Origin of the sequence: Bacillus fungorum (assembly GCF_002746455.1) — a bacterium.
GTDB classification, from domain to species: Bacteria; Bacillota; Bacilli; order Bacillales; family Bacillaceae_G; genus Bacillus_A; species Bacillus_A fungorum.
Genome location: NZ_NWUW01000006.1, coordinates 1 through 230,686, shown reverse-complemented (window position 1 = coordinate 230,686; position 230,686 = coordinate 1). Strand labels below are relative to the sequence as shown.

The 230,686-nt window shown below is 36.6% G+C and carries 235 protein-coding genes, 1 tRNA gene, 11 pseudogenes and 8 other annotated features (1 of these 255 cut by a window edge); of the genes and pseudogenes, 60 read left to right on the top strand and 187 right to left on the bottom strand.

All coding sequences use genetic code 11. The features are described 5' to 3' along the window. On the top strand, nucleotides 1-86 hold the end of the coding sequence (locus CO726_RS11505) for an MOSC domain-containing protein (protein ID WP_099684324.1). 562 nt of this gene lie to the left of the window's left edge; only the last 86 of its 648 coding nucleotides appear in the window; the start codon falls outside the window, past its left edge; it ends in the stop codon at nucleotides 84-86. A 63-nt stretch (nucleotides 87-149) separates the two neighbouring features. Here the strand turns inward: CO726_RS11505 and pheA are convergent, their stop codons facing one another. The 32 genes from pheA to hemA all read right to left on the bottom strand — a co-directional run bounded on the left by pheA (nucleotide 150) and on the right by hemA (nucleotide 33,700). Next, entirely contained in the window at nucleotides 150-1,001 is an 852-nt protein-coding gene (gene pheA / locus CO726_RS11500; RefSeq protein ID WP_099684323.1) for a prephenate dehydratase, read from the bottom strand. 96 nt (nucleotides 1,002-1,097) lie between these two features. Beyond that, nucleotides 1,098-3,008 (bottom strand): ABC transporter permease, encoded by a 1,911-nt coding sequence (locus CO726_RS11495; RefSeq protein ID WP_099684322.1) that lies wholly within the window; start codon nucleotides 3,006-3,008, stop codon nucleotides 1,098-1,100. A 49-nt stretch (nucleotides 3,009-3,057) separates the two neighbouring features. Next, nucleotides 3,058-4,980: an ABC transporter permease gene (locus CO726_RS11490; RefSeq protein WP_099684321.1), complete on the bottom strand. Its 1,923-nt coding sequence runs from the start codon at nucleotides 4,978-4,980 to the stop codon at nucleotides 3,058-3,060. Beyond that, a complete protein-coding gene (locus tag CO726_RS11485) occupies nucleotides 4,955-5,731 on the bottom strand; it encodes an ABC transporter ATP-binding protein (protein WP_000114529.1) in 777 nt (258 codons plus the stop codon). The genes CO726_RS11490 and CO726_RS11485 overlap by 26 nt, the downstream gene beginning before the upstream one ends. Before the next feature lie 93 nt (nucleotides 5,732-5,824). After that, nucleotides 5,825-6,907 (bottom strand): HAMP domain-containing histidine kinase, encoded by a 1,083-nt coding sequence (locus tag CO726_RS11480; protein ID WP_136699564.1) that lies wholly within the window; start codon nucleotides 6,905-6,907, stop codon nucleotides 5,825-5,827. After that, nucleotides 6,897-7,604, bottom strand: coding sequence for a response regulator transcription factor (locus CO726_RS11475; RefSeq protein WP_099684319.1), 708 nt, complete (start codon nucleotides 7,602-7,604; stop codon nucleotides 6,897-6,899). Before CO726_RS11475 ends, CO726_RS11480 begins: the two co-directional genes overlap by 11 nt. Nucleotides 7,605-7,741: 137 nt before the next feature. Continuing rightward, a complete protein-coding gene (obgE, locus tag CO726_RS11470) occupies nucleotides 7,742-9,028 on the bottom strand; it encodes a GTPase ObgE (protein ID WP_099684318.1) in 1,287 nt (428 codons plus the stop codon). Then, nucleotides 9,028-9,576, bottom strand: coding sequence for a sporulation initiation phosphotransferase B (locus CO726_RS11465; protein WP_099684317.1), 549 nt, complete (start codon nucleotides 9,574-9,576; stop codon nucleotides 9,028-9,030). Before CO726_RS11465 ends, obgE begins: the two co-directional genes overlap by 1 nt. Nucleotides 9,577-9,639: 63 nt before the next feature. Continuing rightward, the gene (gene rpmA / locus CO726_RS11460; RefSeq protein WP_000944957.1) at nucleotides 9,640-9,930 is read right to left on the bottom strand and encodes a 50S ribosomal protein L27; all 291 of its coding nucleotides are present in this window, start codon (nucleotides 9,928-9,930) and stop codon (nucleotides 9,640-9,642) included. Between the two features lie 3 nt (nucleotides 9,931-9,933). Continuing rightward, nucleotides 9,934-10,278, bottom strand: a complete 345-nt coding sequence (locus CO726_RS11455; protein WP_002001054.1) for a ribosomal-processing cysteine protease Prp — start codon at nucleotides 10,276-10,278, stop codon at nucleotides 9,934-9,936. Between the two features lie 11 nt (nucleotides 10,279-10,289). Further along, entirely contained in the window at nucleotides 10,290-10,598 is a 309-nt protein-coding gene (gene rplU / locus CO726_RS11450) for a 50S ribosomal protein L21 (protein ID WP_000270907.1), read from the bottom strand. Between the two features lie 14 nt (nucleotides 10,599-10,612). Beyond that, nucleotides 10,613-10,690 (bottom strand) — a sequence feature (ribosomal protein L21 leader region). A 77-nt stretch (nucleotides 10,691-10,767) separates the two neighbouring features. Beyond that, nucleotides 10,768-12,156 carry an Rne/Rng family ribonuclease gene (locus CO726_RS11445; RefSeq protein ID WP_099684316.1) on the bottom strand — a complete coding sequence of 463 codons (1,389 nt, stop codon included), beginning with the start codon at nucleotides 12,154-12,156 and terminating at the stop codon, nucleotides 10,768-10,770. A gap of 67 nt (nucleotides 12,157-12,223) precedes the next feature. After that, entirely contained in the window at nucleotides 12,224-13,084 is an 861-nt protein-coding gene (spoIVFB, locus tag CO726_RS11440; RefSeq protein ID WP_061401598.1) for a stage IV sporulation intramembrane metalloprotease SpoIVFB, read from the bottom strand. Further along, nucleotides 13,077-13,823, bottom strand: a complete 747-nt coding sequence (gene spoIVFA / locus CO726_RS11435) for a stage IV sporulation protein SpoIVFA (protein WP_099684315.1) — start codon at nucleotides 13,821-13,823, stop codon at nucleotides 13,077-13,079. Before spoIVFA ends, spoIVFB begins: the two co-directional genes overlap by 8 nt. Nucleotides 13,824-13,956: 133 nt before the next feature. Continuing rightward, nucleotides 13,957-14,754 (bottom strand): septum site-determining protein MinD, encoded by a 798-nt coding sequence (gene minD, locus CO726_RS11430; RefSeq protein ID WP_098761645.1) that lies wholly within the window; start codon nucleotides 14,752-14,754, stop codon nucleotides 13,957-13,959. Nucleotides 14,755-14,756: 2 nt separating this feature from the next. Next, nucleotides 14,757-15,443 (bottom strand): septum site-determining protein MinC, encoded by a 687-nt coding sequence (gene minC, locus CO726_RS11425; RefSeq protein ID WP_099684314.1) that lies wholly within the window; start codon nucleotides 15,441-15,443, stop codon nucleotides 14,757-14,759. Between the two features lie 35 nt (nucleotides 15,444-15,478). Then, nucleotides 15,479-16,024 carry a rod shape-determining protein MreD gene (gene mreD / locus CO726_RS11420; RefSeq protein ID WP_060632404.1) on the bottom strand — a complete coding sequence of 182 codons (546 nt, stop codon included), beginning with the start codon at nucleotides 16,022-16,024 and terminating at the stop codon, nucleotides 15,479-15,481. A 14-nt stretch (nucleotides 16,025-16,038) separates the two neighbouring features. Then, the gene (mreC, locus tag CO726_RS11415; protein WP_099684313.1) at nucleotides 16,039-16,890 is read right to left on the bottom strand and encodes a rod shape-determining protein MreC; all 852 of its coding nucleotides are present in this window, start codon (nucleotides 16,888-16,890) and stop codon (nucleotides 16,039-16,041) included. A gap of 41 nt (nucleotides 16,891-16,931) precedes the next feature. Then, nucleotides 16,932-17,951: a cell shape-determining protein MreB gene (gene mreB, locus CO726_RS11410; protein ID WP_000466737.1), complete on the bottom strand. Its 1,020-nt coding sequence runs from the start codon at nucleotides 17,949-17,951 to the stop codon at nucleotides 16,932-16,934. Between the two features lie 156 nt (nucleotides 17,952-18,107). After that, nucleotides 18,108-18,785, bottom strand: coding sequence for a DNA repair protein RadC (radC, locus tag CO726_RS11405; protein WP_099684312.1), 678 nt, complete (start codon nucleotides 18,783-18,785; stop codon nucleotides 18,108-18,110). 46 nt (nucleotides 18,786-18,831) lie between these two features. Then, nucleotides 18,832-19,407 (bottom strand): Maf family protein, encoded by a 576-nt coding sequence (locus tag CO726_RS11400; RefSeq protein WP_098761649.1) that lies wholly within the window; start codon nucleotides 19,405-19,407, stop codon nucleotides 18,832-18,834. A 221-nt stretch (nucleotides 19,408-19,628) separates the two neighbouring features. Then, on the bottom strand, nucleotides 19,629-20,591 hold the full coding sequence (locus tag CO726_RS11390; RefSeq protein WP_099684311.1) for a stage II sporulation protein B: 963 nt from the start codon (nucleotides 20,589-20,591) through the stop codon (nucleotides 19,629-19,631). Nucleotides 20,592-20,756: 165 nt separating this feature from the next. After that, nucleotides 20,757-22,058, bottom strand: a complete 1,302-nt coding sequence (locus CO726_RS11385) for a bifunctional folylpolyglutamate synthase/dihydrofolate synthase (protein WP_099684310.1) — start codon at nucleotides 22,056-22,058, stop codon at nucleotides 20,757-20,759. Nucleotides 22,059-22,150: 92 nt separating this feature from the next. After that, nucleotides 22,151-24,796 carry a valine--tRNA ligase gene (locus tag CO726_RS11380; RefSeq protein WP_099684309.1) on the bottom strand — a complete coding sequence of 882 codons (2,646 nt, stop codon included), beginning with the start codon at nucleotides 24,794-24,796 and terminating at the stop codon, nucleotides 22,151-22,153. A 38-nt stretch (nucleotides 24,797-24,834) separates the two neighbouring features. Then, nucleotides 24,835-25,066, bottom strand: a binding site (T-box leader). 274 nt (nucleotides 25,067-25,340) lie between these two features. Further along, on the bottom strand, nucleotides 25,341-26,366 hold the full coding sequence (gene ysxE / locus CO726_RS11370; RefSeq protein ID WP_099684307.1) for a spore coat protein YsxE: 1,026 nt from the start codon (nucleotides 26,364-26,366) through the stop codon (nucleotides 25,341-25,343). Between the two features lie 62 nt (nucleotides 26,367-26,428). After that, nucleotides 26,429-27,406, bottom strand: coding sequence for a stage VI sporulation protein D (gene spoVID, locus CO726_RS11365; RefSeq protein ID WP_099684306.1), 978 nt, complete (start codon nucleotides 27,404-27,406; stop codon nucleotides 26,429-26,431). Nucleotides 27,407-27,515: 109 nt separating this feature from the next. Then, nucleotides 27,516-28,805: a glutamate-1-semialdehyde 2,1-aminomutase gene (gene hemL, locus CO726_RS11360; RefSeq protein ID WP_099684305.1), complete on the bottom strand. Its 1,290-nt coding sequence runs from the start codon at nucleotides 28,803-28,805 to the stop codon at nucleotides 27,516-27,518. Next, nucleotides 28,805-29,794 (bottom strand): porphobilinogen synthase, encoded by a 990-nt coding sequence (gene hemB / locus CO726_RS11355; protein WP_099684304.1) that lies wholly within the window; start codon nucleotides 29,792-29,794, stop codon nucleotides 28,805-28,807. Before hemB ends, hemL begins: the two co-directional genes overlap by 1 nt. 20 nt (nucleotides 29,795-29,814) lie before the next feature. After that, nucleotides 29,815-30,567 carry a uroporphyrinogen-III synthase gene (hemD, locus tag CO726_RS11350; protein ID WP_098761658.1) on the bottom strand — a complete coding sequence of 251 codons (753 nt, stop codon included), beginning with the start codon at nucleotides 30,565-30,567 and terminating at the stop codon, nucleotides 29,815-29,817. A gap of 2 nt (nucleotides 30,568-30,569) precedes the next feature. Next, nucleotides 30,570-31,499 (bottom strand): hydroxymethylbilane synthase, encoded by a 930-nt coding sequence (gene hemC / locus CO726_RS11345; RefSeq protein WP_098761659.1) that lies wholly within the window; start codon nucleotides 31,497-31,499, stop codon nucleotides 30,570-30,572. A gap of 15 nt (nucleotides 31,500-31,514) precedes the next feature. Next, on the bottom strand, nucleotides 31,515-32,348 hold the full coding sequence (locus tag CO726_RS11340; RefSeq protein WP_099684303.1) for a cytochrome C assembly family protein: 834 nt from the start codon (nucleotides 32,346-32,348) through the stop codon (nucleotides 31,515-31,517). Between the two features lie 17 nt (nucleotides 32,349-32,365). Further along, nucleotides 32,366-33,700 (bottom strand): glutamyl-tRNA reductase, encoded by a 1,335-nt coding sequence (hemA, locus tag CO726_RS11335; RefSeq protein ID WP_099684302.1) that lies wholly within the window; start codon nucleotides 33,698-33,700, stop codon nucleotides 32,366-32,368. 416 nt (nucleotides 33,701-34,116) lie between these two features. On the opposite strand from hemA, the gene CO726_RS11330 reads away from it, so the two are divergent. Continuing rightward, complete coding sequence (locus CO726_RS11330) at nucleotides 34,117-34,569, top strand: MarR family winged helix-turn-helix transcriptional regulator (RefSeq protein WP_098761661.1); 453 nt, start codon at nucleotides 34,117-34,119, stop codon at nucleotides 34,567-34,569. 2 nt (nucleotides 34,570-34,571) lie between these two features. Continuing rightward, nucleotides 34,572-34,988, top strand: coding sequence for an organic hydroperoxide resistance protein (locus CO726_RS11325; protein WP_099684301.1), 417 nt, complete (start codon nucleotides 34,572-34,574; stop codon nucleotides 34,986-34,988). A 32-nt stretch (nucleotides 34,989-35,020) separates the two neighbouring features. Here CO726_RS11325 and ysxC read toward each other — a convergent pair whose 3' ends face one another. The 7 genes from ysxC to CO726_RS11290 all read right to left on the bottom strand — a co-directional run bounded on the left by ysxC (nucleotide 35,021) and on the right by CO726_RS11290 (nucleotide 44,460). Next, nucleotides 35,021-35,617 carry a ribosome biogenesis GTP-binding protein YsxC gene (ysxC, locus tag CO726_RS11320; protein ID WP_048531469.1) on the bottom strand — a complete coding sequence of 199 codons (597 nt, stop codon included), beginning with the start codon at nucleotides 35,615-35,617 and terminating at the stop codon, nucleotides 35,021-35,023. Further along, complete coding sequence (lon, locus tag CO726_RS11315) at nucleotides 35,614-37,944, bottom strand: endopeptidase La (RefSeq protein WP_099684300.1); 2,331 nt, start codon at nucleotides 37,942-37,944, stop codon at nucleotides 35,614-35,616. The genes ysxC and lon overlap by 4 nt, the downstream gene beginning before the upstream one ends. Nucleotides 37,945-38,127: 183 nt before the next feature. Continuing rightward, a complete protein-coding gene (gene lonB / locus CO726_RS11310) occupies nucleotides 38,128-39,798 on the bottom strand; it encodes an ATP-dependent protease LonB (protein WP_136699562.1) in 1,671 nt (556 codons plus the stop codon). 106 nt (nucleotides 39,799-39,904) lie between these two features. Continuing rightward, entirely contained in the window at nucleotides 39,905-41,164 is a 1,260-nt protein-coding gene (clpX, locus tag CO726_RS11305) for an ATP-dependent protease ATP-binding subunit ClpX (RefSeq protein WP_000472281.1), read from the bottom strand. A gap of 264 nt (nucleotides 41,165-41,428) precedes the next feature. Next, nucleotides 41,429-42,706: a trigger factor gene (gene tig / locus CO726_RS11300; RefSeq protein ID WP_099684298.1), complete on the bottom strand. Its 1,278-nt coding sequence runs from the start codon at nucleotides 42,704-42,706 to the stop codon at nucleotides 41,429-41,431. 309 nt (nucleotides 42,707-43,015) lie between these two features. Then, nucleotides 43,016-44,014, bottom strand: a complete 999-nt coding sequence (locus CO726_RS11295) for a hypothetical protein (RefSeq protein ID WP_099684297.1) — start codon at nucleotides 44,012-44,014, stop codon at nucleotides 43,016-43,018. A 197-nt stretch (nucleotides 44,015-44,211) separates the two neighbouring features. Then, nucleotides 44,212-44,460 (bottom strand): hypothetical protein, encoded by a 249-nt coding sequence (locus CO726_RS11290; RefSeq protein WP_099684296.1) that lies wholly within the window; start codon nucleotides 44,458-44,460, stop codon nucleotides 44,212-44,214. A 308-nt stretch (nucleotides 44,461-44,768) separates the two neighbouring features. On the opposite strand from CO726_RS11290, the gene CO726_RS11285 reads away from it, so the two are divergent. Beyond that, entirely contained in the window at nucleotides 44,769-45,383 is a 615-nt protein-coding gene (locus CO726_RS11285) for a PH domain-containing protein (protein WP_099684295.1), read from the top strand. 94 nt (nucleotides 45,384-45,477) lie between these two features. On the opposite strand, the gene CO726_RS11280 is transcribed toward CO726_RS11285, so the two are convergent. The 11 genes and pseudogenes from CO726_RS11280 to CO726_RS11230 form a co-directional block, all read right to left on the bottom strand. Beyond that, nucleotides 45,478-45,678 (bottom strand): hypothetical protein, encoded by a 201-nt coding sequence (locus CO726_RS11280; RefSeq protein WP_000124461.1) that lies wholly within the window; start codon nucleotides 45,676-45,678, stop codon nucleotides 45,478-45,480. A gap of 772 nt (nucleotides 45,679-46,450) precedes the next feature. Further along, nucleotides 46,451-46,524 (bottom strand) — tRNA-Gly (locus CO726_RS11275). A gap of 109 nt (nucleotides 46,525-46,633) precedes the next feature. Then, complete coding sequence (locus tag CO726_RS11270; RefSeq protein ID WP_099684294.1) at nucleotides 46,634-47,137, bottom strand: metallophosphoesterase; 504 nt, start codon at nucleotides 47,135-47,137, stop codon at nucleotides 46,634-46,636. A gap of 13 nt (nucleotides 47,138-47,150) precedes the next feature. After that, nucleotides 47,151-47,759 carry an XTP/dITP diphosphatase gene (locus tag CO726_RS11265; protein ID WP_136699560.1) on the bottom strand — a complete coding sequence of 203 codons (609 nt, stop codon included), beginning with the start codon at nucleotides 47,757-47,759 and terminating at the stop codon, nucleotides 47,151-47,153. An 11-nt stretch (nucleotides 47,760-47,770) separates the two neighbouring features. Further along, complete coding sequence (gene rph / locus CO726_RS11260; protein ID WP_001261765.1) at nucleotides 47,771-48,508, bottom strand: ribonuclease PH; 738 nt, start codon at nucleotides 48,506-48,508, stop codon at nucleotides 47,771-47,773. A 128-nt stretch (nucleotides 48,509-48,636) separates the two neighbouring features. Beyond that, the gene (gerM, locus tag CO726_RS11255; RefSeq protein WP_099684292.1) at nucleotides 48,637-49,686 is read right to left on the bottom strand and encodes a spore germination protein GerM; all 1,050 of its coding nucleotides are present in this window, start codon (nucleotides 49,684-49,686) and stop codon (nucleotides 48,637-48,639) included. A 130-nt stretch (nucleotides 49,687-49,816) separates the two neighbouring features. Beyond that, complete coding sequence (racE, locus tag CO726_RS11250; protein ID WP_060632430.1) at nucleotides 49,817-50,626, bottom strand: glutamate racemase; 810 nt, start codon at nucleotides 50,624-50,626, stop codon at nucleotides 49,817-49,819. A 121-nt stretch (nucleotides 50,627-50,747) separates the two neighbouring features. After that, nucleotides 50,748-50,993, bottom strand: a pseudogene (locus CO726_RS11245) (type 1 glutamine amidotransferase domain-containing protein); the annotation flags it as partial. Between the two features lie 107 nt (nucleotides 50,994-51,100). Next, nucleotides 51,101-51,325 carry a spore germination transcription factor GerE gene (gene gerE, locus CO726_RS11240; protein ID WP_000659484.1) on the bottom strand — a complete coding sequence of 75 codons (225 nt, stop codon included), beginning with the start codon at nucleotides 51,323-51,325 and terminating at the stop codon, nucleotides 51,101-51,103. 165 nt (nucleotides 51,326-51,490) lie between these two features. Then, a complete protein-coding gene (locus tag CO726_RS11235; RefSeq protein ID WP_099684291.1) occupies nucleotides 51,491-52,786 on the bottom strand; it encodes a purine/pyrimidine permease in 1,296 nt (431 codons plus the stop codon). Between the two features lie 97 nt (nucleotides 52,787-52,883). Beyond that, the gene (locus CO726_RS11230; RefSeq protein ID WP_099684290.1) at nucleotides 52,884-53,771 is read right to left on the bottom strand and encodes an amidohydrolase family protein; all 888 of its coding nucleotides are present in this window, start codon (nucleotides 53,769-53,771) and stop codon (nucleotides 52,884-52,886) included. A 187-nt stretch (nucleotides 53,772-53,958) separates the two neighbouring features. On the opposite strand from CO726_RS11230, the gene CO726_RS11225 reads away from it, so the two are divergent. Continuing rightward, nucleotides 53,959-54,144 (top strand): PspC domain-containing protein, encoded by a 186-nt coding sequence (locus CO726_RS11225; RefSeq protein WP_000044433.1) that lies wholly within the window; start codon nucleotides 53,959-53,961, stop codon nucleotides 54,142-54,144. Nucleotides 54,145-54,209: 65 nt separating this feature from the next. Here CO726_RS11225 and CO726_RS11220 read toward each other — a convergent pair whose 3' ends face one another. Next, nucleotides 54,210-54,782: a helix-turn-helix domain-containing protein gene (locus tag CO726_RS11220; protein ID WP_099684289.1), complete on the bottom strand. Its 573-nt coding sequence runs from the start codon at nucleotides 54,780-54,782 to the stop codon at nucleotides 54,210-54,212. Nucleotides 54,783-54,882: 100 nt separating this feature from the next. Here CO726_RS11220 and CO726_RS11215 point away from each other — a divergent pair, with 100 nt between their 5' ends. Together CO726_RS11215 and CO726_RS11210 are read left to right on the top strand one after the other, a co-directional pair. Continuing rightward, a complete protein-coding gene (locus CO726_RS11215; RefSeq protein ID WP_099684288.1) occupies nucleotides 54,883-55,848 on the top strand; it encodes a DMT family transporter in 966 nt (321 codons plus the stop codon). Between the two features lie 144 nt (nucleotides 55,849-55,992). Continuing rightward, nucleotides 55,993-56,658, top strand: a complete 666-nt coding sequence (locus CO726_RS11210) for an MIP/aquaporin family protein (RefSeq protein WP_074607624.1) — start codon at nucleotides 55,993-55,995, stop codon at nucleotides 56,656-56,658. A 59-nt stretch (nucleotides 56,659-56,717) separates the two neighbouring features. Here CO726_RS11210 and CO726_RS11205 read toward each other — a convergent pair whose 3' ends face one another. The 3 genes from CO726_RS11205 to CO726_RS11195 all read right to left on the bottom strand — a co-directional run bounded on the left by CO726_RS11205 (nucleotide 56,718) and on the right by CO726_RS11195 (nucleotide 59,379). Further along, nucleotides 56,718-57,149 (bottom strand): Rrf2 family transcriptional regulator, encoded by a 432-nt coding sequence (locus CO726_RS11205; RefSeq protein WP_000512998.1) that lies wholly within the window; start codon nucleotides 57,147-57,149, stop codon nucleotides 56,718-56,720. 119 nt (nucleotides 57,150-57,268) lie between these two features. Beyond that, entirely contained in the window at nucleotides 57,269-58,492 is a 1,224-nt protein-coding gene (locus CO726_RS11200) for an ABC transporter permease (protein WP_099684287.1), read from the bottom strand. Nucleotides 58,493-58,494: 2 nt separating this feature from the next. Further along, nucleotides 58,495-59,379: an ABC transporter ATP-binding protein gene (locus CO726_RS11195; protein WP_136699558.1), complete on the bottom strand. Its 885-nt coding sequence runs from the start codon at nucleotides 59,377-59,379 to the stop codon at nucleotides 58,495-58,497. Between the two features lie 344 nt (nucleotides 59,380-59,723). On the opposite strand from CO726_RS11195, the gene CO726_RS11190 reads away from it, so the two are divergent. Then, nucleotides 59,724-60,551, top strand: coding sequence for a 5'-nucleotidase, lipoprotein e(P4) family (locus tag CO726_RS11190; RefSeq protein ID WP_099684285.1), 828 nt, complete (start codon nucleotides 59,724-59,726; stop codon nucleotides 60,549-60,551). Between the two features lie 24 nt (nucleotides 60,552-60,575). Here CO726_RS11190 and motB read toward each other — a convergent pair whose 3' ends face one another. Further along, nucleotides 60,576-61,364, bottom strand: coding sequence for a flagellar motor protein MotB (motB, locus tag CO726_RS11185; RefSeq protein WP_098761678.1), 789 nt, complete (start codon nucleotides 61,362-61,364; stop codon nucleotides 60,576-60,578). Continuing rightward, nucleotides 61,354-62,148 carry a flagellar motor stator protein MotA gene (gene motA / locus CO726_RS11180; protein WP_098761679.1) on the bottom strand — a complete coding sequence of 265 codons (795 nt, stop codon included), beginning with the start codon at nucleotides 62,146-62,148 and terminating at the stop codon, nucleotides 61,354-61,356. Before motA ends, motB begins: the two co-directional genes overlap by 11 nt. 264 nt (nucleotides 62,149-62,412) lie before the next feature. On the opposite strand from motA, the gene CO726_RS11175 reads away from it, so the two are divergent. Continuing rightward, complete coding sequence (locus CO726_RS11175) at nucleotides 62,413-63,192, top strand: M15 family metallopeptidase (protein WP_099684284.1); 780 nt, start codon at nucleotides 62,413-62,415, stop codon at nucleotides 63,190-63,192. A gap of 36 nt (nucleotides 63,193-63,228) precedes the next feature. On the opposite strand, the gene CO726_RS11170 is transcribed toward CO726_RS11175, so the two are convergent. From CO726_RS11170 to sdhC, 4 genes are all read right to left on the bottom strand, one after another. Further along, a complete protein-coding gene (locus CO726_RS11170; protein ID WP_099684283.1) occupies nucleotides 63,229-63,675 on the bottom strand; it encodes an acyl-CoA thioesterase in 447 nt (148 codons plus the stop codon). Nucleotides 63,676-63,767: 92 nt separating this feature from the next. Continuing rightward, nucleotides 63,768-64,529, bottom strand: a complete 762-nt coding sequence (gene sdhB / locus CO726_RS11165; RefSeq protein WP_001291827.1) for a succinate dehydrogenase iron-sulfur subunit — start codon at nucleotides 64,527-64,529, stop codon at nucleotides 63,768-63,770. Continuing rightward, nucleotides 64,522-66,315, bottom strand: a complete 1,794-nt coding sequence (gene sdhA / locus CO726_RS11160; protein ID WP_000676740.1) for a succinate dehydrogenase flavoprotein subunit — start codon at nucleotides 66,313-66,315, stop codon at nucleotides 64,522-64,524. The genes sdhB and sdhA overlap by 8 nt, the downstream gene beginning before the upstream one ends. Nucleotides 66,316-66,328: 13 nt before the next feature. Then, complete coding sequence (gene sdhC / locus CO726_RS11155) at nucleotides 66,329-66,955, bottom strand: succinate dehydrogenase cytochrome B558 (RefSeq protein WP_000678354.1); 627 nt, start codon at nucleotides 66,953-66,955, stop codon at nucleotides 66,329-66,331. A gap of 300 nt (nucleotides 66,956-67,255) precedes the next feature. Between sdhC and CO726_RS11150 the strand changes: the two genes are divergently transcribed. Next, on the top strand, nucleotides 67,256-67,705 hold the full coding sequence (locus CO726_RS11150) for a YslB family protein (protein WP_000042224.1): 450 nt from the start codon (nucleotides 67,256-67,258) through the stop codon (nucleotides 67,703-67,705). Nucleotides 67,706-67,819: 114 nt separating this feature from the next. Here CO726_RS11150 and uvrC read toward each other — a convergent pair whose 3' ends face one another. From uvrC to CO726_RS11110, 8 genes are all read right to left on the bottom strand, one after another. Then, nucleotides 67,820-69,604, bottom strand: a complete 1,785-nt coding sequence (gene uvrC, locus CO726_RS11145; protein ID WP_099684282.1) for an excinuclease ABC subunit C — start codon at nucleotides 69,602-69,604, stop codon at nucleotides 67,820-67,822. Nucleotides 69,605-69,751: 147 nt separating this feature from the next. Then, nucleotides 69,752-70,066 carry a thioredoxin gene (trxA, locus tag CO726_RS11140; RefSeq protein ID WP_001018943.1) on the bottom strand — a complete coding sequence of 105 codons (315 nt, stop codon included), beginning with the start codon at nucleotides 70,064-70,066 and terminating at the stop codon, nucleotides 69,752-69,754. A 211-nt stretch (nucleotides 70,067-70,277) separates the two neighbouring features. Continuing rightward, a complete protein-coding gene (gene etfA, locus CO726_RS11135) occupies nucleotides 70,278-71,255 on the bottom strand; it encodes an electron transfer flavoprotein subunit alpha (RefSeq protein WP_099684281.1) in 978 nt (325 codons plus the stop codon). 36 nt (nucleotides 71,256-71,291) lie between these two features. Beyond that, nucleotides 71,292-72,065, bottom strand: coding sequence for an electron transfer flavoprotein subunit beta (gene etfB, locus CO726_RS11130; protein ID WP_001029030.1), 774 nt, complete (start codon nucleotides 72,063-72,065; stop codon nucleotides 71,292-71,294). Nucleotides 72,066-72,143: 78 nt separating this feature from the next. Then, complete coding sequence (locus CO726_RS11125; protein WP_000911295.1) at nucleotides 72,144-72,920, bottom strand: enoyl-CoA hydratase; 777 nt, start codon at nucleotides 72,918-72,920, stop codon at nucleotides 72,144-72,146. 11 nt (nucleotides 72,921-72,931) lie between these two features. Continuing rightward, on the bottom strand, nucleotides 72,932-73,519 hold the full coding sequence (locus tag CO726_RS11120; RefSeq protein WP_000742222.1) for a fatty acid metabolism transcriptional regulator FadR: 588 nt from the start codon (nucleotides 73,517-73,519) through the stop codon (nucleotides 72,932-72,934). 106 nt (nucleotides 73,520-73,625) lie between these two features. Beyond that, entirely contained in the window at nucleotides 73,626-75,311 is a 1,686-nt protein-coding gene (locus CO726_RS11115; RefSeq protein WP_136699556.1) for a long-chain-fatty-acid--CoA ligase, read from the bottom strand. Between the two features lie 341 nt (nucleotides 75,312-75,652). Continuing rightward, entirely contained in the window at nucleotides 75,653-76,636 is a 984-nt protein-coding gene (locus tag CO726_RS11110) for a BclA C-terminal domain-containing protein (RefSeq protein WP_099684279.1), read from the bottom strand. A 185-nt stretch (nucleotides 76,637-76,821) separates the two neighbouring features. On the opposite strand from CO726_RS11110, the pseudogene CO726_RS11105 reads away from it, so the two are divergent. Continuing rightward, nucleotides 76,822-77,169 (top strand): annotated as a pseudogene (locus tag CO726_RS11105) (FecCD family ABC transporter permease); the annotation flags it as partial. Between the two features lie 66 nt (nucleotides 77,170-77,235). Here the strand turns inward: CO726_RS11105 and CO726_RS11100 are convergent. Next, a pseudogene (locus CO726_RS11100) lies at nucleotides 77,236-77,592 on the bottom strand (septation ring formation regulator EzrA); the annotation flags it as partial. 129 nt (nucleotides 77,593-77,721) lie between these two features. On the opposite strand from CO726_RS11100, the gene CO726_RS11095 reads away from it, so the two are divergent. Together CO726_RS11095 and CO726_RS11090 are read left to right on the top strand one after the other, a co-directional pair. Further along, nucleotides 77,722-78,225 (top strand): DinB family protein, encoded by a 504-nt coding sequence (locus CO726_RS11095; protein ID WP_099684278.1) that lies wholly within the window; start codon nucleotides 77,722-77,724, stop codon nucleotides 78,223-78,225. 139 nt (nucleotides 78,226-78,364) lie between these two features. Further along, nucleotides 78,365-78,697, top strand: coding sequence for a YfjL-like protein (locus tag CO726_RS11090; RefSeq protein ID WP_099684277.1), 333 nt, complete (start codon nucleotides 78,365-78,367; stop codon nucleotides 78,695-78,697). 213 nt (nucleotides 78,698-78,910) lie between these two features. On the opposite strand, the gene CO726_RS11085 is transcribed toward CO726_RS11090, so the two are convergent. The 7 genes from CO726_RS11085 to CO726_RS11055 form a co-directional block, all read right to left on the bottom strand. Next, nucleotides 78,911-79,606: an ABC transporter permease gene (locus CO726_RS11085; RefSeq protein ID WP_099684276.1), complete on the bottom strand. Its 696-nt coding sequence runs from the start codon at nucleotides 79,604-79,606 to the stop codon at nucleotides 78,911-78,913. Nucleotides 79,607-79,630: 24 nt separating this feature from the next. Then, nucleotides 79,631-80,503 carry a DUF4097 family beta strand repeat-containing protein gene (locus CO726_RS11080; RefSeq protein WP_136699554.1) on the bottom strand — a complete coding sequence of 291 codons (873 nt, stop codon included), beginning with the start codon at nucleotides 80,501-80,503 and terminating at the stop codon, nucleotides 79,631-79,633. A 34-nt stretch (nucleotides 80,504-80,537) separates the two neighbouring features. Beyond that, the gene (locus CO726_RS11075) at nucleotides 80,538-81,242 is read right to left on the bottom strand and encodes an ABC transporter permease (protein WP_099684275.1); all 705 of its coding nucleotides are present in this window, start codon (nucleotides 81,240-81,242) and stop codon (nucleotides 80,538-80,540) included. Between the two features lie 33 nt (nucleotides 81,243-81,275). Further along, nucleotides 81,276-81,437: a hypothetical protein gene (locus tag CO726_RS31750; RefSeq protein ID WP_169513033.1), complete on the bottom strand. Its 162-nt coding sequence runs from the start codon at nucleotides 81,435-81,437 to the stop codon at nucleotides 81,276-81,278. Then, nucleotides 81,430-82,353 carry an ABC transporter ATP-binding protein gene (locus CO726_RS11065; protein ID WP_099684273.1) on the bottom strand — a complete coding sequence of 308 codons (924 nt, stop codon included), beginning with the start codon at nucleotides 82,351-82,353 and terminating at the stop codon, nucleotides 81,430-81,432. The genes CO726_RS31750 and CO726_RS11065 overlap by 8 nt, the downstream gene beginning before the upstream one ends. Before the next feature lie 125 nt (nucleotides 82,354-82,478). Then, a complete protein-coding gene (locus CO726_RS11060) occupies nucleotides 82,479-83,414 on the bottom strand; it encodes a HAMP domain-containing histidine kinase (protein WP_099684272.1) in 936 nt (311 codons plus the stop codon). 1 nt (nucleotide 83,415) lies between these two features. Next, entirely contained in the window at nucleotides 83,416-84,111 is a 696-nt protein-coding gene (locus CO726_RS11055) for a response regulator transcription factor (RefSeq protein ID WP_099684271.1), read from the bottom strand. A gap of 169 nt (nucleotides 84,112-84,280) precedes the next feature. Between CO726_RS11055 and CO726_RS31745 the strand changes: the two genes are divergently transcribed. Both CO726_RS31745 and CO726_RS11045 read left to right on the top strand, forming a co-directional pair. Then, nucleotides 84,281-84,454, top strand: coding sequence for a hypothetical protein (locus tag CO726_RS31745; protein WP_001293578.1), 174 nt, complete (start codon nucleotides 84,281-84,283; stop codon nucleotides 84,452-84,454). Further along, a complete protein-coding gene (locus CO726_RS11045) occupies nucleotides 84,455-84,649 on the top strand; it encodes a YwbE family protein (RefSeq protein ID WP_001014310.1) in 195 nt (64 codons plus the stop codon). 39 nt (nucleotides 84,650-84,688) lie between these two features. On the opposite strand, the gene CO726_RS11040 is transcribed toward CO726_RS11045, so the two are convergent. After that, nucleotides 84,689-85,888: a class I SAM-dependent rRNA methyltransferase gene (locus CO726_RS11040; RefSeq protein ID WP_099684270.1), complete on the bottom strand. Its 1,200-nt coding sequence runs from the start codon at nucleotides 85,886-85,888 to the stop codon at nucleotides 84,689-84,691. A 296-nt stretch (nucleotides 85,889-86,184) separates the two neighbouring features. Between CO726_RS11040 and isdG the strand changes: the two genes are divergently transcribed. Beyond that, nucleotides 86,185-86,508, top strand: coding sequence for a heme oxygenase (gene isdG, locus CO726_RS11035; protein WP_099684269.1), 324 nt, complete (start codon nucleotides 86,185-86,187; stop codon nucleotides 86,506-86,508). Between the two features lie 68 nt (nucleotides 86,509-86,576). Here the strand turns inward: isdG and srtB are convergent, their stop codons facing one another. The 12 genes from srtB to zapA all read right to left on the bottom strand — a co-directional run bounded on the left by srtB (nucleotide 86,577) and on the right by zapA (nucleotide 101,707). After that, entirely contained in the window at nucleotides 86,577-87,341 is a 765-nt protein-coding gene (gene srtB / locus CO726_RS11030) for a class B sortase (protein ID WP_099684268.1), read from the bottom strand. Nucleotides 87,342-87,372: 31 nt separating this feature from the next. Further along, nucleotides 87,373-88,143 carry an ABC transporter ATP-binding protein gene (locus CO726_RS11025; RefSeq protein ID WP_097818328.1) on the bottom strand — a complete coding sequence of 257 codons (771 nt, stop codon included), beginning with the start codon at nucleotides 88,141-88,143 and terminating at the stop codon, nucleotides 87,373-87,375. Further along, nucleotides 88,133-89,116 (bottom strand): FecCD family ABC transporter permease, encoded by a 984-nt coding sequence (locus CO726_RS11020; protein WP_099684267.1) that lies wholly within the window; start codon nucleotides 89,114-89,116, stop codon nucleotides 88,133-88,135. The genes CO726_RS11025 and CO726_RS11020 overlap by 11 nt, the downstream gene beginning before the upstream one ends. A 27-nt stretch (nucleotides 89,117-89,143) precedes the next feature. Further along, entirely contained in the window at nucleotides 89,144-90,025 is an 882-nt protein-coding gene (gene isdE, locus CO726_RS11015) for a heme ABC transporter substrate-binding protein IsdE (RefSeq protein WP_136699551.1), read from the bottom strand. A gap of 69 nt (nucleotides 90,026-90,094) precedes the next feature. Continuing rightward, nucleotides 90,095-92,842 (bottom strand): NEAT domain-containing protein, encoded by a 2,748-nt coding sequence (locus tag CO726_RS11010; RefSeq protein WP_136699570.1) that lies wholly within the window; start codon nucleotides 92,840-92,842, stop codon nucleotides 90,095-90,097. A 49-nt stretch (nucleotides 92,843-92,891) separates the two neighbouring features. Next, the gene (gene isdC / locus CO726_RS11005) at nucleotides 92,892-93,602 is read right to left on the bottom strand and encodes a heme uptake protein IsdC (RefSeq protein WP_099684264.1); all 711 of its coding nucleotides are present in this window, start codon (nucleotides 93,600-93,602) and stop codon (nucleotides 92,892-92,894) included. Between the two features lie 451 nt (nucleotides 93,603-94,053). Beyond that, nucleotides 94,054-95,379 carry a branched-chain amino acid transport system II carrier protein BrnQ6 gene (gene brnQ6, locus CO726_RS11000; protein WP_099684263.1) on the bottom strand — a complete coding sequence of 442 codons (1,326 nt, stop codon included), beginning with the start codon at nucleotides 95,377-95,379 and terminating at the stop codon, nucleotides 94,054-94,056. 117 nt (nucleotides 95,380-95,496) lie between these two features. Then, nucleotides 95,497-95,748: a binding site (T-box leader), on the bottom strand. 108 nt (nucleotides 95,749-95,856) lie between these two features. Then, complete coding sequence (locus tag CO726_RS10995; protein ID WP_099684262.1) at nucleotides 95,857-96,546, bottom strand: 23S rRNA pseudouridine(2604) synthase RluF; 690 nt, start codon at nucleotides 96,544-96,546, stop codon at nucleotides 95,857-95,859. Between the two features lie 196 nt (nucleotides 96,547-96,742). Next, nucleotides 96,743-99,103: an endonuclease MutS2 gene (locus CO726_RS10985; RefSeq protein WP_099684261.1), complete on the bottom strand. Its 2,361-nt coding sequence runs from the start codon at nucleotides 99,101-99,103 to the stop codon at nucleotides 96,743-96,745. A 19-nt stretch (nucleotides 99,104-99,122) separates the two neighbouring features. Then, nucleotides 99,123-100,841: a DNA polymerase/3'-5' exonuclease PolX gene (gene polX / locus CO726_RS10980; RefSeq protein WP_000867537.1), complete on the bottom strand. Its 1,719-nt coding sequence runs from the start codon at nucleotides 100,839-100,841 to the stop codon at nucleotides 99,123-99,125. A gap of 55 nt (nucleotides 100,842-100,896) precedes the next feature. Beyond that, on the bottom strand, nucleotides 100,897-101,436 hold the full coding sequence (locus tag CO726_RS10975) for a CvpA family protein (protein WP_098760104.1): 540 nt from the start codon (nucleotides 101,434-101,436) through the stop codon (nucleotides 100,897-100,899). A gap of 1 nt (nucleotide 101,437) precedes the next feature. Next, a complete protein-coding gene (gene zapA / locus CO726_RS10970) occupies nucleotides 101,438-101,707 on the bottom strand; it encodes a cell division protein ZapA (RefSeq protein WP_000082701.1) in 270 nt (89 codons plus the stop codon). 124 nt (nucleotides 101,708-101,831) lie between these two features. Between zapA and rnhC the strand changes: the two genes are divergently transcribed. The 3 genes from rnhC (at nucleotide 101,832) to CO726_RS10955 (ending at nucleotide 103,402) form a co-directional block, all read left to right on the top strand. Continuing rightward, nucleotides 101,832-102,767 carry a ribonuclease HIII gene (gene rnhC, locus CO726_RS10965; protein WP_099684260.1) on the top strand — a complete coding sequence of 312 codons (936 nt, stop codon included), beginning with the start codon at nucleotides 101,832-101,834 and terminating at the stop codon, nucleotides 102,765-102,767. Between the two features lie 117 nt (nucleotides 102,768-102,884). Then, nucleotides 102,885-103,154: a hypothetical protein gene (locus CO726_RS10960; RefSeq protein ID WP_099684259.1), complete on the top strand. Its 270-nt coding sequence runs from the start codon at nucleotides 102,885-102,887 to the stop codon at nucleotides 103,152-103,154. Next, complete coding sequence (locus CO726_RS10955; protein ID WP_099684258.1) at nucleotides 103,151-103,402, top strand: hypothetical protein; 252 nt, start codon at nucleotides 103,151-103,153, stop codon at nucleotides 103,400-103,402. Before CO726_RS10960 ends, CO726_RS10955 begins: the two co-directional genes overlap by 4 nt. A gap of 42 nt (nucleotides 103,403-103,444) precedes the next feature. On the opposite strand, the gene CO726_RS10950 is transcribed toward CO726_RS10955, so the two are convergent. The 5 genes from CO726_RS10950 to CO726_RS10930 all read right to left on the bottom strand — a co-directional run bounded on the left by CO726_RS10950 (nucleotide 103,445) and on the right by CO726_RS10930 (nucleotide 110,112). Then, a complete protein-coding gene (locus tag CO726_RS10950; RefSeq protein WP_000039594.1) occupies nucleotides 103,445-103,579 on the bottom strand; it encodes a YuzL family protein in 135 nt (44 codons plus the stop codon). 92 nt (nucleotides 103,580-103,671) lie between these two features. Continuing rightward, on the bottom strand, nucleotides 103,672-105,063 hold the full coding sequence (gene asnS, locus CO726_RS10945) for an asparagine--tRNA ligase (protein ID WP_099684257.1): 1,392 nt from the start codon (nucleotides 105,061-105,063) through the stop codon (nucleotides 103,672-103,674). 52 nt (nucleotides 105,064-105,115) lie between these two features. Further along, nucleotides 105,116-105,367, bottom strand: a binding site (T-box leader). 153 nt (nucleotides 105,368-105,520) lie between these two features. Further along, entirely contained in the window at nucleotides 105,521-107,941 is a 2,421-nt protein-coding gene (gene pheT / locus CO726_RS10940) for a phenylalanine--tRNA ligase subunit beta (protein WP_099684256.1), read from the bottom strand. A gap of 18 nt (nucleotides 107,942-107,959) precedes the next feature. After that, entirely contained in the window at nucleotides 107,960-108,994 is a 1,035-nt protein-coding gene (gene pheS, locus CO726_RS10935; RefSeq protein WP_000388219.1) for a phenylalanine--tRNA ligase subunit alpha, read from the bottom strand. Nucleotides 108,995-109,037: 43 nt separating this feature from the next. After that, nucleotides 109,038-109,266 (bottom strand) — a binding site (T-box leader). 48 nt (nucleotides 109,267-109,314) lie between these two features. Next, the gene (locus CO726_RS10930) at nucleotides 109,315-110,112 is read right to left on the bottom strand and encodes a TrmH family RNA methyltransferase (RefSeq protein WP_136699549.1); all 798 of its coding nucleotides are present in this window, start codon (nucleotides 110,110-110,112) and stop codon (nucleotides 109,315-109,317) included. A gap of 82 nt (nucleotides 110,113-110,194) precedes the next feature. Between CO726_RS10930 and sspI the strand changes: the two genes are divergently transcribed. The 7 genes and pseudogenes from sspI (at nucleotide 110,195) to CO726_RS10895 (ending at nucleotide 114,305) form a co-directional block, all read left to right on the top strand. Beyond that, nucleotides 110,195-110,404, top strand: a complete 210-nt coding sequence (gene sspI / locus CO726_RS10925) for a small acid-soluble spore protein SspI (RefSeq protein ID WP_000009513.1) — start codon at nucleotides 110,195-110,197, stop codon at nucleotides 110,402-110,404. A 309-nt stretch (nucleotides 110,405-110,713) separates the two neighbouring features. After that, entirely contained in the window at nucleotides 110,714-111,271 is a 558-nt protein-coding gene (locus CO726_RS10920; RefSeq protein WP_098760114.1) for an HD domain-containing protein, read from the top strand. Between the two features lie 139 nt (nucleotides 111,272-111,410). Beyond that, nucleotides 111,411-112,124 carry a CPBP family intramembrane glutamic endopeptidase gene (locus CO726_RS10915; RefSeq protein WP_099684254.1) on the top strand — a complete coding sequence of 238 codons (714 nt, stop codon included), beginning with the start codon at nucleotides 111,411-111,413 and terminating at the stop codon, nucleotides 112,122-112,124. A gap of 266 nt (nucleotides 112,125-112,390) precedes the next feature. Then, the gene (locus CO726_RS10910; protein WP_099684253.1) at nucleotides 112,391-113,062 is read left to right on the top strand and encodes a CPBP family intramembrane glutamic endopeptidase; all 672 of its coding nucleotides are present in this window, start codon (nucleotides 112,391-112,393) and stop codon (nucleotides 113,060-113,062) included. 141 nt (nucleotides 113,063-113,203) lie between these two features. Next, a pseudogene (locus CO726_RS32965) lies at nucleotides 113,204-113,446 on the top strand (CPBP family intramembrane glutamic endopeptidase); the annotation flags it as partial. Between the two features lie 92 nt (nucleotides 113,447-113,538). Next, on the top strand, nucleotides 113,539-113,910 hold the full coding sequence (locus tag CO726_RS10900; RefSeq protein WP_099684252.1) for a DNA-binding protein: 372 nt from the start codon (nucleotides 113,539-113,541) through the stop codon (nucleotides 113,908-113,910). Between the two features lie 38 nt (nucleotides 113,911-113,948). Beyond that, a complete protein-coding gene (locus CO726_RS10895; RefSeq protein WP_099684251.1) occupies nucleotides 113,949-114,305 on the top strand; it encodes an ammonia permease in 357 nt (118 codons plus the stop codon). Nucleotides 114,306-114,326: 21 nt separating this feature from the next. On the opposite strand, the gene CO726_RS10890 is transcribed toward CO726_RS10895, so the two are convergent. Together CO726_RS10890 and CO726_RS10885 are read right to left on the bottom strand one after the other, a co-directional pair. Then, a complete protein-coding gene (locus CO726_RS10890) occupies nucleotides 114,327-116,126 on the bottom strand; it encodes a DHA2 family efflux MFS transporter permease subunit (protein WP_099684250.1) in 1,800 nt (599 codons plus the stop codon). A gap of 12 nt (nucleotides 116,127-116,138) precedes the next feature. Next, nucleotides 116,139-116,792 carry an HlyD family secretion protein gene (locus tag CO726_RS10885; protein WP_001071404.1) on the bottom strand — a complete coding sequence of 218 codons (654 nt, stop codon included), beginning with the start codon at nucleotides 116,790-116,792 and terminating at the stop codon, nucleotides 116,139-116,141. 297 nt (nucleotides 116,793-117,089) lie between these two features. On the opposite strand from CO726_RS10885, the gene CO726_RS10880 reads away from it, so the two are divergent. Beyond that, nucleotides 117,090-117,707: a TetR/AcrR family transcriptional regulator gene (locus CO726_RS10880; RefSeq protein ID WP_099684249.1), complete on the top strand. Its 618-nt coding sequence runs from the start codon at nucleotides 117,090-117,092 to the stop codon at nucleotides 117,705-117,707. Nucleotides 117,708-117,751: 44 nt separating this feature from the next. Here the strand turns inward: CO726_RS10880 and CO726_RS10875 are convergent, their stop codons facing one another. The 7 genes from CO726_RS10875 to ytxC all read right to left on the bottom strand — a co-directional run bounded on the left by CO726_RS10875 (nucleotide 117,752) and on the right by ytxC (nucleotide 124,503). Continuing rightward, on the bottom strand, nucleotides 117,752-118,837 hold the full coding sequence (locus CO726_RS10875) for a M42 family metallopeptidase (protein ID WP_000163566.1): 1,086 nt from the start codon (nucleotides 118,835-118,837) through the stop codon (nucleotides 117,752-117,754). Nucleotides 118,838-118,906: 69 nt separating this feature from the next. Next, a complete protein-coding gene (locus CO726_RS10870; protein ID WP_000365050.1) occupies nucleotides 118,907-119,398 on the bottom strand; it encodes a dUTP diphosphatase in 492 nt (163 codons plus the stop codon). A gap of 465 nt (nucleotides 119,399-119,863) precedes the next feature. Further along, nucleotides 119,864-120,220: a 50S ribosomal protein L20 gene (gene rplT, locus CO726_RS10865; RefSeq protein WP_001138362.1), complete on the bottom strand. Its 357-nt coding sequence runs from the start codon at nucleotides 120,218-120,220 to the stop codon at nucleotides 119,864-119,866. Nucleotides 120,221-120,257: 37 nt separating this feature from the next. Continuing rightward, on the bottom strand, nucleotides 120,258-120,458 hold the full coding sequence (rpmI, locus tag CO726_RS10860; protein WP_001125945.1) for a 50S ribosomal protein L35: 201 nt from the start codon (nucleotides 120,456-120,458) through the stop codon (nucleotides 120,258-120,260). Between the two features lie 21 nt (nucleotides 120,459-120,479). Next, the gene (gene infC / locus CO726_RS10855; RefSeq protein WP_000973215.1) at nucleotides 120,480-120,983 is read right to left on the bottom strand and encodes a translation initiation factor IF-3; all 504 of its coding nucleotides are present in this window, start codon (nucleotides 120,981-120,983) and stop codon (nucleotides 120,480-120,482) included. A 62-nt stretch (nucleotides 120,984-121,045) separates the two neighbouring features. Then, nucleotides 121,046-121,166, bottom strand: a sequence feature (ribosomal protein L20 leader region). Nucleotides 121,167-121,376: 210 nt separating this feature from the next. Next, a complete protein-coding gene (thrS, locus tag CO726_RS10850; protein ID WP_000786076.1) occupies nucleotides 121,377-123,314 on the bottom strand; it encodes a threonine--tRNA ligase in 1,938 nt (645 codons plus the stop codon). A 47-nt stretch (nucleotides 123,315-123,361) separates the two neighbouring features. Further along, nucleotides 123,362-123,590: a binding site (T-box leader), on the bottom strand. Nucleotides 123,591-123,621: 31 nt separating this feature from the next. Further along, nucleotides 123,622-124,503, bottom strand: a complete 882-nt coding sequence (ytxC, locus tag CO726_RS10845) for a putative sporulation protein YtxC (protein ID WP_098760124.1) — start codon at nucleotides 124,501-124,503, stop codon at nucleotides 123,622-123,624. Nucleotides 124,504-124,739: 236 nt separating this feature from the next. Between ytxC and CO726_RS10840 the strand changes: the two are divergent. Next, nucleotides 124,740-124,936, top strand: a pseudogene (locus CO726_RS10840) (DUF4177 domain-containing protein). Nucleotides 124,937-124,966: 30 nt separating this feature from the next. On the opposite strand, the gene dnaI reads toward CO726_RS10840, so the two are convergent. From dnaI to CO726_RS10740, 17 genes are all read right to left on the bottom strand, one after another. Then, entirely contained in the window at nucleotides 124,967-125,905 is a 939-nt protein-coding gene (dnaI, locus tag CO726_RS10835; RefSeq protein ID WP_098760125.1) for a primosomal protein DnaI, read from the bottom strand. Nucleotides 125,906-125,938: 33 nt separating this feature from the next. Next, nucleotides 125,939-127,345 carry a replication initiation and membrane attachment family protein gene (locus CO726_RS10830; protein ID WP_099684248.1) on the bottom strand — a complete coding sequence of 469 codons (1,407 nt, stop codon included), beginning with the start codon at nucleotides 127,343-127,345 and terminating at the stop codon, nucleotides 125,939-125,941. A gap of 148 nt (nucleotides 127,346-127,493) precedes the next feature. After that, on the bottom strand, nucleotides 127,494-127,955 hold the full coding sequence (nrdR, locus tag CO726_RS10825) for a transcriptional regulator NrdR (RefSeq protein WP_001203687.1): 462 nt from the start codon (nucleotides 127,953-127,955) through the stop codon (nucleotides 127,494-127,496). 285 nt (nucleotides 127,956-128,240) lie between these two features. Beyond that, nucleotides 128,241-128,624 carry an adenosylmethionine decarboxylase gene (gene speD, locus CO726_RS10820; protein ID WP_002003660.1) on the bottom strand — a complete coding sequence of 128 codons (384 nt, stop codon included), beginning with the start codon at nucleotides 128,622-128,624 and terminating at the stop codon, nucleotides 128,241-128,243. Nucleotides 128,625-129,010: 386 nt separating this feature from the next. Further along, on the bottom strand, nucleotides 129,011-130,039 hold the full coding sequence (locus CO726_RS10810) for a glyceraldehyde-3-phosphate dehydrogenase (RefSeq protein WP_099684247.1): 1,029 nt from the start codon (nucleotides 130,037-130,039) through the stop codon (nucleotides 129,011-129,013). A 109-nt stretch (nucleotides 130,040-130,148) separates the two neighbouring features. Beyond that, a complete protein-coding gene (coaE, locus tag CO726_RS10805; protein ID WP_099684246.1) occupies nucleotides 130,149-130,751 on the bottom strand; it encodes a dephospho-CoA kinase in 603 nt (200 codons plus the stop codon). A gap of 53 nt (nucleotides 130,752-130,804) precedes the next feature. Further along, nucleotides 130,805-131,437: a sporulation membrane protein YtaF gene (ytaF, locus tag CO726_RS10800; protein ID WP_099684245.1), complete on the bottom strand. Its 633-nt coding sequence runs from the start codon at nucleotides 131,435-131,437 to the stop codon at nucleotides 130,805-130,807. Between the two features lie 72 nt (nucleotides 131,438-131,509). Continuing rightward, the gene (gene mutM / locus CO726_RS10795; RefSeq protein WP_099684244.1) at nucleotides 131,510-132,340 is read right to left on the bottom strand and encodes a DNA-formamidopyrimidine glycosylase; all 831 of its coding nucleotides are present in this window, start codon (nucleotides 132,338-132,340) and stop codon (nucleotides 131,510-131,512) included. 12 nt (nucleotides 132,341-132,352) lie between these two features. Next, nucleotides 132,353-134,986, bottom strand: coding sequence for a DNA polymerase I (gene polA, locus CO726_RS10790; protein WP_136699547.1), 2,634 nt, complete (start codon nucleotides 134,984-134,986; stop codon nucleotides 132,353-132,355). Between the two features lie 283 nt (nucleotides 134,987-135,269). Beyond that, nucleotides 135,270-137,033, bottom strand: a complete 1,764-nt coding sequence (gene phoR, locus CO726_RS10785; protein ID WP_099684242.1) for a sensory box histidine kinase PhoR — start codon at nucleotides 137,031-137,033, stop codon at nucleotides 135,270-135,272. After that, a complete protein-coding gene (gene phoP / locus CO726_RS10780; RefSeq protein WP_099684241.1) occupies nucleotides 137,026-137,745 on the bottom strand; it encodes a two-component system response regulator PhoP in 720 nt (239 codons plus the stop codon). The genes phoR and phoP overlap by 8 nt, the downstream gene beginning before the upstream one ends. Nucleotides 137,746-137,893: 148 nt before the next feature. Then, nucleotides 137,894-138,130, bottom strand: a complete 237-nt coding sequence (locus tag CO726_RS10775; RefSeq protein WP_099684240.1) for a hypothetical protein — start codon at nucleotides 138,128-138,130, stop codon at nucleotides 137,894-137,896. A gap of 289 nt (nucleotides 138,131-138,419) precedes the next feature. Continuing rightward, nucleotides 138,420-138,893, bottom strand: coding sequence for a MaoC family dehydratase (locus CO726_RS10765; protein WP_098447188.1), 474 nt, complete (start codon nucleotides 138,891-138,893; stop codon nucleotides 138,420-138,422). A gap of 216 nt (nucleotides 138,894-139,109) precedes the next feature. Then, nucleotides 139,110-140,048 (bottom strand): malate dehydrogenase, encoded by a 939-nt coding sequence (mdh, locus tag CO726_RS10760; protein ID WP_000153232.1) that lies wholly within the window; start codon nucleotides 140,046-140,048, stop codon nucleotides 139,110-139,112. 19 nt (nucleotides 140,049-140,067) lie between these two features. After that, nucleotides 140,068-141,360, bottom strand: coding sequence for an NADP-dependent isocitrate dehydrogenase (icd, locus tag CO726_RS10755; protein WP_136699545.1), 1,293 nt, complete (start codon nucleotides 141,358-141,360; stop codon nucleotides 140,068-140,070). 160 nt (nucleotides 141,361-141,520) lie between these two features. Further along, on the bottom strand, nucleotides 141,521-142,669 hold the full coding sequence (gene citZ / locus CO726_RS10750; protein WP_136699543.1) for a citrate synthase: 1,149 nt from the start codon (nucleotides 142,667-142,669) through the stop codon (nucleotides 141,521-141,523). 387 nt (nucleotides 142,670-143,056) lie between these two features. Continuing rightward, nucleotides 143,057-143,518, bottom strand: a complete 462-nt coding sequence (locus CO726_RS10740) for a DUF441 domain-containing protein (RefSeq protein WP_000625507.1) — start codon at nucleotides 143,516-143,518, stop codon at nucleotides 143,057-143,059. A 421-nt stretch (nucleotides 143,519-143,939) separates the two neighbouring features. Here CO726_RS10740 and ytvI point away from each other — a divergent pair, with 421 nt between their 5' ends. Continuing rightward, entirely contained in the window at nucleotides 143,940-145,058 is a 1,119-nt protein-coding gene (ytvI, locus tag CO726_RS10735) for a sporulation integral membrane protein YtvI (RefSeq protein ID WP_098760137.1), read from the top strand. A 640-nt stretch (nucleotides 145,059-145,698) separates the two neighbouring features. Here ytvI and CO726_RS10730 read toward each other — a convergent pair. The 8 genes from CO726_RS10730 to dnaE form a co-directional block, all read right to left on the bottom strand. Next, on the bottom strand, nucleotides 145,699-146,088 hold the full coding sequence (locus CO726_RS10730) for an FxsA family protein (RefSeq protein WP_099684238.1): 390 nt from the start codon (nucleotides 146,086-146,088) through the stop codon (nucleotides 145,699-145,701). Between the two features lie 198 nt (nucleotides 146,089-146,286). Next, nucleotides 146,287-148,044 carry a pyruvate kinase gene (pyk, locus tag CO726_RS10725; RefSeq protein WP_060632499.1) on the bottom strand — a complete coding sequence of 586 codons (1,758 nt, stop codon included), beginning with the start codon at nucleotides 148,042-148,044 and terminating at the stop codon, nucleotides 146,287-146,289. 53 nt (nucleotides 148,045-148,097) lie between these two features. Next, on the bottom strand, nucleotides 148,098-149,057 hold the full coding sequence (gene pfkA / locus CO726_RS10720) for a 6-phosphofructokinase (protein ID WP_099684237.1): 960 nt from the start codon (nucleotides 149,055-149,057) through the stop codon (nucleotides 148,098-148,100). Nucleotides 149,058-149,185: 128 nt separating this feature from the next. Further along, nucleotides 149,186-150,160 (bottom strand): acetyl-CoA carboxylase carboxyl transferase subunit alpha, encoded by a 975-nt coding sequence (gene accA / locus CO726_RS10715; protein WP_099684236.1) that lies wholly within the window; start codon nucleotides 150,158-150,160, stop codon nucleotides 149,186-149,188. Continuing rightward, nucleotides 150,148-151,017, bottom strand: coding sequence for an acetyl-CoA carboxylase, carboxyltransferase subunit beta (gene accD / locus CO726_RS10710; RefSeq protein WP_060632501.1), 870 nt, complete (start codon nucleotides 151,015-151,017; stop codon nucleotides 150,148-150,150). Before accD ends, accA begins: the two co-directional genes overlap by 13 nt. Before the next feature lie 185 nt (nucleotides 151,018-151,202). Further along, the gene (locus CO726_RS10705; RefSeq protein WP_099684235.1) at nucleotides 151,203-151,847 is read right to left on the bottom strand and encodes a FadR/GntR family transcriptional regulator; all 645 of its coding nucleotides are present in this window, start codon (nucleotides 151,845-151,847) and stop codon (nucleotides 151,203-151,205) included. Between the two features lie 14 nt (nucleotides 151,848-151,861). Beyond that, nucleotides 151,862-153,070, bottom strand: coding sequence for an NADP-dependent malic enzyme (gene ystJ / locus CO726_RS10700; RefSeq protein ID WP_011199012.1), 1,209 nt, complete (start codon nucleotides 153,068-153,070; stop codon nucleotides 151,862-151,864). Nucleotides 153,071-153,203: 133 nt separating this feature from the next. Beyond that, nucleotides 153,204-156,527 (bottom strand): DNA polymerase III subunit alpha, encoded by a 3,324-nt coding sequence (gene dnaE, locus CO726_RS10695; RefSeq protein ID WP_099684234.1) that lies wholly within the window; start codon nucleotides 156,525-156,527, stop codon nucleotides 153,204-153,206. A 42-nt stretch (nucleotides 156,528-156,569) separates the two neighbouring features. Between dnaE and CO726_RS10690 the strand changes: the two genes are divergently transcribed. Further along, complete coding sequence (locus tag CO726_RS10690; RefSeq protein ID WP_136699541.1) at nucleotides 156,570-156,983, top strand: YtrH family sporulation protein; 414 nt, start codon at nucleotides 156,570-156,572, stop codon at nucleotides 156,981-156,983. Next, entirely contained in the window at nucleotides 156,980-157,483 is a 504-nt protein-coding gene (gene ytrI, locus CO726_RS10685) for a sporulation membrane protein YtrI (RefSeq protein ID WP_099684360.1), read from the top strand. Before CO726_RS10690 ends, ytrI begins: the two co-directional genes overlap by 4 nt. Before the next feature lie 49 nt (nucleotides 157,484-157,532). Here the strand turns inward: ytrI and CO726_RS10680 are convergent, their stop codons facing one another. Continuing rightward, a complete protein-coding gene (locus tag CO726_RS10680) occupies nucleotides 157,533-158,465 on the bottom strand; it encodes a DHH family phosphoesterase (RefSeq protein ID WP_099684233.1) in 933 nt (310 codons plus the stop codon). 239 nt (nucleotides 158,466-158,704) lie between these two features. Here CO726_RS10680 and CO726_RS10670 point away from each other — a divergent pair, with 239 nt between their 5' ends. Further along, on the top strand, nucleotides 158,705-159,010 hold the full coding sequence (locus tag CO726_RS10670; RefSeq protein WP_001144763.1) for a YtpI family protein: 306 nt from the start codon (nucleotides 158,705-158,707) through the stop codon (nucleotides 159,008-159,010). A gap of 7 nt (nucleotides 159,011-159,017) precedes the next feature. Here CO726_RS10670 and CO726_RS10665 read toward each other — a convergent pair whose 3' ends face one another. From CO726_RS10665 to CO726_RS10655, 4 genes and pseudogenes are all read right to left on the bottom strand, one after another. After that, the gene (locus tag CO726_RS10665) at nucleotides 159,018-159,281 is read right to left on the bottom strand and encodes a DUF3949 domain-containing protein (protein WP_136699539.1); all 264 of its coding nucleotides are present in this window, start codon (nucleotides 159,279-159,281) and stop codon (nucleotides 159,018-159,020) included. Nucleotides 159,282-159,370: 89 nt separating this feature from the next. Then, nucleotides 159,371-159,472: pseudogene (locus CO726_RS32960) on the bottom strand (phosphotransferase enzyme family protein); the annotation flags it as partial. After that, nucleotides 159,462-159,764, bottom strand: a complete 303-nt coding sequence (locus CO726_RS10660) for a hypothetical protein (protein WP_099684230.1) — start codon at nucleotides 159,762-159,764, stop codon at nucleotides 159,462-159,464. The pseudogene CO726_RS32960 and the gene CO726_RS10660, both read right to left, overlap by 11 nt. A 194-nt stretch (nucleotides 159,765-159,958) precedes the next feature. Next, complete coding sequence (locus CO726_RS10655; protein WP_099684229.1) at nucleotides 159,959-161,272, bottom strand: CBS domain-containing protein; 1,314 nt, start codon at nucleotides 161,270-161,272, stop codon at nucleotides 159,959-159,961. Nucleotides 161,273-161,516: 244 nt separating this feature from the next. Here CO726_RS10655 and CO726_RS31740 point away from each other — a divergent pair, with 244 nt between their 5' ends. Beyond that, complete coding sequence (locus CO726_RS31740; protein WP_098760147.1) at nucleotides 161,517-161,678, top strand: hypothetical protein; 162 nt, start codon at nucleotides 161,517-161,519, stop codon at nucleotides 161,676-161,678. A gap of 40 nt (nucleotides 161,679-161,718) precedes the next feature. Here CO726_RS31740 and CO726_RS10645 read toward each other — a convergent pair whose 3' ends face one another. Continuing rightward, nucleotides 161,719-162,402, bottom strand: coding sequence for a metal-dependent hydrolase (locus CO726_RS10645; protein WP_099684228.1), 684 nt, complete (start codon nucleotides 162,400-162,402; stop codon nucleotides 161,719-161,721). 147 nt (nucleotides 162,403-162,549) lie between these two features. Here CO726_RS10645 and pepQ point away from each other — a divergent pair, with 147 nt between their 5' ends. Further along, nucleotides 162,550-163,647: a Xaa-Pro dipeptidase gene (pepQ, locus tag CO726_RS10640; RefSeq protein WP_099684227.1), complete on the top strand. Its 1,098-nt coding sequence runs from the start codon at nucleotides 162,550-162,552 to the stop codon at nucleotides 163,645-163,647. A gap of 181 nt (nucleotides 163,648-163,828) precedes the next feature. Here the strand turns inward: pepQ and CO726_RS10635 are convergent, their stop codons facing one another. Beyond that, entirely contained in the window at nucleotides 163,829-164,203 is a 375-nt protein-coding gene (locus CO726_RS10635; protein ID WP_136699537.1) for a hypothetical protein, read from the bottom strand. A 93-nt stretch (nucleotides 164,204-164,296) separates the two neighbouring features. Here CO726_RS10635 and CO726_RS10630 point away from each other — a divergent pair, with 93 nt between their 5' ends. Then, nucleotides 164,297-165,124 (top strand): DUF2785 domain-containing protein, encoded by an 828-nt coding sequence (locus tag CO726_RS10630; protein WP_099684225.1) that lies wholly within the window; start codon nucleotides 164,297-164,299, stop codon nucleotides 165,122-165,124. Between the two features lie 14 nt (nucleotides 165,125-165,138). Here the strand turns inward: CO726_RS10630 and CO726_RS10625 are convergent, their stop codons facing one another. From CO726_RS10625 to CO726_RS10595, 7 genes are all read right to left on the bottom strand, one after another. After that, nucleotides 165,139-165,345, bottom strand: a complete 207-nt coding sequence (locus tag CO726_RS10625; protein ID WP_001248905.1) for a hypothetical protein — start codon at nucleotides 165,343-165,345, stop codon at nucleotides 165,139-165,141. 63 nt (nucleotides 165,346-165,408) lie between these two features. After that, nucleotides 165,409-166,422 carry an anti-sigma factor gene (locus tag CO726_RS10620; protein WP_099684224.1) on the bottom strand — a complete coding sequence of 338 codons (1,014 nt, stop codon included), beginning with the start codon at nucleotides 166,420-166,422 and terminating at the stop codon, nucleotides 165,409-165,411. Beyond that, nucleotides 166,403-166,912: an RNA polymerase sigma factor gene (locus tag CO726_RS10615; RefSeq protein WP_098760153.1), complete on the bottom strand. Its 510-nt coding sequence runs from the start codon at nucleotides 166,910-166,912 to the stop codon at nucleotides 166,403-166,405. Before CO726_RS10615 ends, CO726_RS10620 begins: the two co-directional genes overlap by 20 nt. A gap of 123 nt (nucleotides 166,913-167,035) precedes the next feature. Continuing rightward, on the bottom strand, nucleotides 167,036-167,380 hold the full coding sequence (locus CO726_RS10610) for a DUF6176 family protein (RefSeq protein WP_099684223.1): 345 nt from the start codon (nucleotides 167,378-167,380) through the stop codon (nucleotides 167,036-167,038). A 2-nt stretch (nucleotides 167,381-167,382) separates the two neighbouring features. Beyond that, a complete protein-coding gene (locus CO726_RS10605; RefSeq protein WP_099684222.1) occupies nucleotides 167,383-168,171 on the bottom strand; it encodes a GNAT family N-acetyltransferase in 789 nt (262 codons plus the stop codon). Then, nucleotides 168,168-168,500, bottom strand: a complete 333-nt coding sequence (locus CO726_RS10600) for a cupin domain-containing protein (protein WP_000450941.1) — start codon at nucleotides 168,498-168,500, stop codon at nucleotides 168,168-168,170. The genes CO726_RS10605 and CO726_RS10600 overlap by 4 nt, the downstream gene beginning before the upstream one ends. A 44-nt stretch (nucleotides 168,501-168,544) precedes the next feature. Next, nucleotides 168,545-168,967: a hypothetical protein gene (locus CO726_RS10595; protein WP_099684221.1), complete on the bottom strand. Its 423-nt coding sequence runs from the start codon at nucleotides 168,965-168,967 to the stop codon at nucleotides 168,545-168,547. Nucleotides 168,968-169,137: 170 nt separating this feature from the next. Here CO726_RS10595 and CO726_RS10590 point away from each other — a divergent pair, with 170 nt between their 5' ends. Next, nucleotides 169,138-169,353: a helix-turn-helix transcriptional regulator gene (locus CO726_RS10590; RefSeq protein ID WP_000594567.1), complete on the top strand. Its 216-nt coding sequence runs from the start codon at nucleotides 169,138-169,140 to the stop codon at nucleotides 169,351-169,353. Continuing rightward, a pseudogene (locus tag CO726_RS10585) lies at nucleotides 169,350-169,773 on the top strand (hypothetical protein). Before CO726_RS10590 ends, CO726_RS10585 begins: the two are co-directional and overlap by 4 nt. Before the next feature lie 53 nt (nucleotides 169,774-169,826). Here the strand turns inward: CO726_RS10585 and ald are convergent. Both ald and CO726_RS10575 read right to left on the bottom strand, forming a co-directional pair. Beyond that, nucleotides 169,827-170,960: an alanine dehydrogenase gene (ald, locus tag CO726_RS10580; protein WP_016718657.1), complete on the bottom strand. Its 1,134-nt coding sequence runs from the start codon at nucleotides 170,958-170,960 to the stop codon at nucleotides 169,827-169,829. A gap of 213 nt (nucleotides 170,961-171,173) precedes the next feature. Next, nucleotides 171,174-171,965 carry an SDR family oxidoreductase gene (locus tag CO726_RS10575; protein ID WP_099684358.1) on the bottom strand — a complete coding sequence of 264 codons (792 nt, stop codon included), beginning with the start codon at nucleotides 171,963-171,965 and terminating at the stop codon, nucleotides 171,174-171,176. A gap of 147 nt (nucleotides 171,966-172,112) precedes the next feature. Here CO726_RS10575 and CO726_RS10570 point away from each other — a divergent pair, with 147 nt between their 5' ends. Further along, the gene (locus tag CO726_RS10570) at nucleotides 172,113-172,571 is read left to right on the top strand and encodes a universal stress protein (RefSeq protein ID WP_001066680.1); all 459 of its coding nucleotides are present in this window, start codon (nucleotides 172,113-172,115) and stop codon (nucleotides 172,569-172,571) included. Nucleotides 172,572-172,627: 56 nt separating this feature from the next. Here the strand turns inward: CO726_RS10570 and CO726_RS10565 are convergent, their stop codons facing one another. Together CO726_RS10565 and CO726_RS10560 are read right to left on the bottom strand one after the other, a co-directional pair. After that, the gene (locus tag CO726_RS10565; RefSeq protein WP_099684219.1) at nucleotides 172,628-173,299 is read right to left on the bottom strand and encodes a hypothetical protein; all 672 of its coding nucleotides are present in this window, start codon (nucleotides 173,297-173,299) and stop codon (nucleotides 172,628-172,630) included. Nucleotides 173,300-173,375: 76 nt separating this feature from the next. Beyond that, nucleotides 173,376-174,071 carry a hypothetical protein gene (locus tag CO726_RS10560; protein WP_099684218.1) on the bottom strand — a complete coding sequence of 232 codons (696 nt, stop codon included), beginning with the start codon at nucleotides 174,069-174,071 and terminating at the stop codon, nucleotides 173,376-173,378. A 95-nt stretch (nucleotides 174,072-174,166) separates the two neighbouring features. On the opposite strand from CO726_RS10560, the gene CO726_RS10555 reads away from it, so the two are divergent. Together CO726_RS10555 and CO726_RS10550 are read left to right on the top strand one after the other, a co-directional pair. Further along, nucleotides 174,167-174,346 carry a hypothetical protein gene (locus CO726_RS10555; RefSeq protein WP_000342760.1) on the top strand — a complete coding sequence of 60 codons (180 nt, stop codon included), beginning with the start codon at nucleotides 174,167-174,169 and terminating at the stop codon, nucleotides 174,344-174,346. Nucleotides 174,347-174,443: 97 nt separating this feature from the next. After that, nucleotides 174,444-175,010 (top strand): DinB family protein, encoded by a 567-nt coding sequence (locus tag CO726_RS10550; RefSeq protein ID WP_099684217.1) that lies wholly within the window; start codon nucleotides 174,444-174,446, stop codon nucleotides 175,008-175,010. A 54-nt stretch (nucleotides 175,011-175,064) separates the two neighbouring features. Here CO726_RS10550 and argH read toward each other — a convergent pair whose 3' ends face one another. After that, nucleotides 175,065-176,456: an argininosuccinate lyase gene (gene argH / locus CO726_RS10545; RefSeq protein ID WP_099684216.1), complete on the bottom strand. Its 1,392-nt coding sequence runs from the start codon at nucleotides 176,454-176,456 to the stop codon at nucleotides 175,065-175,067. Beyond that, complete coding sequence (locus tag CO726_RS10540) at nucleotides 176,453-177,658, bottom strand: argininosuccinate synthase (RefSeq protein ID WP_099684215.1); 1,206 nt, start codon at nucleotides 177,656-177,658, stop codon at nucleotides 176,453-176,455. The genes argH and CO726_RS10540 overlap by 4 nt, the downstream gene beginning before the upstream one ends. A gap of 166 nt (nucleotides 177,659-177,824) precedes the next feature. Here CO726_RS10540 and CO726_RS10535 point away from each other — a divergent pair, with 166 nt between their 5' ends. After that, nucleotides 177,825-178,142: a hypothetical protein gene (locus CO726_RS10535; RefSeq protein ID WP_000417213.1), complete on the top strand. Its 318-nt coding sequence runs from the start codon at nucleotides 177,825-177,827 to the stop codon at nucleotides 178,140-178,142. Between the two features lie 28 nt (nucleotides 178,143-178,170). Here CO726_RS10535 and CO726_RS10530 read toward each other — a convergent pair whose 3' ends face one another. Next, on the bottom strand, nucleotides 178,171-178,365 hold the full coding sequence (locus tag CO726_RS10530; RefSeq protein WP_136699535.1) for a hypothetical protein: 195 nt from the start codon (nucleotides 178,363-178,365) through the stop codon (nucleotides 178,171-178,173). A gap of 854 nt (nucleotides 178,366-179,219) precedes the next feature. On the opposite strand from CO726_RS10530, the gene CO726_RS10520 reads away from it, so the two are divergent. Then, nucleotides 179,220-179,873, top strand: a complete 654-nt coding sequence (locus CO726_RS10520; RefSeq protein ID WP_099684213.1) for a YitT family protein — start codon at nucleotides 179,220-179,222, stop codon at nucleotides 179,871-179,873. Between the two features lie 31 nt (nucleotides 179,874-179,904). On the opposite strand, the gene CO726_RS10515 is transcribed toward CO726_RS10520, so the two are convergent. Continuing rightward, nucleotides 179,905-180,738, bottom strand: coding sequence for an EcsC family protein (locus CO726_RS10515; RefSeq protein ID WP_099684212.1), 834 nt, complete (start codon nucleotides 180,736-180,738; stop codon nucleotides 179,905-179,907). 167 nt (nucleotides 180,739-180,905) lie between these two features. Between CO726_RS10515 and CO726_RS10510 the strand changes: the two genes are divergently transcribed. Next, on the top strand, nucleotides 180,906-181,340 hold the full coding sequence (locus CO726_RS10510; protein WP_099684211.1) for an NUDIX hydrolase: 435 nt from the start codon (nucleotides 180,906-180,908) through the stop codon (nucleotides 181,338-181,340). A 28-nt stretch (nucleotides 181,341-181,368) separates the two neighbouring features. Here the strand turns inward: CO726_RS10510 and ackA are convergent, their stop codons facing one another. The 5 genes from ackA to CO726_RS10485 all read right to left on the bottom strand — a co-directional run bounded on the left by ackA (nucleotide 181,369) and on the right by CO726_RS10485 (nucleotide 185,726). Further along, nucleotides 181,369-182,562 (bottom strand): acetate kinase, encoded by a 1,194-nt coding sequence (ackA, locus tag CO726_RS10505; protein WP_098638781.1) that lies wholly within the window; start codon nucleotides 182,560-182,562, stop codon nucleotides 181,369-181,371. A 299-nt stretch (nucleotides 182,563-182,861) separates the two neighbouring features. Then, on the bottom strand, nucleotides 182,862-183,848 hold the full coding sequence (locus CO726_RS10500) for a class I SAM-dependent methyltransferase (protein WP_071756978.1): 987 nt from the start codon (nucleotides 183,846-183,848) through the stop codon (nucleotides 182,862-182,864). 196 nt (nucleotides 183,849-184,044) lie between these two features. After that, on the bottom strand, nucleotides 184,045-184,545 hold the full coding sequence (gene tpx / locus CO726_RS10495) for a thiol peroxidase (RefSeq protein WP_000024528.1): 501 nt from the start codon (nucleotides 184,543-184,545) through the stop codon (nucleotides 184,045-184,047). A gap of 134 nt (nucleotides 184,546-184,679) precedes the next feature. After that, entirely contained in the window at nucleotides 184,680-185,075 is a 396-nt protein-coding gene (gene ytfJ / locus CO726_RS10490) for a GerW family sporulation protein (protein WP_000350005.1), read from the bottom strand. A 12-nt stretch (nucleotides 185,076-185,087) separates the two neighbouring features. Continuing rightward, nucleotides 185,088-185,726, bottom strand: coding sequence for a DUF2953 domain-containing protein (locus CO726_RS10485; RefSeq protein ID WP_099684210.1), 639 nt, complete (start codon nucleotides 185,724-185,726; stop codon nucleotides 185,088-185,090). A gap of 205 nt (nucleotides 185,727-185,931) precedes the next feature. On the opposite strand from CO726_RS10485, the gene CO726_RS10480 reads away from it, so the two are divergent. After that, entirely contained in the window at nucleotides 185,932-186,735 is an 804-nt protein-coding gene (locus CO726_RS10480; RefSeq protein WP_099684209.1) for an NAD kinase, read from the top strand. 210 nt (nucleotides 186,736-186,945) lie between these two features. Here the strand turns inward: CO726_RS10480 and CO726_RS10475 are convergent, their stop codons facing one another. The 8 genes and pseudogenes from CO726_RS10475 to CO726_RS10435 all read right to left on the bottom strand — a co-directional run. Beyond that, complete coding sequence (locus tag CO726_RS10475) at nucleotides 186,946-188,514, bottom strand: amidohydrolase (protein WP_099684208.1); 1,569 nt, start codon at nucleotides 188,512-188,514, stop codon at nucleotides 186,946-186,948. Nucleotides 188,515-188,601: 87 nt separating this feature from the next. Continuing rightward, on the bottom strand, nucleotides 188,602-189,033 hold the full coding sequence (locus CO726_RS10470) for a VOC family protein (protein ID WP_099684207.1): 432 nt from the start codon (nucleotides 189,031-189,033) through the stop codon (nucleotides 188,602-188,604). Nucleotides 189,034-189,124: 91 nt separating this feature from the next. Further along, complete coding sequence (gene mbcS, locus CO726_RS10465) at nucleotides 189,125-190,711, bottom strand: acyl-CoA synthetase MbcS (RefSeq protein WP_099684206.1); 1,587 nt, start codon at nucleotides 190,709-190,711, stop codon at nucleotides 189,125-189,127. 254 nt (nucleotides 190,712-190,965) lie between these two features. After that, complete coding sequence (locus CO726_RS10455) at nucleotides 190,966-191,160, bottom strand: alpha/beta-type small acid-soluble spore protein (RefSeq protein ID WP_099684204.1); 195 nt, start codon at nucleotides 191,158-191,160, stop codon at nucleotides 190,966-190,968. Between the two features lie 79 nt (nucleotides 191,161-191,239). After that, nucleotides 191,240-192,454: a tRNA uracil 4-sulfurtransferase ThiI gene (gene thiI / locus CO726_RS10450; protein ID WP_048531737.1), complete on the bottom strand. Its 1,215-nt coding sequence runs from the start codon at nucleotides 192,452-192,454 to the stop codon at nucleotides 191,240-191,242. Between the two features lie 6 nt (nucleotides 192,455-192,460). Then, nucleotides 192,461-193,603, bottom strand: a complete 1,143-nt coding sequence (locus CO726_RS10445) for a cysteine desulfurase family protein (RefSeq protein WP_099684203.1) — start codon at nucleotides 193,601-193,603, stop codon at nucleotides 192,461-192,463. 228 nt (nucleotides 193,604-193,831) lie between these two features. After that, on the bottom strand, nucleotides 193,832-195,544 hold the full coding sequence (gene ezrA / locus CO726_RS10440; protein WP_098760176.1) for a septation ring formation regulator EzrA: 1,713 nt from the start codon (nucleotides 195,542-195,544) through the stop codon (nucleotides 193,832-193,834). Between the two features lie 364 nt (nucleotides 195,545-195,908). Further along, nucleotides 195,909-196,748 (bottom strand): annotated as a pseudogene (locus tag CO726_RS10435) (LysR family transcriptional regulator); the annotation flags it as partial. 124 nt (nucleotides 196,749-196,872) lie between these two features. Here CO726_RS10435 and CO726_RS10430 point away from each other — a divergent pair. After that, entirely contained in the window at nucleotides 196,873-197,817 is a 945-nt protein-coding gene (locus CO726_RS10430) for a DMT family transporter (protein WP_099684202.1), read from the top strand. An 11-nt stretch (nucleotides 197,818-197,828) separates the two neighbouring features. Here CO726_RS10430 and refZ read toward each other — a convergent pair whose 3' ends face one another. Then, nucleotides 197,829-198,467, bottom strand: a complete 639-nt coding sequence (gene refZ, locus CO726_RS10425) for a forespore capture DNA-binding protein RefZ (protein WP_098760178.1) — start codon at nucleotides 198,465-198,467, stop codon at nucleotides 197,829-197,831. A gap of 147 nt (nucleotides 198,468-198,614) precedes the next feature. Here refZ and CO726_RS10420 point away from each other — a divergent pair, with 147 nt between their 5' ends. Then, nucleotides 198,615-199,094 carry a GAF domain-containing protein gene (locus tag CO726_RS10420; RefSeq protein WP_099684201.1) on the top strand — a complete coding sequence of 160 codons (480 nt, stop codon included), beginning with the start codon at nucleotides 198,615-198,617 and terminating at the stop codon, nucleotides 199,092-199,094. A 61-nt stretch (nucleotides 199,095-199,155) separates the two neighbouring features. Here the strand turns inward: CO726_RS10420 and CO726_RS32400 are convergent. Beyond that, nucleotides 199,156-200,198, bottom strand: a pseudogene (locus CO726_RS32400) (aminotransferase class I/II-fold pyridoxal phosphate-dependent enzyme). 397 nt (nucleotides 200,199-200,595) lie between these two features. Here CO726_RS32400 and rpsD point away from each other — a divergent pair. Next, nucleotides 200,596-201,198, top strand: a complete 603-nt coding sequence (gene rpsD, locus CO726_RS10405; RefSeq protein ID WP_001970982.1) for a 30S ribosomal protein S4 — start codon at nucleotides 200,596-200,598, stop codon at nucleotides 201,196-201,198. A 52-nt stretch (nucleotides 201,199-201,250) separates the two neighbouring features. Here the strand turns inward: rpsD and CO726_RS10400 are convergent, their stop codons facing one another. After that, on the bottom strand, nucleotides 201,251-201,379 hold the full coding sequence (locus tag CO726_RS10400) for a hypothetical protein (protein WP_000050940.1): 129 nt from the start codon (nucleotides 201,377-201,379) through the stop codon (nucleotides 201,251-201,253). A gap of 105 nt (nucleotides 201,380-201,484) precedes the next feature. Here CO726_RS10400 and CO726_RS10395 point away from each other — a divergent pair, with 105 nt between their 5' ends. Then, nucleotides 201,485-201,832 carry a YjdJ family protein gene (locus CO726_RS10395; protein ID WP_136699531.1) on the top strand — a complete coding sequence of 116 codons (348 nt, stop codon included), beginning with the start codon at nucleotides 201,485-201,487 and terminating at the stop codon, nucleotides 201,830-201,832. 77 nt (nucleotides 201,833-201,909) lie between these two features. Here the strand turns inward: CO726_RS10395 and tyrS are convergent, their stop codons facing one another. The 6 genes from tyrS to acsA all read right to left on the bottom strand — a co-directional run bounded on the left by tyrS (nucleotide 201,910) and on the right by acsA (nucleotide 207,180). Continuing rightward, complete coding sequence (tyrS, locus tag CO726_RS10390) at nucleotides 201,910-203,166, bottom strand: tyrosine--tRNA ligase (protein ID WP_001994474.1); 1,257 nt, start codon at nucleotides 203,164-203,166, stop codon at nucleotides 201,910-201,912. Nucleotides 203,167-203,236: 70 nt separating this feature from the next. Then, nucleotides 203,237-203,465, bottom strand: a binding site (T-box leader). Between the two features lie 77 nt (nucleotides 203,466-203,542). Further along, the gene (locus tag CO726_RS10385; RefSeq protein ID WP_099684199.1) at nucleotides 203,543-203,788 is read right to left on the bottom strand and encodes a hypothetical protein; all 246 of its coding nucleotides are present in this window, start codon (nucleotides 203,786-203,788) and stop codon (nucleotides 203,543-203,545) included. Beyond that, nucleotides 203,769-204,314 (bottom strand): RNA polymerase sigma factor, encoded by a 546-nt coding sequence (locus CO726_RS10380; RefSeq protein WP_099684198.1) that lies wholly within the window; start codon nucleotides 204,312-204,314, stop codon nucleotides 203,769-203,771. Before CO726_RS10380 ends, CO726_RS10385 begins: the two co-directional genes overlap by 20 nt. Next, nucleotides 204,295-204,750 carry a hypothetical protein gene (locus CO726_RS10375; protein ID WP_099684197.1) on the bottom strand — a complete coding sequence of 152 codons (456 nt, stop codon included), beginning with the start codon at nucleotides 204,748-204,750 and terminating at the stop codon, nucleotides 204,295-204,297. Before CO726_RS10375 ends, CO726_RS10380 begins: the two co-directional genes overlap by 20 nt. Nucleotides 204,751-204,816: 66 nt before the next feature. Continuing rightward, a complete protein-coding gene (locus CO726_RS10370) occupies nucleotides 204,817-205,377 on the bottom strand; it encodes a maltose acetyltransferase domain-containing protein (protein ID WP_099684196.1) in 561 nt (186 codons plus the stop codon). Nucleotides 205,378-205,461: 84 nt separating this feature from the next. Then, complete coding sequence (acsA, locus tag CO726_RS10365; protein ID WP_099684195.1) at nucleotides 205,462-207,180, bottom strand: acetate--CoA ligase; 1,719 nt, start codon at nucleotides 207,178-207,180, stop codon at nucleotides 205,462-205,464. Nucleotides 207,181-207,356: 176 nt separating this feature from the next. Between acsA and acuA the strand changes: the two genes are divergently transcribed. From acuA to CO726_RS10345, 4 genes are all read left to right on the top strand, one after another. Further along, entirely contained in the window at nucleotides 207,357-207,989 is a 633-nt protein-coding gene (acuA, locus tag CO726_RS10360; protein ID WP_000581396.1) for an acetoin utilization protein acetyltransferase AcuA, read from the top strand. Between the two features lie 18 nt (nucleotides 207,990-208,007). Next, a complete protein-coding gene (locus CO726_RS10355; protein ID WP_002190901.1) occupies nucleotides 208,008-208,652 on the top strand; it encodes an acetoin utilization AcuB family protein in 645 nt (214 codons plus the stop codon). Next, nucleotides 208,649-209,815, top strand: coding sequence for an acetoin utilization protein AcuC (acuC, locus tag CO726_RS10350; protein WP_099684194.1), 1,167 nt, complete (start codon nucleotides 208,649-208,651; stop codon nucleotides 209,813-209,815). Before CO726_RS10355 ends, acuC begins: the two co-directional genes overlap by 4 nt. Nucleotides 209,816-209,936: 121 nt before the next feature. After that, nucleotides 209,937-210,812 carry an alpha/beta fold hydrolase gene (locus CO726_RS10345; RefSeq protein ID WP_136699529.1) on the top strand — a complete coding sequence of 292 codons (876 nt, stop codon included), beginning with the start codon at nucleotides 209,937-209,939 and terminating at the stop codon, nucleotides 210,810-210,812. A 24-nt stretch (nucleotides 210,813-210,836) separates the two neighbouring features. On the opposite strand, the gene CO726_RS10340 is transcribed toward CO726_RS10345, so the two are convergent. Continuing rightward, the gene (locus CO726_RS10340; protein WP_099684192.1) at nucleotides 210,837-211,136 is read right to left on the bottom strand and encodes a hypothetical protein; all 300 of its coding nucleotides are present in this window, start codon (nucleotides 211,134-211,136) and stop codon (nucleotides 210,837-210,839) included. Between the two features lie 287 nt (nucleotides 211,137-211,423). On the opposite strand from CO726_RS10340, the gene CO726_RS10330 reads away from it, so the two are divergent. Both CO726_RS10330 and mscL read left to right on the top strand, forming a co-directional pair. Next, nucleotides 211,424-212,350 (top strand): Gfo/Idh/MocA family protein, encoded by a 927-nt coding sequence (locus CO726_RS10330; RefSeq protein WP_099684191.1) that lies wholly within the window; start codon nucleotides 211,424-211,426, stop codon nucleotides 212,348-212,350. 128 nt (nucleotides 212,351-212,478) lie between these two features. Continuing rightward, complete coding sequence (gene mscL, locus CO726_RS10325) at nucleotides 212,479-212,877, top strand: large conductance mechanosensitive channel protein MscL (protein WP_070180569.1); 399 nt, start codon at nucleotides 212,479-212,481, stop codon at nucleotides 212,875-212,877. Between the two features lie 49 nt (nucleotides 212,878-212,926). Here mscL and CO726_RS10320 read toward each other — a convergent pair whose 3' ends face one another. After that, nucleotides 212,927-213,199: a DUF3917 domain-containing protein gene (locus CO726_RS10320; protein ID WP_098760192.1), complete on the bottom strand. Its 273-nt coding sequence runs from the start codon at nucleotides 213,197-213,199 to the stop codon at nucleotides 212,927-212,929. Nucleotides 213,200-213,348: 149 nt separating this feature from the next. Between CO726_RS10320 and dhp61 the strand changes: the two genes are divergently transcribed. From dhp61 to CO726_RS10305, 3 genes are all read left to right on the top strand, one after another. Then, the gene (gene dhp61 / locus CO726_RS10315) at nucleotides 213,349-213,645 is read left to right on the top strand and encodes a protein Dhp61 (protein ID WP_099684190.1); all 297 of its coding nucleotides are present in this window, start codon (nucleotides 213,349-213,351) and stop codon (nucleotides 213,643-213,645) included. A gap of 80 nt (nucleotides 213,646-213,725) precedes the next feature. Beyond that, nucleotides 213,726-213,962: a DUF3949 domain-containing protein gene (locus tag CO726_RS10310; RefSeq protein ID WP_099684189.1), complete on the top strand. Its 237-nt coding sequence runs from the start codon at nucleotides 213,726-213,728 to the stop codon at nucleotides 213,960-213,962. A gap of 1 nt (nucleotide 213,963) precedes the next feature. Beyond that, nucleotides 213,964-214,320 (top strand): DUF4288 domain-containing protein, encoded by a 357-nt coding sequence (locus tag CO726_RS10305; RefSeq protein ID WP_136699527.1) that lies wholly within the window; start codon nucleotides 213,964-213,966, stop codon nucleotides 214,318-214,320. Nucleotides 214,321-214,360: 40 nt separating this feature from the next. Here the strand turns inward: CO726_RS10305 and ccpA are convergent, their stop codons facing one another. The 5 genes and pseudogenes from ccpA to CO726_RS10275 all read right to left on the bottom strand — a co-directional run bounded on the left by ccpA (nucleotide 214,361) and on the right by CO726_RS10275 (nucleotide 218,004). Further along, on the bottom strand, nucleotides 214,361-215,359 hold the full coding sequence (gene ccpA, locus CO726_RS10300; protein WP_099684187.1) for a catabolite control protein A: 999 nt from the start codon (nucleotides 215,357-215,359) through the stop codon (nucleotides 214,361-214,363). Between the two features lie 344 nt (nucleotides 215,360-215,703). Next, a pseudogene (locus CO726_RS33145) lies at nucleotides 215,704-215,919 on the bottom strand (bifunctional 3-deoxy-7-phosphoheptulonate synthase/chorismate mutase); the annotation flags it as partial. A gap of 112 nt (nucleotides 215,920-216,031) precedes the next feature. Further along, nucleotides 216,032-217,048 carry a CamS family sex pheromone protein gene (locus CO726_RS10285; protein ID WP_099684186.1) on the bottom strand — a complete coding sequence of 339 codons (1,017 nt, stop codon included), beginning with the start codon at nucleotides 217,046-217,048 and terminating at the stop codon, nucleotides 216,032-216,034. A gap of 117 nt (nucleotides 217,049-217,165) precedes the next feature. Beyond that, nucleotides 217,166-217,492: a bacillithiol system redox-active protein YtxJ gene (ytxJ, locus tag CO726_RS10280; protein WP_001057466.1), complete on the bottom strand. Its 327-nt coding sequence runs from the start codon at nucleotides 217,490-217,492 to the stop codon at nucleotides 217,166-217,168. Beyond that, nucleotides 217,492-218,004, bottom strand: coding sequence for a DUF948 domain-containing protein (locus tag CO726_RS10275; protein ID WP_001197725.1), 513 nt, complete (start codon nucleotides 218,002-218,004; stop codon nucleotides 217,492-217,494). Before CO726_RS10275 ends, ytxJ begins: the two co-directional genes overlap by 1 nt. A gap of 187 nt (nucleotides 218,005-218,191) precedes the next feature. On the opposite strand from CO726_RS10275, the gene CO726_RS10270 reads away from it, so the two are divergent. Then, complete coding sequence (locus CO726_RS10270) at nucleotides 218,192-219,307, top strand: aminopeptidase (protein ID WP_029440151.1); 1,116 nt, start codon at nucleotides 218,192-218,194, stop codon at nucleotides 219,305-219,307. A 33-nt stretch (nucleotides 219,308-219,340) separates the two neighbouring features. Here CO726_RS10270 and CO726_RS10265 read toward each other — a convergent pair whose 3' ends face one another. From CO726_RS10265 to CO726_RS10255, 3 genes are all read right to left on the bottom strand, one after another. After that, nucleotides 219,341-219,745 carry a PH domain-containing protein gene (locus tag CO726_RS10265; protein WP_099684185.1) on the bottom strand — a complete coding sequence of 135 codons (405 nt, stop codon included), beginning with the start codon at nucleotides 219,743-219,745 and terminating at the stop codon, nucleotides 219,341-219,343. A 74-nt stretch (nucleotides 219,746-219,819) separates the two neighbouring features. Continuing rightward, nucleotides 219,820-220,311, bottom strand: coding sequence for a GNAT family N-acetyltransferase (locus CO726_RS10260; protein WP_099684184.1), 492 nt, complete (start codon nucleotides 220,309-220,311; stop codon nucleotides 219,820-219,822). After that, entirely contained in the window at nucleotides 220,308-220,856 is a 549-nt protein-coding gene (locus tag CO726_RS10255; RefSeq protein ID WP_099684183.1) for a GNAT family N-acetyltransferase, read from the bottom strand. Before CO726_RS10255 ends, CO726_RS10260 begins: the two co-directional genes overlap by 4 nt. A gap of 132 nt (nucleotides 220,857-220,988) precedes the next feature. Here CO726_RS10255 and CO726_RS10250 point away from each other — a divergent pair, with 132 nt between their 5' ends. Continuing rightward, nucleotides 220,989-221,333, top strand: coding sequence for a PadR family transcriptional regulator (locus CO726_RS10250; RefSeq protein WP_099684182.1), 345 nt, complete (start codon nucleotides 220,989-220,991; stop codon nucleotides 221,331-221,333). Further along, nucleotides 221,330-221,992, top strand: a complete 663-nt coding sequence (locus tag CO726_RS10245; RefSeq protein ID WP_099684181.1) for an HAAS signaling domain-containing protein — start codon at nucleotides 221,330-221,332, stop codon at nucleotides 221,990-221,992. The genes CO726_RS10250 and CO726_RS10245 overlap by 4 nt, the downstream gene beginning before the upstream one ends. A 53-nt stretch (nucleotides 221,993-222,045) precedes the next feature. On the opposite strand, the gene murC is transcribed toward CO726_RS10245, so the two are convergent. The 5 genes and pseudogenes from murC to CO726_RS10220 all read right to left on the bottom strand — a co-directional run. Continuing rightward, complete coding sequence (gene murC, locus CO726_RS10240) at nucleotides 222,046-223,356, bottom strand: UDP-N-acetylmuramate--L-alanine ligase (RefSeq protein WP_048531835.1); 1,311 nt, start codon at nucleotides 223,354-223,356, stop codon at nucleotides 222,046-222,048. A gap of 252 nt (nucleotides 223,357-223,608) precedes the next feature. Beyond that, complete coding sequence (locus CO726_RS10235; protein WP_048531838.1) at nucleotides 223,609-224,727, bottom strand: nicotinate phosphoribosyltransferase; 1,119 nt, start codon at nucleotides 224,725-224,727, stop codon at nucleotides 223,609-223,611. 61 nt (nucleotides 224,728-224,788) lie between these two features. Then, entirely contained in the window at nucleotides 224,789-229,156 is a 4,368-nt protein-coding gene (locus CO726_RS10230; RefSeq protein ID WP_099684180.1) for a DNA translocase FtsK, read from the bottom strand. Nucleotides 229,157-229,311: 155 nt separating this feature from the next. Next, on the bottom strand, nucleotides 229,312-230,268 hold the full coding sequence (locus CO726_RS10225; RefSeq protein ID WP_136699525.1) for an N-acetylmuramoyl-L-alanine amidase: 957 nt from the start codon (nucleotides 230,266-230,268) through the stop codon (nucleotides 229,312-229,314). A 40-nt stretch (nucleotides 230,269-230,308) separates the two neighbouring features. Then, a pseudogene (locus tag CO726_RS10220) lies at nucleotides 230,309-230,479 on the bottom strand (thiamine transporter); the annotation flags it as partial. Nucleotides 230,480-230,686: the final 207 nt, after the last annotated feature.

Genomic DNA, 230,686 nt, shown 5'->3' with positions numbered 1-230,686 from the left:
ATGGCATTGAGAAGGTTCTTGCTGTTCCAGAACTAGCTGAGGTTTGGCGTGATCAGTTAGAAGATCGTCTTGCGAAGTTAAAATAAAGAATCCCACCATTTATAGGTGGGATTTTATTTATCTATCACACGGTATAACCTAACTCCCCCTTACAACCAATAAGAAGAATAACTCCCAAGCACAGTAACAGAAAAACCGAGTGCTTCAAGTTCCATCGTTACGCCTGGCAATAATACATCATCGTATGCTTTATCGACATCGATTAAGAAAAAGTAATTTCCAAGACCTGTTTTCATCGGACGCGATTCGATTTTTGATAAGTTTAATTTTCTCCATGCGAAAGCTGATAACACTTGATATAGCGCCCCTGCATAATCAGCAGGTAACGTTATCATAAGCGTCGTTTTCTCTCCTCGGTTTTCTCCGTTATTCGGGAGTATTGCTTTCTTTTTCTTATGGAGCACGAGGAAGCGTGTATGATTATTTTTGTGCGTATGAATGCTACGTCTTACGATCGTTAATCCGTATTTTTCTGCGGCTGCTTCATTTGCAATGGCAGCGATCTTTTCTTCAGGATGTTCTTTCACGTATTGCGCAGCGGCACTTGTTGATGTCATATCTCGCACAGTTACTCCTTTTAATTCTTCATTTAAAAACTTATGGCACTGTGCAATAGCGTGCGGATGAGAATGCACCGCATATACTTCATCCCACACTTCTGTATACTGCGGATGTACAAGTAAATGCTGCTGAATTGGTACTGTAATTTCTCCTACAATGGAAAGCGGCTGCTCATGTACAAGGTAATCAACCGTTATATTCACTGAACCTTCTATTGCATTCTCTAACGGGACAACTGCGAAGTCTACATTTTCATTTGCAGCTGCATCCATACAATCTGGAATCGTTCGATACGGTACATGCTCTGCTTCCGGAAAAAAACGACTCACCGCCATATTTGTAAATGTTGCTTCTGGTCCTAAATATCCTACTCGAATCATCGTCTTTTCCCCTCTTTTTCGTTTTCTTACTGTTATACCATACTTTTTTATATTCTTCTATGTAAATTTCGAATATTAAAAAAAGAATAGCATTCGCTAGTCTAAATGTTTCTTATATTCTCTTTGAGCGAAGAAGAAATAAATGATACATGCTGCGATATAAAACAGAATGAACAAACCTACTTTTCGTAATGAACCATCCATAAAGAGCATATTATGAAACGTATATAACGCAACTGCACTATGCATACTTCCTACTATAATTGGCGCAAAAAATAGCATACATAATTGCCAGCGAGAAATCTTCCATACTTCTTCCTTTGTCATTCCCAGTTTAGAGAGTGCCCCGTACTGCTTTCTATCCGATGAAATATTATGAAACCATTTAAAATATACGATACTACATGATGTAAGGAAAAATAATATACTAATGAATGAGCCTACAAATAGAGTAATATCACCGAACGATTTCATATTCACATATAACTCCATATTACTTCGAAATGCATTATTATCTTGTTTCATATGTTTCCGTAAATCTTCATTTAATTCTTTCGTATTTTCGATATTTGGTAATGTATAGCCTCTATATATCATTTTTTCAGAATCAGGAACCTGATTTGCTATACTGTCAAAGTCTTTATCATTCATAACGAAGAACAGACCGTTAATGTACGAAGGATGATAGTTAAATTGAATCCCTTCTTTCTGACCGTTAAATACGAATTGATATGGTTGATTCATTACTTGCAATTGAATCTCTTTTTGATTATATACATTCGAATTATTGTATTTATTATAATAAACAAGTGTAACTGTTCCTTTTTTAGGATGATACGTTTTCTGTTTTTGTTTTCTCGCCTCTTGATTGTATTCACTTTCTTTAATGAGCGGCGCTACTTCTGTTTCTCCTTTATTGGACTGAAAAGATGCATACACTCCAACAAAACTCATAGATTGAAAATCATCATATCCATATTGGTGCAATAATTGTTCAACCGTACCTTCCGCAAAGACTTCATGAGAAGAAGTACCTTTTTCTATGTAAGAAAATGAGTGCACTCCTCCGCCCCTCCACATATCTTGCATACCAGAAAAATATAAGAACACTGTACCTGTTGCTGTAACTACAAACGTCGTTGCCATTGACATTAGAAAGAAAAAACGACCATTTTCCTTCATTCGATGTGATAATTGATTCACTATAAATAAATACGGATATGTATACATAATCTTTTTATTTCGTTTTATCATTTCTAATATTTGAGCAGTGCCGTGTGTAAATGAAAAATACGTTCCAAAAAAGACAAGTATAGACACAGGAAAAAAGTATAACGCTATCTTTAGCATCGTCGCTTGTAACGCTAACGCATATCCTATCCCTAAACAAATAAAGCCGAATATACAAAGCCATATTGATGTTTTCTTCTCTTTTTTATCTGTTCGAAATTCTTTCAATAACCGAATGATTTTTATATTCCATATACGTAAAGCACTTATAAATGATAAGAGAACAAATGCGACCATATACGCAATAAACGTTCCCCCAATTGCTCTCAAGTCAAATATGACAGGGAGTTCTTTCGGAAGTTGAAGCAACATACTAAACACCATGAAGAAGAGCTTTAAAAAGATCATGCCAAGCCCAATGCCAAAAATATTAGCAAATACCCCGATCAACATTTGCTCGGTCATAATCACTCCTATTACGTTAGATTTCGTCGCTCCCATTAACATATATAATCCTAATTCTTTCTTACGTGCCTCTATGAAAATAGAAGTAGAGTACAAAATGAATATGACGAAAAAAGAAATGATTATAACATTACATATAATCAGTCCCCAGCGTACGTTTTGATACCACATCGTCTCCTGCATATACGGATGTACAATGACAGACATGTATGCAAAAGATGCAAATATTGCAAAACAACTACTTAAGAAAAACACTTTATAATTACGCCAATTTCCCTTTATATTTTGTAGCGCTAGTTGCCGAATGTTCATCTATCGTCCTCCTGTAACTTACTACATAGGCAAAAAGCTAGAGGTTTCTCTAGCTTTGCACATGTTTTAAATATCCTCTTTGCGCGATCATAAAGTAAATGGCAGAAGCTACAATGTATGCTCCAATTACAAGCGCACCTGATTTCCATAAATCGATATAAAGCATTTTCCCTAACGTATGAAGAGCAAATCCACTATGAATGGCACCAATTACAATTGGGATAAAGAAGATAACGCCCATTTGTCGAATTGCAATTTTGCGAATTTCTTTATCTGTCATACCAATTCTCTTTAACGATTTAAATTGAATACGATCTTGTTCTTTATCGTTAAACCATTTAAAGTATGTCATACTACAAGCGAAGAAGAAGAACAGTACCGCTACGAAGAAACCGATGAACATTGTAATTGCCCCTGATTCCCTTATATTTTTATAAGCGAACACCGAGTTATTTAATTCCGCTTGCTTATCTGGTGCAATTTCCTTTTTCAAATCTAACACAAGATCTTCGGTACTTTTCCAGTCTTCTATATAATAACCATAATATTTCGTCTTTTCTTCATCTGGTACGAGCTTTGCGTAGTTCTCAAAATCTTGATCATTCACAATGAGATATTCACTATCATTAAAAACAGAAAATGAAGTTGGCTCATTTAATTGAACAGACTGCGTTTGTCCGTTAATTTTAAATTCATACGGTTTCGTACGATCTATCTTCATCAGATCTTTCACCATATCCATTATGACCATCGTTGCACTACCTGGTGCATTATGAACTTCTCTAACTTGCTCTCTCTTTTGTTTACGTACTTCAGCGTTATATTCTTTTTCTGAAATAATCGCCATTGGCACTTCATGTTCACCGTTAAACATCGTGATTTTTTGAGTTCCAGGAAGTTTTACGTAGGTTACTTCTCGCGCTTCTTCAAATCCGTGTTTTTTTATTAATTCTTTTGTTTTCCCTTCTTTGATGACATTATGCGTATTAATGCCTTTTTCCTCATACGAAATAGCATGCGGGGTACTAGTTACTGTCTTATAACTCATATCCTCAAAGAATACGTACAGTGTACCAACTGCGGAAGATACAACTGCCGTAATAATAGAAATTACAAATAGAAAACGAGCATTATCTTTCATTTTATAAATAAGATTGCTAAGTACGAACATATTTGGATATGTATAAAAAGATTTTTTTCGTTTTTGTAACACCTTTAATACGACTGTACTACCTTGTGTAAACAGCAAATATGTTCCGCCTATCGTCAGCCCTACAATCGGTAAAAACAGAATGATAAAATTCATAAATGTCACTTGGAAGCTAAGTACATATGCAACAATAATACATCCTATCCCTGCTACACATAACGATGTAAACGCAAAAGGTTCTACTTTCTGTTTTCTTGCTTCTCTTAATAAATCAATAATTTGCAAGCGTCCTACTGTCCAAACACTAAACAATGATAGGATTAAAAATAGAATAAAGTATACACCAGCTGTAATAAGAACTGCTTTACTATTCCAAACGAGTGGAAGTGTCTTATCTATTTTTAATAATACGCTTAACGCTTGGAAAAATAATTTTGAACAAAGCATTCCAACCCCAATACCAACTACAATTGCAATACTACCTAACATAATTTGTTCTAATATAATCATTCGTCCAAGTTGAGATTTCGTTCCGCCTATTAATGTTAATAAACCGAACTCTTTTTTCCTTGCTCGTAAAAATGTTGAATTTGCATATAAAATAAAAAGCGCTGAGAAGATGACGACAATATAATTCATCGATTCTAACCCTTTTGAAATCATCTCCCTCATACTAATATTACCACTTACAACATCTGGATGATAAATGAAGGAAGCATACATGAAAAATACGACAATCGATAAACAACTACTTATAAGAAACGCTTTATAATTACGCCAATTTCCTTTTACGTTATTAAGCGCGAGCTGGCGAAAGTTCATGATATTCTCCTCCTAGCATCGCAAGTACATCCAGAATTTCTTGGAAAAAGGCTTGTTTCGTTCTTCCTTTATGTATTTCCGAGAAAATTTCTCCATCGCGTATGAAAAGGATACGTTCACAATAACTAGCCGCTACTGGATCGTGCGTAACCATTGCAATCGTTACTTTCTTTTGCTCATGTAAATCTTGCAGAGCGCCCATTAGCGATTTCGCTGACTTTGAGTCTAAGTTTCCAGTTGGCTCATCTGCTAAAATTAACGTAGGTTCATGAATGATTGCTCTCGCAGCTGCTGCACGTTGTTGCTGTCCACCTGATACTTCGTATACTTTTTTATTTAATATTTCTTCGATGTTTAAAAACTTCGCAATTTCCAGCACTTTCGCATCGATTTCATTTACAGATTTCTTCGCCATTACAAGCGGTAAAATAATATTTTCTTTAATCGATAGCGTATCAAGTAAGTTAAAATCTTGGAAAATGAAACCTAAATGTGTACGGCGAAACTCCGCTAATTTTGCAGCACGCATTTGATTAATTTCTTCTCCATTTACAAGCACATGACCTGAAGTTTGCTTATCAATTGTTGCTAATAAATTTAAAAGCGTTGTTTTTCCGCTCCCTGAAGGCCCCATAATCCCTACAAATTCGCCTTCTTCTATTTTAAAATTTATATCGTTTAAAGCAGTCGTCGCTACTGAACCTTTCGATTGGTACACCTTCGTTAACCCTTTTACTTCAAGAACACTCATTTCTAATCCCCCTATGTGTTTTCTTCTTACATTTACTATAAGAAAAATAAGAAAAAGAAACGAGTGATTTCCCTTACAAAACGTTTTGTTATCTTACAGTTTTGTCATTTTTCTCATTAATGTATGATATTCTTCATCTTTTGCAAATTGGAACGTGAATGTCGTTCCTTCTCCTTCAGCCGATTGCACATAAATACCGTGATGTAAATGATCGCAAATTTCCTTCGTAATATATAAACCCATTCCAGTCGCTTCTCTCGTTTTACGGCCGTTTATTCCCGTAAAGAATGGATCAAATATGCGCTTTACATCTTGCTCTGGAATACCGATCCCATTGTCCTTAATATGTAGTAACACCTTTTGATCTTTCTCTTCAATTTGAAATTGAATTTCCTTTTTCTCTGCTTCTGAAATTTTCGTATACTTAATTGCATTTACAACAATTTGCCCTATAGCAATACTTAGCCATTTTCTATCAGATGCAATCATACAAACATCTTCATCGAACATCACTTTCGGAAATACAGACGATTGAATGAAGGATTTTCGATTTTCATTAATAATCCCTCGAATGATATCTATCACATTTACTATTTCTACTTTATAATCTTTTGCAAATTGCTCTAACCTTGCCATATGTAACGCTAAATCTAAACCATTAAGTATGCGGTTATTTTCTTCGCGGATACTTTCAACTGTTGCTCTTGCTTCACGATACTCTTTACCAAACTTCTGTAATAGCAACTCAATAACAGATACTGGTGTTTTCATTTGATGAATCCATTGATTCATAAATATTATTTGCTGTTGTTCTTTCGCATGTTGTTTATGAACTTCATTCATATATTGCTGTCTTAATAGCGTAAACGATTCGACGACCATCTCTTGCTCTGCCGTATAAGAAGTATCAATAAGTAATGAATCATGCAATGTATTTCCGCCAATAACATACTTTTCGATTCTCTTTAAAAATACACTTCTTTTTCGGTAATCGTAAATGAGGTATACAGTAAACACAACTGTCCCTAATAAAAGTCCATATAACCACGTATTCCAATCAATGGATCGCTTTTCTAAAAGACTTTGCAACTGCAAAACGAGCCCAAATAAACAAAGGCTAACAATATAAGAAAGAATTAAAGAAAAACGGTCCATGAGATAATTTTTAACCTTCATGCCCTTCGCCCCACTCTGTAAGAAGCGCATAACCATATCCACGTTTCGTTACAATTGCATTTTTAATGCCTAGCTCCTCTAGTTTCTTCCTTACACGTTTTACATTTACAGTTAATGTATTATCATCAACAAAAGCTACTTCATCCCATAAGGCTTCTAACAATTCTTCACGCGTTACATATTGATTTGCTTGTTTCATTAAACACTCTAATAAGTAAAATTCATTTTTTGTCAGTTCCGTTTGTTGCCCTTGCCACTCAACAACGTGTTGTGAAGGGAATAACAACAATCCATTTACACCTAAACAATCACTTTCTGCTGCAGAAGCATACTCACCATACCCACGTCGAAGTGCACTTTTCACCTTAGCCATTACAATATCTAAATGGAATGGCTTCGTAATGTAATCATCTCCGCCATTCTCGATCGCCATTACTTGGTCCATTTCCCCTGTTCTTGCAGAAACAAAAATAATGGGTGCATTCGATACACTGCGGATTTGGCGACACCAATAGAAACCATCAAAATATGGTAAATTAATATCAAGTAATACGAGATGTGGATTTACTTTTACGAACTCATCTTTTATATACCGTAAATCACTTGCTCTAAATGATTGATAGCCATACCTTTCTAAATGCTCTTCTAATATTCCCGCTATTTTCTCATCGTCTTCTACAATTAATATTTTATACATGTTCGTTTTCTCCCCATAAAAAATTCTTCTAAAACCACTCCTTTTCTATTATAAATTGAAAATTAAATTAGTGGGGATTTTTCCCTGTACGAATCAGACTTTTACGATAAAAAAAAGACTGCCATATTTCGGCAGTCTTAGTCGATAAATTCAAATTCATATTCAAGAATTTTTACAATATCTCCGTCTTTTGCACCACGTGCACGAAGCGCTTCATCAATACCCATTCCGCGCATTTGACGAGCGAAACGACGTATAGATTCATCACGTGAGAAGTCTGTCATCTTGAATGTTTTCTCGATATCGTAACCAGAGATAACAAACGTGCCATCACTTTCACGTGTAATTTCAAATTTAACACCTTCAGTATCAAATTTGTACATTACACTTGTGTCAGACTCATCCGCAACTTCATGTATCGGGAATTCAGGTGTTGTTTCTATTAAGTTCGCTACTTCAAACAGTAAGTCACGAACACCTTGTTTCGTTACAGCTGAGATTGGGAAGATTTTTACTTCGTCTCCCACTTTCTCTTTAAAGCCTTGTAAGTTCTCTTCTGCATCTGGCATATCCATTTTGTTTGCAACAACAACTTGTGGACGCTCAGTTAAGCGAAGATTGTATTCTTTTAATTCGTTATTAATCGTTACGTAATCTTCATATGGATCACGGCCTTCTAAACCAGACATATCAATAACATGCACGATTACACGCGTACGCTCAATATGACGTAAGAATTGGTGCCCAAGTCCAACGCCAGCATGTGCGCCTTCAATTAGCCCAGGAAGGTCAGCCATAACGAAGCTGCGGTTATCACCAGTTTCAACAACACCAAGATTTGGAACGATTGTTGTAAAGTGATACTCTGCAATTTTCGGACGCGCTGATGATACAACAGATAATAATGTAGATTTACCTACACTTGGGAATCCAACAAGTCCAACGTCTGCTAGTACTTTAAGTTCTAGAATGACATCACGCTCTTGACCTGGTTCCCCGTTCTCAGCGATTTCTGGCGCTGGGTTCGTAGCTGTTGCGAAACGTGAGTTACCACGGCCACCGCGGCCACCTTTTGCAATTACAGCAGTTTGTCCATGCGTTACTAAATCGGCAAGAATTTGCCCAGTTTTTTCATCTTTTACTACTGTTCCTGGTGGAACCTTTACAAGTAAATCTTCAGATTTACGTCCGTGCTGACCTTTACTCATTCCATGCTGACCACGATCAGCTTTGAAATGACGTTGGTAGCGGAAGTCCATTAATGTACGTAAGCCTTCCTCAACAACGAAAACAACATCTGCACCTTTACCACCGTCGCCACCTGCTGGGCCACCTTTAGGTACATACTTCTCACGACGATACGCAACCATTCCGTTACCACCGTCGCCGCCTTTTACATATATCTTGACCTGATCTACAAACATTATTTCACCACACTTTTTTCAATTGGTTGTAATATAACTGAGACTTCTTCGTCTCGTACTGTATAAGAAATGGAATACCATTTATTGTTTTGGTTCGCAAGCCAATTCTGTAGTTCTTCTACACTCGTTAGCTTACCACGAAAATCAAAAAAGAAACGAGCATTCTCCGTGTCACATTCAATTGTGATACAAACATAATTTTCAACATATACGTCTAAACTATGCTGAAGCATTGAGAAAAACTGATTCGTCCATGTACATACAGTCTCATCTAGGTGAGATAAGTTATGTAATTTCCCTAATACTTCGTACTCCAATAAGCACGGCTGCTGTTTCCAATTATATGTTAAAATCCACTCTGAAAATAAAGGCATCGATAGCCCCATCAGATTGGATTCTTGTCTCGCTTCTTGGACAAAACGATCGATGAGACTATGAATTTCTTCCACTTTTCCAAGGGAAAGGTTTCCTTTCACCATCTGCATACGATTGAGCCAATCATGTCTTGAATGGCGCAATGCATCTATAATTGTCCATTTTTCATTCATTTAGATACCCCTTAATATAGAAAAACTCTAACCTGCACTCAGGTTAGAGTTTTCCGTGAGTTCTTATGCTTCTTGAGCAACAGGATATACGCTCACTTGTTTGCGGTCACGGCCAAGACGCTCAAAGCGTACTACGCCGTCAACTTTCGCGTATAAAGTGTCATCGCCACCACGACCAACGTTAACACCTGGATAAATTTTTGTACCGCGTTGACGGTAAAGAATTGAACCACCTGAAACCGTTTGACCATCTGCGCGTTTAGCACCAAGACGTTTTGACTGAGAGTCACGACCGTTCTTTGTACTACCTACACCTTTCTTAGATGCGAAAAACTGAAGATCTAATCTTAACATACGTTACACCTCCTGCACTTTTTCTATTAAACGGATATACTTTCCGTAATCAAGTTCGATCGTCTTAAGCGAAACAACCAATCCCTCTAAAAGCGTTTGTGCTTTTTCTGCTGTATGAACGTCTAAATCATTAGGCAATTCATACGTTAAGAATCCTCCATCACTTCCGAGTTCAATAGTTGCCTGCACATTACAAAGTTCTTCCACTGCATTTATAGAACCAAACACAACCGCTGTAGTTCCAGCACAGACAAGATCTTGTCCATGTGGCGCATAATCGGCATGTCCAGTCATTTTAAATGATTGGATACTTCCTAATTTCGTGCGACTTATCGTAATTTTAATCATGTTAACCTAGATTAAGCGTTGATAGCTTCAACAACTAGCTTAGTGTAAGGTTGACGATGACCTTGTTTCTTACGATTGTTCTTTTTCGCTTTGTATTTGAAAACGATGATTTTCTTAGCGCGACCTTGTTTTTCAACTTTCGCAGTAACTGTTGCACCTTCTACAACTGGGCTACCAACTTTAACGTTTTCGCCACCAACGAAAAGAACTTTGTCAAAAGTAACAGTTTCACCAGCTTCAACATCTAATTTTTCAATGTAGATTGCTTGACCAGCTTCAACTTTAATTTGTTTTCCACCTGTTTCGATAATTGCGTACATACTTGCACCTCCTCTTAATTACTAAGACTCGCCAAAAACGAGGTAGACATAAATGCCTTTAGGGAACCTGTCTTGTGCGGTTGTAGCATATAGCCGTTTAGGTGCTATAAACTATAACATAAAGATGTTACCATAATTCATTGACTATTGTCAATGAAAGTTCTACTAACTATTTTCTCCGTTCTACAATTTCTTTTTTACTTCCAAAACGGATAATTGCATACTTTTCGATCATATCATCTTTGAAATAAATTTCAAATGGAATATTTTTTTGTAATTCTTTTTGCAAAAATTGTTTTTGCAGTTCTTTAGGTGCAGCAATTAATACTGCCTCATCTTCTATATTGCCATATGTGATTAGTTCTCTCTCTAGCTCATACGCAATTGTTTCATACGACATTACACACCCCGTCGCTTTGCACGGTACACACTCTTCTAGTAATACGTCGCGTAAAGAATGTTTTTTACGTTTACGTGTCATCTCTAAAATCCCTAACTCTGTGAATCCGAGCACTCTTGTATATGTGCGATCATTTTGCATAGCAGCGATGAGACATTCTCTTACCTTTTCTTTATCTTCTCTTCTTTTCATATTAATAAAATCAATTAATATCATACCACCGATATCACGCAGTCTTAATTGGCGTGCAATCTCTTCAGCTGCCACTTCATTTGTACGAAGAACTGTATCTTGTAAATTCTGTTTTCCAGTAAACTTGCCCGTATTCACATCAATTACAGTCATCGTCTCCATTTGTTCCACAATTAAATAAGCACCATTTGGGAGCCACACAATTTTTTGAAGTGCTTTCTCGATTTCGCGTTCTATTCCAAAATGATTAAACATCGAAGACTTTTCATTATAAAAAGACACTTTTTCTTTTCCGACTTTTTCTTCTAGTTCTTTTACTATACTTCTTGTATCTACAACTACTTTTTCAATCGTTTCAATCGGATTTTCTTGAAATACACGATCTAAAAAGGTAGCTGGTCGATGAAGTAGTAACGGTGCCTTTCCTTGGCTCTCTTTTCTTTTCAACTCTTCATATAACTGCTGTAACCTTTGCATTTCAGCTTGTATTTCTTCAATTTCTCCTTTTTCAGAAGCAGAGCGGAAAATGTAACCACCTGTCCCTTCTACCTCAATTTGGAGTAATTGTTGCCTTCTTTTATTGTTTTTTATTTTCCGAGAAACCGCGCGCATTTCATCATATGGCATATAAACGACATATTTCCCGGTAAATTCTATGTTCGCTGTCAATTTCGGCCCTTTCGTATCAATTGCCTCTTTCACAACTTGTACGAGTACCGCTTGCCCTTCATGTATACGATAAGAAGATGGTACGTCATCGTATGAAAGATACGCATGTTTTTCTAAACCGATGTTTACAAAAGCTGCGTTCATTCCAGCTATTGTCCTTACGATACGTCCAACATAAATATGTCCAACAATCTCTTGTTCTTCATTTCGTTTCCATAAAAACTCAACAATTTTCTTCTTCTCTTCAATTGCAACGCGTTTTTCCGATCCAGCGTAGTTCATATATAACGTTTTCAAAATTATTTCCTCACTTTATAATCTTCTTTGCTTTTACAATAATAAAAGGTTAGTGCTAACGTCAACACTAACCGATTAATTCTTCAACAGATGATGTTGTTCGTTTTTCAGTAAAATACGCATAGAGCAATTCATTTTCATCCAATGTATAATGTTCTTTATATTTTCCATGGACGATAATAGAGTGCTTATACCCTCTACGAAATTTTGTGAAGATTGTATATAAACGATCTTCCGTTTTCACCTCAATAGGTGCAATCTTTTCAATTCCCCTTTTGTTCCCATAATAACGTTCTAATAAAAAACGCATAAAGGCATACCGTCTTTGTTTCCATTCTTGATATAACGATACTGCTAAAAATATGAGTAGTACCCACATCATAATATTGTTACTATTCCAAAGTAACTGCCACACTAGTATTACACTAAAAAAAACACATGATAATTTCATCATCTTTTCATGTGCTTGTAAATAAGGAAAACGATATGATAATACGTTAAACAATACTTTTCCACCATCAAGCGGCCAAATAGGTAGTAAATTAAATGCTAAAATAATTATATTATTCCACATAAAGAAATAATATAATTCCGCATGAAGCCAACCAGCTTCAAACAACATATAGCCTACCGCCATCATCCAAATATGTTGAATAGGTCCTGCAATTACGACAACAAGCTCCTCTTTCAATGACTTATTCCCATGTTCCTCAAGCTCAGCTACACCACCAAACGGTAAAAGTTGAATCTTTTTAATACGCCAATTATAGTGTGCCGCTGCAAAAGCGTGCCCAAGTTCATGGATGAGAACGATACAAAATAACAATAATAACTCTTTAAAACGTGCCGTAAAAATACCAATGACAATAATAACCCAAAACAACGGATGCACTGAAATCTTCGTTAAAACATCTCTATATTTAATCAAATGAAATCACCTGAATCGGGTCAATAAATTTTTCATCCTTTTTTATTGCGAAATAAAACTTACCATTTTTATCATTTGTATCATTACTCACCGTTCCAATTTTTTGTTTCTTTGAAACGTAATCATATAATTTCACTGACATATCATTTAAATTTGCATACCATGACTCCGTGCCATCTGCATGCTGAATTTGAACTGTATTACCAAGTTCCTCTTTCTTTCCTGCAAAAACAACTAGCCCTTCATTCACTGACTCAACAGTTGCATTTGTAGCTGTTTGAACAAATACACCTTGGCCATTTTTTTGAAACCCTTGCATCACCTTTCCAGAAGCAGGAATTGCATAATCTTTTTGCTGAATAGTTTCTTCTTTTTTCTCATTAGGCGAATAGAATACGAGAGGTTTTCCAAACTGCTTTTCGTACCATTTCGCTACAGTAGCAAACTGAAATTCTTCTTTCATCACTTTTTCTGTAACAGCTTTAGCACCGTCGAAAGAAGGGGGGGCATTCTTATATAAAATAGCGACAGAAAGAACTAATATTGCTGATAATAAAACTTTAAAGAAAAATACTTCTTTTCGAAACAAAGGATGAATTTCCTTTTCTCCATCTTCAATAAATACTGTTTCACTCTCAAAATTCCCTCCAGCAAAATACTGCTCTTCCTCCACCCTTTCTTGCTCTGCCTTCCTCTTCGCAATCCGTTTTTTAATTTCTTCTACACGTCTATTCTTCATACTGTCTCCTTTCTTTCGTTAAGCTAATTTAAATAGAAACAGCTGTATACAGTTTGTACATATGTATGAGCTAGAAAAGGAAGATATGCGTGTGAAGAAAAAAGAAAGCACTCCGCAAATATGCGAAGTGCTTTTAACGGATCCCAAAGAAGTTTTTCATCTTTGTAAATACCGATACCTTTTCTTGTTCAAATGCTTGTAATGGGACATTCTCACCCAACAGGCGTCTTGCAATATTACGATAAGCTAACGCTGCTTTTCCGCTCGGTTGCAACGCTACAGGTTCACCTGTATTTGTAGCACGAATAACATCATCATCATCTTCTACAACACCAAGAAGCTCGATTGACAATGTACGTACGATTTCATCAACATCTAACATATCCTGTTCATGAAGCATATGACTACGCACACGGTTAATAACAAGTTTCGGTGGTTCAATATCCTCTTTTTCTAAAAGCCCGATAATACGATCTGCATCGCGCATTGAGGATACTTCTGGCGTCGTAACAACGATTGCTTTATCCGCACCAGCTACCGCGTTTTTAAATCCCTGCTCAATCCCCGCAGGACAATCAATTAATATGTAATCATAATCTTGACGTAATACTTGTATTAATTCATCCATTTGTTCAGGTGTTACCGCTGATTTATCACTCGTTTGTGCTGCAGGTAATAAATAAAGATCATCAAAACGTTTATCTTTAATAAGAGCCTGAGGTAAACGACAACGCCCTTCAACGACATCAACAAGATCAAATACAATACGATTTTCCAGCCCCATTACTACGTCTAAGTTTCGAAGACCGATATCTGTGTCAATTAAGCACACTTTCTTTCCAGATAACGCTAGGGCTGTACCAATGTTCGCAGACGTTGTAGTTTTACCTACACCGCCTTTTCCAGATGTAATTACTATTGCCTCTCCCACAGCTATACAATTCCCCTTTCTAACTTTGTTAAATTAGGTCTAAGATGAGTGAGAAGTTGCAGTCGATCGACAACAATGTGATTGTTCTCATTAATATACGCACATTCTGCCGCCTCCGCTCCGTCTTCTTTCTCTTCCGGAGCCCGCATTGCCACATCATTAATTCGAAGTTGCATCGGGTTCATAACAGATGCAGCGATTACAGCATCCGAATCCCCATAATACCCAGCATGCGCAATTCCTCTTAATGATCCTACGACAAAAATATTCCCCCCAGCGATAACCGTTCCGCCTGGATTAACATCTCCAATTAACAATAAATTTCCTTTTACATGTAAAACTTGTCCAGAGCGAACAATTTTGGAAATAGGGACAATTTCTGTTTCTTCTTTCCATGCTATTGCTTCCGCTTTAGTTATAACATCACTTTCAATTGAATCCACAACGAGATTCTTTTTATTACGAATTAACGTACGAATCTCTTCTTGTTGGACTTCTGTTAAATAACGATTTCCCACTTTCACATGCACTTCAATTAAAGAGCGCCCATCACCATCATAGTAATGTGTAGAAAGCTTTTCGTCCAATTCTTTCAGTAATTCAGAGAATGAACAACAATCATCTAAATGAAGCGTTATTCCGTCTTTTGTCCCTTTTATTATTACATTTTGTTGCTTTTTTTCTTCCACCAAAGTTCACCCCACCGATTCAATTCGACATAAAATTAGAAAATCCTTTTTTCTTTTTCTTCCATCGCTTTTGAAAGACGCACTAAATATCGTCTCAGTGGGAAACAAACTATCAATAAGAAAATTGCATTTAGCAATAAAGTAGACAGGAGACGATCTGTGAAAAAGACATACGCCGACATATGAGTACGTCCTAACAAAGTTAAAAATCCATACACATAATACTCTAATGCTACAATGCTAGCTAGTACGATAGAAGCAACAATAAATAAATTCAATTGTAGTACTTTCATCACACTATAAACTAAATAAGCTAAAATCGGATATGCAAAAATATATATACCGACAAGTTCTGTGTATACGGTATCAAATAAGAACCCAAATAATAGTCCGTAATAAATCCCTTGGACCGGACTATAGTACACAGTAACAAAACATAACACAATGATAAAGAAATGAGGTGCTGCTATACTGTCTTTCCAAAAAACCTCTGTTGGAACAATAGTAGCAAACATATTTTCAAATAGAAAAACAAAAAGGAGCAAAAGAGGAAGAGCTGCTCTTTTTAAAATCTTCATCATCTCTTCTCCCCCTCCTATTCTAATGGCGCTGAAGGCGTTTCACGTTTAGCAACCATAATATGCTCTACGTCATTCAAATCAGCGGCTGGCTTTACATAAGCTGTTTTTGTTAAACCATATGGATCCGGCTGAACATCCACGATTGTTCCAATTACAAGTCCTCTCGGGAAAATATCACCAAGTCCAGATGTTACAACTAGTTGATCGGGCTTTACCTTTGCATCCGAGCCAATCTTTGTGAAAAGAAGTAAGTGTTTTTCTTTGTCGTAACCTTCAATCAATCCAAAGATTTTCTCATCACCTTGTACGATAGCAGAAACACGATTTGTTCGGCTCATAGAGCTTAACAACTCTACTGATGATGTAAACTGAGATACACTTTTCACTCGTCCAACTAAACCTTGTGAAGTTACTACAGCCATATCTTTTTTAATTCCTTGCTGTGCCCCTTTATCAATTCCAATTAAATCGTACCATTTATCTGGATTACGAGAAACCACAGTTGCTGGAATTTCAGTATAATCGCTATTTAGCTCTTTTTTACCAGTTAACTCTTGTAACTTCTTTTTATCATCTTCTAATTGCTTTACGTCACCTGATAACTTTGCATAGTTATCTAATTTTGCTTTTAATTCTTTATTCTCTTCATACGTGCGCTTTACATCCTCTACATTTTCGAAGAATCCAGCTACGTATTTCGCTGGCTTTTGGAATACACGTTCTACAACACCGACAGTGTCTTTAACAAACTGCTCTGGCCATGTTAAACTGTTCCGTTCTTTCAATGAGATTCCAATCAATGCCACGAGAAGAATAATACTAACTAACAAAACAATTAATCTTTTGTTTAAGAAAAACTGTGGCACGTTCACACCCTCTTAATTTCATTGATTTTTATTTTGCAATATTATCGAGCAGCAGTTTTGAAAAGATCGATATTGTCTAATGCTTTACCCGTTCCAATTGCTACGCAATCTAATGGATCTTCTGCAACAAGAACTGGCATATTTGTTTCTTCACTAATCACTTTATCTAAGTTACGTAGTAATGCTCCGCCACCTGTTAATACGATACCACGGTCCATAATGTCTGCCGCTAATTCAGGTGGAGTTTTCTCTAACGTATTTTTAACAGATTCTACAATTGCATCTACTGTATCTTTTAATGCATCTGCAATTTCTTCTGGCTGAATTAGTACTGTTTTTGGTAAACCACTTACTAAATCACGACCGCGAATTTCCATAGGCTCAATACCTTCTGGCTCGCCTGCAGAACCGATTTCTAATTTTAATGCTTCAGCTGTTCTTTCACCAATCATTAAGTTATAGCTTTTCTTAATGTACTGAATGATTGAATCGTCCATATCATCACCAGCAACACGAACTGATTGACTTGTTACAATACCACCTAAAGAAATGATTGCAACTTCTGTTGTACCACCACCGATATCAACAACCATACTACCAGTTGGTTCCCAAACAGGTAAGTTCGCACCAATTGCTGCTGCAAATGGCTCTTCGATAGGATAAGCATCACGAGCACCCGCTTGACGAGTCGCATCGATTACTGCACGTCTTTCTACAGCTGTAATACCAGACGGTACACATACCATTACGTATGGTTTACGTGAGAAGAATCCATTTGATTTTTGAGCTTGTTGAATGTAATATTTCATCATTGTTGCTGTTGTTTCGTAATCAGCAATTACACCGTCTTTCATCGGGCGAAGTGCCACAACGTTTCCTGGTGTACGACCAATCATTTGTTTTGCATCGCTACCTACAGCAACGATTTGTTTCGTATCAGTTTGTAACGCTACTACTGAAGGTTCACGTAAAACTACACCTTTTCCTTTTACATATACAAGCGTGTTCGCAGTTCCTAAGTCTATTCCAAGATCGCGAGTAAAGCCACCAAATCCAAACATATTATTATCTTCCTTTCTTGTTTTCACGGACTCATTTTTTCTTACTTTATATTATAAAAACAGTACGTTGTTTATATCTTTATCCTTTTTGTAGATAATTTTCTACAAAAAACTCATAAATCACATTATAAAACAAAATAAGTAAAAAGCATAGTCTTAAATATGACCTTTTTCCTTTAAACTCACGAATTTATGGTCACCTATTATAATATGGTCAAGCACTTCAATTCCGATAATCTGACCACATTCTACTAACCGTTTCGTTACTTCAATATCTTCTCGGCTCGGCGACGGATCTCCTGAGGGATGGTTATGGAGACATATGATAGAGGCTGCTGCACGGCGGAACGCTTCTTTAAAAACTTCTCGCGGGTGTACAATGGACGTATTTAAACTTCCAATAAAAATCGTTTGCCTATGTATGACTTGATTCTTTGTGTTCAAATATAAACATACAAAATGCTCCTGCTGCAAGAAGCGCATTTCTTCCATCATATATCTTGCACAATCTTCCGGACTTCTTATGCTATATCTATTTTGATATTCTAAACGTACCATTCTTCTACCGAGTTCAAAAGCAGCTATAAGCTGGGCTGCCTTTGCAACACCAATACCATGTATACTAACTAGCTCTTCTAACGTTGCGTCTTTCAACATACGTAAACCATCAAAGTGATGTAAAATTTTATCTGATAACTTTAAAACATTTTCTTCTTTAGAACCTGTTCTGAGTAACACTGCAAGAAGCTCTCGGTTTGATAAACTCCCAGCTCCTTCCAACAACAAACGCTCCCGTGGCTGTTCTTCCCTTACAACATCACGAATACCGTTCATCTCTCCACCCCTTTATTTGTTATCTCAAAGAAAATCCCATGCAATTTTACGCATGGGCTATATCAGTATCCAATTGTTTTAATTCCCGAACGAGACGTGAAATTGGTAAGCCGACTACACTATAGTAGTCCCCTTGAATATGTTGAACAAAAATAGATCCTTTACCTTGAATCCCATAGCTTCCTGCTTTATCCAGAGGCTCTTTTGATGCAACGTATGCGTCAATTTCCTCTTCTGTTAATTCCCAAAACGTAACTTCTGTACGCTCGTAAAAAGTGACTGTTTTGTTTTTCGCTATAATTGCAACACCAGTATACACTTCATGTGTTTTCCCTGATAATAATTGCAACATTTCTTTCGCCTCAGCCTCATTAGCAGGCTTTCCAAGAATACGCGACTCATATGTAACAATTGTGTCTGCACCTAACACAATATGACCACTGTTATTTTCTGCTACCGCAGATGCTTTTTGCAGAGCAAGGGACATAACAATATCCGCAGGTGATGAATATGCACCAATCGTTTCTTCTACTTCACTTACAACAATTTCAAATGGCACACCTGCTAATTCAAGTAATTCCTTCCTGCGAGGTGATCCCGAAGCTAAAATAATTTTTCTCATATTTTCTCCTTCCTTTCTCACATGAAGCAGAATCATTTACAACAATCGTATCAAAGGAATAGTTTGTCCACAAATGAAAGAAATATTATTTTCCTTAAACAAAATAATACTTCTTTACTAAAATACGATTATATTCCTGCCATAGAGAAAGCACTTTGCTCTAAATTCAAAAGAAAAGAAAGAAGTACCTATACTTCTTCCTTCGTCATTTCATTATCCTATCATTTCACTTTTTGTGAAACAATTTTTTCATACGAAAGTATACCATCAATAATAACTTGATTTAGTTTCGCCAACGATTCCTTATCATCTTTTCCGTCCTTCACTGTTTGCACAGCTACTGACGTATACATATACAATTTCTTCGCTTCTTCTTGCTTCATACTTTTCCCTTCTTTTTCAATCGCTTTCCACTCTTTTTCAATCGCACCTATATCTTTCGCATTACTTTTCCCACTACCTTGTACACTAGAAGCATATTTTGCTAAATGAGTATATAATGGCTGTACTTTTGTTAAAAACGCCCCGACTTCTTTATCATCTTTCAGTAACGCTTTATCTGTTATATCCCAGTTCTTTTTCAATACAGAGACATTATCACTTTTATACTGCGTCATTAATTGATTTATGCCTTGTTCATCACTAGCAATACCAACAACTAACGCATACTTATCACCGCTCGGCTTTAAAGCTGCTACGCCTCCGTTACCTTTCCACTCTTCAAGAGCAGCCTGTCCCTTTTCTTCGGAAGAATAAATTCCTCCTTGAACAAAAAATAATTTCATTGGATCTAATGACGTTCCTGTCTGCGCTTTTTGTTTTTCCTCTTTTGATGCTGGTGTTTGTTCTGCCGTGCCACCCGCCTTTGATTCTTCATTTTGCAGCTGCTTCGAAGCTGTTACTTCGCTTCCCCCTGTCGCACCTTGCCCTGTAAGTAACTGTAGCATTCCCATCCCAAACGCCGTACCAATAATAATCGCAGTTGCAACGATTGCAATTAGCATATTGCTCCACTTCTTTCGCTTTTTTTCCGTAGACACTACTTTCGCTTTTTGAAACGGAACAACGTTTTTTGGTCTTTCACTTTCTACTACCATCCAGTCAAATTCATCTTTCTTCTTCTCCTCATACTTCGCTTCTGTTCCATTCACTTTCACTGAGATCGTTCGTGATTGCTTGTCCATACACTCACACCTCACCTCTTATCGTTGTCCGCATCATATCATATTCCTTTCACAAAAAAACGAGATATTTGTCAGAGGAATTCGCCAAATAACCCTATATATTTATCTTATATGTATGCATTTGACTTCATTTGTAGAACAAAAAAACTAGATAGCAAAGACTATCTAGTTTTTCTCGCGAATATATTTTCGAACTTCCGAAATGAAATAAAGAGAACCTGTTATGATAAAAACATCATTTTCTCCAATCATTTCAACCTTCGTATCAATCGCCTCTTTCCAATTTCCAAAAATTAGTTTTGAATCTTTCTTTGCATACGATGCAAGCTTCTCAGCAGAAATAGCACGATCAAAGGCGAATGTTGTAAAAATAATTTCATCGGCAATGGTTTCTAATTGACCTACCATATTATGCAATCGCTTATCACCAAGGGCAGTAAATAAAACTATTACATTTTTATCTTTGTAATGTGATTCTACCGTTTTCACAAGACTTTCAATACCTTCTGGGTTATGAGCACCATCTATAATAATATCTGGGTTACTTTGCAGTTTTTCAAAGCGCCCTACCCAATACGCTTCCTGTAATCCAGTTCTTATTTCTTCTTCCTCAATTAAAAATGATAAGTATGTTTTTACATACATGACTGCCATAAGTGCAAGTGCTGCGTTTCCTACTTGATGAGCACCTTTCATTGAGATTCGCACATCTTCAAAAGAAGCGAAAGGACAAGTGAAATCAAACTGTTCTCCATCTTCACTAGACTGTTTATGTAACGCTGTAAAATGGTTGCCCATCTCATATAAGTTTGCACGATTTTCCTTTGCAACTTTTTGAATGACTTGCAACGCTTCCTCATCTTGCACACCAGTAATAACCGGAACACCAGACTTAATAATCCCCGCCTTTTCATATGCAATTTCTCCTAGTGTATTACCTAAAATGTGCATATGATCGTGGCCAATATTCGTAATAATCGTGAGAACAGGATGAATCACATTTGTAGAGTCAAAGCGTCCTCCAAGCCCTGTTTCAAATAAAACAACATCACAGAAATTAACTTTACCGAAATAATAAATTGCTATAACAGTAATAATTTCAAACTCAGTCGCTTCCCCTAAATCCGTCTCATCTAGTTTTTCAACGACTGGCTTTACCATCTTTACAAGTGCAGTAATCTCTTCATCTGCAATTGGTGTTCCGTTCACACTAATACGCTCGTTAAATGTTTCAATATAAGGGGAGGTAAATGTTCCTACCTTATATTTTACATTTTCTAACATATAGCGCATATATGTTAACGTTGAACCTTTTCCATTTGTACCAGCAAGATGAACACATTTTATGTGACGCTCTGGATTTCCGAGTTCTTCTAGCATCCATCTCATTCTTTCTAATCCTGGTTTAATCCCAAATTTCAATCGGCTATGAATCCATCCTATCGCTTCTTCGTATGTATGTATCACGTATGCTTTCCCCTTTCAAAAGACAACCTTCATCTTTCTATTATACGCAAAGAAAAGAGACTCACCAATATAGTGAGTCTCTAAAAAGTATTTTATTTCTCAAGATCTGCTAGACGTTGGCGAACTGCTTCGCGTTTTTCTAGGTAATCTTGCTCTTTCGCACGCTCTCCTTCAATAACTGCTGCAGGAGCTTTCGCTACGAAACCTTGGTTTGAAAGTTTCTTCTGTACACGTTCTACTTCTTTGTCGAACTTCTCAAGTTCTTTCTCAAGACGCGCTCTCTCTTCATCAAGATTGATAAGATCAGCTAACGGTAAGAATAACTCTGCACCTGATACGATTGCAGTCATCGCTTTTTCTGGCGCTTGTAAATCCGTTTGAATTGTTAATTCACTTGGGTTACAGAAACGCTCAATGTAAGAGCTGTTTTTCTTAAGTTGAGCAAGTACAGCCTCATCTTTTGCTTTAATTTGCATTTGAACTTTTTTGCTCATTGGCGTATTAACTTCTGCACGGATGTTACGAACAGAGCGAATGATATCAACTAGAAGGTGCATTTCTGCCGCAGCTTCTGTATCTTGTAAATCTTCGCGAACTGTTGGCCATGCTGCTACTGTAATAGATTCGCCTTCATGCGGTAAATGTTGCCAAATTTTTTCTGTTACGAATGGCATGAATGGGTGTAATAGACGCATTGTTTGGTCTAATACGTAAGCTAAAATAGAACGAGTTGTTTTCTTAGCTGCTTCATCTTCACCATATAGTGGAAGTTTCGCCATTTCAATGTACCAGTCACAGAAATCATCCCAAATGAAGTTGTATAATGAACGACCAGCTTCACCGAACTCATATTTATCCATGTTACGTGTTACGCTTTCGATTGTTTCGTTTAAGCGAGTTAAAATCCACTTATCCGCAACTGATTTTTCACCAGTTAAATCGATTTCTTCAAACTTCATATCATCCATGTTCATTAATACGAAACGTGATGCATTCCAAATTTTATTAATGAAGTTCCAAGTAGATTCTACTTTTTCCATGCTGAAACGTAAATCTTGACCTGGTGCACTTCCTGTTGATAAGAAGAAACGCATTGCATCTGCACCGTACTTCTCGATAACTTCCATTGGATCAATACCGTTACCAAGAGATTTACTCATTTTACGTCCTTGCTCATCACGAACTAAACCGTGAATTAATACATCTTTAAATGGACGCTCTCCTGTAAACTCTAAACCTTGGAAAATCATACGAGATACCCAGAAGAAGATGATGTCATAACCCGTTACTAGTGCATCTGTTGAATAGTAACGTTTGAAGTCTGCTGCATCTTCATTTGGCCAACCAAGTGTTGAGAATGGCCATAACGCTGAACTGAACCATGTATCAAGTACGTCGTTATCTTGATTCCAGTTTTCAATATCTGCTGGTGCTTCTGTACCTACGTATACTTCACCAGTTTCTTTATGATACCAAGCTGGAATGCGGTGTCCCCACCATAATTGACGAGAAATACACCAGTCGTGAATGTTTTCCATCCAGCGTAAATATGTGTTTTCGAAACGCTCTGGTACGAACGTTACTTTCTCTTCTTCTTTTTGTTGAAGCGCTACTGCCTTCTCAGCAAGTGGAGCCATTTTTACGAACCATTGTGTTGATAAGTAAGGCTCAACAACTGCACCACTACGTTCACTATGACCTACTGAATGCATATGAGGCTCGATTTCTACTAATACGCCCGCTTCTTGTAAATCTGTTACTAACGCTTTACGGCATTCGAAACGATCCATCCCGTTATACTTACCAGTTTTTTCGTTCATCGTTCCATCTTCGTTCATTACTAAAATACGTGGTAAGTCATGACGGTTACCTACTTCAAAGTCATTCGGGTCATGAGCTGGTGTAATTTTTACAACGCCTGTTCCGAAATCTTTTTCTACGTACTCATCAGCAATAATCGGAATCTCACGGCCTACGATTGGAAGTGTAACTGTTTTTCCGATTAAGTGTTTGTAGCGATCGTCTTCTGGATGAACTGCTACTGCTGTATCACCAAGCATCGTTTCTGGACGAGTTGTTGCAAGACGAATATGACCAGAACCATCTGTTAACGGATAGTTCATATGATAGAATGCACCTTGAACTTCTTTATGAATTACTTCAATATCAGAAAGAGCTGTGCGTGTTGCTGGGTCCCAGTTGATAATATATTCACCGCGGTAAATTAAGCCTTTTTCGTATAATTGAACGAATACTTTATTAACCGCATCAGATAAACCTTCGTCTAATGTAAAACGTTCACGAGAATAGTCTAGTCCTAAACCAACTTTCCCCCATTGTTGACGAATGTGAGAAGCGTATTCTTCTTTCCATTCCCAAGCTTTTTCAAGGAATTTCTCACGGCCAAGATCGTAACGTGAAATACCTTCTTCACGAAGTTTCCCTTCTACTTTCGCTTGTGTTGCGATACCCGCATGGTCCATTCCTGGAAGCCATAATACATCGTAACCTTGCATACGCTTCGTACGAGTTAAAATATCTTGAAGTGTTGTATCCCAAGCATGACCTAAATGTAACTTACCAGTTACGTTCGGAGGTGGAATTACAATTGTATACGGTTGTTTCTTCTCGTCTCCTGTTGCTTCAAAATATTTGCCTTCTAGCCACCACTGATAAAGGCCTTCTTCAACGGACATATGATCATATTTAGTTGGTAAATTCTTTTCCGTGTTTGACATTATTTTCCCTCCTTAAAATAAAAAATGCCCCTCATCCAAAAAAGGACGAGGGACATCGCGGTACCACCTTTATTTACAAACAAATCCAGGAATTTGCTTATACTCTTAATTTGATAACGGACAAATCCGTCTTTTCCTAATGAGAACATTCCGTTCAGAAAAGATGCTCCAGGGCTACCTTCTAACATAACTATCTAGAGAATCTCCCAGCTAATGATTCTCCTCTCTGAAGACGTTTCTTGTTATACTCTTCCCCTTCAAGGCATTTATGTGATTGTTAATTATTATATACAATAGTGTAAAAAACGAAACCTTATTCGTCAAGATAAATTTAATACTACAGCTTTTCGGGCCAAAAAAAGAAGATAAGTAGCACCCTCTACTTATCTTCTTTACCCCGCTATTTGCGGGCAGTAAGACCTCCACCTCAAAATTCAGCTGAAGCAAAGAAGTTAGGCGGGAGATCAACTGCCCGTAAACGCCCGATTGGTGAAGGCTAATAATCAGCGGTGGATGAACACCCCCCACTGATTAAAGTTTCACTTTATCCGTTCCCTTGCTGGGCAGCTTGTAATTGCGACAGGAAATATTCTATATTGCTAACGAGCCAATGCGATTGTTGTAAGCTCTTTACCCCGAGAAGTTCATTTTCCTCATTACGACGCTCTCTTCTTTTCTTATAAGACTGGATTTGCCGAATGAATTGCGATGGATACGTCATATACGCAAACATGAGTAGTTGCTCTTCTTTCGTAAACGGGAAATTTTTTTGGTACATTTGATACCATTCAAACCGATCACTTCGCGCAATTGGATATGTGTTTAATGACCGAGAATAAAACCCTACAATATCTTGCACAGGTGTTGCAAACTTCGATTTTTCTAAACTAATAAAATAGCCATTCCGCTCATAGTCAAATAAAAAATGATTCAGTGACACGTTACCATGTACAAAAGTAATACGTGTTTTTTCTTTTTCTTTCATCGCATCGTTCCACTCATTTAATTGCTTCGTTGCAAACTCACGTGCCCTCATTACATGATGATAATACGTACAATATTGTAATTCAAATGGTGACATATACCACTTCGCTTCAGATTCTACAAGAAACTCTTCTAGCATCTCGCCATCATTCTCCCAGCGATCGGATATATTTGTATAATGTTTTTCTAGATCCTCTTCTGTATACGTTTCTTCTTTTACTGTTTTTTGATGCAACGTTCCGAGAGTTTGAAACATTTTATGGTATTGATCATTATCCTCGCCGTTCCCTTCCGCACGTTCTAACCAAGGCATTAAATAATAATTATACGTCCCGTCACTTAAAATATAATTTCCATCTGTCGCATGGTATATAGGTACATAATTCGAAAAACCTTTCTCCTTTAAATATTGAATATGATGCAGAAAGTTATTCCGCTCTAACTTTCTACCTTCTATTTTCTTAAGCGCATATGGGCCTTGATTCGTATAAATTTTCGTTACACTTCCGTGCTCTTCCATATGCTGCGTATCCAATCTATATTGCCTTACAATGGGTTCATAGCGATTTCGTAATTCCATATCCATACGAATAACCCTTTCTATTCAAAACATAGCCTTTAGAAAAATAAGTGAGTGAAAACACTCACTTATTTCGCTTTTGTTCTTGAAACGGGGATATAAATAATTTGCCCTGTAGTTAAATATATATCTTCTGTTTGATTAACACGGTATAAGTTTTGTACAGACGTTTCATAACGATCTGCAACAGATTCGATTGTATCTCCTTCTTGCACGAAATACATTCTTAACTTTGTAAATTCTTCTTCCGGTTCTTTCGTAAATAATTTCGTTAAATAAAGTGCATTTTCATCTCGCTGTGAATACGTTTCCTCTTCTTGCTCTTCTTGTTTTTTCGCTTTTTCTTTCTTGAAATCTTTTCGTCCGAACAATTCAAATTGCGGCGTTGTTTCTTTCTCCTCTTCACGCGCTACAAATTCATGTTCTTCTATTCCCTCTTCTTCTACTTCCTGCTCTTTTCTTTCTTCTAGTTGGAACGGTTCAAATGCGTAATCTTCCCACTCATCTGATTCCTTATAGGCCGGTTCTTCTAAGTACGGCGTTGGTCTATTTTCATCCTCTTGCACTGAATCAACTTCTAACTCAGCATACGCCGTTTCTTCCTCTTCATCCTCAATTCTTTCTTCATCACATAAACCTGTAATAGATATATCCGCTAATAATTGTAAGCAACCATTTTCCTTTAGTTCATAATCAAATTCCTCGATAGATACATATAGTTCTTCAATTACCTTCACACGGTTTCTTGGGATTGATATTTCAAGCGGAAAGGAATGAACAAGTTCATTAACCCCATCTTCTCTTGTTTCTACATAATCAATTGACTTCGCTGGCGATAGATCTCTTAATGAATAAGCTGAATCATCTTGCCGTGCAACATACTCTCCCGTTAAATCTAATTGCCCTCTCACGATAACTTCATGATCAAGCTCTTCTATCTCAACGTCTGGATCTAACGAAATTGACAAAAGTTCTTCGACTTCCTGTCCTTTTTGGAACCAAACAGATTCTTTTAATGAAAAACGTAATGAATGATCTGTTGCCACTTCTTTTCCCCCTCCCAAACTATATGTCATTACAGATTTATGTATGGAAAGCTGACTTTATGAATAAAAAAAATCACTCCCCTTATGGAGAGCGATTTTCTTTATTCAATTAAGCTTTTAATTTTGACATTGCAATCTCAGCCGCTGCAATTGTCGCCTCAATATCTGCATCACTATGTGCTGTCGATAAGAATAAACCTTCGAATTGAGATGGCGGTAAGAATACACCTTGTTCTACCATTTCACGATAGTAAACCGCAAAGAATTCTAAGTTTGAAGATTTCGCTGCATCGTAATTAATAACTGGTTCATCTGTAAAGAAGATACCAATCATAGAACCCGCACGGTTAATATGATGCGGAATGCCATGTTTTTCAGCCGCTTTACGTAAGCCAGCTTCTAACATTTCAGCTTTACGCTCAAATTCTACATACGATTCTGGCGTTAACTGTACTAACGTTTCATAGCCTGCTGCCATTGCAAGTGGGTTACCTGATAAAGTACCTGCCTGGTAAATCGGTCCGCTCGGTGCAACTTGGCGCATAATTTCTGCTTTACCACCGTATGCTCCTACCGGTAATCCACCACCGATTACTTTACCTAAACAAGTTAAATCAGGTGTTACACCGTAATAACCTTGTCCACAATTGTAAGCAACTCGGAATCCTGTCATTACTTCATCAAAAATAAGCAATGCACCATTTTGCTCTGTTACTTCACGAAGACCTTCTAAAAATCCTGGTTGCGGAGGAACAACACCCATATTCCCTGCTACTGGTTCTACAATGACACAAGCAATATCATCACCGAATTGTTCGAAAGCGTATTTCACACTTTCTAAATCGTTATACGCTACTGTAATCGTATTTTTCGCTACACCTTCTGGTACACCAGGGCTATCTGGTAAACCTAGCGTTGCTACACCAGAACCCGCTTTAATTAATAACGAGTCACCATGACCGTGATAACAACCGATAAATTTCAAAATTTTGTTACGGCCTGTATAACCACGAGCTAAACGTAGCGCACTCATTGTTGCTTCTGTTCCAGAGTTAACCATGCGTACAATTTCAATTGATGGTACACGCTCAATAACAAGTTTTGCTAATTTATTTTCAATTTCCGTTGGGGCACCGAAGCTTGTACCTCTTTCCGCAACAGCTTTTAAAGCTTCAACAACACGATCATTTGCATGACCATGAATTAAAGGACCCCATGATAATACGTAATCGATGTATTCATTTCCATCGATATCGTATACTTTAGAACCTTTTCCACGTTCCATAAACAACGGATTCATACCGACAGACTTAAAGGCACGAACCGGGCTATTTACGCCACCAGGCATTAAATCTTGAGCCTCTTCAAACGCCGCAATCGACTTATCAAACTTTTTCATTATTTAGCGCCTCCTTCTTGTAACCATCTTGCTGCATCTTTCGCATGATACGTAATAATTAAATCTGCTCCTGCACGTTTCATACTAATTAATTTTTCAAGTACAACTTCTTTTTCATTAATCCAACCATTTTGCGCTGCTGCTTTAATCATTGAATATTCACCGCTTACGTTATAAGCAACGACTGGTAAATTAAAATTATTTTTCACATCACGAACGATATCTAGGTAAGAAAGAGCTGGCTTTACAATTAAGAAATCTGCCCCTTCCATTACATCTGACTCCGCTTCACGGAATGCTTCCATGCGGTTTGCTGGGTCCATTTGATATGTTTTGCGATCACCAAATTGCGGTGCACCGTGTGCCGCATCACGGAATGGCCCGTAAAATGCTGATGAATATTTCACAGCGTACGACATAACTGGTACATGTCCAAAACCATTTTCATCTAATGCATGGCGAATTGCTGTTACGAATCCATCCATCATATTTGATGGTGCAATAATGTCCGCTCCTGCTTTCGCTTGGCTTACAGCTGTTTTTGCAAGAACAGCAAGAGACTCGTCATTTAAAATAATACCATCTTCAATTACACCGCAATGACCATGGCTTGTGAATTGACATAAACATGTATCGGCAACTACTACTAGCTCAGGGAATTCACCTTTAATTTGCTTAATTGCACGTTGCACAATTCCATGATCACAATATGCTGATGATCCAACTTCATCTTTTTCAGCAGGTAAACCAAATACAATAACAGAACGAATACCTAAATCAACAACCTCTTGCATTTCAGCTTGCAATAAATCTAAAGACATTTGATATACGCCTGGCATAGAAGGCACTTCATTACGAACATTCTCGCCTTCTAATACAAAAATAGGGTAAATAAAATCTTCCGTATGTAAAAACGTTTCACGCACAAGCGCACGCATACCTCCGCTTTGTCTTAAGCGACGATGACGATTAAATTGTAAAGAGTTCATAGATTTCTATCCCCATTCTTTTATTTTATAGATTCACAAACACATTGTAGTAATGCTTCTACAGTGTACTCTTTCGGCATAATAATATGTGGAAAATAAAGACTCGCCTCTTTTTCCGTAATAGGCCCTATACAAGCAATTGTACATTTTTTTGTCCATTCTCTCCAGTTTGTACCCTCAAGTAAACGAACAAAACTAGTAACAGTTGAAGGACTCGTAAATGTAATAATGTCTACTTTCCCTACTTCCAACGCTTCTATAAGCTCTCGCTTTTTCTCTACATTTTCTTTCGTACCATATACGACGATCTCATCTAGAGAAACACCCATTCCGCGAAGTGCAACTGGAATTACATCTCTTGCTAAATTCCCTTTCGGAAATAAAATGCATTCGTTTCCACTTAGCCTTTTTACAAACTCTTCTGCAAATACTTCCGCAACAAATGAAGTTGGAACAAAGTCCACTTCATAGCCTCGTTTTTCTAACTCTAACCTTGTTTTCACGCCTACTGCAGCAATTTTAGTCGTTACGGGGAGCTTCTTTCTCAAACGATCTAGAAAAAAAGCTACCCCATTTTTACTCGTAAAAATAACCCAGTCATACGAATGTAGCTGTCCTGCTATATGTTGAATTTGCCTATGGGACATACCTTCCATACGCAAAAGCGGAATTTCCAATGGAATTCCGCTCTTTTCTTTCACCGCTACACTCATTTGTTTCGCTTGATGCTGGGCACGTGTAATCAATACCGTTTTGCCAGCGAGAGCGTTCATATTTATTGTTGCCCCTTATTTGCAGCAAGAATGAGTTCTTTTGCGCCTTGTTTAATTAAACGGTCCGCAGCCTCTAATCCTACTTCCTTTGGATCAGTTCCTACTACTGTTTCTTTCAATAAAACAGAACCGTCCATAGACCCGACAAGAGCTGTTAATTCGATTGCATCGTTTTCTGTAAGAGTTGCATATCCAGCGATTGGAACTTGGCATCCACCTTCAAGTTTATGAAGAAATACTCGCTCCGCTGCCACTGTTCTTTCTGTTACTGCATCATTTATATGAGCTAACAACTGTAGTAAATCCTTATCATCTTCACGACACTCAATTGCTAATGCGCCTTGTCCTACAGCAGGTACACATAACGTCTCATCTAAATGTTCTGTAATAACTTCATCATCCCAGCCCATTCTTTGTAATCCAGCTGTCGCTAAAATAATTGCATCGTAATCTTCTTCTTTTAATTTACGTAAACGTGTATCGATATTTCCGCGAATCCACTTCACTTGTAAATCTGGTCTCGCAGCGAGTAGCTGTGCACTACGTCTTAAACTACTCGTACCTAAAATAGCGCCTTCTGCTAACTCTTTAAACGATGCTCCGTTTTTTGAGATAAAAGCATCACGAGGGTCAACACGCTTCGGTGTACAGCCAATCATTAATCCTTCTGGAAGTACGGCCGGCATATCTTTCATACTATGTACAGCCATATCAATTTCTTTCGTAAGTAACGCATGTTCAATCTCTTTCACAAACAAACCTTTTCCGCCTACTTTTGAAAGAGTAACATCTAAAATAACATCACCTTTTGTGACGATTTCTTTCACTTCAAATTCATATGGTAAACCTAGCGCTTTTAACTGATTAATAAACCAGTTCGTTTGCGTTAATGCTAATTTACTCTTTCGTGACCCTACAATAATTTTGCGCATAATTTTCTCTCCTCATTATAAATACCAAAAGTGGAAGTTGGATAAACTGCTTAATAGAAAAATATTAATTAGCATTACGAGAAATGCCCCAATGTTCCACTGCACTATTTTCTTCCCTTGCAACACATCTGCCGCTCTTAAATATAGGCCAGCACAATATACAAATAGTACAACAAAAGACCCAATTACTTTTGTATCATACCAATGGAAATTGTCCAATTTTGTATATCCCCATATGCATCCTAATAAAATAGCTAGTAAGAAAAATGGAACAGAAAATAAATTTAATCCGTAAGACATCGATTCTAGCTTCGGTAAATTCCCTAATCTTCTTAATCTCGCATTCCATTTTTTCTTTTTTAATAGGCGATATTGCAATAAATACATAATAGAAAAAATGAACGATACAGTGAATGTTGCATAAGAAATAATAGCCATACCGACATGTACATATACAAGTTCTGAAACCAATTGCTCTGCAAGTACCGGCGACATCTTTCCGAGCGGTGTAAAAATAGAAAAAGCGCTTACGCCAAATGCGACAACATTTGTAAAAAAGACTAAAAAGTCAATTCTCATAAATCGATTAATGACTAATGACATCGTAATCAATAGCCAAACATAAAAATAAATCCCCGATAATAAAGTTAAAATTGGGTTCGTTTCTGAATCTGTAGCTCTAAGCAACATAAAAACAGAATGTAGAACCCATACAATCGAAAGTAACCAAAAAGCAAATCGGTTCGCCTTTCGGTTACTTTGGAAATAATCTATAAAATATAAACTAATGCTACAAGCATATAAAATAATTGCAATATGATAAATAATACTGTTATTTAAAAAACTCATCCGATCATCCTTCCAAATTATAAAGATGGAACGGATGGTGTCCACACTCTTTTATGTTCTACTTCTTCCGCACGACTCTCTACGTCTTCCATTTCTAAATCGAAAATCTTTGCAAATAACGCTAATTTTTCGTCTGCTCCCTCTTCAGCAGCTATTTCTTTCGCTACTAAAATTGGGTCTTTTAATAATTGATTAATAATACTTTTCGTATGCTTACTAATTACTTTTCTCTCACGATCACTAAGGTTTGGTATTTTTCGTTCCAAGCTTTCCATCGTTTCACTTTGAATAGCAAGTGCTTTATCACGAAGAGCTGATATTAACGGAACGACACCAAGTGTACTTAACCACGTTTTAAATAAAACAATTTCCTCTTCAATCATAAATTGAATTTTCTCTGCTTCTTTCAAACGTTCGGCACGGTTCGCTTCCACTACTCCTTGCAAATCATCAATATCATATAAGAAAGAACCTTCTAGCTCATCAATCGCTGGATCAATATCACGTGGCACTGCAATATCAACCATAAATAAAGGACGGCCAGAGCGCATTTTCTCTACCTTTGTCATCATTTCTTTCGTAATGACATAATCCGATGCACCAGTTGAACTAATTAAAATATCAGCTTCTAATAATGCACATTGTAATTCACTTAAAGGTTTTGCATGTCCCATATATTTCTCAGCCATTACTTCTGCTTTTGAAAGCGTCCTATTCATAACTGTTACTTTACGAGCACCGCTTCCATATAAGTTTTGCAGTGCAAGTTCACCCATTTTACCAGCACCAAGAATAAGTACATGACAATCTGTTAACTCGCCGAATATTTTCTTTCCAAGCTCAACAGCTGCATAACTAACAGACATCGCACTTTCACCAATTGTCGTTTCTGAGTGAGCACGTTTCGCTAATGTAATAACTTGCTTAAACAACTCATTAAAAATTGTGCCTGTTGCTTTTACTTGTTGCGCTTCTAAAAAGCTATCTTTTATTTGACCTAAAATTTGCGTCTCTCCAACTACCATAGAATCTAAACCGCACGTTACGCGGAATAAATGATCTATTGCACCATCTTGTTCAAAAATAGTTAAATATGGTGCGACTTCTTCTATTTCAAGCTGAAACCAATCAGCTAAAAATTTCTTAATATAATACCGTCCCGTGTGTAATTGATCGACAACAGCGTAAATCTCAGTGCGATTACAAGTTGATACAATGACATTCTCTAACACGCTCTTTTGATTTTGTAATGTCGTCATCGCTTGCTCTAGCTCTGCTGCCTGAAATGTGAGTTTCTCACGAAATTCTACAGGGGCTGTTCGATAATTTACACTAACAACAAGAATATGCACGCAGCATGTCCCCCTTCACCCGTTTTATCACTTTATCTACTATCATAATACAACTTTCCTCTTATGAATCTGACAATCGTGTGAACAACCGATTATTTTTTTATTTATTCTCCGTATGCAATAAAGGAGATTCAGTAAAACGAATAAAAACTCCCTACTTTATAATGATTATAAATTAATAACTCTATTTGTACGTTACCAAAAAAAGTCCTCATAATCAAGTGATGGAAACTATTCCATATGAATTATAACATCATCTTTCCTATCTTCTTTCATCATGAAGAAAAATATGTATGGTTATTCCAAAATGTAGCAAACACTTTCTCAATACAATGTATTTGACATTGTATTTCTTTTTCGTTATATTAATTTTACAAAATTAAATTGCGCGCAACTAAATTAGAAAGGAGTTATGTATGACAGAGAATTCTTTACATCTAGATAACCAACTTTGTTTTTCAATTTACGCTTGTTCTAAAGAAGTTACCCGCTTTTATCGACCATATTTAGAAGAGATGGGTATTACGTATCCCCAGTACATTACTTTACTCGTACTATGGGAGCAAGATGGACTAACAGTAAAAGAAATTGGAGAACGTCTATTTTTAGATTCCGGTACGTTAACGCCTATGTTAAAACGAATGGAATCATTACAACTTGTAAAACGCGTTCGTTCCAAAGAAGACGAGCGCAAAGTTTGTATTGAATTAACAGAAAAAGGTAAAAACTTAAAAGAAAAGGCTTGTTCATTGCCGACAACGATGGCAACAAATTTAGGAATTACAGAACAAGAATATCGTTCTTTATTAATTCAGTTAAATAAACTAATTGAAACAATGAAAACAATTAATGATGGAAAAGGGGAATAAACATGGATAAATTATATACTGCTTCAGTAACTGCTACAGGTGGAAGAAACGGAAAAGTAGTTTCAGATGATGGCATATTAAATCTTGATGTAAAAATGCCGAAAGTACTAGGTGGTGCAGGCGGAGAGGCAACAAATCCAGAGCAACTATTTGCTGCTGGTTATGCCGCTTGTTTTGATAGTGCATTACAACTTGTCATTCGCACAAAACGTGTGAAAGTAGAAAGTACAGAAGTAACTGCTCACGTTTCTATCGGAAAAGATACAGATGGTGGTTTCGGCCTATCTGCTGTACTTGATGTACATGTCGCCGGCGTTTCACATAGCGAAGCACAAGAACTTGTAGAAGCCGCTCACGGTGTATGTCCTTACTCTAAAGCAACACGAGGAAATATTGAAGTTACATTAAATGTACGCTAAAAGTGTATAAAGAAAAAAACGCGCGACATTCGTCACGCGTTTTTAGTTTTTGTCATTTTATGAATCGCTTTCCACGCTTCTTCTTTTCCAAGTCCTGTTTCAGAAGAGAATAGAACAATTTCATCGCCAATTTCAACAGCAAGCGTTTCTTTTACAACTTTCAAATGCTTTTGCCATTTCCCTTTCGGAATTTTGTCGGCTTTCGTCGCAATAATAATTGTTGGGATTTCATAATGCTTTAAGAAATCATACATCATCACGTCATCGCTTGTTGGTTTGTGACGTAGATCAACTACTAATACAGCTGCGTCTAATTGCTCACGTGTTGTAAAGTACGTTTCAATCATTTTGCCCCATGCTGCGCGCTCTGATTTAGATACTTTCGCATATCCATAACCTGGAACGTCAACAAAATGCATCATCTCATTGATTAAGAAAAAGTTCAACGTTTGCGTTTTTCCTGGTTTAGAAGAAATACGTACTAACTTTTTACGATTTAAAATTTTATTAATAAAGGAAGACTTCCCGACATTTGAACGACCTGCTAATGCAATTTCTGGTAAATCACTGTCTGGATATTGTTCTGGTTTAACAGCACTAATTACAATATCTGCTTTTGTTACTTTCATTGTTTCACTCCTACTAATGCGTGCTCCAATACTTCATCTAAATGAGATGCAAGCACAAACGTAAGGTTTTCTTTTACGCTCTCTGGAATATCATCTAAATCTTTCTCGTTTTCTGCTGGCAAAATAATTTTTGTTAAGCCTGCGCGGTGAGCACTTAATGTTTTTTCTTTTAAACCACCAATTGGTAATACACGACCACGAAGTGTGATTTCACCAGTCATCCCCACTTCTTTACTTACAGGAATACCTGTTAGTGCAGAAATAAGTGCTGTCGCCATCGTAATACCTGCTGACGGTCCATCTTTTGGAACTGCTCCTTCTGGAACATGAATATGAATATCATTTTTCTCATGGAAATTCGGATCAATTTGAAGCTCTTCTGCACGAGAGCGAATATAGCTAAACGCTGCTTGTGCGGATTCTTTCATAACATCCCCAAGTTTCCCTGTTAAAATTAATTTCCCTTTACCTGGCGCTACAGATACTTCAATTGCAAGTGTATCCCCGCCTGCTGCTGTATATGCTAAACCTGTCGCCATACCAACTTGGTCTGTTTTTTCGGCTTGCCCATAACGGAATATGTGCTTACCAAGTAAATCAACAACATTTTTCTCAGTTACAACAATGCGCTTGCGTTCTGCTGTAACGATAATTTTTGCTGCTTTACGACAAACTTTTGCAATTTGGCGCTCGAGCGTACGAACACCAGCCTCACGTGTATAATAACGAATAATTTCAAGAAGCGCTTCATCACGTACTTGTAAATTACCTTTTCGTAAGCCATGCTCTTTTAATTGTTTCGGCAATAAATGTTCACGAGCAATGTGAACTTTTTCAAGTTCTGTATAGCCAGCAATCGAAATAATTTCCATACGATCAAGCAATGGACCTGGAATACTTGAAAGTGTATTCGCAGTTGCTACAAACATAACTTTCGATAAATCATATGGTTCTTCGATGTAATGATCACTGAAATTATGGTTTTGTTCTGGATCTAACACTTCAAGTAATGCCGCTGATGGATCTCCACGGAAATCGTTAGACATTTTATCAATCTCATCTAATAAGAAGACTGGATTAACTGTTTTCGCCTTTTTCATACCTTGAATAATGCGTCCTGGCATTGCTCCAACATATGTACGACGGTGACCACGAATTTCAGATTCATCACGTACACCACCAAGGGATACGCGAACAAAATTACGATTTAATGATGTCGCAATCGAACGCGCTAACGAAGTTTTTCCGACCCCAGGAGGTCCTACTAAACAAAGGATAGGTCCTTTTAATGAATTCGTTAACTTCTGTACCGCTAAATATTCAAGTACGCGCTCTTTCACTTTCTCAAGACCGTAATGATCTTTGTTTAAAATCTCTTCAGAATGAGCAAGATCAATCATATCTTCTGTTGCTTCTGTCCACGGAAGTGCTAATAACCAATCCATATAATTGCGAATAACACCGCTCTCCGCAGAACTTGCTGGTAACTTTTCATAACGGTCTAATTCTTTCAGTGCAGCCTTCATTGTTTCTTCAGGCATTCCTGACTGTTCAATTTTCTCACGAAGTTCTTCAACTTCCCCGCCCTTACCTTCTTTATCGCCAAGTTCAGTTTGAATCGCCTTCATTTGCTCACGTAAAAAATATTCTTTTTGCGTGCGCTCCATTGAACGTTTCACTTTTTGTCCAATTTTCTTTTCTAAACTAAGTAATTCTTGTTCATCTTGAATAATTGAAATAAGTGTATGTAATCGCTCTTTCACAGATATAATCTCTAAAATCTCTTGTTTCTGCTTCGTTTTAATTGGCAAGTGAGAAGCAATTAAATCAGCTAGTCTTCCTGGCTCTTCTACATCAGCTACCGTTGCAAATGTTTCATTTGAAACTTTTTTCGAAACTTTAATATATTGTTCGAAATGCTCCAGTAATGTACGCATAAGAGCTTTCTCTTCTAAATCAGCTTCCACTTCTTCAGTTACTGTTTTAATAGAAACTTGCACTACATTTTCTTCTTCGATAAACTCTACTACTTCTGCTCTATGTAAACCTTCTACAAGGACACGAAGCGTACCGTTCGGCAATTTTAACATTTGCTTCACTTTCGCCACTGTACCTACACTATATATGTCATCTTCTTTCGGATCATCGATATTCATTTCTTTTTGCATTGCTAAAAAGATGATATTTTCATCCATTGCCGCCTGCTCTAGTGCTTGTATCGATTTATCACGTCCTACATCAAGATGCAGAACCATCGTTGGATATACGAGAACGCCTCTTAATGGTAGGAGGGGCACGATTCTTTCATTCGTATTCATACTAGACATAGCACCTCCATAATAAATTAAACTCCTGTTCAACTATTTTATATTACAATACATCTAGATGCAATTGCAGAGATTCTTCGCAACTGTAAATCCCGCTTTTTTCTCTCTTATGAAAAGAAAAAAAGACTCCGCTTAAGCATACAAACTTAAACGAAGTCTGGCAAATACTATTATCATTCATTCTCACATTGATTGTGCATCTGTTTCGTCTACAGTAGTATGTATATCAAGCTCTCGATGTATATTTTTCTGTATAAACGTTAGCTCAAATACTTCCTTTAACTTACGAACAGGAATAATTTCAATTCCTTTTATTGTGTATAAAAACGGTTGCATGTTTTCAGCTGGAATAATAACTTTCTTAGCACCTGCTTTTTTCGCGGCTTTTATTTTTGCGTACACACCACCAATAGGCTTCACTTCCCCATGTATACTTATCTCACCGGTCATCGCTACTTCATTATTTACATACGTACGATGCACTGCTGAATATACACCTGTTGCCATAGCAATTCCTGCCGAAGGCCCATCAATCGGGATACCTCCTGGAAAATTAATATGTATATCGTACCCTTCTGGCAACACATCTAGAGAACGAAGTACTGTTAATACATTATCTACAGAACCTTTCGCCATACTTTTACGGCGAATTGATTTCGTTTGACTACCAATACTTTCCTCTTCAACAATTCCGGTAACATTTACCGATCCTTTATCTTTCGCCTTGATTGCCGTTACTTCAATTTCTAATAACGCGCCTGTATTTGGTCCGTATACAGCAAGTCCATTTACAAGACCAATCCTTGGAATAGGATAAATACGTTTTTCATACTTCGGTGTAAGCTGACTAGAGTGAACAACCCACTCTATATCTTCATCTTTAATGAAAGAACGTTCTTCATTTATTGCCATTCCAGCAGAAATTTGTACAAGATTAATCGCTTCTCGTCCATTTCTTGCATACATTCCAATCATTTCGATACCATTTTCACCGATTTGCATTTCCACTTTGTCAGCTGCATTCTTCGCTACTTTTTGAATTTCTTCCGTATCTAACTCACGGAAAAACACTTCTAAACAGCGCGACCGAATAGCAGGAGGAATCTCCTCTGGAGAACGTGTCGTCGCCCCAACTAAGCGAAAATCGGCTGGTAAACCTTTTTGAAAAATGTCATGTATATACGTTGGAATCATCGTATTCTCTTCACTATAGTATGCACTTTCCAAAAACACTTTCCGATCTTCTAGCACCTTTAACATTTTGTTCATTTGAATCGGATGTAGTTCACCAATCTCATCAATAAACAAAATACCACCATGCGCATCTGTTACCGCGCCTTTTTTCGGTTGCGGAATACCTGCTTGCCCCATGGCACCAGCACCTTGATAAATTGGATCATGCACCGAGCCAATTAAAGGGTCTGCAATTCCACGTTCATCAAACCGTGCTGTCGTCGCATCCAGTTCAATAAATGTTGCATTCGTACGAAATGGAGATTTCGGATTTTGTTTCGCTTCTTCTAATACGAGCCGTGCTGCCGCAGTTTTTCCGACACCTGGTGGGCCATATATAATCACATGTTGCGGGTTCGGGCCACAAAGAGCCGCTTTTAACGACTTAATCCCGTCCTCCTGCCCTACAATATCTAAAAAGGATGTAGGACGCACCTTTTCCGCAAGCGGCTCTGTTAAAGAAATCTCGCGCATTTTACGAAGCTGTTCTAATTCTTTTTTCGATTCTCGATCAATTGAAACTTTTTGTGTTCGCTGATTTCGAAGTAAATGCCAAAAATATAATCCGACAATTACACCAAAAACAAGTTGAACAAGTAAAAATATATTTGTCCAGCTCATCATTTACTTCCTCCCGCAATGTTTTATCTTTTAGTATTTCCGCGGAGGAACATAGCTAAACATAAAGAAAAACAGCAATTATAAAAATTGCTGTTTCTCTTTCGCATTATGCAGATGTTTTTGTATCAAGTACAGTACCGTCTTGTAACACCAATTTTGGTGGTGCATTATCAGCTACTGTTTCTTTTGTAAGAACACACTTCTCGATATCTTTACGAGATGGAAGTTCGAACATTACATCCAGCATTAAGCCTTCAATAATAGAACGAAGTCCACGAGCACCCGTTTTACGTTCAATTGCTTTTTTCGCAATTTCAATTAGTGCGCCTTCTTCAAACTCTAACTCAACATCGTCAAGCTCCAATAGTTTTTGGAATTGCTTAACAAGTGCATTTTTCGGTTTCGTTAAAATATCAACAAGAGCATCTTCATCAAGCGGCTCTAGGTTCGCAATAACTGGAAGACGACCGATAAACTCTGGAATTAAACCAAACCTTAAAAGGTCCTCTGGTAATACGTGAGATAAAACATGCTTCTCATTTACATCAGCATTTTTCTTCTCAGAACCAAATCCAATTACTTTTTCACCAAGACGACGTTTAATAATTGGCTCGATGCCATCAAACGCTCCACCACAGATGAATAAGATATTCGTTGTATCAATTTGAATAAACTCTTGGTGTGGATGCTTACGACCACCTTGAGGTGGAACGCTTGCTACAGTACCTTCTAAAATTTTCAGAAGTGCCTGCTGCACACCTTCACCAGATACATCACGTGTAATTGATGGATTTTCGGATTTACGTGCCACTTTATCAATCTCATCAATATAAATGATTCCTTTTTCCGCTTTCTCTACATCATAATCAGCTGCTTGGATTAATTTTAGTAAGATGTTTTCTACATCTTCCCCAACGTATCCAGCTTCAGTTAAAGATGTTGCGTCCGCGATTGCAAATGGAACATTTAAAATACGCGCTAACGTTTGTGCCAGTAATGTTTTACCACTACCTGTTGGCCCGATAAGTGCGATATTACTCTTCGCTAATTCTACATCATCAATTTTGCTGTTAGAATTAATGCGTTTGTAATGATTATATACCGCTACCGCTAGTGCTTTTTTCGCGTTATCTTGTCCGATGACATACTCATCTAAGATTTCACGAATTTCTACCGGTTTCGGTACATCTTTGAATTCTACTTCTTCGTCTTTCGCAAGCTCCTCTTGTACAATTTCAGTACAAAGTTCGATACACTCGTCACAAATGTAAACACCTGGACCTGCAACTAACTTTCGAACTTGCGTTTGTGTTTTACCACAGAAAGAACATTTTAATTGCCCTTTTTCATCATTAAATTTAAACATATTTTCACACCCCTTACAAAGTGCTAACCTCTTGCCTTCGTATGTACACGATAAATGTATCGTATGTAAATACATATTATGTCACTACGTGGCGAGAAATACAAATAATATGACTAGTTATGTACAAATAAAAAGTTTTTAAAACTTTTGAAATATGTATATTCGACTTATTAAGGAAGTTTTCCTTCTTCATCGAAAAGTTTTATAAATATATTTCTATATTTATAAAACAAGGCACGATTAAAATCGCGCCTTGTTATTTTATTATGCAGCGTTCTCTACTAAGAAATCTACAGCTTTACGCACTTTAAGATCTTCAGCTAAAGCGTCTACGCTTCCAAGAGCTTGCTTGATAGCGTCTACTGGCATACCGTACATTTCAGCCATTTTTTCAACTTCTGCAGTTACTTCTTCTTCAGTAACTTCGATGTTTTCAGCTTCAATGATAGCTTCAAGAACAAGGTTGATTCTTACGCGTTTTTGAGCGTCTTCTTTCATTTGCTCTTTTAACTTGTCAGCGTCAGTACCTGTGAATTGGTAGTAAAGCTCAAGGTTCATACCTTGTTGGCTTAAACGTTGCTCGAATTCACGAACCATACGATCTAACTCAGTGTCGATCATAGCTTCTGGAATGTCGATTTCAGCGTTAGCAGCAGCTAATTCTACTACTTCGTCACGTACTTTGTGCTCAGCTTCGTGCTTTTTGCCTTCTTCTAAGTTTGTACGAAGTTTTGCTTTTAATTCATCAAGAGTTGCAACCGCTTCGTCCGCTTCTTTAGCGAACTCGTCGTTTAACTCAGGAAGTTCTTTTGTTTTGATTTCGTGAATTGTTACTTTGAATGTTGCTGGTTTGCCAGCTAATTCAGCAGCATGGTACTCTTCTGGGAATGATACTTCAACGTCTTTAGACTCACCAGATTTAAGACCAATTACTTGCTCTTCGAAACCTGGGATGAATGTACCAGAACCGATTGCTAGAGAGTAGTTTTCGCCTTTTCCGCCTTCAAATGCTTCGCCATCAACGAAACCTTCGAAGTCGATTACAGCTGTATCACCGTTTTCAACAGTTCCTTCTTCTTTAACAACTAGTTCAGCTTGACGCTCTTGTAAAGATTTTAATTCGTTCTCTACATCTTCGTCAGTTACAGTTGTTTCAACTTTTTCTACTGCTAAACCTTTGTACTCACCTAATTTAACTTCAGGTTTCACTGTTACTTTTGCAGTGAAGATAAGGTTAGCATTTTTTTCGAACTTCTCGATGTCGATTTCAGGATGAGCAACTGGGAAGATACCAGCTTCATCGATCGCTTCACCGTATGCTTTTGGTAAGATGATATCTAAAGCATCTTGGTATAAAGATTCGATACCAAAGCGTTGTTCGAATAACGGACGAGGCATTTTTCCTTTACGGAAACCTGGTACGTTAATTGTTTTTACTACTTTTTTGAACGCAGCGTCGATAGAGTTATTTACTTCTTTAGCATCAACTTCGATTGTTAGAACGCCTACGTTACCTTCTAATTTTTCCCATTTTGTAGCCATTTATTCTTTCCCTCCAACTATAATAATGTATGCACATACCTCTATAGATTAAGATCTTCATTATCTCTTTTTTGAAATAACAAAAGTACAAATAATCCTCTAGCAAAAGCTTTCAGATATAATGTTCCAATCTACTAATTGCCTAAAAGACAACTACGGTATATTTTGTTCGAGAATAATATGAAACATATTAAGTAAGAGAATTACACTTCTCTTCTCTTACAAACAGGCAGATTTCTGCCTTTTGCAACCCTTACATTATAACATAGAATATGCTCGTTTCAAGAACCGAACGATTCTTTTTCATAATTATACGGGCAAATATCCTTCTCTTTCAACACGTAATAACCATTGATAAGCAATATGAAACTCTTCTAATTCAATATTATACGCTATCATAAGTTCTTCTTCATCAATAGTCAATCCGAAACGCTTTCTTCCAATTCTCTCTAAAACAGCAGCCCAAATCTCGACTTTATCCATTAATAGAGCGAATGGGAAAACGCTAATTTGCAACTCTTTCCAATATGTAACCATCGCATCAAATATATCGGGATACTTTTGCTCTAATCGGCTTGATAATGTATGTATAATGTTATCGGATTGCTCCTCATTATGACCTGTAAATGCTGGAATCACCTTAATCGTATCCCCAAACTTCTCTACCTCTATCTCTTCTTCTATTTGATTTTCTATCATTTTATACAAAATAGAAGTTTTCAAATAAGGGTGCTGTTTTTCGTCTATTAAAAATTTCTTTAAAATAGGTAATGCAAGATCCAAGTCTTTTAACGAAAGTTGCTGAATCGCTCTTAGCTTTTGCCCAAAGTTTTCTCCAAACATTTCATTAGTAAATTCATCTAATTCAAAATTCGAATCGACTAGTGACGTATCTACTTCATTTAACATACCTTCTGCAAATAAAGCGAGCTGTGCTAGTTTTTCCTTTTGTTCAGGCATTATATCTTTCGTTTGCAAAACTTTTTCAACGGTTTCAATTACACCTTCATAATCATTTGTTTGAACTAAAATTGTCACATACGTTTCAAGAATATCACCAAATAATACAGCCCCTGTTTCAAGCAACTGTTCACATTTGTCTTTCGCTTCTTCCATACGCTTTAACTCTAACAAACAAATAACTGAAGCTAGTTCCGTTTGTTCCGTTTCTGCATTATACTGACGTAATATTTCAAAGCAGCGCAATGCATCTTCGAATTTTCGCTCTTTCAGTGCTAAAAAACCTTCATCAATATATCGCTCTGATAGTTGCGGAAACAATACGACCGTATTTTCTTTTTTATCCATACGTCCGCCTCTTTTTCTAGATTTTAATTATCTTTAAAGTAAATATATCAAATGAGTAATGAGAACACAACATCCCAAAACCCTTTGTTTGAAATATGAAAATATTTAATTTTTCTATTTCAATATAAACAAATCCTTACTAAAAATTAAAAATGTACAAATAAAAATCCTCAGCAATTAAAGCAGAGGATTTATCATTAATGGAAAGCTTTTATAATAGTGGGGTATATAACAAGGGTAATAATTTGGAGAACAATAATTGCCATAATAATCATGCTAAAATAGAAGATCGGTTTACTTCGCTTCATTAAAAACATAATGATAAGCATCGTACAAGCAAACAAACTTAAGAAGAACAAACTCGTTGTCGAACTAAGTATACCACTTGGGACAAAAAACAATAACACTACACTACAAGTACCTATAATTCCAAATAACCATTCCATCCATTCACTCATTCCCTCTCAATGGTAGTTCCCTCTAAGCGATTAAATGTTTCACAACATCAACTACATACGTTAGTTTCTCATACGCTACAAATCCAAAAGCAACTGTTAAACCGGTTACGATTAATCCTTTCATCATTTCTTCCTCCTCGTTTTATCGTTGTTACCTTCATTATAGAGGATTAGCAATTTGTTACCATCGAACTACCTTACAGTTACCTTACAGAATTGTAAGATTTCAAAAATAATTTAAAATCATGTTAATATATTTTTGTACAATTAAGAATTTTTTACAAGGGGGATTATATATGTTCAAAAAAGTAGCTGCTGATGTTTTAGGATTAAGTGATGTAGGTTCTGTCATTACACCGAAAGATTACGATAAAGTCGACGCTGATGATTACGTAATGCATGAAGATGGGGAGAAAATTTACTTTCTAATTAAATCGAAATCAGATGAATATTGCTTCACAAACAAAGGATTACTCCATCTAGATGGTACAAGTGCGACAAGTAAAAAACGTACACTACGCCGCTTTAGTTATAGCAAATATCAAATTAAAAACGTAGCACTTGAAACTGCGGGAACGATTGATTTAGATGTAGAAATTAAGTTTCAAATGGGGGATGAGCATTATTCAATTGATATTCATAAAAAACATATTGAGGAATTAAAAGATTTATATAAAGCTTTACTTAAAATAGAAGAAATTTCATACGACAACGACATTACATTACAATATGCACACAAAAGTTTAGATATGGCATCTAACGCTTTCAGCCGTATTTCAAACGCACAAGTAAATTTAGCAGAGCAATTTAAAGAAATGAACGAGATTGCCTTTAACTGGCTTGTTGATACGAAGAAGCAATATAACGTGAAAGATTATGGTTTTGTCTTTGACAAATTTATTAATAACTAATTTAAAATAAACAAAAAACCTTGTTATCAAAAAATAACAAGGTTTTGTTAGCGTCCCAGGAGAGGTTCGAACTCTCGGCCCGCTCATTTCCGTACTATTTTATATATTTTGATCGCAGTCTTAATATATCTTCTCCTTCGCGAATGCCTGCCGATCCCTTCCTCACATTTTTTACGACAGTCCAATTCGGGTTAGTTTCATCACCGATGTTCTGTACTGTAAAGTTGCCATCACCATATTTCCGTTGACCTTCTGCCAATTTCTCCGTTAAATCATTCTCATTTGATCTCGCCATCTTTGCGCCATCTCCCTTTTTATACAACCTTTTTAAACCGTCTAACCAATCACAGGTCCAGTCAATTGGAGATTCTCGTTTTCCGCTTCTATTAATTGTAACACACTATCAGGGATAAGTTCCGATAACGGCTGCTCAGTCGTACTAGAATGGTAAAAAGTTTTATAACATTCTAAGTGAAAAATTAGGAGAATACGGATATGGATTTAAATTCCATCATAAGCCTATTGATTCTTTAAATTAAATAAGAGGAATAAAGCGCATAAATGGTGTTCTTTTCTTAATGTACTTTAATCCGTTACACATAATAATTACCATATATTACGTTATATTTTTTACACCTTTTGCACATATATCAATTTGTAGACAAACAAAAACCTTGTTACCAAAAGATAACAAGGTTTTCTTAGCGTCCCAGGAGAGATTCGAACTCCCGACCGACGGCTTAGCTTACCACCATAGCTTTCGCTACCAGCAATTACTGTTTGTAGTCTGGACTATATCTTCACCATTTCAGGTGCGACACGTGTAGTCTCTACGGAACCTCACGATGATTTCCATCATACTTTAGAGTCTTTACCATTAAGTTTCACTTAATCATTCAAAACTCCTTAATCTTTTTCAAGATCGTAAGTTTCCTCGGTATTACCATCAGCCGAACTGTTAAGGCTTCACCGATATAGTGTCGTCCACTTTATAGGTTCTTGTTTCCCTATAAAGGCTCCTATTTTTCTTGAAGGCCGTTGCTCTATCCTGCTGAGCTACTGGGACATGGAGCGGGTGAAGAGAATCGAACTCTCGACCAGAGCTTGGAAGGCTCTTGTTTTACCACTAAACTACACCCGCATATGTTATTTTACTTTCTTCGTTAGCGCTGTTGCCCTATCGACAATATTTATTATATGTATAACCATACATAAAGTCAACACCTTTTTTAAAAAGAGGATAAATTTTCTTATCCTCTTTTTAAAACTGCTTGTTCAACTAGCTGTCCATCTAGTGTTTCAAAACGAACTTCCATTTGATTTTCATCCACTTCTAATAAAGCAAATGTTTTTTCTACACGCTGACGCGGTAATAAAACACTGCCTGGATTAATAAATAAAACACCGTCGATTAATTCCGCACCTAATACGTGAGAGTGTCCGAAGCATGCAACTTGCGCCCCTACCTCTTCTGCACGGTACGCTAATGTTTGTAATGTCATTTTCACGTTATGACGATGTCCGTGCACAACTACGAAACGAATGCCATCTACATCAGTTACAATTTCATCTTGAAAGTTAGCATAATCACAGTTCCCTTTTACAACATGGAAACCTTGCAGCTCTTCATGAGCAGGCGTTAGCTCTGAATCACCGCAATGAATCATGATATCTACTTTCCCTTCATACTTCTCTTTTAACTGCTGTAATTCCTTCACAGAGCTATGACTATCGCTTACGATTAAAGCTTTCATCAATCTCTCTCCCTTATTCTCCTAAAAACCATTCAGGGATTTTTTCTTCTAATTTACGAAGAGCACGTCCGCGGTGACTAATAGCATTTTTCTCATCTGAACTTAGTTCCGCCATCGCTTTTTTATATTCTTCCACATAAAAGATTGGATCATATCCAAAGCCGTTTTCCCCGCGGCGCTGTTCTAAAATATAGCCTTCGCACGTCCCATTTACAATGACAGGTTTTTTATCAACTTCTGGGAAAGCCACTGCTAACGCACAGTAGAAACGAGCTTTACGCTTTTCAAACGCTACGTCATTTAATTCTTGTAAAACTTTATCAATATTCGCTTGATCATCTTTCGGCTCTCCAGCAAAACGAGCTGAATACACACCTGGTTTTCCATTTAAAGCATCTACAATAAGACCTGAATCATCCGCAATTACAATCGCATTCAGCTGTCTACTCAAACTATCCGCTTTTAAGATCGCATTTTCTTCAAATGTTTCACCAGTTTCTTCGACTTCTTCAATATGAGGAAAATCGTGTAATGATTTCACTTCTAAATCAAATCGCTCAAATAACTCAGCAAATTCACGTACTTTCCCCATATTTTTTGTCGCTACAACAACTTGTTTCATATTTTCCACCTCTACTCTATATGAGATACGATGTCACCTAACGCTTCTTTTTGCATGTCAATCAGTTGGAAAATGCCTTGTTCTGCAGCATCAAGCAATTCATTTAACTGCGCTCTGCTAAACGTCGCTTCTTCTCCAGTTCCTTGCACTTCAACAAATTGACCTTTCCCAGTCATAATTACATTCATATCAACGTCTGCTTTAGAATCTTCTGCGTAGTTTAAATCTAAAACAACGCCTTGCTCTTCAACAATCCCTACTGACGTTGCTGCTAAATAATCTTTCACTGGAATTTTAGATACTTTTTCTGCTTGTAATAACTTCTCAAACGCTAATACCATCGCTACATATGCACCTGTAATAGAAGCAGTTCTCGTTCCACCATCCGCTTGAATAACATCACAATCAATCCAAACCGTTCTCTCACCAAGGGCTTCTAAGTCAACTACCGCACGTAATGCTCTTCCAATTAAGCGTTGGATTTCCATTGTACGCCCTGTTACTTTCCCTTTACTTGACTCCCTGATTGTACGTTGTTCTGTCGCACGTGGAATCATCGCATATTCAGCTGTTACCCAGCCCTTTCCTTCTCCACGCATAAACGGCGGGACACGCTCTTCAATTGTCGCTGAGCAAATTACCTTTGTATCCCCAACCTCAATTAACACTGATCCTTCTGGATGTTTTAAATAATTCGTATGAATATGTATATGGCGTAATTCTGTTTTCTCTCTACCATCTACTCGCATAAAAATAACCTCCTCATAACTACTTGTTAGTATAGCCAAATTTAAATGTATGATATGTATACAATAAAAGAAGGGGAACCCAAAAAGCTATTCCCCTTTCTTACTTAAGTATATCAAATTATTGGCGATTAAAAACTACCTGTATTCACGTTTTCTGGACGATCTACAGGTTTTATTAACTTTCCACCCTTTTCATCTATAAGATTTGCTTTACCATTTACTTCAATAGAAACACTTTTCACGCCTTTCTTTTCTGTTAAAGATAAAACTAATGACTTCAATACGTAATTTGAAATCATATTTTTATCTGGGTTTATAAATATATTTTCATTAAAGTTTAATGTAAGATTTCCATCTTGTAATTTCGGATTCGTAATCAGCTTAACTCCTGGATTGAAATCGTTCAGAAGAGATTGATGAATCGGCCCTTTTACAAGTTCATCTACAATTGCTGCATAATCATTTTCTTTCCCTTCTACAACGCGGCGTGTTACTGGTACGTAGTATTGCTGTTTATTATTATTTTGTGCCATAAAATAAAGTGTAACTGGTTTTGTATTTGTGACATCCGCCACTTGTTCATCATCGAAATTGATACCGTTCGCACGGCTCACACCTTCCCCAAGCGGTGTACCACCAATAGGCATCTTCGCCAATTTCTCGCCATTTATTTGGAACTGCACTTGTTTTACTTCTTTAAATTGCGTCAACGTCCACGCTATTGACTCAATAATTTGACGCTCTTCTTCTTTTGCATAGTTTTTCATTTCTTTAGAAAAATCAATGACTGCCGTCCCATCTTTTTTCAAATCTAGTGTCATTGATGTATTTGCTGGAATGACTGCGCGGAACCCATTCGGTAATAAATTCGTTACCGGTCCATCTTTCACAAGGTACTCTAACGTTTGCTGAATAACCTCATTTGCTTTCGGAGTAGGTATAGCTAACGTTTGTGGTACAACATAACCATTTTTATCAACAAGGTATAGTTCTCTATTCACCGTTTGTCCTTGCTTATCTTTCTTAGCTACTTCTTTCTTTCCACCCTCTGTATACGTAACTTGTTTTGGCGGATCAATTTGTTCCGTTGCTTTCTCCTGATTTATAAAGCCACACCCTGTTAGTAAAACAGCGCTCACAGTAGCACCAACAACCCATTTAAAAGTGGATTTAGGCATGCCATTCCCCCCTAAAATCTAAGTTTGTACTATTATGTATACGAGCTGTTTCATGTTTTAGAACTAGCTGTGCTTCCTACAAACAAAAAACTCCTGATTTCTCAGGAGTTCACTTATATGAATGCTACTATTATTCTTTTTCTAAATGAATATGTTTCACATTTTCAATCGGTTGACCGAACCATTTTGATGCAATTTCTTTAAATAGACCTATTTTTCCTGTTGTTAAGAAGAGATGATCACTTTGTTCCTCTCCCTCATTCAACATTTTACTATGGTATAAAATTGTACTTACTTCACGCGCTGTTTCATCACCTGAACTAATCAGTTGCACTTTATCACCCATTACTTGTTTAATAACAGGACCTAAAATTGGATAATGTGTACAACCTAAAATAAGTGTATCAATATCAGTATTCTTCAGCGGTTGCAACGTTTCTCTTACAACTTCATATGCCATTTCACTTTCGAAATTGCCACTCTCTACAAGCTCAACGAAAGGCGGACACGCTAAACTTTCTACCATAACACGGTTATTAATAGACTTTAGCGCTTCTTCGTATGCACCACTTTTCACCGTTCCAATCGTTCCAATAATCCCAACATGATACGTGTTTGTCATTTTTAAAGCTGTACGTGACCCTGGGTGAATAACTCCTACCACTGGAATTGGTAATTGTTTCTGCATCTCTTCTAATACAACTGCAGTTGCTGTATTACATGCAATAACTAACATTTTGATATTTAAATCTAGTAAATGCTCCGTCATTTCCCACGTAAATTGACGCACTTCTTCTCGAGAACGTGGACCATAAGGGCAACGTGCTGTATCCCCTAAATATATAATGCGCTCTTTCGGCAACTGACGAATTAATTCCTTCGCTACTGTTAAACCGCCAACTCCTGAATCGATAACACCGATTGCTCTATTCAACTTCATCACCCGTTTTCTCATTCATCATCTTATTTTATCATTATATTTTACACACTTTAAGTTCGCGCACTTAAACTGCTTCTATATGAAAATTTTCATTTGTACCTGTATAGACTAGGACCTTTTTTATTTTGCTCCTTTTTTTCGTAATTTGCAATAAAAAAGCGACACGCTTAAATTCACGAGGTATACCGTTCGGAATAGACACTCTATCAATAGGTACTCTACCGCCCTTTATCGACACAATATCAACATCAAACTTAGCTTTTTCAAATACATTATAAGGAGCTGCGAGCTCTTCAAGCCACAAACCAGTCGGGTGTCCATTCATATCATGAGCACTTGTTGAAACTAACAATATCCTTTTCAACATATCCCTTCCTTACTACCTATTTATGTATGGAGTGTTCTTATCATTCATACAGAACATGAAACAGACAGAAAAATAGCCGACTCTTCATATAAAAGTCGGCTTTCTTTTTATAGTTCGAGCTCTCCCATGCGAAGAAGCTCAACAACTGCTTGTGAACGTCCTTTAACTCCTAGCTTTTGCATTGCGTTTGAGATGTGATTACGTACTGTTTTTTCACTGATAAAAAGTTCACCTGCAATTTCCTTCGTTGTTTTATCTTGAACCAGCAATTCAAATACTTCTCTCTCTCTCTTTGTGAGTAACGGTTTAGATTGATACGCTTTTTCCTTCAACTGGTATAACCCTCCTTGCTTAAGCCAGAGCCGTGTATGTGTAAGTTGGGTGTTTATTTAGTCAAGATATTGTATGAACGAAATGTGCGGGTGGTGAATGAAAATGGGCTTTATTTCACATGTTATTTTAGACTTTTATACAGTGCGTACACTCTTTGTATCCACTCACTTTTCTGTACGCCATATTTGTTCTAGTAATATGCTGACAACTGTACCTACGAATAAACCATTTCCGAATATATATTGCATAACAGACGGTAAGGACTGGAGTGCTCCAGACGGCAAAAACATAACACCGCTGCCAAATAATACTGCAACGCCTAAAATTGTTACATTCCTTTCATTAAGCTCCACTTGTTTTATATTATTTAATCCAATTCCAATTAGCTGTACGAAAGAAGCCATTAAAACCGCAGATGCAACAGCGGACGGTAAAGATGCTAAATAACGAATAATACTTGGAAACAGCGACATTACGACTAGTAACATACATGCTAGTAAGAACGAGCGTATATATTTTTGTTTCGTTAAACGTATAAACCCTGCCGTTGCTGGTAACGGCACGACACCTACAGTTGAAAATACAGAAGAAATGATATGCGAAACCCCTCCAACCCACGTACCACCCTTCAACTGTTTCTGTTCAATAGTCGCTTTTTGAATAGTGGCTTGATTAATTGCTATAATAGCTGCCACTGTATTTGAAACTAAAATACATACCATAACGAAACTTGATACAGCCATACCTGTATTCCATTTCGGAAGTCCCCAAGCAAATATTTGTGGAAATTGCACAAAATGAGTTACTTGAGATGGAATCGTCACTTTTCCTGCAATTAGAAAAAGAATCCACCCACTAATTAATCCTATTAAAACCGCATAACTTTTGACAAAACCTTTTCCAAAATTAGATAGTATAATAACGAACAGAAATATACTAAACGCAATTAATGCTGTAAATCCATCAATTTGAGAAACAGTAGCTGTAATTCCTAGCATTCCTTTTAGAAATACACCGCTTAATTGTAAACATAATAAAAGTAAAAACGTCCCTGTCACAAGCGGCGTAAATAAAAATAAAATACGTACGATAAAACCAGTTACTCCTAATCCTATTAAAATAACACCGGAAATTGTCATTCCTAATTCTAAAATTTGCAATGTACTATGTAATTGATCTTGCCCGACAGTTGCATAAGCAAGTACGGTAAATACTCCAACCCAAGATCCAGCCGGCCCATCCGCAATTGGCAGTCTATGTCCAAGCCACCCTTGTAAAAAAGAAGATATACCAACTACAAAAAACGTACGCTGCATTAAATAAAATATTTCTTCCGTCGTAAGATGAAATAATCCGCCAACGACAATTGGTAGTGCGATTGAATTCGCTAATAAAAATATAAACCATTGCAAAGTTCCCATAATATGATTTTGATTATGTTGATTGTCCAAATTTTCCATCCCTCCTAGCTTCCCTATAAGAAATATATTGTAAGCATAAAAAAGAAGGGTTCTACACTCACAATTAGAACCCTCTCAAAACATTTAAACGATTCCTTTACACAAGATTATTTAATTTCACCTCTTTTAAACTTCCAACAACAATATTTCCTTTATGCACGACTAAATGCTTCTCTGTTTGACGCGCTACCGCTTCAGCAGTACATGTTGCATTTGTCAAAACAAAACTTGCTTCATCTCCTACATTCGGCCATGCTCGTTTCCCTTCATTGTTTAACGTCTCTTTTCCACCCGTAATAAAGCGAAGTGCTTTTCCTAAAGACCTTTCATCACTCCACCCAAAACGTTCCGCCAATCGATTTGCCTTTTGCAGCATATCACCCGTTCCAAACGGCGACCAATGATCTGTAATACTATCATTTCCTAATGAAACTTTCACACCTTTTTTATCTAATAACGGAATTGGGATTACTTGTTTCCCTATTGGCACCGTTGAAGTGATATCAATGTTTAAAGCAGCTAGTCTTTCCGCCACTTCTTCACCTTCTTTATTCGTAACACCGCCAAGTCCAATAATCGGATCAACATTACAATGCGTTCTTATATTCGTCGCACCATTTCGAAGCAATAATTCTAGCATACTTTCCGCCCTATCTTGAGCAGTTGCTAATTGCTTTGGCAAAATCTTTTTTTCCTCATTAAAGCGTGTAAAAATACTTTCTGCTGGCATGCAAGCTTTCCAAGGGCCACTATAATAGGTTTTATCAATGTGAATATGCATCTCTTCAAAAGCGGGCAAAATTAATAAGCGATTGGCATCAAGAATGAGTATCCCTTCCTCTTGAGCAGCCCCCGCTGTAATTTTTTTAATTCGTCCATCTTCAATGAGTAAACTACATAACCCTGTTTCTGTTTTGAAAATTCCCCCTTCTTCATATATATATCCTAATTCAATCATTACGTTCGTTAACCAATATACTGTCATCTTTATTTCCCACCCTTTATTAAAAATCACCTTATACCACTTACTATAATTTTAATATAAACTGAAAATTAAGATAATTAATACAGTCGTTCCAAAAAAAAAATGTCATACAACCTCATAGTCTTCTCATAAATTTCCATATAGAATAGAAGTATATAGCTTGATATAAAAAGGAGTGGATTGGAAGATGTCAAAAAGATTATACAAATCCGAAACTGATAAAATGCTATTTGGTATATGCGGTGGTTTAGGAGAATATTTTGATATTAGCTCTACTCTCATTCGCATACTTTGGGTCATTGCTGTTTTATGTTTTGGGACGGGGTTTTTAGTTTATTTTATTTGTTTATTACTTATGCCTCGTTCGTACTAGCGGCATCATGCATATACTTAATCAAAATATAAAAAATCACCTATAGAATTCTATAGGTGATTTTTTCATGAAGAGTATTTCATCGTTAAATGTAATACTGCCACTTCATCTTCTTCATTTTTATAACTATGTTTCTTATTCGCTTCAAATTGAATGGAGTCAAACTCATTTAATTCGTATACATCGCTTTCTACTTGAATCGATACTTTCCCTTTCATTACCGTTACAAGTTCAATAGCACCTTCATGATGAGCTTCTGGTTCATATATACTATTTGATCGTAAACAAGCACGATGCATTTCCATCCCCGTTTCTTTCGTATAACGGAACATCGTTTCTAAATGCCATGCTTGTCCTACATCTACTGCAAATCCCTCTCCGCAGCGCGCAACAGCTACAGGTTCTCCAACAACCATCAATCTCGATAAAGGAATTGATAATCCTTTCGTTATTTTCCAAATGACGGCTAACGTCGGATTCGTTTCGCCTCTTTCAATCTTTCCTAACGTTAATTTACTAACTCCTGTTTTTTGGGCTAATTCTTCTAAACTTAATTTTTGTTCATTTCGAATTTGTCTTAATAGCTGACCTACTTGGTGAATGACCTCTTTCGTTTGCATATCTTCATGTTCTTTCATCTATAAAACCACCTTAAAACATAAAATAGTTTACTTTCATAACAATAAAGTATATTATACTATACATAATTGTTAAATTTCGAAAGGAGTGCTATACTTCATGCGCGCAATTTTATTAGGCCTTTTATCATCAGCCTTTTTTTCTGCAACCTTTATTATTAATCGAGCGATGAATATATCTGGAACGAGCTGGGCTTGGACAGCTTCCTTCCGTTTTTTATTTGCTCTCCCTATTTTATTCCTTATCGTTTTATTTCGCAAAAACTTTAACGGGTTATGGGAAGAGTTAAAGAAACATCCATTGGCATGGATCGGGTGGGGTTCTGTTGCTGGTATTGGTTTCTATTCTTTATTAAGTTTTGCAGCTGTCTTTTCTCCCGCTTGGCTCGTTGCTGGAACTTGGCAAGTTACGATATTAGCAGGTTTACTTTTATCACCACTATTTTTCGTTAAAATAGAGACGAAATCAGGAACAGAACTTGTACGCGGAAAAATTCCACTTCGCAGCTTATACGTTGCATTATTTATTTTACTTGGTGTAATTTGTATGCAAGCAACTGCCGCGGGCCACATTACAATAACTCAGTTCATTTCAGGCTTTTTACCTGTTGTGTTAGCTGCTTTCTTATATCCGTTCGGCAATCGGAAAATGATGGAACTTGTTGGCGGACGTCTCGATACGTTCCAACGCGTATTAGGAATGGCGATTGGAAGTCTCCCTATTACAATTTTACTTGGGATATACGGATTTTCTACTACAGGTATTCCAACATCAAGTCAAATGCTGCAAGGATTTTTATTAGCATTATGTTCTGGAGTTATTGCGACGATGACATTTTTCTTCGCTACTGACTTAGCAAAAGACAATCTTTCTCTACTTGGAGCTGTTGAAGCAACGCAAGCTGGAACGATGGTCTTTACCGTACTTGGCGAAATTGTTTTCTTGAATGGTTCATTCCCTGGTGGTCTTTCCCTATTTGGAATGATTATTATTATGTTAGGAATGGTTGCAAATAGCATTTTAAACCGTTCTGTTCCAGTCGTTAAACAGAAAAAAACAGCATAAAAAAGAGTATGGTTCTATAACAAAGAACCATACTCTTTTTTTATTGTCCCCCCTATTTCTCCTTATCAGAATAGTATTTCATTAGTTGTTCATACTAAAACCTATGTTATAATACGTTTCATGCGCAACATTAGGAGGTAAATTATGTTAAAAAAAGCAATCGCTGAATTTATTGGTACATTTGTACTTGTATTATTCGGAACTGGAGTAGCTGTCATTGGCGGCGGAATTGAAGGAATTGGAACGTTGGGAATCGCTATGGCTTTCGGTCTATCTATCGTGGCTATGGCATATAGCATCGGAACAATTTCTGGATGTCACATTAACCCAGCAGTATCAGTAGCTATGTTCATCAACAAAAGAATGAACGCTATGGAACTTTGTTATTATGTATTAGCTCAAATTTTAGGTGGTTTATTAGGAACTGCAACGTTAGTGACAATTTTAAAATCTGCTAAAACACCTTTAGATAATTTAGGACAAAATGGTTTTGGAACTCTTGGTTTATCTGGAGCATTTTTAGTTGAATTTATTTTAACTTTCGTATTCATTTTAGTTATCGTTGCTGTAACAGGTAAAAAAGGAAGTTCTTCTTTAGCAGGATTAGTAATTGGTTTCACATTAGTATTAGTTCACTTATTAGGAATTCCGTTAACCGGAACATCTGTTAACCCAGCTCGTAGTATCGCACCAGCTTTATTCGCTGGCGGAGAAGCCCTTTCTCAACTATGGGTATTCATCGTTGCACCAATTCTTGGTGGTATCGTAGCAGCTATTGTTGGTAAATTCATTTTAAATACTGAAAAATAGATTTTTCAATATTTCTGAATAAAAAAAGGCGAGCCCTCATTATGAGGATGCTCGCTTTTTTACTCTTTCATTTTAGACTTTAAGTTTGTAACTAATTGATCTACCGTTACATTTGCAAGTACGTTTTCCATCGCTTCTTGCGCTTGCATTAAAATAATTTCTAATACTGATTGAATATTAGCTCCTACTGGACATTCAATGTTGGGATTTTCATGGAAGGAAAATAGCTGTCCTTCTTCTACAACTTCCACTGCTTTATATACATCAAGTAATGTAATTTCTTCTAAATCACGAGCAAGTGTCGTACCACCTTTACCAGCTTGTACATCAACAAGTCCTGCTCTCTTCAACATTCCTGTAATGCGACGAATCACAACTGGATTTGTATTCACACTACCGGCAATCCATTCAGAGGTACAGCGAGAGTTTCGATCTATCGCAAGTAATGTCAGCATATGAACACCTACTGTAAAACGACTACTAATCCCCATCTGCACACCCTCCTTTTTATTCATTCTATTAAAAGACGACTCTTATTATTATATACTATTTTTAATTTATACATAAAGAAAAAGCATAATTTCAATAGGAAATCATGCTTTTTCTATCATTATTGACGCTTTATAAATTTCGCTAAATCTTTGAATTTCACTTTATCTGAATAATTCATTACACCGTTTACGTAAATGCGGCTTGTAACAGCACTTAATATGCCGATTGTCGCTAAAAGCCCCGCCAATGTTATCATAATTTCTAACATACCAGCTTCACCAGCTACAAAGCGTGAGAATGTAACCATCGGGGTGAAGAACGGAACATAAGAGCTTATAACAACGATAGTACTATTTGGGTCACCTAACGATTTAAGACTTATAAAGAATGCTGCCATTATTAAAATTGACACCGGTAGCATTACACCTTGCAAATCCTCAGTCTTAGAAACAACCGCACCAGCAGCTGCATACATCATCGCATACAGGAAATATCCTGTAACAAAATAAATAAGGAACATACCGATTACTTTTGCATCTAACTTTGTAACGTCAATTACGCCAAATAATGAACCATTTTCTAAATCTACCCACCCTAGTAAATAAGGAACTAAATAACCACATGCCAATATGCCAAGTTGTAATAGCGCTGTTGAAACAACCGCTAAAATTTTTGCATACATCATCGTAAGAGGTTTTACTTTCGGAATCATAACTTCCATAACGCGAGAAGCTTTTTCAGAAGCAATATTCATCGCAATTGCGCTTCCGAACGCAATAATAAACATATATAAAGCGAATATGAAGAAATATGCAATTCCAGCAGAGGCAGAACGATCTTTTATTGCTTCTTGTTTCACGGAAATGTCCGTTTGTAATTGTTGTGCAATTTCTGGTGAAACATTATGTTTAGCAACTGTTACCGTCATATATTGTCCCTTTAAATAACTAGCTATAATTGTAGAAGTTGTTTCACTAGCAAATCCATTAAACATATACGTGACTTCTGGAACTCCATTCTTTTCAGTTACACGAAACAAACCGTCTAACTCGCCTTCTTCTACTTGTTTATGTAATTTATTGAAATCTTCTTTTGAACCAATTGTTAATTTAGCTGATGGTAATAACTTAGTTAACTCTTCTTTTTGTATTTTATATGTGGAACTCTCTGTCACAACTGCAATTTTATCTTTATCCTTATTTTTATCATTACTTGAAGTAAAATGATTGAATGCAAAAATCCCAAATACAACTAAAAATAAAATCGCGCTCGTAATTAATGATTTTTTAGATAAAAATGATTCTCTAAAATAAAATGAAAATACGTGAGAAAATTTACGCATCGTTATTTCGCCCTCTCTACAAAGATTTCGTTTAACGTCGGCTCTAACATTTTAAATTGTCGTAAGGTAACACCGTGTTCTTGCAATTGTTGTAAAATCGTTAGAGCTTCTGCATCATCTTGTACTTGCACATAAAGAAGGCCTTGTTGTTTTTCATACGATACATGAATAGATTCTAATCCCTTCTCATTCTCTTCTGTATCTTCAATCGTTAAATTACGGAAACCGTATTCTTTCTTAATATCACTTAACTGCCCCTTTACGACAGCTTCGCCTTTTTTCAAAATACATACATGTTGGCAAAAAGTCTCTACTTGCTCCATACGATGACTTGATAAAATAATTGTCTTTCCGCTCTGTACTTGTTCCTCAATAATACTAGCTAACATCCCAGCATTAACTGGATCAAGACCGCTAAATGGTTCATCTAAAATGAGAAGTTCTGGATTATGAAGAAGAGCAGCAATTAATTGGATTTTTTGCTGATTCCCTTTCGAAAGCTCTCCTGCCGTTTTAAATTTATATTCCGGTATTGCTAATCGCTCTAACCAGTGATCAATAGCAAGATCTACTTCTTTTTTCGTCATTCCTTCTAATCTACCAAAATATCGCAACTGGTCTATTACTCTACTTTTTGTATATAAACCTCTTTCTTCTGGTAAATACCCAATCGTTACCCCACTAGTCCCAAATGATTTTCCATCCCATGTAATAGAGCCTTCATTAGGCGTTAATAACCCGAGAAGCATTTTAATTGTCGTTGTTTTTCCTGCACCATTTCGTCCAAGTAACCCTAGTACTTCACCTTTTGGTAACGAAATTTGCAAACTGTTAACTGCTTTTGATTCCCCAAATTGTTTCGTTAAGTTTTGGATTTGTAAACTCAAAGTATAAAGCCTCCTCTTTATTATCATTCGTACTCTCTTTCAAAGACTATGTTTATTCTAAACAAAATATAGCACTCTACGCTTCATCCTCTTATATGTAAACATCGTCATTAATCCATCATTTGTTCTATTTAGTTAAAATTGTAAATAAAAAACCTCTTTTTGTCAATTATAATTGTCATTACGACAATGAAATTTGTCAAAAAACTATTATTATTTTACTCATCTTTCTAATATAGGACATACTACTATATATACAAAAGACAATATGCAAATGTTCATATTAAAATATTATATTTTAATATATAATATAAGATGATTTTCTAACATCAAGGAGGATACATATGAAGATGAAGAGGGGCATTACCACTTTATTATCTGTAGCAGTTCTATCTACATCACTTGTAGCATGTTCAGGAACACCAGAGAAAACAGTGGCGAAAGAAGAAAAAGTAAAATTAACAGAACAGCAATTAATGGCTGATTTATGGTATCAAACAGCTGGTGAAACGAAAGCACTTTACTACCAAGGATACAACATCGGTCAATTAAAGCTTGATGCAGTTCTTGCAAAAGGAACAGAGAAAAAACCTGCTATCGTACTTGATTTAGATGAAACGGTTTTAGACAACAGTCCTCATCAAGCAATGAGCGTAAAAACAGGAAAAGGCTATCCGTATAAATGGGATGACTGGATTAATAAGGCTGAAGCTGAAGCCCTTCCAGGTGCAATTGATTTCTTAAAATATACAGAGTCTAAAGGTGTAGATATTTACTACATCTCAAATCGTAAAACAAACCAACTAGATGCAACAATTAAAAATCTTGAGCGTGTAGGCGCTCCTCAAGCAACGAAAGAACATATATTACTACAAGATCCGAAAGAAAAAGGAAAAGAAAAACGCCGTGAACTCGTTTCTCAAACACATGATATCGTCTTATTCTTCGGTGATAACTTATCTGATTTCACCGGTTTTGATGGAAAGTCTGTAAAAGATCGAAACCAAGCAGTAGCAGATTCAAAAACACAGTTTGGCGAGAAATTTATTATTTTCCCGAATCCAATGTATGGTGATTGGGAAGGCGCTTTATATGATTATGATTTCAAAAAATCAGATGCAGAAAAAGATAAAATCCGTCGTGACAACTTAAAATCATTTGATGCAAAATAAAGAGGATGGCATTCGCCATCCTCTTTATTTTGCTTTCTCTGTTAAAGGCAAGATAAACACTTCCACACGTCTATTCTTTGCCTTTCCTTCTTGTGTATCGTTTGGAGCAATTGAACGGTATTCCCCGTAACCAATCGCACTAAATTTTTCTGGTTGTAATTCTTTATTTTGCAGTAATACTTGCATAAAATTAACTGCCCGCTGCGTACTTAATTCCCAATTCGATGCAAATTGTGAATTGGCAATAGGGACATTATCCGTATGACCAGATACTGTAATTTCACGAGGTGACGCTGAAACAAGTAAGCTAGACATCTCTTTTGCAATCCCTATTGATTCTAACTTCACATCTGCCTTCCCCGAATCAAATAGTATATTTTCTAATATTGTTACCATTAATCCCTGTTCGGTTAATTTAGTTTGAAAAGAAGAGGATAATTGTTTCTCATTAATATATTGATCAATCTTTTTTTGTAATGCTTTCAATTCATCCATTTCTTTTTTTTCTTTTTCTCTAGCTTCTTCTTGTTTTTTTGTTTGTTCTGCCTCAAGGCTACTTGCTGATAATTCCTTTTCATCATTTGGCTTCTGATCACTTAAAAATTCTTTGTTACCTGTTCCACCTGCTAATTCGCTTCGAAAAGCAACAGCCATCTGTTTGAACTTCGCAGCATCTATACTACTCATTGCGAATAAAACGATGAACAATGCAAATAACAACGTTAGCATGTCAGAATATGGAATTAACCAAGTTTCATCGATATGCTCATCATGTTTTTTCTTTTTGCCTCTTCTATTTTTCTTACTCCGCATTTTTTTCTGCTCCTTTTTCCAGCTTTTTACGCTCAGCTGCAGAAAGTGCACCTAAAATGCGGTTCTTCATAATAAACGGATATGTGCCTTCTTGTAACATTAATAAACAATCAATAATTAAACGTTTTTTCTCAATTTCAGCTGCAGATTTTTGCTTTAACTTATTTGCAAAAGGATGCCATAACACATAACCTGAAAAAATACCAAAAATCGTTGCAATAAACGCACCCGAAATAGCATGTCCTAACTTATCAATATCTGTTAAATTACCAAGCGCGGCTACAAGACCAATAACAGCACCTAAAACTCCTAACGTCGGTGCATACGTACCAGCTTGTGAAAAAATAGCAGCTCCTTTTGCATGTCTTTCTTCAATTGCTTCTAATTCAGCTTCTAAAATCTGTTCTAAGTCTTCTGCGGATACACCATCAATCACAAATTTCATACCACGCAAAAGAAATTCATCTTGAATTTTGTCTAGTTGTTGCTCTAAAGACAAAATACCGTATTTTCTACTTTCTGATGTCCAATGAACAAACAATTCTAGCAGCTGTTCATAACTTAAATCCTTTTTATTTGAACCAAAAAGAACTTTAAATAATTTTGGAACTTTTTTTAGTTGATTCATCGGAAATGCGATACATACTGCAGCAAATGTACCAACAAAAATAATTAATGCTGCGGCAGGATTCAATAAGGCTGTTACGTCAGCGCCCTTGACGACCATCCCTACTACCACTGCTACAAATCCTAAAACAAGTCCAATAATTGTTGCAAAATCCATTCCCATTCACTCCTAGTCTATACAAGAAGTTCTTTATTCTCGATAATCGTTACATCTTCTTATATGTATATATTACACAAAAAATTCATTTCATGAAAGATAAGAAATGAATTATATGAAAAAATACTACAAATTCACACATTTTCTGACATTTTCTTTGCATTTCTATTACGTTACAACTCTTATATTTCTTTTTCAGCAAACTAGACTTATAATAAAAACAATACATATTTTATTAAGAAAGGACTGTGATTACAAGGCATCATGAAAAAAATAATCATTATTTCTGCCGCTACTATTGTAATCGGCATCACATCTTTCGCTTATTTCGGTGCTAAATCGCCACTACAAAATGAGGCGAAAGCTGTCGAAAATCAAAAACATAGTAACCATCAAAAAGAAGAGATTCCTGCTTTTCCTAAAGCTGATCATAATGCAAAAAAACTAGACAATGATTTTTCCGTTGTAACAAATCCAGAATCTAATCTTGTATTAGTTAATAAACACCGAAAACTACCAGATGGATACACTCCTGAAGACTTAACAAGGCCAAACGTACCATTTACTAGTCCAAAAGATAAAGAAAAAACATTGTTGCGTAAAGATGCTGCTAATGCGCTTGAAAATATGTTTAAAGCGGCAAAGATAGAAGGACTTGAACTTACAGCTGTATCTGGTTATCGTTCATACAAACGCCAAAAATCATTACATGATACATACGTTAGACGTCAAGGAAAAGCTGAGGCGGATTCAGTAAGTGCCATTCCCGGTACAAGTGAACATCAAACGGGTTTAGCAATGGATATTAGTTCAAAATCTGCTAAATTCCAATTAGAGCCTATTTTTGGAGAGACAGCCGAAGGAAAATGGGTTGCAAAACATGCCCATGAATTTGGCTTTGTCATTCGTTATTTAGAAGATAAAACAGAAACAACGGAATATTCATATGAACCGTGGCATTTGCGCTACGTTGGAAATCCATACGCTACATACATATATAAACATCATTTAACACTAGAAGAAGCGATGGAAGACAAAAAATAAGAGAGCAACTTGCTCTCTTATTTTTCTTTCACTCTATCATTGTAGTAATTTTTTCTTCCATTCTTCAGGCCACGGTTCGCCTCTTCCCGTTTTTTTCGAGGCTTGAACCATCATTCCACGACCAACTAAACAAACTTCTCCTTCTGCATTCTTCACCATATAATGCAAATCTAAAGAAGAATTACCAACTGATCCCGCTTTTACATACACCTTCAACTGTTCATCAAAATATATTTGCTTAATAAAATTACATTGTAAATCCGCAACAACAATCATCGTTTCTGAAGATTCATGCGTCCATTCTTGCATAAATCCAAGTTCTTTAAACAATGCTATACGTGCTTCTTCAAAATAGGTAAAGGCAACGACATTATTTACATGTCCAAACATATCTACTTCACCAAAACGAACCTTTACAGGGTTGTAAAACGAAAAACCACTTTCCCATTGCTTAAAGTCTTCAATATAAGAAATCCTCTTCATTGTTCCCTCTCCTTTTCACCTTAAAATAAACAGAATAAACAGAAAAATATAGTTATAAATATTGCCTCTTCATATTGAAGAGGCAATATTTATTAATAGTTATTGTCGCTACCAAAGAAATCTTTGAACGATTGAATTGTTGTATCACGGTTTAACGCCGCAATTGAAGTTGTTAATGGAATACCCTTTGGACACGATTGCACACAGTTTTGAGAGTTACCACAGTTTGCAAGTCCCCCATCACCCATAATTGCACGCAAGCGATCTGCTTTATGCATTTCACCCGTTGGATGTGAGTTGAATAAACGAGCTTGTGATAACGGTGCTGGTCCAATAAAGTCAGATTTACTATTTACGTTTGGACATGATTCTAAGCATACGCCACATGTCATACATTTTGAAAGCTCATAAGCCCATTGACGTTTCTTCTCTGGCATTCTTGGTCCTGGACCTAAGTCATACGTGCCATCAATTGGAATCCAAGCTTTAACACGTTTTAGAGCATTAAACATGCGACTACGGTCAACTTGTAGGTCACGAACAACTGGGAATGTCTTCATCGGTTTTAAGCGAATTGGTTGTTCTAATTGATCGATAAGCGCTGTACATGATTGACGTGGTTTTCCGTTAATCACCATCGAACATGCACCACATACTTCCTCTAAACAGTTCATATCCCATGCAATCGGAGTTGTCTGATTTCCTTTTGAATCAACAGGATTACGACGAATTTCCATAAGCGCCGAAATAATATTCATATTCGGACGATACGGAATTTCAAACTCTTGGTCAAACGCTTGCGCGTCTGGTCCGTCTTGTCTCGTAATGATGAGGCGGATTGTTTTCTCAGACATGTTGTTTATCCCCCTTCTCTTCACCCTTAGCAGCTACATCGTGTTTTGAAGAATAATCACGTTTACGTGGTTTAATTAATGAAATATCCACGTCTTCGTAATGGAATGCTGGTGCATTTCCTTCTCCTTCAAATTTTGCCATCGTAGTTTTTAAGAAGTTTGCATCATCACGATTTGGGAATTCAGGTTTGTAATGCGCCCCACGGCTCTCATTACGGTTATATGCGCCAATTGTAATAACACGCGCTAATTCAAACATATTTGCAAGTTGGCGTGTAAATGAAGCACCTTGGTTACTCCATCTCGCTGTATCGTTAATGTTAATACGTTTGTAACGAGCCATTAACTCTTCAATTTTTGCATCTGTTTCTAATAACTTTTTATTTTCACGAACTACTGTAACGTTATCTGTCATCCATTCTCCAAGCTCTTTATGAAGAACATACGCATTTTCGTTACCATCGAGCGTTAAAATATTGTTAAATTTCTCTGTTTCGATCAATTCATTTTGTTCATACACAGTAGATGAAACAGCATCAGATGATTTAGAAAGACCCTTCATATATTCAATTGCATTTGGTCCTGCTACCATACCACCGTAAATTGCTGATAATAGTGAGTTCGCACCAAGGCGGTTACCACCGTGCATAGAGTAATCACACTCACCTGCTGCAAATAAACCTGGAATACTTGTCATCTGCTTATAATCAACCCATAGTCCGCCCATTGAATAGTGAACAGCTGGGAAAATTTTCATTGGTAGTTTACGAGGATCGTCACCTGTAAATTTCTCATAGATTTCAATAATTCCACCAAGTTTAATATCTAGTTCTTTCGGATCTTTATGAGAAAGATCTAAGTACACCATGTTTTCACCGTTAATACCTAGTTTTTGCTCTACGCAAACATCAAAAATTTCACGCGTTGCAATATCACGAGGTACAAGGTTTCCGTAAGCTGGATATTTTTCTTCTAAGAAGTACCATGGTTTACCATCTTTATATGTCCAAACACGTCCACCTTCACCACGTGCAGATTCACTCATAAGACGTAATTTATCGTCTCCAGGAATTGCCGTTGGATGAATTTGAATGAACTCACCGTTTGCATAATATGCGCCTTGTTGATATACAGCAGAAGCTGCTGTACCTGTATTGATAATGGAGTTTGTTGATTTTCCAAAGATGATACCAGGGCCCCCTGTTGCCATAATCACGGCATCAGCTCCGAAACTTTTAATCTCCATAGTTTGTAAGTCTTGTGCAACGATTCCTCGGCACACACCTTCATCATCAACAACAGCTCGTAAGAAATCCCAACCTTCATATTTCGTTACTAGTCCTGCTACTTCATGACGACGTACTTGCTCATCTAATGCGTATAGTAATTGCTGTCCAGTTGTTGCACCAGCAAATGCTGTACGGTGATGTTGCGTTCCACCAAAACGACGGAAATCAAGAAGTCCTTCTTCCGTACGGTTGAACATAACACCCATACGGTCCATTAAATGAATGATACCAGGTGCTGCTTCACACATTGCTTTAACTGGTGGTTGGTTCGCTAAGAAGTCCCCACCATAAATTGTATCGTCAAAGTGGATCCATGGAGAATCCCCTTCACCTTTCGTATTTACGGCACCGTTAATTCCACCTTGGGCACATACAGAATGCGAACGTTTTACTGGTACTAAAGAGAACAGTTCAACATTTACTCCTGCTTCCGCCGCTTTAATCGTTGCCATTAAGCCAGCCAAGCCACCGCCGACTACTATAAGTTTCCCTTTCATGCTCTCCCACTCCTTACTGGTTTGCTAGCTGTGGATCGATGAACGCTAATAATGCACTCACACCTACATAAGATAGACCTAAGAAAATAGCTAATGTTACATAAGTAGAGATTCTTTGTGAACGTGGAGATACTGTAATTCCCCAGCTGATGCAGAATGTCCATAGTCCATTTGCAAAGTGGAAAATTGTTGAAACAACACCAACTAAGTAGAATGCAAACATAGCTGGATTGTTTAAAATATCTGCCATCATATCATAGTTTACCTCTTTACCTAACATTGCTTGAATACGAGTTTCCCAGACGTGCCAAGAAATGAAAATCAGTGTAACGATACCTGAAATTCTTTGGAAGACGAACATCCAGTTACGGAAGTAACCGTAAGAAACCGCATTGTTCTTAGCTGTAAATGCAATATATAAGCCATATATAGCATGGTACAGTATTGGTAAAAAGATAATGAAAATTTCTAGCGCATACCGGAATGGAAGGAGCTCCATAAAGCCTGCAGCTTTGTTAAAAGCCTCTGCTCCTCGTGTTGCAAAGTTGTTTACAATTAAATGTTGCGTCAAAAAGACACCAACCGGGATGACCCCCATTAATGAGTGCCACTTACGAAACGTATACTCGCGGCCTTTCATGTCCCCATTACCCCCCTTGAATGATTGACTGCTGTTTTCAGATTAGTTTATGGCAATAATGTTTTTTCACTATTGGCATAAGAAAAACTGAAAAAATTATTCGAAATATTTCAGCATAATTTGATACCAAGTTCATTTTACTCCTATTTTTGTCGAAGCGTCAAGAAAACGTATACATAATTTGCATATAATTTGCCAATTCTTTTTTTCTTCTTATATATTCAGATTTTCCCAAAGAAAAATCTGTTTTTATAAATGAGAAATGTTATATAATAATCCCTATAGAAAGAGGGGAATATTGTGAGTAAAAATACAATCGATACAACATCTTTAGAAGATGTTTCATTGAACGCCTTCGCTTATGAATTGCTACGTGAAGAATTACTACCTGATTTAATCGGTAACGATTTAGATGGTATTTTATACTGGTCCGGTAGAAACCTTGCAAGAAAATATCCACTAGAAACAATTGAAGAAGTCATTCAGTTCTTTGAAAAAGCTGGCTGGGGCACTTTAAGCATTATTGAACATAAGCGTCGTGAAATGCAGTTCCAACTTAAAGGCACACTCATTGCTGAACGTCAAAAACAAAAAAGACATTCTTCTTACCAATTAGAAGCTGGATTCATCGCTGAACAAATTCAAAAGCAACGTAACGTCGTTGCTGAGTCCTATGAAGAAAAGAAAAAACGTTCAGACTCTATTACATTTCTTGTGAAATGGGATATAAAAGATCTCATTGAAGTGTAGCATTACCTACAGTCAACTAGACATTTAAGTTTAGTTGACTTTTTTGCATTTTCATTCAGATCTGTTTATTTTAAATCTTCAGAAATTATACCAAAAAATAGAAGACGTTGTAAACTACAACGTCTTCTTATCCACTAAATAAGTATAAATTGTCTCTGCGACATTTTTCGGCATACCTGCTTCGACAAATTCCGTTACAGAAGCCTCTTTCATCTTTTTTAGCGATCCAAAATGTTTCAACAATACCTTTTTTCGCTTATCCCCAATTCCAGGAATATCATCCAGCGCTGATTGAATGACAGATTTTCCGTGTAATTGACGATGGAATGTAATCGCAAATCGATGCACTTCATCTTGAATGCGTTGCAACAAATAAAATTCTTGGCTATTTCTCTCAAGCATCACAGGTTCAGGTGGGTCTCCAATAATTAAATGGGATGTTTTATGTTTGTCATCTTTTACAAGCCCTGCCATCGGAATGTATAAGCCGAGCTCATTTTCTAAAATATCACTTGCAGCCGCCAAATGGCCTTTTCCGCCATCAATAATGATTAAATCGGGTAAAGGTAGGCTCTCTTTCAGTGCTCTTGTATAACGGCGTCTCACAACTTCTCTCATAGACTCATAATCATCTGGCCCTTGAACCGTTTTAATTTTATATTTCCTGTATTCTTTCTTAGCTGGTTTCCCATCGATAAAAGCAATCATTGCAGAAACAGGATTTGTCCCTTGAATATTTGAGTTATCAAACGATTCAATACGGTAAGGCGTTTCAATTCCGAGCTGCTTCCCTAAATTCTCTACCGCTTTAATCGTTCGCTCTTCATCACGTTCAATTAAGTAGAATTTCTCTTCAAGAGCAATCTTCGCATTTTTATTTGCCAATTCTACAAGATCTTTTTTCTTACCGCGTTTCGGCTGCGTCGCTTCCACTTCTAAAAAGCGCTCTACTAATTCTGAGTCTATACTTCCTGGAACGACAATTTCCTTTGGCTTAAAATGACTGCTGTTTTCATAAAATTGACCGATAAACGTTAAAAACCCCTCTTCTGGTTCATCGTAGATTGGAAACATAGAAACATCACGTTCAATTAGCTTTCCTTTTCGAACGAAGAAAACTTGAACACACATCCATCCTTTATCAACTGCATACCCAAACACATCACGATCCACTAAGTCACTCATAATCATCTTTTGTTTTTCCATAATCGCATCGATATGCGCAATTTGATCACGTAACTCTTTTGCACGTTCAAATTCTAGTTTCTCTGAAGCTTCATACATCTTTGTTTCTAATTCTGAACGAACTTCTTTATGTCCACCATTTAAAAATTTAATAATTTCATCTACAATTTCTTTGTTTTGTTCTTCCGTCACTTCTTTCACACAAGGCGCTAAACATTGCCCCATATGATAATATAAACAAACTTTATCAGGCATATTTGAGCACTTACGAAGCGGATACATACGATCTAGCAGTTTTTTCGTTTCATGAGCTGATTGTGCATTCGGATAAGGACCAAAATACTTTCCTTTATCCTTTTTTACGTTTCGCGTAATGAGTAATCGCGGCTGTTTCTCAGCTGTAATTTTAATAAAAGGATATGTTTTATCATCTTTTAATTGAATATTATATTTTGGATCATATTTTTTTATTAAGTTTAACTCTAAAATGAGAGCCTCTAGATTTGAGGAGGTTACAATATATTCAAAATCTACAATTTCTCCTACAAGCCGAAGTGTTTTCCCATCATGCGAACCAGTAAAGTACGAGCGCACACGATTTTTAAGCACTTTTGCCTTTCCTACATATATAACCGTTCCTTGCTTATCTTTCATTAAATAACAACCAGGTTGATCTGGTAAAATGGCCAACTTCTCTTTTAAATGTTCGTGCACTCGTTACCCTCCCTTTCTACATGCTTAGCATTTTTATTTTCACATGAAAACATACTATGCCAAAACACCCAACATACGTTCTTTTATTGTAACGGAAAGGTGTAAAAAAGGAAAATAAAAAAGCTACCAAATGGTAGCTTCTTTATTTTAGAAGTGTTTAGAAACTAATTCTACTAACGCTTCTTTCGGTTTGTAACCTAACGCTTGATCAACCACTTTACCGTCTTTTAATACGAAAAGAGCTGGAATGCTCATTACTTCGAATTGACGAGCAGTTTCTTGGTTTTCATCTACGTCTACTTTTACTACTTTTACTTTTTCGCCTAGTTCTGCATCAATTTCCTCTAATACAGGAGCGATCATTTTACAAGGTCCACACCAAGGTGCCCAAAAATCTAATAATACAACACCTTCGCTAGTTTCTGCTGCGAAGCTTTGGTCATTTGCGTTTACAATTGCCATTTTATTTCCTCCTTCAAGTATATTCTACCAAGAGTATATCATTAACTTATATACGTGGCGAATAATATGTATCGTTATGTATTGTAACAAAAAAATGTTCCTTTATACTATATAAAAATACGGATTAAATACTAAAAAGATGAGAGACAGGGGATCTCTCACCTTTTTCTATATATAGGGGTACTTCACTTGGAACTCAAGGGTACTCAAATCATGAATGTACTTTTAATTTTTTAAACTCTTCTGTTAAAAGAGGTACGACTTCAAACAAGTCACCGACAATACCATAGTCAGCTACTTTGAAAATACTTGCTTCTGGGTCTTTATTAATCGCAACGATTATTTTTGAGTTAGACATACCAGCTAAATGCTGAATCGCACCAGAAATACCGCATGCAATGTATAGGTCTGGCGTAACAACTTTACCAGTTTGACCAATTTGTAATGAGTAATCGCAATACTCAGCGTCACAAGCACCACGAGATGCTCCAACAGCGCCGCCTAATACGTCAGCTAACTCTTTTAATGGCTTGAATCCTTCTTCACTCTTCACACCGCGTCCGCCAGCGATAATAACTTTCGCTTCAGAAAGGTCAACACCTTCTGCCGTCTTACGGACGACATCTTGAATGATTGTACGTAGGTCTTTCACGTCTACTGTAATAGAAGACACGTCACCACTGCGAGACTCATCCTTTTCAAGCGTTGCAATGTTATTTGGACGTACTGTCGCAAATAAGATGCCGTCTGTTACAATCTTCTTCTCAAACGCTTTACCAGAGTAAATTGGACGAGTAAAGATAACATTTCCACCTTCAACTTCTAAAGCAGTTACGTCAGAAACTAGACCAGCTTCAAGCTTCGCTGCTAATTTTGGTGATAAATCTTTACCAAGTGCTGTATGTCCAAATACAATACCTTCTGGATTTTCTTCACCATATACAGCTAAAAACGCTTGTGCATAACCATCAGATGTATATGATTTTAATTTATCATTTTCAACTGTCACAACGCGATCTGCACCGTAATGAATCAATTCATTTGCAAAAGAGGCAACGCTGTCTCCAACTAGAAGACCTACTACTTCACCGCCTTCTGCAATTGTTTTTGCTGCTGCTACCGCTTCAAACGAAACGTTACGTAGCGATCCATCACGAACTTCACCCATTACTAATACTTTACGAGCCATAGATTTTCCCTCCTGCATATATAATTTCGTATTTTATTAGATTACTTTCGCTTCTGTATGGAGCAACGATACAAGTTCTTTTACTTGATCTTGCAGCTCGCCTTGTAACACTTTTCCTGCATCTTTCTTAGGAGGCAAATAGATTTCAATTGTTTTTGTCTTTGCTTCCACATCATCTTCTTCTAAATCTAAATCATCTAATTCTAATTCTTCTAGTGGCTTTTTCTTCGCTTTCATAATACCTGGAAGCGATGGATAACGCGGTTCATTTAAACCTTGCTGTGCTGTTACTAAAACTGGTAATGAAGTTTCAATCACTTCTGTATCACCTTCAACATCACGCTCAATCTTCACGTTTGTACCGTCAATTTCAAGTTTTGTAATTGTCGTTACGTACGGAATATTTAACGCTTCAGCTACGCGTGGACCGACTTGTCCAGATGCACCATCAATTGCAACGTTTCCGCCTAAAATTAAATCTGCATCTTTATCTTTTAAATATTCAGCAAGCACTTTTGCTGTCGTGAACTGGTCACCATTTTCTACATCATCTTCAATATTAATTAATACCGCTTTATCGCAGCCCATCGCTAATGCCGTACGAAGTTCTTTCTCACTATCTTCGCCACCGACTGTTACAACAGTAACTTCTCCACCTTGTGCGTCTCTTACTTGAATTGCTTCTTCAATCGCATATTCATCGTAAGGGTTGATGATGAATTCCGCTTCGCCATCGTAAATTGCACCGTTTTTAATTACGATTTTTTCTTCTGTATCAAATGTTCGTTTCATGAGTACGTAGATGTTCATTCCATTTACCCCCTTGTTTTTCAGAAAGATTCTATCAATTTTAATTTTCTGTTAATTTATATCAAAAAAATAATTGAACTACCTGCCACTAAATGAAGGCTTACGTTTTTCTAAAAACGCTGCTACACCTTCTCTTCCATCTTCACTCGTAAATACTTCACCAAAGATTTGAGCTTCGCGTTGTACACCTTCATAATAATGAGACGATTTCGTCGTTTGCAATAACTCTAGTACAGCACGAGTCGTCGCTGGGCTTTTTCCAGCAATCTGTTTTGCAACTTTAAGCGTATCATCTAAAAATGTTTCTTCAGCAAAAACTCCGTTAACAAGTCCCCATTTTAATGCTTCTGCACCAGTAATCGGTGTACTTGTTAACATCATTTCACAAGCTTTCGCTTTCCCAACATAACGTGGTAATCGCTGTGTACCTGCAAATCCAGGAATTAATCCAAGTGTTAACTCAGGTAAACCAAGTTTTGCACTTTCAGTTGCAAAGCGCATGTGGCAAGACATAGCAAACTCAAGGCCGCCGCCAAGTGCCGCTCCATGAATTGCCGCGATAACTGGTTTTGAACATTTTTCAACGCGCTCAAACGTTACTTGTCCAAGCTGCGCTAATTCTGTCGCTTGCTTCGCTTCAGTAACAGATGTAAATTCTTTAATATCTGCTCCCGCCGAGAAGAAGCGCCCTTCACCGTGAATAACAACAACACGAATGTTATCATCCTTCTCCACTTGATCAATTAATTCAGTAACGTCATGCATAACTTGTGAAGACATCGCGTTAGCCGGCGCATGATTTAACGTCGCCACCGCGATATGATCTTCAACTCTTACAGATAGGAATTTCAACATGATCCCTCCCATTATTGACGATAGCCACAAGCTGCAATAAGTAGCCCATGTACCGTTTTTGAAAGTGCGACCAGATCATACTTATGATCGCTCATTACCCAATTGGTCACAACTTCATCTACTGTTCCAAAGATCATTTGTCTTGCCACGCGAACATTTAAATCCGCTTGGAATTCACCTTGCTTTATACCTGTTTCTAAAATCTCATCGATAACTTGTAAGTAGCCTTTTAATACTTCATTTATTTTCAGGCGTAAGTCTTGATTAGACTGTCTTAGCTCTAATTGCGTAACGATAGCAAGAGGATCATTTTGTGACAACAGCAAGAAGTGTGTTTCTACCAACATGAATAATTTCGATACAGCGCTTTCAATTCCTGCTGTTTTTTGACGAATTGTTTCGACAAATTCTCCCATCTTCTCTTGGAATAAGGATATTAATATATCTTCTTTATTTTTAAAATATAAATAAATCGTGCCATCAGCTACCCCAGCTTGCTTTGCTATTTTAGAAACTTGCGCTTGGTGGTACCCATTCTCCGCAATCACAATGACTGCCGCATCAATAATTTGATTGTATTTCGGTCTATTTTTCTTCACTTTACTGTCCCCTTCAAGAAGATGACTGAATGAATAGTCATTCATATTCTTATAATACTGACTATTTAGAAAAGTGTCAATCCTATTTTTTCAAAAAGAAAGGGCCTTAGCCCGTTTGCTCATCCTCATTCTTTCTCTTCTCTTCATCTATTAGGACGCGTCGTAATATTTTTCCGACTGTCGTTTTCGGCAGTTCATCTCTAAACTCATATACTTTCGGCACTTTATAGGCTGCTAAATATTTACGCGCAAACTGGTTTAATTCTTCCTCAGAACACTCCGTACCTTCTTTTAACACAACAAATGCTTTAACCGTCTCTCCCCGGTACGGATCTGGAACTCCAATCGTCACTACTTCTTGCACTTTTTCATGCTCATATAATACTTCTTCTACTTCACGAGGATATACATTAAATCCACTTGCAACAATCATATCTTTCTTGCGATCTTTTACATAGAAGAAGCCATCTTCATCCATGTAGCCAACATCCCCTGTATGGAGCCAGCCATCTTGCAATACAGCTGCTGTTTCTTCTGGCTTATTCCAATACCCTTTCATAATTTGAGGGCCTTTCACTACAATTTCACCAATTTCTCCCGGTGGTAATGCCTCACCAGTTTCAAGCGACATAATCATTGCTTCTGTATCTGGCCACGGAACTCCAATGCTACCTGGCACTCGCTTTTCCCATAAAAAATTACTATGTGTAACCGGAGATGATTCTGTTAAACCGTATCCTTCTACTAGTTTACCACCTGTAACTGTTTCAAACTTTTCCTGTACTTCTACTGGAAGTGGCGCTGAGCCACTAATACAAGCACGAATAGAAGAGATATCGTATTCTTTTAAAAGCGAACTATTTAAAAGAGCGATATAAATAGTTGGTGCCCCTGGGAACAATGTCACTTTATGCTTCTTAATCGCTTCAAAAACCATTTTCATATCAAACTTTGGAATAAGAACCATTTTGTATCCTTGCATAATACTTAAATTCATGACAGCGGTCATGCCGTACACGTGGAAAAATGGAAGAACTCCAAGAACGACTTCTTCTCCTTCTTTGCAATTATATAACCAATGAATCCCCATCAACGTGTTAGAAACGAGGTTTTTATGCGTTAACATAACCCCTTTCGGAAATCCAGTTGTTCCTCCTGTGTACTGTAAAAGGGCTAGATCATTTTCAGGATCACAAGGCACTTCAACATCCGTATTCACTTCTTTTTCTACTGAATTCCAAAGATGAATCGTTTCACTCTCCGATACTTTCACAACTAAATTCGACTGTTTTTTCTGCACAAATGGATACAATAGGTTTTTCGGGAAGGGTAAAAAGTCCGCAATACGAGTTACGATAATATGCTCAATTTTTGTAGCAGATTGAACATTCGTTACTCTTGGAAACACTAAATCGAGGCAAAGAATTACTTTTGCTCCCGAGTCATGAAGCTGATATTCTAATTCTCTTTCTGTATATAGTGGATTTGTTTGTACTACGATACCTCCCGCAAGTAATATACCATAATAACCAATTACAGCTTGCGGACAATTGGGCAACATAATAGCAACTCGATCACCCTTTTCCACACCGAGCTTTTGAAGATAATTTGCAAACCTCTTCACCTTATCATGGAAGTCCGAAAATGTAATATCCTTCCCTAAAAGGTGAAGCGCTTTCTTTTCTGGGTAGCGAGAAGCCATCTGTTCTACATATTTATGAAGCGGCTGAATATCATAAGAAATCGTACTTGGAATTTCCTCTGGATAATTTTTCAACCATGGTTTTTCCACCTTCATTCCCCCTTCAAATACATAAAAAATAAATGAATGTTCATTCATGAGGTTGTTTTCATTATATTATAGTCATCACAACGTTACAATCATAATATTCCGACTTTTACATAACTATGCTTTACTTCATTAACTTCTTATTATATGTATAAACTCTCCTAATCTATAAAGTGAAACTTTAATCAGTGGGGGTTTTCTTCATCCCCCACTGATTATTAGTTGAACCAATCGGACTTTTATGGGCAGCCCGACCCCCACCTAACTTCTTTTCTTTCGCTGAATTTTGAGGTGGGGATCTTACTGCCCATTAAAGCGGGATAAAAAAATAAGAGAGTTATTATTTAGCTTAATCTTATTATCGTTAACACAGCTCCTGGTGTAGTTGTTGATAATGTTGCAACAGCCAAAACCCCAAATAATTGTAAACTAATAGCATCTCCTGCTGCAAGAGTTGTAATAATTGTTGCGCTAAATGATGTAGTTGCTAACGCAGGAGAATTGATTGTCCCAGCAAGTGCTGCTCCATTAATTGTAATTCGTGAACTGACTAATAGTGAAGCTGTTATATTAATCGTATATGAAATATAATAATTCCCAGCATTTGCAACCGTAAATACTGTATTTCCACCAGAAACAGTAATTCCTGGACCGATGTTTTGATTATTTGGAAGCGTGACATTCGTTCCACCAAGAAGTACCGATATCGCTGTTCCCGACGTATTATTTGCAAATGCATACGTCGCCGTGATACTTGTACCTGTTACTCCTGTTGAACCCGTTGCCCCTGTTATTCCCGTCGCTCCTGTTGGACCTGTTGGACCCGTTACTCCTGTTATTCCCGTCGCTCCTGTTGAACCCGTTGCTCCCGTTATTCCCGTCGCTCCTGTTGCTCCCGTTGCTCCCGTTATTCCCGTCGCTCCTGTTGCTCCCGTTGCTCCTGTTATTCCCGTCGCTCCTGTTGGACCCGTTGCTCCTGTTATTCCCGTCGCTCCTGTTGGACCCGTTGCTCCCGTTATTCCCGTCGCTCCTGTTGGACCTGTGTCACCCGTTGGGCCCGTCGCTCCTGTTGGACCCGTTACTCCTGTTATTCCCGTCGCTCCTGTTGGACCCGTTGCTCCTGTTATTCCCGTCGCTCCTGTTGGGCCTGTGTCACCCGTTGGACCCGTCGCTCCTGTTGGGCCTGTGTCACCCGTTGGACCCGTTGCTCCTGTTGGACCTAGCTTAGGGACTGTCCCATCACAACTAAAACAACATGAATCAACATGTACACCATTTCGATTATTACAACTACAATATCCATTTGTATTATTGAGCCATGAAGACATGTTGATCCCTTCCTTCAAATTCAATCTTTTAAGTACAAGTAAGAAATTAAAAAACATCTATCGAATCAGAACGAAAAAATTTATTCAGTGGAGATAAATATAGATTTATCCCGTACATTCTAATAATTATTACATGCGATTCTCACTCCTTTTGCTTGTACTTTCGCCTTCTTGCTCAAACGAAATTCTTTTTCTTAATAAAACAACTTGACGTTCTCGTACTTGGAGACGATTGAGCAAGGGGACTCGGGCAACCAGTAAATAAAACACGCCTTGCCCTCATTGTGTTAGCAACACTACTTGCATCTGTAAATATCGCGGTTGTCGGTACAATTGCCTTTCTAGGCCTTGTCGCACCACACTTAGCGCGAATCGTTGTTGGTATGAATCATCAAAGGTTATTCATTTGCTCCGCTTTATTTGGAGCAATCCTTCTTTCCATCGCTGACTTACTCGGACGAACAATTGCATACCCGAAAGAAATCCCTTCTGGTCTTGTCGTTGCTGTACTTGGAGCACCTTATTTCTTATGATTGATGAGGAGGGGGAAAGAAGGTTAGTTAAAAGACGGCTTCATATATGTGAAGCCGTCTTTTTTATTATGACATAAAATTAATATAAGCTTTGTACATAAAGTATATAACAAGTGAATACATGATTATATTGAACATACTTCGTTTTAAAGTTAAATTTCTCTTTAATTTCTTATCCTGTAATCTTAGTTCTATACCGCTTGCTATTTTCAATCCACCTATTGTTTGAAATAGCTCTCTATAATCATCAGCATTTCCTAACAGTACATATTCTTTATCATTTTTATACTTTATATAAAGAAATTCGCTTGCACCTTTACGATCTAATATTGTTTTCATAGAAGCTATTTCATTTAATAGACATACTTTTAGATCAACGTCATTATAATAACGATCAACAAAAAACACGTACAATCGTTTCCTGACACTTTTACAAATATTTTCTAATTATTTTTATATTGTAGCAATGCTTAATTAAGTATTTCTTATGGAACAGGGGATTATATGATCTCTCACGAACTTAATCTATGAACATAACTAGGAGGGATAACTATGTATCAAACTATTGAAGGCTTTTTACAATCATGGACATACGAGGCCGAGTCTACTCAGAAAATGCTCGATGCATTAACAGATGAATCTTTGTCACAGGAAATTACACCTGGGCATTGGACGTTAGGCAGAGTTGCTTGGCATATCGTGACGGCAATTCCAGTTTTACTATCTGGTACGGGACTTACATTTGAAGGGGAAACGAAAGATTATCCTGTTCCAACTTCTGCTAAAACAATTGCAGATGGGTATCGTAAAGTGAATGCGGCTTTTGTTGAAGCACTTCAAAGCGAGTGGACTGATAAGGATTTAACTACTATTAATGACTTCTTTGGTCGCCCTATGCCGAATTCTATATTTTTAATGACACTTATTAATCATCAAAATCACCATCGCGGACAAATGACAGTTTTAATGCGCCAAGCCGGCTTAACAGTTCCTGGCGTATATGGTCCTGCAAAAGAAGAATGGGCTGCAGCTGGAATGGAAGCTCCTAAAATGTAACTACAAAAAAAGACAAGGTGTTTACACATCTTGTCTTTTTCTGTAACTTGTTTCATGTGAAACTATTTTTTTACTAAATGGTTGTTTTATGGAAAAGATAGGTTAAAATGAATACATATTATGAGGAGGGGCAACCAACTTGAATACAAAAAATAAAAAAATAGCTATGAGAACTATTCTACTAACTTCTATTATTGGAGTTATTAGCGTATCTCTTTATGTCACATATTATGGTACCCCTTGGGGAAAACAAACAGCAATTACGGAATCAAAAGAATATATTACAAAATATTTTAATCTAGATGCAGAAGTCAACAATACTTCTTACGATGCTAAAATGAATAGCTACGCCATCTCCTTTGAGACAAGCAGAGACGGCGAATTTACTATCGAATATAAAAGTCCTAATAACTTTAACATTTCTCCAGGAGTGCAAGAGTATTTAAGTAAACACTACAAATTTACAGAGTAGTAACGAAGCATACATATACAAAAAAAGATTTGGTATAACGGAAGGCACTGAAAAAGTGATTGCTTTGAAAAAATAACGTGTATTTTATCAATATATAGAAAAAAACAAAGGAGTCCATCACCTGTATATAGTAGGTGATGGACTCCTTTTTCTTATTATGTGGACTTTTTCAGTGGCCTCGGTATAACGCCAACTCCTTTTTACGTATTCTTATCATACTGAGACATCTTCCCTCTCAATATTTTTAATCCCATAATAAGCAATTGCCATACCAATTGCTGCCAATGCTAGTTGAAGGGGAAGAAAAGTTGCTGTAGAAAACATTGGGTTGCTATTCATTGCAACCGCTACAACGATAAGAGATGAAACAATTGTAGTTGGCACTGAATGTTTACGCATTCCAAAATATAATGGGATTAAACTCATTCCCGCAGCTGCAATGGCTAAAGGAACCAGTTTTATTCCTTCTTGCATCAATTGATCTACTGTAAATGAATTAGGAAGAATTGAAAAATAGCTATCTATCCCAAAGAAAACTCCTACTACTAAAATGTTAGATACAATAACTGTTATAAATGTTAATGTTGCTGTAATAGCCAACTTACTAATCATCATTTTCTTCCGATTAATAGGATAAGAAAACATAAGTAGTATTGTTTTATTTTTATATTCACCAATTATTAACCTCGCGATTAATACACTACCAAAAATAATAAATGTTGCTCTTACTACTGTACTAGCCATTAACAAAATCATCTGCGGATCTCTTATTTCTGGATCTCCTTCTATTTGAGAAACAATGCTAACAAAGATCAACAATGCCAGTATAACAAGATTTGCAATAATTGTTCCTCTCACATACCATCCAAGCTTAAACTTCTTCAGTTCTAGCTTCATTAAATGTAGCATGATAGTCCTCCTTCCAACTAAAACTTAATCAATATAAATGACTCCTGTTTCACTTAAAATCTTCGCTTCATTTTTTGCATCACCAATAGTTCCTTCTTTTATCTTTTCTGTATTTTTATCTTTCTTAAGTCCTTTTAAATCTATCATTATGTCAGTCGAATTACTTTTAGCCGTAAGTTTCAATGAAGCTGGGACATCTTTATACCTTACGCCAATGTCGCCTGATTTTGTTTCTACAAATAATGATTTTCCTTCTGTCATATCTTTCAGTAATACTTCCCCAGATGTTGAAGTGATGTTCATATTTTCGTTTTTTACATTTTTCACATAATTATCGCCAGTAGTAGAAGTTATATTTACTTCTTGTAATGAACTATCTTTTAACATTAAATCTCCACTTTCGGATGTGAATTCACCCTTCTCTGCTGATAGTCCTACAACCATTTCATCCCCAGACTTGCTTTTTGTAACAATACTGTTTACTACTATATCGCTTATTTTCACATCACCCGATTTATTATTTAATACAATTTTATCTATTTCTTTCTTCGGAATAGCTATAGATATACTATTTTTCTTCCTAAACGTAAAACCATAAAAAAATCTGTTCACCTTTTGTTTTTGCTTAATCACAATTTTATTTTCGTCATTTTCTATTTTGACGGGATCTATCTCTTTATCTACTTGTTGACCTTGAGCGGAAATTACTATTTTGTTAACATCTGTACTTTTAAATTCAATATCCCAGTTCTCATTGTCCACTTCTATTTCTTTTATATTATTGATCTCAAAAGACTTTTCTTTCTTAAAATCTTTCCCTTGAAATGTCTTAAAACCAAAAACCACACTAGCAATTGTAATGATTAATATTGCAATTACTATTATTTTTTTCACCATTCATACCCCAGTTCGTTGTTGTTTTAAGCTTTCTTCACGCTACATCTATCTTGTCGATGTTACGATACGATAGATAACTAATAAAAATTCCTAATAAACAGAGTACAATTGGGATAAATATAAAATCATACATACTTACTTGACCGTTTCCAGGACCAACGTTACTATTCATCATCATCCCAATTATTACTGCAGAAGTAATCGTTGTCGGTGTCGATTTTTTTCTCATCCCAAAAAATAAAGGAATTAAACTTATACCAGATATCATAAATGCACTTATAAAAGTAGCTGGAACGGTAGCTATTATTTCACCCATCGTAATAGGTGTTTCAATTAGTCCCATCATTGGATTCATAAAAAATATGAGCAAGTTAATACTGAAAGTAGCGATAATCATACTCACAAAACAAAAACAAAAAACAATTGTTAATTTCGCTCTCATTAGTAGTTTCCTTTGCAATGGGTACATAAATAGTAGTTGCATTGTTTTGTTCTTATACTCATCAATTACTAAACGTGATAAAATGACCGCACTAAAAATAAGAAATGTTATCCTTATAAAAATGTTTGCTAAAGTCATGTATTTTGTGAAATCAGAGAGCGCCGCATCTACTTCGCCTTTCGCCCCCAATCCCATAAGACTTACCGCAGCAAAAATTGCTATAATACAAATGGCTACCCCTTTAAAGTAACTAGATAATTGATGTTTCTTCCATTCGAGCTTCATTAATTTAAACATATAAACCACCCTCCATTACTGACATAAATACCTCTATGCTACTAACATTCTAATTCCAGCCGTAACTACGCTTACTATTCCTATCACTAGTAAAATTAACAACCATTTCCGCTTAGGTTTTCTATAATATAAAATCCCACTTACGAAGATTACGATCCATCCACTTACTAGATTCACTAACAATCCATTAAGCATGAATGCCCTCTCCATCCATTACATTTAAGAAATATTCCTCTAAGGAACTATGTTTCTTATTAATACTTTCAATTTCTACATCATTCATAATAAGTGCTTTTGAAATGGTTTGTTGCGTCGCCTTCAATTCATACACACGAATCATATTCCCACTCATTATTTTGTAATTTTTTATACCAAGTTTATCTTCTAAAATATAAGCTGCCCGTTTCACATCAGGAACAGTAATTTCAATGTACTCTGTTTGTTTTCCGTTAATACTCTTCATCGAAACTTCTTTTATTAATTTTCCATTTTGAATCACACCAATTGTATCTGCCATTAGTTCCATCTCACCTAAAATATGACTAGAAACTAATAATGTAATGCCATATTCTTTGCAGAGCATTTTAAATAAGTCTCTTAATTCTTTAATACCAATTGGATCTAAACCGTTTATTGGCTCATCTAAAATAAGTAGTTCTGGCTTTGTCATGATCGCCCTTGCAATACCAAGTCGTTGTTTCATCCCTAATGAAAAATCTTTTACTTTTTTATCATCTATACCGTGCAGTTTTACTAAATGTAAAGCATGATCAATTGCGTTCTTGTCGTAATACCCCATATATTCACAATGTAATTCTAGGTTTTCCTTCGCCGTTAATTTATCATAAAAGATTGGATATTCGATAATGGTCCCCATCCTTTTTAATACTTCATAAGATGTATCTGTTAACTTCTCACCGAAAATTTCAATATCACCACTTGTCGGTTTTATTAAATTTGTAATCATTTTCATAATCGTTGTTTTACCTGCACCATTCGGTCCTAAGAAACCGTATATCTCTCCTTTTTTCACATGCATGTTGACGCTAGAAATAACTTCTTTCCCTTTAAACACTTTCGTTAACTGATTCGTTTTTAATATATATGTCATGTCACTGTCTCCTTTCGCATTACCTTATACTTCTATAATAGACAACGGAAATCTCTTTTTTCTTACCCGTTCCTTACAAATTCCTTACGCTGAAAAAAAGCTTGTAGAATCTACTTCTCTACAAGCTAAAACAGCATCTTTTTTAATACAACTGTAAAAATCGTTTTTTTATATGGCTTACTAGAAAGGTGAATTGTTCCACCCATCGCTTCCACAAGCCGTTTCGTAATCGTTAATCCTAGACCGCTTCCTTGGTACAATCTATTTCTTGAATCTTCAAGTGTGTACATACGCTCAAACACTTTATCAATATGAGATTCATCAATTCCTTTGCCTTTATCCCATACATCTATATACACGCTCGTGTCATCATCCCTTAACGTCATACCGAGTGCCTTTCCATCGTCTCCATATGTAATCGCATTTGATATTAAATTATTCAATACTCTGCCTAATACTTCTACATTTCCAAGTGCGTATATATTTCTGTCTGGTATATCAATATGAACATGAAAACCTTTCGTCGTCACTAAATCATAAAAAGATAAAATTTTCTCACGACAAACTTCATTCATATTCACTTTTGTCATCTCGATTGCTTTGTCACCAGATTCTAATTTTGCTAAATCAAAAAACTTATGAATTAGCTCCATCACTTCTAGTGTTTTCGTATGCACTTTTTCAAGTAATATTTGTTGTTCTTCTTTGTTTATCGTTTTATCCTTATTTAACATTTCTGTATATCCAAGAATAACTGTTAGTGGCGTTTTCAAGTCATGTGAAATATTTGAAAGCATTTTTCTCATCGAAATTTCTACTTTTGCATGATCTGCATTCGTTTTCTGTTTTGCATCTAATAATTGATTAATTGCCACTAATAATTTTTGCAATTCTAGATCATCTGTCATAACGAGTAACGTCTCGCCTGTTTTTTCATTTACAATACTTTCTAACTTTTCATATGTGTATCGTAAATTTTCACTACTATTTTTCCGCATTTTATATTGTGTATAAATGACACATAACAATATAAAAATAATACCTATTAACAAATTGACCATATTACATCACTTCCAACTTATAGCCGATGCCCCATAACGTTTTAATATATTCTGGATTAGATGGATCACTTTCTATTTTCTCACGCAATCTTCTCATATGAACATTAATAACGTTATCATCACCGTAATACTCTTCGTTCCAAACTAACGTATAGATTTGCGCTTTTGTAAATACACGGTTTTGATTTTTTACGAACAATTTTAAAATCTCAAATTCTTTTAAAGTAAGTTTGAGAGGCTTCCCGTTTTTTTCCACGGTAAAATTAATTGGATCAATTGTTAAATCACCAATTTGAATCATCTTTTCTCCTGTTGATTCTGTAGCCGAGTATTTCGTAGATCTCCGAATACCCGCTTTTACACGTGCAGCTAATTCAATCATAGAAAACGGCTTACAAATATAATCATCCGCTCCAAGTCCTAATCCAACAGCTTTATCAACATCTGTATCTTTTGCCGACATCATTAAAATCGGAACGGCACTTTTTTCTCGAATAATTCGTACAACCTCTAATCCGTCTAACTTTGGCATCATAATGTCGAGGATAATCAAATCAAATGAACCTTTTAAATATGTGTTCACGCCTTCTTCTCCATCAGATGCAATTGTAACTTGAAAGCCTTCTTTTATTAAATACTTTTCCACCATCTCTTGAATTGAAATATCATCTTCAACTAATAAAATATGATGTGACATATGTCTATCCCCTTTTTTACAAACATTAACATATCAATTGTATCGCAACGAATGAATGCTGGAAACAATTATATGAATTTTCAAACCAACTTCCCTTCCTTCCATAACAATGATATGATGAAATTCACTACGATTGTTCATAATTAACTTTATATAAAGGAGACTTATCATGTCAGAAAACAAAAAAGTAAGCTTAGCTGATTTAATGCGTGAACAACTTGCAAAGAAAAAGCAAGGTAACGGCAATGGTCAAAATGCCAAAAACCAAAGCCAAGAAACGAAAAAATTACAAAACCAACAAACAAAGAAAACAAACAACCAACGTAGACGTACAGGTGTGTAAATGAACGGACAAAAACGTTCTAATATCGCACCCGGTCTTGAAGTTGATATTGTATTAAAACAAGATCAACGAACAGGCAAATTAACACGTGGAATTGTAAAAGATATTTTAACGAATTCCCCTTCTCATCCGCATGGCATTAAAGTGCGATTGCAGGACGGGCAAGTCGGTAGAGTACAAAATATCGTTCAATAAGAAAAGGAGCTCAAGTAAACTCGAGCTCCTTTTTCTTTATTAACCTTTAATTTTCTCGATGAAAACTACTTTTAAATAGTCTCCTTCTTTAAATTGATCAATTGTACGGAAATCTTCTGGTAAAGAATGTTCTTCTAATATTTTATATTTGCCATTCATTTCTTTGAATGCTGTATCGATAAAGCCTTTAAACTTTTTCATATCGAATGCACTACAATTTGTAGAAGCAACGATAATCCCGTTATTTTCTGTAATGGCAATTGTTTCTTTTAATAAATTTTTATAATCTTTCGCTGCACTAAATGTATATTTTTTTGAGCGTGCAAAGCTTGGAGGGTCTAATACAACCATATCAAACTTCATCTTTTTCTTCGCTGCATATTTAAAATAAAGGAATACATCTTCAACAATAATATCTTGCGCTTCATAATCAACTTCATTTACACTAAACTGCTCAATCGTTTTACTTAAACTACGATTTGCAAGGTCGACACTCGTCGTTTTACTCGCTCCGCCAAGCGCTGCAAATACAGAGAAAGCACCTGTATAAGAAAACATATTTAACACTGTTCTTCCCTTTGCATATGTATCACGAATTTGTTTTCGAACGTTACGCTGATCTAAAAATACACCAACCATCGCTCCGTCATTTAAATACACCGCAAAGTTCACACCATTCTCTTTTACGATAAGCGGGAACTCACCGCGCTCTCCAGCTACGAAATCATCGCCTTCAATGTATTTCCCTTTCGTATCAAAACGCTTTTTCTCATAAATCCCTTTAAAGTTTGCTACTTTTTGAAGAGCTGCTATAATCTCATCTCTAAAAGTATAAATTCCTTCACTATACCAACTCACTACGTAATAACCGTCATAATAATCGATGATTAAGCCTCCAAGCCCATCACCTTCACCGTTCACAACACGGAATGCTGTTGTATCACTTGATTTGTAAAATTGCTTTCGTTTATGTAAGGCAGATTTTATTTTACTTTCAAAGAAAGATTGATTAATTTGTTCACTCTCTTTTCTCGTTAAAATCCAGCCGTATCCTTTATTTTGTTTTCCATAATAACCTTTTCCAACAAAGTGGTTCTTCTCATCCACTACTTTGATGATTGTTCCTTCTTCACGGACGTCATTTAAATTTCGAATCGCATCTTTTAAAATAAGCGGGTATCCACTTTTAATTTCTTTTATAAATTTCGGTTTTATTTTTATAGTTACTTCTGATCGCATATAATAACTTCCTTTCCATTTGCATGCTTTCTATATAGGAAGCATGTAAAAAACGAGACTGAAAAAACAGCCTCGTTTCACTATACCATATTATTGCTTTGCTAGTACAACTCGCTCATTCTCTCGCTTAACCGCCACATATTTACTACATTTTGAAATAGAAATCTTACTATCCAAAATAATAAAAAAATACTTATATATTTCACATTTATGATTGACATTGATAATGATTTTCATTATCATTTAATATATATGAGTTCTCGAAAATACAGGCTACATTTATAGGAGGAATAAACATGATTATTGTTACAAATACAGCTAAAATCACAAAGGGAAATGGACATAAATTAATTGAGCGTTTTAATAAAGTAGGTCAAGTCGAAACGATGCAAGGCTTTTTAGGATTAGAAGTTCTTTTAACGCAAAATACAGTTGATTATGATGAAGTAACAATTAGCACACGTTGGAATGCAAAAGAAGATTTCCAAGGTTGGACGAAGAGCTCAGCATTTAAAGATGCTCACTCACATCAAGGCGGGATGCCAGATTATATTCTTGATAATAAAATCGCTTACTATGATGTAAAAGTTGTACGTATGCCAATGGCTGCAGCACAGTAAACATATTTCTTTTTTTAAGTATAGAATATGAGAAGCGTTACCACTTCTCATATTCTATACTTTTTTATTTACTTTCTTTTTACTAGTTTCGCATGCACGACTAACCTTCCCGCTTCCGGATCAAGTGCATAGTCACACGTCGACAGTGTTACGATTTGATCGTTTGCTGTCAACTTTGTATCCGTTTTGTACAGCGATTTTTCTTGAATTTTCTCCAAAAATGATGTGTATTCCGTATCACTGCTAAAATCCGTTTCAATGTAATAAAAATCAGTTGTTGTTGTATACACCGAGAACACTTCAAGATCATATCCTTCAAATAATGTATCGTAATACAATTTACGATGCGACATGAAGAACTCTTCATCTAACAATTTCTTTAAACTTCCAAACATAGAACCATCTTTCATACGGTGACCATATAAAATAGTATTTCGATTTTGAGATTTCACATCATTACGATAATCCATAAAGATGCTTCCTGCTCTCATATCTTCACCTTTATAATTACGAAATAAATAGTAATCATTGTCTTTCGCTTGAACGATTGGATAATTAATTTGTGTATCGTCCATCGTAACCCATCCAACTATTTCTTGGTTAATTTGCTGCAGAGCTTTGAACTGTTTACGTACTTCCCCGTCTTGTGATTGCTCTTCCATCGGACTTTTTTCATAAATGTTTTGTGCTTCGGCCATTACTTTACGATTTTCATAGTAATCCATGAAAATATCACCTAATTCATATACTGAATAGAAAAAGGTACCTAAAAAAACAACTGTAAGTATTCGTTGAAAAAAAGAATTCTTCTTCCGTTCTTTTTTACTACTCAAATTATCACCTCAAAACGGATTGTTCGCATATTTAAATACCCATTGGGACCATATACAACCCTGTATCTTCATCTTGCTTTACAACGACATCTACGCCGTATATCGTCTTTATCATACTTTCTGTCACAACATCATTTGGCTTACCTTTCGTAACAATTTCGCCGTCTTTCATAACGATGATATGATCACTATAGCGAATCGCCTGATTAATATCGTGTAATACCATAACGATCGTCAATCCATGTACTTCATTTAACTCTTTTACTAGCTCTAATATTTCAAGTTGATAATAAATATCTAAATAGGTTGTCGGTTCATCTAAAAAGAGCATTGGTGTTTTCTGAGCTAACGTCATGGCAATCCAAACACGTTGTCTTTCTCCACCAGATAAAGCGTGAATCTCTTTATCACGTTTACTTAACAAATTCGTACATGCTAAAGCTCTTTCAATCGCTTCTCTATCTTCATCAGTTTGCGAGGAAAAAATATTTTTATGAGGCATACGACCAAAACTTGTTAATTTCTCTACCGTCATATCTGCCGGCGCTTCATTTTGTTGATGGACAACAGCTAACTTTCTAGCAAACTCTTTCGGTTTATATTGACTAATCGCCTTCCCATCTAGTATTACCTCTCCGCTACGAGGATCGTGATTTCTTGACATCACGCCAAGTAATGTCGATTTCCCGCAACCGTTTGGACCAATAATTGTTGTAATTTTACCAATTTCTATTTCACTACTAACAGACTTTAAGCGATCCGTTATATTATCATACGAAAAGGTTACATTTTTAATTTCCATGAACTTTATCACTCTTTCTAAGCAAGAATATTAAGAATGGGCCACCAATAACTGCCATAATCGTCGCCGCTGGAATTTCGTTAGGTGGCACGATTAACCTTCCAATCGTATCCGCCGTCAAAATTAATAACGCTCCTGCAAGAGCAGAAAATGGAATTAATACTTTATGATTTGAACCGACTAGTTGTCTTGAAATGTGCGGAACGAGTAATCCTACGAAAGCAATAACACCTGCAATCGCTGTTGATACTGCCGCTAAAAGTACTGCAATAGCAGAAATAATAAGACGAACTCTCGTCACGTGCAAACCTAAGTTTTTCGCAGTTTTATCCTGTAACGATAATAAGTTACACCAAGCTCCTACAAACAAAGCAAGAATAAGACCAATTGTTCCATACGTAACCATTATTTCTACATCGCCCCACGTCTTCATCGTTATGTTAGAAGTCGTCGTTTGCTTAATACTCTTAATAAAATATCCGCAAATCGTAATGAACGATTCATTTAATCCAGTGAACATCGCATTAATAGCTATACCAACTAAAATAATGCGAAGTGGACTTAACCCTGACTTCCATGAAAATGCATAAACGAGATAACATGCAAACGCACCACCTAAAAAGGCGAATACTGGTGTCCAGAAAAAGAATTGCGGGAATAACGTAATAATAACAAGTGTCATAAAACTCGCCCCTGAAGATATACCGATTACTCCAGCATCAGCGAGTGGATTTTTCATAACAGCTTGAAAAAGCACACCCGAAACTGCAAGAGCTGCTCCAGTAAATAGTGCAATAATAATACGTGGGAAACGTAAATCTTTAATCACTTCAACATCTTCATTTCCCCCTGTAAATATCCCTTGTACAAGCTCAACAATACCTACTTCTAAACTCCCTTTCATCGCTGACAATGATGTCATAACAATAAGCAATGCAGTAACAATGAGGAAACTCCAAGTTTTTTTATTCATTCCACTCTTCCTTTATATTAAAATGCATCACGGATACATCATTTTTTTCAATTCATCTAACGCTTCAATTGCTGCTAAATTGCCTGTCGTCCCAAATAAACGCTCTTCTAAATCGTAAACACGATTATTTTTAACTGCCGCAAAATGTTTCCAAATGTCATTCGTTTTAAATTCTTTATCGAACATTTTTACAACTTCATCAGGCATACCGTGTGCTGCTCGTAAAATAATATCTGGATCAGCTTTCTTTAAATACTCCGTATTAGAAGCTAAATATTCTACTTGTTCACCTTGCACAATATTTTTACCACCTAGTTGTTTCACCAAATCACCAATATAGGAATGCTCTGTTGCTACTAAATAACTTCCCGGCACACCTAATAAAATAAGCACTGTCGGTTCTTTCTTTCCCTTTACTGCTTTTTTAATCTCTGCAATCTTGTTATCTAACTTCGTTACTACTGCTTCAGCCTGCTTTTCACGTCCATATTTCTTACCTAAATCATTAATTGAATTTTGCATATTTTTCAAACTTGTTAAATCTAAAAAGTTTGCTTTCATACCCACACCATCAAAAACTGGCTTTAATTCATATTCAAGTGTTGTCACGGATAATACTTCTGACGGCTTTAATGATTTTACTTTTTCCATATCAGGGCTCATCGGATTCCCTACTTCTGGTAAACCTTTATATCGTTTTGGTAAAGTTTTAGAACTTGTTGGAACACCAACTAAATCTACTTCTAATGCATCCATAATTTCAGTTACAGCGACTGTCGTTGCAACAACTCTCTCTTTACTCTCGCTCTTTACCTGCTTCGCTGTTTCTTTCTTTGGTGATGAGCACCCAGCTATACTCACTAATAAAATGATAGCCATTAGTACACTTGCAATTTTCTTCACTCTCAATCACCACTCCTTTCCAAATAATATGAAACAAGTCTTGATGCATGCGGACATGCATCAAGACTTCAAAAATTACAATCTACCTGCTCTATATTTACGAACTAGTAAAGCAAGTGAACCTAGCAGTAACACCATGTATAAACCAAGTTGTGCTGTATCTGCTGTTTTTGAGTTTTTCTCTTTTTTTGAATCATTTTTTGTATCTTCTTTTTTCTTCTTATCATCTGCATTTCGGTTAAAATCAGGAGTACTTACTGTTTTTACATTGTCTACTTTCGGTGTAGTCACTGGATTTTTCGGATCATTTTTTGGATCCTCTTTAATAGTTCCTACCGCTCCGATGTTATTTGTATCGAATTGAATTTGTACATCGTAGAAGTGGTGGTAGTTCATTGAATCGATATCTACTTTTACTTTTGCATTTAATTTTGCAAATAAGTCATTAACCTCAAATTCTACTACTCTTGTATTTGCAGCCTTATCTTCACTTACTACTTTTGCATCTGCAAATCCACCATTATTTTCTGTTTGGAATTTTGTAATCCATTCACTATTTTTTAGTGTCATTGCAACATACTTCTTACCATCTTTCACCGTTAATCTTGCTGGACTTACAACATATTGATTCATCATTGAAATTTCTTCAGTCTTATCTTTTAACACTTTAAAAGCAATATCATACTGACCATCTTTTAAATTTTTCGGATCCACTGTTGGTTTTTCATTTAGGTTATTGCTTCCACCTTGGTTGTTGTTTCCACCTTGCTTGTCGTTTCCACCTTGCTTGTCGTTTCCACCTTGCTTGTCGTTTCCACCTTGGTTACCTAAAGCTTTAATACTTCCTTTATCAAATGCAAATTGAATGTCATAGAAGTGATGATAATTCATCGCATCAATGTCCACTTTCACTTTTGCATTTAACTTTTTCGATAAATCATCTACTTCCACTTCTACTACTCTTGTATCTTGCTCTTTATTTGTACCTAATACTTTTGCATCGACGAACGCACTATTCTTTTCAAACTCAAACTTCGTAATCCATGAACTATTTGTTAATGTGAATGACACATATTTCTTACCATCTTTCACTTTTAATACACCTGGACTCTTCGTATATGTGTTCATCATTGAAATTTCTTCTGTTTTATCTTTTAAAACTTTAAAGTCGATGCTGTATTCACCATCTGTAAGAGCATTGGGATCAATTGTTTTGTTATCGTCTTGGTTGTCATTTCCGCCTTGGTTGTCATTTCCACCTTGGTTGTTGTTTCCGCCTTGGTTGTTGTTTCCGCCTTGGTTATCATTTCCACCTTGGTTATCATTTCCACCTTGGTTATCTACCGGCTGAATGCTATCTTTATCAAATGCAAATTGAATATCGTAAAAATGATGGTAATTCATTGAATCGATATCTACTTTCACTTTTGCATTTAATTTTTTCGATAAATCTGCTATTTCTACTTCCACTACGCGTGTATCAGCTTTCTTATCTTCACTTAATACACTTGCATCAAGAAATGAACCATTTTTCTCAAATTCAAACTTTGTAATCCATGAGCTATTCGTTAATGTGAATGATACGTATTTTTTACCATCTTTCACCTTTAACACACCTGGACTCTTTGTATACGTGTTCATCATTGAAATTTCTTCAGTCTTATCTTTTAACACTTTAAAACCGATGCTGTATTCACCATCTTTAATTGTTTCAGCATCTGGCTGTTTATCTCCATCCGGTTGTTTGTCTCCATCTGGTTGTTTATCTCCATCCGGCTGTTTATCTCCATCCGGTTGTTTGTCTCCATCTGGCTGTTTGTCTCCATCTGGTTGTTTATCTCCATCCGGCTGTTTGTCTCCATCTGGCTGTTTGTCTCCACCTGGTTGTTTATCTTCACTTTTAATTGGTTCAAGTTTGTCTTGTTCAAATACAAGTTGTACGTCATGCGTTTGTTTATAATTTTTTGATGCCATCTCAATAAATACTTTTGTATTTATTTTTTTTGATAAATCAGCTACTTCAAACTCTACTACTCTTGTATCTTTTTCTTTATCTTCACTCACTACTTTTGCATCAACAAATGCACCATCTTTTTCTGTTTGGAAATTTTTAATTAATGAGCTACTCTTTAGCGTTACAATTGCTTTTTTCTTACCATTTTCTACTTCCAATACTCCTGGATTTTCCATGTAACTATTCATTTTAGATTCTTCATCTGTTTTATCTTTTAATACTTTGAAAGGAATACTGTACTCACCATCTTCAATTGTGTTAGAATTTGGTTGTTGATCTGGGTCAGGCTTTTGGTCGGGCTTCTGACCTGGATCCGTAGTTTCATTTGGATCTGGCTTATTAGCTGGGTCCTCTTTTTCATCTGGTTTTTCTACATGAATTGGTGTAATACTATTTTGGTCGAATGAAATACGAATGTCATAGTAATGATGATAATTAAACGCATCAATATCAACTTTTACTTTTGCATTTAATATCTTCTCTACATCTTCTACATCAAATTCTACTACTCTTGTATCTTTTTCTTTATCTTCACTAATTACATTTGTCTCAACGAGCTGACCTGCTTTTTCTGTTTCAAATTTCGTAATCCATGAACTATGCGTTAACGTAAAGAATACTTTCTTTTTCCCATCCTTCACTTTTAAAGTTCCTGGACTTACAGAGTATTGATTCATCATAGATTCTTCATCTGATTTGTCTTTAAGAACTTTGAAACCAATTGAATATTCACCGTCAGCTAGTTGACTAGCAGCTTGAACCGCAAGGGGTTGTAATGTTGATACGAATGTAAATACCATTAAAAACATCGCAACAACCATTTTAAAATATTTATTCAATGGAATACCGCTCCTTTATTTAGTTTTGACGTACTTTACGGATTAAGAAAACACCTGAAATTAGAATTAGCGCTGCAAACAATCCAATACGTGCTTCATCGCCTGTTTTGGGGTTATCTGTTTTTTCAGCTTTTCCATTTTCATTTTTTGTTTCTTTGTTCGCTTCTTTAGCTGTTTCCTTACTCTCTACTTTTGTTTTCTCTTCTTTTACTTGTGTATCTGTTTTCGCTTGATCATTATTTTTTGTTGTAGTAGCCACGCCGTTATCGCCACCTACCGCTTTTACATTTGCATCAAAAGCAAAACGAATTGTGTAATGATGGTCATAGTTTGCACTTGGTACAACAACATGAATTTTTACAGCTGCCGGCTTAGATAAATCATCTACCTTAAACTCTACTGTTCTTTTATCCGCCGATTCATCTTTACTAACAACTTTTGCATCAACAAAATTCCCGTTCTCTGGTGCTTTAAATTCTGTAATCCAAGCACTATGATTCATCGGAACTTGTACTCTCATTTCACCGTTTTTCACTACTAATTTTGCTGGCTTTTCAAAATAGTCATTTGCCATTGAAGCTGAGTCATTTTCCGCTTTTTGAATGACATAGTTAATATCATAAGTACCGTCAGCTAGTTGTGCTGAAGCTTTCCCATATGGCATAACAAGAAAAGTTAGCATACATACGAACGTTATAATAAAAGCGGGTAATACAGAAAACTTTTTCATTTTTCTTGTTTCCTCCTTAGTTATCTTTTATTTCACTTTTTGAAAATGATAATTATTCTCAATTTATAAGAAAAAAATAATCTCTTCTACCTATTATTTAGTTCGCATTACTTTATGTAACACAAACGTTATTGATTATCATTCTCACTTATTATTAAAAATAATCCCCATCCCTTTTAATGATTATCATTCTCAATTAAGCTCAAAAAAAATAAAACTCACCATTCTCCTACTCTATCACCTCTATCTACAAAAATGATATCGTTATAGAAAACCTTATACCTTTCACTCCTCACTTTCCTTCCAATATTTCCACAACTAAGTCAATCTTAGCCTACTCGTAAATTTTTTGTCAACTATATTACGTATAAAATTTTTAATATCTAAATTTCTCTATATACGGCTTTTTCTACAAAAAAAGAGGCTTTCTTTCATAGAAAGCCTCTTTCCTCTATTTTTCTACAGCAATTTCCTGCTTTTGAAACTTAGAAACTATATAACCGAATCCTATACCGATTATGCCTGGAACTAACCAACCAATGCCTACACTATATAGTGGAATCTTATCTAAAATAGGGGCTAGCGCTGCAATTTGAAGGTTTGCATTGTGTAATCCATCAAAGAAACTTATTGCAAATGCTCCTACAATACCACCTACATACATCGCTAATGGAAGACGAACGTAGTTTTCAACAAGTGATAATACAATCAGCACGATACCGATTGGGTAAATTGCAATTAAAATTGGTAATGCTAATGCATTTAACTGAGTTAATCCAAGATTCGCTACCATAAATGCTAATACACAGAAAATGAAAACGACTTTTTGATAAGAAAGCTTTGGTAATAATGAAGAGAAATAATCACCACAAGCTGCAACAATACCTACAGAAGTTGTTAAGCATGCTGCTGTAATTGCAATACCTAGTAATAATGTTCCGTAACTACCGAATAAATGATTTACAACGTTTGTTAAAATAATTCCTCCGTTTGCTCCCATTCCAAGAGATACACTAGAAGCTCCAAGATAAGCAAGCGCCAAGTAAACTAGTAGTAAACCAAGTGCTGCAATAAATCCTGCAAAAATTGTTACTTTCGCAATGCTGTTTTTATTTGTAACACCTTTTGCTTTTAAAGCATGAATGACAACATTTCCGAAAACAAGTGCTGCAAGTCCATCTAAAGTTAAATAACCATCAATAAAACCTTTAAAGAGCGGAGCACTATATGCTTCTGTCGGTGCACCAAATTCTCCAATTGGTGTAATAAGTGCTTTCACTACAATAATTGCAATAACAGCTAATAAAATCGGAGTTAATACTTTACCGATGCGGCCCACTAATTTCGATGGGTTTAAAGCTAAATAGAAAGTTACGGCAAAGAAAATGAATGTAAAAATAACAAGTGGATATGATTGATCAGCTATCTCACTTGGTAAAAATGGTGCCACACTCATTTCATAAGCAACAGTTCCTGTACGTGGAACACTTACGAATACGCCTAAACATAAATAAATTGCAGTGATAAAAACTAGTGCGAATATAGGGTGTACACGCCCTGCTAGCTCATTAATATCTCCCTTTAGAGCTATAACGATAACTCCTAATAAAGGCAATCCAACACCTGTTACGACAAAACCAAACAACGCGATCCATACATCAGTTCCAGCACCTTGCCCTAACGCTGGTGGGAAAATCATATTACCTGCACCGAAAAATAGTGCAAATAACATTAAACTTATTGCAAACATCTCAGAAAACTTTAAAGATGATTTCATTTCTACTAACCTCCTAAATAATTATTAATTAACAAAATATTCTGAATTAAAATCCGTCACATATCCTCTTTCAAGCATACTTCCCCGTAAAAGAACGCAAAAAACACCCGTCCCTAACAAAGGGACGAGTGTTGAAATCGTGGTTCCACCCTTATTCTAATAAAATGAATTTATAACAAAATAAGCTCATTTTATAGCTCGTGTAAATTGATAACGGTTTTATCCGCCAAGAATTACAATGCATCATGCAGTTCACTCTTGAAGTTTAGAGGTGGTAAGCTTGTCTTTCCGTATTAGGAAGCTCACAGCCTAAGGCTTCCCTCTCTGAGAATCGTAAAAAACAACTCATGTCCTCATCATTACTTTTATAAAATATCTTGTCGAAACTTGTTGTTTTTTATTATATGGGCTATTTTTTAAAAAATCAATAGTTTTATTTTTTCTGACAAAAAAATATAGGGAGAAAATTTTTCCGCCCTATAGCTGTCCTATTAATATTTCTAATTCTTCATCTGTAATGTTCCGCCATTTTCCCACTTCAAGATCATCTAGCTCTATATTCATAATGCGTTCTCGCTTTAACTTTGTTACAGTAAACCCGAAAGATCGGCTCATTCTCCGAATCTGTCTGTTCATTCCTTGCGTTAAAACGATACGAAATGTAGACTGATCAACCCTCGTCACTTTACATGGCTTCGTCATGCCATCTTTAATTTTCACACCACTGGACATCTCCTTAATAAACCAGTCTGTAAAAGGTTTATCAACAGTAACAATGTATTCTTTCTCATGCTCATGATCACCGTGTAAAATTTGATTCGCAATCCCGCCGTCATTCGTTAATAAAATAAGTCCTTCTGACGCTTTATCCAATCGCCCAACAGGAAAGATACGCTCTGGGTAATTGATATAGTCAATAATATTACCTTCAATATGATCGGCTGCTGTACAAGTAATGCCAACTGGCTTATGAAAGACGATATACACCTTTTCTTTCTCTTTTTTTGCAATAACCTGCCCATCAATCTTGACAACATCCCCATCGCTTACGAGTGCACCGTGCGTACATATTTCGCCGTTAATAGCCACGCGGTCTGCTTTAATAAGACGATCTGTCTCGCGTCTTGAGCAGGATTTTGCTTCGCATATGTATTGGTTGATTTTCATAGCTTATTCCTTTTCGTATAGATTAAAAGCGTCAATCTATGGCAATATCACTCTGCCACGATTGACGCTCGTTTACTTCGCAAAAACAACTAAATAAATAACCCCAATCACCAAAAATATTCCGCAACAAGCTAACAATACTTTTGCAAGTTTGTCCATAAACATATAATGGTTTCCCCTTTTGTTTCGTTGTTTTCTATTTTAATTCGACAACTGTTACGCCTAGGCCTCCCTCGCCCATGTCACCGTAACGGAATGTTTTCACACCGCGATGCTTCTTCAAGTAATCTTGAACACCTTGGCGAAGTGCTCCTGTGCCTTTACCGTGAATGATTGATACACGAGGGTAGCTTGCAAGCTGGGCATCGTCTAAGTATTTTTCGACGCGCGCCATTGCATTTTCAAATCGTTCACCACGAAGATCAAGTTCTAATGAAACGTGATAGTCTCTACCTTTTACTGTTGCAACTGCTTTTTTCTCTGTTTGCTTTGGCGTGTTAATGTATTCCATATTAGATTCTTTTACTTTCATCTTCAGAATACCGATTTGTACACTCCACTCTGTATCGCTTACTCTTTCAAGTAATTGACCTTTTTGACCGAACGTTAATACTTTTACTTCATCACCTGCACGCAACTGTTGTTTCGGCGCAGTGTTTTTCACGTTTACTTTTTGTTTCTTCACAAGCTCTGGTGCTGCGCCTTCTAGACGGCTCTTCGCTTCAATTAGCTCGTGATCTTTCACGTTTGCAAGCTGTGCTTTACGCAATTGACGAAGTTCTTGAATAATGCCTTCTGCTTCTTTCTTTGCAGCTTCGACTTTTTCTTCCCCTTCTTTTTGCGCTTTTAATAATCGTTCATCACGATCTTCGTTAAATTCAATGATTTGACGTTGTAATTCGCGATGCAGTTTTTCAGATTCCTTGCGAAGTGCTTCTGCTTCGTTCCAGTCACGTTCTGCGTTCTTCTGGCTTTCCTCTAACTTCGCAATCATATTTTCAATTTTGTTTGTATCTGTACTAATGTGGTTACGAGCTTGATCAATAACGCGATCAGATAATCCAAGGCGTTTCGAAATTTCAAAGGCATTACTACGTCCTGGTACACCGATTAATAATTTATACGTTGGACTTAATGTATTTACATCAAACTCAACGCTCGCATTAATAACTTGCTCACGGTTATATCCGTATGCTTTTAATTCTGGGTAATGCGTCGTAGCAACAACACGAGCACCGCGATTACATACTTCATCTAAAATTGAAATGGCAAGTGCAGCCCCTTCTTGCGGGTCTGTTCCAGCACCTAATTCATCGAATAAAACTAAGCTTTCAAAGTCAGCTTTTTCTAAAATATCAACAATGTTCACCATATGTGAGGAGAACGTACTTAAACTTTGTTCAATCGATTGCTCATCACCGATATCAGCAAAGATATGTTTGAATACACAAATCTCTGACTCATCCATTACTGGAATGTGAAGACCAGACTGCGCCATTAATACACAAATACCAACTGTTTTCAGCGTAACTGTTTTACCACCTGTATTCGGTCCTGTAATAACAATTGTCGTGAAATCTTTACCTAACATAATGTTATTTGGCACGATAATTTCTGGATCAATAAGCGGATGGCGCGCTTGTCTTAAATCCATGTAGCGCTCGTTATTTACGATTGGCTTCGTTGCTTTAATACGCTTCGCATAAAAGGCTTTCGCAAAGATAAAGTCAAGATTCGCAACTACTTCTACGTTTGATAAAACGATATCCGCTTCTACCGCTACTTCTTCCGTTAACATCAATAAGATGCGTTCGATTTCTTGTTTTTCTTTCACACGAGCTTCTTGAAGCGCGTTATTTAATTCTACAATGACTTGCGGTTCAATAAATAACGTTTGTCCAGAAGCAGATTGATCATGAACAATACCGCCATATACGCCGCGGTATTCTTGTTTTACCGGAATTACGTAACGTTCGTTACGAATCGTTACAATCGAGTCAGACAGCATCTTTTGCGCGTTTGAAGAACGCGTCATATTTTCTAACTTTTCACGAATACGACTTTCCGCAGTACGAATTTGAGTACGAATACCACGCAGTTTATCACTTGCGCTATCGACTACTTCACCGCCATCACCGATGCAATTTGTAATTTTCTTTTCTAAATCATATAAAGATACAATTTGAGCGACATGAGTTTCTAAAATCGGAAGCTCGACACCATTATCAACCATATCTTCAATGAAACGTTTCATATTGCGACTACCATACATCGTATTAGCAATATCAAGTAGTTCATTTGGACTTAACATACTTCCAATCTTTGCACGCTTCACATTTGAGCGAATATCCGTAATACCACCTAATGGTGCACTACCTTTTAAACGAATGACTTTCGCTGCTTCATCCGTTGTATCTTGCATCTCTACAATTTCTTCAAAATCAGTGCTCGGTACTAAATTCTTCACTTTGTCACGGCCAAGTGAAGATGCTGTATGTTCAAGTAATTGTTCTTTTACTTTATTGTATTCTAATACACGCAACGTTCTTTCTAACATGTTGCAGGTCCCCCTTGTGTTACTTATTACGTTTAATATAGTCTAATAAACGTTCAATATCCCATGTGTTAATCACGTTATCTTTTTGAATCCAACCTTTACGTGCCGCTGCTACACCTGTTTCCATATCTTCTAACATTTCAAGCGTATGAGCATCCGTATTAATCGCTACTTTTACACCAGCATCTTGTGCTTGTTTTAATAATTTCGCGCTTAAATCTAGACGGTTTGGATTCGCATTTAATTCTAAAACTGTATTTGTCTCTTTTGCGAGTTCAATTAATAAATCTGTATCTACATCATAACCCTCACGACGTCCAAGAAGACGTCCTGTCGGATGAGCAATCATTGTGACATGCTTATTCTCTAGCGCAGCGCGAAGACGTTTCATAATCGTTTCACGGTCTTGTGAGAAGCTAGAGTGAATCGCTCCAATAACATAATCTAATTCTGCTAGTACTTCATCATCAAAATCAAGCGAGGCATCCGGTAAAATATCCATTTCAATTCCGCGTAAAATTGTAATGTCTGGATACTTTTCGTTCATACGTTCAATTTCTTTCGCTTGTTCACGAAGGCGCTCTTTCGTTAAACCGTTCGCTACTTTCAAGTATTGTGAGTGATCAGTAATCGCCATAAACTTATATCCACGAGCGCGGCACGCTTGTACCATTTCTTCAATAGAAAAAGCACCGTCACTCCACGTTGTATGCATATGTAAATCACCTTGTATATCGGAAAACTGAATTAAGTTTGGATACTCTTTAATTAATTCAATTTCTTTTCCATCTTCACGCACTTCTGGCGGGATAAACGGAAGACCGAAATGAGCAAAGAACTCCTCTTCTGTTTCAAACGTCTTCACTTCACCTGTTTCTAAGTTTTCTACACCGTACTCACTAATTTTCTCGCCTTTATCTTTTGCGATTTGACGCATTTTCACGTTATGGTCTTTTGATCCTGTGAAATGGTGAAGAGTTGTAATAAATTCTTCTGGTTTTACTAAACGGAAATCGATTGAAATATCATATTCATATTGAAGGCGAACAGAAACTTTCGTATCTCCACTTGCGATTACTTCAATCATATTATCGAATTGCAGTAAATGCTCACGTACTGCTGCTGGTTCTGTCGTTGCAATGATAAAGTCTAAATCTTTCACTGTTTCACGAACACGGCGTAAACTACCAGCGCGCGAGAAACGAATTACTTCAGCAATATTCGACAATTTCTCCTCTATTTCCCCGGCAATAGGCAATACCATCGCGATTGGTAAACGCTCTGGACGAGATCCTACTTGATCGATTGCTTCTAATATTTTCTCTTCTGTCTTCTTACCGAAACCTGCTAAAGCTTGTACTTTATTTTCCTCACAAACCGCTTTTAGCGATTCCATATCAACAACACCAAGTTCTTTATATAACTTAGCTACCTTTTTACCACCAAGGCCTGGCAATTTTAATAACGGTAATAAGCTACTCGGCACTTCTTTTTCAAGCTCCTGTAATACTTCAGATGTTCCCGATTCTATATATTCTTGAATAACGGCTGCTGTTCCTTTTCCAATGCCCGGAATCTTCGTGAAATCTTCAATTTCAGAAAGGCTACGATCGTCACTTTCTAATGCTGCTGCCGCTTTACGAAATGCAGATATTTTAAATGGATTCGCGCCCTTTAGTTCCATAAAAAGCCCGATTGTCTCTAATAATTTGATAACTTGTTTTTTATTTACTTTCATCATTGCCCCGCCTTTCTTTCATAGAAAAAAACTTCTCTTTCCGAAAAAAGAGAAGTTATACTCTGCTACCTGTCTGCCATAGTTCCTTCACCTTTTCAGAGAGAATCGGTGTATCGTCTACAATTATTTTGCTAATTGATGATTTTTGTAATGGTGTTTGTAGTTGTTCAATTGGAAGGATATTTCCAACGATAATTAAAACAAACAAAATAATATACACTTCTAAAAATCCGAGGATTGCCCCCGCAAACGCATTAACTTGCTTTAAAACCGGTATTTCTGCAAACATATTTAACAAATTACCAAGTAATGAAAGTGCGATTTTTGTAATAATAAATAGTACGATAAACGCAAGTGCTTGATAAAATACTTTTTCAATATTATTTGCATCAATCCATTCTGGAACAGATACGTTTTTATCAAATGGATACGGAATGAATTTCGCAAGTGCTGGCGCTAAATCTTTACAGTACCAGTATGCAACAAGGTATGCGATAATAAAGCTTGTTAACTTTACAAGTTGCAGAATAAAACCTCTTCGTAAGCCGAGGAAAAATCCCATAACAAGCAGTAAAATGATAATAATATCAATCATGTTATTCCATTCCTTTTTTTGTCATACTTTCTTTCAATTTCTCATGTTCTTCTTTTAATTTTATGTAATCGTGTATGACGTTTACCGCCGTCAATACCGCTAGTCTACTCGTGTCAAGCGAAGGATTCTTGGCATTGAGTTCGCGCATTTTATCATCCACAATCGCTGCTACCATGCGGATATGACTTGTACTTTCATCGCCAACAACTGAATATTGCTGACCATAGATTTCTACATTAATTCGACTTTTCTTTCCCTTTTGTTGTGACAACTCACCGGCCTCCAATCACGTACAGAATCCTAAAGTTTATCATACCATGAACCTTCATAATATGGAAACAGAAAGAACAATCCGATATGATAAAAATAACAATATAAAAAAAGGGGTGACTATTATGTCAAATTCTATCGTAATTCAAACAAATTCTACAGTAATTGAAGACATGAAACAACAATATAAACAATCGCTTAGCCCGAAAATTCCACAAGGCGGGATCTTCATGGCAAAGGTGCCATCTTGCACAATTACAGCGTATAAATCCGGAAAAGTAATGTTCCAAGGTGGACGTGCTGAAGTAGAAGCTGCTCGTTGGCAAACCGTCTATCAAACACCGAAAACAGCTGTAAAAAAATCTATCGATTCACACCGTTATGCACCGCCTACTTCGATTGGTACAATGTCTATCATAGGGTCAGATGAAGTTGGTACTGGTGATTTCTTCGGACCGATGACAGTAGTTGCTGTATATGTAGATGCGAAGCAAATTCCACTACTAAAAGAACTTGGTGTAAAAGACTCTAAAAACTTAAATGACGATCAAATTACTGCCATTGCAAAACAACTTCTACACGTTGTTCCTTACAGCTCTCTTGTCCTTCATAACGAAAAATATAACGAGCTATTTGATAAAGGAAACAACCAAGGTAAGTTAAAAGCTTTACTACATAATAAAGCTATTACAAACTTATTAGCTAAAATTGCACCTACAAAACCTGAAGGCGTCTTAATCGACCAATTCACACAACCTGATACATACTACAAATATTTAGCAAAACAAAAACAGGTACAGCGTGAAAATGTTTACTTCGCGACGAAAGGCGAAAGCGTCCATTTAGCAGTAGCCGCTGCTTCTATTTTAGCTCGTTACTCATTTGTAAAACAGTTTGACGAACTAAGTAAAAAAGCTGGTATGCCACTTCCAAAGGGTGCAGGTAAACAAGTTGATATCGCCGCTGCTAAATTAATTCAAAAGCTTGGTAAAGAACGATTACCTGAGTTTGTGAAACTCCATTTCGCTAATAAGGAGAAGGCGTTTCGCTTATTAAAATAGTATCGACAAAAACAGGAGCCTACAAACTCCTGTTTTTTTGTTTAACCCTACTATAGACCTTATATTTTTGTTACAATACAAATATACAGATTATTCAAACTAAGGAGAGGATTCCCATTGCTACTTCTACAAATGATTCTAAATATCTTACTAGGTGATCCACACAAAAGACAGTTCGAAATTAGGGAAAACATTCAGCTACTAAGTGAACAACCAGCCTTCAACGATTTAATAGAGCGTTATGGTCGATCTTTCTTATTAAACTTTCGGATCCGCAGATTTATCGGGAAACACGATGCCCGCTTGTTAATACATAATCCAGCAAAACTACAACACTTCTGTGAGGAACTTGAATTTATGATCAGAAAAAGAAGGTATTTCATATGAACGCTGCAAAAGCGAAAAAGTTATTATATGTTTTCGTACACCTCGTAGGCCCGCTTTCTTACTTCATTATTTCTACTGTTTGGGGCGCTTTCTTCACTACTAAATCTACATTCGAAAACATATCTGATAATCTTGGCGTTATGGCCATCTATTACGTGTTCATGAGTTTACTGTGGTTTTTCTATTTAGATCGATTAGACAAAGATGTAGATAAAATTACAAAAGAGATTAATGATAATAAGATATAATACACAAAAAGGGAAAGCCGCCAAGACTCTCCCTTTTTTATGTTAGCTTCGTTTCTGCTTCTTATTTGATGAAGATACTTTATGAGAACCCGTTTCATGTGTCGTCGTTCCTTGTCCTTCTACTTCTGGAGAGCCAAGGCTGGATCTTGAATGATCTTTTTTCACTTTTTTACTCATTTATATTCACCCCTTCGCGTTACTTTTTGCTATGAGGTAATAAACTATGCAAAATAAAAAGCGAGAGGAAATCCTCTCGCTTTTTTCATATTTTAGAATTCAGAAGAACCTGGAGTTCTTGGGAATGGAATGACGTCACGGATGTTAGCCATGCCAGTGATGTACATTAGGAAGCGCTCGAAACCTAGACCGAATCCAGCGTGTTTTGTACCGCCGTATTTTCTAAGCTCTAAGTACCACCAGTAGTCCTCTTCGTTCATACCTAATTCTTTAATTCTGTCTACTAAAACGTCCATTCTTTCTTCACGTTGACTTCCGCCGATTAATTCGCCGATGCCAGGAACTAGAAGGTCAGTAGCAGCTACTGTTTTACCGTCTTCATTTAAGCGCATGTAGAATGCTTTAATGTCTTTCGGATAGTCAGTTACGAATACAGGGCGTTTGAAGATTTCTTCTGATAAGTATCTTTCGTGCTCTGTTTGTAAGTCAATACCCCATTCTACTGGGTATTTGAAGTCAGCACCTGATTCTTGAAGTACTTTAATTGCTTCTGTATAAGTGATGCGACCAAAGTCAGAGTTGATGACGTTGTTCATGCGCTCTAGAACTGTTTTATCAACGAAGCTGTTGAAGAATTCCATTTCTTCTGGTGCATGCTCTAATACGTATTTCATTGCATATTTCAGCATATCTTCTGTAAGGTTCATTACGTCACCTAATTCAGCAAATGCAATCTCAGGCTCAACCATCCAGAACTCAGCAGCGTGACGAGTTGTGTTTGAGTTTTCTGCACGGAATGTAGGTCCGAATGTGTATACATCACGGAATGCTAATGCATAAGCTTCAGCGTTCAGCTGTCCACTTACTGTTAAGTTTGTTTCTTTACCGAAGAAATCTTTTGATTCATCAACTTTTCCGTCTTCACCTTTTGGTACGTTATTTAAATCTTGCGTTGTTACGCGGAACATTTCGCCCGCACCTTCTGTATCACTACCAGTGATGATTGGTGTGTGAACATGTACAAATCCACGCTCTTGGAAGAATTGGTGAATCGCAAATGCTGCGATAGAACGTACGCGGAACGTTGCAGAGAATGCATTTGTTCTTGGACGTAAGTGAGCGATTGTACGTAAGTATTCAAACGTGTGACGCTTCTTTTGAAGTGGGTAATCAGAATCTGATAAGCCCTCGATATCAATTTTTTCTGCTTTAATTTCAAATGGTTGCTTCGCTCCAGGCGTTGCAATTACTTTTCCTTCTACTTTAACTGAAGAGCTAAGTGGAAGCTTTGCAATTTCTTTGAAGTTATCTAATTCTGTATCGAAAACGATTTGAACGCTTTTGAAGAAGCTACCGTCGTTTAATTCGATGAAACCAAATGCTTTTGAATCACGTAAGTTACGAATCCACCCTGATACTTGTACTGTTTGACCTGCGTATTTATCTGTATCTCTATACAGACTTTTTACTAATGTGTTTTCCATAGTGAAATTCTCCTTTGCTGATATATTTAAATACAAAAAAACCTTTCATCCATAAAGGGACGAAAGGTTAAACTTCGCGGTACCACCCAATTTGTCATAAAGACCAACTTTACCTCGTATGTAATACATACTTCCCGGTTTGTAACAGGCCGGATTCCCGTCTAAGTCTACTCTTGAATACAAGATTCAATTTCGGTTAGCAACTCCAAGGTGTTCTTCACATATACCGCCTCACCAGGCTCTCACCGTCCCTGACTCGCTTTGGATTATAGTATATACTACTTTTCCTTATCATCGTCTTTCATTTTGTTAAACTAAAATTAATGTACTACATTCGAGAGAAAGATGCAAGATGTCAAAAAATATATAAGCGATTTTTATAATATATCGACTTACCGACATCTTTCTACAATTGTGCAATAAAAAAATTGCCGGAATGAATCCGGCAATTTTTTTATTACTTACGTAACTCCGCACCAAATTTCTCTTCTACCGTTGTTAATACACGGTTATGTGCTTCTGTTACTTCTTCGTCTGTTAACGTACGTTCTGCATCGAAGTAGGTCATAGAGAATGCAAGTGATTTCTTGCCTTCTTCCATTTTTTCACCTTCGTATAAGTCAAATAGCGTTACGTCTTTCAGAAGTTCTCCGCCAGCTTCAGCAATGACTTGCTTCATTTCACCAGCTTTTGTTTCTTTCGTTACGACAACAGCCATGTCACGTGTCATAGATGGGAAACGTGGAATTGCTGAGTAGTAAGTCTCTTCTGCGTCTGTACCGAATACTTTTACAAGAGATAGTTCAAATACGAATGTATTTTTCACATCTAATTGTTTTTCTGCTTCTGGGTGCAATTGACCGATGAAACCAATTACTTCGCCATCTAATACGATGTCAGCTGTACGACCTGGGTGCATACCTTCACGTTTTGCTGGTGCATAAGTGATTTGGTTTGAAACGCCAAGTACGTCGAATAGTCCCTCTAGTACACCTTTCACAACGAAGAAGTCTACAACCTTCTTCTCACCTTGCCATGCATGGTGAAGAGCAAGACCTGTCATCACACCTGCAAGATGTTGTTCTTCTTTCGGAAGTTCTCCTTCTTCTGTTGGCAAGAAGATAGAACCTACTTCGTATAAAGCAACACTATCGTTTTTACGTGCAATATTGTATGAAACTGCTTCTAACAATTGTGGTACTAAGCTTAAACGAAGTTGGCTACGTTCTTCACTCATTGGAAGTGCAAGATTTACAGGTGCCTTTTCGTTTGGCTCAACCATATATTGTTTCGCTTTGTCAGCGCTTGTTAATGAATACGTAATTGCTTCATATAAACCAGCACCTTCTAAGAAGCGACGTACTTTACGACGCTTTGTTTGTGCTGATGTTAATTTACCACGTGTCATCGTTCCAGAAGGTAATGTAACTGGAATGTGGTCATAACCGTATAAGCGGCCCACTTCTTCTACTAAGTCTTCTGAAATTGTAATATCAGGACGACGTGCTGGTACATTCACATGGAATGTTCCTTCTACTTCTGTGAATGGGAACTTCAAGTTTGTGAACATTGTACCCATTTCACTTGCAGAAATATTTGTACCTAATACACGGTTTACTTTTTCAGCAGTAACAGATACTGTACGCTCTTGTACTTGTAAGTTGTCAGCTTCTACTACACCTTCAAGCGCTTCTCCGCCAGCGTATTTCGCCATTAAAGCAGCTGCATGTTGAATTGCTTCAAATGTACGTGTTGGGTCGATTCCTTTTTCGAAACGTGCACTTGATTCACTGCGAAGACCTAAGTCTTTTGATGTACGGCGCACTGTTTGACCTGCGAAGTATGCAGATTCAATTAAAACGTTTACTGTCTCATTTGTAACTTCAGAATCCGCTCCGCCCATTACACCAGCAACAGCTAAAGCTTTTGTGCCGTTTGTAATTACAAGGTGGTGGCTTTGTAATGTACGTTCTTGATCATCTAACGTTTCAATTTTTTCGCCTTCTTTTGCAAGACGAACAACGATTTCTTTTGAACCTAATTTATCGTAATCGAATGCATGTAACGGTTGACCGTATTCCATTAAAATGTAGTTTGTAATATCAACTACGTTGCTAATTGGACGAATGCCAGCTGCCATAAGGCGAGTTTGCATCCACATTGGTGATGGACCAATTTTTACGTTCTTCACCATTTTTGCAATATATAATGGGTTTTCTTCTTTCGCTTCTACGCTTACAGAAATGTAATCAGAAGTTTTTTCTGCAGTTTCTTGTAAGTCGATAGCTGGAAGTTTTACTTCACGTCCATAAATAGCAGCTACTTCATATGCAACACCTAACATGTTTAAGCAATCAGCACGGTTTGGTGTTAAACCAAGCTCAAGTACTTCATCATGTAAATTTAAAATTTCAAGTGCATCTGCACCAACTTCAGCGTCACTTGGGAAGATGAAGATACCATCTGCGTATTCTTTTGAAACTAATTTCCCATCAATGCCAAGCTCTTGAAGAGCACAAACCATACCATGAGAAGCTTCACCACGTAGTTTTGCTTTTTTGATTTTGAAATTACCAGGAAGTACAGCGCCAACTTTTGCAACTGGTACTTTTAAACCTTTTGCAATGTTAGCAGCTCCACAAATAATTTGAACTGGTTCTTCTTCACCGATATCGATTAAGCATTTGCTTAATTTATCAGCTTCTGGGTGTTTTTCACATTCTAATACGTGACCAACTACAACACCTTTTACACCTTTATTTAATACTTCAACACCTTCTACTTCAATACCACTTTTCGTGATTTTGTCTGCTAGTTCTTGTGCTGTTACATCTTTAATATCTACATACTCTTGTAACCAACGATATGATACGAACATACTTATCCTCTCCTTCCCTTACGCTCGTTTGAATTGTTGTAAGAAACGTACATCATTTGTATAGAAATGACGAATGTCATCCACGCCGTATTTCAACATTGCGATACGCTCTGCGCCCATACCGAATGCGAAACCTTGATATTCTTTTGAATCATAACCAGCCATTTCAAGTACGTTCGGGTGAACCATACCTGCTCCTAAAATTTCGATCCAGCCAGTTCCTTTACAAGTGCCGCAACCTTTGCCGTGACACATCATACAAGAAATATCCATCTCTACAGATGGCTCTGTGAATGGGAAGAAACTTGGACGAAGACGGATTTCACGATCTTCACCGAACATCTTTTTCACGAATACTTGCAGTGTACCTTTTAAATCACTCATGCGAATGTTTTTATCAATTACAAGACCTTCAATTTGCATGAACTGGTGCGAATGCGTCGCATCATCGTCATCGCGGCGATACACTTTACCAGGACAAATAATTTTAATTGGGCCTTTTTCTTTATTATTTTCCATCGTACGTGCTTGCACAGAAGAGGTATGTGTACGTAGTAACGTTTCTTCCGTAATGTAGAATGTATCTTGCATATCACGCGCTGGGTGATCTTTCGGTAAGTTTAATGCTTCGAAATTGTAGTAGTCTTTTTCTACTTCTGTTCCTTCAGCTACTTCATAACCCATACCGATGAATACATCTTCAATTTGCTCAACAACAGCTGTTAACGGATGGTGACAACCTGTTTCAACAGGACGACCTGGTAGTGTAACATCAATTGTTTCAGTAGCTAATTTCGCTTCAATTACTGCTTTTTCCAAGTTACTGATTTTGTCGTCTAGACGCGTTTGAATTGCTTCACGTACTTCATTTACTAATGCTCCCATACGTGGACGCTCTTCTGCTGATAATTTTCCCATGCCGCGTAATACTTCTGTAATTGGACCTTTTTTTCCTAAATACGCTACGCGTACGTCGTTTAAGCCTTTTAGCTCTTTCGCTTCTTCAATAAGCTCTAACGCTTTTTGCTTTAGCTCTTTTAAACGTGCTTCCATTTGGAACCCTCCTAATTTTAAAAATAAAAAAACCTCGCTCCCAAAAAGGGACGAGGTAAATTCGCGGTACCACCCTAAATTGACAGAACAAGTCTGCCCACTCATTAGTTATAACGATCAATTCTGACCGGAACGCCTTTACATACACATGGTCCTGGCGTCAACTCCAGAGGTGAATTCACTTCCGTCTACCATAAGAATGCTTTCAGTCTAAGGCATTCTCTCCCTATATGGCGATTTTGTAAGTTACTCTTCTCTATCAACGTTTTTCGTTATTTAACTTTTAATATAATATACTTCAACTTATTATAAGAAGTTTTTTATTTGTTCGCAACTGGGCTTTGCAAATAATACGTTAAAATCCCTGCTGCAACTGCAACATTTAATGATTCTGCCCCTCCGTAAATCGGAATATACAAGTTTCGATCCGTTTTTGCAAGAATTTCTTGGCGTACGCCGCTTCCTTCATTTCCTACAATTAATGCAAAACTACCAGCTGGTGTTACTTCACCATACGGAACTCCATTTTCAAGAGCTGTTCCATATACAGGAACTTTATTTTCTTTTAGCTTGTCTACCCATTCTTCTAAGTTACCTTTTACAACTGGTAAATGAAAAATAGAACCTTGTGTAGAGCGAAGCACTTTACTATTATATGCATCAACGCATCCTTCTCCAAGCACAACGGCATGAATACCAGCTGCATCAGCTGTACGAATAATTGTTCCTAAGTTGCCCGGGTCTTGAAGGCCATCTAATAAAAGAAACTTCCCATCTGCAAGAGCTACTTCCTTCTCATGCTTTTCACAAACAGCAAATACACCTTGCGTCGTTTCTGTTTCACGAAGTACTTTTACAATTGCTTCAGGTACGATATACATTTCCACATCATTAACTGTCCAATCTTTCGGAAGGTCTGTCTGATCTGAAACGATAAGTTCCGTTACAATTCCTGCCTTTAAAGCTTCCTCCACTAAGTGGAATCCTTCTACAAACAATAAACCTTTTTTATCGCGCTCTTTTTTCGTTTGCAGCTTTTTCCACTGCTTCACACGCGGATTTTGTACTGAATCAATGTTTTTCATAATATGTATTTCCCTCTCTTCTTGTCTTATCATTATAGCCTATTTTTCATACATATTTACATAAAAAAGAACAAAAACTAACGTCAGTTTCAATTCTGAAGAAGAGGTGAAAACAATGAGTTTTAATTTACGCGGTGCTGTATTAGCAAATGTATCTGGTAATACACAAGACCAATTGCAAGAAACAATTGTCGATGCAATTCAAAGCGGTGAAGAAAAAATGCTACCAGGTCTTGGTGTTTTATTTGAAGTCATTTGGAAAAACGCTGATGAAAATGAAAAGCACGAAATGTTAGAAACACTAGAGCAAGGATTAAAAAAATAAGCAATTTGAAAATCACCTTCGCATAAGCTAAGGTGATTTTTTCTTCTCCTAAACATTTCTACTTTACTAACGCTACTCGATGGAGTACAATGTTCAAAATACATTTAAACCGATCGATTTTCTTTATAGACACCATTAGATAAAGTGAAACTTTAATCAGTGGGCGGTGTCCCCCCACACTAATTATTAGTTGAACCAATCGGGCTTTTACGGGCAGTTGATTCCCCACCTAACTTCCTCGTATTCGCCGAATTTTGAAGTAGGAATCTTACTGCCCGTTAAAGCGGGATAAAAAGGAGTGAATGTTTTATGCACCGTATTACGCTTGAACAAATTTTTAAACACCATATTACACAAAAATACGTAAATCGTTCTGGGATGGTCCACGCGATTGCTGTCGCTTACCATGCGTTTCACTTAGCTAAAAAGCATCACGCCTCAGTCGATGCTGCGACAAAAGCCGGTTTCCTTCATGATATCGGACATCATACGTGGTACACAGGTGGCGAATGGGACTATGATTTATATAAAAAGAATGATATACACGCAATTAAAGGAGCAGAAAGAGCTCATAAATTGCTTATTAGATTAGGAGAGCACCCTAAACTAGCAAAAGAAATTTCTATCGCAATTCTTCTTCATACAGATTCTTTCTTATTACAGCAAGAAATCGAAAGAACATCTCTTCAAAACATCATTAAATGGGCAGATGAAGCAGATGAAGAACCGGGCGGAGCGCACCATTATAGAACAATTTCTTATGAAAAAGCATTAAAAGCTATTCAGCAGTTAGATCGATTGGTAGAGCGTGAATTACAAATAGAGCAATCAAAATCGAATAACAAGGCAGAACATAGTTATCAATGAGAAAGAGGCATCACTATAGGGTGATACCTCTTTTATTATTTTATGGAAAATAAACCTTTATATGTAATATTTAAATGTTACATTCGACAATAGAATACTTTATAATTAAATATACAAATATAAAGAGGTGATTTTATAAATGCAAGCCGCTACACAACTTTCTAATGAACAGAAATACTCTATGTCATGGGGACAATTTCTTGGAGTTTTATTCATTCTCTTTCCATGTCTCTCATTAATAAATATAATTCTTACATTTTTACCTATTGAGTTATATCGATACATTAACCCAGATACAAATAAATTTTTGCTTGATTCTATAGAAAATGTAAGTTATGAATTAGTCGCCTTACTTTTACTAATCATATTTATCACGAAATATAAACCACTGAAAGAACTAGTATTACCTATATTCAATTTTCGAGTTTTAAAATCTTTTCGGATGTACATCTATGTTCTTATTTATTATGTAATCACCTTGTTTGTAGATATGTTTGTGCTAGATAAATTATTCCCTTCATCCGTACAAGAACAGTCTGATGCATTACAACTTTCAACACTAGAGCACTATCCACTTCTCTTACTTCTAGCTGGTGGAATTTTGGCACCTATTTTTGAAGAGCTTGTATGCAGAGGTATTCTTCTTCGTTTTTTCGAAGAGAAGTTTACCTTTTGGCCAGCTGTAATCCTCTCAAGTTTAATTTTCGGTATTGCTCATACGTACTCTGTGGGAGTTATGTTTAGTGCATTTGTGACTGGAATTTTCGCTTGTCTATTGTACAAACAAACTAAATCTATTATACCAGCTATACTATTACACATTTTGACTAACATAATCGCTTTTTTACCTTAAGAAAGAGGTATTACAATACCTCTCTTTACTCTTTTATCACAATTATAAACTCTTCCGTTAACACTTTTAGACAAACCGTTTGTACAGAACATCAATATAAAATTATTACTATCTGTAAATAGTAGCTTCAACATATCTTTTTTACTACAATGATGACTTTTTTGTACAAACATTCCATAATCTTTATATACGACTATTAAATAAACAAGGATAGGTGATTCACTATTATACAAGCCACGCAACTAACTTACCCACAAAAACATTCTATGTCACTCTCACAATTTCTATTTTCGCTCGTTTTTGCGATTTGGGGAACAGGATTTCTAGCCGATCTCTTTATAGGCCTTCCTACCGTTATTTATACAGAAGGTCTAACTGATCCAAAACAAATTACTTTAGCAAAATCACTTACTACTTTTGGAAGGCATTTATTTGTATTATGCATTTTATTAATTTTAATTTATGCATATAAACCGTTAAGAAATTTAATTGTCCCAACTCTAAACTTTACAGCATTAAAAAAAGTAAGCACATACATCTATATCATTCTTTTCTACGGACTACATATTGTTAGTGACATATTTATAATTAATAATCTTTTTCCTGATGCGGTAAAAGAACAGTCATCCGCTTTAAACCTAGACATGTTAAAACAATACAAACTAGTACTGCTACTTGGTACCGCTATATTTGTACCTATTTTTGAAGAACTTATATTCCGTGGTATTATTCTTCACTTCCTACAACAGCGCTTTCCTTTTTGGATTGCTGCACTTGGGTCTAGCTTTCTCTTCGGAATAGGTCATATGTACTCAACTGGTGTGATGTTTAGTATGTTCATCCTAGGTCTATTTATGGCTATTTTATGTAAAAAAACAAATTCTATTATTCCAGCTATTTTATTACACATGCTAAATAATACCATTGCTTTATTATAAAACTTCCATCAGTGGTGGATTCTTTATCCGCCACTGATCATTTCTTACTTAAAAATTAAATTTATTAGTGACATCCCCATTCCACCTTTTACTATCAAAAAATAAAAATCAATATATAAATAAAAAAGAAGTTTTTTTCATATGCAATCCACTGCAAAGTTTTCAGATACGCAAAAAACATCCATGTCATGGAGACAGTTTATTCCCTCTACTCTATTTGCATTTTGGGGCACTGGTTTTATAACTGGGTTCCTTATACTCCCACTAATAATTTATAAAAGTTTATTTGCAGATAAATCACAAATCGCCTTATGTGAATCTATTATAGATACGACAGGTACTGCACTAAAGCTGACTATTCTAATGTTCTTTATATTTAACTTCTCATTTCTATCAAATTATACATATTTATTAACAATATCCAAGATAAACCTTATGTAGTAAAATATAACTCATTACATAGAAGGAGATTATATATGTTGAGCTTACTTTGGGTTGTTTATATGCCACTTCTTGTTTTATGCGGATTTTTCGGTGGTATTTTTTTTATTATTACTAGCATTAAACATCGTAAATTATTTGTTAGTTTAATGGGGCTACTTATCCTATCCTTTGTCACACTACCTTTTGTTTTTTGGGTCATGGGGGTGAATAGCGATATATTCCTTCCTATTTCAACTACTTTATATTGGATACTGTTTTCTTTAACCGGATTATTGGCAGGATTAAGTGGATTCCAAGCAAAAATTAAAAGTATACGTAATATGGGATTCATTATTTTTATCGCTGGTATATTAGGGGTTATCTTCTGGGTACTCATGTCTGTAGGTGATTCATTCTATATATAATATTTTTTAGAAACCTACAAATCGGAGGTAATACAGAAGTGTTCGGAATATTAACTTGGATGATTTTAGCTCTTACTTTGATGTTATGTGAATTTATCGTTGGCATTTTTTTAATTATTGCTGGTATTAAATGTCGTAAATCACTTACTATTATAGCTGGCTTAATTAGCATATCTCTTATCGTTGTTCCTATCATTTGTATAGGTTATGGAATAGGCTTAGAGGAGATGGTTCCAATTTCAGGGACTTTATATTGGAGTTTCTTCTCTTTAGCTGGACTATTAGCTATTATAAGCGGAAGACACATATCGAATATTCGTTCTATGGGGACGATTTTGTTTATAACAGGGCTGTGCTCCGTAACTGGTTATCATTTTTTATATCTCACTCTTTAAAAAGACAAAAAAGCAGGGAAATTAATTCCCTGCTTTTTTATTTGCTTTATTGCCTGATGGTAAGAAGAACGATAACACCCAAGCAATCCCTGCAAGTATCGTCGCAATTAAGAAGGCATCGTTAATACCGTTAATTGCAGATAGCTTTGAAATTTGGCCATATAATAGTTGCGTGCTCATCGCATCTCCTGCTTGCGCTGATCCAGCTAAGGCCGCTAAACTTTGACCCATGCCGTGCACTTTATCAACTAAAATTGGATTTGATGTTGTTAGCATGTTTCCATAATCTGCTACGTGAGCAGTTGTTTGTTGCGTCATAAGTGTGATTAAAATCGCTGTTCCGATTGAACCCGCTACTTGTCTTGACGTATTTTGCGTTGCTGTACCGTGAGAAATTAATTTCATCGGCAGTGCGTTCATACCAGCTGTCATAATTGGCATCATAATGAATGACATACCAATTGAACGTATAATATAATCCGTCATAATAACGCTATATGGTGTATCCATTGATAACTTTGTAAATTCATATGTCGCATACGTCGTAATTGCCAATCCAATTATCGCTAATGGACGAATGCCATATTTATCGAATAATTTACCCGCTACTGGTCCCATGATCCCCATAATTAATGATCCTGGAAGTAGTAGTAAACCAGATTCAATTGGCGTGAAGCCACGAATGTTTTGCAAATATACCGGAAGCAATAACATACCTCCGAATAATGCCATCGTAACGATTGCGTTAATTACTAAAGTGAAAGTAAATACTGGATATTTAAATACTTGTAAATCAAGCATTTTATTGTCCGTTGTTAATTCTCTCCAAATAAATAACGCTAAACCAATTACACCGATAACAAGTGAAATAATGACTTCTGCACTAGTCCAACTATTATTTCCAGCTTCACTAAATCCGTACAATAAGCTTCCTAGTCCAATACTTGAACTAACCACACCGAATATATCTAATTTCGTTTTAGACACCGGCTGAGCTAGTGTAAAGAATTTTAAAGAGAGGAACGTAATAATTAAACCGATAATAAACATCGCATAGAACATTAAGTTCCAGCTATAGTTTTCAATCACCCAACCTGTTACAGTTGGTCCGATGGCTGGTGCTAAAATCATCGCTACACCTAGTAATCCCATCGCTGCTCCGCGCTTATGAGGCGGGAATAATGTCATGAAGATATTCATACCAACCGGCATTAAAATACCCGCACCAACCGCTTGAATAACGCGGCCCGTCATCATCATTGTAAAGTTTCCCGAAGTAGCACAAATGATAGATCCTACCGTGAAGAATAACATTGCTGCTATGAATAATTTACGATACGTAAATCGTGAAACTAAAAAGGCACTAATCGGTACTAAAATACCATTTACAAGCATGAAACCTGTAATTAACCATTGTGCTGTTGAAGTTGATACATTAAATTCATTCATTAACGGAGGCAATGCAACGTTAATGATTGTTTGGTTTAAAATAGAAACGAACATGCCGAGAATTAATACAGCTACAACTGCTTTTACGTTCACATTCTCTATAGGCATAGACGTTTGTTTTTTCGGCACTTCTTTTTCTTGTTTTACTCCTTCTTGCTTTCCTGTTTCTAACTCAACCACATTAGAAATTTCCGATTCTTGCTTTCGTTCAATTTCTTTCTCTTCTGTTTCAACTTTACTTACTTCTATTTTACTTACGGCTGGGACTTGTTCTTCTCCCATTTTCGTTTTTTTCTTTCGTAAAAGACGATTTACAAGGAAGAAGACGATTATACAAAATAGTGCATATCCTGCAATTACGATTGAGGACATCTCATCTCCCCCTTACTTATGAATACGAACTGTCACATTCATGCCAGGAACAATATTTACTGATTTGCTATGATCTAAAGAAATTTTAACTGGTACTACTTGTGTTACTTTCGTATAGTTCGCTGTTGCGTTGCTTGATGGCAACATAGAGAATGTGTTCGCTGTTGTTAAGCCAACTTGTTCTACTTTTCCTGTTAACGTTGTATCTGGGTATGCATCTACATACACATCTACATCTTGACCTTTTTGAACATCGTCAACATCTGTTTCTTCAATGTTTGCTGTTACCCATAAATTGTTCATATCAAATGCGTAAGCAATCGGGCTACCTGCTCCAACGAAAGCATTTGTCGTTGCATTTGATTGTACAACTGTTGCATTTTGCGGAATTGTTACATCTACTGTTTGTTCTCCATTAGCTGCTGCTACAGTGACAGCACCTAATTTATCATTCTCGTTGTAGTTCTTACCTACTTCAGCTTTCCAGTCAGTTAATTTACCTGCTACTGGTGATGCAATCGGAATTACCTTTCCATCAATTTTTGCATTGTCTGTTTTTAAGTAATTTTCCGCTTGATTGTAATAGTAATAACCGCCAATACCACCGCCAACTAGTACAATTAATGTGATAATGTTGATAATCACCATTCTTCGAAACTGATTCATTGCATTCCTCTCCTTATATCGCATATAATTTTTTTCTAAACTATTTACGTCCTTATTGTTTAGACTATTTAATTGTTAATTATATTAACCTTTAAACAAAAAAATCACACCATCTGCGGTGTAAATCGAAATTTATCTACCTGCGAGCGGTGCTGATTTCTGAAGGACTATCGTTTATAATTATAAATAATTATTTTAAATCTACAACCGACAATTTACGTATGAAATGTCGCTTAAACAACAATATAATACCAATATGTTGTTTAAGTATAGAAAATTAAACGAGGGGAAATAAAAATGTCTATTAAAAATACAAATGATCCACGTGTAAAACGGACGAGACAACTCATACAGGATGCTTTTGTCGCTTTAGTAGGCGAAAAAGGGTTTGAAAATGTAACTGTTCAACATATTGCAGAACGTGCTCCTGTAAATCGTGCTACGTTTTATAGCCATTACCACGATAAATATGACTTATTAGATAAAAGCATTGAGGAAATGTTAGAGAAGCTAACAGAAGTTATTAAACCGAAAAATAGAAATAAAGAAGATTTTCAACTTGCATTTGATTCACCACACCCAAATTTCTTAGCTTTATTTGAACATATCGCAGAAAACGCGAACTTCTATAACGTCATGCTTGGTGATAAAGCTGCCGGAAACTATACGTATAAGATGATGAAAGCAATTCAAACACATTTAACATTAAGCCTCTCTATTTCACAACCTAACGATGAAAAACTAATGGTTCCACGTGATATTCTCATTAGTTATGTTACTGGTGCCCACCTCGGCATAATTATGTCATGGCTAAAAAGAGGAATGATATATACCCCGCATTTTATGGCCATGCAATTAACTCGTTTAATAATTTTAGGGGCTCATACTGCAGCTGGTTTAGAACGACCTTTTTAAACATAAAAAAGCGAAGGAGAGGCTCCTCTCCTTCGCTTTTTCTATTAATTAAATGTAATGTTATGTACAGCCTCTTTATCAAGACGTTTAATAACTTCCACAATTAACTTCACTGCATTTTCATAGTCATCACGGTGTAACATTGCCGCATGAGAATGAATGTAACGCGTTGCAATCGTAATTGCCATAGACGGAATACCATTTACAGCGATATGAATTGCACCTGCATCCGTTCCACCGCCCGCTACTGAATCATATTGGTATGGAATTTGTAATTCATCAGCAACATCAACTACAAAGTCACGTAAACCTGTATGCCCAATAACAGAAGCATCATATAAAATGATCTGTGGTCCATCACCCATTTTACTTTGCGCTTCTTTTGAAGTTACACCAGGTGTGTCACCAGCGATACCAACATCTACTGCGAATGCGATATCTGGTTTAATATAGTTTGCAGATGTTTTCGCACCACGAAGACCGACTTCTTCTTGTACAGTCCCTACGCCATATACAACGTTTGGATGCTTTTCATCTTTTAATTGTTTTAATACGTCAATTGCAATTGCACAACCAATTCGGTTATCCCATGCTTTTGCAAGTAACATTTTCTCATTCTTCATCACTTGGAATTCAAAATAAGGTACAACTTGATCTCCTGGTCGTATGCCCCACTCCATTGCTTCTTCTTGGCTAGAAGCACCAATATCGATGAACATGTCTTTAATTTCAACTGGCTTTTTACGCGCTTCTGGAGGTAAGATATGAGGTGGTTTTGAACCGATTACACCTGTTACATCTCCTTTACGCGTTACAATTGTCACGCGCTGCGCAAGCATAACTTGTGACCACCAGCCACCAACTGTTTGGAAACGAAGGAAACCTTTGTCATCAATTTGCGTAATCATAAAGCCAACTTCATCTAAATGACCTGCAACCATAATTTTCGGGCCGTTTTCTTCCCCTACTTTTTTCGCAACTAAACTTCCTAAATTATCAGTAGAAAGTTCGTCCGCAAACGGCTCAATATATTTCTTCATTACTTCACGTGGTTCACGCTCGTTACCCGCAATACCACGTGCATCTGTTAATTCTTTTAGCATTGTCAATGTCTCGTCTAATTTTGTCATTGCCAACACCCTCCTTTTTCTTCAGTCACTTCATTATACAAAATGAAATTGAAATATTCAAAAATTAACTTAGTATCCTTGTGTTTGACGCTGATGATTTACTTCATTTTTATCTAAATATGCCTTTTCAATCTCTTCTTGTTCAAACTCAAGTGCTTGTCCAAGTCGAAGATAGCTTGTAAATAATTCAATATAGTTCGTAATAGATGGTTGATCTGTAAAACGAATCACCTTCGCATATGTGTCTAAGAAAATTTCTACTTGTGTTTTATTCGTCTGTGCACACTTATAGAATAGGAAGTTTTTATCAATACCTAAATCAATTCCGATTGATAAAATAAAATGCAAACCATCTACGTATTCTTCTAATATTACTTCACGTTCTGATGCTGGTTTGTTGCTCCAATATTTAAAACAACGTGTTTCATTTGCAAGTTCTCCAATTTCCACAAGAAGAGCTAACATTTTTTCTTTTAACAACTTTTTCGGTTGTAAGTCATGTTCTTTCGCAATACGGTCATCTAATTCTTTTTGTAATTTAAATAGTTGTAGTAAGTCCATTCTATTGCCCTCCTCCAACATCGCATTTTACGCAACAATGTTGTTTCATCTCAAAGTTCATTATTATTTTTCGTTTCTTATTAATAAGTCAGCCATTTACCTCTTTACAAAATAGCTTGTCCTTAATTTACAAATACGTTTCAATCATCACGATTAGATTGTACACTCTGATTGGTGATAACTAATAATTATTCAGAGATTGCCCACTGATAAAAATTTTATTTTATCCGATGAAAGTTCCATATCATCTTTCCATTATAGCAGTGTCGTTTCAGGTAGGAAAGATACTCTTCTTTCCAAAGGAGTATAATTGAAAAAAGCCAGGAGGATTCTCCTGACTTCATATACATATTCTTCTATATTGCTATAGCTTTTATATTGTTTTTGTCATATCATTTAGAATTTCTCTTTACATACAAACAAAAAACCTTAGAAGAAAATTCTTCTAAGGTTTCAACTAATTAATTAGTTAATGTTGTTTTTTGCAACTGTTGCTAATTCAGCGAAAGCTTTTTCGTCATGAACAGCTAAGTCAGCAAGCATCTTGCGGTTAACTTCGATGCCAGCATTTTTAAGACCGTGCATTAAGCGGCTGTAAGAAAGACCATTCATACGAGCTGCTGCGTTGATACGTGTAATCCATAATTTACGGAAGTCACGTTTCTTTTGACGGCGGTCACGGAATGCATACATTAGAGATTTCATAACCTGTTGGTTAGCAACCTTGAATAATGTATTTTTTGAACCGTAGTAACCTTTTGCTAATTTAATTACTTTTTTACGACGTTGACGAGTAACTGTACCACCTTTTACTCTTGGCATAATATTACCTCCTAATTGTTCTATATATCAGCCGAACTTATTTTAAATTGTCAAGCATTTGACGAATGCGTTTGAAGTCACCAGCGCTTACTACACCAGCTTTACGTAGTTTACGTTTAGCTTTTGTAGATTTGTTAGCGAATAAATGGCTTGTGTAAGCGTGAGAACGTTTCAGTTTACCTGATCCAGTCTTTTTGAAACGCTTTGCAGCGCCGCGATGAGTTTTTTGTTTAGGCATAGGTATTTCCTCCTCTATCTATTACTTATCGTTTTTCGGTGCTAAAACTAAGAACATACTGCGTCCTTCCATTTTAGGCTTAGATTCAACTGTGCTAACTTCAGCACAAGCTTCTGAGAAGCGATCTAAAACACGTTGACCGATTTCTTTATGAGTAATGGCACGTCCTTTAAAGCGAATTGACGCTTTAACCTTGTCGCCTTTCTCTAAAAACTTGATAGCATTACGAAGTTTTGTGTTAAAGTCGTGTTCATCAATTGTTGGACTTAAACGAACTTCTTTCATGCTAATTACTTTTTGATTTTTGCGCTGCTCTTTTTCTTTCTTCTGTTGCTCAAAGCGGAATTTACCGTAGTCCATAATGCGGCATACTGGCGGTTTCGCATTTGGAGCAACTAATACTAAATCAAGATTAAGATTTGCAGCTAAGTCTAAAGCATCATTACGAGACTTGATTCCAAGTTGATCGCCATTTGCACCAACTAAACGTACTTCACGTGCACGAATTTGCTCGTTAATCATCATATCCTTGCTAATAGTAAGCCACCTCCAAGGTTTTCTCAGAACATAGTTTGTAGTCATAGAACCCGACAAAAAAAGTGCGGGCATACGACACCCACACTTGTAAAATCTTAAGTAAGAAATACATTTACCTGTAAACTGCGAATGCGTCCATCAGGTGAGAAGCGGGTGCTTCTACTTGTTCCACAAAACAATATTCTATTATCCTTGATGAGTTTATCATAGGACATGACGTCTGTCAAGAAGACGCTATGTGTTTTACTAACAACAAGAAATATTGTAACAAACAACTAACATACTTGCAATACTTTTTTATGATAAGTGTTACATGGTTATTTTTTCTAATTTTTCTCACTTATATTACATAGAAAAGCCGCGGTATACCGCGGCAATTTCTTATCGTTTTCCTTCTACTTTAATCATATCAACAAAAGCATCTAATGCGATTGTTTCTGATTTTTGTTCACCGTATTTACGTACGTTTACGCCGTTTTCAGTTACTTCATTGTCACCTACTACAAGCATGTACGGAATTTTTTGCATTTGTGCTTCACGAATTTTGTAACCAATTTTCTCTTCACGAGTATCTAATTCAACACGGATACCAGCACGGCGCAATTCGTCTTGTACTTTCTTCGCATAGTCTAAATGTACTTGCGGAGAAACTGGAATTACTTGTGCTTGAACTGGAGCTAACCAAGTTGGGAATGCACCTTTGTATTCTTCAATTAAGAAGGCTACGAAACGTTCCATAGTTGATACAACACCACGGTGAATTACAACTGGACGGTGTTGTTTACCGTCTTCACCAACGTAAGCTAATTCAAAGCGTTCTGGAAGTAAGAAGTCTAATTGTACAGTTGAAAGTGTTTCGTCTTTTCCAAGAGCAGTACGAACTTGAACGTCAAGTTTTGGACCGTAGAATGCCGCTTCACCTTCAGCTTCATAGTAATCAAGACCCATTTCATCCATAGCTTCTTTTAACATACCTTGTGCTTTTTCCCACATCTCATCATCAGCATAGTACTTTTTAGTATCTGCTGGGTCGCGATAAGATAGACGGAATGAATAGTTCTCTAAACCGAAATCTTTGTACACTTCTAGAGTTAAGTTTACAACACGTTTTAACTCTTCTTTAATTTGATCTGGGCGAACGAAAATGTGCGCATCGTTTAAAGTCATTCCGCGTACACGTTGTAATCCAGATAACGCACCTGACATTTCGTAGCGGTGCATTGTTCCAAGTTCCGCAATACGGATTGGTAATTCACGGTAGCTGTGAATATCATTTTTATAAACCATCATGTGGTGAGGGCAGTTCATTGGACGAAGAACTAACTCTTCATTATCCATTTCCATTGACGGGAACATACCATCACGGTAGTGATTCCAGTGACCAGAAGTTTCATAAAGCTCTCTGCTTCCTAGTACTGGAGTGTATACGTGATCATAGCCTAAGCTTGCTTCTTTATCAACGATGTAACGCTCGATAATGCGGCGGATTGTTGCACCTTTTGGTAACCAAAGTGGTAAACCTTGTCCTACTTTTTGGCTATTAGTAAATAGTTTTAATTCTTTACCTAATTTACGGTGATCGCGCTCTTTCGCTTCTTCAAGCATACGTAAGTGCTCATCTAATTCTGCTTTCTTAACGAATGCAGTACCGTAAATACGTTGTAGCATTTTATTATTGCTATCGCCACGCCAGTAAGCACCCGCAACACTTAATAATTTAAATACTTTAATTTTCCCTGTAGATGGAAGGTGGACACCACGGCAAAGATCGAAGAATTCGCCTTGCTCATAGATTGAAATAACTGCATCTTCTGGAAGATCGTTAATTAAATCTAATTTTAACTCATCGCCGATTTCTTCAAAGCGACGAAGTGCTTCTGCACGTGGTACTTCATGACGAACGATTTCTAAGTTCTCGTTCACAATTTTTTGCATTTCTTTTTCGATTTTCTTGAAGTCTTCAACTGTAATTGCTTCTTCCATATCGATATCGTAGTAGAAGCCATTTTCGATTACTGGACCAATGCCAAGCTCAAGCTTAACATCTTTATATAAACGTTTTAATGCTTGTGCTAATAGGTGAGCTGTTGAATGGCGTAAAATGTATAAGCCATCTTCAGAATCTAATGTAATGATAGAAACTGCACCATCTTCTTCGATTGGTGTAACAAGATCGATCATCTCATCGTTTAATTTTCCAGCTACAGCTTTTTTCTTTAAGCCTGGGCTAATAGAAGCTGCGATTTCTTCAGTTGTTACGCCTTTTGGAAACTCCTTCACAGCTCCATCAGGGAAAGTAATTTTAACTACATCTGCCATCACTGGTCACTCCTCTTTTTCTCAAAATAAAAAACACTCATCCCGTAAAAAGGGACGAGTGTTGAATTCGTGGTTCCACCCTTGTTCCAATTAACCTTATTGTTAATTGCTCAAGTTCAACATAACGGTGTTGTCCGTTAGCAATTACTAGAAAAACCGTTCACTGCTAAAGTTTAGAGGTGGTAAGTAATAATCCCGTACTAGGAAGCTCACACCCTAAGGCTTCCCTCTCTGAAAATCGTAGAAAACTACTCATGTCCTCATCATGACATTTCAATATATTTCATTTATGTAGGTAATTATATGCTCAAAAACTTAGAAAATCAAGGGCGTTACCTTTATTTTTTAAATTTTTCACATTGCGCTCAAACTCATGTAATCCATGTAATTGTACCCGTTCTTGAAATACATTTCGCAAAGTAATAATCATATTATGGTCTTGTTCTTTCGTATATAAATAAATTTTTTTCGGCGAAATAGAAAGAAGTGGTGCAATTACTTTCGTATCAATATATACATCCTTTTGTTTTAATAAGTCTTCATCTATATATTGAACTAATTTTTCTTGTTTTAAACGTCTACCTTTATCATCATAGAAAATAAAACTTTCATCAAAAATAAGATGTACACATGACAAACGTGATTTCCGGCTACGGACTTGTTGCCGGAGCGTCTCAATAAACATTTGATATTCTTGTTCCAACTTATACTCATCAATCGCCACTTCAGCAAGCTTAGCTACCATTTCCCTATATGTACGAAGACGAAAACGAACATATGATGAAAACGAGAATGAAAGCGGATCACAAAGCCAGTTATTTAAAGAGGATTTAATATATGTTTCAAATGTGTGACGTGTTAATTCACGAGCAATTCCTTTTCTTCTTCCTTTTAAAATTTCTTGTGCCATATGCAATATTTGATGACACTCTTCCTCTTCTTCATAAAAAAACTTCTCTTTTAAGATTGTATATATCCACTCATTTTGCTTTACATTCACAATAAAATACACCATTACTGGCAATAAAATCTTTTCAATATAATTTGATTCACATACTGGTATGTGAATCACCACTTTTTGTTCCTGTAAATACACACTCGTTTCCTTATATAACAGTTCCGCTCTTTTCAGTAGTTGTCTATATACATGTATAGCATCATTTTTTTCTTCGAAGCAAATTTCAATCACTCTTGTCCCCCCCTTTTATCCCCGCTCTAAAGGATTGTATCTATACGTTACAAATCCTATAAGAGTCCGTCCCGCGTGAAGTTCACTCTTAGTAGAATTACATTTCCTATCGTTAGAAAATCCACTCGATATGGCTTGCTAATTTTATATATATTAAGGGAGGGAGAAAAAAATGATACAAGCTACAATGAATTTTTTATTGTATACTTTATTCATCACTAAAAGGGGGTATCTGAATGTTTGAATATAAATTCGTAAAAGTCGAATTACATTGGGGTTCACTCGCTCAAAACCAGCTGAAGACTACCAAGAAATTATTCAAGAACATGCTAGAGATGGCTGGAGGTTCGTACAGATTGTTGCCCCTACGATTGGCAGTTCTGGACAACCTGAATATTTCGACCTCATATTTGAAAAGAAAATATCACTATAATACAAAAGAGCAAGCTTCTCAGCTTGCTCTTTACTTATGACGACGGTTTTTCCCGCCAATTGTAATTGGCTTCGCTAAATATTTAATTCGTTCCATAATACGTGCTGCTTTCATTTGTTCTGCTTCACCACGCTGTGTATACGTTAAATGATGTTCCAACTCCTTGAAATCAAAGTTAGACGTAAAGAACGTCGGTAAGTTTTCTAACATACGGAATTGCAAAATTGCGCCAAGCACATCATCACGCACAAAGCTTGACATCGCTTCTGCTCCAATATCATCTAACATTAACACTTGTACGCGTTTCACCGCATCAATCTTTTCCCCAATCGAATTATCTTGAATCGAACTTTTAATTTCACGTAGAAATTCAGGGAAGTATACGAGCATCGAACTTATTTTCTTTCGAGCAAGCTCATTCGCAATTGCTCCTAACAAATACGTTTTCCCTACACCAAATTTACCGTACAAATATAAACCTTGTACTTTTTTACCAGGTTCATATGTACTTAAAAATTCATTGGCTGCACCAATTGCATCAATACGCGCATCTAAATCCGACGGATCTAAGTTTTCCATCGTTGCCTGTAAAATATCAGTTGGCATATATACACTTTGAACGAGTTTTTCATATTTCTTCCTCTCGTCATATGCTACTTTTCTAACGCAACGATCATATTGAATATCAATCATCTTCCCTTGGATAACGAGCTTTGGCTCATATCCTTGCAGCATGTTTTTACACGAACCTAAATCTGGACAATCTGCGCAACCTACACTTTGTCCAATATATTCGTATAATTTTACAAGACTGCGCTCAATCATAGAAGTTGTTACTTCACCTTTATGTTCGTCTATAAATTCTTTCACACGCGGATGTGCCATTACTTCCGCCTTTAATACTTCATATCTATTTTTAAAATTTTCATTTTCCATTAACTTTGCAAATGAATTTTGAATATGCTCCATTTCCTCACCTCAAAGAGCGTTCATTCTCTTCTATTAATCACGCTTATATTTTTTCAACACTTCTTCTAGTCGTTTTCGTTCATCATCTAACGTACTTGCATCTTTTTTCTTACTTACATCTTTCTTCACTGTTTCTTTCTCTTGTTCTTTCGGCTCTTCTTTCAGCCAATCTGGTACCATTTCTTTTCGTACCGTTTTCTTCGACGTACGGCCTTTTTTCTTCGTCTCAGCCCATTCTTGATATTGACGGTTTTCTTCTTTCGCTAACCCCATTGCTTCAGCTACTGTACCAACCTTTTTACGTGCCCAATGTCCAGCAATCTTCTCCACATACGTTTTCGCAAGTTTCATATCTGAGCGTAGCATAACGTAATAAATAAGTACATTCACAACACCTGGCGTTAACTTTTGATTGATCATTACATCTTCAACGATTTGCAAGTCAGCCTTCGTCGCCTCTGCACCACCAGAAATTTCTTTCAATAGTTGTTTTGGTGAGATTTCCTCTAACTGTTTGATTAACATCTCTTCTTGCGTAGAAGGCTCTTTCTCTTTCATCATACGCGCAGCGTGAGGTTGTACTCTTTCACTTAATACAGGTAACGCTTGACCGTTTTCGAACTGATACCAATCACGTGCTCCTTTTCTAAGCCTTTCGATATCAATTGTCTGCATCTCTGTCACCGCACCAAGAACGATATTTTGCATCGATAATACATCTACATCATACACGTAAGCAAGTGTAATGACACATTCTCGCACTTGATCTGTAATCGCCTTTTTAGGAACAAGAGCGGACAAGCCATCTACAAATAAGGAGAAATCAAAGAAATCATTCCAAACTTTCGGAGCGTCTCCCTTCTCGTTACTTGGCATAGCTGTCGTTTTTGGAATACGAAGATCTTCTTGCGCATGCTCAAGCTGTCCTGGATTAAACGAACCAAACACATCATTGAAAGAACGCGTAACATTTTCATAAGATACAAAATCAAATTCTTCTTCCAAGAAATATTGCTTTACTTGATTATATTTTGTCCGACTCAATCGATTGTATAAAAAGATACTTAACACAATATCATCAAAAAACTGCTTCGGAGATAAAGGTGGTTGCAGCTCGTATATAAACATTCGAATATCTTTTTCTTTCTTAATATATACTTTCAAAAGCCCAATTGCCTCTAACTTTACTCGTTCCTCATATATTTCGGGAAGTTGCATTTGCATGGTCACCATAAGGGAATGATGCGTATTCTCTTTTCCAAACACACGATCTTGCTCTAACTCTCCCCATAGCGTCATGTACAAGCTAAAAGCTCTACTACCTATTAACGGCTGATACAACATCGTTAACACTTTTCGGTCGTAATTATGCAATAACCCTTTCGCACTTACTTTATAACGATCAATCGGCAATAGCTCCATCCATGACTGTTTTTCCATTCTTGCTTTTCCTTTCTCTCATCCAAACTATCCTCTACTTCATTCAATCTTCATTATATAATTTCTTAGCGAAAAAGAGCTATTAGCTTTCGCTTCTAGCTCTCTTATCTCATTACTTACGGTATGTAAAGAGAATACAATACAAATTCTACTCTCTTTCTTTTTGCAGTATATCTTTTAATTCTTCAATAAATACATTTAAATCTTTAAATTGGCGATATACAGAAGCAAAACGCACGTAGGCAACATCGTCGATATCACGCAGCTCTTCCATAACAATTTCACCAATCATATCACTTTTCACTTCCGATATACCTAAATTACGAAGTTCACGTTCCACACTTTGAGTTACTTCTTCTAACTGTCTTAAAGATACTGGTCTTTTTTCGCATGCTTTAATTAAACCACGTAAAATCTTTTCTTTATTAAACTCTTCTCGTGTACCTTCTTTTTTTACAACGATAAGAGGTGACTCTTCTACTCTTTCAAATGTCGTAAAGCGGCTTAAACAGCTTTCACACTCTCTCCTTCTTCGAATAGAGCGCCCCTCGTCTACCGGACGCGAATCTAACACTCTTGTACCATTATGAGAACAGGATGGACAACGCAATATATTCACTCCTTTACACTATACTCTTTATTTTTTCTCTACTTACTTCATCTGACAATATATATACATTATTATATAACTCATTCTAACTCTCTTACCACTTTAAGTTGAAGCGCATTATTTTATCATCTCGTTTTCGAAAATAAGATGGCAGATGGAATGCTAACTTATTCGTAAGAGCTCCATTTATTCAACTAACGAGTACGTTATATTTTCCCTTTTTTATAAACTAAAAAAGAGGTGCATTATACACCTCTTTACATTTTAAATCAATTATGTTCTTTTTTAAAGAGCTTTTGTTTCTCTCTGCTTAATTTCGAAGCTACCAGTGCCTCGAGGAAGCTCGATGCTCTCACGCGTTTTCGCGTTTAAACCTTCTGCAATATATTCTGCAGCAACATTTGGATCAATACGATCCCCACAAGTATAAACATCAATACTTGCGTAACCGTGCTCCGGAAAGCTATGAATTGTTAAATGTGATTCCGAGATAATTACTACTCCACTTACACCTTGTGGTGCAAATTTATGGAAAGCTACCTCACGCACTTCAGCACCAGCTCTTAGTGCTGCATCCACAAATAATTGTTCAATATACGGCATGTCATTAAGCTTGTCGAAATCGCAATCCCAAAGTTCAGCGATCACGTGACGACCCATCGTATCCATAGTATCCATTCTACAGTTCCCCCTTGTAAATTTATTCTAACTGTTCGAATTGAAAACTAATTTGCAATTTGGCTTGCTCCACTACCACGGGGGAAAGTTAGTCCAGAGAGGTCCTAACCCTTTAAGTAGTGACTACGTACCTCAGCTCTTAAGTTTACGAGTGTTAGTATACTTTGTTTATTTTCATTTTGCAACAACAGTTTTTTCGATTTTCTGTCATATTTTCCTCTTTACTTTTCCCTAAAAAAAATAAATGATTCACAAATACAGTAATCCCAACGTTTCGTGGTATGTCCACTCCCGAAAATATACTCATATAATTTTTTTCCTTTTCAGAAAAAAATAAAAAAGAGGGCAAATATTCACTTGCCCTCTCCCTTATTCACTTAAATGTGTTGCACATTTTCTTGTTTCGCTAATTCACCAACAACTAACGTTACAAGATCTACAACACGACGAGAGTAGCCCCACTCGTTATCATACCAAGCAAGTACTTTCACTTTACGATCACCCATTACCATTGTAGATAAACCATCAATAATAGCTGAGTGTGTATTTGTATTAAAGTCAATAGATACTAAAGGCTCTTCACTAAATTCTACAATGCCTTTTAACGCACCGTTTGCAACAGTTTTGAATGCATCATTAATAGCTTCTACTGTCACATCACGTTTTACGTCTACTACTAAATCAACAAGAGACACGTTTGGTGTTGGTACACGAAGTGCCATACCATGAAGTTTTCCATTTAAATGAGGAAGAACTTTTGCTAGCGCTTTCGCAGCACCTGTCGTTGTCGGAATGATTGATTGTCCGCAAGCACGTGCTCTTCTTAAATCTTTATGTGGGTTATCAATATTTTTTTGGTCATTTGTATAAGCGTGAACAGTCGTCATTAAACCGTTTTCAATTCCAAACTGCTCATCTAACACCTTAACAACAGGCGCTAAACAGTTTGTTGTACAAGATGCATTTGAAATAACAGTATGTTTTGTAATATCTAATTGGTCTTCGTTCACACCAACTACAATTGTTACATCTTCATTTTTACCAGGCGCTGTTAAAATAACTTTTTTCGCTCCAGCTTCAACATGAAGAATTGCTTTTTCTTTTGAATTAAATTTACCAGTTGCTTCAATTACAACTTCAACACCAAGATCTGTCCAAGGCAATTCCTTTGGATCGCGGTTGTTTAAAAGGCGAATCATTTTCCCATCAACTAATAAGTGATCTTCAAATGCTTCTACTGTTCCGTCAAACTTGCCGTGAACTGTATCATATTTAATTAAATGTGCTAACGTTTCAGATGGATAGCTTGCATTGATTGCTACAATTTCGAATGCGCTTTCTTTTATTGCCTGACGAAATACCATTCTCCCAATACGTCCAAATCCATTAATTGCCACACGAGTCATAATATGTTATCCCCCTTGAATGCGTTATACTATTTATCTCCAATCCCAATAATAGTATAACACAAAAAGGGGATATGTCACTAAGCATTTTCATTAATTTCACAATTTTTTAGTCAATAATGTTCCAATTCTTTAAAATCACCTGCAATTGTGTTTTCGTTCCCATAATTGTGCCATCATTATTTATCACTTCATCTGCATTCTTCACTTTTTCTTCTAACGGTATTTGAGATTGAATACGCGCTGTTGCTTCCTCTTCTGAAAAATTATTTCGCTTCATTAAACGTTCTAATTGCGTATGCGGCTTAACTGCTACAACTAAAACGCGGTCAACGAGACTTGTTAATTTACTTTCAAATAAGAGAGGAATATCTAACACAACCGCTTGCGCACCTTCTTTTATGTACATTTCCTTTTGCTTATTCATTTCCTCACGCACTGCAGGATGAACAATTTTGTTTAACTGCAATCGTTTCTCTTCATTATAGAAAACGACGCTTCCTAATTTCGGCCGATCCAGTTCTCCATCTTCTTGTAATACTTCCGTTCCAAACACTTCTACAATTTTGTTATATGCTGGCTTTCCTCGTTCTACAACTTCTCGCGCAATAATATCTGCATCAATAACTGGTATACTGAGCTCGCGAAACATTTGAGATACTGTACTTTTTCCGCTTGCAATACCTCCCGTTAATCCAATTACTACTGTCATCATATAATCCTCCTCATAATAAAAGGCGCGAAACTAATGTTCCACGCCCGTACTTACATTTTCCAAATTCCAATAATAATGAGTAATACCCCAGGCAGGAATGTAAATTTTTGCAACCATTTCATATTTGATAAAACTGTTCCAAGTTTCATCCCAATAAATAAAAACAAAGAACTCATCACTGCAACTAATATCGCCATCATAGCTGGTGCATACCCTAATAAAGATGCACCAATTCCAGCACCGAACGAATCTATAGAAAGAGCGATGCCAAGAAGTAGCGCTTCTCCTGCAGAAATGGTGCCTGATTTATCAAAATCTGCAACAGTCGGTTTCCGTAAAATTTGAATCACTAGCCCGAGCGAAGCGATTTCTAATTTCCAAACCTTCTCCTCTTGCTTCGGTTCTTCTTTTTTCTCACTTCGAAAAAATTGATATAATACCCAAATCCCTATTCCAATAAGAACAAGCCCACCGATACGCGTTGCGATAACAGGTGAAAATACTTTCGCGATCATATGTCCAATTCCCATTGAAACAATCATAACAGCCGCTGAACACATTCCGATAATTATAATTGATCTTAGTGGAATTCTTACGCTTCTTAAACCATATGTTAGCCCTACACTACAGCTATCTAAGCTTAATGTAAAAGCTAATAAAATAAGAGATAAATAAAGGTACATCGGTAAGCTCCTCCCTTATACATAGCTCTGCTGTATGTATATGACAAATGCCTATCCGATGTTATCTCTTTTCTATATTCTTGGCTGACAAATCGGGCAGTAATGCGTTCCTCTTCCGCCAACAACTGTTTTTTCTAATATCGTACCGCAAGTCACACACGGTTCTCCTTTTTTTCCATATACATTTAGAAGTTCTTGGAACGAGCCAATTTGCCCTTGTGAGTTAATATACGTTCGAATTGTACTTCCGCCACGTTTCACCGCTTCGCCTAACGTTGTAACAGTCGCCTCATAAATTCGCTCAATTTCTTCTTCTGTTAAAGATGATGCTTCTCGTTCTGGATGAATTTGAGAACGGAATAAAACTTCATCTACATATATATTTCCAAGTCCTACTAAAAGACGCTGGTCCAATAATACGACTTTTATTTTACGATTTGTCTTTTGCAATCTTTCTTGTAAATACTGCGGTGTCAATTCAGCATCAAATGGTTCTGGACCTAAGTCGGCAAGAGGCATTTGATTCAACTCTTCACCTTTCTTAAACAGATGCATCGTACCAAACTTTCTTACATCTTTATAATGTAATTCAGTTCCATCTGTAAATACGAAACGGACGTGCGTATGTTTATCAATCGGCTCATCCTCTTGATGCAGTAAGAACTTACCTTCCATACGCAAATGTGAAACAATCACATAATTCGTTACATATAAAAGCAAAAACTTTCCTCTTCGCTTTATATTTTCAATCTTCTCGCCTCTTAGCATTTCTTTAAAGATTTCTACATCATCTGGTCGTTTTACTATTTTCGGATAAGTAACAATGACATCTTCAATCGTTTTTCCTGTTACAAGATTTTCCAGTGTCCGTCTGACGTTTTCAACCTCTGGTAATTCAGGCATTTCATCACTTCCTTATTTTGCGTCGTACCAAGTTGGACCGTAAGAATAATCCACTTTCAGCGGAACTGCGAGTTCAATTGCATGCTCCATTACTTCTGGTACAAGCTTCTCTAATTTTTCAATTTCTTCTTTTGGCGCTTCAAATATCAATTCATCGTGTACTTGCAGAAGAAGACGTGCTTGTAATCCTTCTTCTTCTAAACGATCTGCCATAATAATCATCGCTTTTTTAATAATATCTGCTGCAGTACCTTGAATTGGTGTATTCATAGCTGTACGCTCAGCAAAGCTACGTAAATTGAAATTACGACTCGTAATTTCCGGAATATAACGGCGGCGATTTAATAATGTAGCCACATATCCTTTTTGTTTCGCATCTTTTACGATGTCATCCATGTATTCTTGTACACCAGGGAAACTTTCTAAATACTTTTCAATAAATTCCGCTGCCGCTTTTCTTGTAATTCCTAAGTTTTGCGAAAGACCATAATCACTAATACCATACACAATTCCGAAGTTAACAGCCTTCGCTTGTCGTCTCATATTTGAAGTTACTTCGTCTTTTTCAACACCAAATACATCCATAGCTGTTTTCGTATGAATATCCATGTCATGTTGGAACGCTTCAACTAGCCCTTTATCATTTGCAATATGAGCTAATACACGAAGTTCAATTTGTGAATAATCTGCCGCGTACATAATCCATCCTTCTTCTGATGGAACGAATGCCTGACGAATCTTTCTTCCTTCTTCTAATCGAATCGGGATATTTTGCAAGTTCGGATCCGTTGAACTTAATCGACCTGTTTGCGTTAATACTTGATTGAAACGAGTATGGATTTTAGATGAATCTTCATGTACAACTTTTAATAAACCTTCAATATAAGTTGAATTTAGTTTCCCTAATTGACGATAATGTAAAATGTTTGGAATGATTTCATGGCGATCCATAAGCTTGTCTAGCACATCAGCTGACGTAGAATAACCTGTTTTCGTCTTTTTAATAACGGGTAAGTTTAAGTTCTCAAACAGAATAACACCAAGCTGCTTCGGTGAATTAATATTAAATTCTGTTCCCGCAAGCTTATAAATTTCCTGTTCCATTTCCTTTAATCTACCTGCAAGTTCTTCTCCCATATTACGAAGACGCTCCGTATCAACTTTTACACCTTTTACTTCCATATCAGCTAATACACGCGCAAGTGGTAATTCTAACTCTGTAAACAGTTCATATTGCTCATTCTTCTCTAACTCTTCAACGAATGTTTGCTTTACATCGTATAATACATGCACTTTACGAGCTACATGCTCCGCTACTACCTCTAGATCTGGAACAGCACGCTTTGCACCTTTTCCATAAACTTCTTCATCGGATTTCACAGCATGCGTTTCTTTCATTTTCGCTACAGTACGGAAATCTTTATCAGTATCAGCCGGGTCAAGTAAATAAGCAGCGATTAATAGATCAAAGTCAATCCCTTGTATATCTATACCGTTCCATTTCAATGCAACAATTGCACGTTTCGCATCAAATGTATGCTTTCTCATTTCTCCATTTGCAAGCCAGTCTTTAAAAGCGTCTGACTTAAGAGCAATGTCGGTCTGAATAAAGTAGCAACCATTTTCATTTTGAATACCAAAACCTTGAATGTCTGCTTTATGATAGTTATCTTCTTGTACTTCAACAATAAGCGCACTATCTTGCTGAAGCATTTCTTCTGTAACTTCTTCCACAATATCAAATGTAATATCATCTAATTCAGCTGGAGCCGTTTCTTCTGGCGTAACACCTAATTTATTTAAAAGAGATGTAAATCCTAAATTCTCGAACATTGGAATGACATCACTTGCTTCATATCCTTTATATTCCATATCATCCACATGCACAGCAATTGGCGCGTCTGTAATAATAGTTGCAAGATCTTTACTCATAAGAGCTTGGTCTTTATTCGCTTCCAGTTTCTCTTTTAATTTCTTCCCGCTTACTTGATCTAGATTTTCATACACTTCTTCAACCGTTCCAAACTGTGTTAACAATTTAATCGCAGTTTTTTCACCAACTCCTGGTACACCTGGAATATTATCTGATTGGTCTCCCATTAAACCTTTCATATCGATAATTTGCTTTGGTGATAAGCTGTATTTTTCAAATAAAGCTTCTTTCGTATATTCATCTACTTCCGTAATCCCTTTTCGAGGAATACATACAAGCGTGTTATCAGAAACAAGTTGCAGTAAATCTTTATCTCCTGAAATAACTTTTACACTTGCTCCTTGTTCACTCGCTTCTTTTGCTAGCGTTCCCATAATGTCATCCGCTTCATAATTTTCCAATTCATAACGCGGTACGTTGAATGCATCAAGCATCTCACGAATAAACGGGAATTGTTCTGATAATTCAGGTGGAGTCTTTTGACGTCCTCCTTTATACTCACTATAAGTTTTATGACGGAATGTCGTTTTACCCGCATCAAATGCTACTAACATATGCGTCGGTTTTTCTTCCTCTAATATTCTCATTAACATCATTGTAAAACCGTAAATTGCGTTCGTATGTATACCTTTGTCGTTATTTAAAAGCGGTAGTGCAAAGAAAGCACGATACGCGATATTATTACCATCTACTAATACGACCTTTTTTTCCAAATCAGAAACCTCCCCATACAAATTTGAAATGATTTTTTTCACAGAAAAAAACCGTTCCTTTCCTCTCTCTATATTAACATGACTAATAGAGAGAAGAAAAATAACGGCTATTTTCTATTATATATACAAACGTTTACTAATATAAAAGGGAAGTGACGAGAACAGCATAACTATTCTCGTCCAAAATTACTCCTTGGATGAAGGGGTTTTCATGTATTATATTAACAGAGCTTTATTAATATTTAATTAAGCCATTGTTAATATATTGTAAACATCCTTCATCCTATTTTTCAGTTGCTGATTTTGGTAAAACAACTGTAAATGTTGTCCCTTCTCCTACTTCACTATCCACTGTAATCGTACCGTGATGCGCCTCAACTAAATGCTTTACAATTGATAATCCAAGGCCTGTACCACCAGTATTTCTACTTCTCGCTTTATCCACTCGGTAAAAGCGTTCAAAAATACGCGGAATTTCCTCTTTATTAATACCAATTCCAGTATCCGATACTTTTATATAAGCATTATATTTATCTTCTGCTAATTCTACAGAAACAACGCCTCCAGCCGGCGTATATACGATTGCGTTATTCATTAAATTAATAAAGATTTGCTGCAAACGACTTGGATCTCCAATGACAGAGACACGCTTTAACGCATTTACTTGTAAAGAGATTTCTTTTTCTCCTGCTTTATTATCAAGCACCATATGAATGTCTTCAAGAAGTCCCTTCATATCAACGGTCCCCATACTCAATTTAAACCCTTGTTGCTCAATCTTTGATAAATCTAATAAATCTTCAATTAACCCTTGCATACGTTCACTTTCTTTTAAAATAATATGCAAGAAATGTTCGCAGAATTTTTTATTATCCATAGCTCCATCCAAGAGCGTTTCTGAAAAACCTTTAATAGAAGTAATCGGTGTCTTTAGTTCATGAGAAACATTCGCTAAAAAGTCTTTTCTCATTTGTTCTAATTTCTTTAACTCAGTAATGTCATGGAATACAAGGACAATCCCTTTCCATTCATGATTCGTCCCGATAATCGGTGCTCCATATACTTCGAAATGCTTTCGCTCAATTCCAAGTGGCAATAACATTTGTTTACGCACTTTCACTTCTGTCATAAAGATTTCTTCCACAAGCTCTATAATTTCCGGGTGATGAAACGACTCATAATATAAACGATCTAAATATTCTTCATCTGTTACATGGAAGGTCTCCTTATACGAACGGTTTACAAGGTTTATATAACCGCGGCTATCAATTAAAATCATTCCACTTCCCATGTTTTCAATTAACGTATGCAGACGATCTTGTTGCATTTCTTGCTCAAGTGTCATCTCTTGTAAATTACGGGCTAAAATATTAATCGCTTTACTTAACATTCCCGTTTCATCCGAATGACTTTCATAAGCTCGCGCTTTATAATTCCCTTTCGCTAATTCAATAGCAACTTTCGTAACGGATTCAATCGGTCTAATATATTGCCCTGTAATTTTCATACCTAAAAATACAACTACGAGACAAGCCATAACAAATCCGATAATTAATAATCCCCACGTTTTTTGATGAACAACTTTCAAAGGCTCAATTGTACTTTTCACCAAAATGTACCCTTGTTTCCCTGCTACATCTTGAACGAATACCGCATGATAAAATTCATTATTCTCATCTGTTTCTTTCGTAATGACTTTATTTCTTTGTTTTGTTGTTTCAGATGAAAGTTCTTTAATTATCCCTTGGCTAAACGCAGACTGTTCTCCCCCGCTATATTGAACTTTCTTTTTCTCATCTACAAATGCAATAGAAGCCTGTATTTTTTCTCCTAACTTTTCAAATACATATGGATTTTTTAAAACATCATCAAAACCTTGTTCTTCTGCTAATACCGCAACATACTCTGTCTCTTTTACCATTCTCTCTTTTGCATGATCTATATAGTAGTTTTCAAACACGGTTTCCAGTAATAAACCGAGTCCGACTAAAATAAACACAATAAGAGAAACAAATGTAAAAAGAAGCCTGGAACGAAATTTATTCATCCCCTTTTGGCTCCTCTAATTTATATCCTAAACCACGTATCGTTTTAATGTACGTCGGTTTTTTCGTATTTTGTTCAATTTTATCGCGCAAATGGCTAATATGAACGTCAACAATTCGTGTATCACCAGCAAAATCGTAGTTCCATACAGCACTTAATAATTGATCACGTGTCAACACGCGACTTTTATTTTTCGCTAGATAAACAAGTAGTTCAAATTCTTTTGGTGTTAATTCAAGCTTTCTTCCTTGGAAATAAGCCTCATAAAATTCCGGCAAAATTTTAAGTTCAGCAAGTGTGATGCTCTCTTCATCTGACGATTCTGCAACTTGTTCTTCTTGTTGTAATTTCGTGCGGCGCAAAATTGCCTTCACACGCGCGACAACTTCCCTCGGGCTAAATGGCTTCGTCATATAATCATCTGCCCCAAGTTCAAGACCTAGCACCTTGTCAAACTCATCATCTTTTGCTGTTAACATTAAAATCGGCGTCATAACGCGCTGCAATCGTAATTCTTTACACACTTCCATACCATCCATTTTCGGAAGCATTAAATCTAATATAATTAAATCTGGGCGTTCTGTTGTCGCTTTTTGAAGCGCCATTTCTCCATCCATCGCTGTTATCACTTCAAACCCAGCTTGTTGTAGATTAAATTCAATTAAAGTTAAGATAAATTCCTCATCATCAACTACTAAAATACGATTGTTCATTCTTTTCCTCCAAGTTATAGACTTGAAACCCTCTTCATCCTAGTATTTTCCCCGTTATTCTCATCATACTAGAAAACAAGGTCCCTCTCAATATAATTGTCTATTCATGGATTCAGATTGTTCTATCGTTATTACTCATTCACTTCCATTAACGTGTTGTTATCCATACTTTATACACATCTATCTTTTCATTCCATTCTACTTCCGTATGAATATTGAATTCTCGATTTTGCGCTAGAAAAAACGAAAGAGCATACGCTATTTTATAGTCCAGCGTTTCATATCCATCAAATAGTTTTCCATACATTTCATTCGCAATTGAATCCGCCCACACTTCAGCTTCTCTCATCGTTTCAAAGATAACGTCTTCTTTTTTCCATCTCATCCTAAAAAACCACCCCTTCGATTGACTTCAATTATCAAATCAATATATAGTAAATATTGCTAATCTAAAAATCCTGATATAAAAGACAAGGAGACTCTATTATGCGACTAGTTCTACCTATTCTATCTTTAATAGTAACGTGCATTCTTACATTCAACGCCCCAAGCTGGGATACGATTAAAACAGGTTGCTCCGATTTCGCCGAGGGATTCACACAAGGATTCTTCAACTAAAAATAGCGCTAGCCCCTTATAGTAAGGTATGCTAGCGCCATTCATATTTTCATGCTTTAAAAATTATCTAATGCTTTTTCCATAATAGAAACAGATTTAAAAGGTGGCGTTACTGTTAATGATCCTTTCACAACAGTCTCTCCCTTTTCATCATGAGCAGACACAAGCATATCAATTGTATGTTCCTCCTCAGAAACAGCCACAACTTCAAAGTGGATTTGTAACGTTTCATAATGGTGAACATGCTTCACGAACGTAAGGTCCTTCCTCGTAATATGACTACCTGGACCTGGTAAATATTTCGTAACTGCCGTTGTAATTATTCCTGTTAGCATAATGCTTGGTACAATCGGCTTTTCATACGGAGTTTGGGATGCGTAATCATGCTGAATATATAATGGATTGGCATCATTCGTTAACCCTAAGTACAATAACAAATCTTTATCCTCAATTTTTTCAGTGATAGATAATTTCTCTCCTACTGTAATTTCATCCATTTTACGACCAATTTGAACTTTTTTCTTTAACATGTTACAACCCCCTCCGATTTTTTCACCTTATTATCCTACTAAAAACGATACCTTATCCTAAATTTACAATGATGAGGGCAATGTATAGTATAAATCTACAGTTTCATTATAGGATATTACAAATGATAGCGTTTTCATATTATTTCAAAAAAACATTTGCATAAATAGTAGAAAAAGATTCGGGGCCCCGAATCTTTTTCTACTTATATTTAATTATTAAACAAGAACCTTCATAACATTACGTACAGATTCTACAGAGCGATCTAACGCTTCTTTTTCATCTGCAAGAAGTTCCAATTCAATAATTTTTTCAATTCCGTTACCACCTAGAATTACTGGTACCCCTAAGTAAAGGTCACTATAACCATATTCACCTTCAAGGTACGCAATAGCCGGTAATACACGGCGTTGATCTTTTAAAATCGCTTCTGTCATTTCAACTAAAGAAGCAGCTGGTGCGTAATATGCACTACCGTTTCCTAATAAGCCTACAATCTCGCCGCCACCTTTACGGGTACGTTCTACGATTGCTTCTAAACGCTCTTTCGGAATTAACGTTTCTAACGGAATGCCACCTGCATAAGAATAACGTACAAGAGGTACCATATCGTCACCGTGTCCACCAAGAACAAATCCTGTAATGTCTTTCACAGAAAGGTTTAATTCTTGCGCGATGAATGTACGGAAACGAGCTGTATCCAATACGCCCGATTGACCGATAACACGCTCTTTCGGGAATCCAGCTTCTTTAAATACAGAATATGTCATTGCATCAACTGGATTTGTTAATACAACAATAATCGCATTTGGTGAATGTTTTGCAATATCGCGCGTAATACTTTTCATAATTTTAGAGTTTGTTGCTACTAAGTCATCACGGCTCATACCAGGCTTACGTGCAATACCTGCTGTAATAACAACAACGTCAGAATCAGCAGTATCTGCGTAATCAGATGTTCCAATAATGTTAGCATCAAAACCTTGTACTGGGCTCGCTTCTAACATATCTAACGCTTTCCCTTTTGTTGGATTTTCCAGTTGTGGAATGTCCACTAATACAACATCTGCAAGTTCTTTTTGTGCTAATAAGAATGCTGTTGTTGCTCCTGTAAATCCTGCACCGATGACTGAAACTTTCTTGCGTTTGATTGTCATAATTTACCCCCCGCTTTAATTATGCGTTTTTGATTATCGCTACATCCATGTTTTTAATAAGTTCATTAGCGAACTCAGAACATTTCACTTCTGTTGCACCTTCCATTAAGCGTGCGAAATCATAAGTTACTACTTTTGAAGCAATTGTTTTCTCAACGGAAGCAGTTACTAATTTCGCAGCTTCGTTCCATCCTAGGTGCTCTAGTAATAATACACCAGAAAGAAGAACTGAAGATGGGTTTACTTTATCTAAACCTGCATATTTCGGAGCTGTACCGTGTGTAGCTTCAAAGATAGCATGTCCAGTCACATAGTTAATATTTGCACCAGGTGCAATACCAATTCCACCTACTTGTGCAGCAAGTGCATCAGAGATGTAGTCTCCGTTTAAGTTCATTGTTGCAACAACATCGAACTCACGTGGACGAGTTAAAATTTGTTGTAAGAAGATATCTGCAATAGAATCTTTTACGATGATTTTTCCAGCCACTTCAGCGTCTGCCATCGCTTTATTCGCTGCATCTTTACCATCTTTCTCAACGATGCGATCATATTCAGCCCAAGTAAATACTTTGTCACCGAATTCTTGTTCCGCTACTTCGTAACCCCAGTTTTTGAAAGCACCTTCTGTAAATTTCATAATGTTTCCTTTATGAACTAATGTAACAGAAGAGCGTTTTTCGTTAATTGCATATTGAATTGCAGCACGAACAAGACGCTTTGTCCCTTCTTCTGAAATTGGTTTAATACCAATACCAGATGTTTCTGGGAAGCGAATTTTATTAACACCCATTGCTTCTTTTAAGAAAGCAAGAACTTTTTCTGCTTCTGGAGATCCTTGTGCATATTCAATTCCAGCATAAATGTCTTCTGTATTTTCACGGAAAATAACCATATCAGTATCTTCCGGACGTTTTACAGGTGAAGGAACACCTTCAAAATAACGAACTGGACGTAGACATACATATAAATCTAATTCTTGACGAAGTGCTACGTTTAGCGAACGAATACCACCGCCAACTGGAGTTGTAAGTGGACCTTTAATCGCGATTAAATATTCACGGATTAAATTTAAAGTTTCTTCTGGTAACCACTCGCCTGTTTGGTTGAATGCTTTTTCCCCTGCAAGCACTTCTTTCCAAACGATTTTCTTCTCACCGTCATAAGCTTTTTCAACTGCTGCTTCTAGTACACGAGATGCAGCTGCCCAAATATCAGGACCAATTCCATCTCCTTCGATAAATGGAATAATCGGATTGTTTGGTACATTCATAACACCATTAGTTACAGTAATTTTTTCACCTGTCATCAATGTGATAACCCCCATGTTTGAAATTTCATATGTATGAAACTGAGGGAATAACCCCTCAGTTCAAACCGTTAGTCAAATTAAAATATTCTAATCATTACATCTTTCCAAAAAAATCAGACTTTTGAAAGCGTATTTTCACTATCAAAATAGTGTTTTTCGCTTATCGTTGTGCAATTGGTACATACACTTGATGTGTTGGTCCATTGTAATCAGCACGTGGACGGATTAAACGGTTGTTTTCATATTGTTCTAGAATATGAGCTAACCAGCCTGACATACGGCTAATCGCAAAAATAGGTGTAAATAAGTCATGGTCAATTCCTAAACAATGGTATACAGAAGCTGAATAGAAATCAACGTTTGGTGGAAGACCTTTTTCTTTTGTTACAATGTCTTCAATTTTGATAGACATATTATACCATTTCTCTTCTCCTAAAAGCACGCATAATCTCTTAGACATTTCGCGTAAATGTTTTGCACGCGGATCACCCTGCTCATATACACGGTGGCCAAAGCCCATGATTTTCACTTTATTTTGAAGAGCATTATGAATATATGATTCTACATTTTCTTCTTCGCCAATTTCAGTTAACATCTTCATTACATTTTCATTTGCCCCGCCGTGAAGAGGACCTTTTAACGCACCGATTGCTGCTGTAATGCCAGAATATACATCTGAAAGTGTAGCTACACAAACGCGTGCAGTAAATGTAGAAGCGTTTAACTCATGATCTGCGTGAAGTACAAGCGCCTTATCAAAAGCTTCAATTTCAACTTCATTTGGCTCGCGATCATTTAACATGTACAAGAAGTTTGCAGCTAATGATAAATCGTTTCTAGGCTCAACAACATCTAATCCTTTACGAATTCTTGCATAAGCAGCAACTAAAGTTCCTACTTGAGCCTGTAATTTAACCGCTTTCAAATAATTGGACTTTTCATCCATAATTTCAGCGCTCTCATCATATAATGATAGCATGGAAATTGCAGTTCGTAAAACAGACATCGGATGTGCGATTTTTAAATCTACTTGTTTCAAATATGTTAAAATCTCATCTGGGACTTTATAGTATTCCGATACAGTCTCTTTAAATTTCGCTAGTTCTTTTTCATTAGGAAGCTTGCGATGCCATAATAAGTACACCACTTCTTCAAATGTAGCATTCTCCGCTAAATCATCAATATTATACCCAACATAAGTTAATGTATCATCAATAATAGAGCTCACAGATGATGTTGTTGCTACTACCCCTTCTAAACCTCGAATAACAGTCATGACATTCTCTCCTTTTCCTGAAAATTCTCCCAACCTTGCTCCTTATATCTATTTGCTCCCCTTTTAAATTATGAACGCCCGTTCACTCTTTAGGCAAGCAAAATGCACGATCATGCAAATTTGTTGCGATGTTCCCCTCTTATTGTCCATTGTCTACATGGAAAGCATGAGCGTGAATGTCTCCCCGAATCCTCACGCTCAAAACAACAAGTTAGTGAGGAAAATTAATTCCGAAGAGTTTTATGATAAAAACAACATAAAACAATATCATTATAAAATTGTTTTATGTTGTTTTTATTTTATCTGGTGTAAAGTCTCTGCTGTTATGTAACTTTTCAAAGTTTCTAATCCTATTATAAACAATTATCTGACTTTTGTGAACAGAAAGAATTCAAAAATTTTATATTACTATAAAATTTCTTATTTAAACATCTGTATAATACTCATAACTGCATAGGCAATTCCAGCCCCAATTAATGGACCTACAGCAACTCCATTAAATAACGCAACCGCTATAATTGTCCCGAAAACGAGCGCAGTTGTAATATGAGGATCCGTCGTTAATAATTGTACGCCTCCCTTCGCTAACAAAGCAACTGCTACCCCTGAAGCTAGAGCTATCCATGCATAATACGATTTCGCTGCTTCTCCAAGTTGTTTAAAACCTATTTCCCCCGTCGCAATCGGTACGAGTACTGCTATTGTAATAACCGTAACACCGAGGTTAATCCCTTTCGTTTGTAGATAAGGAAAGACTTTATCTCCTAGAAACGTAAATTTCAATAAAAATAACACACCAATAGCTACAGTAAGCGATTGATTTTTCGCAATAAGTCCTATAATAAGTAGTATGAATAAAAATAACGTTGACTGACTAATCATGTCTGCACTTCCTTTCTGAAAATAATGAACTCATTTCCAAACAAAAATACCTTTAAACCTATCGTTATACATGATATACGGATGGCTATTTATCGATAAAACCTTCCATTTTTCATGCATTTTAAAATGAAAAAACGAGACTTTCACCAAAAAAATTAAAGCATATATACATGTTTGAAAACGGTCGTCTCTTCTTTCTTTTCTAATAAGAAACAGGTAAAATAAAAAGAAGAGAAAATGAAGTTTTTACCATATAGTAGAAGCATCAGCACCAAGCTTTTACAGTCACTCATGTACTGAAAAAGCAGGAAAAAATCCATCATTCCACTATAACATAAAGTGAAACTTTAATCAGTGCATCACACTCGTTATAAGTTGAACGAATTAGGATAATCCAAATTGGAATGGGAGGTATACATCTTTGAATCGAAACTTACTATATATGATATTGCGACTCATATTTGTCATTGTAGCGACGGTAGTGGGGTTCTATGCATTACTATATATGTCAGGACTTATCTACCCTTTTATTATCGCTTTCGCATTTGCTTATTTGATTAATCCTGTCGTCAATTTCCTTAATCAAAAACTACAATTTCCTCGCGCACTAGCAGTACTCGTTAGCTTAATTCTTGTATTCGGAGCTATCGTCGGGCTCGTTACATATCTCGTAACCGAAGCAATATCTGCCACAACATACTTACTACAACTTGTTACAGTAAAGCTTCCGGATATCGTTGCATTCGCAGAGCAGTTTGCACTTAATCATATTATGCCTCTCTATGATGATTTAATTTCTAAATTTAATCATCTTGGAGAACCACAACGCCATACGATTACACAAAACATTCAAAACTTAGGAACCGAAGCAACGACGCAAATGAAAGAACTTTTAACCGCTATTATAAGTGGGTTAACAAATTTCATTAGCGCGCTACCAACAACTTTAACTGTACTTGTATTCGTTTTATTAGCCACTTTCTTCATTAGTTACGATTGGCATCGTCTTGCTCAGAAAGTAAGAAAATTTTTACCTAACCGTGTCCATGGCTATGGAAAAACTATTTTTGTCGATTTAAGAAAAGCTTTATTCGGTTTTGTTAAAGCACAACTTACACTCGTATCTATGACAACTATTATTGTACTAATCGGACTTTTAATATTACGCGTACCATACGCCATTACTATCGCGATTATTACAGGGGTTGTAGATTTACTCCCGTATTTAGGAACAGGAGCTGTCTTCGTTCCTTGGGTTATATACGTATTTTTCACTGGCGACACCGCTTTCGCCATCGGCCTTCTCATTTTATACATCGTCGTGATTGTCCAAAGACAAATTATGGAACCTAAAGTACTTTCATCTAATATCGGCCTCGATCCATTAGCAACACTGATTGCTCTATTTGTCGGCTTTAAACTCTTTGGCTTCTTAGGATTAATCATCGGCCCAGTCACCTTAGTACTACTTAATACATTGCACAAAGCTCGTGTATTCCATGATTTGTGGAAATATATTAAAGGCTCACCTTCAAAATAATAATTTCTAATTCATATACAACAAACAACTTACATGTAATCAGTGGGAATTTCCCACTGATTATTCCTTGTACTTATTTTTCACACTCATTACATACAACAAGAGAATTAGACCCAAAATAGGATCATTCTCTTGTTTTTTTGCATAGAAAACGCATATTTCGAGGTGTTTTTACATATTTATTCTATTCAATTCATAATTATTACTAACATTTATTACCTTTTATGTAAATGAATAAATATACAAAATACCGTAGAATGAGACTTAAACAAATATTTTCCCCACTCTTATCTAACTTTTTCATACCAATTGATTCATTTTACACACAAAAATAAGCTTGAGTTCAGAAGGATCTTCCTACAACACACTCATGAGCCACCCCCCTTAAATCACATACCTAACCAAAAGATACATAGCAAATTTATTAAAGTAAAACTTTAATCTGTTAGGTTTTTTTCTTCACTCATTATTAACCTTCACCAACCGAACTTATACGGACAGTCTATTTTCCATCTAACTCCTTCACACCCGCCAATTGTAAAGTAGAATAAAACAAAACTTTAATTAACCGAGCCCTTAACCATCCCCTTACCCTTTTGTAGGTAAAAAAAATAGCGCTTAGATTGCTATAATCTAAACACTATTTCTGCACAATAATAGTAGAGTTCTTTCTAAACTTCCATTCCATCCACTTCATAACAAACGGCTTCAACAAAGCCCTCGTCATAGGGATAACAAAGATAAAACCCATTATATCCGTTACATATCCAGGAAGTACCAAAAGAATACCTCCTACAAAGATAAAAATACCATCCAGTACTGCCCCGCCTGGCATTTCTCCTCTATTCAACCTAAATTGAATCTCTCTTAGCACTTTAAACCCTTGCCTTTTCGCCAAATACACACCTACAACACCCGTAAATACAATCATAGCGAACGTAGACCATAAACCTATTACATGGCTCGAACCAATCAAGACCGTAATCTCAATCGCCGGTATTAAAATCAACAAGAATAGTAGCCACTTCACAGTTCTACACCCCTCTCACATACTATCACTTTAAACACCCTTACAACGCCCATACGCACCACATAAAAGTCGAATATGTTTTTATATCAAACTCCCTAACAAAAAGCTTTTAAAAGCAATTTCAGACGTTTCAAGCTGGTTCTACATCATTTTTGTGTAAAAAAAAGAGAAGGACTCCGATCCTTCTCTCCGTATTACTTATAGCACTTCCGCATGTCCATTATAAACAATTCCGCGTGCTGCATCAACTGTTACTTCTTGGCCATTTTTTAAAGTTGCTGTTACGCCGTTTACACCAACGATAACAGGAATACCGATTGATACACCTACAACAGCTGCATGGCTTGTTAGGCCACCTTCTTCTACAACTAGAGCAGCAGCTTTTTCGATTGCAGGAATCATATCTTTATCAGTGCTTGTTGTAACAAGAATATCACCTTCGTTTACGTTCGCTACAGCTTCAGCAGCTGTTTTCGCTACAACTACTTTACCTTTTGCAGCTTTACGACCAATTCCTTGTCCTTTAGCAACCTCTTCACCAACAACATGGATTTTCATTAAGTTTGTTGTACCAGTTTCAGCAACTGGTACGCCAGCAGTGATTACTACAGTGTCTCCAAGTCCGATTAGACCTGCATCCATACCTGTTTGAATTGCAGTATCTAACATTTCGTCAGTAGACGCTGCACGTTTTCCAGCCATAAATGCTTGTACACCCCAAACAAGTGCAAGACGACGTCCTACTTGCTCGTCAGATGTTACAGCTACAATTGGAGATTTTGGACGGTATTTAGAGATCATTTTCGCAGTATATCCACTTTCTGTTGGAGCTACAATTGCAGCTACATCAAGAGCAAGTGCTGTATGCGCAACAGATTGGCTAATTGCATCTGTAATTGTTGGAGTAAACTCTTTAATACGTTTTTTGAACATATCTTCATATTGTAATGATTTTTCAACACGTACTGCAATGTTAGCCATCATTGTTACTGCTTCTACTGGGTATTGTCCAGCAGCTGTTTCACCTGAAAGCATGATTGCATCTGTACCATCGAAGATTGCGTTAGCTACGTCACTTGCTTCCGCACGAGTTGGACGTGGGTTACGTTGCATAGAATCTAACATTTGTGTTGCAGTAATAACTGGTTTACCTAACACGTTACATTTTTTGATTAGACGTTTTTGTACTAATGGTACTTCTTCTGGTGGAATTTCTACACCCATGTCACCACGAGCTACCATTAAACCGTCAGAAACTTCTAAGATTGAATCGATGTTATCGATACCCTCTTGGTTTTCGATTTTTGGTACAATTTGGATGTATTGAGCGTTATGCTCTTCTAATAATTCACGGATTTCTAATACGTCAGATGCTTTACGTACGAATGAAGCTGCGATGAAATCAACTTTTTGCTCGATACCGAAAATAATATCTTTTACGTCTTTTTCAGTGATACCAGGAAGTTTAATGCTTACGTTTGGTACGTTAACACCTTTTTTGTTTTTTACAGTTCCGCTGTTAAGAACTTTTGTACGGATGTTTCCATCAGCTTTTTCGATTACTTCTAGTTCGATAAGACCGTCATCGATTAGAATGCGAGAACCTGGGTCTACATCGTCATAAAGACCAGCGTAAGATACAGAGAACTTCTCCGCAGTACCTAATACTTGCTCAGTAGAAAGAACTACTTCTGCACCTGTTACAAGCTCAGCTTGTCCGTCTACGAAGTCGTGAGTACGGATTTCTGGACCTTTTGTATCAAGTAAGATACCAACTGTTTTACCAGTTTTCTTTGAAGCTTCACGAATGTTTTTAATACGAGCGCCGTGCTCTTCATGGCTACCATGAGAGAAGTTTAAACGAGCAACGTTCATACCTGCTTCGATTAATTGCTCTAATTTCTCAATACTTTCACTAGCAGGACCTATAGTACATACAATTTTAGTTTTACGCATATTGCACCTCCGAAAATTATGAAACCGTTCCCAAATATCCGACATTAAGCCGATTAGATGGATAATTCTTTAGATAATTGATACATATCTTTATCGATTGTATGCTTTTGAGCTAACGCTTCGATAATATCATGATCAACAAGTTTGTTGTCTTGAATACCTACACAACGTCCACCTTTACCAGCAATTAACAATTCAACTGCTCTTGCGCCAAGACGACTTGCTAATACACGGTCTTGTGCACTTGGTGATCCACCACGTTGTACGTGACCTAATACAGTTACGCGAGTATCAAAGTTTGTTGCTTCTTCAATGTGCTTACCGATATCAATTGCACTTCCAACACCTTCAGCTACAACGATAATACTGTGTTTTTTACCACGTTCACTACCACGTTGTAGACGAGCGATAACATCATCCATGTCATACTCTTCTTCTGGAATTAAGATTGTTTCTGCACCATCAGCTAAACCAGCCCATAATGCGATATCACCAGCGTGACGTCCCATTACTTCGATAACATATGTACGTTCATGAGATGTAGCTGTGTCACGAATTTTATCAATTGCATCAATAACAGTGTTTAAAGCTGTATCGAAACCAATTGTGAAGTCTGTTCCAGGGATATCATTGTCGATTGTACCTGGTACACCAACACATGGGAATCCTTGTTCAGTTAATTTTTTAGCGCCTTGGTAAGAACCATCTCCACCAATAACAACAAGTCCTTCGATACCGTGTTTCTTTAATTGCTCGATACCTTTTAGTCGTACTTCTGGGTCTTTAAACTCAGGACATCTTGCTGTATATAATTTCGTACCACCGCGGTGGATAATATCGCCAACAGAACCAAGTTCTAATTTTTCAATGTGACCAGAAATTAATCCAGCGTATCCATGGTAAATACCATATACTTCAATATCATGGAAAATCGCTTTACGAACAACTGCACGAATGGCAGCATTCATACCAGGTGAATCTCCACCACTTGTTAATACACCAATACGTTTCATTTGTACTCACCTCATAAAGATTATTTGCCTTATAATAAAATAACACGAAAAAATATAAAAATACAATGGAGAAGATGTGTCTTTTCATAATAAAAACGTGCATTCGCGAAGTGGAACGCACGCTTTTCTTATTTTATCCAAATGGAAGCGTTTGAAAACGAAACTTGCCCAATTTTCATATATTTTTCATAACGTTTTTCGATTAATTCATCTTTCGAAATTCCGTTTAATTGTTCAAAAGTTTTTCTAAGCATTAAATCTATATTTTCTGACTGTTTCAAAACATTACGGTGTGCTCCACCTTTTGCCTCTGGAATAATTTTGTCAATTACACCCAATTCTTTCAAATCTGCTGCTGTAATTCTCATCGCCTCTGCAGCTTCCTTTGCTTTTCCTGCATCTTTCCAAAGAATTGCCGCTGCACCCTCTGGTGTAATAACAGAATAAGTGGAATTTTCTAGCATGTGAATGTAATCCCCTACTCCAAGACCTAGCGCACCACCACTACCACCTTCGCCAATAACGATACAAATAACTGGTACCGTTAAGCCTGCCATTTCAAATAAATTGCGGGCAATAGCTTCACTTTGACCACGTTCTTCAGCAGCTTTACCAGGATAAGCTCCTTTCGTATCAATAAAACAAATAATTGGACGATTGAACTTTTCCGCCTGCTTCATTAAACGTAATGCTTTTCGATATCCTTCTGGATGAGGCATCCCAAAATTACGGCGAATATTTTCTTTCGTATCTTTTCCGCGTTGATGCCCAATTACAGTTACAGGCATCCCTTTATATTTCGCAATGCCGCCGACAATCGCTGCATCATCGCCAAATAGACGATCTCCATGACATTCAAAAAAATCAGTAAATAAGTGCTCAATATAATCGAGCGTTGTCGGTCGTTCAGCATGACGAGCAATTTGAACACGGTCCCATACTTTCATATTGCCGTATATATCTTCCTCTAAATTTTCTAGCTTGTCTTCCAAAATACGAATCTCCTCACTGAAATCCATCTGGCTGTTTTTCGTATAGTCTTTCAGTTCACGAATCTTATTTCTTAGCTCAACAACTGGTTTCTCAAATTCTAGCTCTGCCATACAGCCATTTCCCCTCCTTGATGAACTTCTAAAATCTTGCGAAGCGATTCTCTCATATCATCACGATGTACCACCGCATCTAATTGACCATGTTCTAGTAAGAATTCTGCCGTTTGGAAATCTTCCGGTAGTTTCTCACGCACGGTTTGTTCAATTACACGTCTACCAGCAAATCCGATCAGCGCCCCTGGTTCTGCAAGATTATAATCACCAAGTGAAGCGAAACTCGCTGAAACCCCGCCCGTCGTTGGGTGCGTCATAACAGAAATAAATAATCCTCCTGCATTACTATGCTTTTTCAAAGCTACGCTTGTTTTTGCCATTTGCATTAAACTTAATATCCCTTCTTGCATACGGGCACCACCCGAAGCAGTAAAGATAATAAATGGAACTTGTAAGTCGTACGCCTTTTCAACCGCACGGGCAATTTTTTCTCCTACAACAGAGCCCATGCTCCCCATTCGAAAACGAGAATCCATTACTGCAACAACAACAAGCATGTCATCAATTGTTCCTTCACCAGTTACAACCGCTTCGTTCAATTCAGTCTTCTTACGATCGCTCTCTAGTTTCTCTTCATAATCTGGAAACTCGAGTGGATTTAATGAAACCATTTCTTTGTCATACTCACGGAATGACCCTTCGTCCAATATACTATCAAGACGTTCCCATGCATTCATAGGATGATGATATCCACAATTCACACATACTTTTAAATTTTTTAGAAGTTCTTTCGTATACATGATTTTTTTACATTTCGGACATTTTGTCATAACGCCATCTGGTACATCTTTTCGTACTTGTTCTGAAGGTATTGCAGCGTACTTTTTCTTTTTCACGAATAAATCTCTTAGCACAATTTGACCCCCTTCGTTGAGAGCTAAGGTTAGCGTAAGAAGAAAATTGGGCTAACACCAAATGTTGATGTTAGCCTTATCTTCTCAATCTGTCTAATAACCTCACTCTTTACGTTTAACTTTAACCGCTACGCGATAGAATGTTTGTCATAACGTGTCATGGTCATTTCGACAAATTTTATACATTACGAGTGAAACTGTATATTCTCTACTAATTCATCGTAAATTTTTAGTGCATCATTTTCTTGTTTTTCTTCCAAAGTAGCATAAAGTTTTCTATACATATCGATAGAATCTCCTGAAACTTTACAAGAAAGAGTTGCTACATAATCATTTACGATCATCCAAATACGATATAGCAAATAATTATCGACTTGTTCAATAAGTGTTTTAAAGAACGTTTGATGAAGCGTCGGAATTGAATTTCCATTTTCTTCAAGCGCTTGATGTAATTTACTTACCACTTTAGAAAACGTTTCTTTCGGTAAATTACATACAATTCGAATCATATCTTTCTCAAGCAATCGTTTTGTTTGTAATAAATCACGAATTGTTTTCTCATCTTGCAGCAAGAACGGAGCAATCAATTGTACAAGACCGTTATCGTAAAAGTTTCGAATAAACGTCCCTTCACCACGTCTCGTTTCAATTAATCCTACCAGTTCTAAAGCACGCAACGCTTCTCTTACAGAGGAACGTCCTACATTTAAACGTGAACTTAACTCACGCTCAGACGGCAAACGATCCCCTGCTACCAATCCATCCTCTTCCATAATGGAACGGATTTTTTTTACAATTTCGAGATATACTTTTGTATTTGATGATGTCAATGGAAATTCCTCGCTTATTCTTTACCAATCAGCGCTAATTGTTTTGTTTTCTCAGCAACTTCATTTGGATCTACTTGACGGCGAGCTACTCCTGTCTCCATTGCAGCTTTCGCAACGTAAGCTGCTACTTGAGGCGCTACACGCGCGTCAAACGGTGCTGGAATGATATAGTCTGCATTTAACTCATCTTCTGCTACAAGCTCAGCAATGGCTTGTACAGCTGCCATCTTCATTTCTTCGTTAATTTGTGTCGCATGTACGTCAAGTGCACCGCGGAAAATACCAGGGAACGCTAGTACATTATTTACTTGGTTTGCGAAGTCAGAACGACCTGTTCCAACAACAGCTGCGCCCGCTGCTTTTGCCAATTCTGGCATAATTTCTGGAACTGGATTCGCCATTGCAAAAATAATTGCATCGTCATTCATTGTACGAACCATCTCTTCTGTTAATGCACCTTCTGCAGATACACCAATGAATACGTCCGCACCTTGTACAACATCGGCTAAAGAACCTTCGATACGATTCTTATTTGTATATTTTGCAACTTCATCCTTCACCGGATTCATACCTGTAGGACGACCTTCATAGATCGCGCCTTTACGGTCACACATAATAATGTCGCGTACGCCATAGCGATATAAAAGTTTAATAATTGCAATACCTGCTGCACCTGCGCCATTTGCGACAACTTTAATGTCAGACATTTTCTTTCCAACTAGTTTTAGCGCGTTCACAAGACCCGCTACTGTTACGATAGCTGTTCCGTGTTGATCATCATGGAAGATAGGAATATTTGTTTCTTTTTTCAAACGTTCTTCAATAATGAAGCAGTTTGGTGCTGCGATATCCTCTAAGTTAACGCCGCCAAAAGTTGGCTCCATTAATTTTACAGTTTCAACAATTTTATCTACATCGTTTGTATTTAAGGCAATTGGGAATGCATCTACACCGGCAAAGCTCTTGAATAATACAGCTTTACCTTCCATTACTGGAAGTGATGCTTCAGGTCCAATATTACCAAGACCAAGTACAGCCGTTCCATCAGTCACAACTGCTACCATATTTCCCTTCATCGTATATTCATATACCTTACTTTTATCGTCATAAATTTCTTTACAAGGTTCTGCAACCCCTGGAGAATATGCAAGACTTAAATCTTTTGCATTTTCTACTTTTACTTTTGATACAGTTTCTAATTTTCCTTGATGCACTTTATGCATGTGAAGTGCTTCTTCACGAAGTGTTGACAAACTATCCACTCTCCTCAAATTATTCTAGCTGATATCAATTTCTCCAAGTGGTCTGACCACGAACACTACTACTATAATAATCGAAGTGTAGGGAAATTGTCCATTATATTTTCACAACTACATTTTCTTCCCCGACAATTTCACGGAGTGCTCCTAAACATTCTTCACTTGGATGAATCGATAAACTTCGAGATAATTGTACCATTTTATGTTCCTTTTCATAATAAATTAGTACTTTCGCAAAACCCGAATAGTCAAACAATATTTTAGTAACCTGATTTAAAAGCTTTTTCTCATACTGAGACGGCAATTTCACGTAAACAGACGCTTCTTTCTTTTCTTCATACACATCCATCTCTTCTAACGGATATAGTCCATTTACAATCCATTGCAACTTATGATTTCTAAGCTCAATCGTACCGTCGACTAAAACAATTGCTCCTTCTTGTAACTTATCTGAGAAATGTATATACGTTTCTGGGAAGAGAACCGCTTCCATTTCATCATTTTGATCACAGAATGTAATAAATGCCATCTTTTGCAACTTTTTCGTACGAATTACTCTCACGCTTGTTATATACACGATAGCCCTCTGTACTTTTTTCTTATGTCGCATCGCCTGAGCGAGAGATGGAATTTCTAATTCTTTCGCTAACTTCACATACTGCGCTGTCGGATAGCTTGATAAATAAAAGCCTAGTGCTTCCTTTTCTTTATTTAACTGTTCAATAAAAGAGAGCTCTTCTCCTTGTACGTATTTTGATTTTGGAACAGCATCCCCTAAATCACGTGCAAGATTTGCGTACTCTAACGCTCCTTTAAGACTTTTCCATAAATTTGTTCTCGAAATACCAAAATCATCAAAACAGCCAGACCAGACGAATGCTTCCAAATTTCGCTCTGTTACAAACTTTGATGGCATGCGCAGACAAAATTCGAATAAATCTTCAAACATTTTTTTCTCTCGTTCTTCGAGTAAAGCTGTCACTGTAGCCATTCCGATGTTTCGAATGGAAAGTAAGCTGTAACGTATCGCATTTCCTTCTATTTGGAAATTGTAACCACTTCTCTGAAGGGACGGCGACAAAACGTGAAAACCTTTTCGTTTCGTTTCTCGTATATACTGCACAATCTTATCTTCATTTCCAATTGCACTTGATAAGAGTGCTGTCATAAATTCCAGCGTATAATTCGCTTTTAAGTAGGCAAGCTGATATCCAATCATACTGTAGGCTACAGCGTGACTTCGGTTAAAACCGTAATTCGCAAATCTTACAATTAAATCATAAATTTTCTCTGCCGATGTCTCGTCATAACCATTTTGCAAACACCCTTGCACAAAATGCTTACGTTCCTGATCTAAAATATCACGATTTTTTTTACTCACTGCACGGCGCAATAAATCTGCTTCTCCGAGCGAGAATCCCGCTAACTTCGACGCAATTTGCATAATTTGTTCTTGGTATACAATTACACCGTATGTTCTTTCTAAAATTGGCTTTAAATCCGGATGTAAATATTCAATTTTTCTTTTTCCGTGCTTTGATTCAATAAAGGTCGGAATTTGTTCCATCGGTCCTGGTCTATATAACGAGTTAACAGCGACAATATCTTCAAATTCATTCGGTTTTAACCCGCGAAGTACATTTCGCATACCACCTGATTCCAGCTGGAATACACCTGTTGTATCCCCTCTACCTAACAATTGGAACGTCTTTTCATCTTGAAGTGGTAAATTTCTTATATCGATTTCTTTCCCTGTTTTTTGCATGATAAACTTTATAATATTTTCAAGTAACGTTAAATTACGTAATCCTAAAAAGTCCATCTTGAGCAACCCAAGTTCTTCTAATGCATCTGCTGGGTATTGCGTAACATACACATCGTTATGCCCTTCTTGAATTGCAACACTTCCGGTTAATGGCTCTTGGCTCATAATAACGCCAGCTGCATGAATAGACGTATGACGTGGTAAGCCTTCTACACGTTTTGCAATTTCAAACACACGCTCATGCAGAAGGTTTCCTTGTATAAACTCACGAAGTGATTGCGATTCCTCATATGCATCTTTTAACGTTATACCAAGCTTTGATGGGATAAGTTTTGAGAATATATCGATATCTCGCGGCGGAAGCCCCATTACACGCGCAATATCTCTAATTGCCGCTTTCGCTGCCAGCGTCCCGAACGTTACAATTTGAGCAACACGAAGCTGACCATATTTATCTTTCACATATCGAATCATCTCATCACGTCTTATATCTGGAAAATCGATATCAATATCTGGAAGTGTCACACGTTCGGGGTTTAAAAACCTTTCAAATAATAGATCGTATTCAATTGGATCAATATCTGTAATTTCTAATACGTAAGAAACGAGTGAGCCAGCCGCCGATCCACGACCTGGTCCTGTTAAAATATGATTTTCATGCGCATACTTCATAAAATCCCAGACAATGAGGAAATAATCACTAAACCCCATACTAGAAATAACGTTTAATTCATGATTCAAACGCTTTATATGTACTTCTTTTGGCGTACCATAACGTTTCTGCAACCCTTCTTCACAAACGCGCCGTAAATACATATCATTCGTCTCGTTAGCTGGAACAGGGAATTTCGGTAATTGATTTACATGAAACGGTATTTCTACTCTGCAACGTTCTGCAATTTCTACTGTGTTATAAATCGCTTCTTCTACGTGAGAAAATAGTGCTTCCATTTCATCTGATGATTTTAAATAATATTGATCTGTTTTCAGCCTCGGCCTATCTGGATCTGTCATTTTCGTTCCACTTTCAACAGATAATAAGCATTCATGAACAAGTGCATCACTTTGATTGATGTAGCGTACATCGTTCGTTGCCACAACTGGAATATTTATCCTATTCGTAAATGCAGGTAATTTCTCTTGCAAAAGCAGTTCATCTTGAATCGCATGATGCTGTAAACTCATATAAAAATTGCCGAACATACTTTGATACATGCGAGCTACTTCTTCAGCCTGACTCTCTTTGTCTTCTAATAATAATTGTTCAATTTCCCCATCTTTACCTGGTGAAATAGCAATTAATCCTTTCGCATAATGTGCAAGCCATTTCTTAGGAATACCTTCTTTTGACTTCGTCATAATGCTACTAGAAATCTTTAATAAATTTTGATAACCTATTTCATTTTCAGCAAGTAAGACAAGCGGATAAGACTTTTCTTCTTCACTAAAAATAGAAGCTGTTAAGCCGATAATAGGATGTATACCATGTTTCTTACATGCTTTATAAAACGGAATAACGCCATACATAACATTTTCATCCGTAATAGCCAGCGATGAATAACCGAGCTCTTTCGCCCTAACTACAAGCTCATCAATTTTACAAGCACTTTTTAATAAACTAAAAACGGTTTGACATTGTAAATGCACAAACTTCACTGTTGTACCCTCTCTTTACCTATTTGACTACTTTTATTATAGGTGAAGAGGAAAGCGGAAATCAAAACATACTTCTTATACTTTGTCCATATATATGAAGAAGAAAGGAGAATGACGATGGATGTAAGAGAACACACTTTTTTCTCTCTGCTTATTATTAGTTATTTTATTGCCTTTGGGGTTATACTTGGTGGTTCATTAATTGGTGGATTTGGTGCATTTCTTATCGGAAAACCAACTCTAACTTACATTAATCAATTCGCCCAAAATTTAAGAATTTGGGCACTTGTTGCAGCGATTGGCGGAACATTTGATACCTTTTATAGCTTTGAAAGAAGTTTCTTTGGCGGGGATATGAAAGATATCGTAAAACAAATTCTCCTTATTTTTTTTGCAACAGGTGGTATGCAAACCGGTCTTATTATTATTAAATGGCTAACGCAGGAACATGTATGAGAGTACCAAGTGCCAATACAGCAAAAAGATGGTATTTAGTTTTAGCTGGTGCTGCTGTTGGGGGCGTGTTGAGCTGGTTTATTTTTTTGTACATATACGGTGTTTTTCAAGAAGAACAGGCTAGTAAAATAGCAGAACAAAGAGAAATTATAGAAAAACAAGAAGCAAAGCTCCACGTCCTTCTCGAAGATCAAGAAAAATTAAATACAGAAAATAAACGACTCTTAACCATTCAAGAGATTAAAATAAAGATTATAAATCGAGAAAAATACGATTTAGACAACCTTACACTCGAAAATATGACCACTTCTATCCATAATGACCTCCAGCATCTTTTAACGAAAAACATACAAAGTATCGCAAAAAATAAAGACCTACTCAAAAAAGCAATCGAAAATAAAACGTATAAACATTACGATCGGCTATACCGTTTTAAAGTCGATACAATATCTTTTGATACCGTGCTTGAAATTAGCATTACGATAGAGAAAGAAAAATAAAGAAGGAGGGCGTTAACGCCGCTCCTTCTTTTCGTTTTAACATATAATCTTATTTACAAATCGAACGTAAATCAGCAAACAGACGATCCGCTTCTTCCCAAGAAGATGCTTTTGCACCAGAAGCCATCGGATGCCCTCCGCCGTTATATTGCATTGCTAATTTATTTATAACTGGTCCTTTTGAACGAAGGCGAACACGAATGACATCGTCTTCCTCTAAAAATAGAACCCATGCCTTTAATCCGTCAATATTACCAAGTGCTCCAACAACACCAGACGCTTCAGAAGGAAGTACATCAAACTCCTCTAATACTTCTTTCGTTAATTTAATGTAAGCCGCTCCTTCTTCTACCATCGTAAAGTTTTGTAAAATATAGCCGTTTAAACGAGCAATCTTTTCTTTCGTCTTATACATTTCATTGTATAAATCTGTGAATCTCACATCCATATCAACAAGCTCACTTACATAACGAAGTGTTTTCGCTGTTGTATTCGGGAATAAGAAACGACCTGTATCCCCAACAATACCCGCTAAAATAAGGCGAGCTGCTTCTTTTGTTATCTTTAATCCTTTATCTTTTCCATAACTGTAAAACTCATAAATCATTTCACTTGTAGAACTTGCTGTCGTATCTACCCACGTAATATCCCCGTATGGATCTTCATTTGGATGATGATCAATCTTGATTAACATCTTCCCTTTTGTATAGCGTTGATCGTCAACACGTTCTTGATTCGCAGTATCACAAACGATAACAAGTGCATTTTCGTATACACTATCTTCAATATCATCCATTACTCGTAAGTATGCTAGTGACGGTTCATTGTACCCAACCGTATAAATATTTTTCTCTGGAAACGATTCTTGTAGAATTGTACTAAGACCGCCCTGTGAACCTAATGCATCTGGATCTGGACGTACGTGACGATGAATAATAATCGTATCAAACTCTTTAATTGCTCCTAAAATTTGCTCATGCATATGTATAATCTCCTTTTTACTCAACTTCTCCACTTTAACGTGCAGTAAAAGTCCAACCGGTGCAGGCTAATCATTAGCGCGCAGAAACATCCCCGCACTAATTAAAGTTTCACTTTATCCTACATTATAACGGAAAGTATTTCATACATGCGAACAATTGCTTTATAATAAAAGTTAGAAAGTTTAGATATTTCTTTTTCTCCACTATTATTTTTCATAAAGCGATGGGAGTGTGCATTATGCCAGTATTAGTCTTCTGTATTATCGTCTCATTTATGTTGTACCTCTTCTACAAAACAAAATACTTTCGTACAAACCGCCCAATGGAGAAAGGTTGGCTCTCAGGAAAATCCGCAATGGCACTCGGTTCATTCGTCTTATTCTTTGGGATAAACCAATTCTTTTTAGAACTTTCAACCGCTCGTATTATCGTTGGTATCTTATTCGTTCTATTTGGCAGTGCAAGTGCCTTTAATGGATTTCGCCAATACAAACATTTCTTACCATTAGCAGTTGAAGAAGCCGAAGTCTATGAAACAACGTAAAAAAGCATCAACATTGTGATGCTTTTTTACGTCCCTTAACTTTCAAAATCATATATGCGACAAACGCAGAAGGAATATTGAATAGATTGCCTTGCACATGGAGATGTAATTGTTCTTCCCCAAAAGACATTTTTTCATATAGCTCTCGCTGAGATAATCCTGTTTTTTTCTTTTTTTCATGTAAACCTTGTAAGTATAAATATTGAATCGGTATCATCACAAGGAAGTAAAATAGTGCGATACTACCAAAAAAGAGTACTGTTGATGACATAATGCATACCACCTTCCAGAAATCCATTTTCTTACAATATAATTATAACATAGTCTAAAATTCAAATGAATTAATATTCTGTTTTTTCATCAGACAATTGTCTCACCGCATAATTCCTCTTCCGCATACTGAATATATCGCCGAATAAAATTTCCGGGATTCTTTTTAATCGGTTCAATATCAAGTCTTACGCAGCTTAAATAATAGCTTCAAAATCCAATAAAACAAAATAAAGTTAAAGAAAAAGCCTAATGGATGAAACGATATTTCCCATCCACCATAATAAATGATATTTTCTGCTGGTATACCAAAGTAAAGAAAATCGCTATTATTTTCTCCAGTTGTAGGGATAAAGGAACAAATAATAGCGAAAATCAAACTTATTACATACAATTTCTTTTTATTTAAATCCATTATTCTATGAGCTATTACATGAACAGTAATTACAGATATTAATCCTAAAAAGAAAAATATTACTCCCATTCAACACCTCCACAATTATTTTTCAAACATCCTCAAATTATTGCATGCCCTACTTATAAATATGAAACAGAACGTGATTTAACTTTCTCTTTTGCAATTCAAAACATAATAGATTCGATAACTAAATTTTAAAACTCCCTAATGTAGCGTTCTAAAAAAAGATGGAGCAAACCAAAACGGTTTGTTCCATCTTTTTATTTATCGATTAATTGCACCATAAGTAATGCTTTCCCTACAACATTACCTTCATGATGCACTTCTACATCAACCTTACCAAATTTACGCCCAATTTCTAATACTTTCGGATGAACCGATACAACATTGTCAATTTGAACTGGTTTTACGAAATAAATCGTTAAGTTTTCAACAATTAAGTCACTTTTCTTTTGCGCACGAATAACGCGGTTCGTTGCTTCCGTTACAATTGTTGCGAATACACCGTAAGATAGCGTTCCGATTGAGTTCGTCATTTGCGGCGTCACTGAAAATTGATATAGATGTTCATTTTTCGCTTCTTTCGGCGTCATAAATTGATTCGTTACAATATCATCGATTGTTTCGCCTACTTGTGGTTGACGCTGAATCATTTGCAACGCCTGAAGCACATCTTGACGGCTAATAATACCTTGCAGTTTATTGCCTTCATCAACAACGGGAAGTAACTCAATACCTTCCCACACCATCATACGTGCCGCAGCCGCGACAGACATTTTTCCATTTACCGTAATTGGATGCTTTGTCATCACTTTATCAATCGGTGTTTCTTTCGCTACACCGATCATATCTTTTGAAGTTACAATACCTAGAACTTTCTTATTTTCATCAACAATTGGATATCTTCCGTGCATCGTCTCTTCGTTATACGCATGCCATTGCTGCACTGTATCATCCGGCTTTAAATATAACGTCTCTTCAATTGGTGTTAAAATATCTTCAACGAGTACAATTTCTTTCTTAATAAGCTGATCATAAATGGCACGGTTAATTAACGTCGCAACTGTAAATGTATCGTAACCACTTGAAATAATTGGCAGTTTTAATTCGTCTGCTAATTTCTTCACATGATCTTCCGTATCAAATCCGCCCGTAATTAACACCGCAGCTCCGGTTTCTAACGCTAATTGATGTGCGTTCGTACGGTTACCGATAATAAGTAAGTTTCCAGCTTCTGTATAGCGCATCATCGCTTCTAATTTCATTGCCCCTATTACGAATTTATTTAACGTTTTATGTAATCCCTCTCTGCCCCCAAGTACTTGACCATCGACAATGTTAACGACTTCTGCATATGTCAGCTTTTCAATATTCTCTTTCTTCTTTTGTTCAATTCGAATTGTTCCGACACGTTCAATCGTACTAACATATCCTTTATTTTCTGCATCTTTAATTGCACGGTAAGCTGTCCCTTCACTTACACTCAAATCTTTTGCAATTTGCCTTACAGAAATTTTATGGCCTACTGGCAGATTATTAATATGTTCTAAAATTTGGTTATGCTTGGTAGCCAAATGGTTTCACCATACTTTCTTTTCCCTAAATTCTTCATGTGTTGTATTTTCAGTATACTATATTTTCAAAACTGTTACACTCTCTCTTTGTATATCTGTACTATTTTTTTTATAACAAAATACGCCTTACATTACACCACTGCTACCATTACAACAATGTAATGGTATTGTCATCTTGTTCGATAGTTTGTCCAGCTGCTTCCATATACAATGAAGACAAGAAATGAAACAAAGGAGCGGATACATGATGAAAAAATTATTAGAAGTTGTAGGTGCTGTATTTTTAGCTTTCGTAGACGGGAAAAAAGTTGCAATAGAATTAAATGAAACACCTGAACAGCCACTTCCAAAAAGAAAAGAATCATCAAAACAAGTACAACCTTTAAAAGCTGTCCTACACATGTAAAAAACCCTTCACTTTTCTTTTCAAATGAAGGGTTTCTTTTCTATAGTGTAATACTTTCTCCAGCTTCTAATACTTTCCCTGTACAATTTTGTAGCTTTTCTACAAATTGATATGGATCTTGTTCGATTACTGGGAACGTATTGTAATGCATCGGTACAACTGTTTTCGCACTAATCCATTTTGCAGCTAAAACAGCATCTTCTGGTCCCATTGTGAAATTATCGCCAATTGGTAAAAATGCTACATCAATGTTATTGAGTTCCCCAATTAATTTCATATCAGAGAATAGAGCGGTATCCCCTGCATGGTACACAGTTTTCTCTTCTGCTGTAAATAAAATACCCGCTGGCATACCTGTATATGTAATCGTCTTATTTTCTTCATCAATATAACTAGAACCGTGGAATGCTTGTGTAAATTTCACTTTTCCGAAATCAAATTCATGTGAACCACCAATATGCATCGGATGTGTATTTACACCTTGCCAACTTAAAAATGTCGCTAGTTCAAATGGAGCTACAACAACTGCATTATTTTTCTTCGCAAGCTCTACTGTATCTCCAACATGATCACCATGTCCGTGCGATAAAAGAATCGCATCTACTTTTACATCTTCAGCCTTTAAATCTGTTTTCGGATTTCCCGTTAAAAATGGGTCAATTAAAATCAATTTTCCATTCGTTTCAATCTTTACAACTGAATGCCCATGATAAGATACTTTCATTATTACATTCCTCCCCTATTCACATTCACTTTTTATTCTACATGATTTCTTAATTCCCTGTCTTTTCTAACATCTATTTACTTGTCATAACGCTTTCTTCCGAGTTAAAGTTATATTTGTAATTAAATATCTCGGGGGTGCCAATCAATGAATGCTAGATTAGAAAATTTAATGCAATGGCTAAAAGAAAAAAACGTAGAAGCTGCGTTCTTAACTTCTACACCAAACGTCTTCTACATGACAAACTTCCACTGTGAACCACACGAAAGACTTCTTGGTATGTTTGTATTCCAAGAAAAAGAACCTATTTTAATTTGTCCTAAAATGGAAGAAGGCCAAGCACGTAACGCTGGCTGGGCACATGAAATTATCGGATTTACTGATACTGACAGACCATGGGATATGATTGCAAAAGCAATTAAAGACCGCGGCATCAATGCAAATGCAGTTGCAATTGAAAAAGAACATTTAAACGTAGAGCGCTACGAAGAATTAACAAAATTATTCCCAAATGCAGCTTTCAAATCAGCTGAGGAGAAAGTTCGCGAACTTCGTTTAATTAAAGATGAAAAAGAACTTTCTATTTTACGCGAAGCAGCTAAAATGGCAGACTATGCTGTTGAAGTTGGTGTAAACGCAATTAAAGAAGATCGTAGCGAACTAGAAGTATTAGCAATTATTGAACACGAATTAAAAACAAAAGGCATACATAAAATGTCATTTGACACGATGGTATTAGCAGGTGCAAACTCTGCTCTTCCACACGGTATTCCAGGTGCAAACAAAATGAAACGCGGCGATTTCGTACTATTTGATTTAGGCGTAATCATTGAAGGTTATTGCTCTGATATTACACGTACAGTAGCATTCGGCGGGATTTCTGAAGAACAAACTCGCATTTACAACACTGTACTTGCTGGACAACTACAAGCAGTTGAAGCATGTAAACCAGGTGTTACACTTGGCGCAATCGACAACGCTGCTCGTTCTGTTATCGCAGATGCAGGCTACGGCGAATTCTTCCCGCACCGCCTTGGTCACGGACTTGGAATTAGCGTACATGAATATCCAGATGTAAAAGCTGGAAACGAATCTCCATTAAAAGAAGGTATGGTCTTCACAATCGAGCCAGGTATTTACGTACCAAACGTAGGTGGCGTTCGTATTGAAGATGATATTTATATCACAAAAGACGGATCAGAAATTTTAACGAAATTCCCGAAAGAATTACAATTTGTGAAATAATAAAGTGAAACTTTAATCAGTGGGGGTTTTGTTCATCCCCCACTGATTATTAGTTGAATCAATCGGACTTTTACGGACAGTTGATCCCCCACCTAACTTCTTTGCTTCCGCTGAATTTTGAGGTGGGGGTCTTACTGCCCGTTAAAACGGGATAAAAAGGCAGCGGGAGTGCTGCCTTTTTCTATTTCCGCTTTAAAACCATCTTCTCCTCATACTTATCATCCCATTTAATCACAACTTCTATCGGTTCATCTTTAGATAGAGGTGCACAACTTACACAAGAAGACTTCATTTCAACCTTTGCTCCTTTATGAACTTCTGACGTTTCTGTCATTGCACTAAAGACTCCATTAATAGCAATTTCTAAATTCTTAAATTCTGTATTCCCATCTCCGCCCTTATACTGAAATGTAAACACTCCATCTTCGCTGTCATCCTTAATGTGGCCTTTATATTGTCCCGTCCAACTTTTGCTCTCGCTAGAAAAAGTAAAATACCAAATTGAGCAGCTTCCTAAAAAGAAAATACTAATGAAAAAGAATAATGCTCTCTTCATCATGCCCCTCCATTCAAATGCACTTATTTATTGTCTATTTCTTCCTTCTATTATACTATTAAAATACAGAATTTTCTAAAATAGGAGGTTTATATGTTACAACAACATTTAGAAGAAATTCGTAATAATAATTACGTAATCAATGATGTCCCCAATATCGATTCTTTAAGTTTCAGTATGCTTAAGCATATCGGGGATACTGATAGCTATTTAAGAGACAAACTTATTTACTCTACTTTTTATCATCTCATCAAAAAGGAATACATTTCACACACGCAATTACAGAAACTACTATTAGAAAGCATCGGTGAAAAATATTTATTGTATAAGATTCATTCGGATGACGAAGATGCGGTATTTACCCGAGCATTTACAACATTATTAATTGCCCTCATTATTGATGCTGATACAAATCATAATTTCTTATCACAGACTGATATTTCAAATGTAAAAGATCAATTAATTCTATATATGAACAATGAACATGATTTCCGCGGATATGTGCAAGACCACGGCTGGGCACATAGTATCGCTCATGCTTCCGATACGTTTGAGGCGCTTGTTCATAGTCCTAAACTGGAAACTTTATATTACGAAGAGATATTACAAACTTTATTAAACAAAGTTTGTGTCCATTCTATTTACTACAAATATGAAGAAGATGAACGTATCGTTTATCCGATTATCTCAATGCTACAAAATGGTCTAAAGGAAGAAGTACTCATATTAGCCCTTCAGGATTTAGTAGCTCAATTACCCGTTCAAAAACAAACATTACATATTAAATCGTACGAGTTTCTATACGGAAATATAAAATCTTTCTTACGCAGCTTATTTTTCAGACTACGTACACTTTCTATATGTAAAGAAACCGAATGTGAAATTGAAAAATTGCTACAAGAGCTTCCAAAATATTATTAAAAAAAGAAGGCCACTTAGAAAGTACCTTCTTCTATTTCACTAATATTTAATTGAAATTTCACGATCCAAACTGAGAAAAGGTGGACAAGAAGCGCAAACGCCATACATGCTCCGCTTAAAAAAGTTAGTATAGGATGCGAATACACGTGCCCCAATCCATAGGATATCGCCACGAAAAACATTGTTATGTAAATATAAATTGCTCCATGTATTTGCCTCATATGAACCTCCTTTTCCCATATTATAACATAAGTTTTCTGATTATTCACATTAATCACTTGTAATCAATATTTCTCAACTGTTACACCTCTTACAGCAGCCTTAATATACGGTGACCCTTGTAAACTTTGTAAATCCTCTGTTTTGCCTGTTACGACTACACCGTATATTCTTAAGTCTTCCGGTTCACTGTTTTTTATTTCATCATAGTTTGTCCTAAAATACTCTTGATATCCCCCTTTATTTTCACTTAAAGATTTCATAGATCCAAGAAACCCCGCTGAGTTTCCTTTAATATCCTCGTACTCATCTTCCTTCTTATCAGCATAACTCCCCTTAAAACCAAAAATATCCATCGATACCTCTGCATTTAAAACTGCTCCGGTTTCAGGATCTGCTAGTCCAGTATATGTCTCTGCCTTCGTTTCATCGTATGTATCTACCCAAAGCCACACAGGTCGTATTCCTTCAGGAAGCATTTTCACTACTTCCTCCGCTGTATATGCCTTATCAAAAGATAGTGCCATCTCTGCAACTTTATTCTGCAATTCACTAATCCTCTCTAAATCATTCACATAGTTTAAATACTTTACAAAAGGTAAATAAAATCTCATTTCTCTTTGCATTGTCTGTCTATTATAATCTTGTTTTGTTGCAAATTCTGATTGCTTATTTATATTCTCTTCTTCTAAACCTGTATTTCCATTATAATTTATTTGACTATAACCAAAGATCGAATACTCATAAATTTCATCAATCCATTTAACTGGTTGTCCTTGAATATTTTTATAGGAACTGTACATCATTGTACCGCTAGCTATTCCCATACTTAGTTTTGTATGTCCATTAAAAATAATATTAGGCCCTTGAACACTATGTCGTAAATATGCTCTCTGATCCATTTCTCTCTTATTCTTCTCGTTAAAATAAATTAACAAACTCATACTACCTATAATCAAGACTAATGTCACAACTACTGAAATAACTAGGTTTCTCCAAAACTGTTTCCTTTTCGCTCTCTTCATCAAAACTTTCATCTGCTTATCATCCATATTCAAATCAAAGTCCTTCCGACTCATCGTTTCTCCTCCTATACAATTTTTTAAATTGATTTCTTGCACGGTACAAACTTGTTTTCACTGTTTCTTCTTTCATACTTAATAAAATGGCAATTTCCTTATAAGATAGTTCATATTCATATTTCAACAATAAAATATGACGATAATCCTCCGTCATCGTCTCCAATATTTCTTGCACCTCGCCTTGTAGTTCACTTGTTAAAAGCACTTCATCTAATGATTTTTGGCCAATAAGAACAACAGATTCAATCGCAATGGGATTTAGTCTTTTTTCTTTCCGGTGTAAATCTCGGTGCTGATTAATTGCAACTCTAAAGAGCCACGGTGTTAAATGCTCTAACGGTATTTCCTCCATAAGCAATAAAGCTTTATACAACGTATCTTGCACAATATCTTCCGCTTCTTTTCTATTTGCTCCAATCTTAATTAAGTATCCAAACACTGCTTTTGACTTCTCTATTAATAACGATTCAAATGTATCATGGCTCATCTAGCTCTCCTTTCTATATACTCAACGTTTGAGAGCGTAAAATGTATACAGCTTTTCTTAAAAAAATTTTAATAATAAAAAGCACATCCATTTTGATGTGCTTCTCTCAAAAATACTATTCTATTATTTCATCGCTTCTTTCACAACATCTTGAATCATAACAACTTCTGTTTTCATATCAACAGACGGTGCTTCTTCATCAATACATTCATACCAAAACTCCAAGTGCTTTTTATCAATTTCATGATGAGAATTTTCGACAAGAGTCCCGCCTTCTCCTTGCACAGAATACCAATATAAGTACTCTTCTCCATCTCTTATTTCCCGGAAAATTGTCTCAACATACATCTTTTCGTCGTTTAATGTCAAAAGGACTTCTTTCATATTGTCATTAAGAAGCTGCATCCATTCATCTACTCGATGACTCTTACCAGGCTTAACTTTAAATCTCGTTAATTCTACATTCATTTTTATTCCCCCGTTTTCTTACGCACAAATAAACTATATTCTAATGGATTATGAAAACTTAATTTGTTAGCTAATTTTTGAGAAGAAATATTGTCTACATTACAATCCCAACACGGTGTAATACCATTTTGCATGCAATGTTCAATAAACCTTGTTGCAAGCGCTTGAGCTAATCCTTTCCCTTGATGCGCTTCATGCGTCACAATATCAATCTCTGCAAATCCATTCCCACTAAATATTGAAACACATTCCGCTACAATCATTCCCTCTTGTTCTATACAAAATCCAAAACCACCGTTCAAAAACGCTTCAATTGATCCCCAATATTCTTTGTAGTACTCCTCTGTAAATTCACTGCTTCGTTCTATATCTCTTCTATCAATACGCTTCACTTCATATGTATTTTTGTTACAATCTCGTTTTCTCTCTTCAAAGGTTACGCTTTGAAATTTCATTCGCGGGATGTTCCGAAGTACATTACTAAAACGTTCTTCTATCATCATTTCCCACTCTTCACTCGAAGTGAACAATGTAAATCTCTTCTCTGTTTTTTCAATAGCCTTTTTTATAAACGAAAATAAATCTTCGTTATAATTTTGATCATCCGTATCACCAAATAAATAATAAATACCATTAGCTGTACGCATTAGTCCTACTGTTAATTTCTCGTTTGCAAAAACTTCACCATCTATCATTTGATCACATACCGCATAAGCAAACGTCGTCGTTTTTGTATGACTTTCTAAAATCGGAAGGATTTTTCTATACTCAGCTACAGATAATTGTTTCATAATTGCTCCACTTTAATCGTATCAGCCTCTATATTTTCAAAACAAAGATTTACTGTTCTCTTTAATGCTCTCGTTCTATGGATCGTGCATGCTGGAATTAAGATAGAATCATTTGGCTTTAAAACCGCCGTTTCTCCATCTTCAAAATCAATAAGTAATTCTCCCTCTAACACAATAAATAATTCATCCGAGTTAGAATGATAGTGCCAATCATATTCACCAGTAAATACAGCGATTCGTAAGCAATGACTATTTACATTTGAAACGACGAAGTTTTTATGTTGATCTTGAATGTCCTTTGTTAATTCTATTAAGTTCACAGTTTCCATCTTTCGTCTCATCCTTTCATTAGTCGTTCTTCTGAAAAATCAACTTAGTCTCCACCACCTCCGCAATCTCCTCCACCATCACTTGAACTGCTACAATCGTTGCTACTGTAATCACCAAATCCGCTTGATGAGCTTGAATCGGATGAAGATTTTTTTCTTCTTTTTCTATCTTTTTTACTTTCATGACTAGGCCACACTTTATCAAATAATATAAAGAATAAGAATCCTTCTACCATAACAAGTGTAACGCCAAAAATACCTTCAATAACATTAGGGGTTATCCCAAAATTTTTAACCATCCCACATAAAAACACGCAAAAAATCACATACAAGAACATACAAATATACCGAAATATTTTTTCTATCATAATGACTACTTTTTTTGAAAGAGGTATGTTCTGTTCCTGTTTTTTCTTTATATACTTTTGTCTTTTAGCTTGCTTTTTCTTCCTATTTTTACTCCCCATTGAATCCCCTCTATCGACTTTCATTTTTCATTTAATTCCAAATTATCACAAAAAACAACATCATAACAAGCTATACTTTACGTAAAATTTTGTTTACTTTTTGTAAAGTTTTATCTACTTATTACCTAAAAATAGATATAACAAATTTACAAAAAGGAGACTTTGTATATTTGATTAAAAATAAGGTGAAACAATTCCGCGTCGTTAGAGACATCACCCAAGAACAATTAGCTTCCTCTGTTCAAATCACTAGACAATCCCTCATCGCTATCGAGAAGAATAAATACAACCCAAGTTTAGAATTAGCATTGAAATTATGTGAGTTTTTCAACTGTAAAGTAGAAGATTTATTTCAATTAGATAAAACTGGAGAGGAAAAAGAATGAAAAATACTTTTAATCAAGAATTCATTTCGCATCTTACCATTTTATTGTTAGGTTCAACTTTTCTTTATTTCAATAGTAATGCTGAAGAAAAGATTAGTTCTGTCCTTCTATTCGCTGGCGTATACATACTCTTAGCCTTGATACTATTCGTAGTGAAACGAATATTCTTTAAGAAAAAAGAATGATGCAGAGAAATATCCATTACCTGAGATGGATGAAAGAATCGAGAAGATGAGTTTAAAACTTATGGCACAAATTTTCGGTCTCTCTCATTTAGTCGGCTCTGCGATACTATTTATTTTATATATCACTGACAAAAACTCGATGATACGAGTTGAGTATGCCTTATATTACTTGTTCGGCATTCTTTTCTTTACAATGATGTTCGGATTGAAAATTGTAAAGAAACTAGACAATTAACCCAAACAAAAAGCCCCTCCTTACAAAAAAGGAGGGGCTTACATGTATTTCTATTATGATAAAGCAGGAGCTTTTTCAAGAAGCTCTTTTGCATCAGCATATTGTAAACCGTGAGCTTCTGCAACTGCTTCGAATGTTACATATCCATCTAATGTGTTAATACCTTTTAATAATGCAGTGTTGCCTAAGCAAGCTTCTTTGTAACCTTTGTTAGCAATTTGTACTGCATATGGTACTGTTACGTTTGTTAATGCAAGAGTTGATGTACGTGGAACCGCACCTGGCATATTCGCAACTGCATAATGAACAACGCCATGTTTTTCATAAGTTGGGTTGTCATGAGTTGTAATACGGTCAGTTGTTTCGAAAATACCACCTTGGTCAATTGCGATATCTACAACGACAGAACCTGGTTCCATCGATTGAATCATTTCTTCTGTTACAAGTTTTGGCGCTTTTGCACCTGGAATTAATACTGCACCGATAACAAGGTCAGATTCTTTTACAGCTTCTGCGATGTTGTATGGATTAGACATTAACGTTTTTACTTGGTTACCGAAAATATCATCTAGTTGACGAAGACGTTCTGCACTTAAGTCGATGATTGTTACATCTGCACCTAAACCTACTGCAATCTTCGCTGCGTTTGTACCAGCTTGACCACCGCCGATAATTGTTACTTTGCCGCGTTTCACCCCTGGAACGCCTGCAAGTAAAATACCTTTACCGCCTTTGTTTTTCTCAAGGAATTGTGCACCGATTTGTGCAGACATACGACCAGCTACTTCACTCATAGGTGCAAGTAATGGTAAAGAACGATTGTCTAATTGTACTGTTTCGTATGCAATTGATACAACTTTGTTATCAATTAATGCTTTCGTTAATTCTGGTTCTGGAGCTAAGTGTAAGTATGTGAATAAAATTAAACCTTCACGGAAATAGCCGTATTCACTTGCTACTGGCTCTTTTACCTTCATAACCATATCTTGATTCCATGCTTCTTCAGCAGTTTCAACAAGTTTTGCACCAGCTTGTACGTATTCTTCATCCGTAAAGCCAGATCCTAAACCTGCTCCTTTTTGAACAAAAACTTCATGACCATTTTGTACTAAATGTACTGCTCCCGCTGGCGTCATTGCCACGCGATTTTCATTGTTTTTAATTTCTGTTGGAATACCGATACGCATTATTAGTTCCCCCTTGAGTTATGAAATGACCCCTGAATCATTTTTTAAAGCGCTTTCTACGCTCTTATATTTTAACATAATATCTCAATATTTGACAAAAAATAATGCGAGTTTTCCGATAGATTTAATCTTACATGAAAGGACAGTATTATCCGCACCTCTTTACATAAAGGATAAACTGTCCAATTATTCGAAACTTCACTTTATTTTTCTCTATCGATGTCTATGAATAACATCTACTGCACCAGTCACTTCAATAATTGTACCGGTAATCATATCGGAATCGTCCTCACATAAAAACGAAATCGTTCTTGCGATATCTTCACCTGTTCCAGATCTACCAATTGGTGTGTTATGTTCTTTCAACTGACGTGCTTCTTGAATTGTCGCTTCTTTCATTTCACCAATAATATCACCAGGACATACCATGTTTGCAGTAATACCATATTCTGCTTCTTCGTAAGCAACTGTTTTCGTTAATGAAACAAGTCCTACTTTCGCTGCTGCAAATGCTGAACGATAAATCCATCCCGGTGCGCTATCTGCCCCTTGGAATCCGTAATTAATAATACGGCCAAAGTTCTGTTTTCTCATAACTGGAACGACAAGTTTCAACAAATGAAATACCGCTGTTAAATTACCCTGAATCATTTCATTCCATTCGTCTTCTTCATAATCGACTAACTTTTTTCGTTCAAATACATATGGACCAGCATTATTAATTAAAAAATCAATTTTGCCAAAACGGCTTATCGCTTCTTCTACTATTTTATGTAAGTCTTCCTTTTTCGTGACATCCGCTTGCACGAATTGTAGACGCTCTTCCATATTTTTATATGTTTCTTTCATCTTTTCCATAGCCGTGATATCGCTATGGTACGTTACTGTTACTGAATATCCTTTAGCCAATAACTTTTCTGTTACTTGCTTTCCTAAACCTTTCGTACCGGCTGTAATGAGCGCGTGTCTCACAAACATGCCTCCTTTTAAATTGCTATACTTCATATGTAACAAGTTCTCGCACCAATTACAACTAAAATGAATCAAAACAGAGTTTTCGAAATTCTGTAACGTTTCCGACAAGCACATTACCAAAATTTGTTTTATAATAAAGTTGTAAACGGTAATAAAAATGATTGGGAGGAATTTACTATGAATAATACATATACAAATATTTTAATCGCGGTGGATGGTTCTAAAGAAGCAGAAAGAGCCTTTAAAAAAGCAATTCAAGTCGCAAAACGCAACAATGCAACATTAACAATCGCTCATATCGTTGATGTAAAAGCATACTCAGCAGTAGAAGCTTATAGCCGTGCAATTGCTGAACGTGCAAATTTATTTGCAGAAGACTTATTAGAAGACTACAAAAAAACTGCGCTTGAAGCTGGCCTTGAAAAAATTGAAACTGTATTAGAATTTGGTAATCCTAAATCAAAAATTTCAAAAGAAATCGCTCCAAATCATAAAGTAGATTTAATTATGTGTGGTGCAACTGGTTTAAATGCTGTTGAGCGTTTCCTAATTGGTAGCGTCTCTGAACATATTATTCGCTATGCGAAATGCGATGTCCTTGTTGTTCGTGGTGATGAGGAGCAAGGTGATCTTTAATTCATAAAAATAAATAGGGTAGATAAGAGACTTTCTCTTATCCACCCTATTTTCATTTATACTTTAGGAATTCTGTAATCTGGATTATGTTGCTCCCAGCCACCTTGTGTATTTACACTCGTATCCCCATCACCATCTACCCATATTGTTCTTCCATCAGGTAAAACTCTTTCATGGGGTGTTACATGATGAGTATTCGGGTTTTCCTCCGCTGTATATTCTACATCCATTGCTTCTGGAGCTGATGCTTGTGCTACACTATCGCCTTCTACTCCGTCGGCGATTCCATCCACACCATCAATTATATCAATAACTCCTACTGAGAAGACGCCTACAGCTGCAACCTTTGCTAATTCTTTTCCTGCTTCTATTGCTTTATCAGTATCTCCTTCTCTTATCGCTTGTACAGTTTCAACGCCCTTTTCTGAAACATGTACAATACCTTTTCCAATTGTCGTTGCCGTATCTTGAACCGTTCCAAATATTTCTTTATATCCTCGTTTCGCTTGCTGTTTATCATCTGTAATGAGGCCACCTATAGCATCATACGTCCCATCAGCAAGATTCCCAACGATTTCCCCAGTTTTAATCGTAGCTTTATTAACCCCTTTTCCAACATCCTTTATGAAATTACTGTTCGTAACTTCTCCTACTACTTCTATCGCACCGCCCACTACTTCAGCCGCAACTTTAGCCGTCGCTCTAGTTACTAATTTAATTAAACTCATACCGCATCCTCTTCTTTCTTAATATTATAATATAAAATTATTATAATTATATATCTGTAGTCTATATAACTACAATTTATTTCACATACTTCACTATAAATACAAGACAAACTAGCACAACAATGACAACCGCAAATACATAAGGCGGAAGAAACTTCAAAGACCAGAATGCCATCATAATCGTCGCAACCGTTAAGTACGCTTGCCTTGCATCTTCTGTCATTTTTTTACGAAGGAAGAATACATACAAATAACCAATTGGCGGCGTAATGAAGCAAAGAACATATATAATTTTTGATTTCAAATACCATTTTTGTTCTCCGAGTTTCTTTATGTCTTCTTCTATTCTCTTATGCTCTTGTTCTCTCGCTTCTTCTACAAGCGGATTTTCCTCTTCTCCTCGCTTTTCTTTCATATAAGGAAGAAAGTGCATGAAAAAATAGTATGCAAATACGAATGCTCCAAATCCAATATTTAATCTTTCTAATGGAATATGTTCACTAAAAAAAGCAGCAGTAAGCACTAAAGACAAACAGTACGTCATCATCCAAAATGAACGTTTTCTCTTTTTTCGTTCCATTTCTTTTTTATCTTGTACATGTTTTCTTTTCGAAAGCCATATCGAAATACAGCAGTCTACTATAAATAGAATAAAGATAAATATCCCGATGTGTACTGTTTCTACATCCTCAAATGAAAAGATATTTGGGAATGCAACGTGTAATACAATTAACGTGTACAAAATTAACCCTATAAAATAAATACGTCTCATTTTCCATCCCTTTCTTATTTCCTAACATTACATTAACATACATTTTTTAGGAATAGACGGACAAAATATATATGTTTAAAAAAGGAGGATGCAACATGGATGATTCTGAACGCATTATTTTAGATGTGAATGGGAAAGAAATCGAAATGTTAGATACAATTCGTACACATTTTAAAGAGAAACACGGTGTGGAACTAAGTAACGGCGCATTGCTTAGAGATTTGATGGATATTGAGTATATTCGAATTACGGAAGATCGACATAAATATGATTAATCGATACATTGTAAGCCTAGAACAGATTGCTCTAGGCTTACTTACATTCACACAAAAAATATTATAATTAGGAAAAAAGTATGAAGGATACGAAAATATGAAATCCCAAAATATCTCAAAACATTTTCAAACATTACATGTACAAAGGAACGAGTTCCTTCCTCATCTCCATTCACTATCACAAGAACAACTATGGTATAGGAAAGAGGACAAAAAATGGTCTATTGGTGAACACTTTTATCACTTATATTTAATTGCAAGGATGCTCAAAGTAGCAATTAAAGTCTCTCTCACTCTTTTCCCTTATGCAAAGCTAAGAAAAAATGCCACATTTGCAACTGACATACATGACATTTATGCTGAATATAAAGAAAAGCATGGTAAAGGAATGAAAGCACCTTGGATTTTAATCCCTTCAAAAAAAGTCTATCACTCTATGAATGTAACTGAATTAGAAGAATTACTTGCACGTGAAACAGATGAAATAAAAAAGCTAGTTCAAAATATAGAAGAAAATATTGCAGGACATATCGTATTTTTAGACCCAATTGCTCACTATCCTAACCTGATTCAATCTATTCAACTATTAGCGATACATGAGAAACATCATTTTATGATTATGAAAAATAATTATGAAATGATAGATACTCCCCTAAAAATCTAAATACAAAAAGGTAAGGTACTTTTTAAAAAAGCACCTTACCTTCTTTATCATGCATCATTTAATCCCTACAAACTCTCCAACCAATCCTTTCGCCTTCACCAAAGCCTTTTCAATTTGCTCAAATCCTGTCCCGCCAGCACTGTTACGGCGCTTTACAGCTGCATATGGTGAAAGAACTTCATACAAATCTTCTTCAAATAACAAGCTCATTTCTTTATACGTTTCAAGTGGTACATCTACTAAATAAATTCCTTTTTGTGTGCAGTGTAGCACTAGCTTCCCAACAATTTCATGAGCTTGACGGAATGGTAGTCCTTTACTTGCTAAGTAGTCGGCAATTTCTGTTGCGTTAGAGAAATCTTGCGTTACAGCTTGCCCCATCTTTTCTTTGTTAACAGTCATCGTCTCTAACATACCTGCCATAATATGAAGGCATCCTTCTACTGTTTTTACTGTATCAAACATTCCTTCTTTATCTTCTTGCAAGTCTTTATTGTAAGCGAGCGGTAATCCTTTCATTACTGTAAGTAAACTAAATAAATTACCGTATACTCTGCCTGTTTTACCACGGATAAGTTCCGCCATATCTGGATTTTTCTTTTGCGGCATAATGCTGCTTCCCGTTGCGTATTGATCGCTCATTTCAATAAATTGAAACTCTTGGCTACTCCATAAAATAAGTTCTTCGCAAAAGCGTGATAAATGCATCATGAGCATAGATGAGTTACTTAGGAACTCCAGTATGAAATCACGATCGCTTACCGCATCTAAACTATTTTCATAGATTCCATTAAATCCAAGAAGCTCCGCACTATATTCTCGGTCAATCGGGAATGTTGTCCCAGCTAACGCTCCTGCTCCTAATGGCGACATGTTAATACGCTTTAACGAATCTTCATAACGATTCACATCACGCTCTAACATCCAAAAATAAGCGAGAATATGATGAGCAAATGAAATTGGCTGGGCACGCTGCAAATGCGTATAGCCAGGCATAATCGTTTCAATATTATTTTCCGCTTGATGAACAAGAACAGTTTGCAATTGTTTTGTAGCTTTAATAATATGTTCTACTTTTTCTTTTAAATATAAGTGCATATCAGTCGCCACTTGATCATTACGGCTTCGGCCTGTATGAAGTTTCCCTCCTACTTCACCAATTTTTTCAATTAACATCTTTTCAATATTCAAATGAATGTCTTCAGCTTCAACGGAAAAATGCAATTTATTTTGTTTCGCTTCTTCTAATAAATATTGAAGACCTATCTTTATTTTCTCTGCTTCTTCTTTTGTAACGATACCTTGCTTTGCTAGCATCGTTACGTGCGCAATACTCCCATTTATATCTTGGTTTACTAATTGTTGATCAAAGGAGATGGATGCTCCGAACTCTTCAACCCATGCTTCCGCTTCTTCTGTAAAACGTCCGCCCCAAAGTTTGCTCACGCTTCCACCTTCTTTTGATTCACTTGGCTGTATACTTTCGTCGGTAAACCAAATAATGAAATGAATCCAACTGCAGCATCATGATTAAATTCGTCCTGGACAGTATATGTTGCTAGTTTTTCATCGTATAAAGAGTACTCAGATTTACGTCCTTCTACAATCGCATGGCCTTTAAATAATTTCACACGCACTGTACCTGTTACATTCTTTTGCGTTTCTTGTAAGAAAGCATTCAGCGCTTGTTTTAAAGGGGAGAACCATAAACCGTTATAAATAAGCTCTGTTATTTTTTGCTCAATCATCGGTTTAAAATGCGCTACTTCTTTTACAAGTGTTAAATCTTCAAGTTCCTTGTGCGCCGTAATTAATGTCATTGCTGCTGGGCATTCATATACTTCACGCGATTTAATACCGACAAGACGATTTTCTACGTGATCGATACGTCCAACGCCATGTTTTCCAGCAAGTGCATTTAACGTTTTAATTAATTCTGAAAGTGGATATGCAGTGCCATTTAAAGTAGTCGGTACGCCTGCTTCAAAGCCAATTTCTACAAACTCTGGTTTATTCGGTGTATCTTCTAATGCCAATGTCATCTCATATGCATCTTCTGGCGGTGCTGCCCATGGATCTTCTAAAATTCCGCATTCGTTGCTGCGTCCCCATAAGTTTTGATCAATTGAAAATGGGCTATCTAAATGAATCGGAATTGGTACATTGTTTTCTTTTGCATATGCAATTTCTTCTTCACGTGACCATTTCCATTCACGTACAGGCGCAATTACTTCTAAGTAAGGATTTAATGCTTGAATAGAAACTTCAAAACGAACTTGATCATTCCCTTTCCCTGTACATCCGTGTGCAACTGCAGTCGCTCCTTCTTGTTCTGCAATTTCTACTAATTTCTTTGCGATAAGTGGACGTGATAACGCCGAAACGAGAGGGTATTTCCCTTCATATAACGTGTGCGCTTGCATCGCCATCAATGCATATTCATTCGCAAATTCTTCTTGAACATCAATCATATATGATTTAATTGCACCTACTGAAAGTGCCTTTTCTTTTACAAACGCTAAGTCTTTACCTTCCCCTAAGTCTAAACAAAGCGCGATAATATCATAATTCTTCTCTTGTAACCATTTAATTGCAACGGAAGTATCAAGGCCTCCGGAATATGCTAACACAACTTTTTTCTTCTCCATTTTGCATCCCCCTAAAGAATAAATATTCATTTTCTTTTATAATAATTCAAACTTTAACACCTTTTACAAAATGTATCAAGAGTCATTTTCAAATTTTTTCAAACAATTTCGTCGAACTTATTTCTGTTTTTATGTAAAATATAAGCAGGAAAACGGGGGTGAACTTATGGAAAAATATTTCTTATACGATGAACATCTAGGAATTGAAATTCCACATTTACAAGAAGACTGGGAAGATATCCCCGAAAAAATGCAGCATGCGATTTTACTAAAATGGGAACAAGTTCGCGGGAAAATCCCTGATCGCATTAAAGAACTGGAACACTATATTAATACAAAGCAACATCATTTAAATAACGAGGAAGACTTCGAAATTTCTTGCAAACTAAATTCAGAAATTGCCGATCTCGCTTCCATCATTAATGACCTTTGGCTTTGGTATCGCCTCACTCAAAATGTATCCGAGGGAAAAGCTCACCAATGAAAAAAGCATGCCCCTTAATTACTTTGGGTCATGCTTTTTTGTCGTAACACGATTTACAATATATCTCTTGTGCTGTTTTCGCCAAACACACATCAAACGGGCCAACTAATATACTTCTTTCTTTCGGCAACTTTACAAAAGCAACTAACTCTTCTTCATATTGAATCTTTTTCTGACATGAAGCGCATATTAATTCTTTTCTTTTGAACATGTCTTTTAGCATAGGTTCATTCTCCCCTTCATCTATCTATATTAATATATTCTCATAATAGTTAAAGTTTGTAAAAAAATGACACATTCTAAAGTGAATGATTCATATACTATGTACAAAAGGAGGTCTAAAGCTTATGCGCGCTCTCATTATTATCGCTTTAACTTTTTTAAGTGTGATTAGCTGGGATGCGTTTTTTAAAGATAAAAGTGATGAAAAGGATACAACTGAATAAAACCCATTTTTCTTACTTATTGGACAAACCGTTAAAAACTGTCCAATTCTGCAAAATAACTTAGGCTTTTCTACAAAAATATTTAAACATAACAATTTTTGTAGATTCCCTCCGTTTATTGTCGGTTTCCATCCGCATACATTTTTTGAAAGTATGATATAATAATATAAATCTTGAAGGAAGGGATTTTGATATCATGATCGCTCGAAGGAGCATGTGGCATCGTATTGACGAATCATACACGTAGCGTATTTTCCAGCTTAGATACTTTAGTCTAGCGAAAAAAATACGAGAGTGGGGAAATTATGATTGCCCGAAGGATAATTTGGCAAAAAAAAGACTCTTCTTACACATAGCGTTTTGTTTAGGACTTAATTGTTACTAGCTAAACAAAACAAAGAAGAGCAGGATTGCTAAATGAAGAATCCTACTCCACGTTTTGTTTAGTCGTTTTAAGACTTAAACTAAAACGAAGGTAGGGAGAATTGATGGACGAGAGGATTATTCGTTATTTCTTCAGCGACATATAGCGTAGTTAGTTTTTTTCGTAAACTAACTGAAAGCTACATGTGAGCTCGTAGTTAGTTTACAACACAAAAAGGACTACTAACTACGGAAAGAAGGAATAACGATGAGGAACATCCAAAGTCGACAAATTATTAAAGAAGTTTTTATGGTTTTAATCGGTTCATTTATTTTAGCAGCAGCGCTATATCATATTCACTTCCAAAACCACTTAACAGAAGGTGGCTTTGTAGGTATCGCACTATTCATCCAAAATTTTTATGATATTTCACCATCTATTTCAACTGTAATTATGGATATCCCAATTATTTTACTGTGTGCTTCATTTTTAGGTAGAAAAATGGTTGGCTATTCATTCTTAGGTTCAATTTCATTCGGAGTATTTTATTCTCTTATGGAAAATTATTCTCCATTTACGGTCGATTTATCAAACAATTTATTTATAGCTGCAGTAGTTGGCGGTGCGTTAGCTGGTATTGGACTCGGTTTTATATTGCGATTTGGCGGTGCAACCGGTGGAGACGATATTTTAACAATTGTATTAAGTAAAAAAACACGTTTTACAATTGGGCAAATTTTCTTCGTCTTTGACGCGATTGTTCTTGCGCTTTCATTATATTATTTAAATTGGACAGAAATTGCTTTCACTATTCTTTCGATTGCCGTACAGGCAAAAACATTGGATTTAATTTATTATCCAAAAACAGCAGAAAAGCAACCAGTATCTGTTCCAATGCCAAAAAAACATGCAACAAATTAAAAAAGCGAAAGGCCTCGGCCTCTCGCTTTTTTTATGCTCTTTTTTCCTTCTCGACTATATGGCGTACTTGATAAAATCTATTTGCAAATTCAGTAACGTTTCTTGTTAAACGATAATTCACTGTAGATCCGATTGCCATTCCAATTACCGGAATACCTTGGAATAATTTACGACGAAGAGCATAAATCGAAAATGTTTTCAAAATTTGTTTTAACACAATCTCAGTAGAAGCTGGTTGTAACACCGCTTCGTCTCCTTCATAGAAGAAGGAATCTTCTTGCTCTAGCTCTTGCAATAAATTGTACCATGCGTATTGCTGAAGTCTTCCTGGTAGTAATGACGCATGAAACACCTTTAACGCAAGCATCATTTCATAAGGCTTATTCACATCATGTCCAAATGAGGTTGCAATAAGTTGGACAGCCTTCACATTTAACGCGATCATAGCTGGAAAATCAGCCGTTAATAATAATAAACCTCCAGCACCCGTTGCTCCGCCTTGTACGAATGAATATAAGCGATGGCGTGCTGTTTGCTGCTCTGCTATGTATGTTAATTGATCAATCGATAATGCTTTCAAATCTTCCAGCTGCTCAATCGATTCATCAAATAATCTCGACGTTCCTAAAATACGATTACGCGCATCTAACTGTGTTTGTGAACTTTGAATCAATGCATGCAAATGAAAGAGCCATCCATCTGCTTTCGTAAAGAAGTCTTTTCGTTTTTTCTCAGGTAATTTCGCAATTGTAGTATGTACCCATTTATCAAACATTTTTTGAAAATCAGTCGCTTCTTGCTCAACTAATTGCAATTCCCATTCTTTTATATTGTCTAAAATGGCTTGTTCTCGCTTCGATCGCATCGTAACAACCACCTCGTTCGATTTTTTTCTATTGTAACATATTTGCAAATATGCTTGTACATTGTATGTTCCTTATTTATAGCATATATCCGAATACATGTTACCAATTTCTACTTAGCTACATTATAATCATCCTTATACAAAATATATAAGGAGCGATTATACATATGTATCCACGAGCAAAAGCTTTTGGCATTACTATACATCACAATCGACTTCTCGTACAAGAATATCATACAGATAACGAAACCTATTACCGACCTCTTGGTGGTTCAATTGAACTTGGTGAAAAATCAGCAGATACCGTTATTCGTGAATTTAAAGAAGAGCTTCATACAGAAGTGGAAATCACCAATTATTTAGGCTGCTTAGAAAACATCTTTCAGCTATATGAGGAAATTGGTCATGAAATCATTCAGCTATATTCTTTACGCCTATTAGACACATCACTATATGAAATGGAAATAATGAATATACAAGATGAGCAAACAGTATCGTATGCGAAATGGATTCCCGTTACAGCATTCATTCAAAAAGAGAAAGCACTATATCCAGATGGAATTTTGAAATATCTCCAACAGAAGAAAGACGAAATCCTATAGGATCTCGTCTTTCTTTTCATACAGTATATTAACCAATATCTCCAAGACGTAGTACGTCACGAGCGATCATAACTTCTTCGTCAGTTGGAATTACAATGATTTTTACTGGAGAGTGTGGGAAGTTAATGAATGCTTCCTCACCGAATACGTTATTACGTTTTGCATCGAAGTATACGCCCATGTACTCAAGGCCTTCTAATACGCGTTCACGAATAATCGCACTGTTTTCACCTACACCAGCTGTGAAAATGATTGCGTCTACACCTTTCATACGAGCAGTGTAAGAACCGATGTATTTGTGGATACGGCTTACGAATACATCAAGTGCTACTTTCGCACGGTGGTCGCCTTCTTCTTCTTTCGCAATGATGTCACGTAGGTCACTAGAGTAACCAGTAAGACCTAACATACCACTCTTCTTGTTTAATACGCTAACTACTTCTTCTACTGTTTGGCCTGTTTTTTCCATGATATATGGAATTAACGCAGGGTCAATGTTACCAGAACGTGTACCCATTGTTACACCAGCAAGTGGAGTGAAGCCCATAGAAGTATCGATAGATTTACCGCCTTCTACTGCTGCGATACTTGCACCGTTACCTAAGTGACAAGAAAGTAAGCTTAAGCTCTCAAGTGGACGACCTAATAGTTCAGCCGCACGCTCAGTTACATATTTATGAGAAGTTCCGTGGAAACCGTATTTACGGATACCGAACTTTTCATAGTACTCATATGGTAAGCTGTATAGGAATGCAGATTCCGGCATTGTTTGGTGGAATGCTGTATCGAATACTGCTACTGCTGGTACGTTTGGTAATACTTCTTGGAATGCTTTAATACCAACAACGTTTGCTGGGTTATGAAGTGGTGCTAAATCGCTTAATTCTTCGATATCAGCTAATACTTCATCAGTAATTAGAACAGAGTCAGCAAATTTTTCGCCGCCATGAACAACACGGTGACCGATACCGCCAATCTCATCTAGAGATTTAACAATTCCGTTTTCAGTTAATTTTTTAAGAAGCATATTAACTGCTACTGCGTGATCTGGAATGTTTGTAATTTCTTTTTGTTTTTCGCCATCTACAGTAATAGTGAAGATACTATCTTCTAAACCGATACGTTCTACTAAACCTTTTGTTAATACTGTTTCACTTGGCATTTCAAATAATTGGAATTTTAAGGAAGAGCTTCCTGCGTTAATCGCGATGATTTTTGACATCTAGTCTTTCGCCCCTTTTTCTCTTGGTAGTTGTGTGGGTGTTTCCACAAACCGCTCGATTTTATCTGATCAAATTTACTAAATATGAAAACGTTTCATCATTAGCAAATTTTATACTCACGATTTTAATTTAAACATCGTCCGACATATATTTCAAGTGAAAAAATTGTAACACCAAGAAAAAAAATATATTACAGATTTCAAAAAAATTCAGTTAAATCTTGTATATATTTAAAAATATAACATATAATATAAAACTGTACTACATGAATTACTAACCCTGTTACATATACCTAGCCTTATTTATGCGTTGCAAACCAAGTATTTAATTGGTCCATAATGTCCTCCATCGCCTTCATGTTGGAGAATTTAGGTAACTCCACTAATAACGCCTGTTTTGGCATCGTTACACTAGGGCCTTTCTTTTGGAGAACAAATATACTTTTTGCATTTTTCTCGTTTTTAAACATGGAAACAGGTAACTGTAATAACCCCTGAATAAAGCATGTTTCTTTAATAAATGCATGTAATTTCGGTGCTTGATCACTTTCAAAAATGAAGTTCGGTACTAGGAAGAATAAGTATCCGCCTTCTTTCGTATGTTTCACACTTTGTTCAATAAATAGGTGGTGGGCATATGACATTCCTTCATCTGCTTTTAACTTATATTCACTTGCACCGATTTCATTTGGATAGTAACCAATCGGTAAGTCTGAAACGACTGCATCAACCGGATCGATATAAAGTGGTGCTAGTCCATCTTGATGGAAGAATTCGATTGCATGCTTTTGTAAATTCGCATTTACTAAAGCAAGTTTAATTAGCACTTCATCCACTTCTACACCAAATCCACTCATTGTTAGTCCTTCTTTGGCGCTATTAAACACTGTAGTCATTAAGTTGCCTGTTCCAATAGCAGGGTCTAACACAGTAATTTCATTTTGACCTTGCATAAATTTATGGAATAAGTAACTCATGAACATACCAACTGCATCAGGCGTCATTTCGTGATTCGCTTGCACGCCTTCTTTCATTCCTTTTAAGATGGCTAACTGAAATGCTTTACGAATTTCTTCACCTTTATATGTTTCTTCATTAAACGTACTATATTCACGATTCAGCCTTTCAATTGCTGATTCTGATAATTCCTCTTGTAAAATCGCTCCTTCAAACAAGTTATCACCTGTTTCTACAAGCGCCTCTAAATATGTTACATCTAATTCTTTACGTAAAACTACCGCAGAAGAATCAAAAATAGAAAATAATGTTTCTACTGTCTGACTCACGTACATTCCTCCTTCTCTCTTTTACACATAACTTATATCATACCATAATCTGATTTTTCCCAAAAGAAAAAGCGACCTCTTTTTAAGAGCCCCCTTTTAAGTGATGTATAATATAACGTCTTTTCTCATATATTGGTTCAATATAACAATACATGAGAAAAGACGACCTCTTACAAAGAGGTCATCTTCCTTCACATTACTTTGCCGCTTTAGCTGCTTCTAATGCTGCTTCATAGTTTGGATGGCTTGTACCTTCGCTTACGTATTCTACGTAAACTACTTTGTCGTTGCTATCTACTACGAATACTGCACGAGCAAGTAAACGAAGCTCTTTCATTACTAAGCCGTAAGCTTCACCGAATGAAAGGTCGCGGTGGTCAGAAAGTGTAACAACATTTTCTAAACCGTTTGCTGCACACCAGCGTTTTTGAGCGAATGGTAAATCAGCGCTAATTGTTAATACTTTCGCGTTTTCAATACCTGCTGCATCTTGGTTAAAACGACGTGTTTGTGCATCACACACACCTGTGTCGATTGAAGGTACAACACTAATTAATTTCACTTCGCCTTTGTATGTTTCTAAACTTACTGGAGATAAGTCATTTGCTAACACTTGGAAGTTTGGCGCTTGATCGCCAACTTTAACTTCTGTTCCAACTAAAGTCATTGGATTGCCTTTAAAAGTTACGTTTGCCACTTAAAAATCCTCCCTTATTTAAACAAAATATGTACAATGTAAATGATAGTTTGTCCCTATCGATAATGCAAATAAAATCGCTTTATTTACAAAAAAATTAAAGAAGCTAATCTATTGATCAGCTTCTTTATTCGTTAAATTTGAAATTCAGGATCATCTTCTTTTCGTTTATCCATCATTTCTTTCACTTTATCAACAGCTTGTGGTGCTAATTCAATTATTTTATCGATGACGTGTGTTTGTTTATCTAAGTGTAACACTTTTACACCTTCTCCATTTATTACAAGAAAAGCAACAGGATTAATAGAAACTCCTCCACCACTTCCCCCGCCAAACGGATGACGGCCTGAATGTTCTACTTTACCAAATTCACTTCCACCAGCAGCAAATCCGAAACTAACTTTCGAAACGGTAAGAATTACACTTCCATCTGCCGCTTTAATTGGATCGCCCACAATTGTATTTACATCAGTCATTTGTTTTAAATGCTGCATTGCAGTGGTCATTAAACCTTGAATTGGATGGTCCACTTTATATCCCCCCTATGCTTGCACAGATTTTTCATTCACACCAGATCTTTGTCTTCTCATAAACGTGAGTAATTTTATTCCTGTTTTTATAGCACGAAATATACGAAAAGATGCTGTTAACTCACATCTTGACGCAAATCCTTTCCCTTGAAAAACAGGGGTAATTTCAAATTCTGGTACGTCGACAATATGCATATATTGTCCTACAACTCCAGCAGCCATTCCTTTTGTCCCCCATGCATATCCGGTGACAATTCCAGTACTAGCTGCATCACCTGCTCCGATTTGCGTATGCCATTTCCAACTATTGATTTTCACTCGTTTGAGAAAATCTTTAACAATAGTATGAACTTCTTGCAGCTTTTTTATCAGCTCCCCAATGCTATCAAGTTGTGCCATAATTTTATTGTCTAGTCCGCCGTCCTCTTCAGCTTTTTCGATTTTTTGTCCTGTTTTCTTCTGCTGTTTTTCAATTCTTTCCAACACATCAAATGTATATCGAATCATCCATATTTTCACTTGAAGCAAACATTGCTTTTCCATTTCTGAATATAAAAATGTCACTTTAAGTTTTATTTTCGACAATAATATAAACAAAATAAAAAGGAGAAGAATTATTATTCCAATTACGAGCCACTTCATACGTATCATCCTTTCACTCCGTACCCATTATCGACAAGTTTATTCATCATTAAACAGAATTCCATAAGATTGAATATAAAAATTTTTCTAAAAATAAAAAGGTGTTTTGACAATTTGTATCGAAATATATTATTTGAACATATCGTCAGGGAACGTATTTTGATGATATGTAGCACGAAGCATAGAAAATTTAACTGCAGTGGAGGGATACATAATGGCAGATCGTCGCAATTTATTTTTCTTTTATGGTGATGACAAAGCAAAGCTCGTTGAAAAAATGAAACCAATCTATCGTATTTTAGAAGAGAATGGATTTACCATATTAGATCATCCAAAAAATGCAAACGCTATCGTCAGTGTTGGAGATGATGCAACTTTCTTACAAGCCGTTCGTAAAACTGGTTTTAGGGAAGATTGTTTATACGCAGGGATTTCTACGAAAGATGAAATTTCATTCTACTGCGATTTCCATATTGATCACGTTGATACAGCCCTTCAAGAAATTACAAAAAATGAAATTGAAGTGCGAAAATATCCAACAATTCAGGTAGATGTAGATGGCAGCACATCTTTCCATTGTTTAAATGAGTTCTCATTACGTTCTAGCATTATTAAAACGTTCGTTGTAGATGTTCACGTTGATGATTTATATTTCGAAACATTTAGAGGGGACGGTTTAGTTGTTTCTACTCCAACAGGAAGTACAGCTTACAATAAATCATTGCACGGTGCAGTTGTTGACCCGCTTATCCCTTGCTTCCAAGTAAGTGAATTAGCATCTTTAAATAACAACACATACCGTACACTTGGTTCACCGTTCATTTTAAATCACGAGCGTACATTAACCTTAAAACTAAGACCAGACGGTAACGATTACCCTGTTATCGGTATGGATAATGAAGCGCTTAGCATTAAACAAGTAGAAAAAGCTGTTGTACGCTTAAGCGATAAACAAATTAAAACAGTTAAATTAAAAAACAATTCCTTCTGGGAAAAAGTACAGAGAACGTTTTTATAGTATTAAAAAACCCGTCGCATTATGGAGATTCCATAATGCGACGGGTTTTCTTTCTCTCGCTATTAGTTGCTATTTGGGTTGAATTGTGTCGGTAAGTTGATATATTTCAATAATCGCTGATATATTTTGAGTTGTGGTCGATATATTCTAAAAAAACGCTCATATATTTCGAGTTGCGGTCGATATATTCCAAAAACCGCTCATATATTCTCACGCTTCTTTTCTATAAACAACCTTCCCATCAATTACAGTCATCGCTGCTTGCACTTCTTTTATTTCTTCTGCCTCTATTTCAAAAATATTGCGGTCTAATATCGTAAAGTCTGCCTCATATCCTTTTGCGATTTGTCCTCGCTTCGCTTCTTTTCCGATTGCATAGGCACTTCCTGTTGTAAATAAAGAGACAGCCTCATATACCGTTAATCTTTCTTCCGTCATATAACATACACCGTCAATAAAACTTCTACGTGTAACAGCGCTATATATGCCTAAAAACGGATTCACTTGTTCAATTGGTGCGTCAGATCCACCGTTGCAATGTAATCCTGCTTCTAGTAACGTCTTCCAAGCGTACGCATAACGAAGACGATGCTCACCTAGTTTTTCAATGACTGATGGAAAATCTGATGAAACAAAAACTGGCTGTATATCAATAATGGCTTGTAAGTTTTTCATTCTCTCAATCAACTCTTCACGAGCGAGCTGACAATGAATAATGCGGTCACGTAATCCTTCCGCTGGCGGATACAATTCAAGCGCATCAATGACATATTCAAGCGATAAATCACCGATTGTATGAATAGCAACTGGCATTTGTAAATCTCGTGCTTTTTTCACTAACTCCGCAAGCTCTTCACGTGAGAAGATTGCAACACCATTTGTTTCCTTTGCATCTTCATACGGTTCACTTAATAAAGCTGTTCTTCCCCCAAAAGAACCGTCAGAAAAAATTTTCATCGCCCCAAACTCAATATAATGCTCGTTTTCATATTCCTTTCGTTCATGTGCTACTTTATGGTGAACGAGCAAATGTGCTTTAAATGGCAATTCTTTTATAACATGAGAAAACGCATTGTGCGTCTTTCTAAAACCACCGTAATAATTTAAATCTTCCGTATGCCCACCAACGAGGCCATATTGCCAGCAGTCTTTAATTGCTGTTCGCAAAGCGCTTTGTAAATAAGCTTCATCAATTTCAGGCTGAACATGTTTAATTAACTCTTGCCCTTGTTCATATAAAAGCCCCGTTAACATATTTGATGAATCACGGCCAATTTTCCCGCCTTTCGGGTCTTGCGTCATTGCTGTTATATCCGCTTCTTGCAGTATGTATGAGTTCACCCATGTAACGTGGCGACAAACCCTCTTTAATAAAATGGGATGTTCTCTTGAAATTGCATCTAAATCTTTTGTATGAACATCTTTCGTATCTGTAAAGTTATTTTCATTCCAGCCTTCTCCAATAATCCAACAACCTTTTGGTGCTTCTTCTACTCGCTTCTGAACGAGAGTCAGCACTTCGCTATACGATGTACAATTTGATAAATCTAGACGAAGTAATCTCTCCCCGTGACCAATAAGATGCATATGGCTATCAACGAGACCTGGAATCATCGTTTTGCCTTTTAAATCGTGTAATTTAGCCACAGCATATCGGTTTTCTAACTCTTCTTTACTTCCAACATCAACGATCGTACCGTTTTCAACGTAAACAGCGTCAACTTTTTCATTCTCTTCTCTCATTGTGTAAATGGTGCCGCCATACCAAATTTCTCCCATATGCTCATCCCCTTTTCCCTTAAGTCTACGAAATTAGTCCGTATAAAAAAAGCACCATTTCGATTAAAAATGGTGCTTTTCCAAAAATTAATTTTGTTCAGTAGGGTTCGTTGTAACTTGCCATTCAATATTAAATTTATCTTTTACTTGTCCGTATGCTGGGCTCCAGAACGTTTCTTGAAGTGGCATAATAACTTCGCCACCTTCTTGTAACTTATCGAATACTTCTTTCGCTTTTTCTGCGTTATTAATTCGAATTGCGATTGTTACTTGAGACCCGATCGCATGCCCTTGACCTGGGAATGTATCAGAAATCATAAGTTCCGTATTACCAACTTTTAAATGAGCGTGTAAAACGCGCTCTTTTGCTTCAGCTGGAATCGGGTATTCTGGATTTTCAGGCATATCACCAAAAGTTTGCATGGCTTCTACTTTTGCATCTAACGCCTCTTTATAAAACTGTACAGCTTCTTGCCCACTACCATCTAAAACTAAGTACGGATTAATACCTAAAATCATACGGACACCTCTTTTTTTAGTTTATAAAATAGAACTTATGTTCGTTTTTATAATATCATATGCTTTACAGTTCTTTCAACTATTTTCGAAATTATTTTGAAGGCAGCTCCATCTCTTGTTTTCTAAGTTCAATACGGCGAATTTTTCCAGAAATCGTTTTTGGTAGTTCATCTACGAATTCAATTTTACGAGGGTATTTATATGGTGCAGTAAGTTCTTTGACGTGTTGTTGGAGTATTGGAATTAATGTTTCTTCGTTCCTTTCTATATTCTCTCTTAATACGATAAATGCCTTCACGACACTTCCGCGAATTTCATCAGGGCTTGCGACGACTGCGCACTCTCTTACGTAAGGATGTTTTACAAGCGCATCTTCTACTTCAAACGGCCCGATTGTATAACCAGAGCTAATAATAATATCATCGCCGCGTCCTTCAAACCAGAAATAGCCGTCTTCATCTTTCTTCGCTTTATCACCAGTAATATAATAATCACCGCGGAATTGCATAGCCGTACGTTCAGCATCTTTATAATATTGTTTAAAGAGTGCTGGTGTTTCAATATGAACTGCAATATCCCCAACTTCTCCTACCTGTACGGGAACTCCTTCTTCATTTACGATATCAACATGGTTGCCTGGCGTTGGTTTTCCCATTGATCCCGGTCTAATGTCCATCGCTTTCATCGTCCCAACAAGTAACGTATTTTCTGTTTGCCCATAACCATCTCTTACTGTAATATCAAAATGCTTTTGGAACGTTTCAATCACTTCCCTATTTAATGGTTCACCTGCCGATACAGCGCTATGTAACGCTTCTAAATTATACTCGTTTAAGCTTTCTACTTTAGCCATTAATCTATATTCAGTCGGCGTACAACAAAGCACATTGACTTTATTATCATCTAATAAATTTAAATACGTTTTCGGTTCAAACTTACCGTGATAGACAAATCCTGTTGCTCCTGATCCGAGAGTTGCTACAAATGGGCTCCAAATCCACTTTTGCCAGCCTGGACTAGCCGTTGCCCATACAACATCATTCTCTTCAATTCCGAGCCAATTTGGAGCGCTCGTACGTAAATGAGCGTATGCCCACGCATGCGTATGAACAACACCTTTTGGGTTTCCTGTCGTTCCTGACGTGTAAGATAAAAAGACCATATCTTCTTTATCTGTCTTCGCCATTTCTAACATGTCGCTTTCTGTTTCTAACGCTGTTTTTAAATTAATCCATCCATCTACTGACTGCTCGCTCAGGACGAATTTTTGAAGAGATTCCATCGCTTCTATATCATCAAATTGTCCAATGTACGGTTCATAACTTACAATCGCTTTTACTTCCCCATGTCCAATGCGATATTCGATATCTTTTTTGCGTAACATTTCCGAACTCGGAATTACAACAAATCCCGCTTTAATTGCAGCGATATACGTCATGTACGCCTCAATTAAGCGCGGCATCATAATGAGGAGCTTGTCCCCTTTTTGCAGACCACTCTTTATAAAAGCGTTTCCAATTTTGTTCGCACCTTGCATTAACTCAGCGTATGTAACTTCTCGTCGATTCCCTTTATCATCTTGCCAAACTAAAGCAAGCTTCTCTTTATCACCTGTATATTTCTCTATTTCAGAAACTAAATTATAAGACGGCGGTGCCAACAATTCTTCTCTCTTCATAAACATCCTCCTTTTTTTATGCCTCCCTTATATAATAAAGAATTTTCTGTCTATTTTGAACCCTCTTCTTTTGACAAATTTTTCAGTTCTGTCGAATTGGTAAATGAAATTATATGGACGGTTTTTCAAACATATCGAACACAACTTAGAATATATCAACGAAAAATTGAATATATCGACGTTTCGACAAATAGCGACACATCAAAAAAGAAAGAGCGGGAGAACCCGCTCTTTCTAAGCCATCGTATATGGGATTATTTTTGGTAACCGCCTAATTGTTGCTCAGCTAGTGAAACTAGACGTTTAGTGATTTCACCACCAACAGAACCGTTAGCGCGAGATGTTGCATCAGCTCCAAGTTGAACACCAAACTCTTGAGCGATTTCGTATTTCATTTGATCTAATGCTGCTTGAGCACCAGATACTGCTAATTTATTGTTGCTTGCCATGTTGTATCACCTCCTTGTGAGTATAGAGTGTGATAAACAACATGACTTCATACACGTTTCAGATATGGTAATTTATGGTTTAGAAAAGTTCTTCGAATTTTTCTTCTTCCGCCACTACTTCTACCGTTTGTAATACCATTGTTTCTTTGTTCGCTACAGCTTCATCAATTAATGGTGTGAAATCGTATTTCGCTTCAAAACGATTCGCTTTTTCACGCTTCGGCTTCGTCGCTGGGCTTGCTGGTGTGAATACTGTACAGCAATCTTCGTACGGACGAATTGAAATATCATATGTGCCGATTTCTTCAGCGATTTTAATAATTTCTAATTTATCCATCGTAATAAGTGGACGAATAACTGGATAGTTTGTTACTTCGTTAATCGTATGCATACTATCTAATGTTTGACTTGCTACTTGTCCAAGACTTTCACCAGTCGTGATTGCAAGTGCATTACGCTCCTCCGCAATACGCTCTGTAATACGCATCATCATACGGCGCATAACAGTCATTGAATAGCTAGATGGAATTTCTTTATTAATCGTTTTTTGCACTTCTGTAAATGGAACAAGGTGAAGTGTTACACGTTTACAGTACTTCGTTAGCTCTTGTGCTAAATCGATTACTTTTTGTTTTGCACGCTCGCTTGTGAAAGGTGGACTATGGAAGTGAACTGCTTCCACAGATACGCCGCGCTTCATCGTTAAGTACGCTGCTACTGGGCTATCAATCCCACCAGAAAGAAGTACCATTACTTTTCCGCCAACGCCAACTGGTAAACCGCCAGCTCCCATACGCTCATCGCACATAATGTAGCTATAACCGCTGCGAATTTCTACACGTACATTTACATCTGGATTATGAACATCTACAGTAATATCTTCTGTATTTTCTAGAATGTGTCCACCAATCTCAGGTAATAATTCCATCGTTCTCATTGGGAAATGCTTATAAGAACGGTGTACTGTAATTTTAAATGTTTTCACATCGCCTTTTACTTGTAAGAAAGCTGCTAATGCACCTTTTTTAATATCTTCTAATTCTGATGGTACTTTCATCGCTAAGTTAAACTTATGAATACCAAATACATCTTTCAATCTTTCAGAGATCGCTTCATGATCTTCACCATTTAATTGGATGTACATACGGTCATGTGTTGCATCGATTTTAATATTTGGGAATTTTTTCAGTTTGAACTTCACGTTATCTTTTAATGTGCTTACAAATTTAGAACGGTTCTTACCTTTAGTCGTCATCTCTCCATAACGAACTAAAATATATTCATATGTCATCATATTCCTTTACCTCATCACTTCATATAATTTTGGCATTGTTTCTTTCACAATACCTTCAAATTGTTTTACTTCTTCCATCGTATTTTCTGGTGCTAAACTAATGCGAATAGCACTTGCAGCTGCGGCATGCGGTACTCCCATTGACACTAACACTCTGCTCACTTCATTTGCTTTTGAAGAACAAGCAGACTTCGTCGATACATATACACCGTGTTCTTCTAAAGCATGAACGACTACTTCTGGTTTTAAACCAACAAATGATACATTTAAAATGTGCGGTGCTGCATATGCAAGCGACGTATTGATCGTTACGTCTTCCATTTCTTTAAAGAAACGAACAAGCTCTGCTTGTAAACTTTGCAAATGAGCTACCTTTTCTTTCACTTTTTCCATCGTCATGCGAAGTGCTTTCACCATCGCTACAATGCCAGGTAAGTTCTCTGTACCAGAGCGATATTTAAGCTCTTGTTGACCACCTGATAAAATTGGGTCTAACCTTACGCCATCACGTACATAAAGAAGACCCGTTCCTTTTACACTGTGGAATTTATGTCCAGATATTGAGCAAAGATCAATATGAGAAGCGTATAAATCAAGCGGTACTTTTCCTATCCCTTGTACATGGTCCACATGGAATCTTATTTTCGGATAGTTCGATAATAACGTTCCAATTTCAGCAACAGGCTGAATTGCTCCAGTCTCGTTGTTCACGTGAATAATTGACACAAGAATCGTATCTTCACGAAGTGCTCGTTTTACATCCTCTACCGATACAACACCATGCTCATTAACCGGTAAATATGTTACAGCAAAACCGAGATCTTCTAATTGTTTATATGCTTCAAACACAGACGCGTGTTCAATATTTGTTGTAATGATATGTTTACCGCGCGAACGATTCCTCATCGCTATCCCTTTAATTGCAAGGTTATTCCCTTCCGTTCCACCTGATGTAAAAATAATTTCAGAAGGTTTAACGTGAAGAAGCTGCGCTGCAATTGTTCTTGATTGTGTTAATAGACGCTCTGCCTCTCCTCCAAGCGAATGAATAGAAGAAGGATTCCCAAAATATTTCCCTGCAACCGTTACGTACGATTGAAGGGCTTCTGGATATGGCTTCGTCGTCGCACTATTATCAAAATAGATCATCATTCTTCCCCTTTCAGCGCTATCACATCATATAATCATATCATAAATACGTGTCATTACGCTAAGACTACTCAAAGGTTCCATTTTATCCCGATTGTGAAGGCTGACAATTAGTGAGGATGCCCTCCTGATTACAGTTTCACTTTATTTTAAAACGAATAACCTTACTGTATTCCGCTATTCATTATAGCAACATCGCTCTCAAAATTACACAAAAAAACAAACCCTTTATGAAAGGGTTTGTTCATTGTCTACATATTCAGCTATTTTTTGAACAACGCCAGGCTCAAGTTGCTCTAGTATAGAAGCCGCTTGTTCTAAAGCTGCATCGTATTGATATTCACGGAATAATTTCTCCGCATAATTTAAGCTTTCTGCAAGGTTCTCATCATGACTACGGTAACGATTACCGTATTGAATTAATTTTTCAACTAAATACGCTTGTCCAATTAACTCTTCTGTCATTTCAGCTACACCATTAACAGTTGTGTACGCTTCTTCTAAACTGCTATTTACAGCATTCATATTTAACGGCTTTACTTCTAATTGCTCATATACAGCTTGCATTGCCATTTGCCCTCTTTTTAAATCTTCCATAATACTTTCTGGAAGACCTGGCAAATTCGACTTTTGCATAAAACGTTTCGTTTCGAAAATAGTATTTCGCATTTCTTGTAACTTCTCACGCGCTTCAAATTCTTCTTTACGCATCGTTTGCAGCATTTCTTTATATTCTGCATGAAGCACTTTTAATGTTTCACATTGCTCATAAACCTCTTCTAGTTCCTCACGAATAATAGAGAAGGCAATATCTTGTTCCGCAACGCGTAATTGTAGCATTTCAAAACGTTTCGTTAAAATGTGCATTTGCTTTTCAATCACTTTTTGAGACTCAATATCCTTATCTTGTAACTGATAACTTTGTTTCACAAGTTGTGTTTCTGCTTTTGTTTCAATCGTTTCAGTGCGAATTTCTTCTAAGTCTTCATAAACAGAAAGTGTTTTTTGCTCCACATAATGTCTCGCATGTACTTCTTGTTCCAGTTGATCATAGAAGCCATCTAAACGTGTTTTTAAGTTTTCTACTTTTTCAGCCGCTTCCGTTATATGAAGCTCCTGTATATCCATTAAACATGTTTGTAGTTGTTTCGTCATATCGCGAACTTCTTTAGGGATTTCCAAATACTCTAATACATAACCTTGTCTTACCATATCATTATGTCCATATAATAAATCTTCCAGCTGAACTGGTAACGTCGCTTGACACTCTACCAATAAATCTGGAATTTGGTGAATAATGATTTCTAAACCTGCTAAACCTTCTTCTAAACTAATAACAATTTCTCTCGCTTTTAAATAGTCACCATTATCTGTTGCTTCTTCAAAGCTTTTAAATTTCTCAGATTCAGCGTCTAGCATCTCTTCGATTTTCTGCTCTGCTGCTCCATACATATGTCTATGAGCAAGAACACTCTTCTTCATACTACGATATGTATCACGTAACCCTTCAATTTCCGAGCTATTTTTTTCATGGCTTTCTAACAATTGCTGTAATTCATTTAAAATATCTGTAATACGATTATCAGCGTCATCTAAACCACTTATGGATTCATTCATCGCATGCTTTGCTTTTCGGAAGGAGAATTGCGAGGCGAATTTTCGCGCTTGCGCTAAATCTTTGTCAGCTTTCGGAAGGGTTGTTGATACAATTTCATCCCATTCTTCGCGCCATTTACCAAACAGTTCTTCTGTTTGACCCGTCATATTTAAGTCTTTTACCCGTTTTAGTTCATCTGCCACAGGTTTATCTTTTATCTCTTGTTTCCACTGCTCAAGTGCTTCGATATCTTTATATGAACGATTTCTTATCACAAGCTCTATCATGAGCAGCACTAGAATAGAGCTTACTACAATGATAACGATCGTCAGGATAGAATCCATGCAAAAAAGCCTCCTAGTTATATCTCTTTTTTTGTCCGTTCCGTTTATGAAATGGAAGGCATTATGTATAAAAAGGGAATTCCCCTATATTTAACAACTAACAATGTACTAATCATACCATGTAATGGCTTGTTTTTGACCTAGTTTTTTTTAAAATTTCATGTTTCTTTCAATGCAATTGTAATCTTTCTCAATATTCCGTTTTGGTTATCTCTCATCATCAAATGAATGCAATAAAGTGAAACTTTAATCAGTGGGGGTTTTGTTCATCCCCACTGATTATCAGCCCTCACCAATCGGGCTTTTACGGGCAGCCCGACCCCCACCTAACTTCTTTGCATTCGCTGAATTTTAAGGTGGGGGTCTTACTGTCAGGCAAATAGCGGGATAGAGGGCCTTCTTCCCTATGAGATGCGAAATAAATTTTGCGCACAAGTGATGGTTCAATAGAAATCGCATGCACATTTCCTTGCTTTACCGCTTGCTCTACTGACATTTCTGGAAGTAACGTGATACCAAGCCCCGCTCCGACCATCGCAAGCATCGGTTCTGCATAAGAAGTTTCAAATGCAATGATTGGTTTCGCCCCTATCCCTTGAAACATATTCGTAATCATTTTCCTTACATCACAGATTTCTGGATATACGATTAACTTTTCATTTTGCAAATCTTCCATTTGGATTACTGTTTTCTCTTTATAAAGATGATCATTTGAAACGACACAAACAATTTTTTCTTCTCGTATTTCTTTTATACACGTAGTGCCTTCTACTACTGAATCTATGAACATCGCTTCAATCTTCCGTTCTTTAAAGAGTCCCATTAGTACTTTCGTATGCTCAATTTTCCATTCTACTTCGAACCCATCACCTAATATATCTTTACATTTTGATATATAATGCGCTGCTAAGCTTGGTAATATGCCTATAGAAATTTTCTGCTTCTCTTGAAATTTCTTCATTTCGGCTTTCACTTCATGTATGTGTTCCAAAATCGGTAACATTCTTGTTATAAATAACTCTCCAGCCTCTGTTAGCTCCACCCCTTGCGCTGAACGCTTGAGTAAAGTAGCCTCTAAATCTGCCTCTAACCTTTGAATTTGCTTACTAAGCGCCGGTTGAGAAATATGTAGAAGCTTACTTGCCTTTGATAAACTTCGCGTATTCTTTACTTCCATAAACGATCGTACTGCCTCTAAATCCACCGTACACACCTCTAACAAAAAGTTATAACTGTCATAAAAAATCGATATTTCCTTTTATAAACAATTACTCTTTATACTTATTTCATCAACTTACTATAACGAAATGTAAAGGGGAAAGATACTCTTGAACAAAAAACAAATGCTACTTGGATCCCTCCTATGCTTACTTGCCGTCACTGCTTGGGGATTTATGTTTCCTGTCATGGCAAGTGCCCTGCAGTTTATCGATCCGTTCTTCTTCACAACTATCCGATACGGATCAGCAGCTATTATTTTTCTTATTTTGCTATTCATTACTGAAGGAAAAACTTCGCTCCGCTTAGAAAAAAGAACATTTTCTTTATTCTTTTACGGAACAGTCGGTTTTGCTGGATATGGTTTTCTCGTTTTTTACGGCCAACAACTTGCCGGACCTGCTGGAGCCATCCATGCTGCAATGATTCAGTCTCTTATGCCACTCATCGCTTTATTATTGCAGTGGATAACCAAAAACAAACGCCCACAAAACTACACATTCCTTTGTATGTTCGGTGCATTGTTCGGTGTTATGCTTGTCATTTCAAAAGGAAATATTTACTTATTATTTGGAGCTGCCAGTCACCTCTCAACAAATATACTTATGCTATGCGGCGTTACTTGCTGGGTCATTTACACGAATGGCGGTGCTCGTTTTCAATCTTGGTCACCACTTCGATATACGACGTTAACTTGTTTATTCGGCTCAATTTCACTCATCGTTATTGTCATTTTCTTCACTTACACAAACGTCGTTACTGTACCGTCACTACGTACAATTATGAACGTTCGTTTTGAACTCTTGTATATGTCGATTATTGCAGGTGTTATCGCTGTATTTTGCTGGAACACAGGAAATCGCTATATTTCATCTATTAACGGCATATTATTTATGAATTTAGTTCCTGTACTTGCACTTATGGGTTCCATCTTTCGAGATTATACAGTCGACAAAATTGAAATTACCGGAGCCTCATTAACAATTATCGCGCTATTATGCAACAATGTATGGCAAAGAAAAGAAAACATAAAAATCCCCACCTCAGTCCGTTAGGTGGGGATTTTTCACATATGAACAGCTCTTGGCCATTCCTGATACATATTCGTTTTACATAATGCTTGTTCCATCCAGTGCTCAATTTCTTTCGTGTACATTTCTAAGAAAAATGTCTCAGATGGAAAAGAATGCAGCACTTCTGATATATATTGCGGATATAAAAACGGCATATTTATCATGCCTTTTAATTGCGTCATAAACATTGTAAAAGATACCTTCTTAAACTCTTGTTTCATTTTGCCTTGCTTTATGATTTGCTCTATATAATATCTTTCTTTAGAAAAATAAACGGTCATCACTTCACGAATTAATGTCGTATCAAGCGAAAGCTCTCGGTAAAAGAAACGTGTCAGTTCTCTATTATCAAATTGATATCGTAAAATCCCGCGCACCATTTGCACCATCACATCTTTAGCTGGCAAATACTCTCTCTGTTCAAAGGACGTTTCAATCACATGAATATACCCTTCTAAAAAATCAGTAATAAGCTGTTCTAATAGGCCTTGCTTTCCAGCAAAATAATATGAAATATTCGCTACATTCACATCCGCTCGCTTTGCAATGTCTCGCACCGACGTTCCATCATAACCTTTCGTGTAAAACAATGATATTGCCGCATCAATTACTTTTTGTTTCGTCTGCTTCATGCGCTCACTCCCTCTCACTGAACAGCTATAGTTTAAATTTCTTGACTTTTAAGACAAATTCCTTTAATTTTCTATCGACAAAGTCATGTGAAATACATCGTATTTTGCTAATGTTTTACACATCTCGATAAAAAGGGAGTTGTTTCTATGTTTACTAAAGAAAGTTATGCAGGTTCTCGTGAAGAGCAATATGAGACAGTAATTAAACAACTGGATGCATTATTAACTGGCGAATCAAACGTAGTCGCAAACTTATCAAATGCGTCCGCATTATTAAACCAATTTTTAGATCGTGTGAATTGGGTGGGCTTTTACGTAACAGAAGGAAATCAGCTTGTTCTTGGACCATTCCAAGGAATGCCTGCTTGCGTGCGCATTCCATTTGGACGAGGCGTTTGCGGCGTTGCAGCTGAAACAAAAACAACACAGCTTGTAGCAGACGTTCACCAATTCCCAGGACACATCGCTTGCGACAGTGCTTCGAATTCAGAAATCGTCGTACCGATTATAAAAGATGGGAATGTCATTGGTGTACTTGATATTGATAGTCCTGAAAAAAATCGTTTTGACGAAGTAGATCAGCGTTATTTAGAAAAATTTGTGGAAACACTCCTAAAACATATGTAACAAAAAAGAGCTAGTTATCGATTAAGTACATCACGTACGAAACCGATAGCTAGCTCTTTTTTTATTGATTACTAACAGTAGATATTTTCTTTAATGCCTGCTCTAAATCAGAAACGATATCCTCCCACGATTCTAAACCGACAGATAAACGTATTAAATTATCATAAATGCCCATTTCTTGTCTTAACTTAGCTGGAATCGCAGCGTGCGTCATCGTTGCCGGATGCTGAATTAACGTTTCTGTATCTCCTAAACTTACCGCAATTGTAATAAAGTGAAGGTCATTGATAAACGCTTGCGTCTCTTCTTTCCCGCCTTTTACCGAAAAAGAAATCACACCGCCGCCCCGTTTCATTTGGCAAGATGCTAGCTCCCCTTCTGGATACCAAACACCTTCTACCGCATCGGGCGAATTTTTTCAGCTAACGCTTTCGTTTTACAAATCGTTACACCCGCTACAACATCGCCATGACCGCCAATATATTTTGTTGCACTATGCACAACAGCGTCACAACCAAGCTCAAGCGGCCTTTGCAAATAAGGTGAACAAAACGTATTATCAACGATGACAAGTAAACCATTTCGCTTCGCAACCCCGATAACTTGTTTTAAATCAATTAATTTCATCGTTGGGTTAATCGGTGTTTCAACGAAAATAAGCTTTGTATTTTGGCGAATTTTATTTTCAATATCAGCCTCTGTCTCCATATCACAAAACGAATGCGTAATCATAAATTTTTCTTCTAACACTTCTAAAAAGCCGTACGTGCATCCGTATAATCCATTTGAACAAATAATATGATCTCCAGCTTTTAGAAAACCAATTAAAGTTGCTGAAATAGCTGCCATACCCGATCCGAAAGCAAGCGCTTCTTCTCCTCCTTCCAACACCGCCATACGTTCTTCAAATAATTTTACAGTCGGATTTCCGAGCCTTGAGTAAATATAAGACAGATCTACTCCCGCAAAACTCGCCTCTCCTTGCTGCGCAGTCTCAAATGTAAATGTAGACGTTTGAAATAACGGTGGTGTTAAACTTCCTTTATGTTCCTCAGGTGTATAACCGTGATGAATTAACGCTGTCTCCATATGCTTCTTTTTCATAAAAACATCCCCCTTATGTTTTTATTGCCGCATATTCATCCATAAAAATTTGATGAATGTTTTACTTCATTTTATGTAAGCGTTTCATTTGTGTTTCTATCTCTTCTTTTATATCGTTTTAAATTCCTTCTTGTTCATTTCCAAAATTTATATGCATAAAACAAAAACGTACTCGCTTGACGAAACTCTGGGTAAAAGATATAATAGCGTTTGTGTAAAATAAAAAGGCAGCCTTGTAATGTGAGTTTATCGTTTGTATTTTGTTCCTCTACGGAGGTGTATCTCGTAACTCCCTGCTGCTGGAGCGAAGGTACATGAAAACAAAATGCCCGTAAATATCGATTACGTCTGTTTTTATTTTACGTAAATAAAAACATTTTTAAAGGAGGAGTCAACTATGGCTCGTTATACAGGTCCAGCTTGGAAACTGTCTCGTCGTCTTGGAATCTCTCTAAGCGGCACAGGAAAAGAATTAGAAAAACGCCCTTACGCACCAGGTCCTCACGGTCCTAACCAACGTAAGAAACTTTCAGAATACGGTTTACAATTACAAGAGAAACAAAAACTTCGTCACATGTACGGCATGACTGAGCGTCAATTCCGTCGCACATTTGACCAAGCAGGTAAAATGCCTGGTAAGCACGGCGAAAACTTCATGATCCTTCTTGAAGCTCGTCTTGACAACTTAGTTTACCGTATGGGCTTAGCTCGCACTCGTCGTGCAGCTCGCCAATTAGTAAACCACGGTCACATCATGGTTGATGGCGCTCGCGTAGATATCCCATCTTACCGTGTAAAACCTGGTCAAACTATCAGCGTTCGCGAAAAATCTAACAACCTTGTTGTTGTTAAAGAAGCGATCGAAGTTAACAACTTCGTACCAGAATACTTAACTTTCGATGCTGATAAATTAGAAGCTACTTACACTCGTCACGCTGAGCGTTCTGAGTTAGCAGCTGAAATCAACGAAGCATTAATCGTAGAGTTCTACTCTCGTTAATGACAAAAAGCCAATCCTGTGGATTGGCTTTTTTCGTTTATATAAAATAAAATTATTTATTTTCCTCTTTCTGAACATATACATAAGCATCTTTCTGCTCTTTATGTATATCCACCTTCGAATTCTCTGCAAGCTGACCCGCATTTAGCAAAGAAAAAATAATGAGCGCTTCTAGTGACATTTTGTTTTACCACTCCTTTCTAGTTGTTATACATTTATCATACCGCTTACATGTGATTTCCGTATGAACTCGAAAAGGAGATTACAACAAAAAGGTTACAAGTATATGAATGCACGCTATAATAACCATAAAATAGGAGGTGGATTCTTTTTGACAATAAACCAAATGGTTCAACTCGGAAGTTCATTTATGCTATTTATTACTTCAGCACTGATAAGTTGGTATCAGGGGAGTAATTTAATAGATTATCCTGATGAATGGAAATATAGCGCTAAGTTTACGAATTACTTTAAAGGCACCGTTTCAAATTACCAAGATATTTATCAAATCGATTTCTTTATATATGCAGCAAAATTTTATCCAACGGCATTTATCGTTATGCTCATTAGCTTACTTTATATGCTCATATTAATTCTTTATATTCTATTTAAAAGAAAAGATCCGGCGATTTAAATCCATACATAAAAACCCCGAATCATAAACTTTTCAGCCTATAATTCGGGGTACTATTTGTTTATATTCGTTCCTGATTAGTAACGAATTAAGAAATATTTCTTTTTACCGCGGCGAATGATTGTGAATTTACCTTCAATGCGGTCGTTTTCTGTTACAACGTAGTCTAATGCTTGTGTACGCTCACCGTTTACGTAGATTGCACCATTCGTTACATCTTCACGTGCTTGACGTTTTGATGGAGAGATTTTGCTTTCTACAAGTAAGTCGATTAATACTGTATCTTCTGCAGTACGTTCTACAGATGGTACGTCTTTGAATCCTTGCTCGATTTCGCTTGCAGTCAGTTCTGCTACAGAACCGCTAAATAATGCAGCTGAAATTTTAATCGCTTGCTCTAATGCTTCTTCGCCGTGAACAAGTTTTGTCATTTCCGCACCTAATGCTTTTTGTGCTGCACGTTTTTCTGGTGCTTCAGCTACTTGTTTCTCAAGCTCAAGAATTTCTTCATGAGATAAGAATGTGAAGTATTTTAAGTATTTAACAACATCACGGTCATCTGTGTTAATCCAGAATTGGTAGAACTCGTAAGGAGTTGTTTTCTCTGGGTCTAACCAAATTGCGCCGCCTTCTGTTTTACCAAACTTCGTACCGTCAGATTTAGTAACTAGCGGAATTGTTAAACCGAATGCTTTCGCATCTTCTTCTGATTTACGGATTAATTCAAGACCAGCTGTAATGTTACCCCATTGGTCACTACCACCGATTTGTAGGCGGCAATTATGGTGTTGGTATAAGTTTAAAAAGTCGTATGATTGTAAAATCATGTAACTAAACTCAGTAAATGAAATACCAGTCTCTAAACGAGATGCGACTGTATCTTTCGCTAACATATAGTTTAAACCGAAGTTTTTACCGATATCGCGTAAGAATGAAATGACGTCTAAGTTACCAAGCCAGTCATAGTTGTTAGCCATTGTTGCTGGGTTGTCCACGTTTTCGAACTCTAAGAAGTTTGAAAGTTGGTTTTTAATGCTTTCTGTGTAGTAAGCAACTGTATCTTTCGTATTTAATGTACGCTCTGCTTTTTTACCACTTGGGTCACCGATCATACCAGTACCACCGCCAACAAGTGCGATTGGTTGGTGACCAGCTAATTGGAAACGACGTAACATTAATACTGGTAACATATGACCGATGTGTAAGCTATCCGCTGTTGGGTCGAAACCACAGTATAATTTAACGCTTTCTTTTTCTAATAATTGCTCAAGGCCCTCAGCATCTGTTTGCTGATTAATTAGACCGCGAAATTCAAGATCTTGTAAAATACCCATATCCTACATACTCTCCTTTAAGTTCATTACTGGCGTGAAGGTTAAAAACATAAAAAAATCGCCCCTTCAAATAAGGGACGATTTTAATTATCGCGTTACCACCCTAGTTGCAGACCAAAAAAGCCTACCACCTTATTTACATAACGGCTTAGCACCGTCTCTTCCCTTTTGAATACAATTCAATCGAAAAAAGATGCTCTAGGGGCGTAATTCGCGATCATCTATGTGCTGATTTCCACCGACCATCAGCTCTCTAAAACAGGGAAATGATCACTACTTCTCCCTTTCCACGCTCAATTATTCATATACTTTTCTTTATACCATCATTTATATAGGCGTGTCAAATAGAGGCCTGGTTTCTCTTCTTACCAACCCTTTACAACGCCATAAAGAGTATCGTAATAAGAGAAAGAATTGGAACCCCAACTAATAATGATACATGAAACACAACCGATAAATCATTCCCAATCGTCGCCTCCACAGGATCTTTCGCCGGAGAACCAAGAAATCCGATTAATCGATCGAAGCGACTTACCGTTTTTGGAAATTCTGGTATTTCTACATGATCACTATCTAAATGCTGTTGTAATTTATATTCATTCTTAAAGGGATTTTCGCTCAATTTCATCCACCTCCAGCAATTGTTTCAATTTCTTTATTCCGTTATGAAGTCTCGATTTCACCGTTCCAATCGGAATGTTTAATATCTCTGCAATTTCTTTTTGCTGCATGTCATGATAATAAGAAAGGATTAGGACCGCTCTTTGCTCTTCTGGAACTTTCAAAATTGCTTCTCTTACTGTGAGCCGATCTTCGTGAGAAAATTCTTTTTCCGGAATCGGCACTAAAAATGGCAAAAGCGTACGCCACTTTTTTCTCCTATTTAATTTATTAATCATAAGACGATAACCGATTTGAAATAAATACGTTTTTATTCTACCTTTTTCAGGTTCATACATATGTTTCTTACGCTCTAGCGTCAAAAACGTATCTTGCACAAGGTCGATACTTAATTGCTCATCTCGGTTAAATCGATACAAAAATGTATATAGCGCTGGTTTGATTAAAACATATAGTCTTTCTCCAGCCTGTTTATCTCCACTTTGATACGCAAGCATGAGCTCTTCCTCAATCCCAATCTGCGCCATGATTTTTGATCTCCTTTATTCCTTTTAACGTTAATGAAATACGGGAAATTAAATATGCAATTGCAATAAAAACCCACAATTGTGATTGATTTGTAAAAAATTGAACATATGGATTTTGAATTGTAAATCCCATTGGAACTAAAAAAATTAAAACTTGCACACATATGCATGCATACAATGCAAGACAAACAGAAATCGTATCAAATACATTCCAGCGAAAATACACTTTTGTTTTTGTAAAATCGATTTTATTCCCTTTTTTTCGTACTATATGTTTTCTATCAAACGGAATAATGATTGAAAACATAACACTCATTATAACTCCAGCTGTAAGCATTGATACTCTATATCCAATTGGTATCGGTAAGAAAAGACCACAAGAAAATACAACTATAGCTCCAATTAAAGCAAAAGTAAGAAGTAATTTATTAGACATATAAAAGCCTCCCTCATCTATTCTTTCATAAATGTATACAGACGAGGAAGGCACTTCGTTCAAATATTATTTTAGTTTTTTTATAATCTTTGCAGGATTCCCGCCAACTACTACATTATTAGGCACATCTTTCGTTACAACGGCGCCAGATGCGATCACCGCATTGTCTCCAATTATTACACCTGGATTAATAATTGCTCTTCCGCCAATCCATACGTTATCGCCAATTGTAACTGGTTTTCCGTATTCTGATCCGCTTATGCGCTCTACTGGATCAAGTGGGTGTGTTGCTGTATAAATGTGAACACCTGGAGCTAACATACAGTTCACTCCGATTGTTACCGGGCATACGTCTAAAATCGTACAATCAAAGTTCGCGTAAAAATTTTCACCGACATGAATGTTATAGCCGTAATCACATCTAAAAGAAGATTCAAGATGAATATTATCTCCTGTCGTTCCAAATAATTCTTTTACGATTTCGCTACGCTCTTTCAATTGCTCTTCTGGCGTATCATTTAATTTTCTCGTTAATATACGCGCTTTCTCTCTCTCTTGTACTAAAACTGGATCAGCCGGTATGTACATTTCTCCTAGTACCATCTTTTCTTTTTCTGTTTTCATCATACTATCCCCTTTAACTTATATATATAAGTTAAAGATATCATAAAAAAGAAAGGTCTGAACATTTTTCGTTCAGACCTTTCTCTCTTAATCTTCCATCGTTGATAAGTCACCTGTTGGTAAGTTTAACTCCCACGCTTTTAATACGCGGCGCATAATTTTACCACTTCTCGTTTTCGGTAATTTATCTCTAAATTCAATTTGTCTTGGCGCTGCATGAGCTGCTAGACCTTTCTTTACAAATTGACGAATTTCTTCTTTTAATTCTTCAGATGGTTCGTATCCTGCTCGAAGCGCGATAAATGCTTTAATAATTTCGCCGCGCACCGGATCAGGAATACCAATTACACCAGCTTCTGCAACAGCAGCATGCTCGATTAATTTACTTTCTACTTCAAACGGACCAACGCGCTCACCTGACGTCATAATTACATCGTCAATACGTCCTTGGAACCAGAAGTATCCATCCTCGTCCATATAGGCAGAGTCACCTGATACGTACCAATTGCCCGGCATAAAGTAAGACTCATACTTTTGCTTGTTATTCCAGATCCCGCGCATCATAGCTGGCCAACCTTTACCAATTGCTAAGTTACCCATTGTGTATGGAGGCACTTCATTTCCTTCGTTATCAACAATCGCTGCTTTCACACCTGGAATTGGTTTGCCCATTGAACCTGGACGGATTTCCATACAAGGGTAGTTACAAATAACTTGTCCACCTGTTTCTGTCATCCACCACGTATCATGAATACGAAGTCCAAATGCGTTCATACCCCAGCGAATTACTTCTGGATTTAACGGTTCACCAACGCTTAACACGTGGCGCACTTGCGATAAATCATATTTTTTAATTGCATCTTGTCCAGCACCCATTAACATACGAAATGCTGTTGGTGCGCTGTACCAAACTGTTACACCGTAATCTTGCAGTGCTTCATACCAAGCTTCTGGACTAAATCGTCCGCCTAAAATAACATTTGATGCTCCGACTAACCACGGTGCGAAAATACCATAAGCTGTTCCAGTTACCCAGCCTGGGTCAGCTGTACACCAATATACATCGTCTTCTTTTAAATCTAATACCCATTTCGCCGTTTGATAGTGCTGCACCATTGCGTTTTGCGCATGAAGCACACCTTTTGGCTTACCAGTAGAACCAGATGTGTAATGTAGAATTAAACCGTCTTCACGGCCTAACCATTCGATATGTAATTCTTTTGAAGCTTGTTCAAATAAAGGATTGAACGCTACCGTTTTACCGCCTTCTTCTACATGATCTCCAACAAGGAAGACTGTCTTTAAAGCTGGTAAATCATTTAATGGTACACGCTCTAACAATTCAGGCGTTGTAATTAACACCTTCGCTTCGCTATCTTCTAAACGATCGCGAACTGCGCCTTCCATAAATGCTTCAAATAACGGACCAACAATTGCTCCTAATTTCACTGCACCTAAAAGTGCGAAATATAACTCTGGAGAGCGTGGCATAAAAATAAAAACGCGATCGCCTTTTTCTACATCGCCATAATTTTTCAGGACGTTTCCTGCTTTATTAGAAAAATCCTTCATTTCCTTAAATGTATACTTCTCTTTTCGCGATCCATCTTGATAATAAAGAGCTACTTTATTTTTTCGATCAGATTTCGCATGCTTATCAATTGCTTCATACGCCATATTTACTCGGCCTGTTTCATTCCAAGTAAAGTTTTTATTAACCTCTTCCCAGTTAAAATTCGCGTATGCCTCATCATAATTCGGCAAATTATTTTCTCCTTTAATGACAGGAAGCGTTTCTACTTTCATACTTTACATCCCCCTCCTATGTATTCTATTATCTATTATAATAACATTATTTAAAATTTTCAGTATATTTGTTGGTTTTTAGACAAATTTTTAATGACAAAATTCGATTCACATCGCATATATTATAAAGTACGATATGAATAGATTCACAAACCCTCAAGGTGGTGAGCAATACATTGATCCATAAAAAAATATATAATGCTAGAAACTTAAAAACAGCGAAAGGCACTTTAATTATTGAAGGTCCTGTCTCTACACATAACTTAGAAATGTATGAATTTCATCCAGATTTAGTTGCGTTTCGTCCTGCCGAGCAGCAATATAAAGCAATTGTCGAAATTTCTAAATTACCAGAAGCTCGTCTCATTATCGCTAGACATGACCAAACGATTGTTGGATATGTTACATACTTGTATCCTGATCCACTTGAACGATGGTCAGAAGGAAAAATGGAAAACTTAATTGAACTCGGGGCAATTGAAGTTGTCCCAGCATTCCGTGGTTGCGCTGTCGGAAAGAACTTATTAGAAGTTTCTATGATGGACGATTATATGGAAGATTACATTATATTGACGACTGAATATTATTGGCACTGGGATTTAAAACAAACAGGCTTAAATGTTTGGGAATACCGAAAAGTAATGGAAAAGATGATGAATGCTGGTGGGTTACAATGGATGGCTACAGATGATCCTGAAATTTGTTCACACCCTGCTAACTGTTTAATGGTCCGCATCGGTAAACGCGTTGATACGGATTCTATTCAAGCATTTGATCGTCTACGTTTTCACAATCGCTTTATGTACTAAATAAAGGGGGCAACTGGAATGATTGTAGAAGAAATTATGAATCAAGATGTGGTGACACTACATCCAAACGATACAATCGAAACAGCAATCCGAACGATACGCACGAAAGGCATTCGGCACATTCCAATTGTCGATCAAAATAATCATGTCGTAGGCATTATTTCTGATCGGGATGTAAGAGATGCAAGTCCGTCTATTTTAGATGAACAAGTTTCACTCGATATGCTGAAGCAACCACTTGAACTGATTATGAAACATCCTGTAATGACTTGCCATCCTCTCGATTTCGTTGAAGAAATTGCTACTTTATTTTTTGAAAATAAAATTGGATGTCTTCCTGTTACAAAGGCCGGAAAGTTAGTTGGAATCATTTCTGAATCTACTGTACTGCACACGTTAGTGAAATTAACAGGAGCACATCAACCGAGTTCACAAATTGAAATTCAAGTAAAAAACGAACCTGGTATTCTCGGTAAAGTCGTTGCTATTTTTAGTGATTTACAAATAAATATCGTGAGCGTTCTCGTCTACCCAGCAAAAGATGAGAATGATAAAGTACTCGTTTTCCGCATTCAAACGATGAATCCGCTAAAAGTGATTGATGCACTTGAAACAGAAGGCTACCGCGTATTATGGCCGAACATTATGGGGATGCAAGCATGAGTAGCGCATTTATTTATTCGGATGACTTTCGGGGCTATTCATTTAGCCCTGATCATCCTTTTAACCAACTGCGCGTCACACTTACGTATGACTTATTACAAAAGGGTGGTTTCATCTCTCCTTCCCAAATCATCTCACCAAGGATGGCTACAGATGAAGAAATCGCCTACGTTCATACAGAGGAGTACATAAATGCGGTAAAACGTGCTGGAGAAGGTAAGTTAGAAAAATCAATTGCGATGACATATGGACTCGGAACAGAAGATACACCAACGTTTCCAAATATGCACGAAGCGAGCGCATTACTCGTTGGTGGTACGTTAACAGCTGTCGATGCTGTTCTTTCCGGGAAAGTAAAACACGCGCTTAACTTAGGAGGCGGCTTACATCATGGCTTCCGCGGCAAGGCATCTGGCTTTTGCATTTATAACGATAGTTCCATCGCAATAAAATATATTCAAAAGAAATACGGTTTACGTGTTTTATATATTGATACAGATGCTCATCACGGTGATGGTGTACAGTGGTCTTTTTACGACGATCCTAACGTATGTACCATTTCATTACATGAAACTGGGCGTTATTTATTCCCTGGAACTGGCGCTGTAAATGAGCGCGGGCAAGGTAATGGCTATAGTTATTCTTTTAACGTTCCACTCGATGCTTTTACAGAAGACGAATCGTTTCTAGAATCATATCGAACAGTTGTAAAAGAAGTTACCGCATACTTTAAACCGGATATTATTTTAACGCAAAATGGAGCCGACGCACATTATTACGACCCACTTACACACCTTTGTGCGACGATGAATATTTACCGTGAAATACCGAAGCTCGCTCGCGAACTCGCTAACGAATATTGCGACGGTCGCTGGATTGCTGTCGGCGGCGGCGGCTATGACCACTGGCGCGTCGTCCCAAGAGCTTGGGCACTCATTTGGCTCGAAATGAACAACATCCAAAACATCTCAGGTTATCTCCCTCCAGAATGGATTGACGCTTGGAAAGGACAAGCAGAAACAGAACTTCCCCTCACATGGGAAGATCCAGACAACATGTATAAACCTATCCCCCGTAAACCAGAAATTGAAGAAAAGAATGCATTAACTGTAGCGAAATCCCTTGAAATTATTCGGAATAATATGACAAAATCTTTGTACTAAACGAAAAGGAGGCTCGTTTTTAAATAGCCTCCTTTTATTTGTTGTCGGTTTATGTCAGTAAGCCAATATATTTTGATAATCGCTGATATATTTTATTTCATAATTAACTGGTCCAACTTTTATGAGAAAAGGTCGTGATATTATGTGGAAACAACAAATGACCCACTCAAAACGCGGCACATTTGAACTATTTACAAAAGGAAATGGCGAACCGCTTTGTATTACACATCACTATTCACAATTTAATGAGACTGGTGATTACTTTGCGGATGTTTTCACTGCTACGCATCGTGTATTCCTTATTAATTTACGAGACGCTGGTAATTCTGAAAAAGCCAATTCAGAAAAAGAATTAAGTATGATTGAAACGGTTCACGATTTAGAAGCAATACGAGAAGCTTTACAACTTCCAATATGGCATTTCGCTGGTCATTCAACAGGCGGTATGCTTGGACTTTTATACGCGATTATGTATCCAAATTCCTTACAATCATTAGTCGTCGTTGGAGCCGCAGCAAGTAACTATACCGAAACACCATTTTGCATTTATCACCCAGCACATCCACAGTTTCATTATATGCAAAAACTTATCGAAAACTTAAAAAGCCCTCACCTTACAAGTGAAGAACGGAAAGAACTATCTACTGAGAGAACAAAATTATCATTGCACATTCCAGAAAATCACAACTCTTATTTTTGTAAACCAATCCAAAAAGCTATGTCCGCTAACCGGATGAATGCTTTCGCCAATGAATATCCGTCATTTGATTTAAGAGAGAATTTACCTTCCATCCAAACAAAGACCCTTATTATATGCGGAAGACATGATGTACAGTGCCCGATTCAATATTCTATCGAGATGCATGAGGGCATACGTAATTCTATTTTTGTGACATTTGAGGAGAGTAACCATTATCCTTTTTTGGAACAAGCTGCTCACTTTACTTCTACTACTCAAACATTTTATAAATCATTACGCCAGTACCGTTATTATTAAGAAAAGCTCACAGCCTCTATAAGACTATGAGCTTTTTTCAAAAAAATATTTCACACTAGCAACAACTAAAAGAAGAACAGAAAAAACCACTAAGCCTAAATCAAGTAATACTGCCTTTTTATCTCCTTCTTTTAAACTTATCATAAAACTAGAAATTATTTTAATTCCAAAAAAGACCATCATAAATAACCCACCGAGATAATCATTCGTATAATCGTCATCATAAAACATTTGTATTGCACCAATAATTAATAAGATAAGTATGATATTAGTTCCAATCTTTAAAGCCTTGTTTGATTTATTATTCTTTACTTCATCCTCCAAAATCTAGCACTTCCTCTCAAACTATCGTGCGTGTTAGCAAAACAAAGATGTTTTATATTTCTTTACATTTTAACATAAATCACCTTACATATCCTTTTTCTTACAGTTATAAGCGTTCACGACAATAATGATGTTCCCTTCATTGCAACACGCTCGCGCTCATAACTTTGAAGAGATAGAAAAGATTTTGCTAGAAGAACATAAGTAAAAATCTAATTTTTGCCTTCCTTCCCCGCCCTATGCTACATTTAACTCGTTACATCAATATGAATAGGGTGGGAATAAACATGAACAAACCTAAAATTGGGATGATTGGACTTGGAAGTATTGCACAAAAAGCCTATCTTCCAACACTTACAAAAGAAACAGATTGGAATTTTGTAGGGGCGTTTACACCTAATGCGGAGAAAAGGAAACAAGTTTGCCAGCAATACCGCATGCAAGACTTCCATTCTATTGAAACGTTAGCTTCGGAATGCGATGCAGTCTTCGTTCATAGTTCAACTGCTACACATTATGAAATCGTTTCTGAACTTCTGAAAAAAGGAATCGACGTTTATGTTGATAAGCCGCTAGCAGCTACAGTGGAACAAGCTGAGAAACTAGTCGAGTTGAGCGAAAAGTATAACCGAAAGTTAATGGTCGGATTTAATCGCCGCTTCGTTCCTATGTATGTTGCTGCAAAAGAACAAGCTCATGATATTTCATGGATTCGAATTGAAAAGCACCGTACAAATAAAGTCGGACCATATACGTACGACTTTACGATGTTAGATGATTACTTACATATTGTAGATACTGCTCGCTGGTTAGCTAACGATGAGCTTAACGTCGTTCACAATATGATGCAAATCAATGAAAAGAATGAACTTCTTTACGGACATCATACATATACAACTCCAAGTGGAATGTTACTTTCTACCGCAATGCATCGCCATGCCGGTACAAATTTAGAACAAATTGAACTTGTTACGACAGGAAAAATCATTCGTGTAAAAAATATGAATACATTTGAAATTGAAGAGGAAAACTCAGTTTCACAAAGCGGTTCCCCATCATGGGATACGACGTTAAAACAACGTGGTTTTGAAGATGCTGTTCATCATTTTATTGAATGTGTACAAGGAGATACGAAGCCTGTTGTAGATGGATTAGAAGGATTAAAAACGCAACAAATGCTACAAACTCTACTTGACGATGTAAATAAAAATTAAAACGGATACATTTTTCAGAATTTACTTTCATCCCCATTTCCCCTTTATTTCTCGTATAAATTTCTATAGAATATGTTGATAGGAATTATAAATTTCATAATGAATCGTGGAAAGGATGGGATTAACACATGTGGAACGAGTTTAAAAAGTTCGCTTTCAAAGGGAATGTCGTTGATTTAGCTGTCGGGGTTGTAATCGGTGCTGCATTCGGTAAAATCGTTAGTTCTTTAGTAAAAGATATTATTACACCATTACTTGGTATGGTATTAGGTGGCGTTGACTTTACAAGTTTACACTTTGGATACGGTAAATCTGCTGTTATGTATGGTAACTTCATCCAAACAATTTTTGATTTCTTAATTATTGCAGCTTCTATCTTTATGTTCGTGAAGGTTTTCAACAAACTAACATCTAAAAAAGAAGAAGAAAAAGAGGAAGAAATTCCAGAACCAACAAAAGAAGAAGTTCTTCTTGGCGAAATTCGCGACTTATTAAAACAACAAAACTCTTCTAAAGATAGAGCATAATTGAACGGATAAAAAGGCATGTCCCGAGGGAACATGCCTTTTTTATATGCTATAACGTTTCCGAATTCATATGAATAAATAAAATAATACCTGCAACCATAAGTACCATAATACTACCTGCAAATAGTGTAATACCGATAAATATTAAACTCGTGCTCATGTCCACTGATACACTTTCAATAAAAATAGAAATTACATACGTGATAAGGGCAATTCCTGCAAGAATACTTCCTGGAACAAATCGCTTTAAGCCATTTTGTTTTAACGTCATATATGCAAAAATAGCAGTCATACAAAGCGTAATTATCCAAAGAACGATCATCTCTTCTCCCCCCTCACAAGCCTTTTCTTTCTATTATACATGACATTGCCCTATAATAGTTATTTTTGCACTTATGTGACATATAACAAGGAATCATACAATCTATAGAGAAGTGTTCCAGATAAGCTATAGACTCGGGAGGATTTCAATTGGAAGATGATATTGTAGGATATTTTAAACAAGTAGAGCGATTCGATTATATTACGATTGACTTGGAACAACAGTTTTTTTGTATTGAAGTTGTAAATGTAAAAAGCAATACAACTGTACTAAAAATATCAATTAACTTGCAAAAAGACGAAACGATGGTAGAGGGAAATATAATTCATTATGATACTTTTCACATAGATGCATTATTACAAGGATTGAAATGTGTTGCTCGAACATGTATTAATCACAATTTAAGAAACCAAAAGGAACTGTTTGCATTTTTAGAAGAAAATTAGCTCCAATAAAAAATGGTTATTTTTTCTATTAATTGATATAATTATCATATACAAATATTCTTTATAAGGGAGTGTTCATAATGATTTGGATTTCACTAATCTTATTAGCCTATTTCATCATCCTCGTCCCAATACAGTATAACTACATTAAAATACTCAAAGAAAAACAGAAAAAAATGAATGTGTCACAAAACGAACTATATGAAAATATGTCTTATGAAGAATCCCAAATACACTATCATTATCAAAGTAACGTATTTACAATACCTGCTTCACTTGTCGCAAGTATTATTTATAAGGTGAAGCATGCAGCATAATATGTACGCTGTAAAATTATTGTTTGAATCTGTTCATTCTGGTGAGCCTGATCCTACGAAAATTGATGAGCATTATGACAAGAATCACGATATACTTTTTGAAGAAAGTATTATTCTTGTTAAAGCAAGTCGTTTGGAAGCAGCTCATGCACTAGGTGAACAGATCGCTATACAGTCTGAGCATACGTACGATAATATGTACGATGAGCAAATAACATGGACGTTTCGAAAAGTGTTACATGTGTTTGAATTAGACGATACACCATTTGAAACCGGAAAAGAACTGTACGCAAGATTTTTACACGTTAAGAAAGACGAAACGGTAAATGCAGTCGTACAAAAATACTATCCTGAATAAGAATAAAAGCTCACAGCAAATGCTGTGAGCTTTTTTATACTTACTTCGTTGAATCTCTAAATTGGATACGGTGAGGTAAGATTACAGTGTGATCTTCCACTTTTTCTTTGTTCATATACTTTGTTAATAGACGCATTGCTACTGCACCGATATCATACATCGGTTGTACAACTGTTGAAAGTTGTGGACGAACCATTAATGCAAGGCGTGTATTATCGAAACCAAGTACTTCTACATCAGTTGGTACGTTTAATCCAGCGTCTTGTGCTGCATGGATTACACCTAGTGCCATTTCGTCAGAAGATACGAAGATCGCTGTTGGCTTCTCATCACTGCTCCAAAGCTTTTCGAATGCTTCGATACCTGAATCATATGTGTAATCTCCATCGATTACAAGATTTTCATCATATGAAATACCTGCTTCTTCTAAAGCTTTTTGATAACCTTGTAATTTCTTCGAGCTTCCCGCTTTATCAATGAAAGGACCAGAGACGAAACCGATACGTTTATGTCCTTGCTCAATAAAGTGCTTCATCGCATCGTAAGCTGCTTGTGTATAATCAATATTTACTGATGGCGTTTCATTTTGCTCATCAAATGACGCTGCTAATACAATTGGTACCGGAGACTTTTTAAATTCTTCAATGTGAATGTCTGTAATATCTTCACCCATGAAAACAATTCCGTCCACTTGTTTTCCAAGCATCGTATTTAATAGATGGAACTCTTTCTCTTTGTTTTGGTCAGAGTTACTTAAAATGATGTTATATTTGTACATTGTTGCGATATCTTCAATTCCACGAGCAAGTTCTGCATAAAACGTATTTGAGATATCAGGAATAATAACACCTACTGTAGTTGTCTTCTTACTTGCTAGTCCACGTGCTACCGCATTTGGGCGGTATCCTAAACGATCAATTGCTTCTAATACTTTCTTTCTTGTTGTAGGCTTTACATTTGGGTTACCGTTCACAACACGAGATACGGTAGCCATTGAAACGTTCGCTTCGCGCGCTACATCATATATTGTTACGTTCATCTCATCGCACACTCCTTCTATTTTTGTTATCTATTTTTATGTATCGGTTACTTGAATGAAAAAAAGACATCAACTCTATTTGCAGATGCCACCAATCGTCCCGAGTTCTTCCTTTTACTAATGATACGATAAAAACGCAGGCTCATACAATATTTTCCCGCAAAAGTTTCAAAAAAATTCGCTTCTTTTCTCGTATTTTCGTATTTTTTATGAAAAAAAGGGCATTTTTTGTAAAAATATAGATATTTCATACGTAGAAACCTTATTTTAAGCAGTACGATAGTAAATGAAATTTATATCGATGATCTTTCGAATATATCGAATGTAACTCAAAATATGTCGACTTACCAACATAAATCGACAATACTAGTCATTTGTTGTGCTGAATCTGGAAGTACTTCAGCAATAATCGCAACTAGCCATAGAAGATTACGGCGCCTTGTAGAATACGTTACATCGACAACGTCAGGGAGTAAATAGGTTTCTTTCTTTAAAATCGGCACAGCGGAAATATGAAGCGTATGACGCAACGCTCTTTCATACGTGTGGATACCTATTTCGAATTCTTATACGTTACTTTTAAAATAACTTATTATAAGCAATAAATCACTCTCAACAAACAACGTACACTTTCATTTACAATAAAAAAGACAGTTTAAACACTGTCTTTTTTTATAAGAAGGAAACAAACGGTTTATCGCTGTTTTTCTCTTTTATAATAATTGCCTCGATTTTATTTTCGGACTTTATTTGTAATTGTACTTTCGCATCCTTAGGTAACTTTTCTAACATACTTTGAGCAGCCATTTGAGTAAGGGCCATTAATTCTGTTTTACCGTTATATTTAATAACAATATTCATATTTAATGTATCCATTTGATTTTTCTTATAAGACACTTTAGCATTTACTGGGATAAAATCTGCCGGAGAAAACTTTTTTATTAAATCCGCAAATTCATTTATTTTTGTATTATCTTCTCCATATACTTTTGTAAATTCATCAGAAGGATATGAATATGCTTGTTCATCAATCGTACTCCAATTTCCAAGGTTCGTATCATTCTTTTGGACAGTAGCACTAGCAATATACGTACCATTTTTTAAAGAACTTGTACTTTCTTGCTTAAAGATAGCAAACGTAATTGGAGATTTGTTATACTTGTCATTTTTATGAATAGCTTCAACAAGTTGCTTGGCAACTTCAGTACCCTTAGACATAGCTTCTTCATTCGATACACTTGAAGACATAGCTAAACCGATCATAACACCAGATAAACTTAATTCGTTTGAATTCTGCTTCCCAAAATAGTCTTGTTCTATAATATTCGTCAAAACGGGTGCTTCTACTTTTGCGACTAGTTCATCAACTAACTTCTCCGGAATATACTGATTTAATTGTAGTACATGATTTTCTGTATCAAATTGCTGCGCTGCAATATTCATTAAACCATTTTCATACTCTGCTAAATCTAATTTAGAATTTGTTTTTATATTAGCTGTATTTATAACCTTTTGTTCTTTTAAAGGAATTACAGTTCTATAATAATCTTTAGAAACAGCAGTTCTCGGAATCATGCTTTTTTCTTTCGTATCTTTCTGTATAACTTCATCCTTCTTACTAATCGTATCATTACTACAAGCTCCTAGTAATAAACTTACGACCGCGAAGGATAATGCCATTTTCTTCATTACTTAAAACCTACTTTCAACAATCTAGTTATTTAATTTGAACTAATAACAGTGTACCATTAAATATATTTCAACAAAAACAAAAAAAAGAAGCAAGCACCTTTTGCTTGCTTCTTTTTACTTAATATTCTCTTCTAAAGCGTCTTTTTTAATGTTCCAATGAGACGTATTCCATACTACCATCCCATCTTTTATGTATAACACTTGCGGAGATTCATGTTTAATACTGTACTGTTCTGCAACACGATTCGAAACATCTCTCGCATCTTGTACGTATAAGTAATACGCTGGTACCGCTCTTTCTTCACTACAATAAGCTTGAAATTCTGTATAGGCACCATGACTAATCGGGCATGTCGTACTATGTTTAAAAAGAACATACGGCTCGTTTTTTTCTACTAGTACTTCAAGCTCTTCAATTGTTTCAAGTTTTGTCATATTCATCACGATTCACCTCTCATACGAAGTCTAGAGCGCTTCTCTTTCTTTTCAGCTTTCTTCTCAAGTCTTTCTAATTTACGCTCTTCTTTTTCAACCTTTTTCTCTTGTCTTGTCGCACGATAATGATTGTATACTTCAATTGCTGCGCTACTCCACTGTACAACTTGCGCTACTTTATCTGCATTATTTTCAATTTCGTCCGTAACAGAATCTGATACATTACGAAGTTTCGTATTTAAAGAATGGATTGTCGTTCCAATGCCATCCACACCCGATACTACTTTATTTAATGATTGTGACTTCTGTTGAATGTCATCAGCTAAAGCATTTGTTTTATGTAATAATTGCTCCGTCTCTACGCTTATCCCTTGCATTTGCTTTTCTAAACCTTCTAACGTGCTTGCAACGTTTTCTAACGTCTTCTGAACCGATAACAACGTCCTGCATACGTACACTACTAATACAGCGAAAGCAACCGCGATAATAGCCGCACTTACATATAAAAGAACTTGCATTTCATCACTTCCTTTATCTTTTTCATACTTTCTCCTATTATACAATCATTTTCCGTTTCGTTCTAATCCCTATCTTTTCATTAGAATTTTCATACTTATTCGTTAACTTTAACATAAATGATTCAACAAATTCCACTAAGTAGGTTACAATAGGAGAGGATACATAATTAGTAGGGAGGCTTTACATATGAAAGATCCACGCATTGAAAAGTTAGCATACAATTTAATTAACTACTCTATTCGTTTACAAAAAGGCGAAAAAGTATTAATTGAAAACTTTGGCTTACAAAAAGAACTTGTAACTGCACTTGTAAAAGAAGCATATGCAGCTGGTGGTTTCCCATTCGTTTCTTTAAAAGATCATCAAGTAGATCGCTCTTTATTAATGGGTGCTACTGAAGAACATTTTGAACAAATCGCTGCATATGAAGCAAGCGTAATGAAAGATATGGACGCTTATATCGGTCTTCGCTCTGGCGATAACATTAACGAACAAGCTGATGTACCAAGTGAAAAGATGCAAATTCACGGTCAAACAGTTGGTAAGAAAGTTCATAGAGACATCCGTGTTCCAAAAACACGTTGGGTTGTTCTTCGCTATCCAAATGCTTCTATGGCGCAACTTGCTAAAATGAGCACAGAAGCTTTCGAAGACTTCTACTTCGAAGTTTGTAACTTAGACTACGGTAAAATGGATAAGGCGATGGATAGCCTTGTTACATTAATGAATAAAACCGATAAAGTTCGCTTAACTGGCCCTGGAACTGACTTAACATTCTCTATTAAAGACATTCCAGCTATTAAATGCTCAGGTCATTTAAACATTCCAGACGGTGAAGTATACTCTGCACCAGTTCGTGATTCTGTTAACGGTACAGTTTCTTACAACACACCATCTCCTTACAACGGTTATACATTTGAAAATGTACAACTTAAGTTCGAGAATGGCCAAATCGTTGAAGCAACTGCAAACGATACAGAGCGCATTAACAAAATCTTCGATACAGACGAAGGCGCACGCTACGTTGGTGAGTTCGCAATCGGCGTAAACCCATACATCTTACATCCAATGGGAGACATCCTATTCGATGAAAAAATCGATGGCAGCTTCCACTTCACTCCTGGACAAGCTTACGACGATGCATGGAACGGCAACAACTCGAACATCCACTGGGATTTAGTATGCATCCAACGTCCTGAATACGGCGGCGGCGAAATTTACTTCGACGACGTACTAATTCGTAAAGACGGACGCTTCGTTGTACCTGAATTAGAAGCTTTAAACCCAGAGAACTTAAAATAATAATAAAAACGCTCGGAATACTCCGGGCGTTTTTCATTTCTTCCCTACCATTTCTATTTTCACATGTGGATTCTCTTTCTCGATAAGCGCCAAGAATTCATTCATATCTTGCGGCATCGCAACCATATGTACTTTGTATGCATTCGTCGTAATTTCAAGGTATTTTCCAACTTGACGAACAACTCTTATATCTTTTAATACAACATCATCATTTAAAATGCCGTACTTCAATACACCATTTTCTACTTTATGCTTTTTAATAAATACTTCCCAAACAAGCGGAACATTTACGATAAAATATAATCCCATTCCAATTAACGCTGACATCCACTGCTCTTTATTTGCGACAATCATGACAAGTGGATATACAAACATAAAAGCTAACGTGAGACAAACGAAAATTACTACCGATTTACTTCTTTGAATCGGAAAGTTCATACACGCACCCCCAGCCTAAATTATACCACTTTTTCCATTTTAGTCATAAAAAAAGGCCGTTTTTGAATGACCTTTTACACAATGTACCTATAGAATTTCTTATCTACCTCTAACACTGGAAAGTTTTTCGGCAACTCGTCTATACTCACACTTTGAAAACCATTCTTTTCATAAAAGCGATGCGCCGCTAAAAATTTCAATGTCGTTCCTAAGTAAATATCTTTCAGCTTTTTATTCTCAGCCCACGAAATTGCTGTTTGAAGCAACTTATTTGATGCACCCCATTCTTTTCCGCGAAACTCTTTTTGTACGAACATTTTTCTTAGTGCTACTTGCTGATTCTCAATATCTAATAAAGCTACTGTTCCAACTACTTTACCATCATAAGTTGCTACCCAAAAGTTTCCATAATCCTTTTGATAGAACGTTTCTATTTCAAGTAAGTCAGGCTGATCTTCTTTCGTAATGGGGACATTGTACTCTTTTTGCTGAATATGAACGATAAGATTTACTACTTCCTCTTGAAATTTACTTTCATACGGAACAATGCGTATCTTCTCGTTCATCGAATCTCCTTCCATTCTGAAGCTAGTAAACTATATACAGCGATATCGTGGAAGTGATCGTATAGCCATTCTTCATCTCTTAAAACCCCGTCTAACTTAAACCCTAAACGTTCTGGGATAGCGCGGCTTTTCACATTTTCAACACCGCATCTAATTTCCATTTTATTCAATTTTAAATTCTCAAATGCATAGTGAAGTACAGCCTTCACGCTACGCGTCATAATACCTTTCCCGCCAGCATCTTCTGCAAGATAATATCCGAGACTTGCCGCTTTCTTCCCCCAGCTCACTGGATGAATACCTACCATTCCAACGAGCTTCCCTTTATAACGGATACCACTTTCAAAACCGTCTCCCTCTGCAAACTTCTTTAACCACATCGGACAAATCTCATCATACGCATCAGCAGATTTCGTCCCATCTACCCAAGGAAGCCATCTTCTTAAATGGTTACGGTTTTGATTTATTAATTGATATAGTTCCTCTTTATGACGCTTTTCTAATAACTGTAATTCGATTTCGTCATCTACTCGGAGTGTGAACATTTTTTTAGCTCCCCTTTTTTTCTTATTATTCTAACATTTATATCTAAAAAATGTTAAACACTTTATTTTCATTTAAATGAAAAACAACTATATATGATTGATATCTAGATATGAATCATATATAGTTAACGTATGGAAAAAAATGATAATTTTATAATTCAATTACGTAAAGGTGTTTTTGATCTCGCTATTTTATCTTTAATAAGTAAACAACCTATGTACGGATATGAAATTACAAGTGCATTACAAGATATTCCTGTGTTTCATATCCCAAACGGTTCGATTTACCCTATATTAAATCGAATCACGAAAAACAATTGGGCTGTTTCCTATTGGGAAGAGTCTGGTGATGGCCCAAAAAGAAAATACTATCGTATTACAGACGAAGGGAGAGAAATTTTAAATAGTCGCTTACATGATTACGAGGCGGTGTATCAAGCTTTAATGTTACTAGCTAAAGGAGAGAATAAAAAATGAACAAGGAACAATTCTTTTCAAATGAACTCATTGCTTCTTTCTTACACAATCTTCATAAAGGTTTAATGAACTTACCTACATCAGCAAGAGAACAACATATGCTAGAAATTAAATCCGATTTATACGAAAATGCATTACGTAAAGAGAGTCAAGGTATACCGTTAGAAATCATTCCTTCACAAGTAATTGAAGAATTTCTTCCTCCAAAAGAATTAGCATGGGAAATTGCAGCAGAATATACAGACGTTATTGAAGAAGCACAACAATCTACAAATACATTTATTAAATATTATTCTGGCCTATCTATCGGTCCACTTGGCGCTCTATCAGTGCCTATTGTACTAGGCTTCATCAACATTTCAGCTAATTTGCCATTTGTACTAGCCTTTATAGCAAGTAACATTTGGCTTATCTGTAGAGAAAATCATTGGAATACAGACTTATTAAAATACTTTAAAACAATAATTTCCATTAGCTCAAGGCTTTTAATCGCCCTTCCGTTTACTTTTTTCGCAATTCGCATCATCACAACAAAACAATTCGATATGTTTTCATTCTATTATTTAATTGGATATGTACTTTTTAGTTCAATTTATATCGTTTTGTTAAAACAACTCTACAAAAAGAATAAACAATACCAACCTATCAATGCTTTTTAAATGTATCGAACACAACAAAAAAGACGCACAGCCACCGCTATGCGTCTTTTCTATTACTTCTCTGCAACTTGAACTTCTTTTACGTAAGCTGCTTCGAATTTTTGGATGTCTCCTGCGCCCATGAAAATTAGAACGCCGTTTTTATGTTTCTTTAATACATCCGTTGTTGTATCTGTAATTAGTTCTGCACCGTCAATACGCTTTTGCAGATCTTCAATTGTTAATTCGCCTTTGTTTTCACGTGCTGATCCGAAAATATCACATAAGTATACTTGATCAGCTTTGCTTAAGCTTTCAGCGAACTCATCTAAGAACTTTTCTGTACGTGAGAATGTGTGTGGCTGGAATACAGCGACAATTTCACGCTCTGGATGTTTTTGACGAGCAGCTTCAATCGTTGCATTAATTTCTGTCGGATGGTGTGCGTAGTCATCGATAATAACTTGCTCTCCCATTGGCTTTTCATTAAAGCGACGTTTTACGCCTTCAAAAGTTGTTAGCTGATGCTTAACTGCTTCTACATCAACGTTTTCATAATGGCAAAGTGCGATTACTGCTAATGCATTTAATACGCTGTGGTTGCCGTATCCTGTAATTTTGAACGTGTCATAGTACGTATTACGAACGAATACATCAAAAATAGTACCATCTGTTCTCTTTTGAATGTTACGTGCTTGGAAATCATTATCTTCTCCAAATCCATAGAAAATAACAGGTACTTTCGCTTGAATTTTTTGAAGTTCTTCATCATCTCCACATGCAATAATGCCTTTTTTCACTTGCAATGCCATCTCTTGGAATGCACTGAATACATCATTGATATCTGTAAAATAATCTGGATGATCAAAATCAATATTTGTCATAATTGCATAGTCTGGATTGTAAGACAAGAAATGACGACGATACTCACAAGCTTCAAATACAAAATACTTACTATTTTCTACCCCATGCCCTGTTCCATCTCCAATAAGGTAAGATGTAGGATGTGCACCTTGCATTACATGGGCTAACAAACCAGTTGTTGATGTTTTTCCATGTGCACCAGTTACAGCAACACTTGTGTATTGGTTCATAAGATCACCTAAGAAGTGATGGTAACGATGTACTGGGATGTTTAATTCTTTTGCTGCTACGATTTCTTCATGCGTATCAGGAAATGCATTTCCTGCAATAATCACTTGTCCTTCTTTTACATTATTTTTATCAAAAGGAAGGATCGAGATATTACGCTTTTCCAACGCTGTTTGTGTAAAGAAACGTTTTTCATAATCAGACCCTTGAACAGTATGCTTCATGTCATGAAGAATTTGCGCTAATGAACTCATTCCTGTTCCTTTAATTCCTACAAAATGGTAAACTGTCATCTTAAAGAACCTCCAACATTTCGAACTAATACAACGGCCTATCTATAAGACAGTATATGAATCTTTTCTTATTTTGGTAATCATCATACATTTTTGATGTAGTGAAGTTATTCTTCCCTTCACTTATCAGGATAAACTCGTACGTACTTCTTTTTTATGTCCATAACAAGTCCATTATAGCAAAAAAGAAGCCGCTATACTATGATAACAGAAAAACTGATAGGGTCAATCACCTATCAGTTTTTCTATCTTTTACATATCTTCTCTTTTTTCTAATTGAACACGCTCTAGACGTGGGTTTGGACGATATTTACGACCAGCTTTCGCTTCTGGTTTTCCATTTAATTCTACGTTATCACCAGTAAAGCCAATATTCATTTTTAATAAGCTACTTCCTACTCCGTATATATCAACAGGTACGTTTTGAGCTTCAAATTCACGAATACGCTTCTCATCAAATCCACCAGTTACAACGATGTCTACATGCTGGAACCCTTCTTCATCAAGTGCTTTACGAAGTGCGAATACAAGCGATGGGTTTACACCACGTGGATCGAATGTTCCAAGTACCTCTGGGTGGCGAATAAAGTATTGATCAATCATCGTGCGCGATGTATCTACACGTACGCCTTTTAATGTTGATCCAAATTCACGCGCTACGCGAAGTGCATCTGTAATGACATCATTATTGTAATCAATCAATACAACTAATTCATCTTCTGGGAATTTCTTATGATATGCTTTTGCCGCTTCCACAACATCACCATTAAACATTTGAATTAATGCGTGAGGCATTGTCCCCATACCACTTCTGCCCCACCATTCATTCATCGCGTGTGTCGCTTGGGCGCTCATACCTCCGATGTATGCTGCATAACCGTCACCAGCTTGTTGTGTATAATGATCGTCACGGTCTCCCATGAAAATAACTGGTTTTTCTTTATCTACGCTACGTGCAGCTTGGACAACGTTATATACGTTTGTCGCAACTGATGTACGACGAGCTAAAATCCCATCAATGACACCTTCTAAAAATCCGAAATTTTCATAAGGACCATGAATTGTTAACACTGTTTCAAATGGACTAATTTTATCACCATCTTTTAAAGAGTTAATCTCAAGTTCCTCAGGATTTTTAGCGAATGTTTGTAACAACGCAATCACTTCATCTGTTCCGCAAAGAACTGCATTTTCCTTTTGGAAAAATTGCATCGTTACAACACTTTTCGGGCGAAATTCTTCAATGATTTCTCTAGTCTTTAAAAAGTAAACGGCAGAGAACCAACCTTCTCCAACACGTTCGTCAAATTTAAATGTTCTATTTGTTAGTCTATTTATTTCACCTTTTAATTTTAATTCAATTTCTTTCATGTCGCTTTACTCCCTACTTTACTATCCAACATTTTCTCTTAGTATACAGCAAAACCGTTTCCTATACATTTGTTTCCTGCATAGCAGCGAATTCATCCTCAGAAATAAGGACATCTCTTGGCTTCGTTCCTCTTGCTTCAGAAATAATTCCTTGCGATTCCATCTCTTCAATGAGACGTGCCGCGCGATTATAACCGATGCGGAATTTTCGCTGTACAGAAGATGTGGACGCTCCCCCTTGTTCTACAACAAATTGACATGCTTCAAAGAACAATTCATCTTCCGACTCAGCCTGTTCTGTTTTCGCTAATAAATCCTCTTGCTTAAATAAGTAATTCGGCTTCATTTGCTTTTTCACATGTTCAACTGTTTTTTCAATCTCATCATCCGATACATATACACCTTGTACACGAACTGGCTTAGATGTACCGTTCCCTAAGAATAACATATCACCACGGCCAAGTAATTTCTCCGCGCCCCCAATATCAATAATCGTACGCGAATCAACTTGAGATGATACAGTAAACGCAATACGCGTTGGAATGTTTGACTTAATTAAACCTGTAATAACATCTACAGAAGGACGCTGTGTCGCTACTAATAAATGAATACCACAAGCACGCGCTTTTTGCGCAATACGACAAATTGCTTCCTCAACATCACCAGGTGCTACCATCATTAAGTCGGCTAACTCGTCAATGACAATAACGATATAAGGTAATGTCTCTCCCGAAATTTCTCGCTCACTTACAATCGTATTGTAGCGAGTTAAATCACGAGCACCAGCGTGCGCAAACAATTCATAACGGCGCTCCATTTCTTCAACTGCCCACTTTAATGCAGCTGTCGCTGCTTTTACATCCGTAATAACAGGTGCTACAAGATGTGGAACTGAATTGTATGGTGCAAGCTCAACCATCTTCGGATCGATTAACATTAACTTCACTTCATGCGGTTTCGCTTTATATAAAATACTCGTTAAAATTGCGTTAATACACACACTTTTACCAGAACCTGTTGCACCCGCAATAAGTCCGTGTGGCATTTTCCGAATATCCGTCACAATTGGATCACCTGAAATATCGAGTCCTAGCGCAACTGTAAGCGGTGATTCGCTCTTTGTAAACACAGGACTTCTTAAAATTTCACGAAGAAATACTGGCTTACTTTCTTTATTTGGAACTTCGATTCCAATCGCACTCTTACCTGGAATCGGCGCTTCAATACGAATATCTTTCGCTGCTAAACTCAACTTAATATCATCACTTAAGTTTGTAATTTTATTTACTTTCACACCTGGATCTGGCTGTACTTCAAAACGAGTTACCGCTGGACCTTGCGACACATTAATAACATGTGCGCCAACATGGAAATTATTAAACGTTGTATCTAATAATTCTTTCTGTTCTTCCAACCATTCCGTATTATCTAACGTTGCTTGCTGCGGAATCGATAGCAATGTTAATGCCGGAATCGTATACGTCGGTGGTGTTTGCAATACATTTCGCATATCGTTCTCTCTTTGATTTAAAACATATGCTTTCTCTTGTACTTCCGTACTTGAAATTGGCTGTTGTACTTGCTCTACCACTACTTGCTGCGTTGGACGTTCTTCCACTTGTGGTTTTACTACCTCTTGTTGTACTGGTGTTTTTTCCACTCGTGATTCCACTACCTCTTGCTGCATTGGGCGCTCTTCCACTTGTGGTTTTACTACCTCTTGTTGCATTGGTGTTTCCTCCACTCGTGATTCCACTACCTCTTGCTGCATTGGGCGCTCTTCCACTTGTGGTTTTACTACCTCTTGTTGCATTGGTGTTTCCTCTACTTGGTGTACAGACTTATTCTCTACTCGTTCACTCGTAGAAGGTTGCATTGCATTCGTTCTAGCCGCATGTCTTTCCATTAATCTCGCTCTATCTTGTTTCAACATAACAACATTAAATGGTACGTGACGCTTTTTCTCACGTTTTGGTTCTTCTTTTTGTACAACTGGTTGTTTTTCTGCAACTGGCTGCTCTTCTGCAATCGGTGCTTCCTCCACAACTCGGTGTTCTTCTGCAATCGGTGCTTCCTCCACAACTCGGTGTTCTTCTGCAATCGGTGCTTCCTCCACAACTCGGTGTTCTTCTGCAACCGGTGCTTCCTCCACAACTCGGTGTTCTTCTGCAACCGGTGCTTCCTCTACAACTCGGTGTTCTTCTGCAACCGGTGCTTCCTCTACAACTCGGTGTTCTTCTGCAATCGGCGCTTCCTCTACAACTCGGTGTTCTTCTGCAATCGGCGCTTCCTCTACAACTCGGTGTTCTTCTGCAATTAAAACATCCGCAAAGCTTTGAACCTCTTTCTTCGTTTGTTCATCAGCCTCAGCAACATGTATGAACTCGTTCTTTTGTTCAATTGCTTCATTTAACAACATTTCTTGCTGCGTTTCCTCAAGTGCTACTAGTCCTGATTCTTCTGCTTCTGCAATTACTTCCACTTCTTCTAGCTCTTCGGTTTCCGCAATTACTTCCACTTCTTCTGACTCTTCTGCTTCTGCAATTACTTCCGCTTCTTCTAGCCCTTCGGTTTCCGCAATTACTTCCGCTTCTTCTAGCTCTTCGGTTTCCGCAATTACTTCCACTTCTTCTGACTCTTCTGCTTCTGCAATTACTTCCGCTTCTTCTAGCTCTTCTGCTTCTGCAATTACTTCCACTTCTTCTAGTGCTTCTGCTTCTGCAATTACTTCCGCTTCTTCTAGCTCTTCGGTTTCCGCAATTACTTCCACTTCTTCTGACTCTTCTGCTTCTGCAATTACTTCCACTTCTTCTGACTCTTCTGCTTCTGCAATTACTTCCACTTCTTCTGACTCTTCTGCTTCTGCAATTACTTCCACTTCTTCTGACTCTTCTGCTTCTGCAATTACTTCCACTTCTTCTGACTCTTCTGCTTCTGCAATTACTTCCACTTCTTCTGACTCTTCTGCTTCTGCAATTACTTCCACTTCTTCTGACTCTTCTGCTTCTGCAATTACTTCCACTTCTTCTGACTCTTCTGCTTCTGCAATTACTTCCACTTCTTCTAGTGCTTCTGCAATTACTTCTACTTCTTCGGTTTCCGTAATCACTTCCACTTCTTCTGACTCTTCTGCTTCTGCAATTACTTCTACTTCTTCGGTTTCCGTAATCACTTCCACTTCTTCTGACTCTTCTGCTTCTGCAATTACTTCCACTTCTTCTAGCTCTTCTGCTTCTGCGATTACTTCCGCTTCTTCTAGTGCTTCGGTTTCTGCAATTACTTCCACTTCTTCTAGTGCTTCGGTTTCTGCAATTACTTCCACTTCTTCTAGTGCTTCTGCAATTACTTCTACTTCTTCGGTTTCCGTAATCACTTCCACTTCTTCCGGTATTTCCACAATGATTGTTTCTTCAAGTTTTTCTTCTGCTTTGACAATCACTGATTCTTCTGGTGCTTGTTTTTCTACTTCAATAGTAGGTTGTTCTATTTCTGTATTACGTTTAATTTCTTCTGATAATATTGTATCCTCGTGCTCTACTTGAGAAGCTACTAATTCTTCTTGTAGATTATTTTCGTTTAACACCACTACATCTTTTTCTAGCTTAGCACTTTCCATCTGCTCAGCTACTGTTTTATGAAGTAATTCATCCGCTGAAACTTCCTGCGGTGTACTCATTTCTTGAATCACTTCTTTTTCTTCTACTAAAGGCTCTTGGCGTTCGATTTCATAACCGTTTTTCTCTAGCCATTGATCAACAACTGATTTTTCTTTCTTTTTATCCTGTTGACCAACTGATTTATGACTAGGCGACGAAGACGTTGCTTGCCCTTCTGAGAAATCTGATAATGTATACCCTTTTTTCTCTAACCATGCATCAACAACTGCTTTGCCCTCTACGGATATTTCAAGATCTTCGCTTTCCTTTACTTCCTCCTGCTTTTCTTCCTTTTTCTCTACAGAAGGACGATTATATCCGTAAATTGGCGAAATCATTTCTGTTGGACGAAATGGTCTACGGTTACTTTCTTGCGACGATACAGGTGCCTTTTTAATGACAGACTCTCGCTCCGGTTCATATTGCACTTCCGGCTCTTCATATGTAGAAACTACCTTCTCCATATACGGTCGTCTGCTTCTTTCCACTTTTATTCCTCTTTGAATAGGCTGATCTTCATACGTTACAGCTTGAACAGAGTGTTCTTCAAAATGCCCTGTTTCTATAACATCCTCTTCGTCGAACCCATTATCCGGTACTAATGGAAAACGGCATTTACCTGCATTCCTACTTGCCATTTGTGCTTCTCTTGCTTCAGTGTAGTGGTTTACACGAGGAATTTTCGGCTGACTTTCAACTTGCTTTGGTACTTCTTTATTCATCGCTGTTTGTTCTTCCTCTTTGTTAAACAGCTTTTTCATCCAATCTAACATGCTTACCACTCTTTCTACTAAATAGTAACATCCTTTATTGTATCAGCATTCGGCAAAAAGTGCAGGTAAAATTAAGCATGTCATATTTATCCATAATATTCTAATTTACGAGTGTTTTCATATGGAAAAACGCACCCTTACATGTAAGACTGCGTTTAAGCTTTACTCTTTCGATATTCATCTACACTATCCGCTACACTTTGCAATAAAGAATTTACATACTGCGGGTCAGATAATTTTTTATCTTCTTCATGGTTTGACATAAATCCAAGTTCTAATAGCACGCCAGGAACTTTTGACCAATTAAATCCCGAAAGATCATCTCGAAATTTAATTCCATTTACTTTCACTTGATGATTCTCTCTCATTTTATTTACTATCGTTTGAGAGATTTGAAGACTTTCAGCATAGATCTCTTTCGTATACGGACTTCCTTCTGCCGGCGTCAATACAGCAAATCCACTTTGGTTTGGATTTTCAGAACCATCTGCATGAAGACGTAAAAATAAATTCGCCTTATGATCATTCGCGAATGTCGCACGTTCTTTATTGCTTATATCAACATCTTGTGACGTTCTCGTCATTAATACTTGTATACCTTTTGCTTCCAGCTTTTCTTTTAATATAAAAGCCATTTCTAATACAAGGACAGACTCTCTCTTTTTTGTCACAACGCCTGTTGTGCCATCTGTCACTTTATATTTTTGAGTATTTGCTCCTGGACCAATTGGTTCTAAATTTAAATTTGCTTTTTGTTGATGTCCTGGATCAATAACAACGAGAAACTTTTCTTGTTTCTCCTTACTTTCTACTTTTTGTTCATTATTTTGCGCTGGTTGCTCTGTTGGCTGCACCGGCGTAGTTTCCTCTTTCTTTTCCTCGGCCGACGCTTCTTCCTGCTTCACTTCTACTTGCTCATTCGTTTGAACAGCTTGGGGCTCTTCTTTCTTTTCTTGTTCTTCTTGCTGCTTTTCTACCGGTGCGTCTTCCTTTTTATCTTCGCTTGTTTCTCGTACAGCAGATGATGTTTCTTTTTCCGGTTGCGCCTGCGAACAACCTCCCATATATATGCCAATGAATGCAATCACGCTCATTATTTTTATATACTTCATATTTCTCTCCCATCACTTTGCACCGGAATCAAAGTTTTTCTTATAATTGCCCTATAATCTCATCCATACTTCCAATATTAACAGGCTGCCACGTTTCTGTACCACGCTCTGCCGTATACACTGGATACGCATCGTCATCGGTATTCACGAAAACTGGATCGCCCATATCCGTTTCATATCCAATAACAATCCATCCTTCTTGCCATCTTCCATATTATTCTTACCTCATTGAATCCACAATAGAACGTATGTTCTATATATTCAATGAGGTTTGATAGATTTAATTAAATGTATCTCGTTCAACTAAGGGCGCAATTCCTTAGCCAGTTCTCTTATGAACTTCTCATATTTTCACATGAGCGCAGACTATATGTTTATCTCCTTAGAGATAGAGGATTTTTCCACCACCATAGGCTTG

What these genes read in the sequence shown, in the direction of transcription:
- pheA (WP_099684323.1), bottom strand. Translation starts at nt 1,001, where the DNA reads ATGATTCGAGTAGGATATTTAGGACCAGAAGCAACATTTACAAATATG.
- CO726_RS11495 (WP_099684322.1), bottom strand. Translation starts at nt 3,008, where the DNA reads ATGAACATTCGGCAACTAGCGCTACAAAATATAAAGGGAAATTGGCGT.
- CO726_RS11490 (WP_099684321.1), bottom strand. Translation starts at nt 4,980, where the DNA reads ATGAACTTTCGCCAGCTCGCGCTTAATAACGTAAAAGGAAATTGGCGT.
- CO726_RS11485 (WP_000114529.1), bottom strand. Translation starts at nt 5,731, where the DNA reads ATGAGTGTTCTTGAAGTAAAAGGGTTAACGAAGGTGTACCAATCGAAA.
- CO726_RS11480 (WP_136699564.1), bottom strand. Translation starts at nt 6,907, where the DNA reads ATGAAGGTTAAAAATTATCTCATGGACCGTTTTTCTTTAATTCTTTCT.
- CO726_RS11475 (WP_099684319.1), bottom strand. Translation starts at nt 7,604, where the DNA reads ATGTATAAAATATTAATTGTAGAAGACGATGAGAAAATAGCGGGAATA.
- obgE (WP_099684318.1), bottom strand. Translation starts at nt 9,028, where the DNA reads ATGTTTGTAGATCAGGTCAAGATATATGTAAAAGGCGGCGACGGTGGT.
- CO726_RS11465 (WP_099684317.1), bottom strand. Translation starts at nt 9,576, where the DNA reads ATGAATGAAAAATGGACAATTATAGATGCATTGCGCCATTCAAGACAT.
- rpmA (WP_000944957.1), bottom strand. Translation starts at nt 9,930, where the DNA reads ATGTTAAGATTAGATCTTCAGTTTTTCGCATCTAAGAAAGGTGTAGGT.
- CO726_RS11455 (WP_002001054.1), bottom strand. Translation starts at nt 10,278, where the DNA reads ATGATTAAAATTACGATAAGTCGCACGAAATTAGGAAGTATCCAATCA.
- rplU (WP_000270907.1), bottom strand. Translation starts at nt 10,598, where the DNA reads ATGTACGCAATTATCGAAACAGGTGGAAAACAAATTAAAGTTGAAGCT.
- spoIVFA (WP_099684315.1), bottom strand. Translation starts at nt 13,823, where the DNA reads ATGAAGAATAGACGTGTAGAAGAAATTAAAAAACGGATTGCGAAGAGG.
- mreD (WP_060632404.1), bottom strand. Translation starts at nt 16,024, where the DNA reads ATGATGAAGATTTTAAAAAGAGCAGCTCTTCCTCTTTTGCTCCTTTTT.
- mreB (WP_000466737.1), bottom strand. Translation starts at nt 17,951, where the DNA reads ATGTTTGGATTTGGTGGCTTTACTCGCGATCTTGGAATAGACTTAGGA.
- radC (WP_099684312.1), bottom strand. Translation starts at nt 18,785, where the DNA reads ATGAACGGTATTCGTGATGTTGTAAGGGAAGAACAGCCACGGGAGCGT.
- CO726_RS11400 (WP_098761649.1), bottom strand. Translation starts at nt 19,407, where the DNA reads ATGAGAAAAATTATTTTAGCTTCGGGATCACCTCGCAGGAAGGAATTA.
- CO726_RS11390 (WP_099684311.1), bottom strand. Translation starts at nt 20,591, where the DNA reads ATGGACAAGCAATCACGAACGATCTCAGTGAAAGTGAATGGAACAGAA.
- CO726_RS11380 (WP_099684309.1), bottom strand. Translation starts at nt 24,796, where the DNA reads ATGTCAAACACGGAAAAGAATTTACCAACTAAATATGATCATATGTCC.
- ysxE (WP_099684307.1), bottom strand. Translation starts at nt 26,366, where the DNA reads ATGGATATGGAATTACGAAATCGCTATGAACCCATTGTAAGGCAATAT.
- hemL (WP_099684305.1), bottom strand. Translation starts at nt 28,805, where the DNA reads ATGAAAAAGTTTGATAAGTCGATTGCGGCGTTTGAAGAGGCTCAAGAT.
- hemB (WP_099684304.1), bottom strand. Translation starts at nt 29,794, where the DNA reads ATGAACTCTTTACAATTTAATCGTCATCGTCGCTTAAGACAAAGCGGA.
- hemD (WP_098761658.1), bottom strand. Translation starts at nt 30,567, where the DNA reads ATGAACGCTCTCGCTGGCAAAACGGTATTGATTACACGTGCCCAGCAT.
- hemC (WP_098761659.1), bottom strand. Translation starts at nt 31,499, where the DNA reads ATGCGCAAAATTATTGTAGGGTCACGAAAGAGTAAATTAGCATTAACG.
- CO726_RS11340 (WP_099684303.1), bottom strand. Translation starts at nt 32,348, where the DNA reads ATGAGTTTTTTAAATAACAGTATTATTTATCATATTGCAATTATTTTA.
- CO726_RS11330 (WP_098761661.1), top strand. Translation starts at nt 34,117, where the DNA reads ATGACAGAGAATTCTTTACATCTAGATAACCAACTTTGTTTTTCAATT.
- CO726_RS11325 (WP_099684301.1), top strand. Translation starts at nt 34,572, where the DNA reads ATGGATAAATTATATACTGCTTCAGTAACTGCTACAGGTGGAAGAAAC.
- ysxC (WP_048531469.1), bottom strand. Translation starts at nt 35,617, where the DNA reads ATGAAAGTAACAAAAGCAGATATTGTAATTAGTGCTGTTAAACCAGAA.
- lon (WP_099684300.1), bottom strand. Translation starts at nt 37,944, where the DNA reads ATGTCTAGTATGAATACGAATGAAAGAATCGTGCCCCTCCTACCATTA.
- lonB (WP_136699562.1), bottom strand. Translation starts at nt 39,798, where the DNA reads ATGAGCTGGACAAATATATTTTTACTTGTTCAACTTGTTTTTGGTGTA.
- clpX (WP_000472281.1), bottom strand. Translation starts at nt 41,164, where the DNA reads ATGTTTAAATTTAATGATGAAAAAGGGCAATTAAAATGTTCTTTCTGT.
- tig (WP_099684298.1), bottom strand. Translation starts at nt 42,706, where the DNA reads ATGGCTACAAAATGGGAAAAATTAGAAGGTAACGTAGGCGTTCTAACA.
- CO726_RS11295 (WP_099684297.1), bottom strand. Translation starts at nt 44,014, where the DNA reads ATGGATAAAAAAGAAAATACGGTCGTATTGTTTCCGCAACTATCAGAG.
- CO726_RS11290 (WP_099684296.1), bottom strand. Translation starts at nt 44,460, where the DNA reads ATGGAATGGTTATTTGGAATTATAGGTACTTGTAGTGTAGTGTTATTG.
- CO726_RS11285 (WP_099684295.1), top strand. Translation starts at nt 44,769, where the DNA reads ATGTTCAAAAAAGTAGCTGCTGATGTTTTAGGATTAAGTGATGTAGGT.
- CO726_RS11280 (WP_000124461.1), bottom strand. Translation starts at nt 45,678, where the DNA reads ATGGCGAGATCAAATGAGAATGATTTAACGGAGAAATTGGCAGAAGGT.
- CO726_RS11270 (WP_099684294.1), bottom strand. Translation starts at nt 47,137, where the DNA reads ATGAAAGCTTTAATCGTAAGCGATAGTCATAGCTCTGTGAAGGAATTA.
- CO726_RS11265 (WP_136699560.1), bottom strand. Translation starts at nt 47,759, where the DNA reads ATGAAACAAGTTGTTGTAGCGACAAAAAATATGGGGAAAGTACGTGAA.
- rph (WP_001261765.1), bottom strand. Translation starts at nt 48,508, where the DNA reads ATGCGAGTAGATGGTAGAGAGAAAACAGAATTACGCCATATACATATT.
- gerM (WP_099684292.1), bottom strand. Translation starts at nt 49,686, where the DNA reads ATGCCTAAATCCACTTTTAAATGGGTTGTTGGTGCTACTGTGAGCGCT.
- racE (WP_060632430.1), bottom strand. Translation starts at nt 50,626, where the DNA reads ATGAAGTTGAATAGAGCAATCGGTGTTATCGATTCAGGAGTTGGCGGT.
- CO726_RS11235 (WP_099684291.1), bottom strand. Translation starts at nt 52,786, where the DNA reads ATGGAAAATTTGGACAATCAACATAATCAAAATCATATTATGGGAACT.
- CO726_RS11230 (WP_099684290.1), bottom strand. Translation starts at nt 53,771, where the DNA reads ATGACAGTATATTGGTTAACGAACGTAATGATTGAATTAGGATATATA.
- CO726_RS11225 (WP_000044433.1), top strand. Translation starts at nt 53,959, where the DNA reads ATGTCAAAAAGATTATACAAATCCGAAACTGATAAAATGCTATTTGGT.
- CO726_RS11220 (WP_099684289.1), bottom strand. Translation starts at nt 54,782, where the DNA reads ATGAAAGAACATGAAGATATGCAAACGAAAGAGGTCATTCACCAAGTA.
- CO726_RS11215 (WP_099684288.1), top strand. Translation starts at nt 54,883, where the DNA reads ATGCGCGCAATTTTATTAGGCCTTTTATCATCAGCCTTTTTTTCTGCA.
- CO726_RS11210 (WP_074607624.1), top strand. Translation starts at nt 55,993, where the DNA reads ATGTTAAAAAAAGCAATCGCTGAATTTATTGGTACATTTGTACTTGTA.
- CO726_RS11205 (WP_000512998.1), bottom strand. Translation starts at nt 57,149, where the DNA reads ATGGGGATTAGTAGTCGTTTTACAGTAGGTGTTCATATGCTGACATTA.
- CO726_RS11200 (WP_099684287.1), bottom strand. Translation starts at nt 58,492, where the DNA reads ATGCGTAAATTTTCTCACGTATTTTCATTTTATTTTAGAGAATCATTT.
- CO726_RS11190 (WP_099684285.1), top strand. Translation starts at nt 59,724, where the DNA reads ATGAAGATGAAGAGGGGCATTACCACTTTATTATCTGTAGCAGTTCTA.
- motB (WP_098761678.1), bottom strand. Translation starts at nt 61,364, where the DNA reads ATGCGGAGTAAGAAAAATAGAAGAGGCAAAAAGAAAAAACATGATGAG.
- motA (WP_098761679.1), bottom strand. Translation starts at nt 62,148, where the DNA reads ATGGATTTTGCAACAATTATTGGACTTGTTTTAGGATTTGTAGCAGTG.
- CO726_RS11175 (WP_099684284.1), top strand. Translation starts at nt 62,413, where the DNA reads ATGAAAAAAATAATCATTATTTCTGCCGCTACTATTGTAATCGGCATC.
- CO726_RS11170 (WP_099684283.1), bottom strand. Translation starts at nt 63,675, where the DNA reads ATGAAGAGGATTTCTTATATTGAAGACTTTAAGCAATGGGAAAGTGGT.
- sdhB (WP_001291827.1), bottom strand. Translation starts at nt 64,529, where the DNA reads ATGTCTGAGAAAACAATCCGCCTCATCATTACGAGACAAGACGGACCA.
- sdhA (WP_000676740.1), bottom strand. Translation starts at nt 66,315, where the DNA reads ATGAAAGGGAAACTTATAGTAGTCGGCGGTGGCTTGGCTGGCTTAATG.
- sdhC (WP_000678354.1), bottom strand. Translation starts at nt 66,955, where the DNA reads ATGAAAGGCCGCGAGTATACGTTTCGTAAGTGGCACTCATTAATGGGG.
- trxA (WP_001018943.1), bottom strand. Translation starts at nt 70,066, where the DNA reads ATGGCAATTGTAAACGCAAATGACCAAAGCTTCGCAGCAGAAACTAGC.
- etfA (WP_099684281.1), bottom strand. Translation starts at nt 71,255, where the DNA reads ATGGCTCGTAAAGTATTAGTAATGGGTGAAGTTCGTGATGGATCGCTA.
- etfB (WP_001029030.1), bottom strand. Translation starts at nt 72,065, where the DNA reads ATGAACATCTACGTACTCATGAAACGAACATTTGATACAGAAGAAAAA.
- CO726_RS11125 (WP_000911295.1), bottom strand. Translation starts at nt 72,920, where the DNA reads ATGTTGAAATTCCTATCTGTAAGAGTTGAAGATCATATCGCGGTGGCG.
- CO726_RS11110 (WP_099684279.1), bottom strand. Translation starts at nt 76,636, where the DNA reads ATGTCTTCATGGCTCAATAATACAAATGGATATTGTAGTTGTAATAAT.
- CO726_RS11095 (WP_099684278.1), top strand. Translation starts at nt 77,722, where the DNA reads ATGTATCAAACTATTGAAGGCTTTTTACAATCATGGACATACGAGGCC.
- CO726_RS11085 (WP_099684276.1), bottom strand. Translation starts at nt 79,606, where the DNA reads ATGCTACATTTAATGAAGCTAGAACTGAAGAAGTTTAAGCTTGGATGG.
- CO726_RS11080 (WP_136699554.1), bottom strand. Translation starts at nt 80,503, where the DNA reads ATGGTGAAAAAAATAATAGTAATTGCAATATTAATCATTACAATTGCT.
- CO726_RS11075 (WP_099684275.1), bottom strand. Translation starts at nt 81,242, where the DNA reads ATGTTTAAATTAATGAAGCTCGAATGGAAGAAACATCAATTATCTAGT.
- CO726_RS31750 (WP_169513033.1), bottom strand. Translation starts at nt 81,437, where the DNA reads ATGCTTAATGGATTGTTAGTGAATCTAGTAAGTGGATGGATCGTAATC.
- CO726_RS11065 (WP_099684273.1), bottom strand. Translation starts at nt 82,353, where the DNA reads ATGACATATATATTAAAAACGAATCAGTTAACGAAAGTGTTTAAAGGG.
- CO726_RS11060 (WP_099684272.1), bottom strand. Translation starts at nt 83,414, where the DNA reads ATGGTCAATTTGTTAATAGGTATTATTTTTATATTGTTATGTGTCATT.
- CO726_RS11055 (WP_099684271.1), bottom strand. Translation starts at nt 84,111, where the DNA reads ATGTCACATCATATTTTATTAGTTGAAGATGATATTTCAATTCAAGAG.
- CO726_RS31745 (WP_001293578.1), top strand. Translation starts at nt 84,281, where the DNA reads ATGTCAGAAAACAAAAAAGTAAGCTTAGCTGATTTAATGCGTGAACAA.
- CO726_RS11045 (WP_001014310.1), top strand. Translation starts at nt 84,455, where the DNA reads ATGAACGGACAAAAACGTTCTAATATCGCACCCGGTCTTGAAGTTGAT.
- CO726_RS11040 (WP_099684270.1), bottom strand. Translation starts at nt 85,888, where the DNA reads ATGCGATCAGAAGTAACTATAAAAATAAAACCGAAATTTATAAAAGAA.
- isdG (WP_099684269.1), top strand. Translation starts at nt 86,185, where the DNA reads ATGATTATTGTTACAAATACAGCTAAAATCACAAAGGGAAATGGACAT.
- CO726_RS11025 (WP_097818328.1), bottom strand. Translation starts at nt 88,143, where the DNA reads ATGGAAATTAAAAATGTAACCTTTTCGTATGATAATATAACGGATCGC.
- CO726_RS11020 (WP_099684267.1), bottom strand. Translation starts at nt 89,116, where the DNA reads ATGAATAAAAAAACTTGGAGTTTCCTCATTGTTACTGCATTGCTTATT.
- CO726_RS11010 (WP_136699570.1), bottom strand. Translation starts at nt 92,842, where the DNA reads ATGTTTTTAATGGTATTTACATTCGTATCAACATTACAACCCCTTGCG.
- isdC (WP_099684264.1), bottom strand. Translation starts at nt 93,602, where the DNA reads ATGAAAAAGTTTTCTGTATTACCCGCTTTTATTATAACGTTCGTATGT.
- brnQ6 (WP_099684263.1), bottom strand. Translation starts at nt 95,379, where the DNA reads ATGAAATCATCTTTAAAGTTTTCTGAGATGTTTGCAATAAGTTTAATG.
- CO726_RS10995 (WP_099684262.1), bottom strand. Translation starts at nt 96,546, where the DNA reads ATGAAAATCAACCAATACATATGCGAAGCAAAATCCTGCTCAAGACGC.
- CO726_RS10985 (WP_099684261.1), bottom strand. Translation starts at nt 99,103, where the DNA reads ATGTTAGAAAGAACGTTGCGTGTATTAGAATACAATAAAGTAAAAGAA.
- polX (WP_000867537.1), bottom strand. Translation starts at nt 100,841, where the DNA reads ATGAAAGTAAATAAAAAACAAGTTATCAAATTATTAGAGACAATCGGG.
- CO726_RS10975 (WP_098760104.1), bottom strand. Translation starts at nt 101,436, where the DNA reads ATGATTGATATTATTATCATTTTACTGCTTGTTATGGGATTTTTCCTC.
- rnhC (WP_099684260.1), top strand. Translation starts at nt 101,832, where the DNA reads ATGTCAAATTCTATCGTAATTCAAACAAATTCTACAGTAATTGAAGAC.
- CO726_RS10955 (WP_099684258.1), top strand. Translation starts at nt 103,151, where the DNA reads ATGAACGCTGCAAAAGCGAAAAAGTTATTATATGTTTTCGTACACCTC.
- CO726_RS10950 (WP_000039594.1), bottom strand. Translation starts at nt 103,579, where the DNA reads ATGAGTAAAAAAGTGAAAAAAGATCATTCAAGATCCAGCCTTGGCTCT.
- asnS (WP_099684257.1), bottom strand. Translation starts at nt 105,063, where the DNA reads ATGGAAAACACATTAGTAAAAAGTCTGTATAGAGATACAGATAAATAC.
- pheT (WP_099684256.1), bottom strand. Translation starts at nt 107,941, where the DNA reads ATGTTCGTATCATATCGTTGGTTACAAGAGTATGTAGATATTAAAGAT.
- pheS (WP_000388219.1), bottom strand. Translation starts at nt 108,994, where the DNA reads ATGGAAGCACGTTTAAAAGAGCTAAAGCAAAAAGCGTTAGAGCTTATT.
- CO726_RS10930 (WP_136699549.1), bottom strand. Translation starts at nt 110,112, where the DNA reads ATGATAAGACAAGAAGAGAGGGAAATACATATTATGAAAAACATTGAT.
- sspI (WP_000009513.1), top strand. Translation starts at nt 110,195, where the DNA reads ATGAGTTTTAATTTACGCGGTGCTGTATTAGCAAATGTATCTGGTAAT.
- CO726_RS10920 (WP_098760114.1), top strand. Translation starts at nt 110,714, where the DNA reads ATGCACCGTATTACGCTTGAACAAATTTTTAAACACCATATTACACAA.
- CO726_RS10915 (WP_099684254.1), top strand. Translation starts at nt 111,411, where the DNA reads ATGCAAGCCGCTACACAACTTTCTAATGAACAGAAATACTCTATGTCA.
- CO726_RS10910 (WP_099684253.1), top strand. Translation starts at nt 112,391, where the DNA reads ATGTCACTCTCACAATTTCTATTTTCGCTCGTTTTTGCGATTTGGGGA.
- CO726_RS10900 (WP_099684252.1), top strand. Translation starts at nt 113,539, where the DNA reads ATGTTGAGCTTACTTTGGGTTGTTTATATGCCACTTCTTGTTTTATGC.
- CO726_RS10890 (WP_099684250.1), bottom strand. Translation starts at nt 116,126, where the DNA reads ATGTCCTCAATCGTAATTGCAGGATATGCACTATTTTGTATAATCGTC.
- CO726_RS10885 (WP_001071404.1), bottom strand. Translation starts at nt 116,792, where the DNA reads ATGAATCAGTTTCGAAGAATGGTGATTATCAACATTATCACATTAATT.
- CO726_RS10880 (WP_099684249.1), top strand. Translation starts at nt 117,090, where the DNA reads ATGTCTATTAAAAATACAAATGATCCACGTGTAAAACGGACGAGACAA.
- CO726_RS10875 (WP_000163566.1), bottom strand. Translation starts at nt 118,837, where the DNA reads ATGACAAAATTAGACGAGACATTGACAATGCTAAAAGAATTAACAGAT.
- CO726_RS10870 (WP_000365050.1), bottom strand. Translation starts at nt 119,398, where the DNA reads ATGGACTTACTACAACTATTTAAATTACAAAAAGAATTAGATGACCGT.
- rplT (WP_001138362.1), bottom strand. Translation starts at nt 120,220, where the DNA reads ATGCCAAGAGTAAAAGGTGGTACAGTTACTCGTCAACGTCGTAAAAAA.
- rpmI (WP_001125945.1), bottom strand. Translation starts at nt 120,458, where the DNA reads ATGCCTAAACAAAAAACTCATCGCGGCGCTGCAAAGCGTTTCAAAAAG.
- infC (WP_000973215.1), bottom strand. Translation starts at nt 120,983, where the DNA reads ATGATGATTAACGAGCAAATTCGTGCACGTGAAGTACGTTTAGTTGGT.
- thrS (WP_000786076.1), bottom strand. Translation starts at nt 123,314, where the DNA reads ATGGCAGATGTAGTTAAAATTACTTTCCCTGATGGAGCTGTGAAGGAG.
- dnaI (WP_098760125.1), bottom strand. Translation starts at nt 125,905, where the DNA reads ATGGAGCATATTCAAAATTCATTTGCAAAGTTAATGGAAAATGAAAAT.
- CO726_RS10830 (WP_099684248.1), bottom strand. Translation starts at nt 127,345, where the DNA reads ATGGAAAAACAGTCATGGATGGAGCTATTGCCGATTGATCGTTATAAA.
- speD (WP_002003660.1), bottom strand. Translation starts at nt 128,624, where the DNA reads ATGGATACGATGGGTCGTCACGTGATCGCTGAACTTTGGGATTGCGAT.
- CO726_RS10810 (WP_099684247.1), bottom strand. Translation starts at nt 130,039, where the DNA reads ATGACTCGTGTGGCAATTAATGGATTTGGACGTATTGGGAGAATGGTA.
- coaE (WP_099684246.1), bottom strand. Translation starts at nt 130,751, where the DNA reads ATGACAGTAGTAATTGGATTAACGGGAGGTATTGCAAGCGGAAAAAGT.
- ytaF (WP_099684245.1), bottom strand. Translation starts at nt 131,437, where the DNA reads ATGTACCTTTATTTATCTCTTATTTTATTAGCTTTTACATTAAGCTTA.
- mutM (WP_099684244.1), bottom strand. Translation starts at nt 132,340, where the DNA reads ATGCCTGAATTACCAGAGGTTGAAAACGTCAGACGGACACTGGAAAAT.
- phoR (WP_099684242.1), bottom strand. Translation starts at nt 137,033, where the DNA reads ATGAATAAATTTCGTTCCAGGCTTCTTTTTACATTTGTTTCTCTTATT.
- phoP (WP_099684241.1), bottom strand. Translation starts at nt 137,745, where the DNA reads ATGAACAATCGTATTTTAGTAGTTGATGATGAGGAATTTATCTTAACT.
- CO726_RS10775 (WP_099684240.1), bottom strand. Translation starts at nt 138,130, where the DNA reads ATGAGATGGAAAAAAGAAGACGTTATCTTTGAAACGATGAGAGAAGCT.
- CO726_RS10765 (WP_098447188.1), bottom strand. Translation starts at nt 138,893, where the DNA reads ATGTTAAAGAAAAAAGTTCAAATTGGTCGTAAAATGGATGAAATTACA.
- mdh (WP_000153232.1), bottom strand. Translation starts at nt 140,048, where the DNA reads ATGACAATCAAACGCAAGAAAGTTTCAGTCATCGGTGCAGGATTTACA.
- CO726_RS10740 (WP_000625507.1), bottom strand. Translation starts at nt 143,518, where the DNA reads ATGATTAGTCAGTCAACGTTATTTTTATTCATACTACTTATTATAGGA.
- pyk (WP_060632499.1), bottom strand. Translation starts at nt 148,044, where the DNA reads ATGCGTAAAACTAAAATTGTATGTACTATAGGTCCTGCTAGTGAAAGT.
- pfkA (WP_099684237.1), bottom strand. Translation starts at nt 149,057, where the DNA reads ATGAAACGTATTGGTGTATTAACAAGTGGTGGAGATTCACCTGGTATG.
- accA (WP_099684236.1), bottom strand. Translation starts at nt 150,160, where the DNA reads ATGGCAGAGCTAGAATTTGAGAAACCAGTTGTTGAGCTAAGAAATAAG.
- ystJ (WP_011199012.1), bottom strand. Translation starts at nt 153,070, where the DNA reads ATGCATAAAGTGCATCAAGGAAAATTAGAAACTGTATCAAAAGTAAAA.
- ytrI (WP_099684360.1), top strand. Translation starts at nt 156,980, where the DNA reads ATGAGAGTACCAAGTGCCAATACAGCAAAAAGATGGTATTTAGTTTTA.
- CO726_RS10680 (WP_099684233.1), bottom strand. Translation starts at nt 158,465, where the DNA reads ATGCATGAGCAAATTTTAGGAGCAATTAAAGAGTTTGATACGATTATT.
- CO726_RS10670 (WP_001144763.1), top strand. Translation starts at nt 158,705, where the DNA reads ATGCCAGTATTAGTCTTCTGTATTATCGTCTCATTTATGTTGTACCTC.
- CO726_RS10665 (WP_136699539.1), bottom strand. Translation starts at nt 159,281, where the DNA reads ATGTCATCAACAGTACTCTTTTTTGGTAGTATCGCACTATTTTACTTC.
- CO726_RS10660 (WP_099684230.1), bottom strand. Translation starts at nt 159,764, where the DNA reads ATGGGAGTAATATTTTTCTTTTTAGGATTAATATCTGTAATTACTGTT.
- CO726_RS31740 (WP_098760147.1), top strand. Translation starts at nt 161,517, where the DNA reads ATGATGAAAAAATTATTAGAAGTTGTAGGTGCTGTATTTTTAGCTTTC.
- CO726_RS10645 (WP_099684228.1), bottom strand. Translation starts at nt 162,402, where the DNA reads ATGAAAGTATCTTATCATGGGCATTCAGTTGTAAAGATTGAAACGAAT.
- pepQ (WP_099684227.1), top strand. Translation starts at nt 162,550, where the DNA reads ATGAATGCTAGATTAGAAAATTTAATGCAATGGCTAAAAGAAAAAAAC.
- CO726_RS10635 (WP_136699537.1), bottom strand. Translation starts at nt 164,203, where the DNA reads ATGAAGAGAGCATTATTCTTTTTCATTAGTATTTTCTTTTTAGGAAGC.
- CO726_RS10630 (WP_099684225.1), top strand. Translation starts at nt 164,297, where the DNA reads ATGTTACAACAACATTTAGAAGAAATTCGTAATAATAATTACGTAATC.
- CO726_RS10625 (WP_001248905.1), bottom strand. Translation starts at nt 165,345, where the DNA reads ATGAGGCAAATACATGGAGCAATTTATATTTACATAACAATGTTTTTC.
- CO726_RS10620 (WP_099684224.1), bottom strand. Translation starts at nt 166,422, where the DNA reads ATGAGTCGGAAGGACTTTGATTTGAATATGGATGATAAGCAGATGAAA.
- CO726_RS10615 (WP_098760153.1), bottom strand. Translation starts at nt 166,912, where the DNA reads ATGAGCCATGATACATTTGAATCGTTATTAATAGAGAAGTCAAAAGCA.
- CO726_RS10610 (WP_099684223.1), bottom strand. Translation starts at nt 167,380, where the DNA reads ATGAATGTAGAATTAACGAGATTTAAAGTTAAGCCTGGTAAGAGTCAT.
- CO726_RS10605 (WP_099684222.1), bottom strand. Translation starts at nt 168,171, where the DNA reads ATGAAACAATTATCTGTAGCTGAGTATAGAAAAATCCTTCCGATTTTA.
- CO726_RS10600 (WP_000450941.1), bottom strand. Translation starts at nt 168,500, where the DNA reads ATGGAAACTGTGAACTTAATAGAATTAACAAAGGACATTCAAGATCAA.
- CO726_RS10595 (WP_099684221.1), bottom strand. Translation starts at nt 168,967, where the DNA reads ATGGGGAGTAAAAATAGGAAGAAAAAGCAAGCTAAAAGACAAAAGTAT.
- ald (WP_016718657.1), bottom strand. Translation starts at nt 170,960, where the DNA reads ATGCGTATCGGTATTCCAACAGAAATTAAAAACAATGAAAATCGCGTG.
- CO726_RS10575 (WP_099684358.1), bottom strand. Translation starts at nt 171,965, where the DNA reads ATGAAGTATAGCAATTTAAAAGGAGGCATGTTTGTGAGACACGCGCTC.
- CO726_RS10570 (WP_001066680.1), top strand. Translation starts at nt 172,113, where the DNA reads ATGAATAATACATATACAAATATTTTAATCGCGGTGGATGGTTCTAAA.
- CO726_RS10565 (WP_099684219.1), bottom strand. Translation starts at nt 173,299, where the DNA reads ATGAGTTTAATTAAATTAGTAACTAGAGCGACGGCTAAAGTTGCGGCT.
- CO726_RS10560 (WP_099684218.1), bottom strand. Translation starts at nt 174,071, where the DNA reads ATGAGACGTATTTATTTTATAGGGTTAATTTTGTACACGTTAATTGTA.
- CO726_RS10555 (WP_000342760.1), top strand. Translation starts at nt 174,167, where the DNA reads ATGGATGATTCTGAACGCATTATTTTAGATGTGAATGGGAAAGAAATC.
- CO726_RS10550 (WP_099684217.1), top strand. Translation starts at nt 174,444, where the DNA reads ATGAAATCCCAAAATATCTCAAAACATTTTCAAACATTACATGTACAA.
- CO726_RS10540 (WP_099684215.1), bottom strand. Translation starts at nt 177,658, where the DNA reads ATGGAGAAGAAAAAAGTTGTGTTAGCATATTCCGGAGGCCTTGATACT.
- CO726_RS10535 (WP_000417213.1), top strand. Translation starts at nt 177,825, where the DNA reads ATGGAAAAATATTTCTTATACGATGAACATCTAGGAATTGAAATTCCA.
- CO726_RS10530 (WP_136699535.1), bottom strand. Translation starts at nt 178,365, where the DNA reads ATGCTAAAAGACATGTTCAAAAGAAAAGAATTAATATGCGCTTCATGT.
- CO726_RS10520 (WP_099684213.1), top strand. Translation starts at nt 179,220, where the DNA reads ATGAGGAACATCCAAAGTCGACAAATTATTAAAGAAGTTTTTATGGTT.
- CO726_RS10515 (WP_099684212.1), bottom strand. Translation starts at nt 180,738, where the DNA reads ATGCGATCGAAGCGAGAACAAGCCATTTTAGACAATATAAAAGAATGG.
- CO726_RS10510 (WP_099684211.1), top strand. Translation starts at nt 180,906, where the DNA reads ATGTATCCACGAGCAAAAGCTTTTGGCATTACTATACATCACAATCGA.
- ackA (WP_098638781.1), bottom strand. Translation starts at nt 182,562, where the DNA reads ATGTCAAAAATCATCGCGATTAACGCAGGAAGCTCTTCCTTAAAATTC.
- CO726_RS10485 (WP_099684210.1), bottom strand. Translation starts at nt 185,726, where the DNA reads ATGATACGTATGAAGTGGCTCGTAATTGGAATAATAATTCTTCTCCTT.
- CO726_RS10480 (WP_099684209.1), top strand. Translation starts at nt 185,932, where the DNA reads ATGGCAGATCGTCGCAATTTATTTTTCTTTTATGGTGATGACAAAGCA.
- CO726_RS10475 (WP_099684208.1), bottom strand. Translation starts at nt 188,514, where the DNA reads ATGGGAGAAATTTGGTATGGCGGCACCATTTACACAATGAGAGAAGAG.
- CO726_RS10470 (WP_099684207.1), bottom strand. Translation starts at nt 189,033, where the DNA reads ATGATTTTAGGTATTAATCCGTACTTAGTTTTAGATGGTAGTGGGCAA.
- mbcS (WP_099684206.1), bottom strand. Translation starts at nt 190,711, where the DNA reads ATGAAGAGAGAAGAATTGTTGGCACCGCCGTCTTATAATTTAGTTTCT.
- CO726_RS10455 (WP_099684204.1), bottom strand. Translation starts at nt 191,160, where the DNA reads ATGGCAAGCAACAATAAATTAGCAGTATCTGGTGCTCAAGCAGCATTA.
- thiI (WP_048531737.1), bottom strand. Translation starts at nt 192,454, where the DNA reads ATGATGACATATGAATATATTTTAGTTCGTTATGGAGAGATGACGACT.
- CO726_RS10445 (WP_099684203.1), bottom strand. Translation starts at nt 193,603, where the DNA reads ATGATCTATTTTGATAATAGTGCGACGACGAAGCCATATCCAGAAGCC.
- ezrA (WP_098760176.1), bottom strand. Translation starts at nt 195,544, where the DNA reads ATGGATTCTATCCTGACGATCGTTATCATTGTAGTAAGCTCTATTCTA.
- refZ (WP_098760178.1), bottom strand. Translation starts at nt 198,467, where the DNA reads ATGAAGCAGACGAAACAAAAAGTAATTGATGCGGCAATATCATTGTTT.
- CO726_RS10420 (WP_099684201.1), top strand. Translation starts at nt 198,615, where the DNA reads ATGTTTACTAAAGAAAGTTATGCAGGTTCTCGTGAAGAGCAATATGAG.
- rpsD (WP_001970982.1), top strand. Translation starts at nt 200,596, where the DNA reads ATGGCTCGTTATACAGGTCCAGCTTGGAAACTGTCTCGTCGTCTTGGA.
- CO726_RS10400 (WP_000050940.1), bottom strand. Translation starts at nt 201,379, where the DNA reads ATGTCACTAGAAGCGCTCATTATTTTTTCTTTGCTAAATGCGGGTCAG.
- CO726_RS10395 (WP_136699531.1), top strand. Translation starts at nt 201,485, where the DNA reads ATGAATGCACGCTATAATAACCATAAAATAGGAGGTGGATTCTTTTTG.
- tyrS (WP_001994474.1), bottom strand. Translation starts at nt 203,166, where the DNA reads ATGGGTATTTTACAAGATCTTGAATTTCGCGGTCTAATTAATCAGCAA.
- CO726_RS10380 (WP_099684198.1), bottom strand. Translation starts at nt 204,314, where the DNA reads ATGGCGCAGATTGGGATTGAGGAAGAGCTCATGCTTGCGTATCAAAGT.
- CO726_RS10375 (WP_099684197.1), bottom strand. Translation starts at nt 204,750, where the DNA reads ATGTCTAATAAATTACTTCTTACTTTTGCTTTAATTGGAGCTATAGTT.
- CO726_RS10370 (WP_099684196.1), bottom strand. Translation starts at nt 205,377, where the DNA reads ATGATGAAAACAGAAAAAGAAAAGATGGTACTAGGAGAAATGTACATA.
- acsA (WP_099684195.1), bottom strand. Translation starts at nt 207,180, where the DNA reads ATGAAAGTAGAAACGCTTCCTGTCATTAAAGGAGAAAATAATTTGCCG.
- CO726_RS10355 (WP_002190901.1), top strand. Translation starts at nt 208,008, where the DNA reads ATGATTGTAGAAGAAATTATGAATCAAGATGTGGTGACACTACATCCA.
- acuC (WP_099684194.1), top strand. Translation starts at nt 208,649, where the DNA reads ATGAGTAGCGCATTTATTTATTCGGATGACTTTCGGGGCTATTCATTT.
- CO726_RS10345 (WP_136699529.1), top strand. Translation starts at nt 209,937, where the DNA reads ATGAGAAAAGGTCGTGATATTATGTGGAAACAACAAATGACCCACTCA.
- CO726_RS10330 (WP_099684191.1), top strand. Translation starts at nt 211,424, where the DNA reads ATGAACAAACCTAAAATTGGGATGATTGGACTTGGAAGTATTGCACAA.
- mscL (WP_070180569.1), top strand. Translation starts at nt 212,479, where the DNA reads ATGTGGAACGAGTTTAAAAAGTTCGCTTTCAAAGGGAATGTCGTTGAT.
- CO726_RS10320 (WP_098760192.1), bottom strand. Translation starts at nt 213,199, where the DNA reads ATGATCGTTCTTTGGATAATTACGCTTTGTATGACTGCTATTTTTGCA.
- CO726_RS10310 (WP_099684189.1), top strand. Translation starts at nt 213,726, where the DNA reads ATGATTTGGATTTCACTAATCTTATTAGCCTATTTCATCATCCTCGTC.
- CO726_RS10305 (WP_136699527.1), top strand. Translation starts at nt 213,964, where the DNA reads ATGTACGCTGTAAAATTATTGTTTGAATCTGTTCATTCTGGTGAGCCT.
- ccpA (WP_099684187.1), bottom strand. Translation starts at nt 215,359, where the DNA reads ATGAACGTAACAATATATGATGTAGCGCGCGAAGCGAACGTTTCAATG.
- CO726_RS10285 (WP_099684186.1), bottom strand. Translation starts at nt 217,048, where the DNA reads ATGAAGAAAATGGCATTATCCTTCGCGGTCGTAAGTTTATTACTAGGA.
- ytxJ (WP_001057466.1), bottom strand. Translation starts at nt 217,492, where the DNA reads ATGAATATGACAAAACTTGAAACAATTGAAGAGCTTGAAGTACTAGTA.
- CO726_RS10275 (WP_001197725.1), bottom strand. Translation starts at nt 218,004, where the DNA reads ATGCAAGTTCTTTTATATGTAAGTGCGGCTATTATCGCGGTTGCTTTC.
- CO726_RS10270 (WP_029440151.1), top strand. Translation starts at nt 218,192, where the DNA reads ATGAAAGATCCACGCATTGAAAAGTTAGCATACAATTTAATTAACTAC.
- CO726_RS10265 (WP_099684185.1), bottom strand. Translation starts at nt 219,745, where the DNA reads ATGAACTTTCCGATTCAAAGAAGTAAATCGGTAGTAATTTTCGTTTGT.
- CO726_RS10260 (WP_099684184.1), bottom strand. Translation starts at nt 220,311, where the DNA reads ATGAACGAGAAGATACGCATTGTTCCGTATGAAAGTAAATTTCAAGAG.
- CO726_RS10255 (WP_099684183.1), bottom strand. Translation starts at nt 220,856, where the DNA reads ATGTTCACACTCCGAGTAGATGACGAAATCGAATTACAGTTATTAGAA.
- CO726_RS10250 (WP_099684182.1), top strand. Translation starts at nt 220,989, where the DNA reads ATGGAAAAAAATGATAATTTTATAATTCAATTACGTAAAGGTGTTTTT.
- CO726_RS10245 (WP_099684181.1), top strand. Translation starts at nt 221,330, where the DNA reads ATGAACAAGGAACAATTCTTTTCAAATGAACTCATTGCTTCTTTCTTA.
- murC (WP_048531835.1), bottom strand. Translation starts at nt 223,356, where the DNA reads ATGACAGTTTACCATTTTGTAGGAATTAAAGGAACAGGAATGAGTTCA.
- CO726_RS10235 (WP_048531838.1), bottom strand. Translation starts at nt 224,727, where the DNA reads ATGAAAGAAATTGAATTAAAATTAAAAGGTGAAATAAATAGACTAACA.
- CO726_RS10230 (WP_099684180.1), bottom strand. Translation starts at nt 229,156, where the DNA reads ATGTTAGATTGGATGAAAAAGCTGTTTAACAAAGAGGAAGAACAAACA.
- CO726_RS10225 (WP_136699525.1), bottom strand. Translation starts at nt 230,268, where the DNA reads ATGAAGTATATAAAAATAATGAGCGTGATTGCATTCATTGGCATATAT.